This window comes from Pseudomonas sp. 1121_17 (assembly GCF_052850745.1).
The window spans coordinates 1-230,686 of record NZ_VXCX01000004.1; the positions used below are offsets into that span (position 1 = coordinate 1).

Below are 230,686 nucleotides of genomic sequence, written 5' to 3' on the forward strand. Positions count from 1 at the left end.
CCAACTACGCTGGAAGTGGGGCGCATTATAAGGGCTCACAGGAATGCGTCAAGCGTTAATTCACCGCCTTACATCAAAGATCACTCTGCACAGCGTGCTTGCGACAAATCGAGCAACCTGCGCACTATAGTGCGCATCGCGCCCATCACAGGATCCCTGCAGAATCATGAGCACCACGCCCCGCAGCATGGCCACCACGTTGTTCCCGATTGGCCTGCTATTAATAGCCATGGCATCCATCCAGTCAGGCGCATCCCTGGCCAAGGGAATGTTCCCCTTGATCGGCGCCCAGGGCACCACCACCCTGCGGCTGGTTTTTGCCAGCGTGATCATGCTGCTCATCCTGCGCCCATGGCGGGCACGCATGAACAGCAGCACCTGGCGCAATGTGCTGATCTACGGGATGGCATTGGGCGGGATGAACCTGCTCTTCTATATGTCGCTGCGCACAGTGCCACTGGGAATCGCCGTGGCACTGGAATTCACAGGTCCACTAGCGGTGGCCATTTTTGCCTCGCGTCGCGCCATCGACTTTCTCTGGATTGCGCTGGCAATTGCAGGCTTGCTCTTGCTGATACCAGTTGGACAAAGCGCAAGCGCTGTTGATCTGGTTGGCGCCAGCTATGCACTTGGTGCCGGCGTGTGCTGGGCGTTGTACATCCTTTATGGGCAAAAGGCCGGCGCCGAGCACGGCGTGCAGACAGCCGCACTCGGTGTCGTGATCGCCGCCTTGTTCGTTGCGCCGATCGGTGTCATCCATGCAGGCACCGCACTTCTCAATCCGGCACTGCTGCCTATCGCCCTGGGCGTGGCAGTGTTATCAACGGCCCTCCCCTACAGCCTGGAGATGGTTGCATTGACCCGAATGCCAGCGCGCACGTTCGGGACTTTGATGAGCATCGAGCCAGCCTTTGGTGCGCTGTCGGGCTTACTGTTCCTCGGCGAGAAGCTCACCTCTGGGCAGTGGCTGGCTATCGCTGCGATCATCACCGCTTCTGCTGGAGCCACCCTGACAATGCGCAAGGAACGTGCACCGGCGGTCGTCGCTGACTGAATTGAGAAATATTTTCATTTGCCGTGTTTAGCGGTTGTACCGACCCGCAGGCCTGATTAAGCTGTCACAAAATCATAATCTCTACGCTATCTACTGTGCCGAACACGGACGCTGAGGTAAATTCAGGAAGAATCAGGCGAGGACGATGGGAGCAGGCATGCAGTCGCCCCCACATTTAAGGACAGGCATGAAACGTATTTTGCTCATCCTGGCTGTAATAGCCATCGCAGGGTGTGCCGCCACCGCACAGACCGAAGTCAAGCGCGGGAAAAAGGGTTTACACATCAATTGCTCCGGCCTTTCCTCTTCGTGGGAAAAGTGCAATGCCAAGGCGGCCAGTGCGTGCAGCACTCGCGGCTATAGAGTAGTGGCCCGCTCGGGCGATACTGACGAAGAACCGGGTGACTACCTGTTCGGGATCAACCCGGCTGGCTATACCAGCCGCAGTATGATCGTCATCTGCAAGTAATAACGCTGAAGGGTAGCCAAATGGCTGCCCTTTTTACGTTGGAGCGCAGACTCAGACAGCCACCGTACGATCTCGCAACCACTGCAGTGCAGAACCCGCCAGCAGAGGTGCCAGCCGCTCGCGGACAAGGGCGTGATACTGGTTGAGCCAGCGCCTTTCCTCATCATTGAGCCGTTCGACCAGCAGGCAACGTATATCGATCGGACATAGAGTCAAAGTCTCGAACGCAAGGAAGTCGCCGAACTCACTCTTGCCTGCAGCGCGATTGACCACCAGGTTTTCGATCCGTACGCCCCACTTGCCTGGGCGATAGGTGCCAGGCTCGATCGAACTGATCATGCCCTCCTGCATCGCCGTTTGCGGCAACGCCTGGGCCTGGTAGGCAATGACCTGCGGCCCTTCATGCACATTCATGAAGTAGCCGACGCCGTGGCCAGTGCCATGACCGTAATCGACCTGATCAGCCCAGAGCGGCGCCCGCGCAATTGCATCCAGCAACGGAGACAAGATGCCACGCGGGAAACTCGCTCGCGACAACGCGATCATGCCTTTGAGCACGCGAGTGCAATCCTCACGCTGTGCCCGAGTCGGCTGACCTACCGGGACCATCCGGGTAATGTCGGTGGTGCCGCCCAGGTACTGGCCGCCCGAATCGATCAACAGCAGCCCGTCGCCCTCGATTACCGAATGGGACTGCTCGGTAGCACGGTAGTGCGGCATGGCGCCATTGGCATTGAAAGCGGCAATGGTCGAGAAGCTCAGTGAAACATAGCCAGGTCGCTGCGCTCGCGCTGCAGTCAGGCGCTCGTCGATGGTCAACTCGGTAATCTGTTGCTTGCCAAGGCTGGCCTCGAACCAGGCAAAAAATTCGCAGAGCGCCGCCCCGTCCTGCTCCATGACCTGACGAACATGCGCCAGTTCAGCATCGCTCTTGCGCGACTTGCTCAACGACGTCGGGTTGATCTGCTCGAGCAGCTTCACCTGAGCCCCGAGCCGACCAACCAGGCCACAGGTAACCCGAGCCGGATCGATCAACACAGTGCTGCCACCCGTAATTGAGGCGAGCACGCGCCCTGCCTGGTGGTAGTCCTGCAACTCGACACCGTCGGCCGTCAGCGCCTGACGCAGTTGAGCATCGACTTTGTTCAGGTCGACGAACAGCACCGCCTGCTGCTGGCCAATCCATGCAAATGCGACAAACACCGGGTTATAGGAAACATCACTGCCACGCAGATTGAACAACCAGGCGATATCATCCAGAGTGGCAATGAAATGCCAATCGGCACCTTTGCTGCTCAAGGTGCTGCGCAGCGCGGCCAGTTTTTCCGCTCGGGTGGCTGTGGCCTGGGGTGGCAAGTGCTCGTAGATTGGAGCAGCCGGCAGCGCCGGGCGTGTCCCCCAGACTTGACCAAGCAAATCCTTGTCAGTCACCAACCGTATTCCGTTGGCTTGCAAACTCTGCTGAAGTTGCCGAGACGCGGTCAAGGACAGCACAGCGCCGTCAACGGCAACCGTCGCCTGCGGCTGGAGATTGCTGCCGAGCCAATCGAACGGGCCCGCACTACCTGGCATCAGCTTCATTAATTCTATGCCGCTGCCGGCGAGTTCGTTTGCAGCCTGCTCCCAGTAACGGCTGTCTACCCACAACCCAGCGAAGTCCGCCAGCACCACCAATGTACCCACCGAACCATGAAAACCAGACAGCCACTGACGACCCTGCCAGTGGCCCGGCAGGTACTCGGACAGGTGCGGGTCTGCCGATGGCACCAACAGCGCGTCCACGCCTTCGCTGGCCATGACCTCGCGCGCACGGGCGAGACGCGTCGGCACGTTCTGCTGCAACTGGGACTGGCTATTCATGTCATGCACACTCCTGCGATAGCGACTTCATCGGCGATCAAGCCGTTGATAATGGAGCAGCCTCCCGTCACTCGCAATCGGCATAGGTAACAGATGATTAGCGTTGGCTATCAGCGACCGCGCCAACCTCACAATGCAGGCCGCCATCATTACCGCGTACCAGACTGCGCAAAACTTGGTACGCGGCGAAGTTGACACTTCTGGCCTGATGCTGCTGAAGCAGCTCGAGGAATGGCTCATCAGTAAAAAAGCCGCAGGCCGCTTGCCACTGTTCACGGGTCTGCCACTGCAAATGTTGCAGGACCCGACTGCCGTCATCGCTGGCTTGAACGCTTACCCTCAGCAACGCCGGCCAGCGCGTGGCCAGTTGCTCACTGCGCAACACCAGCGCGTTGGCCAGAGCAGCCTGACGGCTAGCCGGCACTTCATATTCGATCATTTGGGTAAAACATAGGGAATGCATCGCAGCGGCCACAGGCTATCTCCTTTATGCAGTAGTTGCAGTCATCATGGCCGGCAGGGTAAAACCTCGAGTTAAGTCAAGGTCAAGGATTAATTAGCATGCCTGCCTCCCCTACTACGGAAGCCGAGCGCCAGCTCAGCGTTGGCCAATTGGCCAGCCGCAGCGGTGTCGCGGTTACCGCCCTGCACTTCTACGAAACCAAGGGGTTGATCCAAAGCAGCCGCAACGCCGGCAATCAACGCCGCTACCCGCGTGCGATGCTGCGCCGGGTGGCGGTGATCAAGATGGCCCAGCGTCTGGGCATCCCGCTAGCCACCATCGCCAAAGCGCTATCCAGCCTGCCGCTGGGCCATACCCCGAATGCAGCTGACTGGCAGCGCCTGTCGGCCGGGTGGCGAGACGATCTCAGCCAGCGCATCGAAGAGTTGACTCTACTGCGCGACCAACTGGACGGCTGCATAGGCTGCGGTTGCATGTCGCTGAAGGAGTGCCCGCTGCGCAACAATCACGATCATCTGGCGCTTGCCGGCCCTGGGCCGCATCCGTCAGAGCCGCTAACAACATTGCTGTAAGTTTCCGTATCGCACATGCCAGGCAATTCGCATCTATAACTAGTGTTCAACCTGACACCCGCCGCAGGAGGCAGCATGAGCAAACAGGCACTGATCGTTATCGATATCCAGAAAGACTACTTTCCTGGGGGCAAGTGGTCCCTCGACGGCGCTGATGCGGCCGCCGACAACGCAGCGTTGCTGCTCAATGCAGCGCGCAAGCGCGGCGACCTGATCGTGCATGTTCGTCATGAATTTGCCAGCGCCGACGCGCCATTCTTTGCGCCGGGCTCAGCCGGAGCCGAAATTCACCCCAAGGCTGCTCCCCTCGGTGATGAGCCGGTGCTGCTCAAACAACAGGTCAATGCCTTCCAGGAGACCGGCCTAAAAGAACTGCTTGATGAGCATGCAGTGCAAGCCGTGACGATTGTCGGCAGCATGAGCCACATGTGCATCGATGCGGCCGTTCGCGCTGCCGCCGATTTTGGCTACAGCGTCACGGTCGCCCATGATGCGTGCGCCACACGAGCGCTGGAATTCAATGGCCAGGAAGTGCCAGCCGCTCAGGTGCATGCAACCTTAATGGCCTCACTGGCATTCGCTTACGCAACGGTGCAAAACACTGAGGAATGCCTGGCGACCTACCAGCAGTGAGCTTCAGATCACCACATTGCGCACGAACCGCACGGGCAGCTCGCCGTCATTGCGATAGGCATAGCGGCAGTTGCTGGCAAAGATGTGGAACTGCCCCGTCGCCAACTGCTGGGCCTGACCTTCGATAATCAGCGTCAAGCAACCCTCGGCGATGTAGATCTGCTCGCTCCAGCCTTCGGCGTCTGCCTCGCTGGCGTAGGATTCGCCAGGGGCCAGCGTCCACTCCCATAACTCCACCTCGCGCCGCGCCGGGCTACTTCCCAGTAACAAGGCTTTGCTGCCGGGATGCTCACCGGCCCATGCCAGCTCTTCAATACGGCTCGGATCGCGCTGCTCCGGAGCCTGAATCAACTGGCTGAACGCGACTCCCAAGGCCTCGGCGATCAAGTCCAGGGTGGTCAGACTGACGTTCTTCTCGCCGCCTTCGATGGCTACCAGCATGCGCCGACTGACTCCGGAGCGCTCGGCCAGGGCACTCTGGCTGAGACCCGCCGCGCCACGCAATTGGCGAATGTTCTGACTGACGTGCTGAAGCACGGAAGCGCGGTGCGTTGAGGTTTTGTGCACTATATTGCTCATCGGTATGCCTTGCGCAGTATACTGCCCACTTTGCGGCGATTGTGCGCCGCCACTGTCGAGCGTGCAACCATGAGCCAAGCCTCCAGTCAGTCCAAGACCACTGTCAGTTTCCGCCTGAGCAAGGCAGAGCTGGTGCTGGTGTTCATTACCATGCTGTGGGGCGGCACTTTTCTCATCGTGCACAACGTCATGAGCGTCAGCGGCCCGATGTTCTTTGTCGGCCTGCGCTTCGCTGCGGCAGCCGTGTTCGTGGGCCTGGTTTCAGCAAGAGCGCTGGCGGGCCTGACCATGCTCGAACTCAAAGCCGGCGTTTTGATCGGCATCACCATCATGCTCGGTTACGGTTTGCAGACTATGGGCCTGCAGACGATCAACAGCAGCCAGTCGGCATTCATCACCGCGCTCTACGTACCGTTCGTACCACTATTGCAGTGGCTGGTGCTGGGCAGACGCCCCGGTTTGATGCCGAGCATCGGCATTTGCCTGGCATTTGTCGGCCTGATGCTGCTCGCCGGCCCCAGCAGCGCGGGCCTGCACTTCAGTGAAGGCGAACTGCTGACCTTGGTCAGCGCCGTGGCAATCGCCGCAGAGATCATTCTGATCAGCCGCTATGCCGGCCAGGTCGATGTACGCAGGGTGACGGTGGTGCAATTGGCCACTGCCTCGCTGCTGTCATTTGCGATGATCCTGCCGACCAGGGAATCATTGCCTGATTTTTCCTGGCTACTGCTGGCCAGCGCCCTCGGCCTGGGCCTGATGAGCGCAATCATTCAGGTGGCCATGAACTGGGCGCAAAAATCGGTATCGCCCACTCGCGCAACCCTGATCTATGCGGGCGAACCGGTGTGGGCAGGCGTAGTCGGGCGCCTCGCCGGCGAGCGTCTGCCCGGGATGGCCTTGCTTGGCGGTTTGCTGATCGTGATCGCCGTGGTCGTCAGTGAACTGAAGATCCGCCGCAGAGACCATTCTCAGCACGCAAATAACGCGCCAGTCGACGGCGAAACCAGCCAGTAATCGAGAAAAGAACAGCTATGCTTTGTAAAAAGCTGTTATAAAAAAACTGCTTGTAACACCCCATTTGTAGGATTCTGGCACAGCTTGCGTGTTGGTGATCAACCGTTCGGCACGTATTATCCTTCCCAAACTCCTCCAGATTAGGTCGCTATGTCATTGATAGTGCTATTGCTTCTGCCCTTCGTTGGCAGTTGCCTGGCGGCCGTCCTGCCGCACAACGCTAGGAACGCCGAGTCGATTCTCGCCGGGCTGGTGGCCCTCATCGGCACGGTTCAGGTAGCGCTGCTCTACCCTCAGATCGCCCACGGCGGAGTAATCCGCGAGGAGTTTCTGTGGCTGCCAAGCCTGGGCTTGAACCTGGTGCTGCGCATGGACGGCTTTGCCTGGCTGTTCTCGCTGCTGGTACTGGGCATAGGCACGCTGGTGTCGCTATATGCGCGCTACTACATGTCGCCGCAAGACCCGGTGCCGCGCTTCTTCGCGTTCTTCCTGGCGTTCATGGGCGCAATGCTCGGGCTGGTAATTTCCGGCAATCTGATCCAGCTGGTGTTCTTCTGGGAACTGACCAGTCTGTTCTCGTTCCTGCTGATCGGTTACTGGCACCACCGCGCTGATGCACGCCGCGGCGCTTATATGGCGCTGATGGTGACCGGCGCCGGGGGTCTGTGCCTGCTAGTGGGTGCCCTGCTGCTCGGCCATGTCGTCGGCAGCTATGATCTGGACAAAGTGCTCGCTGCCGGAGAAACCGTGCGCCAGCATGCGCTGTATCCGGTATTGCTGCCGCTGATCCTGATTGGCGCGCTGAGCAAGAGTGCGCAGTTTCCATTCCAGTTCTGGCTGCCCCACGCCATGGCGGCGCCGACTCCGGTTTCGGCGTATCTGCACTCGGCGACCATGGTCAAGGCAGGCGTGTTCCTCATGGCTCGGCTATGGCCAACTCTGGCTGGCACCGAGGAATGGTTCTGGATTGTCGGCGGCGCGGGTGCCATTACTCTGGTTCTGGGCGCCTTCGCAGCGATGTTTCAAAATGACCTCAAGGGCCTGCTTGCCTACTCGACCATCAGTCACCTGGGCCTGATTACCTTGCTGCTCGGCCTGAACAGCCCGCTGGCGGCGGTCGCAGCAGTGTTCCACATTCTCAACCACGCGACCTTCAAGGCGTCGCTGTTCATGGCGGCGGGCATCATCGACCACGAGAGCGGGACGCGCGATATCCGCCGTCTCAGCGGGTTGATGCGGCTGATCCCTTACACCGCGACCCTGGCCATGGTTGCCAGTGCGTCGATGGCCGGCGTGCCGTTGATGAACGGCTTCTTGTCCAAGGAAATGTTCTTCGCCGAAACGGTGTTCATTTCCTCTACCGCCTGGGTTGAAGCCACGCTGCCAGTCATCGCCACCCTGGCGGGCACCTTCAGCGTTGCCTACGCCCTGCGCTTTACCGTAGACGTATTTTTCGGCCCACCTGCCCAGGACCTGCCGCATACCCCCCACGAACCACCGCGCTGGATGCGGGCACCGGTCGAGCTGCTGGTGCTGACCTGCCTGGTGGTGGGGATCTTCCCGGCCCAATCGGTCGGCCCCCTGCTCGCCGCAGCGGCGCTGCCGGTGGTCGGCGGCACGCTGCCCGAGTACAGCCTGGCCATCTGGCACGGCTGGAATGCGCCACTGATCATGAGCTTGGTGGCCATGTGCGGTGGCGTGGTGCTGTACCTGCTGTTGCGCAAGCAACTGCGCCTGGGCAGGTTCCCGTATCCGCCACTGATCGAACGCTTCAATGGCAAGCGCCTGTTCGAACATGGGCTGGTCCGGTTGATGCTGATCGCGCGTCATGTGGAGGCAGCGCTGACCACCCGACGCTTGCAGAAACAACTGTTCATGCTCGTGCTGGCGGCGTTTATCGCTGGCCTGACGCCGCTGCTGTATAGCGGCCTGAGCTGGGGTGATCGACCCAAGATACCTGGCTCCGGGGTGTTCGTAGCCTTGTGGCTGATTGCTATTGCCTGCGCCATCGGAGCTGCCTGGCAGGCCAAATATCATCGTCTGGCGGCACTGACCATGGTCAGCGTCTGCGGCCTGATGACCTGCATCACCTTCGTCTGGTTCTCCGCCCCCGACCTGGCCCTGACTCAGTTGGCGGTTGAAGTCGTTACCACGGTACTGATCCTGCTCGGTCTGCGCTGGCTGCCACGCCGTATCGAAGGTGTCTCACCTCTGCCCGGCAGTCTGGAACGAGCGCGCTTGCGCCGCCTGCGTGACCTGCTGTTGGCCGTGTTGGTCGGTGGCGGAATGGCTCTGCTGTCCTACTCGATGCTGACCCGGCCTACGCCCAACGATATCTCCTCGTTCTACTTGAGCCGTGCACTACCCCAAGGCGGCGGGACCAATGTGGTCAACGTGATGCTGGTGGACTTCCGCGGCTTCGATACCCTCGGCGAGATCACCGTACTGGTTGCCGTGGCGCTGACCGTATTCGCCCTGCTGCGCCGCTTCCGCCCACCCAAGGAAAGCATGCAACTGCCGGCGCAGCAGCGTCAGCTGGCTCCGGATGTGGTTACCGACCTGATCAATCCGCGGCATGCCACAGACACGGCAATGGGCTTCATGATGGTGCCTGCGGCGTTGGTGCGGCTATTGCTGCCGGTGGCCCTGATGGTGTCGATGTACCTGTTCATGCGCGGTCACAACCAACCGGGGGGTGGCTTCGTCGCCGGCCTGGTAATGTCGGTGGCGTTCATCCTGCAGTACATGGTGGCGGGCACCCAATGGGTGGAGGCGCAGATGAGCCTGCGGCCGCTGCGCTGGATGGGTACCGGCCTGCTCTGCGCAACGCTTACCGGCGCTGGCGCGATGCTGCTGGGTTATCCGTTCCTGACCACCCATACCGCGCACCTGCACCTGCCATTGCTGGGTGACGTGCACGTGGCCAGTGCACTGTTCTTCGACATCGGCGTGTACAGCGTGGTGGTAGGTTCGACCTTGCTGATTCTGACGGCCTTGGCCCACCAATCAGTGCGCGCCTATCGCCCAGGCAGCGCACAGAAATCCAGCCAGACAGGAGCCGCCTGATGGAAGAAGTCATTGCAGTAGCCATCGGTGTCTTGGCCGCGTCCGGGGTCTGGCTGATCCTGCGGCCACGTACCTATCAGGTGATCATGGGGCTGTGCCTGCTGTCCTACGGGGTCAACCTGTTCATCTTCAGCATGGGCAGCCTGTTCATCGGCAAAGAGCCGATCATCAAGGAAGGCGTGACGCAAGACTTGCTGCACTACACAGACCCATTGCCACAAGCATTGGTGTTGACCGCGATCGTCATCAGCTTTGCCATGACCGCGTTGTTCCTGGTTGTGCTGCTGGCCTCGCGCGGGCTGACCGGCACTGACCACGTCGATGGCCGGGAGCGTGAAGAATGAGCTGGATGAATCAATTGATCGTCGCACCAATCCTGTTGCCGCTGGTGACAGCGGCGATAATGTTGCTGCTGGGTGAGAAACATCGCCGGATCAAGGCCCACCTCAACCTGCTGTCGAGCATCATCGGCCTGGCGATTGCGCTGACTCTGCTGAACTGGGTGCGCAGCCAAGGCCAGGCCGAGTCGATCGGTGTCTATTTGCCCGGTAACTGGTCAGCCCCGTTTGGCATCGTGCTGGTGGTCGACCACCTCTCGGCATTGATGCTGAGCCTGACCGGCGTGATCGGCGTCAGCGCCCTGCTGTTCGCCCGGGCGCGCTGGGACGGCGCCGGGGCGAGTTTTCATGCGTTGTTCCAGATCCAGCTGATGGGCCTGTACGGCGCATTCCTCACCGCCGACCTGTTCAACCTGTTCGTGTTCTTCGAGGTGCTGCTGGCAGCGTCGTATGGCCTGCTCCTGCACGGCTCAGGTCGGGCTCGAGTCAAAGCCGGCTTGCACTACATCGCCATCAACCTGTTCGCCTCTTCGCTGTTTCTGGTCGGTGCAGCCATGCTCTATGGCGTCACCGGCACACTGAACATGGCCGACCTGGCCTTGAAGATCCCGCTGGTACCTGAGGCTGATCGTGGCCTGCTGCACGCCGGCGCAGCCATTCTGGCGATGGCGTTCCTGGCCAAGGCAGGGATCTGGCCGCTGAATTTCTGGCTGGTACCGGCCTACTCCTCGGCAAGCGCACCGGTTGCCGCGCTATTCGCAATCATGACCAAAGTCGGCCTGTACGCCGTGCTGCGACTGTGGACGTTACTGTTTTCCGGGCAAGCCGGCGCGTCGGCGCACTTTGGCGGCGAATGGCTGGTGTACGGCGGCCTGGCAACCCTGGCGGTCGCCGCCGTGTCGATTCTGGCCGCACAGCGCCTGGAGCGCATGGCAGCGCTAAGCATTCTGGTTTCAGCCGGCACCTTGATGGCAGCGATAGGTTTCGGCCAGCCAATTCTGACCGGCAGCGCGCTGTTCTACCTGGTCAGCTCGACCCTGGCCCTGTGCGCGTTGTTCCTGCTGGCGGAATTGATCGAGCGCTCGCGCTCGGCCAACGAGACGCCGCTGGATGATGACGAAGGCCTGTCGCCGCCTCTGCTGGAGTCTCTGCATCCACCCAAGGGCATCAACTTGGACGATCAGCAGAAGGCGGTAATCGGTCAGATCATTCCGTGGACCATGGCATTCCTGGGTTTGAGCTTTATTGCCTGCGCGCTGTTGATCATCGGCATGCCGCCGCTGTCGGGCTTTATCGGCAAGCTGAGCCTGATCAGCGCGCTGTTCAACCCGTTGGGCTTGGGCGTTGCGCCGGAGCAGCCACTGTCGGCGGCCGGCTGGTGCCTGGTCGCGTTATTGGTGCTTTCCGGTATGGCGTCACTGATCGCCTTTGGCCGGGTTGGCATCCAGCGCTTTTGGAAGCCTGAAGAGCGCCCTTCGCCGCTGCTGCGCCGCTATGAGTGCCTGCCGATCGCGATTCTGCTCGGCCTGTGCCTGTTCCTAAGCGTCAGGGCCGAACCGCTGCTGCGCTATACCCAGGACACCGCTGCAAGCCTGCAGGCACCGCAAGCCTACATCGAGGCAGTCATGAGCTCGATGCCAATTCCTGGCCCAACCTCCTTCAACACCGAGGTGCAGCCATGAACCGTCTGTTACCCGCTCCGCTACTGTCCATTGCGCTGTTCGCGTTGTGGCTGTTGCTGAATCTCTCGGTAAGCCCAGGCAATCTTCTGCTTGGCGCCTTGCTGGCGATCCTCGCGCCTATCCTGCTGGCCCCACTGCGCCCGCAACATGCGCACGTGAAACGGCCGTGGGTGGTTGCCAAACTGATCGGCCGTATTGGCCTGGATGTCATCACCTCCAACCTGCAAGTTGCCCGCAGCGTACTTTCGGCAAAGCGCCGGCCGCCACGATCGGCGTTCGTCCACATTCCACTGGCACTGCACGATGTACACGGCCTGGCCGCTCTGTCGATGATCACTACGGTGGTGCCCGGCACGGTCTGGTCTGAACTTGCCCTGGACCGCAGCATGCTGCTGCTGCACGTGTTCGATCTGCGTGATGAGGCGCAGTTCATCGAGCATTTCAAGCACACCTATGAACGCCCGCTGATGGAGATATTCGAATGACAGGCCTGCTCGCCAACGCCATTCTCGCCAGCTTGTTCATCTTCACCATCGCCATGGCGCTGGCCTTGGTCAGGTTGTTCCGCGGCCCTTCCGCTCAGGACCGGGTCCTGGCGCTGGATTACCTGTACATCCTGGCCATGTTGATGATGCTCGTACTGGGCATTCGCTATGCCAGCGATACCTATTTCGAAGGCGCACTGCTGATTGCCTTGTTCGGCTTCGTCGGCTCATTCGCCCTGGCCAAATTCCTCCTGCGCGGTGAGGTAATAGAATGACCGAAGCTCTGCAACTGCCGTTCTGGCTCGAACTCACGACCGCAGCATTACTGCTGATAGGCAGCTTATTCGCGCTGATTGGTGCAATCGGCCTGGTGCGGCTGAAAGACTACTTCCAACGCATGCACCCGCCTGCACTGGCTTCAACTATCGGCACCTGGTGCGTGAGCCTGGCATCGATCCTGTATTTTTCATGGTTAAAGCAGGGGCCAATCGTGCATGCCTTGCTGATCCCGATTCTGCTGTCGATAACCGTGCCGGTTACCACCTTGCTACTGGCCCGTGCAGCGCTGTTTCGTAAACGTGCGGCAGGCGAAGACGTACCTGCTGAAATCAGCGGCGGCAATAACCAGGGCAATTGAGATACCCGCCAAGCGAGCCTGGGCTTAGCGATTCAAGCGCTGCAGTTCGCGCCGGACCATTGCAGCCAAGGGCGCGGGCGTAATCTCATACAACTGGCCGGCAACCCAACTCAGCCAGGCGCTGCCCATCACTGCGTGCTGGGCCAGCAGCCGCTCGGCATGCGCCTGCGCTTGTGATTTGAACTGGCGGTGAAACTCCGCCCGTCCCTGGGCAGACAAGCTATCGTCACTCACTCGCTGGCCTTGAATGTGGTCAGCTCGCCTTTGCGCCACTTGGCGACTTTGCCGGTCACAGCCTTGAGCAGCTTGCCCAGGCCTTCCTGCACTTGTTGTTGGGCGGCAAAGACCAACATTACGCCCTGGCCGTTACGAAACACGATGCCCTCACCTTCCGCCACTTTGACGAAGGCATAGTCGCCGCCGTAGATATTCAGCTTGATCTCGCGAAAACGCAGCTCCAGCTTGCCACCTTCGCGACTGGGCAGAACTGCGGCGCGGAAGTGATCGCCTACCTTCAGCTCAAGCCGCTGTTTGTCATCCACCACCAATGAGCTGTCGGTGTCGATTTCGGCCATGTACAAACCGTCGGGGCTTTGCTCGGTGACATAAACGAAACGCCCGTGAAACAACTGGGCCAACTTGCCACGCAAGTCGCCCAATGCAAATAACGCATGGGTATCAAGAGTACTGACTGCCAATCTCAAATCCTCAAACAGGGTTACAAGCGCCACACCCGAATTGATCGGCGGCGCAGCCATTTCAGATCGCTGCTGAAAGACTAATGAAATAGAGCACGAGCGGCCCGTACATAAAGACTACACAGCAGGCAGGATTTTTAACCCCGCCGTGCCAGCCAGATCCGCACATCACATTTCGGCAATTTTCCCACAACTCAGGCGTAAATGCTGACTTCAACACTGCCGGTAGACATGCAATAGATAGCGACAGGTCCCAGGCCTGACGGCCCAAGGCAACCCTCTGCGCGTTACACGGGAGAAATATGCACGAAAATACTGAAATCCGTCGAGGCCCAAGCGACATTTATTGCCTGACCAGCGCTACAGACCGACCCAGATTTCGGGTAGTGGCTGCCGGCATCGCCTTTTTTCACGTAACCGACAGCACTACCGGCCGGGTAAGAGGTTTTCGGCGCCGGCACAGCGATGCGTGTGAACTGGCGCGCTTTCTGGAGAGCTGAAAAGGCTTTCAGGCTGCCTGTGTTCGGCCGAGCTGGGCCTGCCAGGCAGCTTGGCATTCCAGCGCCTCACGGCGACTGGCAAACGCGGTACCACGACGTTCGCCATTCACCAGCACGACCCAGCAGACCCGCAGGCCACGCGCCTGCAATGCTGCCGGCACACCGGAGCCGATCATCACTGCGACATCGATCTGGCTATTCATCATCCCCTCCGGAATTTAATTAGCAACCTAACGATGTAGCCATGATACGCATCAACCGAAACTACAAACAGCGCGGACTGGTACATCTGTATTGCATCAGCGGCAATAAACTCCGCTCAGTTCAGACCAGGCTCGGGCTTGTAGCCCAGACGCAGGCCGCCCCAGTGCCTACCGTTGATTAACAGCGGCACCGACAGGTCATGCATGAGTTCACCGGTATCACGGCTGTAGGTTTGCAACAGCAACCGCTGCTGATGGTTGCCACAGCGGATACCGGTGCGGTCGTCGAACTTGCGCTTGCTGCGGTTGTGCGCGGTGTCATGCAGCGGGTCGCCGGTCAAGGGCAGGTTGAACGCCGCGTTGTGCGTTGGTACGTAGCCCTCGCCAGTGCAGGCAATCGCGTAGACCAGCCCCTCATGCTGGGCCAGCAGCGGCTCCTGCAATTGGGGCAGCACCGTATCGGTGTACTGGTCAAAGCGGGTGGTAAAGCGCGGCGGCTGCATGCTCGGGATGGGTTGGTAGCGCCGATCGAACAGCGCCTCTTCGCTAATCAGACCTTGCTCGATATCCTGCTCAAAGCGGGCAGAGATACTTCGCGCGCCCTGCTCGGCAAGCGCAAAAATGCGCTGGTGATAGTCATCCAGGCCAACTTCGGCCAGCCGTTCGCTAAGCGCCTCCGCTTGTCGTTCCATGTGCACCGCTGCCTGGGCAAGACTGCGCGTTTGCCCATCGCTGAGCTCCAGATCAGTGCGCACCTGCCCAACCGCCTGGAACAGGTTATCCAGTTGTTGCTGGTTGATCTGGGTGCCCTCGGCGATCTCGTCAACCTGCAGCTCCACAGAGGCCGCCAGCTTGGCGATCAAGGTCAATTGCTCGCCTGTTTGCTCGACCTGAACCAGGTCAGCACTCAAATCCCCGGCCAGACTACGAATCTGCTCGACCACCTCAGCGGTGCGGGCCTGAATATCGGCGACCATCGCGCCCACTTCGCCGGTAGCGGCTGCGGTTCGCCCGGCCAGGCCGCGCACTTCATCGGCAACCACTGCAAAGCCACGCCCGTGCTCGCCTGCCCTGGCCGCCTCGATCGCCGCGTTAAGCGCGAGCAGGTTGGTCTGGCTGGCGATGGCCTGGATCACCAAGGTGACCCGAGCGATATCTTCGCTGCGCTGGTGCAGGGCTTCGATCAACTCGCGGCTGGCCGTGGCCCGGGCGCTTAACTGGTGCATGCGCTGGATCGACTCGGCCAGTACCTGCTGCCCTGCCGCGCTGCTGGAATGTGCTGAACGGGCCGCCTGCAACGCCTGCTGGCTGAGCTGAGCGGTCGCCTTCTCGGTACCGATCATGATCTGTGCACTGTCAACGATCTGATCGGCGGCGCCCAGCTGTGACTGCAACCGAGTGGCCAACTGTTGTACCGAAAAAGCCATGGAAGCGGCAGACAAGGCGTTACGGCTGGTGCTGCGCGCCAAGGTTTGGGTCAGCTCATGGTGCGCCGGTGCAGACGGCTCGGCGTTTCCTGGCTGGGCTGCCTTGCGTCGCCAGCCCGGTAACCAGAGCACCAACAATGCCAGCGGCAGGGCCAGATAGAACGCCAACTGAGCAAACGCCATGGCGGCCAGCACGGCAGCCAGCGCTGCCCCCTGCAACACGGCAATTCCTGGCAGTACCGGGCGTTTTGCGGGTTGCGGCATGTCACAGGTGGGCACAGATCCGTCACGCATCATGTTGAGGGTCCATCCGCTAGAGCATTATTGTCCCCCATTAAACGCCACTATAAAGCCACTATCTATACTTCCTTCGGCTTAACGAGCACAGACTTGATGCAGAGCAACCATCAAGGCGTCCCGCAACCAAAGTAGCGCCGAACAAATGCAAAAAGCCCCAGGGATCGCTCCGTGGGGCCATGCATGCTCGATCGATCAGATCTGGCGCTGGTGGCGACCGATCTGTTCGTGGCGCTCTTGCGCTTCGATGCAGTACTTGGTGGTCGGGCTGATCAGCAGACGCTGCAGGCCAATCGCCTCACCGCTGTCTTCGCACCAGCCAAAATCACCGTCGCCAATACGGCCAAGGGCCATCTCCAGCTGCGGCAGCAGGCGCTGATCGCGCTCGATACCGTTGACCAGCCAGTGACGCTCTTCCTCGACCGACGCCACGTCGGCAGGATCCGAAGGGGTATCCAGGCTCTCGATGGTAATGCGGCTCTGTTCGATGCGCTCGTGGGTTTCTACCTTCATCGCTTGCAGCAGCTGGGTGAAGAACTCCAGCTGAGCAGCGTTCATGTAGTCATCGGCCGACATGGCCAGCAACTGTTCCTTGGTCATCGATTTCTCTACGAAAAAATGTGCATTGGGCGATTCGGGTGTCGCTCAGGCCGGTGCCTGCGCAACAGAATTCTTCAAGCGCCAACCGGCACTCTTTTACAGGGGGCGGCAGTCTAAGGCGCCAAGGCGCAACGGGCAACAGGGATTACCGGGCAATTGTCTGAAATGATGTACAAGGACCACTAGCATCCCCTGCTCCAGCCACAGTCACTGTGCCAGCAATTGGCTGAGCACAGCACGCAGCTTGCCTGGCTTGACCGGTTTGTTCAGCAGCGGTGCCTTCAGCCGCTGCATGGCCCGCCGGCTCTGCTCGCTGCGATCAGCCGTAATCATCACTGCCGGAATCGTGCAGGCGAAGTGCGCCCTGAGGTCGCGAACAACATGGCAGCCCGTCAGGCCTTGATCAAGGTGAAAATCCGCCAGCACCAGTTCCGGTGGCCGCCCCTGCAGGACTTGCAGCGATTCATGCAGATCCCCTGCGGTCAACACCTCGCAGCCCCACTGGCCGAGCAGTGCCGCCATGCTCTGACGGATACTCAGCTCGTTGTCCAGCACCAGCAAGCGCCGCCCAGGCAAAGGGTCGCCGACACTGGCCTGCGTAATCGGCAGGCTCGCCGGCGCCGGCTCCTGACTGGAGATGGGCACCTCGATACTGAACACCGAACCGCGGTCCGGCCAGGAACGTACGCCGATCTTGCACTCAAGGATACGTGCGATCCGCTCGACGATTGCCAGCCCCAGCCCGACACCTTTGCGGTCGGCAGCCCGGCCAACATCCAGCTGGTTGAATTCGAGAAAGATTGACTGCAAGCGCTCGGCAGCGATGCCACGGCCGCTGTCCCAGACTTCGATGCTGAGCTTGTCGCCGCGCCGCCGCCAGCCCAGCAGCACCCGCCCCTGCTCGGTGTAACGGCAGGCATTGCTGAGAAAGTTGCGCAGTATCCGCGTCAGCAGGCGCAAATCGGTGCGTATCACCGGCGGACCACCACGCACCCGCAGCGACAGCCCGGCAGCCTCGGCAACCGGCTGAAACTCCGACTCCAGCGGTAACAGCAGATCATCGAGCCGATAACAGTCGAAATCGGGCTGGATGGTCGCGTGATCCAGTCGGGAGATATCCAGCAGGTCGCTGAGCAAGTCTTCAGCGCCTTCCAATGCCTGGTGCGCACGTTCGACCAGCAGGCCTTCAGCTGCGGCCAGGTCGCGTTCGCGCAGGGTCGAAATCAACAACCTGGCGGCATTCAACGGCTGCAGCAAATCGTGGCTGGCCGCAGCAAGGTACTTGTCCTTGCTCAAGTTGGCAGCCTGCGCGGCGTCGCGCGCCTCGATCAGCTCATTGGTGCGCTCGGCAACCCGCTGCTCAAGCTGGTCATTGAGCTGCTGCAGGCGCGCCTGAGCCTGCTTGCGTTCGGTGATATCCGCCACGAAACCTTCGACCACGCCGGGTTCGTCCGGACGCGACAGCAGGTTCATCAGCACATAGACGCTGCTGCCATCACGGCGGCGCAGGCGGGTCTCATAGGCCAGCAAAGCGCGCTCGCGCTGGAGGGTGGCGACGATCTCGGCCAACTCATCGGTGCCCCGATCGAACAGCAAGCTGGCCAGATCGCTGCGCGAGAACAGCAACGCCTGCGCGTGGTCGTAGCCGAGCATGCGCGCCAGCGCCGGATTGGCTGCGCGCATGCCGTCTTCCAGGCTGGCCTGAAAGATGCCGTGCACGGCGTGTTCGAACAGCCAGGTGTAGCGATTGCGCTCCGCCTCGAGCTCTTCCAGGCGCACCGCCAGCTCAGGGTAGTGGCTCTTGCGCACCGTGTGGTTGGACAACCCCAATAATCCGGCCAGGGCATCGGCGCCAGGCTCAGAGGGCCTCGCCATAGACCACCTCGACATCTCGCAGGCTCGAGCTGCGCGGGTTGGTCAGAATGCACGGGTCGCCCATCGCGTGGCGCGACAGGAACGGGATATCGCTACTACCGACGCCATGCAGGCCAAGGGTTTCGTGGAAGCCCACCGCATGCTTCAAGGCGATCAGGTGATCGACCAGACGCTTGCGCACCTGTTCATGATTGAGCCCACGACAATCAATCCCCAGCGTCTGCGCAATCACCTTGAAGCGCTCTGGCGCCGCACTGTAATTGAACGCCACCACATGCTCGACCAGCACCGCATTGCATAACCCATGGGGGAGGTCGAGAAAACCGCCAAGGCTGTGCGACATGGCGTGCACGGCGCCAAGAATGGCATTGGAAAACGCCAGACCCGCCTGCATGCTGCCGAGCATGACCTTTTCGCGCAGGACAATATCGTTGGGGCTGGCGATCATCTGCACCAGATTGCCGTTGATCAGGCGCATCGCCTCCAGCGCATGCGGGTCGGTCAGCGGGCCATGGCCGGTCGACACGAACGCCTCGATGGCATGCACCAGGGCGTCAATGCCGGTGCAGGCAGATAAAAACGGGTCCATGCTCAGGGTTGTTTCCGGATCGATCAACGACACGTCTGGCACCACGGCCTTGCTGACGATGGAAAACTTCATCCGTTGCTGTTGGTTGGAAATAATCACGAACTGCGACACATCCGCTGAGGTGCCTGCTGTTGTAGGGATCAAAATAAGCGGCGGGCTCGGCACGCGAATGGTGTCGACCCCTTCGAATTCGAGGATATGCCGGCCATGGGCGACGACGATGCCGATGCCCTTGGCGCAGTCCATCGGGCTGCCGCCACCGACGGCGACGATCACGTCGCACTGTTCGCTGCGGTAGCGCTCGGCGCCGGCCATGACTTCTTCAACACGAGGATTGGGCGAGACATCGGTATGCAGGCAGTAGTCGATACCCTGCCCCTGAAGACTGGCCTCGACGTCGGCGACCCAGCCGGCAGCCAGCACGCCGGGGTCACTGACCAGCAGTACCTTGCGCGCGCCGAAGGTGCGCGCATAGTTGGCAACGTGATGCCTGCAGCCGGCACCAAAAATGATTTCCGGGGAAACGAACTTGCGCAACTGGCTCGGATTCGCGCTCATGCAACGCCTATTGTTCTTTTGAGGGTGAAGCTCAGCCTAAAGCATCCTGAAGGGTTTGCAATCGGATCGGCGCGCCCTCGCAGCGGCCTGCTATCGCGGAAAGGGCCGCGTAGCGGCCCCAGAAGATTCAGCGGTTGGCGAAATACATCGTGACTTCAAAACCAATACGCAGATCAGTGAACGCGGGCTTTTTCCACATGGGTTCATCCTCTTCTGGCACCACAGGATTGCGGTGCGTCTATTGATACACCGTTTCCGGTGTAATGCCATTGCTACTTTGGAACCATTAGTTACGGGATCTTCGTTACTTGGGGGCGCTTCGCACCCCTTTCCGACCGGTCCGGCGCCCCGGCAAGGCCGCTACAGAACTCGTTATTGCTGCGGATTCAGAAGAACCCGAGCGGGTTGATGTCGTAGCTGACCAGCAGGTTCTTGGTCTGCTGATAATGGTCGAGCATCATCTTGTGCGTTTCGCGGCCCACGCCAGACTTCTTGTAGCCACCGAACGCCGCATGCGCTGGATACAGGTGGTAGCAGTTGGTCCAGACTCGCCCAGCCTTGATCCCGCGGCCCATGCGATAGGCGCGGTTGATATCACGCGTCCAGACCCCGGCGCCCAGGCCGAATTCGGTATCGTTGGCAATTGCCAGCGCCTCGGCCTCATCCTTGAAGGTGGTCACGCTGACTACCGGGCCGAAGATTTCCTCCTGGAACACGCGCATGCCGTTGTGGCCCTTGAGCAGGGTCGGCTGCAGGTAGTACCCGCCAGACAGATCACCTTCAAGCCGCTCGACCTGACCGCCGGTGAGCAGCTCGGCGCCTTCCTGCTCGGCAACTTCGAGGTAGGTAAGAATGCGATCGAACTGTTGCTGCGAAGCCTGCGCGCCGACCATGGTCTCGGTGTCGAGCGGGTTGCCACGCTTGATCTTGCGGATTTTCTCCAGCACTACCTGCATGAACTGCGGATAGATCGATTCCTGCACCAGCGCCCGCGATGGGCAGGTGCACACTTCGCCTTGGTTGAAGAACGCCAGCACCAGCCCTTCAGCGGCTTTGTCGATAAAGGCCGGTTCGGCCTGGAGAATATCTTCGAAGAAGATGTTCGGCGACTTGCCACCCAGCTCCACAGTGGACGGAATGATGTTCTCGGCAGCGCACTTCATGATGTGCGAGCCCACCGGAGTAGAGCCGGTGAAGGCGATCTTGGCGATGCGTTTGCTGGTGGCCAGCGCCTCGCCCGCTTCGCGGCCATAGCCGTGGACGATATTGAGCACACCGGCGGGCAGCAGGTCGCCTACCAGCTCTGCAAGCAAGGTGATCGATTGAGGCGTCTGCTCGGCAGGCTTGAGGATTACGCAGTTACCGGCAGCCAGCGCCGGGGCGAGTTTCCAGGCGGCCATCAGCAACGGGAAGTTCCACGGAATGATCTGCCCGACCACCCCCAACGGCTCATGCAGGTGGTAGGCCACGGTGTTCTGGTTGATCTCGGCCGCGCCGCCTTCCTGAGCGCGGATGCACCCGGCGAAGTAGCGGAAATGGTCGGCGGCCAGCGGCACATCGGCGTTGAGCGTTTCGCGGATTGGCTTGCCGTTGTCCCAGCTCTCGGTGATCGCCAGCTGTTCGAGGTGCGCTTCGATGCGGTCGGCGATCTTCAGCAGAATCAAGGCACGGTCCTGTACCGACGTATGCCCCCAGGACTCGGCCACTGCGTGCGCTGCATCCAGTGCAGCGTCGATGTCCTCGGCGCCTGAGCGCGGGAATTCGGCAATCGGCTGGCCATTGACTGGCGAGGTGTTGGTGAAGTATTCGCCCTTGATCGGCGGCACGAACTGACCATTGATGTAGTTGCCGTAGCGCAGCTTGAACTGCACCAGGGCTCCGGCGGTGCCGGGAGCGGCGTAAATCATGAAAGCCTCGACTGTCCATGGCCCGTCGGCGCGACAGGCAATGAGCCGATACTAGGCAGTGCAAAGGCCTGCTTGAATGATGCGAAGGGCCAAACGCTGTGCTTCCTTGGTCGCAGGTCGGCGGCGGATCATTGGTACTGAGGGGGAGCGGTTGCGGGCATGCGCCCTGCCTGCAACCGCGCGCAGTTTTCAGGCGTCCTTGAACTGCGCCTCGCGCTTGCCGATAAACGCCGCCATGCCTTCTTTCTGGTCGTGAGTCGCAAAGGCTGCATGGAACACCCGACGCTCGAAGCGCACACCTTCGCTGAGGGTGACTTCAAAGGCACGGTTGACGCTCTCCTTGACCATCATGCTGATCGGTATCGACTTGGCGGCGATGCTTGCCGCCACTTTCAAGGCTTCTTCAAGCAACTCGGCCTGAGGGATGACGCGTGCCACCAGCCCTGCACGCTCGGCTTCCTCGGCGCCCATCAAGCGACCGCTCAGGCACAGTTCCATGGCTTTGGCCTTGCCCACGGCGCGGGTCAGGCGTTGGGTGCCGCCCATGCCCGGCAAAACGCCGAGGTTGACTTCTGGCTGACCGAACTTGGCGTTGTCGGCGGCGAGAATGAAGTCGCACATCATCGCCAGCTCACAGCCCCCGCCCAGGGCAAAACCAGACACCGCAGCGATGATCGGCTTGCGCCGGTTGGCGATCCGATCGGACTCGCTGAACAGGTCGTCAAGGTAGATCTGCGGGTAGCTGAGCTCGGCCATTTCCTTGATGTCGGCACCGGCAGCAAAGGCCTTGGCTGAACCGGTGAGGACCACGCAGCCGATCTGTGGGTCTTGCTCCAACTGGTCCAGCGCCTGGTTGATCTCGGCGATGATCTGCGCGTTAAGGGCGTTCAGCGCCTGCGGCCGGTTAAGGGTGATCAGGCCGACCTTGCCATGGATGTCCAGCAGTATGGTTTCGAATGCCATGCAGGTTGCTCCTTCAAAGGTTGCGCGCAATGACCATGCGCTGAATGTCGCTGGTGCCTTCGTAAATCTGGCAGACACGCACGTCGCGGTAGATCCGCTCAAGCGGGAAGTCGCTCAGATAGCCATAACCGCCGAGCGTCTGCAAGGCATCCGAGCAGACCTTTTCGGCCATTTCCGAGGCGAACAGCTTGGCCATCGATGCTTCCTGCAGCGCCGGCCGGCCGGCGTCGCGCAACGCTGCGGCGTGCAAGACCATCTGCCGGGCGACGGCGATACGGGTAGCCATGTCGGCCAGGCGGAAGGCAACGGCCTGATGTTCGATCAGTGGCTTGCCGAAGCTGAGCCGCTCGCGGGCATAGTCTCGCGCCACCTCGAAAGCCGCCCGAGCCATGCCGACCGCTTGCGAGGCAATACCGATGCGGCCGCCTTCGAGGTTGGCCAGGGCAATCTTGTAGCCCTGCCCCTCCTCGCCCAGCCGGTTGGCCAGCGGTATGCGCACATCGTCGAAGACGATCTGGCAAGTGTCGGAGGCATGCTGACCGAGCTTTTCCTCGACCCGAGTGACCTGGTATCCAGGCGCATCGGTAGGCACGATGAACGCACTGATACCGCGCTTGCCGGCAGCCGGGTCGGTGACAGCAAACACGATCACCACCCCGGCATTCTGGCCGGACGTAATGAACTGCTTGCTGCCGTTGAGTACATAGTGGTCGCCATCCAGCCGTGCTCTGCTTTTCAGGCTACTGGCGTCAGAGCCGGCCTGCGGTTCGGTCAGGGCAAAAGCGCCCAGCATGGCGCCGCTGGCCAGCGGTTGCAAAAACTGCTGCTTCTGTTGCTCGCTGCCGAACTTCAGGATTGGCACGCAGCCCACCGAGTTGTGCACGCTCATGATCGTCGAGCAGGCGCCGTCGCCGGCGGCGATTTCTTCCAGCGCCATGGCGTAGGCGACGTAGCCGGTATCGCTGCCGCCCCATTGCTCGGGCACCAGCATGCCGAACAGACCAAGTTCGGCCATCTCGGCAATCGCCTCACGGGGGAAGCGGTGCTCCTTGTCCCACTGTTCGGCAAACGGTTTGAGCCGTTCCTGGGCGAAATCTCGTACCGCATCGGCGATTTGTTGTTGCTCGTCAGTTACCAGCATGGTTCACCTCAGTAAAGACATTCAACGGCCATCGCAGTCGCTTCGCCACCGCCAATGCAGATCGCCGCCACACCACGGCGCAGGTTGTTCTGGCGCAGAGCCGATAGCAGGGTCACCAGAATCCGCGCGCCAGAGGCACCGATCGGATGGCCGAGCGCGCAGGCGCCGCCGTGGACATTGACCTTGTCATGGGGCAGATCGAGGTGCTGCATCGCCGCCAGGGTAACCACGGCAAAGGCCTCGTTGATCTCGAACAGATCGACCTCGGCCAGGCTCCAGCCAGTGCGTTTGAGCAACTTGTCGATGGCGCCGATCGGTGCGGTGGGGAACAGTGCCGGTGAATCGGCGAACGCTGCATGGCCGTGGATTACCGCCAGCGGGGTGAGGCCACGTTGTTCTGCCTGCGAGCGACGCATCAGCACCAGTGCCGCCGCGCCATCGGAGATCGAGCTTGAGTTGGCTGCGGTAACGCTGCCGCCCTCGCGAAATGCCGAGCGCAACTGCGGGATCTTGTCCAGACGCGCCTTGGGCGGCTGTTCGTCGTCGCTGATCAGCCGCGTCTGCTTGCCTTCGGTCACTTCAACGGCAACGATTTCAGCAGCGAAACGGCCCTCTTTGATCGCTGTTTGCGCGCGGGTCAGCGAGGCGATGGCGAAGGCATCCTGGGCCTCGCGGCTAAAGCCACCGGCCTGGGCACAGTCTTCGGCGAAGGTGCCCATCAGGCGGCCTTTGTCGTAGGCATCTTCGAGGCCGTCGAGGAACATGTGGTCGAGCATCCGACCATGGCCCATGCGGTAGCCACTGCGGGCCTTGTCCAGCAGGTACGGCGCATTGCTCATGCTCTCCATGCCGCCAGCCACCACTACCTCGGCGCTGCCGGCCAGCAGCAGGTCATGGGCAATGATCGCAGCCTGCATACCTGAACCACACATCTTGTTCAACGTGGTGCAGGTGGTGCTTTTATCCAGGCCTGCGCCCAGCGCTGCTTGGCGGGCCGGGGCCTGGCCGAGGCCAGCCGGCAGCACACAACCAAACAGCAGTTCATCAACGCTGGCCGGGTCTACCCCGGCGCGCTCGACGGCGGCGCGAATGGCCGCGGCACCCAGTTGCGGTGCGGTCAGGCTCTTCAGATCGCCCTGCAAGCCGCCCATGGGCGTGCGCACGGCACTGATAATGACAATTGGATCGTTGGCGAGGGTCATCTGTGCTTCTCCTTAGCGGGCAGCCATGCGCAGGGCGCCGTCGAGGCGGATCACCTCACCGTTGAGCATGCTGTTTTCAATGATATGCAGGGCCAACGCGGCGTACTCTTGGGGGCGACCGAGGCGCGGCGGGAACGGCACGCCGGCGGCCAGCGAGTCGCGCACTTCCTGGGTCATGCCGGCCATCATCGGCGTCTCGAAGATGCCTGGAGCGATGGTCATTACGCGGATACCAAAACGCGCCAGTTCCCGTGCAGCAGGTAAGGTCATGCTGGCCACTGCGCCCTTGGATGCGGCGTAGGCGGCCTGGCCGATCTGGCCGTCGTAGGCGGCAACCGAAGCGGTATTGATGATCACCCCGCGCTCGCCGTCGGCATCCGCCGCCGTTTCGGCAATCGCCGCAGCGGCCAGGCGCAGCATGTTGAAGCTGCCTATCAGGTTGACGTTGATGACCTTGGCGAAACTGGCCAGGCCATGCGGGCCTTGCTTGCCGAGGATTTTTTCAGCACCGACGATACCGGCGCAGTTGATCAATCCGTGCAGGCTGCCAAAGGCTGCGACAGCTGCAGCCACTGCGGCCTGGGCGGCTTGTTCGTCGCTGATGTCAGCAACCGCGAAATGGGCATTGCCGCCAAGCGCGCTGGCCTTGGCCGCAACGGCCTCGGCATTTAGGTCGACCAGCATGACGCGTGCGCCGGCTCCGATCAGCGCCTGCGCGGTGGCAGCGCCAAGCCCGGAGGCTGCGCCGGTGACGACGAAATGTTTGCCTTGTACTTGCATGAGGAGGTTCCTTGCTGGTGTCGACTGCACGCGGTCCAGGCGGGCTGGGCCGGCAGTACACATCGTCGAACTGCTGAGTTGTTGTTGGGCTGCAGTACGACGATGTTCACGCCGCTGTCCTCAGGCGGCAATGGCCAAAACTGTCAACTCTGCTGACTGATCTGAACCATCAAGCCCGGGTCGGCGCAGTGCTGCTCAGGCGCGCCGCCTCCTGCTCCAACACCTCCCGGGTCAGTTCAAGGCTCAACGCCTGCAGCGCGGCTTCGCGGGCGTCCCTCAGATCCTGCCAGCGCTGCGTGTAGACCTGGCTGGTCAGCTGCTCGCGCTCCTGATCCAGGGCCTCACCTTGGGCTGCATAATCGGCGCTGACAGCATCGAACGCGGTGTCGTGCCGCTCACGCAGATAGGCTTGCCAGAAATCCCGCTGGCTCAAGCTGACCGCTAGCGCTTCCTGCGTTTCGGCTGCCCGAACTACACCCAAGGCGGCAGTGATCTGATCGGCACTGACCGCAGCTGCCGTTGCGTAATGCATGCTAAGCGGCTGCATCGGCAAATCCAGCTCGGCACTCAGTTCAACCCGGTAGTACAGCAGGACCTCTATCTCGTCCACACCGCGCTGCGACCTGACTCGCTCGGCAATGTCGGCCCGGGCAAACTGATCTAGCCGCTCCAGGCGAAACAGTTGTCGGTTCAGATGGATCAGGCGGCCAGCACGCTCATGCAAGGCACCTTCGCGATTGGCTTGAGCAACCCGGACCTGCAACTGCACTGCGCTGAAACGTTCGGCTATACCATCAGCGCAGGTCTGGCTGTCCTGCATGTGGGCGAAGATTTCTTCACGCAGTTGCGAGTCGCCTTCCAGCGCCGCCACAACTGCCCAGACCTGCTCCGCGAGGTACGAATGATGACTGGCGAAGTCGGATGTAGAGCGCAGTTGCCCCAGCAGCTCGAACAGGCTCGAACTGTGCGGCATGGCAATCAGGGTGTCCCATTGCGCCAGGCGCGCCGCGCGGTCTTGTGCGGCCACATTGGATATCCAGACGGCACTGCCGCTGCTCTGCGGCTCATCCAGATCTTGCTCAGCCTCGGCAAGCGAGTGCAGACGCTGATAGTCCTGAACGCTGTAAAGGCGCACAACCTCTTCGCTTGGCAGTGGGTTACGCTCAAGCTGAAAAGCACGCCGGTAAGACAGCGGCATCATCATGATATCGTCGGGCAGCGCCGGCACCTGATTGTCGCGCAGGTCGACGTACTCGAGAAAACCACACAGTTCCAGTCCGAATGGCCAGATTCCAAGCTGGCAATGACGCAGCCGCAGCTCGCGCAGGTGGGACAGATGATTAAAGCGCAGTTGCAGGAACCCCAGCGGATTGTAGCTGAGGTCCAGCTGGGTCAACCGGGGAAGGCGGCTAAGCATGGTCAGGCTGTCGGCAGTCAACCGGACGCGGTTGTGGGCAAGACGCAGCACTTCAAGGTCGACGAGATAAGCCAGCCCGCGCGGTAGGCTCAGCAATAGGTTGCTAGTGAGGGTCAGGCGGCGCAGCCGTGGAAATGCCCGAAGAAATTCCACCGGGACGGTGTCGATCTGCAGTTCATTCATTACAAGCTCGGCAACATGCCTGAATTGCACATCCGACGGAAACGCCGGCAGTGTGCGGGCCGGGAAACCACTGAGGTCCAGCCGCATGCTCGCCTGAGCGCCTTCGCGCAGGTCCACTGACTCACCCTCCAGTCGCCATGCCCGGCGCAAGTTATCGCCAAACTGCCTGCGCAAACGACTTCGTGATGTAGCAAGTTCCGCGCTTTGCCACTGGTTAAGGCAGGAATCGAGCGCTGCATAGGCGCGCTCCTGTTGAAGCAGCAACGCCATCGGCGACCCTGGCGACTGCATCAGCACTTGCAGGTACTCTGTGACCTCAGCGTCATTGAATCCTGGATACAGCGCGCGCACACGTGCGCGCAGGACTTCAGCGGGGGATCGCGGCAGCCCTTGGCCGCGGCCGCTCAGCAGGTAGCCGACACGGCCATCGGCGAGGCGCCGGCCGGGGTTGAACCACGGTGCCTGCGCCTGCCAGCCAAGCAGACTGTGCAGGCCACTATCGGTCACTGGCAGCGCTACAGTGGCAGCGACCCGCAGACGATCGGCAGGTGTGGCTTGTGGATTGGGCAAGCGCTCAAGCTGCGCATCTGTAAGCAAAGCGCTGATGGCCTCGAAGAACCCCGCAGGCTCGGCGACGTCCTCCTCGCGCTGCAGACCTTGGCTGGTGTAAAGCCGCACACGCCCCTGGTGCAGTGCCAGCACGGTGCGCTCCGCCTCTGCTCCCTGGGGGTTGAGGATCGACAATAGCCGTCCACTCTCGCTGCCTTCTCGCAGTTCCAGATTGACCGCAACCGGCCAACCAGGCATACGCCGCAGCAAGGCGATGACCAGCTCGCCCGTATCATTACTGGCCGCGTTAGCCAGGTACAACCCCTCTATGGCGCGGTTGAGCCGAGCCAAGCCGAGTAAAGCGCGGGCACGTTTGGCCAGCGCCAGCGGCAACCGCCCCTCACGCTCGGCCACTTGCCGTTGCACCTGGCTGGCATCGCGCACTGCAGTCTGTGCATAGGCGGGAGGCAGGCCGGGGAAGTCCCGACGCATGATATTGAGCAACGCATCATCGGGGGGCAGCACAACGTTGCTGAGGTGGTCGAACAGGCCCTTGCGCAGGCGCACCTCCTGATCGAGCAAGGCCTCACGCAGGGCATCGGCGTCAAGCCCGGCCATGCCCGGTTGGGCCAGGCACCAGGCCTGGATCTGTGCATCGCTGGCGACGTCGCCGTTGCCAGCCAGGCTGACAAAGAAGCGCTGGGTCCGTGCGTCGGCGTCGAACCGGCGCAAGGTTTCGCGCAGGTTAACCGGCAGCGGCCGATTGGCGACCAACAGGCCACGCAGTTCTTCCTGATCGATCCTGGCGACCTGCATGACCCGCGCGGCTTGTGCGGCATCGATTGGCGGATCCTGAGGCCACAGCCGTTCGAGCATGCGCGCACTGTCATCCCACTCCAGCGGCCGCTCCAGACGCAGGCGCCAGCCGCGCTCACCGTTGAATTCGACTACCGGACCGAAGGCGCCTTCACGCTGCGGGTGACGCAGCCGCCACGGGCCATCAGGTGTGGGACGATGGACCTCGTAATAATGCTCGTCGTGCCTCATCCAGCGCTGCTCGCCACTGCCGTACAGGCCGTCTGCTTGCAGGCCGCTGTCATCCGGACGCACCCGGTACTGGCTCAAGTCTGCCGACCACAGGCGCATTTCGCCGTCACCCACCGTCACCGGCTCGAGCCCCTGGACAAACTCGCTACGGACAAAACCGCGTGCCACCAGCGCTGCGCCGCCGGCAATCGCAGCCGTTACCGCCACCGTCTCGGCCACACCCAGCATGTGCTCGAGCGCTTCGTGCTGATGCCCATGCAGCCAGTCAACGCTGCCTTCGTAGACCTGTGACAGGGTTTGCACCACCAACAGCCCGAGCAGCAATGCGCCGACCCCGGGAATGAACAAGCCGGCCAGGTTGACCAACCCCAGCCCTACCTCCTCCCAGGTCTGCAAGCGCTGCGCACGGGCTTGCCGATCAGCCTCGGCCGTCGGCACCAGCAGCAGCCGCGCATCCTCATGAATGCGTTGCACTTGCTGATTGACCAAGTCGACGAATATCCCATCCTGCGGGGTGACCCCCTCAAGCGCGAGATCCGGTGTCTGGTCACCGAGCCGTTTGGCCAGGGTGGTGAGGAAGGCTGGACGCTCGCTCAGGGCAATCATATGGCTGATACGCTGACGACCGGCCGGGTCGCGTAATTGGCTCAGCAGCTCGGTCGACAACGCATCCCAATCGGCGAAGCGCTGCAGCGCACGCTTGGGATCACTGGGCAGGTAAAGCAGCAGGCCGTGGTCTTCGCCGTCGACGCCGCGCAATTGGATCACCAGGGCATCGCTGGCCGTACAACCAAGAATGCTCAGCAGACCGGCAAAACCGCGCAACCCTTGTTGGTTGGAATCGTGATGCCCGCGTGCAACTTCTTCCAGGGCGATCTGTTCGGCAGCGCTGATTTCGCCTTTCAAGGCCGCAACTTCGACTGCAAGCTTCAACCCGGCTTGCTTGTCGGCTACCAGCATGGCGCAGGTGGCGGTGTTGAAGACCTTGTCCAACTGCTGCTGATACTGCGCACCGACGTCAAGCGCACGGCAGGCTGCCGCCAGCGCCACGGGGTCACCGGAAAGCACTTGGTCGCTGCCGGTGGCGACCAGGCCACTGCCCTGCAGGACGCTGTCATCAGGATGGAAGTTCTGCATCAGGCGCAACAGGCCTGGCTCGCGGACTATGTTCGGGACGTAAAATGGCCACTGCGTCCCCGGCAGCCTACCGAACTCGCGGCGCACCTCCCGCCATTGCAGGTCTTCGATATTACTACCGGCAGGCAGCTTGCCGGCCAACAGCGCTGTGAACTGGGTCCGCACAAACGTCTGCAGAGGGATCAGATCCAGCGTCGCGGCGCGCACACCTTGTTGGCTTTTGCGGTACTGCTTGAAGCGGTCACGCAGGCGATTGATCTGGCTGGGGGAAGCGCGCTTGAGCCAGTCAGGAAGAATGCCACCGATGAATTCATCGGTGGCATTGGCCAGACGTAACGTCGTGCTGTCGGCGGGTGCGAGCGGTTTCGGAGGCATTGTGCAGTCCTTTGTAGAAGAGCCGCCAAGTTGCTCCGAGGCACATGCACAGGGGCAGCGGGAAGCGCTGTCTACCAAGCCTTGCCAGCTGCTCAGTCCCCGCCGATTTCTTCCAATGCCTCTTTGCTCAGGCGCAGCGCCAACGCGTCGATCGCCGCCCTGCGCTCTTTCGCCAAGTCATTGACCTGTTCCAGGTAGCGCCCCTCGCGGCGATGCAGTTGCGGGCTGAGCTGATCCAGCCTCGCCCAGAACGGTGCCTCGACCTCACTGAGAAGCACGGCCCAGACTCTGCGCGCAAGGTCTGCCTGGGTCAGGCGATAATCGCTGGTACCGGTCAACCCGCCGAGCAGCGCGAAGAAGTCGCCGCTGGTTCTGCGGTCGGCCTCCGGCAGCGCCTGAAGCCACAACTCGCAGGTCGGCCACCTCCAGCAGGCCGCACCAATCCAGATCGACCGGCACTGCCTGCAGGTTGGCCCCAAGGTGGAATCAGTGACTGACGTAGCGGGTTTGAATCAGCGTCCGATAATGCCCGGGGTTACAGCCAAACCACTTGCGAAAGGCCTTGTAGAACGAGCTGGCGTCGGCAAAACCGAGCCGCTCGGCGATTTCGTCCATGGCATGGTCGGCATCCGCCAGCCACACCATAGCCAGCTCGCGCCGGGCGCTGTCCTTGAGGCCTTGGTAGGTCTGCCCCTCTTCGGCAAGGCGCCGGCGCAGGGTCGACGCGGAAACGTGCAGCCGCCGCGCCAGGCTTTCGGCGTCAGGCCAATCGGCTGGCGGCGCTTGCAGCAGGTCACTGCGGATACGCCGGGCCAGGCTTTCCGGGTCGCGGTATCTAACCAGAATATTACCCGGCGCCTCGGCCAGGAAACGCTGCAAATCATCCATCGTGCGTTTGACTGGCCACTGCAGGCAGTCGGCTGGAATCATCATCCGCGCGCGTGGCCTCTCGAACTGCAGGCTGGGCGAAAACATCACCCGGTAGTCTTCGCAGTACGGCGGCTCGGCACAAGGCAGGTCTATTGCCAGAATCGGGATGCGTCGACCGGCCAGCCAGCAGCCGACGCCATGCACGATCATCCAGAAAGTGAAATACATGAAGGCCCGACGCGGTTGTGGACGCGGCTCATGCAGGATGATCTCTGCCAGCCCATCCTGCTGTTGCAACACCGGCTGCAGGTCCTGAAGCATCAGTGCCAGGAAGTCCAGCACACTCTGCAGGGCTGCGCCAAGGGTAGGCTGAAGCATGCTCGCGCGGCAGGCAAATGCCAGGCTGCCGCGTGGCAGGCCGCGCGGATCCATGGCGAAGAACTCATCGTTGCAGCGGCGTGCCAACAGGCGCCAAAGGCGTGCATAGGCGTTGGCTGCGACCCGCGCATCAGCCTGCTGCAACTGCCCTGGATCGATCCCGGCGCGTGTCAGTACAGCCAACGCTGCATCACCCTCTGGGCAGGTCTGCAGCAGCGCCTCGCGCACCATTTGCATGGAGATGGTGTCTTTCTCGCTCATGGCTTGCCCGTCAATGACTACTGCCGGCCATCTTAGGCCGGCAGCAGAAAAAAACCAGCCCGCTCAAGTGCGCGCAGCATCGACTTGGCGAACTGCTGGCTTCACTGGCCAGCGCTGCGCGGGTCAGCTCAAGGGCCCGGGCCGTGACGGCCGCGCTCTAAGGCGCTGGTGCAAGCGCCAGGAATGCCTGGATCAGGCGCAGCTCGCGGCGCCGTTCCAGGCAACCAAGCATGTGCTGGTTAAGTAGCCCTTCTGCTGCCATTGGCCGTGTCACTACCCGCGGATCGTGCGCCACCTCCATTGACGACACGATGCCAATACCGAGCTGCGCCGCGACCGCTTCGGTCACGGCTTCGCGGCTGTCCAGTTCCAGTAGAACCCTTGGCTGTACCCCCGCTCGCAGGCACGCCTGGTCAAACGTTCGTCGGGTGATCGAACTGGGTTCGCGCAGCACCATGATCTGCTGGTGCAGAGCGCTCAAAGCCAACGGATCAGGTGCGCTCGCCCAAGGATGCGCAGCCGGCAGTAGTGCACACAACTGCGAATGACCGAGGCTGCGCAGATACAGGCCCTTGCGCGGCTCGACCTCAGTCAGCACTGCGACATCAGCATGTTCGCTAAGTAGCGCTGCCAAGGTTTCCTGGGCGTTGCCCAAGCGAAGGTTAACGGTGATTCCGGGGTAGCGGGCGCGCAGTTGCGCGAGCATCGGCATGACCCGGTGCGGCCCGTCGGCGGCGACTTCAAGACGCCCGGTCAACAACTGGCGATTAGCCTCGAGCATGGCCTGGGCTTCCTCGGCCAGGCCGAACATCGCGCGGGTAATGGCCGCCAGCCGCGTGCCTTCTTCAGTCAGTTCCACCCGTCGGGCGGTACGCCGCAGCAAGGTGATCTGGTAGTGTTCCTCCAGCGCCTTGACGTGCCCGGTCACCGCCGGCTGGCTGATGAACAGACGTGCTGCGGCGCGGGTAAAGCTGCCTTCACGGGCAACAGCATCAAACGCACGTAACTGGAACAGATTCATAGCTATCGGCCTGACTTATGGCTGGCATAACAACAAACAATTTGATTGATAGCACGCCCAATTGCAACCTTGACCTCGCAGTCTCAGCCCACCGCTTGCGAGGATTCACGCAATGAGCAATGCCCCGATTCTGCTGACCCCCGGCCCCCTCACTACCTCTCTGCGTACCCGCCAAGCGATGCTGGTGGACTGGGGTTCCTGGGACCGTGATTTCAACCAGCTGACCGCCAGCGTCTGCGAACAGTTGTTAGCCATTCTCGATGCCAGCGCCAGCCATCACTGCGTACCGTTGCAAGGCAGCGGCACCTTCGCCGTGGAAGCCGCCATCGGCACGCTGGTACCGCGCGACGGCAAGGTGCTGGTACTGATCAACGGCGCCTACGGCCAACGGCTGGCCAAGATCTGCAAGGTGCTCGGCCGCCGTTACAGCACCTTCGAAACCGCCGAGGACCAGCCCACCACTGCCGCCGATGTCGAGCGCCTGCTGACGGCAGATGCCGAACTGACCCACGTGGCGCTGATCCACTGCGAGACCAGTACCGGCATCCTCAATCCACTCAAGGCGATTGCCGATGTGGTGCACAGCCACGGCAAGCGCCTGATCATCGACGCGATGAGCTCGTTTGGCGCACTGCCGATCGACGCTCGTGAAGTGCCATTCGAGGCGCTGATCGCCGCTTCCGGCAAATGCCTCGAGGGCGTCCCCGGGATGGGCTTCGTGTTCGCTGAAAAAACCGCCTTGGCAGCCGCCGAGGGTAACTCTCAATCGCTGGCCATGGACCTGTACGACCAGCATGCCTACATGGCCAAGACCGGCCAGTGGCGTTTTACCCCGCCTACCCACGTGGTCGCCGCCCTGCACGAGGCACTCAAGCAATACAACGAAGAAGGCGGCCTGCAGGCAAGGCACCAGCGTTACGCCGACAACTGCCGGACATTGCTCAACGGTATGGCGGCGATCGGCCTGCGCAGCTTCCTCCCAGCCGCGATTCAAGCACCGATCATCGTCACCTTCCACGCCCCGGATGATCCGCGCTACCGGTTTCAGGACTTCTATGAACGGGTCAAGGCCAAAGGCTTCATCCTCTATCCGGGCAAATTGACCCAGGTCGAAACCTTCCGCGTTGGTTGCATCGGTGCCGTCGGTGCGCAGGGCATGCAGGCCGCAGTCGATGCCGTAGCTCAAGTGCTGCGGGAAATGCAGGTGCACACCGGTACTCAACTCTTGAGCGAGGCTCTGTGACATGAACTACACCAACCCAACCCGCCTGCAAGCCGCCATCCTTGACTGGGCGGGTACCGTGGTCGATTTCGGCTCGTTTGCGCCCACGCAGATCTTTGTCGAGGCATTCGCCGAGTTCGATGTCGAAGTGTCCATTGAAGAGGCCCGCGGCCCGATGGGCATGGGCAAATGGGACCATATCCGCACCTTATGCGATCAGCCGGCAATTGCCGAGCGCTACTCCAAGGTGTTTGGCCGCACACCAAGCGATGATGATGTGACCGCCATCTATGAACGCTTCATGCCCCTGCAGATCGACAAGATCGCCGTGCACTCGGCGCTGATACCCGGGGCTCTGCAAACGCTGACAGGGCTACGTGCAGGTGGCCTGAAGATAGGATCGTGCTCGGGTTACCCCAAGGTAGTCATGGACAAGGTGGTCGAGCTGGCCAAGCGCAACGGCTACGTTGCCGACCATGTGGTAGCGACCGATGAAACGCCCAATGGCCGCCCTTGGCCGGCGCAGGCGCTGGCCAATGTGATTGCCTTGGGTATCGATGACGTCGGTGCTTGTGTCAAGGTTGATGACACCGTGCCAGGTATCCTCGAAGGCCGCCGCGCCGGAATGTGGACAGTGGCGCTGGTCTGCTCAGGGAATGCCTTGGGGCTGACCTGGGAGGAGTACCAGGCGCTGGATGCGGGCACGCTGGCGCGTGAACGGCAGCGGATCCACGCACTGTTTGAGAGCGCGCGACCGCACTACCTGGTCGACACCATCAACGATCTCCCCGAGGTCGTTGCCGATATCAACCAGCGCCTGGCCAAAGGCGAAATGCCCCAGTCCGCGTAGGAGCGGCGTTATACCGCGCGGTTGAGCTTCACCCAAGCTGCAAACTTGTCGATGAATGCCTGCAGGAAGGGCCGAGTCTTGTCATTGAGCTTGCCGGCATCATCGAACAGGGTCGCCGCCCCGCCGATATAGGCCTCGGGCATCTGCATGCACGGCATATCAAGGAACACCAGGCACTGGCGCACCGCATGGTTGGCGCCAAAGCCACCCACTGCACCGGGCGAAACGCTCACCACAGCCGTTGGCTTGCCGCCCCAGGCACTTTGCCCATAAGGCCGCGAGCCAACATCAATGGCGTTCTTCAAGCAACCGGGCAGCGAGCGGTTGTACTCCGGTGTGACGAACAGCACTGCATCACTACGCTTGATCTCGTCACGAAAACGCTGCCAGGGCTGCGGCGCACCGGCACTCTCTACATCTTCGTTGTACAGCGGCAAATCGCCGATCTCGATGATCTTCAAGCTGAGGCTGGAGGACGCCAGCTCACCCAGGGCCTTGGCCACCTTGCGATTGTAGGAATCCTTGCGCAAGCTGCCGACTACAACTGCTACCGAATACACCTGGCTCATGGCGTTTTACAACCTCTGCTGGTTGATGGAGTTAGTAGTTATAGATGACCGTTTTTCGCCGCCGAGGTTTTTTTCCCATTGCAAGAAAACTTCCCGGCGGTTTCACTGGTCTATGACTGCAGACATTTCTCCAATTTTTCAGAGGTTTCCCCCCAAAATGGCAGCAGTACTGGTCGGCCAATTTCACGCCCGTGACGCCGAAGGCCGAATCTACCCCGTGCACGAATTCCAGGAATCGACCTTTCAGGACGACGGCAGTGTCCATGGTGAACCGATTACCAGCTATCGACTGGCTATTGGCGATCGCGTTCGGCACCTGGGTGAAGATCGCTTCGAGCTGACCCAGAGTGGCGTCGAGATCATCCGCATTCCCTGATTCAGCCTTGTGGCAACCAGCAGGCCACGGAGGGCCCGCACGCAGGCCTGATCAGGCCTCGCTCAAGCTCTGCCACAGCGCCGGGCCGCCGGCAGACTTGGCCACCGCCGCCAGACGCTGAGCATGAGCCTCCAGCTCTTCAGCAGAAGCCATCAACACAGGCTGTGGCTGACGCCCGACGATCCGGCGAATCTCACTGCCGTCACTGTCCCTTCCCTCCTCGCCATCAGCACCATGCCCAGCCAGCGACAGGCTCGTCTGGCCACCGGTCATGGCCAGGTAGACATCCGCCAGCAATTCCGAGTCGAGCAACGCGCCGTGCAGCTCACGCCCGGAGTTGTCGATACCGTAGCGTTTGCACAAGGCGTCGAGGCTGTTGCGCTGGCCTGGGTGGCGCGAACGCGCCAGCATCAGGGTATCGAGGATGCCGCAGTGTTTGGAGATGTCGGCGCGATCATGCTGGCCAAGCAGGGCGAATTCGTTGTTTATGAAGCCAACGTCGAACGCCGCGTTGTGGATGACCAGCTGCGCGCCCTGAATGAAGTCGAAGAACTCGTCAGCCACTTCAGCGAAGCGCGGCTTGCCAATCAGGAATGCGTCGGTGATGCCGTGGACACCAATCGCGCCCTCGTCACTTTCGCGGTCAGGCTGCAGATAAACATGGAAATGTCGCCCGGTCAGGCGCCGGCCCAGCACTTCAACGCAACCGATTTCGATGATCCTATGGCCCTCGCCGACCGGCATGCCGGTGGTTTCGGTATCGAGGACGACGTATCGGGTGTTCTGCTGCTCCACGGGCGGTGGCTCCAACTGCTACGACAAAAAAGAGCCGGGAGTATACCCCAGCGTCGGATTACTTGTGACGCGCGCGAACTTCGTCGACGCCGCGGTTGGCCAACTGGTCGGCGCGTTCGTTGCCATGGTGGCCGATATGCCCGCGCACCCATTTCCAGGTGACCTTGTGCCTGTTGACTTGCTCATCGAGTTCGCGCCACAGGTCGGCGTTTTTCACCGGTTCCTTGGCCGCGGTCTTCCAGCCGCGCTTCTTCCAGTTGGCCATCCATTCGTTGATGCCTTTCATGACGTACTGCGAATCGGTGGTCAGCACCACCTCGCATTCACGCTTGAGCGCCTTGAGGCCCTCGATGGCCGCCATTAGCTCCATGCGGTTGTTGGTGGTTTCCAGCTCGCCACCCCAGAGTTCCTTTTCCACGCCCTTGTACACCATCAGCACGCCCCAGCCGCCAGGGCCCGGATTGCCCTTGCAGGCGCCGTCGGTAAACATCTCGATGCTTTCTTCGCTCATGTACTGCCTTAATTCGCTGTAATTTATCGACCCGGATGATGGTCGCGGTTGGCAGGGTCGCGATTGACCTTGGCCAGGGGCAGCGGCAGCAGTTTGCCCATCGGCTCACGCCGGGCCGGTTGCAGTGGCCGCAGACCGACTACCATCTTGCGCGCTATCAGCAGGTAGACGCCGCCACCTGACATCTGCCAGCCACCTGCTACCCGCTCCCACCCGGTGAGGCGCTGCTGCCAGGCCGGTGAAGCAAGCGGCGGACGATAACAGCCGAAGCGGCGTTTCTCCAGCGCAAAGCCGAGCAGGTTGAGCCAGTCACCGACCCGCGACGGCGGGATGCACCGTGCCTTGCGCAAGGCGCCTTTGCTGAACAGGTGGCGCATGCCCCAACTGCTCCACGGGTTGATACCGACGATCAGCAGATGGCCACCCGGACGCACCGCACTGGCGGCCTGGCGCAGCAGGCCGTGAGGCGACAGGCTGAAGTCCAGCCCGTGCTGCAGCACCACGACGTCCGCCGCATGTTCGGCGAGCGGCCAGGCCTGTTCTTCGCAGACGATTTCAACCCCGGGCAACGGCGCACCGAGGCGCACATTGCGATGCACCTGCTTGGCATGCGGCGGCACCTCCGCCCCTGGCCCGTAATGCACCAGATAACCACCAAAAAAACGCGCGAGTTCAGTTTCAAGCAACTTTTCTTCTTCGCGCAGCATCAACTGCCCAACAGGGCCTTGAAACCATTCGCGGGCCAGGCTGATCAGCTCGACCCATTCAGGGTCGGCCTGGGCAAAGGCTTGGTCGGTCATTGCGTCTTCCCTCCAAGGTTCTCCCGCCGCGCCATCGCGGCTAAGATGCCCTTATGTCCCACGGCAGATGATTCGGATCCGCACATGATACAGATCGATGCACTACCCGCTTTCTCTGATAACTACATCTGGTTGTTACAGGATACTGCCAAACGCCACTGTGCGGTGGTCGATCCTGGTGACGCCCAACCGGTGCTGGACTGGCTTGAGGCCAACCCAGGCTGGGAGCTGAAGGATATCCTCATCACCCATCACCACCACGATCATGTCGGCGGCGTAGCCGAACTCAAACGGGCCACCGGGGCGCGGGTCAGCGGCCCGGCCAGCGAGCAGATCCCAGGCCGTGACCTGGCGCTCGAAGACAACTCCCAGGTCACCGCGCTGGGGCTGACCTTCGAGGTGCTGGCGATGCCCGGGCACACCCTTGGCCACATCGCCTTTTATACCGCACAGACGCCGACACCCGTGCTGTTCAGCGGCGACACGCTGTTTGCCGGCGGTTGCGGCCGTTTGTTCGAGGGCACGCCTGCGCAGATGCACAACTCGCTGGAGCGCCTCGCCGCCCTGCCTGACGCCACCGAGGTCTACTGCGCCCATGAATACACCCTGAGCAACCTGCGCTTTGCCAAGGCCGTCGAACCGAGCAATGCGGATGTGCTCGCGCGCTTTGAGGAAGTGGCCAGACTGCGCGCAGATGGGCGCATGACGCTGCCTTCCAGCATTGGCCTGGAACGCCTCACCAACCCTTTTTTGCGTACCGCAGAAACATCCGTTAAACAAAAAGCAGACGAATGGAAGGGACATTCAAACGAAGGCCAAGCTGCTGTTTTTGCTGCCTTGAGGTCTTGGAAAGACGGCTTCTGATAACCTCAAGATATATCGTAATTGAGGGGCAAAGGTTGACCCGGGCAAAAGCGGTTCCTAGAATCGCCCAACTTTTTCACCCGGATACCTGCCCCAGCCGATGTCTTCCAGTAGCCGCAGAACCTCGCAATCCGTCGCTTTGACGCGCCTCGCACAGATCAGTGCGCTGGCCCTGGCCGCCACTTTGGTGGGCTGCCAGAGCACCCGTCAGGTAGATGAATCCGAAAGCGTTCGCGCGCACAACTATCAGGCCCGAATCAAGCACAAGCCGGCCCCGTTGATCATGGCCAAGCCCAAGCAGCAGGCGCCCCAGGATGTCTGGGAACGCATGCGCCAGGGCTTCGCGCTGCAGGACACCATCGACGTCAATCCGCGCATCGAGCAACAGCGCCTGTGGTTCGCCAGCAACCCGCGTTTCGTTGAAACCGCCGGCGAGCGCGGCAGCCTGTACCTGCATTACATCGTCGAGCGCCTCGAAGAACGCGACATGCCGCTGGAGCTAGCCCTGCTGCCAGCGATCGAGAGCGCCTACAATCCGATGGCGTATTCCCGTGCCCACGCAGCCGGCATGTGGCAGTTCATCCCCTCGACCGGGCGCCACTTCAATCTGCGCCAGACCAACTTCTACGATGGCCGCCGCGACGTCACAGCATCGACCAACGCTGCACTGGATTATCTGAGCCGTCTGCACGACATGTTCAACGGCGACTGGCTGCTGGCCCTGGCGGCTTACAACGCCGGTGAAGGCACCGTCAGCCGCGCTATCGAACGCAACGAAAAACTCGGCCTGCCGACCGATTACTGGAACCTGCCGCTGCCGCAGGAAACCCGCGACTACGTGCCCAAGCTGCTGGCCCTGTCGCAGGTGGTATCGACGCCTGAATCGTATGGCGTCAACCTTAACCCGATCGCCAACGAACCGTACTTTGCCGCCGTCGCCATCAATGACCGCCTCGACCTGTCGCGGGTCGCAGCCTTTGCCGATATCGATGAAGACGAGCTGATCCAGCTCAACCCGGCATTCAAGAAGCGCATGACGGTCGACGGCCCGCAACAACTGCTGGTGCCGACTGCCAAGGCGCAGTTGCTCTCGGCCAGCCTGTCCAACCTGAACCCTGAACAGCTGCTCAGCCTGCAACCACGCAAGGCCGTGTTCGAAGCAGCTGTCGCCGAAGCCGGCGCACCGGCCACGCGCAGCTACCGAGTCAAGCGCGGTGACAACCTGGGCAGCATTGCCAAGGCCAACCGGGTTTCGGTCAAGGATATCCAGCGCTGGAACAAGATCTCCGGCAATCGCCTCAAGGCCGGCCAGGTCCTGGCCATGCGCGGTGGCAATGCGCCCTCTGCAGCCGCCAACCGGGTTGCTTCGGCCAAGCAGCGCTCGACTCAGTACAAGGTCCGCAAGGGCGATTCACTGTACCTGGTGGCCAAGCGTTTCAACGTCGAAATGCAGCACCTCAAGCGCTGGAATCCGCGCAGCGGGCATGCCCTCAAACCAGGCCAGACTCTGACCGTCTACCTCGGCCATTGATCCTCCCGGGGCTGTCCCCCAGCCCCGCTTGCAGCCCCCTTTCGCATCACTCTTTTTCCAATCCCGCCAAGCTGTTACTGTAGCCCGACCAAAGCCCAACGCCCTCTGGATCGGATGCCGATTTGATACGTCCCCTCCTGCTGTCCTTCAGCCTGGCCTTGAGCTTCCCCGCCGCCGCCACCGTCAGCGAAAGCCACGGTTACGCGCAGTTCGGCACGCTCAAATACCCAGCCACATTCACCCACTTCGATTGGGTCAACCCGCAAGCGCCCAAGGGCGGAACCTTGCGGGCCATGGCATTTGGCACGTTCGATACGCTCAACCCCTATACCTTCAAAGGGTCGAGCCCGGTCACCACGCCAAACTTCCTGCAATACGGTGTCAGCGAGCTGAACGAGACGCTTATGGTCGGTACGGGGATGTACGATCCGTCCGGCGATGAGCCAACCTCAAGCTACGGCCTGATTGCGCGCTCGGTCGAGTACAGCGAAGACCGCAGCTGGGTGGTGTTCAACCTGCGCCCAGAGGCACGCTTTCACGACGGCAAGCCGATCACCTCGGCGGACGTGGCGTTCTCCTATCGCACCCTGCTCAAGGACGGCCACCCGCTGTACCGCACCAACCTGCAGGAAGTGCAGCGAGTCGACATTCTCGGGCCGTTGCGCATTCGCTTCGTGTTCAAGCGTGCCGGCAACCCGTTGTTGATCCTGCGTCTGGGTGAGATGCCGGTACTGCCCAAGCATTACTGGCAGAAGCGCGACTTCAAGGCCACCACCTTCGAGCCACCGCTGGGCAGCGGGCCCTATCGCATCACCGAAGTGCAGCCGGGGCGGCGCCTGGTATTCAAGCGGGTCAAGGATTACTGGGGCAAGGACCTGGCGGTCAATCGCGGTAAGTACAACTACAACCGCGTCGAATATGAGTTCTACCGCGACGCCACGGTCGCATTCGAAGCGTTCAAGGCCGGCGAGTTCGACATTTACATCGAACATCAGGCGAAGAACTGGGCCAACAGCTATACCTTCCCTGCGGTGCGCCGTGGCGAGGTGATCAAGGCGCAGATCCCGCACCGCATCCCGACCCAGACCCAAGGGCTGTTCATGAACAGCCGCCGCGCCACGTTCAGCGACCCGCAGGTACGCCAGGCGCTGGGCTTGATGCTGGATTTCGAGTGGACCAACCGCGCCCTGTTCAGCAGCGCCTATCGGCGCTCGACCAGTTATTACCCAAACAGCGAGTTTGCTGCCAGCGGCCTGCCGACCGGGAAGGAGTGGCTGCTGCTGGCGCCGTTTCGCGACGAACTGCCGGCCAAGCTGTACACCGAGCCCTACCAGGTCAGCCATACCGACGGCAGCGGCGTCAGCCGCCAGACCTTGCGCAAGGCCCTGACCCTGCTGGACAAAGCCGGCTGGAAGCTGGACGGCCAACGCCTGGTGGATGCCAAGGGCAAGCAGTTCCAGATGGAGTTGTTGCTGGTGAACCCCAATCTAGAACGGATCCTGCAACCTTATGTCGAAAATCTGGCGAGCATTGGCATCGATGCACGCTTGCGCACAGTAGACCGCGCCCAGTACAAACAACGGCTGGACCAGTTTGATTTCGACATGATCCTGATGACCCTGAACCAGACCCTCAGCCCAGGCCTCGAGCAATGGCTGTACTTCCATTCCAGCCAGGCTTCGACCAGAGGCAGCAAGAACTATGCGGGGGTCAAAGACCCGGTGGTCGACCACCTGCTCGACACCCTGCTCGCTGCCCGCACCCGCGATGACCAGGTCGCCGCCGCGCGTGCGCTGGACCGGGTGCTGTCGTGGCATTACTACATGATCCCCAACTGGTATCTGGACAATCATCGCCTGGCCTACCGCAATCGGTTCGCCTTCGTCACCACGCCGCCCTACACCCTGGGCCTGAACAGCTGGTGGCTCAAGACTTCGGAGAAAGCCAAATGATGCCGCACCGCCTGCGCCAACTGGCCGGCAGCCTTCTGCTAGCCTGCCTGAGCCTGCCCGTGCTGGCTGCCCCGCAGCACGCCTTGACCCTGTATGACGAGCCGCCCAAGTATCCGGCCAGCTTCAAACACTTCGACTACGTCAACCCAGATGCGCCCAAAGGCGGCACCTTTCGCCAGTCCGGCTTTGGCGGTTTCGACAGCCTCAACCCGTTCATCAACAAAGGCGTGACCGCAGAAAACGTCGGCAGCATCTACGACACACTGATGCGCCAGAGCCTGGACGAGCCGTTTACCGAGTACGGCCTGGTTGCCGGCAAGATAGAGAAGGCCCCGGACAACAGCTGGGTACGCTTCTACCTGCGCCCGGAGGCACGTTTCCATGACGGCCACCCCATGCGTGCCGATGACGTGGTCTGGACCTTCAATACGTTGGTCAGCCAAGGCGCCCCGCTGTACAAGGTGTACTACGGTGACGTCGCCGAGGTCATTGCCGAAGACCCGCTGAAAGTGCTGTTCAAATTCAAGCACAAGAACAACCGTGAGTTGCCGCTGATCCTTGGCCAACTGCCGGTACTGCCCAAGCACTGGTACGAAAACCGCGAATTCAACCGCGGCAACCTGGAAATTCCCTTGGGCAGCGGTCCCTACCGGGTTGCCGAGGTCAAGGCCGGTCGTTCGGTGCGTTTCGAGCGGGTCAAGGACTATTGGGCCAAGGACCTGCCGATCAACCGCGGCATGTTCAATTTCGACGTCATGACCTTTGACTATTACCGCGACAGCACCGTTGCCCTTGAAGCGCTCAAGGCCGGCCAGTTCGACTACAACCTGGAGGTGGCGGCAAAGAACTGGGCAAACGCCTACAACGTGCCCGCCGTACGCGAAGGCCGCCTGATCAAGGAAGAGCTGCCCAACGGCAACCCGACCGGCATGCAGGGCTTTGTCTTCAACCTGCGCAAGCCAATGTTCCAGGACGTACGCGTGCGCAAGGCGCTGAGCCTGCTGCTCGACTACGAGTGGACAAACAAGCAGCTGTTCAACGGTGCCTACACTCGCACCAGCAGCTACTTCGAGAACTCCGACATGGCGGCCAAGCAGCCAGCCACGCCGGATGAACTGAAGATCCTCGAGCCGCTGCGCGGCAAGATTCCCGAGCAGGCCTTTACCGAGGTGTTCAAGAACCCGGTCAGCGACGGCAGCGGCATGATCCGCGAGCAGCAACGTCAGGCCTACAAGCTGCTGCAGGAAGCGGGCTGGAAAATCGTCGACGACAAGATGGTCGACGCCCAGGGCAAGCCGGTGGTGATCGAGTTTCTGCTCGCACAGACGGAGTTTGAACGCGTGCTGTTGCCGTTCAAACGCAACCTGGCAGACCTCGGCATCGAGCTGACCCTGCGCCGGGTCGAGGTGCCGCAGTACATCAACCGTCTGCGTTCGCGCGACTTCGACATGATCGTCAGCGGCTTCCCCCAGTCCAGCTCACCAGGTAACGAACAGCGTGAGTTCTGGACTTCGGGCGCCGCCGACAACCCCGGTAGCCGCAACTTTATCGGCCTGCGCGACCCGGCCATTGACCAACTGGTCGAGCAACTGATCAACGCCGACTCACGTCAGAGCCTGATCAACCACGCCCGCGCCCTCGACCGCGTGTTGCAGTGGGGCTACTACGTGATACCCAACTGGCACATCAAGACCTGGCGGGTGGCGTACTGGAACCACATCGGCCACCCCAAGGTCTCGCCCAAGTACGACGTAGGCATCGACACCTGGTGGATCAAGCCTGATGTGAAACCGGCCGTGACCACGCAGCCTGCGCCAGAGACCACGCCGAGCGAGGCCAACTGACATGCTCGCCTATATCCTGCGGCGCCTGCTGCTGATCATCCCGACCCTGTTCGGCATCCTGGTGATCAACTTCATAATCGTCCAGGCCGCGCCGGGCGGCCCGGTCGAGCAGATGATCGCCAAACTCGAAGGCTTTGACGGCGCGACCAGCCGCATCGCCGGCGGCGGCGCCGAAGTCTCGGTGGCCGGCTCCAACTACCGCGGCGCACAGGGCCTGGACCCGGCCCTGATCGCTGAAATCGAACACATGTACGGCTTCGACAAGTCCGCCCCGGAGCGCTTGTGGATCATGGTCAAGAACTATGCCCAGCTCGACTTCGGCGACAGCTTCTTCCGTGATGCCAAGGTCATCGACCTGATTGCCGAGAAGATGCCGGTGTCGATCTCGCTCGGGCTGTGGAGCACGCTGATCATGTACCTGGTGTCGATCCCGCTGGGGATCGCCAAAGCGGTGCGCCACGGCAGCCACTTCGATGTCTGGACCAGCTCGGCGATCGTGGTCGGCTATGCCATCCCGGCGTTTCTGTTCGCGATTCTGCTGATCGTGCTGTTCGCCGGCGGCAGTTACTTCGACTGGTTCCCGTTACGCGGGCTGACCTCGAACAACTTCGACGAGCTGTCCACCACCGGCAAGATCCTCGATTACTTCTGGCACCTGGTCCTGCCGATTACTGCACTGGTGATCGGCAACTTCGCCACCATGACCCTGCTGACCAAAAACAGCTTCCTCGATGAGATCAACAAGCAGTATGTGGTCACCGCCAAAGCCAAAGGCCTGAGCCGGCAGCGGGTGCTCTACGGGCACGTGTTCCGTAACGCCATGCTGCTGGTGATCGCCGGCTTCCCTTCGGCATTCATCGGCATCTTCTTCACCGGCTCGTTGCTGATCGAGGTGATCTTCTCCCTCGACGGCCTGGGCCTGATGAGTTTCGAAGCGGCGATTAACCGCGATTACCCGGTGGTCTTCGGCACCCTGTTCATCTTCACCCTGCTCGGGCTGGTGGTGAAACTGATCGGCGACCTGACCTATACCCTGGTCGATCCGCGCATCGACTTCGCCAGCCGGGAGAATTGACCAATGGCCCTGTCCCCGCTCAATCGACGGCGCTTCGAGCGCTTCAAGGCCAACCGCCGAGGCTGGTGGTCGCTGTGGCTGTTCCTGATCCTGTTCGGCCTGAGCCTTGGCGCCGAGCTGATCGCCAACGACAAACCGATTGCCGTGCGCTACGACGGCGAGTGGTACTTCCCGGCGTTCAAGCGCTACCCCGAGACCACCTTTGGCGGTGAATTCCCGCTCGAAGCCAACTACAAGAGCCCCTACATCCGCGACCTTCTGGAGAAGAAAGACAGCTTTGTGCTGTGGGCGCCGATTCCGTTCAGCTACCAGAGCATCAACTACGACTTGAAGGTGCCGGCGCCCGCGCCGCCCTCGGCGGACAACTGGCTGGGCACCGATGACCAGGGCCGCGATGTCATGGCGCGGGTGATCTACGGCTTCCGCGTTTCGGTGTTGTTTGCCCTGACCCTGACCATCCTCAGCTCGATCATTGGCGTCATCGCCGGGGCTCTGCAGGGCTTTTATGGTGGCTGGGTCGACCTTGCCGGCCAGCGCTTCCTGGAGGTCTGGTCAGGCTTGCCGGTGCTGTACCTGCTGATCATTCTGGCCAGCTTCGTCCAGCCCAACTTCTGGTGGCTGCTGGGGATCATGTTGCTGTTCTCGTGGATGAGCCTGGTCGATGTAGTCCGCGCCGAATTCCTGCGTGGGCGTAACCTGGAGTATGTGCGCGCGGCGCGCGCCCTGGGCATGCGCAACGGCGCGATCATGTACCGGCACATTCTGCCCAACGCAATGATCTCGACCATGACCTTCATGCCGTTCATCCTCACCGGCGCCATCGGCACCCTGACCGCGCTGGACTTCCTCGGCTTTGGCCTGCCCGCCGGTTCACCGTCGCTGGGTGAGCTGGTTGCCCAGGGCAAATCCAACCTGCAGGCACCATGGCTGGGCATCAGTGCCTTCGCCGTGCTGGCCGTGATGCTCAGCCTGCTGGTGTTTATCGGCGAATCCGCCCGCGACGCCTTCGACCCGAGGAAATGACATGAGCGAACCCAACCTGATCGAAGTCCGTGATCTTGCGGTCGAGTTCCTCAGCGGTGACCAGATCAACCGCGTGGTCGATGGCATCAGTTTCGACATCCGTAAGGGCGAGACCCTGGCCCTGGTCGGCGAGAGCGGCTCGGGCAAGTCGGTCACTGCCCACTCGATCCTGCGCCTGTTGCCCTACCCGCTTGCGCGCCACCCCAGTGGCAGCATCGAGTATGGTGGCAAGGACATGCTCAAGCTTGGCGAAAAGCCGATGCAGCGCATCCGTGGCAATCGCATCGCAATGATCTTCCAGGAGCCGATGACCTCGCTCAACCCGCTGCACTGCATCGAGAAGCAGATCAACGAGATACTTCTCCTGCACAAGGGTTTGACCGGCAAGCAGGCGACGGCGCGCACCTTGGAACTGCTCGACCTGGTCGGCATCCCTGAACCGCACAAGCGCCTCAAGGCGCTGCCGCATGAGTTGTCCGGCGGCCAGCGCCAGCGGGTGATGATTGCCATGGCCCTGGCCAACGAGCCGGAACTGCTGATCGCCGATGAGCCGACCACTGCGCTCGACGTCACCGTACAGCTGAAGATTCTCGATCTGCTCAAAGAGCTGCAGGCACGACTGGGCATGGCCCTGCTGCTGATCAGCCATGACCTCAACCTGGTAAGGCGCATCGCACACCGTGTTTGCGTGATGCAGCAAGGCAAGATCGTCGAGCAGGCCGAGTGCACGACGCTGTTCACCGCCCCGCAGCATCCCTACACGCAGATGCTGATCAACGCCGAACCCAGCGGCCAGCCTGCGGCCAACCCGCTCGGGGCGCCGCTGCTGGAGGTGGATGATCTGCGCGTCTGGTTCCCGATCAAGAAAGGCCTGCTGCGGCGCACGGTAGACTACGTCAAGGCAGTCGACGGGATCAATTTCAGCCTGCCCCAAGGGCAGACCCTGGGCATCGTTGGCGAAAGCGGCTCGGGCAAATCGACCTTGGGCCTGGCGATCCTGCGGCTGATCTCGAGCCAGGGCGACATCCGTTTTCACGGGCAAAACCTGCAGGGCATGAACCAGCAGGAGGTACGGCCGCTGCGGCGAGAAATGCAGGTGGTGTTTCAGGACCCGTTCGGCAGCCTCAGCCCGCGCATGAGTGTCGCCGATATCGTCGGCGAAGGCCTGCGCATTCATCGCATCGGCACCGCCCCGGAACAAGAGGCGGCGATCATTGCCGCGCTGCAGGAAGTAGGCCTTGATCCGGCCACCCGCCACCGCTACCCCCATGAGTTCTCCGGTGGTCAGCGTCAACGCATCGCCATTGCTCGCGCGCTGGTGCTCAAACCGGCGTTGATTCTGCTCGACGAGCCGACCTCGGCGCTTGACCGCACCGTGCAGCGGCAGGTAGTGGAGCTGTTGCGTTCGTTGCAGCTCAAATACAACCTGACCTACCTGTTCATCAGTCATGACCTGGCGGTGGTCAAGGCGCTGAGTCATCAGCTGATGGTGATCAAACAGGGGCAGGTGGTGGAACAAGGGGACGCGCGGGAGATCTTCCATGCGCCGCAGCATCCCTACACCCGGCAGCTGCTGGAAGCGGCGTTTCTGGAGGTCGAGCCGGCTGCCTGATGGCGTGCCGGCGCTACCGGTCACGCTTTCACGGGTGTTACTGCCCGGCAATCTGCGATGAGAATCGGCCGACCGCTGTTACCACTTCCTGCGCACCCGTCTGAATTTCAGTGATGACATGGCCGGCCTGGCTGGCCAGCGCCAGGCCGATTTCAGCCTGATGCGTGCTTTCACCCATGCTGACCACTGCGGCCTCCACAAGAGCGTTGTTTTTCTGCACCACTTCTACGATTTCCTGAGTGGCGGCACTGGTGCGTCCGGCCAGCTTCCTCACCTCATCGGCCACCACGGCAAAGCCCCGACCTTGCTCGCCTGCGCGCGCGGCTTCGATAGCCGCATTGAGGGCGAGCAGGTTGGTCTGCTGGGCAATGCCGCCGATGGTGGAAACAATCGATGTGATCAACTGCGACTGCTGCCCCAGCGCCTCGACCCCGGCGGAGGCCGTGGAGACCTGCGAGACGATACGGTTCATGGTCTCGACGGTATCCTTTACGGCCACCGCCCCCCTTCTCGCCGAGTCATCGGTTTTGCGAGAAACGTCATAGGCAACCCCGGCGGCCGCGCTGACCTCCTGCTCATGCTTGACCTGCTCGCTGATATCGATCGCGAATTTGACGATCTTGTAGAGCTGGCCACGGGTGTCGCGCACCGGGTTGTAGGATGCTTCCAGCCAGAGCTCGCGCCCTGACTTGTCAAAGCGCAGGAAGCGCTCGGCGACGAACTGCCCCTCGTTGAGGCTGCGCCATAGCTGCTGGTAGGCAGGCGAGTTGACATAGTTGGGGTCACAGAAAATACGGTGATGTTTGCCCACGATCTCTGCCAGCGAATAGTTCACCGTCCTCAAGAAGTTGTCGTTGGCAGCAACGATAGTACCGTCCAGCTCAAACTCGATGACCGCGGTCGAGCGGTACAGCGCCTTGATGAACTCGTCGTTTTCACGCGCCTTATCGATGCTCGCGGTTACCTCGGTGCCGTAGGCCGACATATGGGTAACGGCACCCGCTGCTGACTTGACCGGGCACCAGGCCGCTCTCATCCAGACCATCCTGCCGTCGGCGGTGATATAGCGATACTCGTCGCTGGCCCCGGTGCCAGTGCTCATGGCCTGCTGAAAGTCCTTGAAGCATGGCAACTCTTTGACATAGCTGGGCGCGATGCTAGCCAGCGATTGCCCAAGCAATTGCGACTGTTCACGCCCAACCCATCGAGCAAAGTTGCGATTGACCGCTGTGATGAGCAGGTTCCGATCAACCGTTATTTCCAACATCTCGTCAGTTCTCGCGGCCTGCGCGCGCTGCAGCGCTTCTATTTCGTCCTGCAGTCGCTGTAGCTGGTTTTTTAGCTTTGAGTTGAACATGGTGTTCTCGGTGGTTAGCGACGCGGCCGAAATGGCAGGGGGTTGTCGACGATCTTGCAGGTGCAGCTGTGAGATTAAACATCGTCCTTGTCAGGTCATCGGCACGCAGCAGTCCTTCTGCAGCCAGGTTTCAAGTTCTGCGGGCGGCATCGGCTTCGCGTAAAAATAGCCCTGGCCCTGCTCACAGCCCCAGCCACGCAACAAATGGTGGTGCAGGTCGGTCTCGATACCTTCGGCCACCACCGTCAGGCGCAGGTCGCGCAGCAAGCTGACCAGCCCGCGAATGATGTGCCATTCGTTGTTGCCCGGCTGCAGGTTGGCCAGCAGCGAGCGATCAAGCTTGACGCTGGTGGCCGGGATGATGCGCAGGTACACCCAGTTGCTGTAGCCGCTGCCGAAGTCATCGATGCCAATCGCCACCCCGAGTGTGCGAAAACGCTGAAGCTGTTGCTGCACCTGGTCGAAGTCAGTGACCAGAGCGCTTTCGGTAAACTCAAGCTCGATGCGCCGCGGGTCCACGCCGAACTCGCCGAGCGTACGGCTCAGGTACTCGAACAGGTGCCCATCGGCGAGATCCAGCGCGGAGATGTTCAGCGACACGGTCATCTGCAGTCCCTCCGCCCGCCACCTGCGCATTTGCTGACAGACATGCCAGATCACCCAACGGGTAATGCCGCGAATCGAAGCTGTGGTTTCAGCCAATGGGATGAATTCAGCCGGGCTGATTTCGCCCATGGTCGGATGCTTCCAGCGCAACAGCGCTTCTACTGCCACGCAGCGTTTGCTGTTGAGATCAACCCTTGGCTGATAGACCAGACGAAGTTGGTCGGCAGCTACCAGCGCCGGTTCCAGAGCGTTGAGCAAGGCCGTACTGCGGCGCTGGCTGGTATCGACCAGCGGGTCATAGACCAGCCAGCGTCGTTCGCTGCGGCGCGCCGCATCGGTCATGCTCGCCATCAAACGCAGGGTATCCAGCGATGCATCGGTGCCTCCACCCGGCTCGAGCACGCTCATGCCGACATCGGCGAACACCGGCACATTGCCGCTGTGCAACGGCCCACTCAGCGCAGCAACGATAGCGCCAAGCCTGGCCGGCAATGAGGCCATGTCATTGCATTCGATCAGGGTCAGAAAACCTAGCGTGCTCGGGCGGTACAGGCGCGACCCCGGCGGCAGGGCTGCCAGCAAGGCCTCTTTCACGGCCAGCATGAAGCTTGCGAAAAACTCGATGCCCAGTGCCTTCACCAGGCGGTCCATGCCGGCTGCTGAAATAGGCTCGATGAACACTGCGACCTGGCCAGCGACGCTGGCGCAGTCGGCGAAGTCGGCTTCGAAACGGCGCCGGTTGGGCAAGCCGGTCATACTGTCGTAGAAATGTTGCTCATGGATCGACTGCAACCGCGAGACAACAATCTGCGCCGCGCTGCGCAACAGCGCCTGGTCGCGCTCGGACAACGACGGACGTGCCGCCTGGTCGATGATGCACAGCCGCCCCAGGCTCAGCCCTGGCTTGATCACCAGCGGTGCGCCAGCGTAGTAGCGAATGTAGGGGTCACCCTGCACCAGCGGGTTATCGATAGTGCGCGCATCGGTCAAGGCGTCGCAGATTTCCAGCACAGTGTCCTGCTCAAGTTCAAGGGCACAGAACGACATCTCTCTGGGCGTGCGCTCGGCGACCATGCCTACCCGCGCTTTGAACACCTGATAGTTGCGGTCGATGATGCTGACCAGCGCGGTAGGCACCTCAAAATGGCCACAGAGCATCGCCACGACACTGTTCAGCACCGGGTCCGAGCCACTGACCAGGTCGGACGTCAGTCGATCGACCTCGGCCAGACGCAACCGCTCATCGTGCATAATTGTCGAATTACCCACCGTAACTCCTGTAGCACTATCCAAAAGACTCACCTATGAGGCACATTGCCAGCTTAGTCAGCCCGAGCGCGCCAGGACAATCAAACCTCGCACCGGCCGACCGTAAAAAAAACTATTGGACGACCAGGCGTAACTAGCCTATCAGTCCGGGAAAACGCCTAAAGCAGTCCTTTAGCGCTATACACGCCCTGTTATCTGCATGCCTGGCTACCACTGTTCGGAGTGTTTTTTGACCCGTTTGCCTAGATTGACCGCCGCTGCCCTGCTGCGCCTGGAGCGCAAGCAGCTCTCGCCTGCACTGCGCTACCTGGGCACCGTAGTGGTGGTCCTGGCGTGCGCTTTCGCGCGAGCGCAACTGCCCGCTACAGCCTTGCCCTACCTGTTCTTCATTCCGGGACTGATGTTCATCGGCTTCTGGTTTGGCGCGGGGCCAGCGGTACTGGGATGCATCATGGCAGTGCTGACGGCACAATATTGCTTCATCGGGCCGGTCGGCTTTGGCGCCGACTGGACCGACTGGATCAACAGCCTGAGTTTTGGCCTGGTCACGCTGGGAATGGCAGTGGTGTGCGCGCTGTTTCGGCGCAGCATCAGAGCACTGGACCGGCTCAATCAAAACCTTGAGGACGAAGTCGAGCGGCGTACCGATGAGCGCGATGACATCTGGAAACTGTCCCCCGACCTGATCTGCACCTTGTCGGCACAGGGTGAAGTGCTGGCGATGAACCCGGCCTGGCAGGCCGAGACCGGCTGGACCGAGCAGCAGCTCAAAGATGGCGCGTTCTACAGCTATATTTCGCCTGCGCAATTATCCGACGCCGTGCGCAACCTGCATGATCGACAGATTGCCGAGCTCGACACGCAAAGCGTACGCAGCAACGGCCAGCCTCTGCTGCTCAACTGGCGTATCACCGGCCGCCAGGGTCGGTTTTTTGCCGTGGCCCGTGATGTCACACTGTACCGCGAGCGCCAGCTGGCCTTCGATCAAGTCCGTTCGCAGCTGCAGCAGAGTCAGAAAATGGAGTCGCTGGGGCAACTGACCGGAGGCTTAGCCCATGACTTCAACAACCTGTTGACGATCATCAGCGGCAGCCAGGACATGATCGAACAACGCATCGCCCAAGGCCGCCTGGCAGGGGTCGAGCGCTATGTCACCCTCGCCCGAAACGCCACGCTACGAGCCAGTTCACTGACCCATCGGCTGCTGGCGTATGCCAGAAAACAGCCTTTGGTTGCTGCAAGCGTCGATCCGGCGGTGTTGATAAAGAACATGGAAGAGTTGATTGCGCGCACGCTGACGCCGCTGATCAACATCGAACTGCTCGCCCCTGGCGCACCCGCGCTGTGCCACTGTGATGCCCACCAACTCGAGAACGCCCTGCTCAACCTGTGCATCAACGCGCGTGACGCAATGCCTCAAGGCGGCAGGCTGCGAATCGAGGTCAGTACGCTGGCGCTGACCGACCCGGGCGCTCTGCTTGTGCAAGCGGGTGACTATGTACGGATCTGCGTGGCGGACACCGGCATGGGCATGCCGGCGAGCATCGTCGAGCGCGCGCTGGAGCCGTTTTTCACCACCAAACCGCTGGGCTCCGGGACCGGGCTGGGGCTGTCGATGGTCGAGGACTTCGCACGCCAGGCCGGCGGGGCTGTTCGTATTGAGTCAGAGCTGGGCAAAGGCACCGCGGTGTGCCTGTTCCTGCCGGTTCACGAAGGCAGCGCCCCTGTAGCGAAAGACCTGCAGGCAATTCTGCAGCCAGCGGCAGCCAGCAGCAGTCGCGGTACGGCGATGGTCATCGACGATGAAGTTGCCATTCGTGAGCTGGTAGGTGAAGCCCTGCACGAGGCTGGTTTTGAAGTGGCTGAAATGCCCAGCGCTGATCAGGCCGTGCAGCGTATTGCCGAGTTGCCTGATCTGAAGCTGATCGTTACTGACCTGATCTTGCCCGGTGGCAGCAGCGGACACAAAATCGCCGAAGCCGCCTGGGCAGTACGGCCAACACTCAAGGTGCTGTTCATCTCAGGTTGCGTAGATACTGCGAACGGCATCCCTGAGCGGCAGGAGCAGTCGCGGTTGCTGGCCAAACCGTTCACCATCGAGCAGCTCAGGGCCAGCGTTGAGCATTTGCTCAACTCACCGGCTGGCGCTTAGCCTGTTCGCAGCTGTCGAGCCACTCGCTGCGCGTCAGCTCCCAGATCTCGGTCTGCATCGGCCTGCTCACATAGTCCCCATCGTGCCTGGCTACCAGGCGCATGCCCTCGTGTAGCGAAACCTTGCGAGAGGCGTGGTTGACGACCGCTTTGGGCACCTGGCGTTTGCTCCAGGGCACAGCCGATGCCGGCAGGCATGATTGTCTGCGCAGTGGTCGCCTGTGTCGAGCGCTCGACGCCTGGCTTTGCATGGAGCATGCCTGCACCAATCGCGCTCACCCGTGACAACATAGCGCATCAAGACACTTTTACAGGCCCAGCCAGATGCGGCTTAATGCGCGCCTACTTTTCTGGTAACGCCGATGCGGTCACGCCTGCACCCTTACCTCTTGCTACTCGCCTGTTGCGCAGTGTTGTTCAACCTGCTGGCGATGCCGCTCGACCGTGCCCTGCGTGAGCCCGCCCTGGATGAATCGCTGATCTTCGGCAGCTTCTGCAGCCTGCATGGCGGGCAGAGTTTGCCCAAGTCGGTGCTGGCGCAACTCAAGCTGGAGTTGCCAGACTTCTCCGGGCACGGCGAGATCAAGCCCCAGGCCGGTGATTGCTGCTGTGGCCATACCGGCCAAGCGGCGCTGCCAGGCGCCTACTTCAAACACCTGTTGCCACGCTTCTGGCCAGACACCCTGTTGCTCGGCCAGCGGCCGGAGTTGCCGCTGCCGCGCCAGCAGTGGCCGAACCTCACCCCACGCGCCCCGCCGCTGACCTGAATCGTCGCCAAGCAAATGATCGTGCGCGCGAACTGCGCAGCACGGTCGTCTCCGACTTTTCTGTCAGGAACCTTTATTCATGCCTGCGTACCTTCGTACTGCACGTAGCGTCGTGCCCGTGCTTGCCATTACCTGTGCCGCCACGCTCTGCCCAGTGTCCCAAGCCATTGCTCAGGCTGTGCCTACCGACAATTCCACCCTGACTCTCGGCGCCGTTACCGTCTCCGGCACCAGTAGCGGGCCGCTGGCGACCAGCAGTGTGCTCAGTTCAGTAGATATTCTTGGCGGCGACATTCTCGAGAAAATGCCCGTTGCCTACAGCTGGGAGCTGTTCAACCGTGCACCGGGCGTGATGCTCACCGGCTTCAACCAAGGCACCACCTCGGGCAAGTTGTCGTTTCGCGGCTTCAATGGGGAAGGCGAAGTCAACGCCGTAAAGCTGCTGATCGACGGCATCCCGAGCAATACCAATGACGGCAACATGCCCTTCATCGACTCGGTATTCCCGCTGGACATCGACAGCGTCGAGGTCGTGCGCGGTACCAGCGATCCGCGCTATGGCCTCAACAACATCGCCGGCAACGTCAATATCAACACTCGCAGCGGCGGCAACTACAACAAGGCGCGCCTGCGCTACGGCAGCTTCAATACCCGCGAAGTGCAACTGGCCAAGGGCATCGAAACCAGCAACTGGACGCAGAACTACTTCTTCGCCCGCCAGCAGGTCGACGGCTACCGCGAGCATGCAGATACCGAGCGCTACAGCTTCAGCGGCAAGTGGTTCTATACCCCCGACGACGGCAGCTACCGTCTCGGCCTTAGCGCCCGCCATTACGAAGCCGACGCACAGGAAGCGGGTTACTTGAGCGAAGCCGATGCCCGCCAGCACCCGCGCTTGAGCAACGACTTCAACGCCAGCGACAAAGGCACCCGGCGCATGAACCAGCTCAGCGTGCACTTCGACACCGACCTGGCCGAGACCCTCGCCTGGTCGGCCAAGACCTACCTGAATACTTTCGATGATCGGCGCTGGACCCAGTACTGGCGCACCAGCGCGCAGCAAGAGCGTGATGCCTATGAAACCCAGTACGGCGCCCTCACCTCGCTGACCTGGCGACCAGAAGTGGACTGGCTGCACAGCTTTGCCCTGGAAGGCGGCAGCGACGTGCAGAAGCAGAACAACCGCAGCGAGCGCTATCGCACCGTCCAGCGCGTACGCCAAGCACAGACCCGCGACCAGGACTTCGATTTCAACACGGTCGGCGCTTACGTGCAGGCCGAGATCGAACCGTTCGAGTCGCTGAAGATCGTGCCGGCCTATCGCGTCGACAAGATCAGCGGCGACTTCACCAACCAACTCACCGGGCAAACCTCCGACATCAACGACTACGGGCTGATCAAGCAACCCAAGCTCAGTGTGGTCTATTCGCCCTGGAAGTACGCCAGCGTTTACGCCAACTGGGGCCGCACGTTCCAGGTCGGCAGCGGCGCGGCGGCCTACAAGGTGCCGCCGCGCAATGAAGACCTGCAACCGTCGATCAACGAAGGCTGGGAAACCGGCATAAAGTTCACCCCCGCCAGCTGGGTTGATGGCCGCGTCGCCTACTGGCGCCAGGACGCCACCGGCGAAGTCAGCCGCCGCCTCAACGACCCCAGCGGGGAGTCCGACAACATTGGTGAAACCCGCCGCTGGGGTTACGACCTGCAGGTCAACCTGCACCCGGACGAACGCACCGAAGTGTGGGCTTCGTATTCATGGCAATACTCGAAAATCCTCGAGCCGAGTAGCGCCTTGCCACAGAGTAAAGGCAAGGAAATTGACCATGTTCCGCATCATTTGTGGAATACCGGTATCAGTTACCAGGCGACGCAAGCGTTGCAGTTGACTGCGTGGATGAATGGGCAGACCAACTACTATCTTGAGCGGGAAAACACTCAAGGTACGTATGGCGGTTATGTGTTGATGAATATCGGCGCGACTTACACGTTCACCGAGACGTTGAGCGTTGACCTGCAGCTCAAGAACCTCACCGACCGTTATTACGAATATGCCTGGTATGACCCGGATGGGGCTAAAGACTCACTGCACTCGCCTGGTGATGGGCGAGCGTTGTATGCGGGGTTGACGGTCGACTTCTAGGCTGCACATCTCCATCACAATTGAATCGGAATGCTCGGGACCGCATGCAAATGCGGTTCACGAGTATTCACAACTCTCATTACTCAATCGCGATCAAGCGCCGAAGCGGTGTTGCAAGTACGGGCTTACGACACCAACAACCGATACCCCACCCCAGGCTCAGTCACGATAAACCGTGGCGCAGTAGGGTCATCGCCCAGCTTCTGCCGCACATGCGCAACCACGATCCGCAGGTAGTGCGTATCGTCGACGTGGGTCGGCCCCCAGATATCCTTGAGCAGTTGCTGCTGGGTGATCACTCGCCCGGGGTGCCCGGCCAGTTGCGCCAACAGTGCGTACTCCTTGCGGGTCAGCGCTATTTCGCTGCCATCAAGGGTCACGCGGCGGTAGGCGAAGTCCACCAGCAGCGGCCCGAAGCTGGCACTGGCCTGGGCGGCGCCACCCTGTGGCCCCTGGCGCAACAGGGCGCGAATGCGCGCGAGAAACTCCTGAATGCCGAACGGTTTGGTGACGTAGTCGTTGGCGCCGCCATCCAGGGCATCTACCTTTTGCAGCTCGCTGGCACGCACCGACAGCACCATCACCGGCACCGAGCTCCACTCGCGCAATTCGCGCAGCACCTGCTGGCCGTCCATGTCTGGCAGGCCGAGGTCGAGCACGATCAGGTCGGGTTTGGCCAAGGCCGCCTGGGCCAGGCCTTCCCCGCCGGTGGCGGCTTCGATGACCTTGTAGCCTTGCGAGCTCAGGCTGATGCGCAAGAACTTGCGAATCTGCGGTTCGTCGTCAATGACCAGCAAGGTGGCGGTTTGGCTCATGAGTCCTGGCTTTCGGCGGTGGGCTGTGGGGGCAATGGCAAGCATAAAGTGATGCAGGTGCCGTGGCCATCGATGCCGTCAGCCACCTGGATGCTGCCGCCGTGGGCGCCGATCATGCCCTGGCAGATGGCCAGGCCGAGGCCGGTGCCCTGCCCGCCGCGGTCGCCGCGGGCGGCGGTGTAGAACATGTCGAAGATCTTTTCGCGTTCAGCTTCGGGGATGCCGGGGCCTTGATCGCTGACGGCCAGGCACAGTTGCTCATCACGCACGTCTACCTGCAGTTGCAGGCGGCCATCTGGGGGTGAAAAGCGCGCGGCGTTTTCCAGCACGTTGACCAGCGCCTGTTCGATCAAGGCGGCATGCACGAACAGCAGCGGCAGCTCGCTCGGCACCTCGGTGCTGACCCGCAGCGGCGCCAGCACCACGCGCAGGCGCTGCAGGGCGCTGGCGACGATATCGGCCGGGGCCACCCAGTCACGCGCAAGCTTGAGACTGCCGTGACCGAGGCGGGTCATGTCGAGCAGATTCTGGATGTAGCGGTCGAGGCGCTCGGCTTCATCGCGGGTGCCTTCGAGCAATTCGCGGCGGTCGTCGGGCGGGATAGCATCGCCAAGCGCAAGCAGGCTATCGATGCCGCCGCGCATAGCGGTCAGCGGTGTGCGCAGGTCGTGTGACACCGAGGCCAGCAAGGCGCTGCGCAGCTGTTCGGTTTCGCCGTGCAGCCGCGCAGCTTCGAGTTGTTCGCCGAGGCGCGCACGGGCCAGGGCTTGCGCCAGCGGTTGGGCCAGCGCCATCAGCAGGCGTCGGCGCTGGGCTGTGAGGGCCGTGCTGTCACCTGGACGTACGCCGAGCAGGGCCAGCGGTTGCTCATCGACCAACAGCGGCCACCACCACCAGCGACCATTGGGCAAGGTGTCGCTGCCGTGGCCAGCGGCCTGGCCGTGCTGCCAGGCCCAGTCAGCGGCAGCGCGCTCGGTGTCGCTCAAGCCGGGCATCTGGCCGTTGGCAGCTTGCAGCAGACCTTCGCTACCTCGCTCGAGCAGGCATACGTACAGATCCTGCCAGCCGTCGAGGTGCTGGCTGGCGGCGCTGAATACTGCCTGGCGGTCGGTGGCGACGGTGAGCTTGCGTGACAGGTCGAGCAGTTGACTGGTCTGCGCCTGGGTCTCGCGCAAGGCCTGCAACTGGCGCCGCTGGCGCGCGGCGAGGTTGCCGGTGAGCGCGGCCATCAGCAGGAAGAACACCAGCGTCAGCACATCCTCTTCGCGTTGGATGCTCAGAGAGAAGTTGGGCGGGATGAACAGAAAGTCATAGCTGACAAACGACAGCACCGCGCACGCCAGCGCCGGACCGAGGCTGCTGCGCACCGCCACCAGCAGCACGGCGGCGAGAAATACCAGCGAGATATTCGGCAGCGCCAGCACGCTGGAGACCGCCCAGGCCAGGCCTGCGGCAAGCGCAGTGGCGAGCAGCGCCAGCAGATAGTGCCGCCAGATCCACACCCGCTTCGCCGCCGTGCGCGGTGCGGGTGGCTGCGCCTCGCGGTCGAGCACGTTGATTTCCAGGCCGTGGTTTTCGCGCAGCAGCCGCGCAGCGACACCGGCGCCGAACAGACGCCGGCGCAGACGATCACGCGACTGCCCCACCAGCACCAGGCTGGCACGGCGCTCGGCGGCATGCTGGAGCAAGGTCCTCGCGACTTCGCCGGCGCGCAACAGCACTACCTCGCCGCCCAGCCGCTCAGCCAGTTGCTGCGCGCTTTGCAGACGCTGGCGGGCGCTTTCGTCGCGCAGCTTGCCGTTGTCGACATGCACCAGGCTCCACGGCAAATGCCGGCGCTGGGCCACGCGGCAGGCGTGGCGGACCAGCCGCTCGGCTTGCTGATCGCCGTCGACGCCGACCAGCAAGCGACCACGCAGGGCCGGCGCTTCCTGGCCAAGCTGGCGGTAGCCGTGGGCCAGGTCGGCATCCACCTGCGCCGCAGCGGTGTGCATGGCCAGCTCCCGCAGGGCACTGAGGTTGGTCTGCGAGAAGAACGCATCGATGGCGGCGCGGGCCTGCTCGGGCACGTAGACCTTACCTTCGCGCAGGCGCTGCAGCAGTTCGCGCGGAGGCAGGTCGATCAGCACCAGTTCGAAGGCCTCCTGCAGCACCCAGTCGGGCAGGGTTTCGCGGACCTGCACACCGGTGATGTCGCGAACCTTGTCATTGAGGCTTTCCAGATGCTGCACGTTGACCGTGGTGTAGACATCGATGCCGGCCGCGAGCAGCTCCTGCACATCCTGCCAGCGCTTGGCATGGCGGCTGTTGGGGGCGTTGCTGTGGGCCAGTTCGTCGACCAGAGCCAGCTCGGGACTGGCGCGCAGCAAGCCGTCGAGGTCCATTTCCTCAAGAGTGACGCCCCGGTATTGGCTGCGCAGCAGCGGCTGCTGGAGCAAGCCGCCGAGCAGCGCCTCGGTCTCGGCCCGGCCGTGGGTTTCGACCACCCCGGCCACCACCTGCACCCCTTGGCGCTGCTGGGCGTGGGCGGCCTGGAGCATGGCGTAGGTCTTGCCCACGCCGGGCGCTGCACCGAGAAATACCTTGAGCCGGCCACGCCCGGCGCGCGGCAGGTTGGCCAACAGCGCGTCGGCGCGGGCAGAGTCACTCATGTTTCATCCTTCACAATTGCGGTGATCAGCACAGCGGGTCAATTGTTCCAGCGCCTGATTCAGCGCCAGCACGTTGACCACCGGTGGGCCGATCAATGGCTGCAGGGTGGCCTCTTCGATCAGCCCTTGCAAGCGCTCTACCGGCAGTTTGCGCGCCGCCGCCACTCGGGGGATCTGATACGCCAGCGCTTGCGGCGACAGGTGCGGGTCGAGACCGCTGGCCGAGGTGGTCAGCAGGGCTTGCGGTACCGGCCCCAACTCGGCGCGATACAGCGTGCCTGCGTCTGCCTTGACCCGCTCGGCCAGAGCCGGATTGCTCGGCGCCAGATTGCTCGCGCCACTGGCCACGGTGGCATACGCCGCCGCAGACGGACGTGGGTGGAACCAGCCATCGCCAGTGAACGGTTGGGCGATCAGCGCCGAGCCGCGCACCTGGCCGTGCTCGTCGTGTACCAGGCTGCCGTTGGCCTGCGTGGGGAAGGCCACTTGCGCAACCGCCGTCACCGCCAGCGGATAAAGCGCGCCGGTGATCACTGTCATCAATACAACCAGGCTCAGGGCCGGGCGAAGGTAAGTAGTCATAACGGCCTCCTCAGACCAGGTGCAGGGCATTGAGCAGCATGTCGATCAGCTTGATCCCGGCAAACGGCACGATCAGGCCGCCGACACCGTAGATCAGCAAATTGCGCCGTAGCAGATGTGCGGCACTCGCTGCCTGCACCCTCACCCCACGCAGTGCCAAGGGGATCAGCGCGACAATGATCAGCGCGTTGAACACGATCGCCGAGAGGATCGCGCTCTGCGGGCTGGCCAGCTGCATCAGGTTGAGCACGCCCAGTTGCGGGTAGATCGCGGCAAACAGCGCCGGCAGGATGGCGAAGTACTTGGCCACATCGTTGGCAATCGAGAAGGTGGTCAACGCACCGCGGGTGACCAGCAGCTCCTTGCCGACCTGGACCACATCGAGCAGCTTGGTCGGGTCGCTGTCGAGGTCGACCATGTTGGCCGCCTCACGCGCGGCCTGGGTGCCGTCGTTCATGGCCATGCCGACATCGGCCTGGGCCAGCGCCGGCGCATCGTTGGCGCCGTCACCGCACATGGCGACCAAGCGGCCGTCGTTTTGCTCTTGGCGAATGCGCGCCAGCTTCTTCTCCGGGGTGGCTTCGGCCAGTACATCATCGACGCCGGCTTCGGCGGCGATGGCAGCAGCGGTCAGCGGGTTATCGCCGGTCACCATCACCGTGCGGATGCCAAGCTTGCGCAGTTCGGCGAAGCGCTCGCGGATGCCTGGCTTGACCACGTCCTTGAGGTGGATCACGCCGAGCAGGCGCTGGTCGACACACACCAGCAGCGGCGTGCCGCCACTCTGGGCAATGCGCTCGACTTCCTTGGCCAGCGCCGATGGCATCTGCAAGCGCTCGATACCGATAAAGCCCAGCACCGCATCGACGGCGCCCTTGCGGTAGCGGCGCTGCTCGAAGTCGACGCCCGACAGCCGTGTCTCGGCGCTGAACGCCACCGGGCTGAACTGATCGGTGGCCGGCTCGTTGAAGTCGTGCAACTGGCGCAGGTATTCGACAATCGACTTGCCCTCGGCGGTGTCGTCGGCAAGCGACGCCAGCAAGGCGCCCTCGCCCAGCTCCCTGGCCGTCACCGCCGGCGCTGTGTGCAGCGCGCTGCAGCGACGGTTGCCGAAAGTGATGGTGCCGGTCTTGTCGAGCATCAGCGTATGCACGTCGCCGGCCGCCTCCACTGCTCGCCCGGAGCGGGCAATCACGTTGAGCCGCACCAGTCGGTCCATGCCGGCGATGCCGATAGCCGAAAGCAGGCCACCAATGGTGGTCGGGATCAGCGTCACCAGCAGCGCGGCGAGGAAGATCAACGGCAGGCTGCCGCCGGCAAAGCGGGCGAAGGGCTGCAAAGTCACCACTACGATCAAGAAGATCAGGGTCAGGCCGATCAGCAGGATGTCGAGGGCAATCTCGTTCGGGGTCTTCTGTCGCTTGGCCCCTTCGACCAGGGCGATCATGCGGTCTAGGGTCGATTCGCCCGGGTTGCTGGTGATGCTGATGAGCAGCCAGTCGGAGACCAGCCGGGTGTTGCCGGTGACGGCGGAGCGGTCCCCACCGGACTCGCGGATGACCGGCGCCGATTCGCCAGTGATGGCCGCCTCATTGACCGCCGCGATGCCTTCGAGCACCTCGCCGTCGCCGGGAATCAGCTCACCGGCCACCACCTTGACCACATCGTCTTTGCGTAGCGCGCTGGCGGCAACCGTTTCGAAGCTGCCATCGGCACGCCGGCGCTGCGCATTCAAGCCCTGGCTGCCGGCCTTGAGGCTGTCGGCGCGTGCCTTGCCGCGGCCCTCGGCCAGCGCTTCGGCAAAGTTCGCGAACAGCACAGTGAACCACAGCCACAGCGCGATCTGGATCGCCACCGCAGTGCTGACACCGCTCTCTGGCGCAAAACACAGCAGCGTAGTCAGCAGCGCCGTCAGCGCCACCACCAGCATCACCGGGGAACGCTTGAGCTGACGCGGGTCGAGCTTGACCAGCGCCTGTATCAGGGCGGGCCGCCACAATGCGGCGAAGCGGGTCTGATCAGTGCCAGGGCGTGGCGCCTGGACTTGAGCAATAGGCATGTTCATGTTGATTCCTCAGAAACCCAGGCTCAGTTGTTCAGCAATCGGCCCCAGGGCCAGGCTTGGCAGGAAGGTCAGGCCGCCCATCAGCAGGATGATCACCAGCAGCAAACCGGTGAACAGCGGGCCGTGGGTGGGGAAGCTGTTCTGCCCTTGCGGTGCGCGGTTCTTCGCCGCCAGGCTGCCGGCCAGGGCCAGCACCGGCAGGATGTAGCCCAAGCGGCCAATGAGCATGGCCAGGGCGATCATGACGTTGTGGTATACCGTGTTGGCGCCAAAGCCGGCGAAGGCCGAGCCGTTGTTGGCGGTGCCAGAGGTGTAGGCGTAGAGCAGTTGGCTGAAGCCGTGCGCGCCGGGGTTGCTGACCGCACCGGCAGGGCCTGGCAGGCTGGCCGCGAGGGCGCTGAGCACCAGCACGCCAAGCGGCATCACCAGCAAGGTCGCCACCAGCAGTTGGACTTCCCGCGCTTGCAGCTTCTTGCCCAGGTATTCAGGCGTGCGACCGATCATCAGCCCCGCCAGAAACACTGCAATCAAGACGAACAGGAGCATGCCGTAGAGGCCCGCACCAACGCCGCCGAAGATCACCTCGCCGACCATCATGTTGAGCATCGCGACCATCCCGGTCAGCGGGTTGAGGCTGTCGTGCATGGCGTTTACCGAGCCGTTGGAAGCGGCGGTAGTAGTGATTGTCCAGAGCACCGAGCCGGTGGTGCCGAAGCGGCTTTCCTTGCCCTCCATCGGTGCCGATTGCTGCACCTGCTCACTGATCAGCGCTGGATTGGGCTGGTACTCGGCACACAGCGCAGTAGCCCCGCCGATCAGAAACAACGCCAGCATGCAGGCGAGAATCGCCCGGCTCTGGCGCAGGTCCTTGACGTAGTGGCCGAAGGTGAACACCAGCGCCACCGGGATCAGGATGATCGACGCCAGCTCGAACAGGTTGCTCCAGGCCGTGGGGTTTTCGAATGGATGGGCCGAGTTGACACCAAAGAAGCCGCCGCCATTGGTGCCCAGTTGCTTGATTGCGATCTGGCTTGCGGCCGGCCCGAGCGGGATAGTCTGGTCAGCGCCTTGCAGGGTCACGGCATGGGCGTAATCGGCAAAGGTCTGTGGCACGCCCTGCCACACCAGCAACAGCGCCAGCAGCAGGCACAGCGGCAACAGGCCGTAGAGGGTGGCGCGGGTCATGTCGACCCAGAAGTTGCCGACCGTTGTGGCCGAACGCCGGGCAATCCCGCGGCACAGCGCGACCAGCACGGCCAGGCCGGTCGCGGCGCTGACGAAGTTCTGCACGGTCAGGCCGAGCATCTGGCTCAGGTAACTCAGCGACGCTTCGCCACTGTAGGCCTGCCAGTTGGTGTTGGTGACAAAGCTCACCGCCGTGTTCAATGCCAACGACCAGTCCTGGCCCGGCAACCGTTGCGGATTGAGTGGTAGGTAACCCTGTAGCATCAACACGGCGAACAGCAGGACAAACCCGGCCAGGTTGAACGTCAGCAGGGCCAGCGCGTACTGCTTCCAGTTGTGCTCCTGCTCGGCCTGGACGCCCGCCAGCCGGTAGCAGCCGCGCTCCAGCGGGCCGAGCGCTGGCGACAGCCAGGTGCGCTGGCCTTCCATAACCTTGTAGTAGAAGCGCCCGAGCCAGGGCGCGGGTAGCAGCACGATGGCGAAAAACGCCAGCAGCAAGGCGAAGTCATAACTGTGCATGGCCGCTCCCTAGCTGTGGTCGGCGCGCAACAGCGCGACCAGCAGGTAAACCGCCAACGCCACTGCCAAGAGCAGTGACACGCCTTCAAGCATGTACATGAGCCAATCTCCCCGGAATGCGGCGTGGGCCGCTTTGCGAGGATTGTCCGGGGGATGGCCGTAAAGGAACGAGAGCGAGCGCCGGTTCAGCGCATAAAGAAAGCGTAAAGCCTGCTAGGGCTGCACGCTCGGCTGAGTGCTGCGACTCCAGTCCAGCAACAGGCTGTAGGCCACGGCGAGCAGGGTAGGGCCGATAAACAGGCCGATGAAGCCAAACGCGATCAGGCCGCCGAATACCCCGAGCAGCACGATCACCAGCGGCAGATTGCCGCCACGGCTAATCAGGTACGGTTTGAGCACGTTGTCCACGCCGCTGATGACGAAGGTGCCCCAGATACCGAGAAACACTGCCATGCCGTAGTGCCCCTGCCACACCAGCCACGCGGTGGCGGGCAGCCAGGCCAACGGCGGCCCCATCGGAATCAGGCTGAGCATGAAGGTCACCAGACCGAGCACAATCGCCCCCGGCACGCCAGCGATGAGAAAACCGATCATCGCCAGCAGGCCTTGCGCCGCCGCCGTGCCGATCACGCCGTTGACTACGCGCTGCACGGTGCCGGCGACCAGTTCCAGGTAGTACTCGGCGCGCTCGCCGATCAGCCGTTGCAGCAGGCGCAGGACAAATGCCGCCAGCCGCGGGCCGTCGCGGTAGAAGAAGAATACAAAGACCAGGCTCAGCGACAGCTCGAGCACACCGCCGCCAATTTGCGCGCTGCGCGCCAGCAGCCAGTTGCCGACCTGGCCGAAGTATGGTTTGGCCGATGCCAGCAGCGCCGCGCCCTGCTGGTCAAGGGAGTTCCACCAGGTCAGCAGGCGCTCACCGACCAGCGGAATGCTGCCCAGCCAGGCCGGTGCCTCGGGCAGACCGTCGACCTGCACATCGCGGATAACCGCCGTGGCATCGCGAATATGATCAGCCAGGTTGAAGCCGAGCCACACCAGTGGCAGCGCCACGATCAGAATCCACAGGGTGGTCAGCACCGCCGCAGCCAGGGTTTCACGTCCGCCCAGCCAACGGGTGAGCAGGCGCATCAGCGGCCAGCTGGCAAACGCCAGGATTGCCCCCCACAGCAGCGCCGAGATGAACGGCGCCATTACCCACAAGCCGGCGCCCAGCAGCGCCAACAGCAGAATCTGTACTAGCAGGCGATCATTGTTGGCCACAGGTGCACTCACTTAACGAATCAATTCCAGATGCAACCCCTCGGTCTCGGCAGTGCCGACCTCCAGCCGTGCAGCGCGTACGCCCATCTTGATCAACTGCTCGCGCCAATCTTCAGCCTGCTTGCCACTCAGGCTGACCCGCAAAGTGCTGTCCAGATTCAGGCTGCGACCGAGCAGGGTCACCCAGGCCGGCAACGGTGCCGTCAGGTCAGGATAGTCAAGCTTGCCGGTGTCGCGCAGCTCACGCATGACCGTGGCCGAGGTCGGCAGCAGCTCGCCCAGCGGCGACTCGGCAACAAATTCCTCGACATGCAGGTAAACCCGCTTGTTACCCGCAGTGACGCTGTACAAGGCAACCAACGTATCGGCTTCTTCGGCCGCGCGGCGCAGCAGGATAAACGCCTGCTGCTCATCGCCGCCGTTGAGCCTGGCGTTCTTGAACACCTCATTGGCCCACAGGCTGGCTTCGCCGCAGTCGCGTTTTTCACACCAGAACAGCGGATAACCGCCCTCCTCCTGCAGTGCTTCGCGGGCGCTGGTAAAGGCTTCGCGTGCGGTGCGCTCGGCGGGCAACTGGTAGGTCACCGAGCTGACCTGGCCGCGGCTCTCGACCTTGTCGTCAACCCGCAGACGGCCGCTGATCTTGCGCAACGGGCCAAGTGGATAAACCCGCTCCTGCTCCAGCGCCGGGCGCTGATCGACTATCTTGGCGTCCAGCGGTACCGGCAGGCTGCCGGCCCACAACAGCGGGCTGGCAAGGCCCAGACAGCCGGCAACGAGAATTCGAATACTCATCGGCCTCCCTTGCCGCTGGCGGCGTGGGTGGCGAGGGGGTAAATGTCAGGCATGTCCATGGTTGTCTCCCTGTTCAACCTGCCAAGCCTCGGCACTTGTCCGGAGCAAGTCAAGAAAACCCGCAGAAGCGATTGATACAGTCTGCGACAAGGGTCGCGCCCTGCTCGTCGTTCAGGTGCAAGTGATGACCGCCAGGCAGGCGCACCTGCTCGAAGGGTAGCTGCTCCAGCAGTGCCGTGTGCCGCGCGAGCATGCCATCCGCCGCAACCACCAGGCAGGTCGGGCATTCGATGTGCTGAACAAAGGCCATGGCCTGCGCCTCACTCAGGCGCGCTGGCGACGGCAGGGTTAGACGACTGTCGCTGCGCCAGCTGTAGCCGCCCGGCACCGGCATCAGGCCGCGTTGGGCGAGCAGCTCGGCGGCTTCGCGGCTGACCGCGACCATACCCTTCATACGCGCCTCGATGCCTTGTTCGAGGCTCGGATAGATCGACTTGCGTTTGCTGTCCAGACGTAACTGCGCCTGCAGGGCCATGCCCAGCCGCTGCGCAGCATCCTGCTCGGCGCCGGTAGGCGGCAGCACGCCGTCGATCAGCAGCAAGCGACTGATCCGCTGTGGCAGCGCTCCGGCCAGCTGCACCGAAATGATTGCGCCCAGCGAATGGCCAAGCAGGCCAAAGCGCTGCCAGCCGAGCTGCTCGGCAACCCGCACGACATCGTGGGCATAATCGGCCAGCGCATAGCTGGCACCCGCCGGGCGATGGTCCGAATAACCATGGCCAGCCAGATCCAGCGCAACGATACGCAACCCGCGCAGCAGCGGCGCCAGCCGGGCGAAGCTGTTGGCATTGTCCAGCCAGCCGTGCAGCGCGATCACCGGCTCGCCATCCTGCGGGCCAAACAGATGTGCCGCCAATTCGATGTGGCCCAGATTGAGCCGGATTTCCTCGACCTGCGCGCTCATGGCTGCCCCCAACGATCAAACAGTCCTTTGATCAAGCTGGCGGTATCAGCGGGGCGCTCCAGCGGGAACATATGCCCGCCCGGCACGCTGTGGTATTCGCCCAGCGGCATGCTGCGCACGGCAAAGGCGTGATGGCGGCGGATCACCCGGCTGCGATCGCCGCGAACCATGGCCAGCGGCACCTGCAGTTGGCGCGCCGGTGCCGGGCTCAAGTGCGGGATACTGCGATAGATGCTGATCTCGGTGGCAGGATCGAAGCGCAGGCGCAGTCCCCCGTCAGCGGCTTCCAGACCGTGCTCCAGATAGGCCTCGAGGCAGTCTGGGTCAAAATGACGGAACAGCGTCTTGTCAGTGAAGTAGCCCCGCGCACTGTCCCGATCAGCAAACACAGCGCGGCGGTTCAGGGTACGCCCGGCCGGGGTAATGCGGTCGATGAAGCCAAAGCGTTTGGCCGTGCGCAGCAGCCACTGATCGGCGCGGGTCAACACTGGCGAATCGAGCATGACCACGCCGCGGTAATACTGCGGGCAACGCAGCGCCGCGTGCAGGTGCAATAGCCCGCCCAAAGAATGGCCAACACCCCACACCGGCCCTGGCTGCTGGGCCAGATGGTGGAGCAGTTCATCGACCAGGTTGAGCCAGTTGTCATCGACCGGGAAGCGCGGGTCGTGGCCGTGCTGGAGCAGATGCTGAACCTGATAGTCCGGCGCGAGCGCAGCAAACAGCTTGCCGTAGGTGGCCGAAGGGAAGCCATTGGCATGGGCGAAGAAGATTTGCTGCGACATGGCCGCCTGCTCTCACGAAAAGATTGCCCATTGTCGGCAAGCGCAGCGGCGGCGGCAACGTCCGGATAGGTCATCGCCAAGGGCGTTCAGGTCATCGCCGGTTCAATCGAAGCTGGCCATCGACCGGCGCAGGCACGCCTGCATGTAGGCCAATTGATACTCGAGTGCCTCGCGAGCCTGGGCCTTGTCTGCTTCTTCGAGCTTGGAGCGGCGCAGCGCAAGGCAGCAGGTCTGCAGCAGATGCGCCATACGAATGCTCGCCTGGCGCAGTTGCTCAAGCTCATATTGGCCTTCGCACTTGCCCAGCAGGCGATTGAAGCTGGCATCCGCGCAATCCTGCAGCAAACGGTGCTCGGCAAAGTCCGGTACGCCATGCTCGTTCAGTTTGTCCAGCACCCGCTGTGGGCTCACCGAGCTCACCAATTCAAGACGTCGACTACTCATCCACTACTCCCTGTTACACGGTTCGACTCTCAGGCGATCAACGCTAGCAATCAGCCGAACGCCCAGGCAACTGGCAAAAATGCCAGTTGCCGCAGGCTAGCCGGGATGACTCAAGGCTTTCAGTGACATCAATCCAGGCAACGGCCAGTCCCCTTCCAGCTCGGCCAGGCTGGCGGTGCTCATGGCTGCCGGCTGTTGCAGATGGCCGTGTTCAAGCATGCCGACCAATGCGCCTACCAGCGGCTGGTGGCTGACCAGCAAGACGTGCTCAAAGCCCAATTGTTCAAGCTCGGCGATGGCTTCCCGCACGCTGCTTTCTGGGGTTAGCCAGACCACCGTACGCAGCGGCTGAGCAAAATCGAGGGTTTCCTGCACCAATGCAGCGGTTTGCTGAGCACGCACGTAAGGGCTCACCAGAATCGCTTGCAGTGGTTGCCCCAGCAGCCGCGCTGCGCTGTACAGGACCTGCTCGCGGCCGTGGCTGGTCAGGCGCCGTTCGGCATCGCTACTGGCGCGTGGCTCGGCTTGGCCGTGACGCAGGATCCACAGTTTCACAGTTTGGGCTCCTCATCACGCACCGGATGGGGCGCGGGCGCGTGTGGCGCCTCCCCCTCGGGTGCGCGTGGGGTTGGCCAATCGGAAAACGGCCACGGCTTGCGATCGCTGTGAAAGGTGCCAAAGCGGCCGATCTGCGCCAGAAACTGGCTCAGGCTGTCGCCAAAGTTCATCAGGCTGGCACTCGGCGCGCCGTATACCAGACGGTAGATCAGCTGCACCAGCACCAGGCCGGCCAGCAGCAATTCGGCCAACTGCCAGACCACCAGGAACACGAGCATCCACAGCACCCGCAGGATGATCGATTCGCGCTCCACGCGCTCGGGGGTATCGCTCATGTATTGCTCCTTGCTGTGCTCAGCGTTTAGTTGAAACCGCTGGTAGAAATGAAGTCGACGTCGGTTTTCGGTTCGGCGCGCATCAGGTGTTCGATGACCTGATTCAAGGTGCGCCCTTCGAACAGGATCGCATGCAGCCCGGCTACCAGTGGCATGTACACCTGGGCGTCATCGGCCTTGGCCTTGAGCACCTTGATGGTGTTCACGCCCTCGGCCACTTCGCCCAGCCGGCTCACCGCTTCTTCCAGCGACAAACCCTGGCCCAGCGCATAGCCGACCTGGTAGTTGCGGCTTTTCGGCGACGAGCAGGTGACGATCAGGTCACCGACTCCGGCAAGGCCGAGGAAGGTCATCGGATTGGCCCCCAGGCTGACGGCGAACCGAGTCATTTCGGCCAGCGCGCGGGTGATCAGCATGCTCTTGGTGTTTTCACCCATGCCCAGCGCCACGGCCATACCGGCAATGATCGCATAGACGTTTTTCAGTGCGCCGCCCAGTTCGACACCGAATCGGTCGGCACTGGCATAGACGCGGAAGGTGCGCCCGTGCAGTACCTCTTGCACGCTCAGGCACAGCGCTTCGTCTTCGCTGGCGACCACCGTGGCGGTCAGTGCGTGTTCGGCGATTTCGCGCGCAAGGTTGGGCCCGGAGAGCACCCCAATACGCGCCTCGGGGGCGATTTCTTCGAGAATCTGGCTCATCAGCTTGAAGCTCTGCGCCTCGATGCCCTTGGTCAGGCTCACCAGGCACTTGCCGCGCAGCAGCGCGGCATGCGGCGCCAGGACGCTGCGCAAGGCGCTGGATGGCAGCGCAACAAAAATCAATTGTGCAGCTTGCAGGGTGGCCACCAGGTCATTGACCGGCTCGACGCCGTCCTGCAAGCGGATACCTTTGAGGTAGCGCGGGTTTTCGCGGTTGACGCGCATCGCTTGCGCCTGGTCCGGATCGCGCATCCACTGGCGCACAGGGTTGCCGTTTTCGGCCAGCAGGTTGGCCACGGCGGTGCCGAAGCTGCCGCCTCCAAGAACTGCAACAGGTTGCTGTTCAGTCATATCCAGTCCGTTAAAGCCAAAGTTGAGTGGCGACAGGCGCATTATACGGGCCAGATGCGGCATAACCAGAGGCACGCAGTGTCAGCCTGTTACCCGCTCGACGGCGTAGCCAGCATGGATGGGCTGCTGGAAAAACCTCTGCGGTCGGTTAACATGCGCGTTTCCTGCTGAAACAAGGCTGTAACGTGTTGTCTGGCACGCCGCCCTTCCCTCGCCTGCTACTACTGACTGCCCTGCTTGGCGGGCCAGCTGTGGCCGACGACCTGTTTATTGACAACCAGGACCTGCCGCAAGTTCTCACTGCCACTCGACTTAAACAATCTGCAGCCGGCGTACCGGGCAGCATGACTGTGCTCGACAGCCAGTTGATCCGCGCCAGCGGCGCCCGCGACATCCCCGAGCTCTTGCGGCTGGTGCCGGGCATGATGATCGGCTACAGCGCCAGCAACCAGCCGACGGTCAACTACCATGGCAGCAACGTCAGCGAGGCGCGGCGCATGCAGGTGCTGATCGACGGCCGCTCGGTGTACCGCGCAGGCCTGGCCACCGTCGACTGGAGCGATATCCCGGTAGCACTTGAGGATATTGAGCGGATCGAGGTGTTTCGCGGGCCAAACACGGTCAGTTATGGCGCCAATGCCCTGATGGCGGTGGTCAACATCCTCACCCGAAGCCCTGCCGACAGCCAGGGCACGCGCCTCAAGCTGAGCCGCGGGGCGGATGGCGTCAACGACTTTTACGCCAGCCAGGGCTTGGGCTGGGAGGGCGGCGACCTGCGTCTGTCAATGTCCGGCCAGGAGGATGACGGCTTCGATCACGACCAGTCGGGCGCTGACTACCGCGACAGCCGCCGGCTCAACCGGATCAACCTGAGCGTGCTGCAGCAATTGGCGAGCAACCAAACGCTGGAGTGGCAACTGGCGGCCAAGGAAGGCAGCAATCAGCGCCCCTACACCTATCAGCCGGTGTTTCCCTACGTCACCGCCCGTGGCAACAACGCAGACGTCAAGGCCAAGGACTACGCTGGCTCGCTGCGCTGGAACATTGATTTCAATGACCAGCACAGTCTCTATGTACAGGGCTCGGCGCAGCACTTCGACCGCCAGCAAGTGTGGCGTGCCTGCGATGCGGCATTGTCGTTCAGCCCAGCCCTGACTCGACTGTGGCAGCTCGACTCGAACTACGCCGAACAGGTCGCCCGCAACATCGTCAACCCACCGGCCAACAACAATCCTGCGCTGCAGGCACTGCGCGATCAGGTCAAGACCCAATGGGACAGCCAGGGCGGCAGCCAGGTCGTGTGCGGTGATGTCGACCAAAGCACCCGGGAAACCCGCTACGACCTGGAAATCCAGGACACCCTGAGCCTGACCGACAACCTGCGCCTGCTCAGCGGCGCCAACTTTCGCTATGACCAGGCTGACTCGCAGACCTATTTCAATGGCACCCTGAGCGACCAGACCTGGCGCCTGTTCGGCCAGCTGGAATGGCGCGCCGACAAGCACTGGATCATCCAGGGCGGAACCATGTTCGAGGACAGCCGCCTGTCCGGCAGCTCGCTGACGCCGCGCCTGGCGGTCAACTACCTGATCACCCCGCGTCATGGCCTGCGCGCGGTGTATTCCGAAGCAGTGCGCTCACCCGACATGTTCGAGAACAACGTCAACTGGAGCTATACGGTCAATAACCTCAGCCCCTATCAGCCTGGTCTGGGCAGGGGCGAGTACTTCGTCAAGACCCGCGGCCCGGGCGATCTCGATCAGGAGCGGATGCGCTCGCGTGAACTGGGCTACAACGGCAGCTTCAGCGAAATCGGTCTGAACCTTGACCTGAAGGTCTTCTACGACGAAATCAGCGGCATGATCAGCGAGCCGCTGCGCAACAACCAGTACATCGCCAGTAACAGCAACAAGGCCCGCTTCAGCGGCAGTGAGCTGCAACTCGACTGGCGCCTTGGCCAGCGTGACCGGCTGCGCCTGACCTACGCTTATGTCGACGCCTGGGCCAGCAACCGCAACGACAGCGAAGCCAGTGCGCGCAATAGCGGCTCTGCCGGCTGGTTGCGCGACTGGGGCGATGGCTGGTCGAGTGCGCTGTTCTACTACGGCGATGACGCGCTTAACCAGTATCGCTATGAGCGGGTTGACCTGCGCCTGGCCAAGCGCTTGCGCATTCGGCGCAGCAACCTTGAGCTGGCCGCACTGTGGCAGCAGCGTCTGGACGATGAACCGATCACCCTCGCGCAGAACCGCTACGACAGTCGTCAGCGCCTGAGCGTCAGCGCGGAGCTGGAGTTCTGATGGCGCGCCTGCTCGGCCTGCTGCTGATCTGCCTGTGGCCACTGGCGACACTGTCGGCCAATGAGGTGCTGGTAGTCGGCGCCAGCGACCAGGCTGGAATGCGCAGCTTCGCCCAGGCACTGCAAGTTCGCCGTGGCAATGATCAGGTGCGTTTCCAACCCGTCTCAAGCTTGCCACCACCCAGCCAACTGCCGCGTGACCTGCGCCTGATCCTGCTCGACCGCGCCGCGCTGCAATGGCGCATGAGCGAATCCGCCGGGCCGCGCGCGTTGCTCATGCGGGTCAGCCGCGTCGAGGCCGAACAACTGCTGGGGGCTGATCGCCCGAGCTACCTGAGCCTGCTCTGGAACGATCCGCCGCTGGCCCGGCAGTTGCGCCTGACCCGCTTGCTGATGCCGCAGGCACGGCGAATCGGCGTGCTCTATGGCCAGCACAGCCACTTTTTGCTCAGTGAGTTGCGCCAGGCCGCACGGCCACTGGGGCTTGAGATCGTTGCCCAGCACTGGCCAGACCTGCGCGACAGCCGCCCGCTACAGCAAGTGCTGGCTGACAGCGACGTACTGCTCGGCCTGGATGACCCTGATCTGTATAACGCCAAGACCGCGAAAAACGTCTTGCTCAGTAGCTACGGCCGGCAAATGGCGCTGATCGGCCCCAACGCCGGCTTTGTCCGTGCCGGCGCCTTGGCCAGCACCTACAGCGACCAGGACGACTGGCTGGCAGTGCTCGATCAATTGCTCGATCAGCCGCCAGCTCGCTGGCCACGCAGCTTGTATCCCGCCCATTACGGCGTCAGCGGCAACCAACAGGTGGCGCGCGCGCTGGGCCTCGAACCGATCGACCCGCAGGCCGCTGCACTGGCCCTGGCCGCAGGAGAGTCCACCCCATGAGCAAACGCCTGAGCTGGGATATCCATACCCGCACCCAGATCATCAGCCTGGGGCCGGCCCTGCTGCTGACGCTGCTGCTGATCAGCTTCTTCACCTTCGTGCGCATTCAGGATTTGCGTCAGGAGCTCAATCACACCGGGCAACTGATCGCCAATCAGCTGGCCCCGGCTTCCGAATACGGGGTTATCTCAGGCAACAATGAAGTGCTCGACAGCCTGATGCGCGCCACTTTGAGTATCCCCCATGTGCGCTTCCTCGAGGTTCAGGACGGTCGCAACAATATTCTGGTGTACGTCGAGCAGGCCGATGAGAGCGCCAACCGCGCACAGCGGGTCGAGGTGTTCCAGGCGCCGATCCGTCTGCAGCAGATTCGCCTGGACAGTGACTTCCTGCCACCCACCAAGACCACCTTGCCGGGCATCACCGATGATTACCTGGGCCGGGTCATCGTCGGCATGTCGGACGATGCCTTCAACCAGCGCCAGCAGGAGATTGTGATCAAGGCCGGCATCCTCGCCCTGTTTGCCCTGCTCTTCACGTTCCTGGTGGCGCGGCGCCTGGCACGCAGCCTGGCCGAGCCGATCAGCGATATGGGGCTTGCCGTCAAGGCGATTCAGCAAGGCACCTTCAATACCCCGGTGCCGGTGGTCGATGACAATGAACTGGGCAACCTGGCACGGCACATCAACAACCTCGCCAGCGCCCTTGAGCAGGCCAGCCAGGAGCAGCGTCAGGCAATCGCGCAACTGACCCAGGCGCGCGAGGAAGCCGAACAGGCCAACCGCGCCAAGTCGGACTTTCTAGCGATGATGAGCCACGAGTTGCGCACACCGATGAACGGCGTGCTTGGCATGCTGCAGTTACTGGAAACCACCCAGATGACCGTCGAGCAGGCCGAGTACACCTCTGTCGCCAGTGAATCGACTGGGCATCTGCTCAAAGTCATCAATGACATCCTCGATTTCTCGCGTATCGAGCGCACCGAGCTTGAGCTGGAACACATCGAATTCAGCCTTGGCGAACTGATCAGCAGCAGTGTGCAAGCCTTCCAGCACAGCGCCCAGCAGCGTGGCCTGGGCTTGCACCTGCAGTTGCCCGCTGGCGCCGAGCACATGCGCGTCTATGGCGACCCGACGCGGATTCGCCAAATCCTGCTCAACCTGATTGGCAATGCATTGAAATTTACCGAGCAAGGCAGGGTCGAAATCGAGCCGCGCTGGCAATTGGCCGATACGGGTGGGCTATGGTTCACCTGCGCGGTTCGCGACACCGGCATCGGCATCGACGACCAGCATATGGAAAGCATGTTCGTTGCCTTCCAGCAGGCCGACAGTTCGATCTCGCGCCGCTACGGCGGCACCGGGTTGGGGTTGGCCATCGCGCGAAGCCTGGCAGAGCGCATGGGCGGCCGCCTGCACGCACAGAGCCGCGCGGGGCGGGGCTCGACGTTCACCCTGGAAATACCGCTGACGCTTGCGGCCGCCAGCCACCCGGCCAGACAGCCGTGACTGGCGATAAATGTTAAAGTGCGGCAGTCTTAATGCTGGACAGGCGCGCCGCTGGGCCTGAAAATACCGGTTTCAGTGAACACCTGTACTCATTTACCAGGATCACTGTGACTTTCACCACAACGCAATAGTCTATCTGTAGGCTGCCGCCTTGAGCCCGTTGGTGCTCAGGGATGGCCGGGAAGATTCATCCCCTGCCGCATGGGGATTATTGAGGAGCTCGCATGACCAAACAAAACGCCTTTACTCGGGAAGACCTGCTGCGCTGCAGTCGCGGTGAGCTGTTCGGCCCAGGTAACGCGCAACTGCCCGCCCCCAACATGTTGATGGTTGATCGCATCACGCATATCAGCGAGGAAGGCGGCAAGTTCGGCAAAGGTGAATTGGTCGCTGAGCTGGATATCACTCCAGACCTGTGGTTCTTTGCCTGTCACTTCGAAGGTGATCCGGTCATGCCGGGCTGCCTGGGCCTCGATGCCATGTGGCAGCTGGTCGGCTTCTTCCTCGGCTGGCAGGGCTTGCCGGGGCGCGGTCGCGCGCTGGGCTCTGGCGAAGTGAAATTCTTCGGCCAGGTGTTGCCTACTGCGAAGAAAGTCACCTACAACATTCATATCAAGCGCGTCCTGAAAGGCAAGCTGAACATGGCCATCGCCGATGGCTCGGTCAGTGTCGACGGCCGCGAGATCTACACGGCCGAAGCCCTCCGGGTCGGCGTGTTCACCTCCACTGACAATTTCTAAGGGTTATTCGCATGCGCCGCGTCGTTATCACTGGTCTGGGCATCGTATCGTGCCTGGGCAATGACAAAGAGACCGTCACCGAAAACCTGCGCAAGAGCCGTCCGGGCATTCGTTTCAACCCGGAATACAAGGAAATGGGGCTGCGCAGCCAGGTTTCCGGTTCCATCGACCTGAACCTCGAAGAACTGATCGACCGCAAGGTGTTCCGCTTCGTCGGCCACGCCGCTGCCTACGCCTACCTGGCGATGCAGGACGCGATCAAGGATTCGGGGCTGAGCGAAGAGCAGGTTTCCAACCCACGCACCGGCCTGGTAGCAGGCTCCGGCGGCGCATCGACCCTGAACCAGATGGAAGCGCTGGACACCCTGCGCGAGAAAGGCGTCAAGCGCGTCGGTCCGTACCGGGTTACCCGCACCATGGGCAGCACCGTTTCCGCGTGCCTGGCCACGCCGTTCAAGATCAAGGGTATCAACTACTCGATCTCGTCGGCCTGCGCTACCAGCGCACACTGCATCGGTACCGCTCTGGAGCAGATCCAGTGGGGCAAGCAGGACATTGTCTTTGCCGGTGGCGGTGAAGAAGAGCACTGGAGCCAGTCGTTCCTGTTCGATGCCATGGGCGCCCTGTCGACCAAGCGCAACGAAACGCCTGAGCTGGCTTCGCGCGCCTACGACGCCGACCGTGACGGTTTCGTCATCGCTGGCGGCGGCGGCATGGTCGTGGTCGAAGAGCTGGAACACGCCCTCGCCCGCGGTGCCAAGATCTACGCTGAAATCGTCGGCTACGGTGCAACTTCCGACGGTTACGACATGGTCGCTCCAAGCGGCGAAGGCGCGATCCGCTGCATGCAGCAGGCGCTGTCGACCGTTGATACACCAATCGACTACCTCAACACTCACGGCACCTCGACTCCGGTCGGCGACGTTGCCGAGATGAAAGGTGTGCGTGAAGTGTTCAAGGACAAGGCACCGAAGATCAGCTCGACCAAGAGCCTGTCCGGCCACTCGCTGGGCGCCGCTGGCGTGCACGAGGCGATCTACTGCCTGCTGATGATGGAAAACAACTTCATCGCCGGCTCCGCCAACATCGATGAGCTGGACCCGGAAGTTGCTGACCTGCCGATCCAGCGTGAAACCATCGAAAACGCGAAGATCGACACCGTCATGAGCAACAGCTTCGGCTTCGGCGGCACCAACGCCACCCTGGTGCTCAAGCGCTGGGAAGGCAAGTAAGACCTGACTGCTGCACTGAAAACGCCCCGACTGGTTCGGGGCGTTTTTGTTTTCGGCGTTTGCGTTGCCTGGCGCGGCTCAGTGCCCCTTGGGCAGCACCGCCAGGAAGTTGTCCCGCGCCACCTTGTGCGCCACCTCTTCGCTCAAAGCATCCAGGAATGGATCGAAGCCATGCAGCTCCTTGCCCAGGCTGTCGAACCGACCAACCACATCCGAACCCAACATGAACCGGTCAGGGTACTGCTCGACCAACTCGACCCAGGCCTTACGCGGCTTGCCTGCCTCGTCGAGCAGATACGGCTCGAGCACACTCCAGGACAAGTCGATGTACAGGTTAGGATAGTCCTTCAACAATCGCGTTACTACCGGCAAGAGGAAGTCCATCTGCGTCTGATGGCGATGAATCTCCATGCTGGTACCGGCATGCGCCCAGATGAATCGTGTGTGCGGATGGTTGCGCAGGGGCTCTTCCAGCTCGGCCAGGTACAGTGGGTTGCGCTCGCGCTTGGAGGTGATGTTGGAGTGGATCAGCACGGGCAGGTCACGTTCTGCAGCCAGGTGATAAATCCGTGTCATGGCCTCGTTGTTGGCCCTCGGCGTATCGCCGCTGGTCAGCGCAGTAAGGTCGTCATGGCGGGTGAACACCTCGCCGATGCCCTGCCACATTCCCGGATACAGCTCGAGCATACGCTCGATGTGGCTGGCTGCATTCTTGTCGACCGGATTGAAGCCGGTCAGGAATGGATGGAAGCGCTTGCGCTGTTCGGCCGGCAGCTTTTCCAATGCGGCCGCCACATAGACGTCAGTGGCGCTGTACCAGTAGGCATCGGCATCATCACCGGCGTAGTAGCGCGGGCGCTTGGGTTCGTCCTCGTGCCACTTCTTCGCCACTGACACCCCGGAAATCATCGACTGATCGATACCGGCCTTGTCCATCGCCGCAAGCAGGGCCGGCATGCCCTCGGATTCCTGGAAAAAGTCGACGTAATGCAGATGGGCATCGCTGTAGCGGTAGTCGCGCGCCTGCGCCGCGTGGCACAGCAGGCCCGAGACCAGCACCGCAGCCAGTGCTCTGGCGATCATGGCAGTTTCCTTGAGCTGATTCGAACAGAGTAGACCCGCGCCTGACGGCCACGGTTCAGCAATGGCTGGCAAATCGCTATGCTTGCAGCCTCAGCCCTGTGCCTGGAGCCTTGCATGAGCCGCCCATTGATCATCCGCCCACGCGCCGAAACCATCGCGGGCCAGCCCATTCTGCGGCTGCTACCCTCAGCGCAGTGCCGCAGCGTCGGCCCGTTCGTGTTCTTCGACCACATGCTCGCAACCGACTACGCTGCGGGCAGTGGCATGGATATCCACCAACATCCACACATCGGTCTGGCCACCCTGACCTACCTCTTCGAAGGCGAACTGCTGCACAAGGACAGCATTGGCTCTGATCAACGTGTGCGGCCTGGCGAGGTCAGCTGGATGAGCGCCGGTCGTGGCGTGGCCCACGTCGAGCGCACGCCGGCCGAGCTGGTCGCAAGCGGCTCACGCCTGCATGGGCTGCAGGTGTGGCTGGCGGCGCCGCGGGAACACGAGCAGGCACTGCCCAACTACAGCCATCACTGCGCAACGAGCTTGCCGGTCAGCGACACCCTGGGAGTGCGTATCTGTATGATTGCCGGTCGAGGCTTTTGCCTTGAGTCGCCGGTACCGGTGCTCTCCCCTACCCTGTACGCGCACATCGGCATGCAACCGGCAACTAGCCTGCTGATCCCCACTGAACATACCCAGCGTGCGCTGTATCTAATGGAGGGCGAGGTGTTGCTCGATGAAGAGCCGGTCGAGCCGCACAGCTTGCTGGTGCTGCCAGAAGGCGAGGAACTGACGCTGTACGCGCAAGGTGAATGCCAACTGGCACTGATCGGCGGCGCGCCGCTGGATGGGCCGCGGCGGATGAACTGGAACTTTGTTGCCAGCGACCCGGCACTGATCGAACAGGCACGGGCCAACTGGGCAGCCGGGCAATGGCCAGTGGTAGCCGGAGAAACCCAGCGGATCGAGTTACCCCGCTAGCTGAGCAGGATCCGGTTTGAACACTTCTTCGAGCAGATTGTGCATGGCCTTGAACGCGCGGTGTGAGGTGCGCCAGTCAAATTGCATCTTGCCCGGTACGTTTGCCGCCGGGTCGGTGAACGAATGCACCGCACCGCCGTAGCTGACCAGTTGCCAATCGACCTTGGCCGCGTTCATTTCCTGCTCGAAGGCAGGTAGCTGCTCGCGGGGTACCAGTGGATCGCTGGCGCCGTGCAGCACCAGTACCGAACCTTTGATGTTGCCGGCATCGGCGCTATCAGGTGTGTCGAGGGTGCCGTGGAAGGAGACAGTGGCTTTCAGATCAGCGCCACTGCGGGCCAGCTCCAGTGCACAGCAACCACCAAAACAGAAGCCGAACGCCGCCACCTTGCCCGGCGCCAGCTGCGCCTTGGACTGCCCCAGCAACTGAGCTAGGGCGGCATGCATGCGCTTGCGCAACTCAGCACGATCGTTTTTCAGCGGCATCATGGCGGCGCCCGCTTCATCTGCATTGGTCGGCCGCACCAACTGCCCATAGAGGTCGGCGATCAGCACCACATAGCCCTTCTCGGCGACTTCCCTGGCAATGCGCTCGGCACCTTCGCCGATGCCCATCCAGTTCGGCGCCATCAGCAGAGCAGGTTTTGCTTCTGCGCCTGGGGCGTATACCAAGCGGCTCTCGTAAGCCTTGCCGGCGTGGTGATAGACCAACGATTCGACGATTGCTTTGCTCATCAAGCTTCTCCTTGTCCTGGTACAAAAGACCGTAATAAAAAAGCCCGCCGAAGCGGGCTTATTCAGCGCTTATCTCAAGCAGACAGCTCGACCAGCAGCTTGTTCAGGCGACGCACATACGCCGCAGGGTCCTTGAGGCTGTCGCCAGCGGCCAAGGCAGCCTGATCGAAGAGGATGTGCGAAAGCTCGCCGAAACGATCCTCGCTCTGCTCGTGATCGAGTTTCTCGATCAGCGGATGAGCCGGGTTGAATTCGAAGATAGGCTTCGAGTCCGGCACTTTCTGCCCGCTGGCCTCGAGGATCTGACGCATCTGCAGGCCCAGGTCCTGCTCACCGATGGCCAGAATGGCTGGCGAGTCGGTCAGGCGATGGGAGACACGCACTTCAGCAACACTGTCACCCAGCGCAGCTTTCAGACGCTCGACCAGACCTTCTTTTTCCTTGGCGACTTCTTCCTGGGCTTTCTTGTCTTCTTCCGAATCCAGCTTGCCCAGGTCAAGGTCACCGCGGGCAACATCGACGAAGCTCTTGCCGTCGAAGTCGCTCAGGTAGCTCATCAGCCACTCGTCGATACGATCGGTCAGCAGCAGCACTTCGATGCCTTTCTTGCGGAAGACCTCAAGGTGCGGGCTGTTCTTGACCTGCGCGTAGGTTTCGCCGGTGAGGTAGTAGATCTTGTCCTGGCCTTCTTTGGCACGGGCCAGGTAGTCAGCCAGCGACACACTTTGCTCGCCGCTGTCGTCGTGGGTTGAAGCAAAGCGCAGCAGGCCGGCGATCTTCTCTTTGTTGGCGAAATCTTCTGCCGGGCCTTCCTTGAGGACCTGGCCGAAGTTCTTCCAGAAGCCCTTGTATTGCTCGGGTTCGTTCTTCGCCAGCTTCTCGAGCATGTCGAGCACACGCTTGGTCAGCGCGGTTTTCATCGAGTCGATGATCGGGTCTTTCTGCAGGATCTCGCGCGAAACGTTCAGCGACAGGTCATTGGAGTCAACCACGCCCTTGATGAAACGCAGGTACAACGGCAGGAACGACTCGGCCTGGTCCATGATGAACACACGCTGCACGTACAGCTTCAGGCCACGCGGCGCTTCGCGCTGGTACAGGTCGAACGGCGCGCGGGCCGGGACGTACAGCAGCGAGTTGTATTCGAGCTTGCCTTCGACCTTGTTGTGGCTCCAGGCCAGCGGGTTTTCGAAGTCATGGCCGATGTGCTTGTAGAACTCCTGGTATTCCTCGTCCTTGACCTCGGTACGCGAACGGGTCCACAGGGCGCTGGCGCGGTTGACGGTTTCCCATTCCTGCGCAGGTGCGGCTTCGCCTTCAGCGGCTTCGGCCTGTTCTTTAGGCAGCTGGATTGGCAGGGCAATGTGGTCGGAGTACTTCTTCACGACGTTGCGCAGGCGCCAGCCGTCAGCAAACTCCTGTTCTTCCTTCTTCAGGTGCAGAACGATGCGCGTGCCGCGTTGTGGCTTGTCGATGGTGGCAACTTCGAATTCGCCCTCGCCTTTCGACGACCAGTGCACGCCTTCAGCGGCTGGCTGGCCCGCACGACGGCTGTAGACGTCGACCTGGTCGGCGACAATGAACGCCGAATAGAAGCCCACGCCGAACTGACCGATCAGGTGCGAATCCTTTTTCTGGTCGCCGCTGAGGTTTTTCATGAAATCGGCAGTGCCGGACTTGGCAATGGTGCCCAGGTGCGCAATGACATCTTCACGGCTCATGCCGATGCCGTTGTCTTCCAGGGTCACGGTGCCGGCCTCGGCATCGAAGCTGACGCGGATTTTCAGGTCGGCGTCGCCTTCGAGCAGCTCCGGCTTGGCCAGGGCTTCGAAACGCAGCTTGTCAGCGGCGTCGGAGGCGTTGGAAATCAGCTCGCGAAGGAAAATTTCCTTGTTCGAGTACAGCGAGTGGATCATGAGGTGCAGCAGTTGCTTTACCTCGGTCTGGAAGCCCAGGGTTTCTTTTTGTGTCTCCACACTCATGGTCTTCAAAACTCCGATCTGATGGCAATGGTCGCCTGGCAGGCCGCGGTGGCCGGCGTTTACGGCGGGATGTCCAACAGATGGGGGCATGGCGGACTATTTCAAGGGCTTTTCCGGTTCGATCTTGAAATGAGCACGGGCCATGGCGATCGGCAGGTTGCGATCGTCCTGCCAGGCACTGATCGCGACATTGGTCACCCGCCGCCCTTGGCGCCAGAGCTGGCAGCTGGCGTAGGTGTCGCGCACATAGCCGGCACGCAGGTAGTCGATGGAGAAATCGATGATTTTCGGAATACTCGTGCTTTCGCTGTAGACCAGCAGATAGAGCGCCGCCGAGAGCTCCATGAAACCTGCGATGACACCACCATGAATGGCCGGCAACAGCGGATTGCCGACATTGTCGGCACTGGCTGGCAAGCGGAACAACAGCTGCTCGCCCTGGCGCTCGCACTCGATACCGATGAGCCCTGCATAAGGAATCAATGACAGCAGTGGTGCGTAATCACCCACAGCGTGGGCCTGATTGAGGCGCTGGCGAACGTCTGCCGGAATCATCAGCCCTGCCCTCCATCAAGCTTGCCAGCAAAGCGGATACCACCCCTGGCCTGCTGACCCAGGCGCATGAAAGTCCCCACCACCTGGCAGATAGGCTGCTCGGGGTCATCCTGATACGCCATGCCACGGGTGAAAATCACATCGCGGGTTACGCGATAACAGTATGCGTGGCCGTAGATATCCTTGCCGGCCTCGGCGGGGTGCATATAGTCGATGCGCAGGTCCAGGGTCGGGCACACTTCGAACTGCGCCAACGAACACAAAGTGGCCATGCCGCAGGTGGTATCCATCAACGTGGTCAGCGCGCCGCCATGGACTGCACCGGTCTGTGGATTGCCAACCAGCAGCGGCGACCAAGGCAGCACCAGGGTCATGCCGCCGGCATCAGCTTGATGCACGCGCATGTTCAATAACTGGCAATGCCGGAGTGCCGACAGAAAGCGTTCAGCCATAGCCATCAGAGACGAATCGATCACCGTTAAGCCCTCGTTGGCGTGACAGCACAAGCGCGTTGAAAATTCCAGAGTGGACGCGCACTTATATATCTGTAATCTCTGTGGAACTAATTTCGTGCACTTGAACTCGAAGGTTCAAGCAAGTTATTCCACCCAAGGAGAGACACCCCATGCGTAAACCTTTTGCTTTTGCTCTGATGCTGGCTGCTGCCATGGGCCTGGCTGCTTGCGACAAGGCAAGCGAAAACAAGGCTCAAGATGCACAGGAACACGCCGAGCAAGCCCAGGATAAAGCGGGCGAAGCTCAGGATAAGATGAATGAAGCTGCCAAGGAAAACGCCGAAGCTGCCAAAGACCAGGCTGAAGCGCAGCAAAAAGCAGCTGAAGAAGCTGCTGACAAAGGCGAGCCGGCCCCGACTGCACCAGTCAAGCCGTAATCGCAGCACACAAAAAAACCCGACATTGTCGGGTTTTTTTATGCCTGAAGTTTAACGATTAACCGTTTCAGTCAACACCGCGGTCGGCTCTTTCGGCGCGTCACTAGGGACACTTTCAGTCGGCGTGAACACCATCACTTCCAATACATCGGAGTGGAACTCGCGGCGATAAAGAATCAGCACTACGCCCAAGCTGACGACCATGAACAGCCACGGGTTGATGAACCAGGTCAACATGGCCATGCCGAAGTAATAGGCGCGCAAGCCCAAGTTGAACTGGTTGGCCGCAAGTGACAGCACCCGTGCTGCCCGCGCGGCAAATGCCTTGCGCTCAAGCTCGTTGACCAGGCGCTCGCCGATCATCGGCGCCGAGCCCACCAGCACCGCTGCAAAGTTGTACTGGCGCATGCACCAGCTGAAGGTGAAGAAGGCGTAGACGAACACCGCCGCCAGGCCCAACAGCTTCACTTCCGACATGCCCTGCGAAGCCACCTGCACATACGGCAGGTCGGCCAGCAGCGATACGGCGCGGTCCGACGCCCCCAGCACCGTGAGGATACCGGCAAGGATGATCAACGTGCTGGAAGCGAAGAACGATGCATTGCGCTCAAGGTTGCCGATCACACTGGCATCGGCAATGCGGTTGTCGCGCAGCAGCATGCGCCGCATCCAGTCTTCCCGATAGAGGTGCAGAACGCTGGCCAGGCAGGCCGTATCGCGGCCCTTCCAGATTGCGTAGCGGGTGTAACCACCCCAGCACAGGGCAAACCAGCAGACTGCCAACAGGTTGATCAGGTTGCTTTGAATAAAGCTCATGCAGGTTCTCGACCGTTCAGGTGCACAAAAGGATATCGGTTTCGACGCCCGAATGTGGCAAAAGACACGCACCGCGTCACAAAACCTGGAGCCTGCCATAAAAAACCCCGGATCCTCACGGACCCGGGGTTTTTTATGACCAGCCTGGGCGAGCGCAGCAGCGGCTTGTGGCCAGCGCTTGCAGCGGGCTGTCAGTACCTCACGCCAGCGCCTCGCGCGGCTTGCCCAGCATCCAGTCGCAAAGCACCGCCACGCCGAGGGTCAGCGCCGAAGGTACCAACCACGCCAGGCCTTGATCGCTCAGCGGCAGATGCGCCAGGACATCCGGCAGGATATGGGCAAGCGGCGTGCCTTTGATCGCATCGACAATGCCGAACAGCAACGACACGGCCATCACTGGGCCCATGATACGCACCGGCGAGTTCCAGATGCCTTTGCAGAAGCTCAGCGCCACCAGCACGATGCACGGTGGATAAATGGCCGTCAGCAACGGGATCGAGAACATGATCAGCTTGGTCAGGCCAAGGTTGGAAACCACCAGCGAGAAACCGGCAAGGATCACCACCAGCGTGCGATACGACAGCGGCAGAATCTGGCTGAAGTACTCGGCGCAGGCGCAGGTCAGGCCAACCGCAGTCACCAGGCAGGCCAACGCGATCAACACCGCCAAGAAGCCGCTGCCGAGTGAGCCAAAGGTATATTGCACGTAGGCATGCAGCACGGCCGCGCCGTTGGTAGCATCAGCGGCGATGTCATGGCTGCCGGCACCGAGGCGGAACAGGCTGATGTACACCAGTGCCAGCCCTAACCCGGCGATCAGACCGGCGATGACTGCATAGCGGGTGATCAGCTTTGGCGACTCGACGCCACGCGAGCGGATCGCGTTGACGATGACGATACCGAAGACCAGCGCCCCGAGGGTGTCCATGGTCAGGTAGCCATTGATGAAACCCTGCGAGAACGGCGCGGCAACGTAAGCCGGCTGTGCTTCGCCGATGGTCCCGGCAGGCAGCGCAAACGCAGCGATACCCAGGGCCGCCAGGGCGAGGATCTTCAGCGGTGCAAGGAAGCGGCCCACTGTATCGAGCAGCTTGCCGGGGTACATGGACACTGCCAGCACTATGATGAAGTACACCAGGCTGTAGATGAACAATGCCAGCGGGCTTTCACCGGTCAACGGGGCTACGCCCACTTCGAACGACACCGTCGCCGTGCGCGGGGTGGCGAACAGCGGGCCAACCGACAGGTAGCAGACCGCCGCCAGCAGGCCACCGAAGAACTTGCCGATCGGGCTGCTCAACGCGTCCATGCCGCCGCCGACCTTGGCCAGGGCAACCACGGTGATGACCGGCAGGCCTACTGCAGTGACGAGGAAGCCCAAGGCTGCCATCCACACGTGCGGGCCTGACTGCAAGCCAACGATCGGCGGGAAGATGATGTTGCCGGCGCCGACGAACAGCGCAAACGTCATAAAGCCAAGCGCCAGAATATCCTGGCCTTTGAGAACTTTCATTTAAGGAAATACCACACTACTGAAATCGGGATTTAGAGAGGGATTTCCCCTTGGATGAGGGAAATATGGGACCGTCCGGGTGGGACAGACCTTTTTGACATACCCGCACCCTTTTGGGGCGCCGACACGAAAGTGGGCGACAGTGTAACCAAGTTGCACCCCGACTGCACGGCTGGCTGACGAGGTGTCTCGCCAATGCAATTGGCTGTCGCGGTTATGAACGACAGCCCCGGTGGGCTGACTTGCAGTGCTGCTGAAACGACAAAGGCCACCCGAAGGTGGCCTCTGTGCGCGTGGGGGGTCTAGCGTATTACTTCTTGGCTTCCCAGCCAGTCAGCTCGGCCAGGGCCTTGCCGATGTCGGCCAGCGAACGCACGGTTTTAACACCTGCGTCCTGCAGCGCTGCAAACTTCTCGTCAGCAGTGCCTTTGCCGCCAGAGATGATTGCACCAGCGTGACCCATACGCTTGCCCGCAGGAGCGGTAACACCAGCGATGTAGGAAACGACCGGCTTGGTCACGTTGGCTTTGATATAGGCAGCGGCTTCTTCTTCAGCCGAACCGCCGATCTCGCCGATCATGACGATCGCTTCGGTCTGCGGGTCTTCCTGGAACAGCTTCAGGATGTCGATGAAGTTCGAGCCTGGGATCGGGTCACCGCCGATGCCGACGCAGGTCGACTGGCCGAAGCCGGCGTCGGTGGTCTGCTTGACAGCTTCGTAGGTCAGGGTGCCGGAACGCGACACGATACCGACCTTGCCTGGCAAGTGAATGTGACCTGGCATGATGCCGATCTTGCACTCGCCCGGAGTGATCACGCCTGGGCAGTTAGGGCCGATCAGGGTAACACCCAGTTCGTCGCACTTGACCTTGGCATCCAGCATGTCCAGGGTAGGAATGCCTTCGGTGATGCAGACGATCAGCTTGATGCCGCCCAGGGCTGCTTCAAGGATCGAGTCCTTGCAGAAAGGAGCTGGAACGTAGATGACCGAAGCGTCAGCGCCGGTAGCTTCTACAGCTTCTTTCACAGTGTTGAACACTGGCAGGCCCAGGTGAGTGGTGCCGCCCTTGCCCGGGGTCACGCCGCCAACCATCTTGGTGCCGTAGGCGATGGCTTGTTCGGAGTGGAAAGTACCCTGCGAGCCGGTGAAGCCCTGGCAGATAACTTTGGTGTCTTTATTGATCAGGACGCTCATTACTTGCCCTCCGCAGCTTTGACAACTTGTTGAGCAGCGTCGGTCAGGCTGGTTGCAGCAATGATGTTCAAACCGCTTTCTGCCAGTACTTTAGCGCCGAGCTCGGCATTGTTGCCTTCCAGACGGACGACAACCGGTACCTTGACGCCGACTTCTTTCACAGCGCCGATGATGCCTTCGGCAATCATGTCGCAGCGAACGATGCCGCCGAAGATGTTGACCAGTACGGCCGCGACATTGCTGTCGGACAGAATGATCTTGAAAGCTTCGGTCACGCGCTCTTTGGTAGCACCACCACCTACGTCGAGGAAGTTGGCTGGCTTGCCGCCGTGCAGGTTGACGATGTCCATGGTACCCATGGCCAGGCCAGCACCGTTGACCATGCAACCGATGTTGCCTTCCAGCGCTACGTAGTTCAGCTCGAAGCTGGCAGCGTGGGCTTCACGAGGATCGTCCTGGGACGGGTCGTGGAAGGTCTTCAGCTTAGGCTGACGGTACATTGCGTTGGCATCGATGTTGATTTTGGCATCGAGGCAATGCAGGTCGCCGTCGGCCTTGATGACCAGCGGGTTGACTTCCAGCAGGGCCAGGTCGTGTTCTTTGAACAGCTTGGCCAGGCCTACGAAAATCTTGGCGAACTGTGCAACTTGCTTGCCTTCCAGACCCAGCTGGAACGCCAGTTCACGACCCTGGAATGGCTGAGCGCCAACCAGTGGATCGATAGTAGCCTTGATGATCTTCTCAGGAGTTTCGTGAGCGACTTTCTCGATGTCCACGCCACCTTCGGTGGAAGCCATGAACACGATACGACGGCTCGAACGATCGACTACAGCGCCCAGATACAGCTCTTTGGCGATGTCAGTGCAGGACTCGACCAGGATCTTGGTCACTGGCTGACCGTTGGCGTCAGTCTGGTAAGTCACCAGACGCTTGCCCAACCACTGTGCAGCGAACGCCTTGGCGTCTTCTTTGCTGCGAACCAGCTTGACGCCGCCCGCTTTACCGCGACCACCTGCGTGAACCTGGGCTTTTACAACCCACTCGGAACCGCCGATCTTGTCGCAGGCTTCTGCTGCTGCTTCAGGGGTGTCGACTGCGAAACCCTTGGAAACTGGCAGGCCGTATTCAGCGAACAGCTGCTTACCCTGATACTCGTGAAGATTCATGCTTTATACCGTCTTCGTTAGGTACTGCGCTTCGGCGCTGCGCCAACAATGGCGCCGCACCACCTGTGACCGTTAAACCTTCGGGTGGTCCCGAAGGTCCGGTCCGGCGGACGTTCCGCGGTGAGTCATGCACGCAGGACTCACGACGGGCGACCCGCCGTGGTTTCTTATAATTAACGCTTCTTGCGGTTGGCGACGTGAATGGCACCGCCATTCACAGCCAGAGCGGCTTCATGCAGCGCTTCGGACAGGGTCGGATGACTGAACACCATCATGCCGATGTCTTCGGCGCTGGTGCCGAATTCCATTGCGATTGCGCCCTGCTGAACCAGTTCGGCAGCCGATGGGCCAATCACGTGTACACCCAGAACGCGGTCGGTCTTGGCATCGGCGATGACCTTGACGAAACCACCGGTGTCGTTGGCAGCCATCGCACGGCCGCTGGCCGCGAACGGGAAGGTGCCCACGTTAACCTCTACGCCTTCAGCCTTCAAGGCTTGTTCGGTCTTGCCGACCCAAGCGATTTCCGGATGGGTGTAGATAACCGATGGGATCAGGTCGTAGTTCATCTGAGCCTTGTGGCCCTTGATGCGCTCGACAACCATGATGCCCTCTTCCGAGGCCTTGTGCGCCAGCATCATGCCACGCACCACGTCACCGATGGCGTACACGCCCGGCACGCTGGTTGCGCAGTAGTCATCGACGAAGATGTAGCCGCGCTCGTCGATGTCGACGCCGCTGTCAGCAGACAGCAGTTCGGTGGTCACTGGGCGACGGCCGACCGCAACGATCAGTTTGTCGAAGGTGATCTTCTGCTCGCCGTTGGCATCGGTGTAAGTCACTTCGACTTCGTTGCCGTTGACTTGCGAGCCGGTCACGCGAGCGCCCAGCTTGATGTCCAGGCCTTGCTTGGTCAGGGTCTTCTGGGCTTCCTTGGCAACTGCAGTATCGGCAGCCATGAGGAAGGTATCCAGAGCTTCCAGGACAGTTACCTGAGCACCCAGACGCGACCATACCGAACCCAGTTCCAGGCCGATCACGCCAGCGCCGATCACGCCCAGACGCTGCGGAACGGTCTGGAATTCCAGGGCACCGGTGGAGTCGACGATGACGTTCTGGTCGACCGGAGCCGGCGGAATGTCGATCGGACGCGAGCCAGAGGCCAGGATCACGTTTTCGGCTTCGATGATTTCGGTAGTGCCGTCAGCCTTGGTGACTTCGACTTTCTTGCCAGCCAGCAGTTTGCCGTGGCCCTGGATCGAAGTAACACCGTTGGCCTTGAACAGGGTGGCAACACCGCTGGTCAGGTTCTTCACGATGCCAGCCTTGCGGCCAACCATGGCAGCAACGTCCATCTTCACTTCGCCAGTGGAGATACCGTGAACGTTGAAGCTCTCTTTGGCTTCCTTGTATTTCCAGGAGCTGTCCAGCAGCGCCTTGGAAGGAATGCAACCGACGTTCAGGCAGGTACCGCCCAAGGCCAGTTTGCCTTCGGCGTCGGTGTACTTCTCGATGCAGGCGGTGCTCAAGCCAAGCTGAGCGGCCTTGATCGCGGCAACATAGCCACCAGGGCCTGCACCAATCACTACCACGTCGAATTTCTGGGTCATAAAAGATTCCTTTTCAGCTACAAGCTGCAAGCCTCAAGCGGCAAGCGACGGGCTCGCACGGGAGCCGGCCGGTTGCCGCTTGCAGCTGCGTGTTAGATGTCCAGCAGCAGACGAGCCGGGTCTTCCAGCAGGTTCTTGATGGTGACCAGGAAGGTTACTGCTTCCTTGCCATCGATCAGACGGTGATCGTAGGACAGCGCCAGGTACATCATCGGGCGAATGGCAACCTGGCCATTGACCGCCATCGGACGCTGGATGATGTTGTGCATGCCCAGAATAGCCGCCTGCGGCGGGTTGACGATCGGGGTCGACATCATCGAGCCGAATGTACCACCGTTGGTGATGGTGAAGGTACCGCCGGTCATGTCTTCGATGCCCAGCTTGCCGTCACGGGCCTTCTTGCCGAAGGTGGCGATGCCGTTCTCGATTTCCGCCAGGCTCATCTGCTCGGCGTTGCGCAGTACTGGAACCACCAGGCCACGGTCGCTGGACACGGCAACGCCGACGTCAGCAAAGCCGTGGTAGACGATGTCGGTGCCGTCGATCGAGGCGTTGACTGCCGGGTAGCGCTTGAGCGCCTCGGTAGCGGCCTTGACGAAGAACGACATGAAGCCCAGACGTACGCCGTTGTGGGACTTCTCGAACAAGTCCTTGTACTTCGAACGCAGGGCCATGACTTCGGTCATGTCGACTTCGTTGAAGGTGGTCAGCATCGCCATGTTCGACTGGGCTTCGACCAGACGCTCGGCGATCTTGGCGCGCAGACGGGTCATCGGCACACGCTTCTCGGTACGGTCGCCAGTGGCGGTCAGTACTGGAGCGGCAGCAGCAGCGGCTGGCTTGGCAGCAGGAGCCGCGGCAGGCGCGGACTTCTTGTTGGCAACGGCAGCAACCACGTCTTCCTTGGTGATACGACCGCCTTTGCCAGTACCGGCAACGGTAGCCAGATCGATACCGCCTTCTTCAGCCAGCTTGCGCGCGGCCGGTGCAGCGATCGGGTCGTCTTCGCCAGCGTCGGCAGCAGCGGCCGGGGCAGCGCCGCCAGCAGCAGGCGCGGCAGCAGCAGGTGCAGCGGCAGCAGCGCCGCCTTCAACGATCGAACCCAGCAGTTCGTCGGAGAGAACGGTGTCGCCCTCGCCCTTGACGATCGGGCCGAGTACGCCGTCGGCAGTGGCGAGCACTTCCAGGACGACTTTGTCGGTTTCGATGTCAACGATCAGCTCGTCACGCTTGACGGCGTCGCCCGGCTGTTTGTGCCAGGTGGCAACGGTGCCGTCGGCAACCGATTCCGGGAAGGTTGGGGCTTTGATCTCGATAGCCATTAGCAGTGTTTCCTTAAATTCGGTTTCAGGTGCGCGAAAGCATTAAACAGTGAAGGCGTCTTGCAGCAGTTTTTCCTGCTGTTCGGCGTGCTTCGATGCGTAACCACAGGCTGGCGCGGCAGAAGCGTCGCGGCCGGCGTATTCCAGGACCAGTGCCTTGTTGTGGCGGCCCAGGATACGGCGCATGTGGTGCTGGCTGCTGTACCAGGCGCCTTGGTTCATTGGCTCTTCCTGGCACCAGACGGCGGCCTTGAGGTTGCTGTACGGCGCCAGGATTTCGACCAGGTCGTCTTCCGGGAACGGATACAGCTGCTCGATACGCACGATGGCGATATCTTCGCGGCCTTCGGCACGGCGTTTTTCCAGCAGGTCGTAGTAGACCTTGCCACTGCACAGGATCAGGCGCTCGACCTTGGCCGGATCGAGGGTATCGATTTCCGGGATCACGGTCTGGAACGAGCCTTCTGCCAGGTCTTCCAAGGTCGACACGGCCAGCTTGTGGCGCAGCAGCGACTTCGGCGTCAGGACCACCAGCGGCTTGCGCAGCGGGCGGATCACCTGGCGACGCAGCAGGTGGTAGATCTGTGCCGGGGTGGTCGGTACGCACACCTGGATGTTGTGCTCGGCGCACAGCTGCAGGTAACGCTCCAGACGAGCCGAGGAGTGCTCAGGACCCTGGCCTTCGTAGCCGTGCGGCAGCAGCATGGTCAGACCGCACAGACGGCCCCACTTGTGCTCGCCACTGGTGATGAACTGGTCAATCACCACTTGCGCACCGTTGGCGAAGTCGCCGAACTGGGCTTCCCAGATCACCAGCGCGTTTGGCTGAGTGGTCGAGTAACCGTATTCGAACGCCAGAACTGCTTCCTCGGACAGGAACGAATCGTACAGGTCGAAACGTGGCTGGCCCGGGTACAGGTTCTGCAGCGGGATATAGGTGCTGGCGTCCTTCTGGTTGTGCAACACCGCGTGGCGGTGCGAGAAGGTGCCGCGGCCGATATCCTGACCGGTCATGCGGATCGGGTGACCTTCGAAGGCCAACGTGGCGTACGCCATGGTTTCGGCATAGCCCCAGTTGATCGGCAAGCCACCGGCCTGCATCTTCTGGCGATCTTCGTAGATCTTCGACACCTGACGCTGCACGACGAAGCCTTCCGGCATCTCCAGCAGTTTGGCCGACAGGTCCTGCAAGGTCTTGAGGTCGAAACGGGTGTCGTGACGCGCGGTCCAGGCATGGCCCAGGTATGGACGCCAATCAACGAATAGCTCGCGGTTCGGCTCCTTGACCAGGCTCTTGACCACATGCAGACCGTTGTCCAGCGCGTTGCGGTATTCGTCGATCTTGGCCTGAGCACGCTCGGCATCGACACGACCGGCCTGGATCAGCGACTCGGCGTACAGCTCACGGGTGGTGCGCTGTTTGCTGATCTGCTGATACATCAGTGGCTGGGTGCCGTTAGGCTCGTCCGCTTCGTTGTGGCCGCGGCGACGGTAGCAGACCAGGTCAACCACCACGTCACGCTTGAACTGCATGCGGTAATCGATGGCCAGCTGGGTCACGAACAGCACAGCTTCCGGGTCATCACCGTTGACGTGCAGGATCGGCGCCTGAATCATCTTGGCGACGTCGGTGCAGTACTCGGTGGAACGCGAGTCGAGCGGGTTGCTGATGGTGAAACCAACCTGGTTGTTGATCACGATGTGCACGGTACCGCCGGTCTTGAAACCGCGGGTCTGCGACATCTGGAAGGTTTCCAGTACGACACCCTGGCCAGCGAACGCAGCATCACCGTGAATCGAGATCGGCAGTACCTTGTCGCCAACGCTGTCGTTGCGACGGTCCTGACGGGCGCGCACCGAACCCTCCACCACTGGCGAGACGATTTCCAGGTGGGACGGGTTGAACGCCATGGCCAGGTGAACTTCACCACCCGGGGTCATCACGTTCGACGAGAAGCCCTGGTGATATTTAACATCACCCGAGCCCAGCTCGTTCATCTTCTTGCCTTCGAACTCGTCGAACAGCTCGCGCGGGTTCTTGCCGAAGGTATTGACCAGCACGTTCAGACGGCCACGGTGGGCCATGCCGATCACGACTTCCTTGGTGCCGTAGGAGCCCGAGCGCTGGATCATTTCGTCCAGCATCGGGATCAGGCTCTCGCCGCCTTCCAGACCGAAGCGCTTGGTACCTGGGTACTTGGTGCCCAGATACTTCTCGAGGCCTTCACCTGCGGTGACACGCTCAAGCAGATGCGCCTGCACATCAGCGGAAAACTCCGGACGCCCACGCACGCTTTCGAGACGCTGCTGGAACCAGCTACGCTGCTCGGAATCGACGATATGGGTGAACTCGGCGCCGATGGTGCGACAATATGTCTTCTCCAGCGCATCGTGAATTTCGCGTAGGCTCGCTTCCTCTTTGCCGATGAACAGGTCGCCGGCACGGAAGGTCGTATCAAGATCGGCATTGGTCAAGCCGTAGTGATTGATCGACAGGTCTACAGGCGCAGGGCGCTGCCACAACCCCAACGGGTCGAGCTTGGCAGCCTGATGGCCGCGCATACGATAGGCCTGGATCAGTCGCAGAACTTCAACCTGCTTCTTCTCGTGTTCACTGCTCACGCTTCCGGCGGAAACCGGTTGAGCGCGGCGCTGGTTCTTTGCCAGCAGTACGAAATGGTCGCGGATTGTCGAGTGCGATACATCGGTAGCGGTGCTGCCGTCGGCGGGCAACTTCTGGAAGTAGGTGCGCCACTCTTCTGGCACAGCGTTAGGGTCGTGCAGGTAGAGCTCGTAGAGCTCTTCCACATATGCAGCGTTACCACCTGAAAGGTGGGCGCTTTCCCACATGCGCTGCATCACGCTTTCTTGCATGCTTGGTCACCCTCGTTCGGGGACGAATCGGCAAGTACCTCAATACGCATGAGAAAGCCCGAGAACAGCGACCAATCACGCCACCGAGGATCCTGCAGATTTTCCGGTACCAGCCCGGAAGCCCCTGCTGGTCTCAAATCTTCATAGGTAATGGGCGTGGGCCTTATCGACCCCTGCCCGGGTTTCACCTCCGCGCGGGCTCACCACCCGCGCTTCAGTGTCTTGCACTTGCAACAGCCGTGTATCAGGTGCCGCTTTGCAGCAGCATGTTACGTACGTGACCGATTGCCTTGGTCGGATTCAGACCTTTAGGGCAAACGTTTACGCAGTTCATGATCCCGCGGCAGCGGAATACGCTGAACGGGTCATCCAGGGACGCCAGGCGCTCCTGAGTTTTCGTGTCGCGGCTATCGGCCAGGAAGCGATAGGCCTGCAGCAGTGCAGCTGGACCGAGGAACTTGTCCGGGTTCCACCAGAACGACGGGCAGGAAGTCGAGCAGCAAGCGCACAGGATGCACTCGTACAGACCGTCCAGCTTCGCACGCTCTTCTGGCGATTGCAGGCGTTCGATAGCCGGAGCTGGCGAATCGTTCTGCAGGAATGGCTTCACCTTCTCATACTGCTTGTAGAAGATGCTCATATCGACGACCAGGTCACGGATAACTGGCAGGCCCGGCAGCGGACGCACGACCAACTTGTTACCTTTTACTACGGCAGACAGCGGCGTGATGCACGCCAGACCGTTCTTGCCGTTGATGTTCATGCCGTCGGAACCACAGACGCCTTCACGGCAGGAGCGACGATAGGAGAAACCTTCGTCCTGCTCCTTGATCAGTGCCAGCACGTCCAGCACCATCAGGTCCTTGCCACCAGTGTCGACTTCGAAAATCTGAGTTTTCGGCGCCGAGTCGGTGTCCGGGTTATAGCGATATACTTCGACTTTCAACATAGCGGCCACCCCTTAGTAAGTCCGGATTTTTGGCTCAAACGCCGGTACGGTCTTCGGTGCGAAGTTGACTGCGCGCTTGGCAACCCGCTTCTCACCTGGGAAGAACAGGGTGTGGCACAGCCAGTTTTCGTCGTCACGATCTTCGAAGTCTTCACGGGCGTGAGCGCCGCGCGACTCTTTACGCACTTCTGCGGCGATCGCAGTAGCTTCGGCAACTTCCAGCAGGTTCTGCAGCTCCAGCGCTTCGATCCGCGCGGTGTTGAAGGCCTGGGACTTGTCGTTGATCTTGACGTTGGCAATACGCTCGCGCAGCTGAGCCAGCTGCTCGATGCCCTTCTGCATGTATTCGCCGGTGCGGAACACGCCGAAGTAGTTCTGCATGCAGCTTTGCAGCTCGCGACGCAGGGTAGCCACGTCTTCGCCATCGGTGCGCTGATTGAGCTTGTTCAAGCGGCTCAGGGCGACTTCGATGTCGGTGTCGCTGGCGTCGGTGTAGGTGATGCCGTCGGACAGTGCTTTTTCCAGGTGCAGACCAGCAGCACGGCCGAACACCACCAGGTCGAGCAGCGAGTTGCCGCCCAGGCGGTTGGCGCCGTGAACCGATACGCAAGCCACTTCACCCACGGCGAACAAGCCTGGGATGATCTGGTCGACGCCGTCGGCGTCCTGGGTCATGGCCTGACCATGAATGTTGGTGGCAACGCCGCCCATCATGTAGTGGCAGGTTGGTACGACCGGCACCGGCGCGACCACCGGGTCGACGTGGGCGAAGGTCTTGGACAGCTCGCAGATACCTGGCAGACGGCTGTGCAACACTTCTTCGCCGAGGTGGTCGAGCTTGAGCATCACGTGGTCGCCATTCGGACCACAGCCGTTTCCGGCGATGATTTCCTTGACCATCGAGCGGGCCACAACGTCACGACCGGCAAGGTCCTTGGCGTTAGGCGCATAGCGCTCCATGAAACGCTCGCCGTGCTTGTTGATCAGGTAACCGCCTTCACCGCGGCAACCTTCGGTGACCAGCACACCAGCGCCGGCGATGCCGGTCGGGTGGAACTGCCACATTTCGATGTCTTGTACCGGAACGCCTGCACGCAGGGCCATGCCGATACCGTCACCGGTGTTGATCAGGGCGTTGGTGGTCGATGCGTAGATACGGCCCGCACCGCCAGTCGCCAGTACAGTGGCCTTGGCCTTGATGTACAGGGTTTCGCCGGTTTCGATGCAGATCGCGATCACACCAACGAATGCGCCGTCCTGGTTTTTCACCAGATCGACTGCGTAGTACTCGTTGAGGAAGGTGGTGCCGGCTTTCAGGTTGCCCTGGTACAGAGTGTGCAGCAGCGCGTGACCGGTACGGTCGGAAGCTGCGCAGGTGCGCGCCGCCTGACCGCCCTTGCCGAAGTCCTTGGACTGGCCACCGAACGGACGCTGGTAGATACGGCCAGTTTCGGTACGCGAGAACGGCAGACCCATGTGGTCCAGCTCGAACACCGCAGCCGGGCCTTCCTGACACATGTATTCGATAGCGTCCTGGTCACCAATGTAGTCCGACCCCTTGACGGTGTCGTACATGTGCCAGCGCCAATCATCGTTCGGGTCAGCCGAGGCGATTGCGCAGGTGATGCCGCCCTGGGCGGATACAGTGTGCGAACGGGTCGGGAAGACCTTGGTGATTACGGCAGTCTTGTGACCGCCCTGGGCCAGCTGCAGCGCAGCGCGCATGCCGGCACCACCACCACCAACAATGATGGCGTCGAATGAAATCGTTGGAATCATAGCCATGAATCAGATACCCCAGAGAATCTGCACACCCCAGACGAAGTAAGCGAACATCGCAACGCCGCATACCGCCTGGAACAGGAAACGAATCGCAGTCGCCGACTTGCCCAGCGCCATTGGCGTCAGGTAGTCAGTGGCGATGGTCCACATGCCGACCCAGGCGTGAGCGCCAAGGGCCACCAGGGCCAACAGACTGAAAATTCGCATCGCATTGTTGGAGAACAGAGCGTGCCACTGGGCAAACTCGATGCCCGGGTGGACGACGAGGTAGCCGATCAGGAAGATGAAGTAAGCCGCGAGAACGACCGCAGATACGCGCTGCGCCATCCAGTCATAGAGGCCCGAACGCGAGAGGTTCGTGACGTTAGTTACCATATCCAAACTCCTGCCAGCACGATCACCACTACGGAAACAGCGATGATGATTTTCGAGCCCAGTCTTCCGCCTTCCAGTGTCTCACCGACGCCCATGTCCATGATCAAATGGCGCACACCGGCAACCAGGTGATACAGCAAGGCAGAGAGGAGACCCCACGCCACGAACTTGGCCAGCGGACTGGTCAAGCACGCCTTCACCTCGCCGAAACCTTCCTCCGAACCCAGGGATTTGCTCAATGCGTAAAGCATGATCGCCAAGCCCAGGAAGAGAATGATGCCGGAGACACGGTGCAGGAATGACGTAATACCGGTAATGGGGAGTTTGATGGTCCTTAGGTCTAGGTTTACAGGTCGTTGGCTTTTCACGGCTTTTTTCACACTGAAGAGCCCCAAGCTAACAGGGCAAAGTTGTTGGTAAGTGTACTGGTCAGGTACCCACCACCCAGGGAACGGCGACCCCCAGCAATCGGGCTTGCAAGCCCTTGGCGGTCGGCTGCCGAGTATAGACAGTTAGGCTGCTTATGACAACGTGATGGGCTAGCCCAAATAGCGCATTGCCTTTAACGTACAAAAGGCGTAAACGGGCGCCAATTTCTTGAAAAATCAGGCCTTAGGGGGTGATTCAACCCACCTTTAGGCAAATTGACATCTGAATTTATCCCTCTATAGTGGTGCGGGCCCTGCGTGGGGGGTCTGTCTGATGATTTCAAGCATTAATAGGAGGCCACATGGCTGACAAAAAAGCGCAGTTGGTCATCGAGGGCGCAGCCCCCGTCGAGCTGCCCATTTTAACCGGCACCGTTGGTCCCGATGTAATCGACGTCCGCGGGTTGGGGGCTTCTGGTCACTTCACCTTCGACCCAGGTTTCATGGCGACTGCCTCGTGCGAGTCGAAGATCACCTACATTGACGGCGACAAGGGTATCCTGCTGCACCGCGGCTACCCAATCGAGCAGCTCGCCGAGCAATCGGACTACCTCGAAACCTGCTACCTGCTGCTCAACGGCGAACTGCCGAATGCCGAGCAGAAGGCGCAGTTCGTCAGCACCGTCAAGAACCACACCATGGTTCACGAGCAGCTGAAGTCGTTCTTCAACGGTTTCCGCCGCGACGCTCACCCAATGGCGGTGATGTGCGGTGTGGTCGGCGCCCTCTCGGCGTTCTACCACGACTCCCTGGATATCAATAACCCGCAACACCGCGAAATTTCCGCGGTGCGCCTGGTCGCGAAAATGCCGACCCTGGCAGCGATGGTTTACAAGTACTCCATGGGCCAGCCGATGATGTACCCGCGCAACGACCTGTCGTACGCGGAAAACTTCCTGCACATGATGTTCAACACCCCGTGCGAGATCAAACCGATCAGCCCGGTGCTGGCCAAGGCGATGGACCGGATCTTCATCCTCCATGCCGACCACGAGCAGAACGCTTCGACCTCCACCGTACGTCTGGCCGGCTCGTCGGGTGCCAACCCGTTCGCCTGTATCGCAGCCGGCATCGCCGCACTGTGGGGCCCGGCACACGGCGGCGCCAACGAAGCCGTACTGACCATGCTCGATGAAATCGGCGATGTTTCCAACATCGACACTTTCATCGCCAAGGCCAAGGACAAGAACGATCCGTTCAAGTTGATGGGCTTCGGTCACCGCGTCTACAAGAACCGTGACCCGCGCGCCACCGTGATGAAGCAGACCTGCGACGAAGTCCTGCGCGAGCTGGGCATCAAGGACGACCCGCAACTGCAACTGGCCATGCGCCTTGAAGAGATCGCTCTGACCGATCCGTACTTCATCGAGCGCTCGCTGTATCCGAACGTCGACTTCTACTCGGGGATCATCCTCAAGGCGATCGGCATTCCGACCAGCATGTTCACCGTGATCTTTGCCCTGGCACGTACTGTCGGCTGGATCTCGCACTGGAAAGAAATGCTCTCCAGCCCGTACAAGATTGGCCGCCCACGCCAGCTGTACACCGGTGAGCCGCAGCGCGATATCGTCAACCTGACGGATCGCAAGTAAGCATCGCTGGTTAAATGCTGAATGCGTAAAAAAGGCTGCCCTCGGGCAGCCTTTTTGCATTTGCCGATCAGGGCTTCTCGGCCCGCTCGCGCAGCGCCTGCAGGGTATTGAATGGTGCATCCACGACGAATTTGTTGGCGAGCCAGGACGGCACGCTGCCACCTGGCTCGGTGTGCACCTGATAGGTCACTTCAGTGCTGTCACCCTTGGGCACCAGCTTCCAGAAGCCTTCGACCTTGGCCACCCGCACAAAACCCTTTTCTGCCGGCAGATAATCGGCCTTTTCTTCAAGCGTGCGCAGCAGGCTGCCGTCCGCTTGCTGAGTGGTGGTAACCAGCATCACCGAGTCACGCGGGGTTACCAGCGGCGGCGTATTGAAGCGGCTGTAGGTCCAGGTTTGATCACCCTCATGCTTGAGCAGCTTCTGCGACTCGCACTCATGGATCCAGGCACAGGCCCCGGCGACGTCTTCCTGCAGCGCCTTGACCTTGGCCAGCGGTGCCTTGATCACCGTCACGCCGCGGTAGGCCTTGTACTGCGACCCTGCCACCTCGCTGAGCGACACGGTGATGCCGTCCTTGTCCTTGGCCACCTGCCAGTTTTCTGCCCAGGCGGCCGGAGCCAGCAACACACCCATGCCGCACAGCAGTGCAATACGCTTGAACGATCTCATCATGCTTATCCTTGTTGTCGAAGATACCGTGTCACGCCGCCGTCATCTGCTCCAGCCAGCCAAGAAGCCTGATTGCCTCGTCACTGTCACTGCCACACACCTCGACATCGGCCTTGAAGCCACCACACACTGCGGGGCGCTCCGGCCTGCCGAAAAGCTCACAGAGATTGCTCGGCGTCAGGTGCAGACAGCGCTCACCGGCCGGCTTGCCATGTGGCATGCGCGGCATGGGCGAGCTGATCGAAGGGGCGATGCAGCACGCACCGCAACCCTCTCGGCATTTCATCAATTCTAGACTCCTGGAACAAAACGGGACGAACGTCCCTGATAGTAACGACTCAAACATTCGTTTGAAATTGCTGGCAAGATGAAATCTGCCGTGACCCGGCAGTCAGTTGCAGTTACTGGCGGAATTGAAAATCGATGGCAGCGCCTTCGACTTCACGCCGGCTGTCATTGCGTAACTGCAGCTGCATCTCGTTGTTGATCAAGCGCCCGTTGAGCTGAAATGGGCTGTCATCCGCCGGCGGGTTCTCCGGGAACATCGACGGCAGCAGAGGCTTGCGCCGTTGCGACGACAAGGTATTCACCTCCGGCTCAAGCTTGTCGACCAGGTGCGTAGGCAAGCTGAGGTCGAGCTTGGCCTTGGGTACCGGTTTGGCCACAGCCTTGCTGACTGCCTTGCGTTTGCTTCTCGCCACAGGCTTGGCCTTGGCCTTCTTGCGCACCGCAGCCTTTGCCGGGGGCGTGCTCGCCTTGCCAGTGGTGGCCTTGCTGGCCGCCTTGGCCGGGGCAGCGACGGGCGCTGTGGACGCAGCCTGCAGTGCACCGCTGGAGAAACACAGCGGAGCCAGGCAGAACAACAGGGCAAAACAGCGAAGCGCTTTCATGAACTCCATAAACACCGCTGAATGACAGGACTATGCTGGCGGTTCCGCCTGAGTCTGGCAAGACTAGAACATTGAACTGGCCGAGTCTTTGCACAATTGATGGGCCAGCAGGCCAAGGGTGATCACGGCGCGCTCGGCTTCCTTGTTCCAGGGGATACCGCAGTTGAGCCGAATACAGTGGTTGAACTGCTCGGTATTACTGAAGATCAATCCTGGCGCGATACTGATGCCCTGCTCCAGCGCGCGCACATGCAGATCCTGGGTGTTGACCCGCCCAGGCAGACTCACCCAAAGGATGAAACCGCCGGTTGGCCGGGTCATTTGCGTGCCCTCAGGGAAGTGCTGCTGCACCGCTAACTGATACGCACTGAGGTTCTTGCGGTATTCCTGGCGGATAAAGCGCAGGTGGCGGTCATAGCCGCCGTTTTCCAGGTACGCCGACACCGCCATCTGAGTCACACTGCAAGCCGAGTGCGTGGTGAAGGTCTGCAAGCGCTGGATCTCGGCCTGATAACGGCCGGCAATCATCCAGCCCACCCGTACGCCGGGAGATAAGGTCTTGGAAAAGCTCGAACAGTAGATCACCCGATCCAGCCGGTCGTAGGCCTTGAGTGCCTTGGTGCGGCCCTGTTCGAACATCAGCTCGCCGTAGATATCATCCTCGACGATCTGGATGTCAAAGTCCGATGCCAGCCGCAGCAGCTGCTTCTGGCGCTCTTCCGGGATGGTGCCGCCAAGCGGGTTGCTCAATCGCGCAGTCAGTACCAGCGCCTTGATCGACCACTGATTGGCCGCCAGCTGCAATGCCTCAAGGCTGATGCCGTTGGCTGGGTCGCTGGGAATCTCGATGACTTTCAGCCCAAGCAGATCAGCCAGTTGCAGCAGGCCGTAATAGGTCGGCGACTCGGCTGCGATCAGGTCCCCCGGCCGGGTCAGCACGCGCAGCGACATCTGCAGCGCATCGACACAGCCATGGGTCACGATGATCTCACGCGGGTCGACCAACACACCGGCATCGCGCATGCGAATGGCTATCTGTCGACGCAGTGGCTCGAAGCCCGGGCTGAACATGTAACTGAACGCGCGCGGGCTATGAAAACGGGTGACCTTGGCCAATTGCTGGTGTAGCGCTCGTACCGGCAGATAGTCGACATGTGGCACGGCAGCGCCGAACGGGAACACGCCATCCCGACGCGCCTCGGTCAGTACCTGCTGGATGATGGTCGCGCGGGTAACCAGGCCAGGCCGCTCGACGCGGGCGATGTCTGGCGTCTGCGCAGTCAGCGCTGGCGTCTGGTGCACATAGTAACCGGACTGCGGCCGTGCGCGGATCAGCCCCTGGTCTTCCAGGTTGGCATAGGCCTGAAGCACGGTTGCGTGGCTGACATTGAGCTGCGCGCTCATCTTGCGCACCGACGGTACTCGCTCACCGGGCTGGTAGACACCGCGACGGATGTCCTCAGCCAGTTGCTGGGCGATGCGCTGGTACAGCAGCAGGTTGGTCATGACGGATTCTCGAAGCGCGGACGGGTCGTTGTTTTTATGCGACTCACTGACAGGCAGAATACCGGAACAGTTACAAAGTGTACGGGGACAGATTGCAGAATAGTCGACATTACAGTTACGTGACCAGCACCCTTTCAGGGTTTATCCACGCCAGCTCACGGGGCCATGCAAAGGCCCCGCGAGCAGCGCCCGTCAGCGTGGCGCGGCGAGTTTGCCCTTGTCGTCCGAGAAGACGATCTCGACTCGGCGGTTCTGCGCCCTGCCCCGCTCCGAAGCATTGACGTCGATCGGGTACTGGTCGCCGTAACCCTCGACCTGAATACGCTTCTCGTCGATACCCAGATCGACCAGCATATCGGCCACGGCCTGTGCACGATCACGCGACAGTTTGAGGTTGTCTTCCGGCGTACCAGTACTGTCGGTGTAACCCTCGATGCGGATCACACGGCGCGGATTGAGCTGGAGAAACTGCACCAGCTTGAGCACGGTGCGACTTGCCGAATTCTTCAGATCAGCCCGACCGGTGTCGAACAGCACATCGCCAAGGGTCATCACCAGGCCGCGCTCGCTCTGCTCGGAGGCCAGCGCGCTGATCTGCGCTTCGACCCACTTGCCTTGCTGCTGCACACTGGCCAGCTTGGCCTCACGTAGCGCCAACTGCAGGCGCTGACGCTCCAGATCAAGCTTGGCGATGCGCTCCTGATTCAACGACAGCTTGGCGTGCTCGGCAGCGATCTCGCTGTAGCGCTGGCTCAGATAAGCGTAGTGGCGCACATCGGCACCGGTGCCGATGTAGCTGGACAAGCGCTCGGCCTTGGCCAGCGACTCGCCGGCGCGGATCACGTCGCGTGGCGCACTGCGCAGCACGTTGGAGTCATCCTTGACCTTCTGGAACGCCGCGCTGGCGTCTTCCAGGGCCGACTCGCTGCGCTGGCTGGCACAGCCCTGCAGACCGACCAGCGCCAGCAATGCCAGCGCCGCGATTGGCGTAGTGCGATTCATGGCTGCGCCTCCAATTGCTTGCGCAAGCGCTTGACGCGCGATTGCAGCACGGTCAACTGCTCTTCGCTCTTGAGCGTCAATACCTGTGCCTCGGCAAGGCGCGCATCCAGTTCGGCCTGCTCGGCGCGCATGCGTGCGTCGCGATTGTCCTGGCTGAGCAGATTGGCTTTCGCGCGAGTGAGTTTTTCGTCTGCCAGCTTCAGCGCTTCGACCTGATCGGTGGCACCGACGGCCTTGGCCTGCTCCAGCGCCTGCTCGGACAGCCGCAGTTGTTCAGTGGGCGCCGGATCATTGGCACAGCCAGCCAGGCTGGTGATGGCCAGGGCCAGCATCAAGGGTTGGATTCTCAACACGGTCTTCCTACTGTTTGGGGGCATCCTGGGGCACCAACATCTGCGCCTTCCAGCGTTCGACGTTACGTTGCAGCACCGTTTCGGATGCACCGGAGATCGGCAATTCTGTCAGTTTTTTTGCCAGTTGTCCGCGCAACCAGGCGTCATTGCAGGCCGAGTTGTGCGACACCGCCAGGTACAGCCCGGGGCGGTCCACCGGCAGGCCACGGGCGATCAGGTCATTGGCCATGCCCAGGCCTTGGACCATGGCCATGCCCGAGTAGCGCCCGGCCAGCACATAATCAACCTGACCGAGCACCAGCTTCTGGAACGCCTGCGTCAGGTTCTGCGCCGGCACCAGCTTTAGCTGCGCCTTGGCAAAGGCCTCGAAGGCCGGGGTCAGCCGCGCCCGCTCGGACAAAGTGCCCTGGTAGCGAGCCAGGTCAGCCGGCCCGTCGAACACCACGGCGCCGTCATGCCGGGTCCAGACCAGGTATTCATTAAGCTGCAGCGCAGGGTGGATGTAATCCAGGGCATCCAGTTGGGTTACCTGCATGGGCGTATCGAGCAACAGGTCCATACGCCCGCTGCGCACCTCTTCCAGCGCTTGATCGCGGCGGCCGGCGTGCAGCACTTCAAGCTTCAGGCCAAGCTCGGTCGCCACCTGGCGCAGCAGGTCTACGTTGGCCCCGATCAGGTGCCGCGGGTCTTGCGGGTCCTGCCATGAATAAGGCGGCGCATCCGGGCTGCCGGTGGCGACCAGGCGCTCGCACTTGCCGGCCGCCATGACCGCAGGCGACATCAGCGCGGCAAGGCAGACCAGCGCCCTGCCCGTTCTGCGAAAATTCATCCACCACTCCTTATGAAAAAAGCCCGGCCCTCATGTCGAGGGCCGGGCTTCTTTATAAGTGAAGCAGGCGGATCAGACCAGCTTTTCCAGCTCCGGAACTGCTTCGAACAGGTCCGCGACCAGGCCGTAATCAGCTACCTGGAAGATCGGCGCTTCTTCATCCTTGTTGATCGCAACGATCACTTTGGAGTCTTTCATACCGGCCAGGTGCTGGATCGCGCCGGAAATACCGACGGCGATGTACAACTGCGGCGCGACGATCTTGCCGGTCTGACCGACCTGCATATCGTTCGGCACAAAGCCTGCGTCGACCGCAGCGCGGGAAGCACCAACGGCGGCGCCGAGCTTGTCGGCCAGGGTGTACAGGTGCTTGAAGTTGTCACCGTTACCCATGCCGCGGCCGCCGGAAACGACGATCTTGGCAGCAGTCAGCTCGGGACGGTCCGACTTGGCCAGCTCTTCGCCAACGAACGCCGACTTGCCGGCATCGTGGGCAGCGCTGACGGCTTCGACAGTGGCCGAACCACCTTCGGCAGCAACCGGATCAAAGCCGGTGGTACGCACGGTGATGACCTTGACTGCCGCGCTCGATTGCACGGTGGCAATGGCGTTACCGGCATAGATCGGGCGTTTGAAGGTGTCGGCAGACTCGACCGCGATGATCTCGGAGATTTGGTCGACGTCCAGCAGTGCAGCAACCCGCGGCAGGATGTTCTTGCCATTGGTGGTGGCCGGAGCCAGCACGTGGCTGTAACCCTTGCCCAGCTCGGCCAGCAACGGCGCGACGTTTTCCGGCAGCAGGTGGGCATAGGCGGCGTTGTCGGCTACCAGCACCTTGGCCACGCCAGCGATCTTGGCAGCGGCTTCGGCGACAGCACCAACGTTGGCGCCGGCGACCAGTACGTGGATTTCACCACCAATCTTGGCGGCAGCAGCAACGGTATTGAGGGTGGCCGGGGCAACAGCACCGTTCTCGTGTTCAGCGATAACCAGGATAGTCATTTAGATTACCTTCGCCTCGTTCTTCAATTTCTCGACCAGTTCAGCCACCGACTTGACCTTGATACCCGCGCTGCGTGCAGCCGGCGCTTCGACTTTTACGGTCTTCACAGTGGAGGCGGTAGAAACGCCCAGCGCGTCAGGAGTAACAGTCTCCAGCGGCTTCTTCTTGGCCTTCATGATGTTCGGCAGCGACGCATAGCGCGGCTCGTTCAGGCGCAGGTCGGTAGTGACGATCGCCGGCAGGTTCAGCGATACAGTCTGCAGGCCGCCATCGATTTCACGGGTGACGTTGAGCTTGTCACCGGCCACCTCGACCTTGGAGGCGAAGGTGCCCTGGGCGTAGCCAGTCAGCGCCGCGAGCATCTGCCCGGTCTGATTGTTGTCGCTGTCGATCGCCTGTTTGCCGAGGATCACCAGTTGCGGCTGCTCCTTGTCGACCAGCGCCTTGAGCGCCTTGGCCACGGCCAGCGAGTTCAGTTCATCACTGGTCTCGACCAGGATGGCACGGTCAGCGCCGAGGGCCAGCGCGGTGCGCAGTTGCTCCTGGGCAGCGGTCGGGCCGACTGCAACGGCGATGATCTCGGTCGCAATGCCCTTTTCTTTCAGGCGTACGGCTTCTTCCACCGCGATTTCGCAGAAGGGGTTCATGGACATCTTGACGTTTGCAAGGTCGACGCCGGAGTTGTCCGCTTTGACGCGAACCTTGACGTTGTAGTCGACCACTCGTTTGACAGCTACAAGAACCTTCATGGATTCCTCGTTACTCTCCGGTGAAAAGAAACTCGCCTGGGGGCAAAGGCCCGGCGATTGCGCGTGGGTACAAGGGCACCTCTAAAAACGTATCGGCCAGAGGATTATTCACTGTGACTGATAAGTCCTGTAGCGACTGCCGAGGCAGAACCTGCGGGTCATTTTCTGTGGTGGCGTGTAAACTCCACTACATGACGGCTTTCAGCCCGAAAACCCTGCTCTACACCTGGTCTTTAGGGGTGCTCCTGCGCCCATCGATCAGCCTACGGCGAGCGTAAAACCGCTCGTATCTTGACCGTAACACCCAGTCTGGTCAATACGGCAAATCGGCCAGCCTCCAGCCGCCTCCCTGTGATTTTACTGGCCTGCGGCAAATTCAAACAAACGTTTGTATTGGACCGTTGGAGTGGTGTAGATATAATGCGCGGCATGACCCAGCGGTGTAGTCCGTGTTCGGTAAAGCTACAGCCTAGATAGCTACCGGTGACTGCCCGTCCCCCCGACAAGAAACAGCGATGAGCCTTGAGTAGGAGAGAACCAGTGGAACGCGAATACATGGAATTCGACGTGGTCATTGTCGGCGCCGGGCCGGCAGGCCTGTCCGCCGCCTGCCGTCTGAAGCAGAAGGCCGCCGAAGCCGGTAGCGAGATCAGCGTCTGCGTGGTCGAGAAAGGCTCCGAAGTCGGCGCTCACATCCTCTCTGGCGCGGTGTTCGAACCGCGCGCGCTGGACGAGCTGTTCCCTGACTGGAAAGCGCTCGGCGCCCCGCTCAACACCGCGGTCAAACGCGACGACATCTATGTCCTCAAAGATGCTGGCAGCTCGACCAAGGTGCCTGACCTGTTCGTGCCCAAGACCATGCACAACCAGGGCAATTACATCATCTCGCTGGGCAACCTGTGCCGCTGGCTGGCCCAGCAGGCGGAAAACCTCGGCGTCGAGGTTTATCCAGGCTTTGCCGCTCAGGAAGCGCTGATCGATGACAACGGCGTAGTCCGCGGCATCCTCACCGGCGACCTCGGCGTCGACCGCGAAGGCAAGCCGAAAGATGGCCTTTACACCCCAGGCATGGAACTGCGTGCCAAGTACACCCTGTTCGCCGAAGGCTGCCGCGGGCACATCGGCAAGCAGCTGATCAAACGCTTCAATCTCGACAGCGAGTCGGATGTGCAGCACTACGGCATCGGCATCAAAGAAATCTGGGAGATCGACCCAAGCAAGCACGAGCAAGGCCTGGTGGTGCATACCGCGGGCTGGCCGCTGGATGTGGTCAGCAACGAGAACACCGGTGGCTCGTTCCTCTATCACCTGGAGAACAATCAAGTGGTGGTTGGCCTTATCGTCGACCTGTCCTACTCCAACCCGTACCTGTCGCCGTTCGATGAGTTCCAGCGTCTCAAGCATCACCCGGTTATCAGCCAGTACCTTGAAGGCGGCAAGCGCATCAGCTACGGCGCCCGCGCCCTGGCCAAAGGCGGTATCAACTCACTGCCAAAAATGGTCTTCAATGGCGGCGCACTGATTGGCTGCGACCTGGGCACCATGAACGTGGCCAAGATCAAGGGCAGCCATACGGCCATGAAGTCAGGCATGCTCGCCGCGGATGCGGTGGCTGCTGCGTTGCTGGCCGGGAGTGAAGGCGGTGATGTGCTCAATAGCTACGTCGATGGCTTCAAGGCCAGCTGGCTGCATGATGAGTTGTTTGCCAGCCGTAACTTTGGCCCGGCGATGCACAAGTTCGGGCCGCTGTTTGGTGCTGCCTTCAACTATGTCGACCAGAACTGGTTTGCCGGCAAGCTGCCGTTCACCCTGCGTGATACCAAGCCTGATTATGCGTGCCTGAAACTGGCGGCAGACTCGAAGAAGATCGATTATCCGAAGCCGGATGGCAAGTTGAGCTTTGACAAGCTGAGTTCGGTGTTTCTCTCCAGTACCAACCATGAAGAGGAGCAGCCTTGCCACTTGAAGCTGGCTGATCCGAGTGTACCGATTACCAGTAACCTGCCGTTGTATGACGAGCCGGCGCAGCGATATTGCCCGGCTGGGGTGTATGAGGTGGTTACGCAGGAAGATGGCGCCAAGCGGTTCCAGATCAATGCGCAGAACTGTGTGCATTGCAAGACGTGTGATATCAAGGATCCGGCGCAGAATATTACCTGGGTTACGCCTGAGGGCGCGGGTGGGCCTAACTATCCTAATATGTGATTGTTTGAGGTTGGTTTGAGGCTGGGGGCTGGGACTTGCCCATGTAATGCATGGGTAGGTCCGGGCCAGAACTGGGCCAGAGAGTGTCAGATTTTTTGTGTGCGGGCCGGTAATGGCCTGCCGCTGGGCAGGCCGGGCTTTTACCAGGTCGGCCTGATAAATCGGTCGCCGTACAGAATCGCAAATTGATTCATCGCATTTTTCCAATCATGCGCCGCCGAGCCCCAGTTTGCCGTAATGTTGCGCAGCCCAAGCCAAATCAGCTTGGTCGCTGCGTCATCAGTCGGGAAGTGGCCCCGGGTCTTGATGATCTTGCGTAGCTGAGCGTTGATGCTTTCGATAGCGTTGGTCGTATAGATCACTTTTCGAATGGCAGGTGGGAAGACAAAAAACGGGATCACTCGATCCCAGGCTCGTCTCCAAGCCGCCACCACCGCTGGGTACTGCTTTCCCCAGGGACCATTTTCAAAGGCACCCAGTGCTTCCTCAGCCGCTTCTGCGGTGATGGCCTGATAGACCGGTTTAAGCGCCTTGGCCAGCTCACGCCGCTTGTCCCACGCCGCGTAATCGAGGCTGTTGCGGATCAAGTGGACGATGCATGTTTGCAGCGTTGTCGCCGGAAACACTGCGCTTAGCGCCTCTGGCATGCCTTTGAGACCGTCGGTCACGGCGATCAGCACGTCCTCTACGCCGCGGGTCTTGAGGTCGTTAAAGACCTTCATCCAGAACTTCGCACCCTCAGTGTTTTCGATCCAGATACCAAGAATATCGCGCGTTCCATCGGGTAAAACACCCAGCGCCAAGTAAATCGCCTTGTTGCGGACAAGGCCTTCTTCTCGGATCTTGACCCGCAGCGCATCGAAGAAAATGACTGGGTACATCGGCTCAAGCGGTCGCTGTTGCCACGCACCAATTTCCTCCATCACCTCGTCAGTGACTGAGCTGATGAAATCATGGGAAACGTCCGTCCCGTATTGCTCAGAGAGGAAAGCGCGGATTTCTCGAACGGTCATGCCTCGGGCATACATGGCGATGATCTTGTCATCAAAACCGGTGTAACGCCGCTCATGCTTGGGAATCAGAATGGGGGCAAAACTGCCATCCCGATCACGGGGAATCTCCAGCCGCAGCGGGCCATCCCCCGTCAAAACCGTCTTGCCAGTCTTGCCATTGCGCTGGTTGGTTTCATCCTCTGGGCGCTGCGCGCCCGGCGGATACCCCAGATGGTGACCGAGCTCGGCACTTAATGCTCGCTCGATCAAAGCCTTCTTGAAGGCCGCAGAAGCGTCCTCTATAGCCTCCGCAGTCATCAGCCCCTCACCGAACTGCTCGAGTAGCTCCTTGGGGATTTTTGGTAGGTCACGCAAGGGTTTCTTCTTGGTTGGCATACATGCACCTCTTACTCATGTTATGCCCGAACACAAAATTTCTGACACCCCCCTGGGCCAGAACTGTCTATAAATCAAATAGATAAGCTCAAAAGACCCGCGAACAACCCGAAGACAGCCAGGCCAAACTAAGCAGCCCCCTCGCGACACAAAGCCGCGCCCGAAGCAGAACTATCACCTGCAAACACCAACGACTCCCGCCCCTGAAAATACAGCGCAATCACCACCCCAACCACCCCCATCACCAAACAGAAACCTACACAAACCCAAGGACTCCAAGGCATCAAGGCAATCAAAGCCAAAGGCGTAGTACTTGCCCACAATGCATATGCCACGTTATAGGTAAAGGAAATCCCGGAAACCCGAATCTGCGCCGGAAACAACCCGACCATCACCGAAGGCACCACCCCCACCACCCCACAGCAAAGCCCCGCCAGAGCATAGGCCGGCCAGATCACCGCCCACTGCCCCACCAGACTCGCATACAGCGCCGCAATCCCCACCGGCAGCGCCAGGCTATAGATCAGCAACGCCCGCCACGCCCCGATCCGGTCAACCAACAAGCCTGCCAGCACACAGCCAATATTCAAAAACACGATACCGACACTACTCAGGGCAAAGGTATGCCCAGCACTGATACCAAACCGCTGCTGCATCACCGTCGGCGTGATCACCACCAACACCACCACCGCCGAAGTCAGCACACAGGTCAGCAGCGCCGCCGGCACCAACGCCCGCCGATGCTCGCGCAACACCTGGCGCAACGGAAACGCCACCGGCTGCTCACGCCGCTCACGCAGCGCCAGAAACACCGGCGTCTCACTCAACCAACGGCGCAGCCAAACCCCAATCACGCCGAACGCCCCGCCAAGCAAGAACGGGTAACGCCAGGCGTAATCAAGGATCTCCTGCGGGGTAAACAGCTGCGCCAGCAAAGTAGCCGTAAGCGCGCCGAGCAAATAACCAAAGGTCAGTCCAGCCTGCAAAAAGCCCAATGCGTAGCCACGTCGGCCATCCGGCGCATGCTCGGCAACGAAGGTCCAGGCGCTGGGCACTTCACCGCCCACTGCCGCGCCCTGCAGAATCCGCAGCGCCAATAGGATCAATGGCGCGGCGTAGCCGATGTCGGCGTAGGTCGGCATCACCCCGATCAGCAGGCACGGCAGCGCCATCATCAGGATGCTCAGGCTGAACACCCGCTTGCGGCCCAGATGGTCGGCAAAATGCGCCATCAAAATACCGCCCAACGGCCGCGCCAGGTAACCAGTCACAAAAATCCCGAAGCTCTGCAACAAACGCAGCCACTCAGGCATTTCCGGCGGGAAAAACAGCTGGCTGAGGGTCAGGGCAAAGAACACGAAGATGATGAAATCGTAGATTTCCAACGCGCCGCCCAGCGCCGCCAGACCCAGGGTCCGGTGGTCAGCGCGGGTAAACCGCGGCGCAGGCGCGCTATCGATGGCAGTCATGGCAGAGTCCGCAGATCGGCAAAGGGCGAGAGGATAACAAACCCTGCGGCCATCAGGCGCATCCAGGCTTAGCGGTTGAACACGGTCTGGGCGAAGTTGCGCCGCAGTCTTGGATAGCCCGAGCCTGGGGAAAGCCCGGGCGGCAGCGGCAACTGACCGACCACCATCGGCAGGTCGATGATTGCCATAAATGACTCCAACGCCTCGCTGTCAGGCACTTTCGGCAGGCTGATGCTCACCGCCTTGCGCTCGGTCTGCGGCACCGCCGGCACTTTCAGGCGCTGCGAGTGGTACAGCAGGGCATGCTGAATCTGCGAACTGACCCGACAGAAACGCGCCAGATCAACACCGGCGTGGCTAGCCAGCTCGATGTTGCCAATCAACAGATTGAACGGCTGCAGCGCGCTCTGCACCAGGCGCTGCAAGTCTTCGAAGTTTTCCACCGGGGCGATCCGGTAATACCCCATGGCATTGAGCATCTTCTCCAGCTGCAAACGCTGGGACGGGTGCTCGTCGGCGATGAGGATGCGCAAGGATTTATGAGGCATCGATCGAACCTGGGCAGAGGTAAGGGCACACGCTCCATGACCATACTGCGCCAGTTCAGGCATGCCCGGTGACTACCAGGCGGGGTCTTTACTGATACTCGTCGCTAAAACGCGAGAAATCAAGGTGCCAGCACGGGGATTTTCACTGGCCGCCGTTCACGATTCCCACTGGCGCATGCGCACGCGGCAGTGCTTCATGGCATTGACGATGTGCTTTTCCACAAGACTGCGGGAAATACCCAGACGCTCGGCAATCTGCGGATGCGACAGACCGTCGATCTTGCGCAGTAGAAAACACTCGCGACACGGCGCGCTGAGTTCATCCAGTGCGCGCTGCATCAGCGCCAGGCGCTGGCCAAGCTGCATGCTCTGCGACGGCGCCGGGCTGTGCCAGCGCTCATCGCTGTCGAGCACATCGAGCGATTCGGTCTGGCGGATCAGGTGGCGGCGGTGGCGGTCAATCACCAGGTTGAGCGCAGTGCGATAAAGGAACGCGCGGGGATGCTCGATCTGCTGCGTATCGGTACGCTCCAGCACCCGCAGATAAGCATCGTGAGCCACGTCTTCGGCGGCCTGGCGATTGCCCAGACGCGCGCTAAGAAAGCTCACCAACTCGCGATAATAATGTTCCACAACGGCACCTGGCGTCTCCCTGCTTGGCAATATGCACTGCATTGACGCGGGACTGAGTGATATCAGAGTGCGATCTTACAAATTATAATTATTCTCAGCAACAAGCACTCGATCACCTTTTCCGGCTAAATCCGGATACAGCGCTTTCGTCTATCTGGCACCTCCGTGCGCGCCCTGATTGGCAGCGTGTGGCCAACCTCTCTGGCTGGAAGTCCGCATGAGTCGCTCAACCACCACCCGCCACCGTGTTTTGCTCGGTGGCCTCGGCCTGCTGGCGCTGGGCAGCGTACTGGCCTGGGCCAGCTTGCCCTTGGCTGGCGCGCCAGTCAGCACCGTCGCGGTTACCCGCGCCGACATCGAAAGCAGCGTCACCGCGCTGGGTACCTTGCAGCCACGCCGCTACGTCGACGTGGGGGCGCAGGCGTCGGGGCAGATCCGCAAGCTGCACGTCGAAGTCGGCGACCCGATCCGCCAGGGTCAGCTGCTGGTCGAAATCGACCCCTCGACGCAACAGGCCAGGCTCGATGCCGGGCGTTATTCGATCGACAACCTCAAGGCGCAACTGGCTGAGCAACGCGCGCAATTCCAGCTAGCCCAGCAACAACAGCAGCGCCAACGTGCACTGGCTGCCGCCGGCGCCACCCGTGCCGAAGACCTGCAAAGCGCTGACGCCCAGCTCAAAGTCACCCAGGCGCGCATCGACATGTACCAGGCGCAGATCCGCCAGGCCCAGGCCAGCTTGCGCAGTGATGAAGCCGAGCTTGGCTACACGCGCATCTTTGCCCCCATGGACGGTACGGTGGTGGCGCTGGACGCGCGCGAGGGCCAGACCCTCAACGCCCAACAGCAGACCCCGCTGATCCTGCGCATCGCCAAGCTGTCGCCGATGACCGTCTGGGCGCAGGTCTCGGAAGCCGACATCGGCAAGGTCAAGCCGGGCATGAGCGCTTACTTCACCACCCTCGCCGGCGGCAAGCGCCGCTGGACCAGCCAGGTAAGGCAGATCCTGCCGATCCCGCCCAAGCCGTTGGATCAGACCAGCCAGGGTGGCGGCAGCCCGGCCAGCGCCAGCGCCGGTACCACCGGCAGCCAGGTGGTGCAGTACACGGTACTGCTGGATGTCGACAATCCCGACGGCGCGCTGATGGCCGAGATGACCACCCAGGTGTTCTTCGTCGCCGGCCAGGCCAGCCAGGTCCTGACCGCGCCATTGGCCGCCTTCGACGAAGGCAAGGCCGAGGGCCTGCGCCTGGCGCAGGTGGTCAAGCGCGACGGCAAGATCGAGCAGCGCGAGGTCCGCACTGGCCTCAGTGATCGACTGCGCGTGCAGATCCTCGACGGCCTCGCCGAAGGCGAGCAACTGGTCATCGGCGCACCCAGCGCCAGCGGAGGTTGAATGTCTGTGCCTCTTATCGAACTGAACGGCATCTGCAAAGTCTACGGCGGCATCGACAGCCCTGAAGTGCAGGTTTTACGCGGGGTCAGCCTGAGCATTCATCCGGGTGAATTCGTCGCCATCGTCGGCACCTCCGGTTCCGGCAAATCAACCTTGATGAACATCCTCGGCTGCCTCGACCGGCCCTCCTCCGGCAGCTACCACTTCGCTGGCAAGAACGTTGCCGAACTGGACAGCGATGAGCTGGCCTGGCTGCGCCGCGAAGCGTTCGGTTTCGTCTTCCAGGGCTACCACCTGATCCCGTCTGGCTCAGCCCAGGAAAACGTCGAGATGCCGGCCATCTACGCCGGGACCGCGGCCGCCGAGCGCCATGCCCGCGCCGCCGCCCTACTCGACCGCCTGGGCCTGGCCAGCCGCACCGGCAACCGTCCGCATCAGTTGTCGGGCGGCCAGCAGCAGCGAGTATCGATTGCCCGTGCCCTGATGAACGGCGGCCATATCATCCTGGCCGACGAGCCGACCGGTGCGCTGGACAGCCACAGCGGCGCCGAGGTGATGAACCTGCTCGACGAACTGGCCAGCCAGGGCCATGTGATCATCCTGATCACCCACGACCGCGAAGTCGCGGCCAGGGCGGCGCGGGTGATCGAGATTCGTGACGGGCAGATCGTCAGCGACTCGGCGGCTGGCCAGCCGCCTGAGGTCATACAAGGGCTGCAGGCCGATGACCTGCGCCAGCGTCTGAATCAGGGCGCCGTCGAGCGCGGCGCCTGGAAAGGCGAGCTGGTCGAAGCCTTGCAAGCCGCCTGGCGGGTGATGTGGATCAACCGCTTTCGCACCGCACTGACCTTACTTGGCATCGTCATCGGCGTCGCCTCGGTGGTGGTCATGCTCGCTGTAGGCGAAGGCAGCAAGCGCCAGGTCATGGCGCAGATGGCCGCGTTTGGCTCGAACATCCTCTACCTTAGCGGGCGCCACGCCACCCTGCGCGAACCGGGCGGCATCGTCAGCCTCGATGACGTTGCCGCGGTCGCGCAACTGCCGCAGGTCGAGCGGATCATGCCGGTCATTGGCGGCGAGCTGATGGTCCGTCATGGCAACAACAATCAGCAGTTCTATGTCGGCGGCAACAATATCCAGTTCCCGCACATTCTCAACTGGCCGGTGGTGGCCGGCAGCTTCTTCACCGAGGCCGACGAGCGCTCCGGCGCCGCTGTGGCGGTGATCGGGCAGAAGGTCCGCGACAAGCTGCTCGCCCCGGGCAGCGATCCGATCGGCCAGTACCTGCTGATCGGCAATGTGCCGTTTCAGGTAATCGGCATGCTCGCGGCCAAAGGTGCCAGTTCCGGCGATCAGGACAGCGACGAGCGCATCGTGGTGCCCTACACCGCAGCGGCGATCCGCCTGTTCGGCAGCCACGATCCTGAGTACGTGATCATCGCCGCCGCCGATTCGGCCAGGGTCAGCGCCACCGAAGCGGCCATCGAGCGTTTGATGCGCCAGCGCCACCAGGGCAAGGCGGATTTCGAACTGACCAACGACGCGGCGCTGATTCAGGCCGAAGCACGCACGCAGAACAGCCTGTCGCTGATGCTCGGCGCCATCGCCGCGATCTCGCTGCTGGTCGGCGGCATCGGCGTGATGAACATCATGCTCATGACCGTGCGCGAGCGCACCCGCGAGATCGGCATTCGCATGGCCACCGGCGCCCGTCAGCGCGACATCCTCCGCCAGTTCCTCAGCGAGGCGGTGATGCTGTCGATGGTCGGCGGCGTGACCGGCATTGTCCTCGCCCTGGCGATTGGCGGCGGCCTGCTGCTGGCCGACATCGCCGTAGCCTTCGCCCTGCCGGCCATTCTTGGCGCCTTTGCCTGCGCCGTGGTGACGGGCGTGGTGTTCGGCTTCATGCCGGCGCGCAAAGCCGCCCGCCTCGATCCGGTCAAAGCCCTTACCAGCGAATAATCCATGACCTTGCCCAGCTGCATCAGCCTGTTATCCCTGAGCCTTGCCCTCGCCGCCTGCAGCACCGCGCCCGCCCCCGAGGCCAACCTTCCGGCACCGTCGGCCTGGCAGGGCGGCAGTGAGGTCAATAACCACCCGCTGCCAAATGCCCGCTGGTGGCAGGCGTTTGCCAGCAGCGAGCTGGACGGTCTGGTCGAGCGCGCCCGGCTCAACAGCCACGACCTTGCCGGCGCTGCCGCACGGGTACGCCAGGCGCAGGCGCGAGCGGTGATTGCCGGCGCGCCGTTACTGCCGGACCTGCAATACGGCCTCGACGCCAGCCGCCAGCGGCTGCTGCGTGGCGAGGGTAACGACCAGCTCGACGCCAGCAGCAGCGAGCGCACCAGCACCGCCTTCGATGCACGCTTGAGCGCCAGCTACGAGGTGGACTTCTGGGGCGGTGTGCGCGCCGCTCGCGACAGCGCCCTGCGCGAGGTCGACGCCAGCCGCTTTGATCGGCACACCGTCGAGCTGACCCTGACCAGCGCCGTTGCCGACAGCTACCTGCGCGGCCTGACCCTGCAAGAGCAACTGCGCATCGCCCGCCTCAACCTGGCCAACGCGCGCGATGTGCTCGGCGTGGTCGAGGCGCGTCAGGGTGCGGGGTCTGCCACCCGCCTGGAGCTTGCCCAGCAGCGCAGTCTGGTCGCCGCACAGGAACGGCAAGTGCCGTTGCTCGAACAACAGTGGCAAGACAACCGGGTGACGCTGGCCACACTGCTCGGCGAACCGGTGCAGAACCTGCCGCAGACCAGCGCCAGCATCAGCGCCGTGCGCTGGCCACAGATCGGCAGTGGTGTGCCCAGCGACCTGCTCGGCCGCCGTCCGGACATCGCCGCCGCCGAAGCACGTCTGGCCGCCGCCAGTGCCAATATTCAAGTCGCCCGCGCTGCACTGTTGCCGCGGCTAACCCTGGGCGCCGAACTGGGCAGTGGCGCGCGCACCTTCGCCGACATCCTCGACAGCCCCTACTACACCCTGACAGCCGGGCTGATCGGGCCAATCTTCAATAACGGCCGCCTCAGTGCGGCCCGCGACCTGGCCACGGCCGAGCAGGAAGAACTGCTGGAGAACTACCGCAGCAGCATCGTTGCCGGCTTTGCCGATGTGGAAAAGGCGCTCAACGCGATCAGCGGGATAGACCGTCAGCGCCAATGGCAGGATGAGGAACTCACCCAGGCCAGGCTGGCTTTCGATATCGCCCAACGCCGCTACAGCGCCGGCGCCGAAACCCTGCTCAGCGTGCTCGAAACCCAGCGCACGCTGTACCTGGCCCAGGATCAGCAGGCGCAACTGCGTCTGGCCCGCCTGCAAGGAAGCGTAGCGCTGTACAAAGCCCTGGGGGGTGGCTGGCAGGTCGAGCAGTAGGCGAGCGCCCGGGGCCGCGGCCCCAGGCCGGCTTCAGACGATATTCTTCAGCGACAAGTGCCGCGCATACCAAGGCCGCTGCGGCACCTTGCGCACCAACCCGGCGAGCGTGTCGTCTTCACCAAAAGTGATGCGCAGAGCCAGCTTCATGGTCTCTACGTCCATTTCCACCGACTTGCCCAGGCGCAGGCCGGGCGTGCTGCTGCAACCGTGGGTGTCCGGCCCCAGCCACGGATCGCCGACCTCGACGAAGCGTCCAGGCGCAAACCACTTCACCCCGCTCACCTCAAGCCGGCGCACCTGGCCCGGGTGCAGCCGCTCATGGGCCTGATACCAGTCCTCGATGCGCTCGTCGATCCAGCCATGAAAGCCCCAGAACACCGGGTTGACGTGGGATGAAAATGGATCGCCAAGAAAGTCGTTGTCGGCACCGAACCAGCGCGCAGCAAAGTCGCTCGGATCGCGGGCAAACGGCACCGGAGCGCCGTTGCTTGGGTCGCGCGGGACCGAGGCCCAGCACATGTGCAGCCAGTCGTGCAGGGTCATTTCCATTTCCGAACCAAGCTCGCCCAGGCTGAGCCTGGCCAGGTACTGCGGGTCCTGATACTGCGACTCCCACACCTGGAAGTTGCTGCAGAACGTTTCGCTGGCCTTGATCGCTGCCACCCACTGGCCATACGGCTCGTCACCCGGCGCCTGCCAGCTGGGCGGCACACAGCAGCCGTCGTGGTTTTCGTGGTAGCGGGCGAAGCCCTGACGGTCGAACTCGACGTTGGGCTGCGGCAGCGGAAACTGCTGCCAGGCGGGCATGTCCTGCAACCGCCGCGCTGCCGCGAGCATGTGCCGGTGCATGAACAGAAAGTCGATACCCGAGCCATTGCGGTGCTTGCGCGGGCCGCGGGCATCGCGCTCCTGCTCACGTGGGCCGGGTTGCCAACCGAGCCCACGCAGGGCGTTGCGCTTGTCTTCAGGGAGCTTGTGCCACTGGTCGCGGGTGGCGTGCCAGAGCTGATGGAACAAGCGATGTTCGGGGCTGATCACCCAGGCCTGCATCGCCGCGTTGTACTTCAGGCGCTCACGCGCTTCGGGGAAACTGCGTTTGATCGCAACGAAGCGGCTGTCCGGCACCGGCAGGGTCAGCGAGCGGTCGACCCGTTGCAAGCGGCCACTGAGGCTGGCGTTGCCGGCATTGCCGAACTCGCCCCAGACCTCATCCAGGCTGGCGATGCACTCGTAGCTGGGGCCGCCGCGCAGGCTGATCAAACGCCAGCGCACCTGCCGCGAATTGGCCCCGACCAGGTCCCCGAGAATGCGGTAGGCAGCCACGCCGTCAGCGCGCAACTGCTCGCCAGTATCGACAAAACCACGCAGGCCACGGCCCTTGGTGGCGACGTCGATAAACGCCTGCACGCCCGTGAGTGGCAAGCCCTCGAGGCCGCCATCAACGCCCTCGAAGCGCAGGTCCCAAACACCGCGCATCTGCTCGGCGAGCACCTGGCCGGTGAAATCGGCAGGCTCCACCGTCGCTTCGCCGGGGGTAACGATGTCGTCGGCCGGGTCGTGGGTCAGCTCCCTGTGCGCGTAGTAAGCCGCCGTGCCAGTGGCCCCCGCCAGCGCCAGGCCAGCGATGAAGCCGCGTCGAGAAATGGTCATTGCGCCTCTGATCAAATGCTATGGTGCTGCAGGTGGTGTCCAAGCTAGAACGGATAACCACAGATTGAATTTAACGCTCGGCCAGGCGCCGGCGAGCGGGCGACAGGCGCCCGCCCGCCGCAGCTGTCAGAAGCCTTCCAGCTCGGCCATCAGGTCGCTCAAGCGGTCGACTTTGTCGTCATCCAGCACACTGCCCTGCAGCCCTTCGACATACAGCGCCAGCTCCTCGACCGTGCTGCACTCGAACATTGCCCGCAGCGGCACGTTCAGCTGCAGCTGCTTCTGCACCCGCGAAGCGATCTGAGTGGCCAGCAGCGAGTGGCCGCCAAGCTCGAAGAAGTTGTCGCGCACGCCTACCCGCTCGCTGCCGAGCACATCGGCCCAGATCGCGGCCAGTGTCACTTCCAGCTCGCTGCGCGGCGCCAGGTAGTCCTGGCTGTGCTGAGCACCTATATCGATGGCTGGCAGCGCTTTGCGATCGAGCTTGCCGTTGGCGTTGTGCGGCAGGCTGTCGAACCAGCCCCAGTGCAACGGCACCATGTACTCCGGCAGGTCGCTGCGCAGGCGCTGTTTGACCTGTTCAAGCAAGGCTGCATCGGCAGTCACGCCGTGATGCGCCACCAGATAGCCGACCAGATGCTTGCCGTTGACGCCTTCCTGCACACCGACAGCGGCGTCGCGGATCTCGCCTTGCTCATGCAGGCGCGCTTCGATCTCGCCCAGCTCGATCCGATAACCGCGGACCTTCACCTGATGATCGATGCGGCCGACGTATTCGAGCACGCCGTCTACCCGGCGCCGGGCCAGATCACCCGTGCGGTACAAGCGTTCTCCCGGCGCGCCGTATGGATGCGGGATGAACGCCAGTGCCGTGCGCACCGGGTCGCCGACATAGCCGCGGCCCACCCCGGTGCCGGCCACGCACAACTCGCCCACTGCACCCAGCGGCACCAGAGTCTGTTCTTCACCCAGCAGGTACAGCCGGTTGTTGTCGGTCGGCGTACCGATCGGCAGGTAGCTGCCTTCGGTCGACGCTGCATCGACGCGGAAGAACGCCACGTCATCCGAGCACTCGGCCGGCCCATAAGCGTTGACCAGGCCAATCGCCGGGTAGCGTTGCAGCCATTGCGCGGCCAGCTCGGGCGGCATCGCCTCGCCGGTTGGCAGCATCCAGCGCAGCCGGTCCAGGCGCTGCTCGGGGTTGGCGAGCATGCCCTGAATCAGCGACGGCACGCTTTCCAGCACGCTGATCCCGCTCGCCTGCACATGGCTGAGCAAGCCTTGCGGGTCATGCGCGATGGCGTTCGGCACGATCTCCACGCGGGCACCAAACAACGGCGCGGCGAGGAACTGCCAGACCGAAATATCAAAACTTTGCGACGCGGTCTGGGCGATCACGTCGTGCTCGTCCAGCCCCAGGTACGGCACCTTGCTCAACTGGTTGTTGAGCATGCCACGCTGCTCGACCATCACCCCCTTGGGCAAACCGGTGGAGCCGGCGGTGTAGATCACATAGGCGAGGTTGTCCGGGCCGCTGTAGACGCCTGGGTTATGGCTAGCCACGGCGCTGGCCTGAATTTCTTCCCACACCAGCAAGGTTGGCCGTACGGCACCGGCCAGCTCATCCAGCAGTTGCCGCGCCTGTTCGGCGTGGGCGGCGGTGCACACCAGCAGCGGCGTGCGGCTCAGCTCGACGATGCGTTGCAGGCGCGCCGCTGGCAGCCCGGGGTCGAGCGGCAGATAGCCCCCGCCGGCCTTGAAGCTGCCGACGATCATGCCCAGCAGCGGCAAGCCACGCTCGGCCAGCAGGGCTACGGGTTGATCGATGGCGACGCCCGCTGCGAGCAGCGCGTGGCCCATGCGGTTGGCGGCCAGGTTGAGCCCGGCGTAGTCAAAACTGGCCTCCAGGCAGCGCGCCACGAGCCGCTGCGGATGCGCGGCGACGCGTGCTTCAAACAGCTCGACATAGCTCTGCTCAAGGCTATAGGCGTGCTCGCTGCGGTTGCAGTCTTCGAGCAGGAAGCGATGTTCTTCAGCGCCGAGCAACGCCAGCGCGCTGACCTCGCCGTCAAAGCCCTCGACCAGCGCCAGCAGCAAGCGCTTGAACTCGGCCAGCAAACGCTCGACCGTGGCGTGATCGAAATAGCGCTGGTCAAACGACAGGTGCAGGCCCAGGTCATCACCGGGGTAGCACACTGCGGTCAGCGGGAAGTTGGTGTGGGTCCGGCCCGAGTCAGAGCTGGCATTGAGGTGCTGGGCGTGGTCGAGCACGGCGGTTTCCACTGGCGCATTCTCGAACACGAACAGGCTGTCGAACAGCGCCTGGCCCTTGGGCAGCTCGCTGCGCTCCTGAATCGCTACCAACGGCAGGTACTCGTATTCACGCAGCTCCATGTTGCGCTCGAGCAGGCCCTGCAGCCACTTCCGCACACTTTGCTGCTGCCCCGGCGCCGGCAATTGCACACGCAGGGCCACGCTGTTGATGAACAGGCCAACCGTGCGCTGCATCTGCGGCATACTCACCGGCCGCCCAGCCACGGTAACGCCGAAGACCACGTCGCGCTCGCCGCTGTAGCGCGCCAGCACCAGTGCCCAGGCCGCCTGGGCGAAGGTATTGATGGTCAACTGGTGGGCCTGGGCCAACTCGCGCAGGCGGGCGCCCTGCTCGACCTGAAGGCGGGTATAGCAGTCGCCGACGATCATGCCGTCGCCGGCGTGGTCGTGGCGCAGCGGTCGGTCGCTGGGCAGCGCCGTGGCACGCTCGAATCCGGCCAGGTTGGCTTGCCACCACTGGCGCGCTTCATCGAGATTCTGACGTTGCAGCCAGCCGATGTAATCGCGATAGCGCGGCGGCACTGGCAGTTGCGCCTGGCGGCCCTCACCGAGCGCCTGATAGATCTCGAAGAAGTCGTTCATCAGCAACGAGCGGCACCAGGCATCGATCAGGATGTGGTGATTGCTCATCATGAACCAGTAACGCTCGTCGGCCACGCGCACCAGGCGCAGGTGGAACGGCGCCTGGCTGAGCAATTCGAAGCCCGCTTCGCGTTCCTGCTTATGCAGCGCTTGCAGACGTTGCTCCTGGGCCTCGTCATCCAGCTCGCGCCAGTCCTGATAGTCGACCGCGGTGTTGCCCGGCTTATGGATGATCTGCAGCATCGCTTCGCCGGCGCTCCAGCTGAACGAGGCACGCAGGGCTTCGTGGCGGGCGACTACCGCCTGCCAGGCCTGGGCAAAGCGCTGCGGCTCGAGCGCGCTGTTGATGCGGTAGCGGTCCTGCATGTAGTAGATGCCGGTGCCTGGCTCGAGCAGGGTATGCAGGAGCATGCCCTCCTGCATCGGCGTCATCGGGTAGACGTCGTCGATTTGCGCAGCGGGTACGGGCAGGCTGTCGATCTGCTCCTGGCTCAGGTGCGCGAGGGGGAAGTCCGACGGGGTGAAGCTGCCGTTGCCATCGGCCAGGCAATGGGCAACCAGCGCCAGCAGTTCGCGGCGATAGTCTTCGGCCAGCGCGGCGATGGTGGCGTGCTCGTAGCGCTCGCTGCTGAAGGTCCAGCGCAGTTGCAGGGCACCGCCGTAAACCTGGCCATCGACGCTGAGCCAGTTGGGCAGCGCTGCGTCGAGGTCGTGGGCCAGGCCCGCCGGCGCATCCAGCGGCTGGAACAGCGCATGCGCATCGAACTGCTGGTCGAACTGGCCGAGGTAGTTGAAGGTGATCCGCGCCTGCGGCAGCGCTGCCATGCTTTCGCGGCTGGCGGCGTCAGCTAGGTAACGCAGTACGCCGTAACCGATGCCCTTGTGCGGCACCTGGCGCAGTTGTTCCTTGATGCGTTTGATCGAGCTTGCCTGGGCCTGATCGTGGTCGCCTGGCTCGATGGCCAAGGCCAGTGGATAGGCATTGGTAAACCAGCCGACGCTGCGGGTCAGGTCGAGGTCTTCGAACAAGCCTTCGCGGCCGTGGCCTTCCAGTTGCACCAGCACTTCGCGGTCACCGCTCCAGCGGCACAGGGTGCGCGCCAGGGCGGTCAGCAGCAGGTCGTTGACCTGGGTGTGATAGGCCGCCGGCGCCTGCTGCAGCAGCTGGCGGGTTTGTTCGACCTCAAGGTTGATGCTCAGGGTCTGTGCATGTCGGTTGAGGTTGCCGCCCTGAGGATGATCGCAGGGCAGCTCACGGCGCACGCCAGCCAGTTGCGTCTGCCACCAGCCAAGCTCATCGCGCAGCGAGTCGCTGCCGGCATAGGTGACCAGGCGCGCTGCCCAGTCGCCCATGGCGTGGGTCTTGGCCGTGAGGTTGGCGCCGCGGTACAGCGCCTGCAAGTCCTCGAGCAGCACCCGCCAGGACACGCCATCGACGACCAGGTGATGGATAACGACCAGCAAACGCTGCTGGCCTTGCCCATCACTGACCAGCAAGGCGCGCAGCAGCGGCCCTTGCTGCAGGTCGAGGCTGCGTTGCACATCGGTATACAGCGCCTGGCAGTCGTCCAGATCGGCGACCGTCGCCGTCCACAGCAGTTGCTCGCTGGTCGGTTGTTGATACTCGCCGTGCCAGCGACCGTTCACCTGACTGAAGCGCAGCCGCAAGCTGTCGTGCTGGACCAGCAACGCGGCCAGCGCCTGTTCCAGGCTCGCCGCCAGCAATGGCTCACGGACCTGCAACAGCACGGCCTGGTTCCAATGCTGTGGCTCGACCACTTCACTGTCGAAGAACCACTGCTGGATCGGCGTCAACGCGCTGCTGCCGACCCGCGCGCCCTGCTCGATCACGCTCGGCGCATCGCTGTGCCTGACCACCGCGGCGAGTGCCTGGATGGTCTGGTGTTGGAACAGGTCGCGCGGGGTGAACTGCAGACCCAGCTGGCGGGCCCGGCTGACCACCTGGATCGACAGAATCGAATCGCCGCCCAGCTCGAAGAAGTTGTCCTGCACGCCAACTCGGGTGACGTTGAGCACCTCCCGCCAGACCTGCGCCAGTTGCTCCTCGAGCGCATTCGCCGGGGCTTGATAATGCAGCTGCACCAGCTCCAGATCCGGCACTGGCAAGGCGCGGCGGTCGAGCTTGCCGTTGCCCATCAGCGGCAGCTGGGCGAGCAGCACCAGGTGTGCGGGGACCATATAGTCCGGCAGGTGCCGGCGGGCATGAGCCTTCAGCGCTTCGCGCAGATCGGCCTGGGTGACCGCGTCGGCGTTGGCCTGAGCGCAGACCAGATAACCGACCAGTTGCTTGCCGCCGGGCAGATCCAGCGCCAGCACCACGGCTTCGTCAATGTCGGCATGAGCTTGCAGGCGGCTTTCGATTTCACCCAGTTCAATCCGGAAGCCACGGATCTTCACTTGCTGGTCGGCACGGCCAACGTATTCGACCAAGCCATCAGCGCGCAGGCGCACGCGGTCGCCGGTGCGGTACAGGCGGCCGCCGTCGCGGCTGAACGGGTCGGCGACAAAACGCTCGGCGGTCAAACCGGGGCGGTCGTGATAACCCTGAGCCAGGCCGGCGCCGCCGATGTACAGTTCGCCGATGCCGCCCTGGGGCAACAGCGCCAGATCGTCATTCAGCACGTACGCGCTGCGAGCGCCGATCACTTGGCCGATCGGCACGCTGCCAGCGTCGGCCGGCAGCGTCGTCGGCGCCAGACACGCGAGCGGCATGACCACGGTTTCGGTCGGCCCATAGGCGTTGAACAGCTGCTGCGGAACAAACGCCTGGCGGATCCGCTGCAGGTGCTCGCCGGTCAGCGCTTCACCGCCGGTGATTACCAGACGCACTGGCAATTGCTCGGCGCTGCTGGCCAGGTATTGAGCCAGCTGGCTGCCGTAGCTTGGGGTAAAGCCAAGAATGTTCACCTGCTGCTCGCGCACCAGCTGGCAGATTTCCTCGGCGCCCCACTGCCCTTGCCCGCGCAAGACCACCCGCGCACCGCACAACAGCGGCGCCACCAGGCGCTCACTGGCAGCATCGAAGTTGATCGAATAGAAGTGCAGCTCGCAGTCGTCGCTGCGCATGCCGAACGCGCTGATCACGGCCTGGCAATGCATGGCGATTTCGCCGTGGCTGACCACCACGCCCTTGGGCTGGCCGGTCGAGCCGGAGGTGTAGATCAGGTAGGCCTGATGTTGCGCCAGGCTGAGGTTGGTCAGCGCAGCATCACTGTAATCAGCCAAGGCTGCGGCATCATCCTCAAGGCACCAACGGCCGACAGTGGCCGGCAGCTCGCCGAGCCGCTCGAACAAATCGCGCTGGCCGAGCAGCAGGCCGATGCGGCTGTCTTCGATCATGTACTGCAGGCGTTGCAGCGGGTATTCCGGGTCGAGCGGCACATAGGCACCGCCGGCCTTGAGGATTGCCAACAGGCCAACGACCATTTCCAGCGAGCGCTCAAGTGCCAGGCCAACCCGCACTTGCGGGCCGACGCCACGCTCGCGCAGCACCCGCGCCAGGCGATTGGCCTGCTGGTCGAGGGCGGCATAGCTGAGGTGTTCACCGGCAAAGGTCAGCGCCAGCGCATCCGGGCTGCGCTGGGCTTGCACGCTGAACAGACCGTGCAGGGTGTCTTGCAGCTCGCCAGCAGGCTCGCCCTGCAATTGGTCAAGCAGCGCCTGTTGCTCGCCCGCGGCCAGCATCGGCAGCTCGCACAGGCGTTGCTGCGGGTCGGCGATCAGCCCAGCCAGCAGCTGTTGCCAGTGCTCGGCCATACGGGCGATGCGCGGTTCATCGAACAGGTCGCGGCTGTAGGTCAGGCAGCAGCCGAGGCGGCCGTCCAGGTCGGTAACTTCCAGGTACAGGTCGAACTTGGTCGCACTGGCGTCGTTGAGCAAGTAGTCGACCTGCATCCCGACCAGCTCGCGGCTTTGCTGGAAGGCCCAGCGCTGCACGTTGCACATCACCTGGAACAGCGGGTTGTATGCACTGCTGCGCGCCGGTTGCAAGGCTTCGACCAGTTGCTCGAAAGGCAGGTCCTGGTGCGACTGGCCGGCCACGATGGTGTCACGCAGTTGCTCGAGCAGGTCGCCTGCACGCATCTGCCCGTCCAGCTCGCAGCGCAGCACTTGGGTGTTGAGGAAGGCGCCAATAAGGCCTTCGCTCTCCGGGCGAATCCGGTTGGCCACCGGCGCACCGATGCGCAGGTCGCGCTGGCCGCTGTAGCGGTGCAGCAAGGCCGCCAGAGTGGCGGTCATGGTCATGAACAGGGTCAGGCCGCGCTCGCCATTGAACGCATGCACCCGCGCCGCCAGGGCCGGGTCGAGATCGAAGCGGTACAGCCCGCCCTGATGGCTCTGCACCGGCGGCCGTGGGCGGTCGCTGGGCAGTTCCAGCAGCGGCTGTTCATCGCCCAGCCGGGCCTGCCAGTAGGCCAGCTGGCGCTGGCCTTCGCCGCCTTCCAGCCATTGCCGCTGCCACACGCTGTAGTCCAGGTACTGCACTGGTAAAGGCGCCAGCGGCGACTCGCGATCATCGACAAAGGCTTCGTACAGCTCACCCAGTTCGCGGGCAAAGATGTCCATCGCCCAGCCTTCGGTGACGATATGGTGCAAGGTCAGGACAAAGTAGTGCTCGCGCTCGCCGGCCTTGACCAGGCAGGCGCGCAGCAGCGCACCGCGCTCCAGATCGAACGGCTGGTGCGCCTGTTGATCGGCCAGCGCTTGCAGGCGCTGTTGGCGCTGCTCGGCAGCCACCGCGCTGAAGTCATGCCACTGCACCTGCAATGGGCTGTGCTCGGCGACGCACTGGTACGGCACGCCGTCGATGCTCGGGAAGGTGGTGCGCAGGGTTTCGTGACGGGCAATCAACGCATGCAGGGCGCGCTCGAAGGCGTCCACGTGCAAGGTGCCGCGCAGGCGCGCCATGCCGCCGACGTTGTAGGCAGGGCTGTCCGGCTCCATCTGCCAGAGGAACCACATGCGCTGCTGCGAATACGACAGCGGCACCGCCTGGCGCCGGTCGACCCGCGCAATAGCGCCTTGCTGGTTATGCTCGCCGCGCTCGCGCAGCCCGGCAATCTCGACACAGAATGCGCCCAGCTCGCTGGCATCGAACAAGGTCTTCAACGGCAGTTCGACGTCCAACGCCTGGCGTGTGCGCGAGACGATCTGGGTGGCCAGCAGCGAGTGGCCACCGAGGGCGAAGAAGTCATCCTGCAAGCCCACCTGCGGCACGCCGAGCACTTCGCGCCAGATTGCCGCGACCTGCTGTTGCAGCGCAGTGTGCGGCTCGACGTGCTGGCGTTGCTGCCAGACCGGTGCCGGCAGCGCCTTGCGCTCGACCTTGCCGCTCGGGCCGATGGGCATCTGAGCAAGGTGGATCAATTGCGCCGGGACCATATAGGCCGGCAGGCGCTCGCTCAGTGCGGCCAGCAGCGCGTAGCTCTGCTCCTTACCGGTGTAATAGCCGAGCAACTGCGCACCAACCGCGTCCTGATGAATCAGCACCACCGCCTGAGAGACGCCCCGCTGAGCCAGCAGGCAGGCCTGCACTTCTTCGGGTTCAACCCGAAAGCCACGGACCTTGACCTGCTGATCGAGCCGGCCCAGATATTCCAGCGCCGCATGCTCGGGCAACCAACGGACGCGGTCGCCGCTGCGGTACAGGCGCGCGCCGTTGCCATCGGCCTGCGGCACGAAGCGCTCAGCGGTCAGCCCTGGTCGGCCCAGGTAACCCCGAGCCAGGCCGACGCCACCCAGGCACAGCTCGCCCGGCACACCTGGCGGGCTCAGCTCGAGCTCGTCATCGAGCACCTGGCAGAGCACGTTGGCCAGCGGCCTGCCAATCGGTGAACGCTCGCCATCGCTGGGCTGGCAATGCCAATGGGTTACGTTGATTGCGGTTTCGGTCGGGCCATAGCGGTTGTGTAGGTGCACCTGCGGCAGTACCTGCAGAACCCGATCACGCAGGCTGGCCGACAACGCCTCGCCACCGGAGAACAGCCGGCGCAGGCTCGTGCAGCTCCCAGCCTGCGGCTCCTCGACAAACACCTGCAGCAACGGCGGGACGAAGTGCAGCGTGGTCACGCCAAATTGCTGCACCAGTTCGGCAATGCGCTGCGGATCACGGTGCTCGCCGGGGCCGGCGAGGACCAACGGGCAACCGGTGAGCAGTGGCCAGAAGCACTCCCAGACCGACACGTCAAAACTGATCGGTGCCTTCTGCAGCAGCACATCGCTGGCCTCCAGCGAATAGCTGGCCTGCATCCACTGCAGGCGCTCGGCCAATGCCCCATGGGTATTGCCGACGCCTTTGGGCTGGCCGGTGGAGCCTGAGGTGTAGATTACGTAGGCGAGGTTGTCGCCTTCCAGATGCAGCCCCGGCGCATGGCTTGGCCAGCTGTCCAGGTGCAACTGGTCAAGGGCGATCACGCTGACCTCGGCACGCTGCGGCAGCTGTGCCAGACAGTCGCTGTGGCTGAGCAACAGGCTCGCGCCGCAGTCGGCGAGCATGAATGCCAGCCGCTCGGCAGGGTAATCGACGTCCAGCGGCACATAGGCGCCACCGGCCTTGAGGATCGCCAGCAAGCCGACCAACAACTGCGGCGAGCGCTGCAGGGCAATCGCCACACAGGTATCGGGGCCGACACCTTTGTCGCGCAGGTAGTGCGCCAGGCGGTTGGCTTGCTGGTGCAGGCTGGCGTAATCGAGGCTGCCGCCGTCCCAGAGCAGAGCCGGCTGTTGCGGGGTCAGGCGCGCCTGTTCGTTGAGCTGCTCGACCAGCAAGCGCTGCGGCGCCGGCGCTGCGGCCTGGCCCCATTGCAGCAGTTGCGTGCGCGAGGCGGCATCAAGCAACTGCACATCGCCCAGCGCCAGCTGCGGCTGCGCGCTGACCTGTTCGAGCAAGGCCAGCAGGTGCTGCGACATACGCCGCACGGTGGCCGCGTCGAACAGCTCGGCGGCATAGTCGAAGGCCAGGCTGAGGCGGCCCTGCTGGTCTTCTTCGCTGTGCAGTTGCAGGTCGAACTTGGCTTCACGGCTGTGCCATGGCAACTCTTCGGCGAGCAAACCAGGCAGGCGGCGCAGCGCTGACAGGTCGCGTTGCTGATGGTTGAACATGACCTGGAACAGGCCCTGCTCACGAGCCTGCGGCAGTGCTTCAAGCAGCTGCTCGAACGGCAGGTCCTGATGCGCCTGCGCCTCGATCGTGGCCTGACACACCTGGGCCAGCAACTGGCTGAACGGCTGGCGGCCATCGAGCTGCGCACGCAGCACCTGGGTATTGATGAAGAAGCCAACCATGCCCTGAGTTTCCAGGCGTGGGCGGTTGGCATTGGGCACGCCAACGCGGATGTCGGTCTGCCCGCTGTAGCGGTGCAGCAGGCCCTGCCAGGCGGCCAGCAGGACCATGAACAGGCTGGCCTGTTGCTGCTCGGCAAGCTGCTTGAGCGCGGTGGTGAGCTGGGCCGGGACTTTTACGCTGAGGCGCTCGGCGCGCAGTGTGCGCTGGCTCGAACGCGGCTGATCGGTGGCCAGATCGAGCACCGGCAGATCATCACTCAATTGCGCTTGCCAGTATTCAAGTTGTGGCGCGGCCTCGCCCTCGGCCAGCCACTGGCGCTGCCAGATGCCGTAATCGGCGTAGCCCAACGGCAGCGCTGGCAGGCTGACGTACTGGCCCTGGCAGCGGGCCGCGTACAGGCGAGCGAACTCATCCAGCAGAATGTTCAGCGACCAGCCGTCAGCGACGATGTGGTGCAGCGTCAGCCACAGCTGGTGCTGCTCATCATCCAGCCGCGCCAGAGTTGCGCGCAGCAGCGGCCCATTGCCCAGATCGAACGGCTGCTGCGCCTCGGCTTCGCGGCGGGCCGCAACCTGCGCGGGGTCCAGCCCATGCAGGTCAAGCTGAGCGAGTTCCAGTTGCAGCTCAGGCAGCACCCGTTGCAGGGCCTGGCCGTCGACTTCGCTGAACACCGTACGCAGCGATTCATGCCGGCTGACCAGCGCTTGCAGGCTGTGCTGCAGCGCGGCAACGTCAAGTTCGCCACGCAGGTGCAGCCCGGCCGGGATGTTGTAGGCTGCCGACAGCGGTTGCAGCTGCCACAGTAGCCACAGGCGGTTTTGCGCCAGCGACTGCACCAGTGGCTGAGCGCGGCCGCGCACGTCGATCTGAGTGCGCTGCTGACCGCCGTCAGCCAGCAGTGCAGCTACCGCTGCGCTGTAGTCAGCCAGCAGCGGGGCGTCGAACAGGGTGCGCAGGCTCAGCTCGATGCCAAGCTCGTCTGCCAATTGCGCGGTCGCCTGCGTGGCGGCAATCGAGTTGCCACCCAGCAGCAGGAAGTGGTCATCGGCCGCCACCGCTTCGACCTTGAGCAGGTCACACCAGATGGCAGCGATGCGCGCTTGCAGAGGCTCTGTCACAGGAGCCGCCGACGCCACGCTGCTGATCGCAGGGAAGCGCGCGTAGCAATCAAGGCTGCCGTCATCCATGCGCTGGCGACAGGCCGCGCGTTGCAGCTTGCCGCTGGAAGTCTTCGGTAGCGCGCCGGGGTTGAGCAGCAGCACTGCTGCCGGTGCCTGCCGACAGGCATCGGCGATCACCTGGCGCAGGGTCTTGATCAGCGCCTCGGGAGCGGTCGACTTCTGCACATTGCGGCTCACTTCGACAGCGACACCGATGCCCTCCTCGCCGTTGTCGTCGACGGCGAATACCGCCACCCGCCCCTTGCGCAGCCCTTCGACTTCGCGCTCGAGGGTCTGCTCAAGGTCCTGCGGGTAGAGGTTTTGCCCACGTACGATGAGCATGTCTTTCAGGCGCCCAGTGACGAATACCTCGCCGTCGCGGATAAAGCCCAGGTCGCCAGTGCGCAGCCAGGTCTGGCCGTTCATCTCGACGAAGGTGCGTGCCGTCGCTTGCGGGTTGCGCCAATAGCCACGGGCGATGCTCGGGCCGGCGGCCCAGATTTCCCCGACCTGGTTATCCGCCAGCAGCTGTTGCTGCTGTGGCTCGACGATGCACACGGCGTGCTCGGGTTGCGGATAGCCGCAGCTCATCAACACACTACCCTCGCCGCTTTCGATACGGTGCTGGGCCAGCGCCTGGGCATCGACCTGCAGAGCAGCAATGCCTTGCGCGCGACGGCTGCCGCTGACGAACAAGGTGGCTTCGGCCAGGCCGTAACTGGCGAAGTAGCTGCTGCGCTCGAAGCCGCATGGCTGAAACTTGCTGGCAAAGGTTTCCAGGCTGTCCTGACGGATCGGCTCGGAACCCGAATACGCCACCCGCCAGCGGCTCAGGTCGAGCCCGGCCAAGGCCGCTTCGCTAACCCGTTCACTGCACAGGCGGTAGGCAAAATCCGGCCCGCCGCTGATGGTGCCGCCGTACTCGCTGATCGCCTGCAGCCAGCGCAGCGGCCGGGCCAGGAAGTACCCCGGCGACATCAGCACACACGGCACACCACTGAAGATCGGCTGTAGCAAGCCGCCGATCAAGCCCATGTCGTGGTACAGCGGCAGCCAGCTGACGATGACGTCGTCGGGGTTCAGGTCGATGCCAAAGCCCTGGCGAATCAGTTGCTCGTTGGCGATCAGGTTGGCATGGCTGACCTGCACGCCCTTGGGCAATGCGGTAGAGCCTGAGGTGTACTGCAAGAAGGCGATGTCATCGCCCGCCAACTGCGGCTCGCGCCACTGCGCCGCCAGCGCCGGGTCGAGCTGGTCGACCGCCAGCAACTGCGGCGCGCCGTCAGCAGCGAGCGCGTCAAGTTCCTGCAGGCTGTCGCGCAGTGCTTCCACGGTCAGCAGCAAGCGCGGCTGGGCATCGTCGATGATCGACAACAGGCGCTGTTGATGATGGCGCTTGGCAGACTCTGGCGGATAGGCCGGCACGGCAATCAGACCCGCATACAGGCAGCCGAAGAACGCCGCGACGTAATCGGCACCGCTGGGGAACAACAGCACCGCCCGATCACCGAACTCGGCCCGCGCCTGCAGTGCTGCGGCGATGGTCCGCGCCCGCGCATCCAGCGCCTGATAGGTCAGTACTGCCTGCTCGCGCGGGTCATCAGCCAGAAAGCGCAAGGCGATCCGCTCGGGGGTCTGCTTGGCGCGTTGCGCCAGGGCCTGGACCAGCGAGTGCGGGAGTTCGAAGGCGTCCGTCATGGGTGTTCCTGCCAGTGTCTGGGTAAGTCGGGCCTGGGCGTTGCCTCGCTGAATGCGGGCGGCGTAGGCGGCCTTGGGTACACAGGGGAACGGATGGGCAGGACAAATAATTAACAGTGCGGGCAGCGAGGGGGATGACTTTGCGAGGGCAGGCTTAGATCAAACACGAATAGATACTCATTAACTTTCGTATTTGACAACCATTATCATTCCGCCTAATTTGTCGCTCGTCGCAGGAAGCGTCCTACCCAAAAGCGCTCCTATTCCTACAAGAGCTAAGGTGATTTCCATGGCGGAACAACTATCCACAAGTAAGTGCGATTCACCCTTACTCCAGGCGTTCGTCGACAATCGCAGCATTCTCCTCAAAATCGCCGCGCGCATCACTGGCTGCCGCTCGCGTGCCGAGGATGTTGTTCAGGACGCTTTCTTCCGGCTCAACGCCGCACCGCAGATCACCTCCTCGATCAAAGCTCAACTCAGCTATCTGTTCCAGATCGTGCGCAACCTGGCCATCGATCACTATCGCAAGCAGGCGATGGAGCTGAGGTATTCAGGCACCGAAGAGGAAGGCATGAACGTGGTGATCGGCAATGCATCGCCCGAGCACACCCACATCAACCTGGCTGCGCTTGAACATATCGCCGATGCACTGAATGAACTGCCCCAGCGCACCCGTTATGCCTTCGAGATGTACCGGCTGCACGGCGTCCCGCAGAAAGACATCGCCAAGGAACTTGGCGTCTCGCCGACGCTGGTCAACTTCATGATTCGCGACGCCCTGATCCATTGCCGCAAAAGCGCCCAGCCCCACACTTGAGGGCTACTGCGGGCTGATCGTCTGGATCTGATAGGGCTGGAAAATCCGCGTCAATTCACCGTTGCTGCGCAGCTGTTGCAACAGCGCGGCAAATGCCTGCGGGCTGATAGGTGCATTCGGGCGCAGCAGTGCGTAATGATGATAAAGCTGATCGACCCGTTCCGAGCCCAGCAACTGCTCGCGGCTGGCAGGGTTGCGCGCAAGAAAATCATTGAAATACGAGCGCGTTACCAGAGCAATGTCGGCGCGGCCACGCTGGACCATGAACAGGTTGCTGTCATGCGAGTAGGTCAAGGTCGCATGGTAGTTCGCACTGAGCTGCTGCGGGTCGGCGTTGAAGTCGGCGAAGGCGTAATGATAGCCGTGGTATACAGCCAGACGCTTGCCATGCAGCTCATCGAAGTAGTTCTGGTCCCTTCCCGGCTGGCGCCGCGCGACAAAAATTTCGGCATCTTCCAGGCCCATGTCGACGGCCTGGTGGGCGACCTGTTGCCAGCCCCACTGAGGGTTCTCGAAAATCGCCATGTCGGTGCGCGCTTGCTCCAGGTCGGCAAAGCGCCGCGGAATCGAGGTGGGCACCAGAACGAAGTGGTAGTCCTTTTGCAGCGTGTTGAGCGCCTGTGTCAGTTGCGGCAGCAGGCCACTGTCGGCGCCCCGCTCCGGACGGACGGTGTAAGGCGGAAAATGCGCCGCACCGACGCGCACCTCGATGCCTGCCTCGGGTTCGGCCCAGGCAGGCGCAACGTGCCCCAGCAGAGCAACCAGCAACAGCGACGAGAAGGCCTTGAGCCTGGGCAGTTGAATCAACACAGACACTTGCAGACACACCAAACCTTGATGCGCCTAAGCTAGGCGTTTTCTGCAAGCGGCACAACCAGCACATATGCCAAAGTGCCATAGGGTGCCTGTTTGGCCGAGTTTGGCTACTCTCTAGCGAGTCTTGCAAGGGAGCCTGCCATGGCCCATTGGTTAGTGATCGACCTGGAGGCCACCACCGACGACGGTGGCTGGCCGCTCACAGAGATGGAAATCATTGAAATCGGCGCCAGCCTGGTGACGCGGCAAGGCCATGAGGTCGACCAGTTCCAGTGCTTCGTCAAACCAAAAAAACGCCCGCAGTTGACTCCGTTCTGCCGCCAGCTGACCCACATCAGCCAGGCGGACGTCGACGCCGCCGCATGTTTTCGTGAGGCCTGGGCTGGGTTCGAGGGCTGGCTGAGTACGCATGCCGACGAACTGCAAGCCTGGGTCAGCTGGGGCGACTATGACCGCCGCCAGCTGCTACAGGAGTGGCACGACTATAAAGTGCGCAGCGTGCTCCAGGACACCGCCCACATCAACCTCAAGCAGCGCTTCGCCAAGGCCCGCCACCTGCAACGCCCGGCCGGGCTCAACAGCGCGCTGCAACTGGCCGGCCTGCAGTTCAGCGGCCAGCAGCACCGCGCCCTCGAAGATGCGCGCAACACCGCGCGTTTGCTGCCGCTGAGCCTGCCGGCCGAGAGCCCCTGAAAGCAGATGACGACACGCTGGGGCTTGGGCATACTGGCCAGCCCCTTTTTCATCCCCCCTTTACAGGAGTCGCCCCCATGTTCAAGGTCAACGAGTACTTTGATGGCACCGTCAAGTCGATCGCTTTCGAAGGCACTGAAGGCCCGGCCACCGTCGGCGTCATGGCCCCGGGCGAATACGAGTTCGGCACCGCCAAGCGCGAAATCATGCACGTGGTTTCTGGCGCCCTGACCGTCAAGCTGCCGGGCAGCGACAACTGGCAGGAATTCACCGCTGGCAGCCAGTTCAATGTGCCTGCCGACAGCAAGTTCCAGCTCAAGGTCGCGGTTGCAACCGCTTACCTGTGCGAATACCGCGACTGATCCAACGGTCGCATTGGCTCAGCAGGCGCGGCGCCTGCTGAGTTGCTGCTCAGCGCTGGATGAAGCGGGCAACCCGTTCTGCGGTGGTTTGCAGGTGCTGTTCATGGGTGAATCCCGACGCTTTCAGCGGCTTGAGGTCATGATCCGCCGCCGCCAGCCAGCACAGTTCGATGGCTGACGACAGCTGGTATCCCGCGACCGTTTCCCGGTTGCCCAGGGCATCGCGCTCGCCCTGCACAATCAAGGTCGGTGTCTGCAGTTCAGCCAAGTGCGCGACCCGCGGCTTTTCCGGCTTGCCCGCTGCGTAGAACGGATATCCCAGGCACACCAGTGCATCTACCTGCAGTTCATCGGCCAGCAAACTGGCCATGCGCCCGCCCATTGACTTGCCGCCAATCGCCAGCGGCCCTGTGACCAATGGTCGCACCTGTTGATACACCTCGCGCCAGCATTCAAGCAAAACCTTCTGCGGGTTAGGTGGCCGCCTGCCGCCTGTTGCGCGCCGTTCGGCCATGTACGGGAACTCGAAGCGCAGCAGCGCCAGCCCTTGCCCTGTCAGCCTTTGCGCCATGTCGTTCATGAACCCGCTGTCCATCGGTGCGCCAGCACCGTGGGCCAGGATCAAACACCCCACATAGCCCTGCTCGCCACCGGCTTGCGGCAGATCGCAGCGCAAGCCTGAAACATTTGTCACTTGCGCCCATTGATCCCCGTCAATACCGGCATTTTGCCCATCTCTCATTCTTGCCTCGCTGTTTAGTCTGCCTATAACCGTGGATGGGAACCCATACATGAACACAACACCCAGAACCGCCTACAACTACAAGGTGGTCCGCCAATTCGCCATTATGACGGTGGTGTGGGGAATCGTCGGGATGGGGCTCGGCGTTTTCATCGCTGCCCAACTCGCCTGGCCTGCCCTCAACTTCGACCTGCCGTGGACCAGCTTCGGCCGCCTGCGGCCGCTGCACACCAACGCAGTGATCTTCGCCTTCGGCGGCTGCGCGCTGTTTGCCACCTCGTATTACTCGGTGCAGCGCACCTGCCAGACCACCCTGTTCGCGCCGCGCCTGGCGGCATTCTCGTTCTGGGGCTGGCAACTGGTGATCGTGCTCGCCGCGATCAGCCTGCCGCTGGGCTACACCAGCTCCAAGGAATACGCCGAGCTGGAATGGCCGATCGACATCCTGATCACCATTGTCTGGGTGGCCTACGCGATCGTGTTCTTCGGTACGCTGATCAAGCGCACCACCAAGCACATCTATGTGGGTAACTGGTTCTTCGGTGCGTTTATCCTCACCGTGGCGCTGCTGCACATCGTCAACAACCTGGAAATCCCGGTCAGCCTGACCAAGTCCTACTCGGTGTATGCCGGCGCAACCGACGCCATGGTGCAGTGGTGGTACGGCCACAACGCGGTGGGCTTCTTCCTGACCGCAGGCTTCCTCGGCATGATGTACTACTACGTACCCAAGCAGGCCGAACGCCCGGTGTATTCCTACCGGCTGTCGATCGTGCACTTCTGGGCACTGATCACCCTGTACATCTGGGCCGGCCCGCACCACCTGCACTACACCGCTCTGCCTGACTGGGCGCAGTCGCTGGGCATGGTCATGTCGCTGATTCTGCTCGCGCCAAGCTGGGGCGGCATGATCAACGGCATGATGACCCTGTCGGGCGCCTGGCACAAACTGCGCAGCGACCCGATTCTGCGCTTCCTGGTGGTGTCGCTGGCGTTCTACGGCATGTCGACCTTCGAAGGGCCGATGATGGCGATCAAGACCGTCAACGCCTTGTCGCACTACACCGACTGGACTATCGGCCACGTCCATGCCGGCGCGCTTGGTTGGGTTGCGATGATTTCCATCGGTGCGCTGTACCACACCATCCCGAAAATCTGGGGCAAAGAGCGCATGTACAGCATTGGTTTGATCAATGCGCACTTCTGGCTGGCGACCATCGGCACCGTGTTGTACATCGCCTCGATGTGGGTCAACGGCATCGCCCAGGGCCTGATGTGGCGCGCGGTCAACGCCGACGGCACCCTCACCTACTCTTTCGTCGAAACACTGGTGGCCAGCCACCCAGGCTTCATCGTGCGCTTCGTCGGTGGTGCGATCTTCCTCAGCGGTATGTTCCTGATGGCCTGGAACACCTGGCGCACGGTGCGCGCACCGGATGCAGCCGCCGCCCCTGCGAACGCCCAGTTGGCCTGAGGAGAGTTGCCTGATGAAACATGAAGTCATCGAGAAAAACGTCGGCCTGCTGGCAGTGTTGATGGTGTTGGCCGTCAGTATCGGCGGCCTGACCCAGATCGTCCCGCTGTTCTTCCAGGACGTCACCAACAAGCCGGTCGAGGGTATGAAGCCGTACACCGCACTGCAACTGGAAGGCCGCGACATCTACATTCGAGAAGGCTGCGTCGGTTGTCACTCGCAGATGATCCGGCCGTTCCGCGCCGAGACCGAGCGCTACGGGCACTACTCGGTCGCCGGCGAGAGCGTCTGGGACCACCCGTTCCTGTGGGGCTCCAAGCGCACCGGGCCGGACCTGGCCCGGGTCGGCGGACGCTACTCGGACGACTGGCACCGCGCGCATCTGTACAACCCGCGCAACGTTGTCCCCGAGTCGAAGATGCCGTCGTACCCATGGCTGGTCGCCGACCAGGTCGACAACAGCCACACCGAGACCAAGATGCGCGCCCTGCGCACCCTCGGCGTGCCTTACACCGACGCGGATATCGCCGGTGCCCGTGACGCCGTCAAGGGCCATACCGAGATGGACGCGCTGGTCGCCTACCTGCAGGTGCTCGGCACTGCGATCAAGAACAAGAGGTAAGCAATGGAACTGTCAATTGACATCGGCATGATCCGCGGCCTCGGCACCCTGGTGGTGATGATCGCCTTCATCGGCCTGAGCCTGTGGGTGTTCAACCGTCGCCGTGACCGTGATTTCGCTGAAGCGCGCCTGCTGCCCTTCGACGATGACCGCCTGCCCCCTGCCGGGCAGGAGCCTGCAATGAGGAGTAACGGGCAATGACCACCTTCTGGAGTACGTACATCAGCGTACTGACCATCGGCAGCCTGATCGGCCTGACGTGGCTGCTGCTCAGCACCCGCAAGGGCCAGAGCAAGGACACCACCGACCAGACCATGGGCCACAGCTTTGATGGCATCGAGGAGTACGACAACCCGCTACCCAAGTGGTGGTTCTGGCTGTTCGTCGGCACCCTCGCCTTCGGCGTCGGCTACCTGATCCTGTACCCAGGCCTGGGCAACTGGAAGGGCATCCTGCCGGGCTATGAGAATGGCTGGACCCAGGTCGATGAATGGCAGCGCGAGATGGACAAGGCCGACGCCCGCTTCGGGCCGATCTTCGCCAAGTTTGCCGCCATGCCGGTGGAAGAAGTGGCCAAGGACCCGCAAGCATTGAAAATGGGCGGCCGCCTGTTTGCCTCGAACTGCTCGGTGTGCCACGGCTCGGACGCCAAAGGTGCCTACGGCTTCCCCAACCTGACCGACAGCGACTGGCGCTGGGGCGGCGACCCGGAAACCATCAAGGCCTCGATCATGAACGGCCGCCACGGCGTCATGCCGGGCTGGGCGGAGGTGATCGGTGAGCAGGGCGTGGCGGATGTGGCGGCGTTCGTGCTGACCAACATGGACGGCCGCAAGCTGCCTGAAGGGGTCAAGGCTGATCCAGCCAAAGGCCAGCAGATCTTCGCCAGCAACTGCGTTGCCTGCCACGGACCGGAAGGCAAAGGCACGCCAGTGATGGGCGCACCTGACCTGTCCCATCCACAGGCGTTCATCTATGGTTCCAGCTTCGCCCAGTTGCAGCAGACCATTCGCTACGGCCGCCAGGGCCAGATGCCAGCCCAGGCTGACATTCAGGGCCACGACAAGGTCCACCTGCTGGCTGCCTACGTGTACAGCCTGTCGCAACCGCAACCGGCCCAGACCGTGACCGCCAAGTAACACCCTCGGGGCCGTTTCACGGCCCCGGCTTTCCCCGCTTCTCCACTCCGCCCACCTCGCTTGCACCCCCTCCGAACACAACTAAGCTAGATGCCAAGGCGGCAACGCCCTACTCGCACGTCCCATAGCGCCTGACGCCGGGCCGACTTTGGGCGGTTCAAGCTACGGCTTTGGGAGGGTATCCGACCTACCCAGACAGGCCCGAAAAAGCCTGACCGATCGATCAGAAAAAGTCGAGAAACGGTACACATAACAAATATTTATTTGTGTACAATCATCCAGACCCAAGCGCTGCGGGACGGCAGCATGCAGGGTGTGGACACGGGTCGGCGCGAGGAGCCTTGCGTTGCCATACCCCCAGGGGTTACCGATACTGGCGCCGATTTTCAACCAACAAGAATATTCAAACCGTGGAACCTTAGAATGAGCACAGCAATCAGTCCGACTGCTTATAACTATAAGGTCGTCCGCCAGTTCGCCATCATGACGGTGGTCTGGGGGATCCTTGGCATGGGGCTCGGGGTGTTCATCGCCTCGCAACTGGTCTGGCCGCAACTGAACCTCGACCTGCCCTGGACCAGCTTCGGCCGCCTGCGCCCGCTGCACACCAACCTGGTGATCTTCGCCTTCGGTGGCTGTGCGCTGTTTGGCACCTCGTATTACGTGGTGCAGCGCACCTGCCAGACGCGGTTGATTTCCGACAGCCTGGCGGCGTTCACCTTCTGGGGCTGGCAGGCGGTCATCGTCAGCGCTTTGATCACCCTGCCATTGGGTTACACCACCACCAAGGAATACGCAGAGCTTGAATGGCCGATCGCGATTCTGCTGGCGATCGTCTGGGTCACCTACGGCGTGGTGTTCTTCGGCACCATCGTCAAGCGCAAGACCAAGCACATCTATGTCGGCAACTGGTTCTACGGCGCCTTCATCGTCGTCACCGCGATGTTGCACATTGTCAACCACATCTCGCTGCCGGTGAGCCTGTTCAAGTCGTACTCGGCCTACGCCGGTGCGACCGACGCGATGATCCAGTGGTGGTACGGGCACAACGCGGTGGGCTTCTTCCTGACCACGGGCTTTCTCGGCATGATGTATTACTTCGTGCCCAAGCAGGCCGAGCGGCCGATCTACTCGTACCGCTTGTCGATCGTGCACTTCTGGGCGCTGATCACCCTCTACATCTGGGCCGGCCCGCACCACTTGCACTACACCGCCCTGCCCGACTGGGCGCAGTCGCTGGGCATGGTCATGTCGATCATCCTCCTGGCGCCGAGCTGGGGCGGCATGATCAACGGCATGATGACGCTGTCCGGGGCCTGGCACAAACTGCGCACCGACCCGATCCTGCGCTTCCTCGTGGTGTCGCTGGCGTTCTACGGCATGTCGACCTTCGAAGGGCCGATGATGGCGATCAAGACGGTCAACTCGCTGTCGCACTACACCGACTGGACCATCGGCCACGTACACGCCGGTGCGCTCGGCTGGGTGGCGATGATCTCGATCGGCGCCATCTACCACATGATTCCCAAGCTCTACGGCCGGGCGCAGATGCACAGCGTCGGCCTGATCAACGCGCACTTCTGGCTGGCCACTATCGGCACCGTGCTGTACATCGCCTCGATGTGGGTCAACGGCATTACCCAGGGCCTGATGTGGCGTGCGATCAACGATGACGGCACCCTCACCTATTCGTTCGTCGAGGCGCTGCAGGCCAGCCACCCGGGCTATATCGTCCGCGCAGTGGGCGGTGCGTTCTTCGCCTCGGGGATGTTGCTGATGGCTTACAACGTGCTGCGCACAGTACGTGCAGCGGATGCCACAGAAGCTGAAGCCGCCGCCAAGATCGTCGTTGTGGGAGCGCACTGATGAAGCATGAAGCAGTCGAGAAGAACATCGGCCTGTTGGCTTTCTTCATGGTCATTGCCGTCAGCATCGGTGGCCTGACCCAGATCGTCCCGCTGTTTTTCCAGGACGTTACCAACAAGCCGGTCGAAGGCATGAAGCCGCGCACCGCGCTGGAGCTGGAAGGCCGCGATATCTATATCCGCGAAGGCTGCGTAGGCTGCCACTCGCAGATGATCCGGCCATTCCGCGCCGAAACCGAGCGCTACGGGCACTACTCGGTCGCCGGCGAAAGCGTCTGGGACCACCCGTTCCTGTGGGGCTCCAAGCGCACCGGGCCGGACCTGGCCAGGGTCGGCGGGCGTTACTCGGATGACTGGCACCGCGCGCACCTGTACAACCCGCGCAACGTCGTACCCGAGTCGAAGATGCCGTCCTACCCGTGGCTGGTCGAGCACAAGCTCGATGGCAAGGACACCGCGAAAAAGCTCGAAGTGCTGCGCACCCTGGGCGTGCCGTACACCGATGCCGACATCGCCGGCGCTGCCGACGCGGTCAGGGGCAAGACCGAGATGGACGCGCTGGTGGCGTACCTGCAAGGCCTTGGCACCATCATCAAAAGCAAACGGTGACGCTGATGGATATCGGAATGATCCGTGGCCTGGGCACCGTGGTGGTACTGGTAGCGTTCGTCGGCCTCGCCCTGTGGGTGTTCAGCCCACGCCGCAAGCGCGACTTCGACGAGGCCACGCAACTGCCTTTTGCCGATGACCCCGAAGCCAGCCAGCACGTCGAGCAAGCGCAAGCAAAAGCGTCTAGGAGCAAACAACAATGACTACCTTCTGGAGCCTGTACGTCAGCGTGCTGACGTTGGGCACGATCTTCGCCCTCACCTGGCTGCTGCTGTCGACCCGCAAGGGCCAGCGCGAGGACATCACCGACGAGACCGTCGGCCACGCCTTCGACGGCATCGAGGAATACGACAACCCGCTGCCCAAATGGTGGTTCTGGCTGTTTGTCGGCACCATCATCTTTGCCCTTGGTTACCTGGTGCTGTACCCAGGCCTGGGCAACTGGAAAGGCATCCTGCCAGGCTACAGCTACCTCGATAACGACAAGCAGACCGAGTTCAGCAACGGTGAGGCGGGCTGGACCGGCGTGCACGAGTGGGAAAAGGAAATGGCCAAGGCCAATGCCCGCTTTGGGCCGATCTTTGCCAAGTTTGCCGCGATGCCGATCGAAGAAGTCGCCAAGGACCCGCAGGCGCTGAAAATGGGTGGCCGGTTGTTCGCCTCCAACTGTTCGGTGTGCCACGGTTCCGACGCCAAGGGCGCCTATGGCTTCCCTAACCTGACCGACAGCGAATGGCGCTGGGGTGGCGAGCCGGAGACGATCAAGGCCTCGATCATGAACGGCCGCCACGGCGTGATGCCGGCCTGGGCCGAGGTGCTCGGCGAGCAAGGTGTGGCTGATGTGGCCGCCTTTGTCCTGACCAAGCTGGACGGGCGCAAGCTGCCCGAGGGCATCAAGGCAGACCCTGCCAACGGCCAGAAACTGTTCGCCACCAACTGTGTCGCCTGCCACGGGTCCGAGGCCAAGGGTACGCCGGCCATGGGCGCACCTGATCTGACCCATCCGCAGGGGTTCATCTACGGCTCAAGCTTCGCCCAGTTGCAGCAGACCATCCGCTACGGCCGTCAGGGCCAGATGCCGGCCCAGGCCGAGTTGCAAGGCAATGACAAGGTGCACCTGCTGGCCGCCTATGTGTACAGCCTGTCGCAGCAGGAAGCCGCCGAGCCTGCCAAGCCGTAATCCAGCCAGGTCAGCCGAGGCGTTTGCACCTCGGCTGACCTGGATCAATTGACAATCGCACCTACACCATTTCACAAGCAAACCCAACGCGACATAACGTCGCAGTACGGTCCGACCTCGCCAGCACAGGCGTATCATAGGCCGCAGAGCGTCAGCACCAGGCGCACGACCGCGACTGGCATGCACTGGCCGCGGCACTTCTCCACTGCCGTGGGACTCGATGATGAGCAAGCACATTCCGGTACATGACGTGACCCCGCCTGCCAATAAGGGAAAGGATTCCGTCGACCTCTATGCCTCCCGTGCCAAGATCTACACCCGCGCCTTCACCGGCGTGTTCCGCAGGCTGCGCATGGTCGGCGGCGCGCTGCTGTTCCTGCTCTACTTTGGCACCGTGTGGCTGAACTGGGGCGGCCACCAGGCTGTCTGGTGGAACCTGCCCGAGCGTAAGTTCTACATCTTCGGCACCACCATCTGGCCGCAGGATTTCATTCTGCTGTCGGGCATCCTGATCGTCGCCGCTTTTGGCCTGTTTTTCATCACCGTATTCGCCGGGCGCATCTGGTGCGGCTACACCTGCCCGCAGAGCGTGTGGACCTGGGTGTTCATGTGGTGCGAGAAAATCACCGAGGGTGACCGCAACCAGCGCATGAAGCTCGACAAGGCGCCAATGAGCGCCAACAAGCTCGCTCGCAAGACCGCCAAGCACAGCCTGTGGCTGCTGATTGGTTTCGTCACCGGGGTGACTTTTGTCGGTTACTTCTCGCCGATCCGCGAACTGCTCGTGGAATTCTTCACCGGCGAAGCCGATGGCTGGGCCTACTTCTGGGTCGGCTTCTTCACCCTGGCCACCTACGGCAATGCCGGTTGGTTGCGTGAACAGGTGTGCATCTACATGTGCCCGTATGCGCGCTTCCAGAGCGTGATGTTCGACAAGGACACCCTGATCGTCTCGTATGACCCGCGCCGCGGCGAACTACGCGGCCCGCGCAAGAAAGACGCCGACTACAAGGCGCAAGGCCTGGGCGACTGCATCGACTGCACCATGTGCGTGCAGGTGTGTCCGACCGGCATCGACATCCGTGACGGCCTGCAGGTCGAGTGCATCGGCTGCGCTGCCTGCATCGACGCCTGCGACACCATCATGGACAAGATGAACTACCCACGCGGCCTGGTCAGCTACACCACCGAACACAACCTGTCCGGGCAGAAGACGCACATGGCGCGGCCGCGCCTGATCGGTTATGCAGTAGTCCTGCTGGTGATGATCGGCGCCCTGGCCACGGCCTTTGCCACCCGCTCGCTGGTGGGGTTCGATGTCAGCAAGGACCGCGTGCTGTACCGCGAAAACGCCCAGGGGCAGATCGAGAACGTGTACAGCCTCAAAGTCATGAACAAGGACCAGCGCGATCACGTCTACGTGCTCGAGGCCAGCGGCCTGCCAGACCTGCAACTGCAAGGCCGGCGCGAGATCCGCGTCGAGGCCGGTGATATCGTCAGCCTGCCGGTGCAGCTGTCGGTGGCCCCCGAGCAGTTGCCGTCGACCACCAACGAAGTCATCTTCACCCTCAAGGACGCCGACGACAATGGCACCCAGGTTGAAGCCAAGAGCCGTTTCATCGGCCCGCAAATTCGCTAAGGAACCCGCTCCATGCCTGCTACTGCCGCCAGCCCCTGGTACAAGCACCTCTGGCCCTGGATCCTCATCGGCATCCTCACCACCTCGGTGTGCCTGAGCCTGACCATGGTCAGCATTGCCGTGCGCAACCCGGACAATCTGGTCAACGACAACTACTACGAGGCCGGCAAAGGCATCAACCGCTCGCTCGACCGCGAACTGCTGGCGCAGACTCTCAACCTCAAGGCCAGCGTGTTCCTCGATGAGCTGACCGGCGAGGTCGAGCTGCGTCTGAGCGGCAACAGCGACCCGCAGACGTTGGAACTCAACCTGATCTCGCCGACCCAGCCGGACAAGGACCGCAAGGTCCAGTTGGCGCGCAGCGAAGCAGGCCGCTATGTTGGCCAACTGGACGACAAGGTCGAGGGCCGGCGCTTTGTCGAGCTGCTGGGCAGCCAAGATGGCCACATCTGGCGCTTGTTCGAGGAAGAGAAAGTCGAGCACGGCGTAACCCTCCAGCTCGGCGATGAAGCCATCCAGGGCGCCGAGCACCTGTAGGAGCGGCCTTGTGTCGCGAAAGGCCAGCGAAGCTGGCCCGGCAATTGTGGCCGCGGCATGAATCCTGGGGCCGCTTCGCGACCCTTTCGCGACACAAGGCCGCTCCTACGGGGATGCGTGCAACTTTGCGGTTTTAGTAAGGCCATGATGTGATGACTCAGCCCAACCCGTGCTACCACTGCGCCCTGCCGGTCCCTGCCGGCAGCCGCTTCAACGCCAAGGTGTTGGGCGAGCTGCGCGCATTCTGCTGCCCCGGTTGCCAGGCCGTTGCCGAATCCATCGTTGCTGGCGGCCTTGAGCACTACTACCAGCACCGCAGCGAAACCAGCGCCAATCCAGAGGCCCTGCCCCAGCAGTTGCAGGACGAACTGGCGCTGTACGACCGCAACGATGTTCAGCAAGGCTTCGTCCGCCATGACCATGGCCAGGCCGAAGCGGTGCTGATGATCGAAGGCATCAGTTGCGCCGCTTGCGGCTGGCTGATCGAGAAACACCTGCGCAATGTGCCAGGCGTGGCCGACGCCCGCCTGAACCTGTCCAACCACCGCCTGCTGCTGAGCTGGGACGACCTGCAACTGCCGCTGTCGAAGTTGATGGCCGAGCTGCGCCAGATCGGCTACGCCGCCCACCCCTATCAGCCCGACCAGGCCGCCGAGCAGCTTGCGCGGGAGAACCGCAGCGCCCTGCGCCGCCTCGGTGTGGCTGGGCTGTTGTGGTTCCAGGCGATGATGGCGACCATGGCCACCTGGCCTGAATTCAACATCGACCTCAGCCCCGAGTTGCACACCATTCTGCGTTGGGTTGCGCTGTTTCTGACCACGCCGATCGTGTTCTACAGCTGTGCGCCGTTTTTCAAAGGCGCCGCGCGCGACCTGCGCACCCGCCACCTGACCATGGATGTGTCGGTGTCGCTGGCCATCGCCCTGGCCTACTGCGCCGGAATCTGGACGGCGATCACCGGCAGCGGCGAGCTGTACTTCGACACGGTCGGCATGTTTGCCCTGTTTCTGCTGACTGGTCGTTACCTTGAACGCCGCGCCCGCGAGCGCACGGCGGCGGCCACTGCGCAACTGGTCAACCTGCTGCCGGCCTCGTGCTTGCGCCTGGACAGCGAGGGGCGCAGCGAGCGCATTCTGCTGGCCGAACTCAACTGCGGCGACCGGGTGCAGGTGCTGCCCGGCGCGGTGATCCCGGCGGACGGACGGATTGTCGAGGGCCGTTCGAGCATCGACGAGTCATTGCTCACCGGCGAGTACCTGCCGCTGGCGCGCAGCCCGGGCGATCACGTCACCGGCGGCACCTTGAACATCGAAAGCACGCTGACCGTCGAGGTCCAAGCGCTGGGCCAGGCCACGCGCTTGTCCGCCATCGTCAGGCTGCTGGAACGCGCCCAGTCCGAAAAGCCGCGCCTGGCGCAGATCGCCGACCGCGCCTCGCAGTGGTTCTTGTTATTCACGCTGTTGGCCGCAGTCGCCATCGGCCTGCTCTGGTGGCAACTAGACCCGAGCCGGGCATTCTGGATCGTGCTGGCGATGCTCGTCGCCACCTGCCCCTGCGCCCTGTCGCTGGCCACCCCGACCGCGCTGACCACCGCCACCGGCACCCTGCACAAGCTTGGCCTGCTGGTGACACGCGGGCATGTGCTGGAAGGCCTCAACCAGATCGACACGGTGATCTTCGACAAGACCGGCACGCTCACCGAAGGCCGCCTGACCCTGCGCAGCATCCGCCCCTTGGGCACGCTGGGCAGCGACCAGTGCCTGACCCTCGCCGCCGCGCTGGAAAACCGCTCGGAGCACCCGATCGCGCGCGCCTTCGGCCGCAGCACGCGGCCCGCCGAAGAAGTGCAGAACGTGCCCGGGCTGGGCCTGGAAGGCCAACTCGACGGCCAGCACATGCGCATCGGCCAGGCCAGTTTCGTCTGTGCCCTGAGCGGCAGCGAGCCACCGCCGCTGCCCGAGCCGCGTGGCCAGTGGCTGCTGCTCGGCGATACCCACGGGCCGTTGGCCTGGTTTGGCCTGGACGACCGCCTGCGCGATGACGCCCAGGCTTTGCTCGACGCCTGCAAGGCGCGCGGCTGGCAGACCTTGCTGCTGTCTGGCGACAGCTCGCCAATGGTCGCCGAGGTGGCCGCACAACTGGGCATCGATCAGGCGGTTGGCGGCCTGCGCCCCGACGACAAGCTGGCCCGCCTGCGCGCCTTGCAGGCCGCAGGGTGCAAGGTGTTGATGCTCGGTGATGGGGTCAATGACGTGCCCGTGCTGGCTGCAGCGGACATCAGCATTGCCATGGGCTCGGCCACTGACCTGGCAAAAACCAGCGCCGATGCGGTGCTGTTGTCCAACCGCCTGCAAGCGCTGGCCCAGGCGCTGCTGCTGGCACGCCGCACGCGGCGGATAATCGTCGAGAACCTGGCCTGGGCAACCTTGTACAATGGCCTGATGTTGCCGTTCGCGGCGCTGGGCTGGATCACCCCCGTGTGGGCCGCCATCGGCATGTCGGTCAGCTCGCTGGTGGTGGTGCTCAACGCCCTGCGCCTGACCCGCCTGCCCGACCTCGCGCCCGCCAGCACGGCCCGCGTCGAGGCGGTTGCCGGCGCGACCATCCTTCACTGAGCGAGACCGCCATGCCTGCGCTGTACATCATGATTCCCGCAGCCCTGCTGATCGTTGGCGTGGCCATCTACATCTTCTTCTGGGCCGTCGACAGCGGCCAGTACGACGACCTCGACAGCCCGGCGCACAGCATCCTCTTCGATGACCAGGACCCAGGCCATCAAGCGGCGGTCAAGCACGACACCAAGCCCGCAGATGAGGACACCCCGCCCCGTGTTTGAACTGCTGCCCCTGCTAGGCTCGGCCCTGGTGCTCGGCCTGCTTGGCGGCGGCCACTGCCTGGGCATGTGCGGCGGCCTGATGGGCGCGCTGACTCTGGCCATTCCGGCAGAACAACGCGGCCGCCGGCTGCGCTTGTTGCTGGCCTACAACCTCGGCCGCGTACTCAGCTATGCCAGCGCCGGCCTGCTGCTGGGCATGGCCGGCTGGGCCGTGGCCAGCAGCCCGGCAGCGCAGGTGTTGCGGGCGATCGCGGCGTTGCTGTTGATCGCCATGGGCCTGTACCTGGCCGGTTGGTGGAGCGGGCTGACCCGCATCGAAGCACTGGGCCGTGGCCTGTGGCGGCATATTCAACCGCTGGCAACACGCTTGTTGCCGGTGTCGAGTTTGCCGCGGGCGCTGCTGCTCGGTGCACTGTGGGGCTGGCTGCCGTGCGGGCTGGTCTACAGCACCCTGTTGTGGGCGGCGAGCCAGGGCAATGCCGGCTACAGCGCGGCGCTGATGCTGGCATTCGGCCTCGGCACCTGGCCGGTATTGCTCGCCACCGGGCTGGCCGCCGAGCGGGTCAATCGGCTGCTGCGCAAACGCAGTGTGCGCGTGGCCGGTGGCCTGCTGGTGATCGTGTTTGGCCTGTGGACCCTGCCCGGCCCGCACCAGCACTGGCTGATGGGCCACTGAGCGCGCCTCGCGAGGCGCGTTGATACAAATCAAAACAGATTCCTACAGACGCCCATAGACTTCGGACACTGCTGCTCCTATCCGGGGACTATTCCACATGCTCGACGAACTTCGTTGGGACGCCGACCTTATCCGCCGTTACGACCTGGCCGGCCCTCGCTATACCTCCTACCCAACCGCTCTGCAACTGCACAGCGAAGTGGGTTCGTTCGACCTGCTACATGCCCTGCGCGAGAGCCGCCGCGCGGTACGGCCGCTGTCGCTGTATGTGCACGTGCCGTTCTGCGCCAACATCTGCTACTACTGCGCATGCAACAAGGTCATCACCAAGGACCGCGCCCGCGCCCTGCCCTACCTGCAGCGCCTGCAACAGGAAATTCAGCTGATCGCCTGTCATCTGGAACCTAACCAACGTGTGGAACAGCTGCACTTTGGTGGCGGCACGCCGACCTTCCTCAGCCATGTCGAATTGCGTCAGCTGATGGCGAGCCTGCGCGAGCACTTCAACCTGCTCGACGACGACTCCGGCGACTACGGCATCGAGCTTGACCCGCGTGAAGCCGATTGGTCGACCATGGGCCTGCTGCGCGAACTGGGCTTCAACCGGGTCAGCCTCGGTGTGCAAGACCTCGACCCAGTGGTGCAACGTGCGGTCAACCGCCTGCAGAGCCTGGAGCAGACCCGCGCCCTGATCGAGGCGGCGCGTACCTTGCAGTTCCGCTCGGTCAACCTGGACTTGATCTACGGCCTGCCCAAGCAGACCCCGGAGGGCTTCGCCCGCACCGTCGACGAAGTGATCCGGCTGCAGCCTGACCGCCTTTCGGTGTTCAACTACGCGCACCTGCCAGAGCGCTTCATGCCCCAGCGGCGCATCGACAGCAACGACCTGCCGGCCCCGGCAGCCAAGCTGGAAATGCTCCACGCCACCATCGAGCAACTGACCGCAGCGGGTTACCGCTACATCGGCATGGACCACTTTGCCCTGCCCGACGACGAGCTGGCCATCGCCCAGGAAGAAGGCACCCTGCAGCGCAACTTCCAGGGCTACACCACCCACGGTCATTGCGACCTGATCGGCCTCGGGGTGTCGGCCATCAGCCAGATCGGCGATCTGTACTGCCAGAACAGCAGCGACCTGAACACTTACAAGGAGCTCCTCTCCAACGCACAACTGGCAACCCAGCGCGGGCTGCTATGCAACCAGGATGATCGCCTGCGCCGGGCGGTGATCCAGCAATTGATCTGCCATTTCGAACTGGACTTCGAACAGATAGAACGCACCTTCACGATCGATTTTCGTGGTTACTTCAATGAGCTATGGCCGCAACTGCAGGCGATGCACAGCGACGGTCTGATCCGTCTCGACAGCAAGGGCATCAAGGTCCTGCCGGCCGGGCGCCTGTTGGTCCGCTCGGTATGCATGGTGTTCGATGCCTACCTGGCGCAACACAATCGCCAGCGTTTCTCGCGGGTGATCTGACGCGACCAAGCAGCGCATGGACTTCCCTGTGGGGCAGGCACATCATTGGCTGAGGACGGGCTGCGCGACACCACGCTGCAGCCCCGCCAGCCTGCACAAAAAAGTGCAGGCTGGCCCTCAAGCCATGCCGTCGGTTATCCTTACGGCTTATGTGTGATTTCCCACAAGGATCGATTGAAATGTCCGAGCCAGTAAAACTGCGCACACACAACCAGGCCCACTGCAAGGATTGCAGCCTGGCCCCGTTGTGCCTGCCATTGTCCCTTAACCTTGAGGACATGGATGCGCTGGATGAAATCGTCAAACGCGGCCGCCCGCTGAAAAAGGGAGAATTCCTGTTCCGCCAGGGCGACGATTTTGGCTCGGTCTATGCGGTTCGCTCCGGTGCCCTGAAGACCTTCAGCCTGAGCGACAGCGGCGAGGAGCAGATCACCGGCTTCCACCTGCCCAGCGAGCTGGTCGGCCTGTCGGGCATGGACACCGAGGCCTACCCGGTATCGGCCCAGGCCCAGGAAACCACCTCGGTATGCGAGATCCCCTTCGAGCGCCTCGACGAACTGTCGGTGCAACTGCCGCAGTTGCGCCGTCAGCTGATGCGGGTGATGAGTCGGGAGATTCGCGACGACCAGCAAATGATGCTGCTGCTGTCGAAAAAAACCGCTGACGAGCGCATCGCCACCTTCCTGGTCAACCTGTCGGCGCGCTTCCGCGCACGCGGTTATTCGGCCAACCAGTTCCGTCTGAGCATGTCGCGCAACGAGATCGGCAACTACCTGGGCCTGGCTGTGGAAACCGTGTCGCGGGTGTTCACGCGCTTCCAGCAAAACGGCCTGATCACGGCCGAGGGCAAGGAAGTGCATATCCTCGACCCGATCCAGCTGTGCGCACTGGCCGGCGGCGCAATCGACGCCTGAGCCAGTTGACGGGGTATACTTGCGGCCAGATTTCTCAGGATACCCCTCATGTACAGCGACACTTTCGACCTCAAAGCCCTGATCCGCCCGGTAGTGGACTTTCCCAAGCCGGGTGTGATCTTCCGTGACATCACCCCGTTGTTCCAGTCGCCGCGCGGCCTGCGCTATGTGGCCGACCGGTTCATCGAGCGCTATGTCGAGGCCGAATTCAGCCATATCGGTGCCATGGATGCGCGCGGTTTTCTGATCGGGTCGATCATTGCCCACCAGTTGAACAAGCCGCTGATCCTGTTCCGCAAACAGGGCAAGCTACCGGCGCATGTGCTGTCCGAGGGCTATCAGACCGAGTACGGCGAGGCGTTTCTTGAAGTGCACGCCGACAGCCTGTGTGAAGGCGACTCGGTGCTGATCTTCGATGACCTGATTGCCACCGGCGGCACCTTGCTGGCAGCAGCCAACCTGGTCCGTCGCACCGGCGCGCAAGTATTCGAAGCGGCGGCGATCATCGACCTGCCGGAGCTGGAAGGCTCGCAACGGCTGCAGGACGCAGGCGTGCCGACCTTCTGCCTGACCGAGTTTTCCCTGAGCGAATACTAGGGGCCTGCCTGATCTGCGCTGGCCGCTGGCGGCCAGCGCATCTCCCCGTGTAGGTCAGCCTGTGTAAATCAACGCCCGCCTGGCGAGACGATGATCTTCACATTCTGCTCCTTGTTGTTGACCAACTCCTCAAAGCCCAGCTCGACGATCTGCTCCAGGCCGATGCGCCCGGTCACCAGTGGCTGAATGTTCAGGCGGCCATCGTTGATGAAGGCGATCACATCGGCAAACTCGCCGTTGTAGGCCAAGGCACCCAGCACCTGTTTCTCGGTCGAGACCAGATCGAAGAAGTTGAACAGGCTCGGCTCCTCGAAAATCCCCACCAGTACGCACTTGCCCGCTTTGCGAATCGCATCGATGGCCAGCTTGGCGGTGTTCTTGTTGCCGATGCATTCGAAGCTGACATCAGCACCCAGCCCGCCGGTGAGCGCGCGGATTTCAGCCAGCGCGTCGCACTGGCTCGGGTCGAGCACTGCACTGGCGCCGACCTCAAGGGCCTTGGCCTTGCGCGCCGAGGACATCTCCAGGGCGATCACCTGAGCCGCACCTGCGGCCTTGGCGCACATGATGGTGCACAGGCCGATGGTGCCAGCCCCGACTACCACCACGTTCTGCCCAAGCAGGCTGCCGGCCTTTTTCACCGCATGCATGCCCACCGCCAGCGGCTCGATCAGCGCGCCGGCTTCGCGCGGGAAGCCTTCGGGCAGGCGGTAGAGCAGATTGGCCGGGACGTTGACTCGCTCGGCGAACGCACCGTTGTTCATCAGCCCGGTAAAGGCCAGTTTTTCACAGATATTGTACAAGCCATGGGTGCAGTAATAGCAGGTGCCGCAGTGCTGGCAGGCATCGGCCGCAACCGAATCGCCAACGGCGTAGCCGCTGACGCCCTCGCCGAGCTTGGCGATCTCGCCGCAGAATTCGTGGCCTAGAATGCACTGGCCCTGAATTCCGGTCAGCGGGTGCGGTGCTTCGACCGGGATAAATACCGGCCCGGCCACGTACTCGTGCAGGTCCGAGCCGCAGATGCCGCACCAGTCGACCTTGATCTGCACCCAGCCCGGCGGTGGGTCTGCCGGCAGCGGTACCTGTTCGACGCGAATGTCATTGCGCCCATGCCAGACGGCGGCGCGCATATGGGAGTGGCTGAGGTCGTTCATTGTTGTTTTCTCCAGGCTCACGGGATCAGTGCTTGCGGACAAAGTCCTGCAGCAGCTGGTTGATCTGCTCGGCAGCTTCCATCTGCACCATATGGCCAACCCCTGGCAGCACCACCGCTTCGGCCTCTACGCCTTGGGCATGGCTGGCCGGGATGATCGCGTCTTCGCTGCCCCACAGCACCAGAGTCGGCTGTTGGGCGATCACGCCGCGCAGGTCATGGCGTTGCTGGTCGCCATCGGCAATCGCTGCGGCCAACAAACGCAGGGCAGCGTCGACGCCTTCGAGGCGCTTGAACTTGAGCATGTCCTCGAGCATCTGCCGGGTGACCATGCCTTGGTCGGCAAACAGTTGGCTCATGGCTGGTTTCAAGCCATTGCGATTGGCCGCTTCGACAAAACCGCGCAGGTAGTCGCCATTGATCTCCCGGCCCAGACCAACGCTGGCGATCAAGCTCAGGCTGGCCACCCGCTGCGGCGCCAGGCGGGCCAGGTTCAAGCACACCGCACCGCCCATGGAATGCCCGGCCAGGTGCGCGCGGGTGATATCGAGGTGGTCGAGCAAGGCCAACACGGCGCCGCTGAGTTCGTCCAAGTCACCATGCTCAAGGGTCTTTGCCGACTCGCCGTGACCGGGCAGGTCCAGCGCGATCACCCGCCGTTCGGCGGCCAGGGCCGGGTGGTTGAACAGCCAGTTGTTGAGGTCGCCGCCAAAGCCGTGCACCAGTACCAGTGGTGTACCGCCCTCGCCCAGTTCGAACCAGCGCAGCAGGCGCCCGCCGACCTCGGCTTTCTGCGGTGCCGGGCCTTGCGCCTGCTCACTGGCAGCGCTGGCGACAAACTCGGCCTGGAAGCGCTCGACCACAGCGTCGATCTCGGCCTCATCCGCCTCGCCATCGACCAGCACGGCGAGCAATGCGCCGACTGCCAGGGTTTCGTCCGGCTGGGCGACCTGGCGGCGCAATACGCCGCTGAACGGCGCCTCGACGCTGCTGCTGATCTTGTCGGTCTCGACATCCAGCACTTCGTCGCCCTTGTTGATCTGCTCGCCTTCCTGCTTGAGCCAGGCGTCGACTCGGCCTTCGGTCATCGACAGGCCCCACTTGGGCATGGTCAGGGTATGGATCTGGCTCATGCAGCACTCCTTGAGGCGTCCATGACTTTGCGCACGGCGGCTTCGATCTTCGCCGCATCGGGGATGTACAGGTCTTCGAGGGCATCGGAGAACGGCACCGGCGTATGCGGCGCGGTAACCATCTCGATCGGGCCCTTGAGCGCGGCAAAGGCCTTTTGCGCGACCAAGGCACTGATGTCGGTGGCCAGCGAGCAACGCGGGTTGGCTTCGTCGATCACCACCAGCCGGCCGGTTTTCTCCACGCTCTCAAGGATGCTGTCCTCGTCCAGCGGGCTGGTGGTACGCAGGTCGAGCACCTCGCAATCGATGCCCTGGCGGGCCAGGTTGTTGGCAGCTTCCATGGCCAGATGGACCATGCGCCCGTAGGTCACCAGGGTGATGTCGTCGCCGTCGCGCAGGTAATTGGCCTCGCCGAAAGGCACGGTGTAGAGCTCTTCGGGTACTTCGCCCTGCATGCTGTAGAGCAGCTTGTGCTCGCAGAAGATCACCGGATCGTTGTCACGGATGGCCTGGATCAGCAGGCCCTTGGCGTCATACGGAGACGACGGGCAGACCACCTTCAGGCCCGGGATATGCGTCCACAGCGAGGTGAGCATCTGCGAATGCTGGGCCGCTGCGCGCAAACCGGCGCCGACCATGGTGCGCATCACCAGCGGTGTCACCGCCTTGCCGCCGAACATATAGCGAAACTTCGCCGCCTGGTTGAGGATCTGGTCCAGGCAGCAGCCGGCGAAGTCGACGAACATCAGTTCGCAGACTGGCCGCAGGCCTTGGGTGGCAGCGCCGACAGCAGCACCGACGTAACCGATTTCGGACAGCGGCGCATCCAGCACCCGCCCCGGAAACTGATGATAAAGGCCCTTGGTCACGCCGAGCACGCCACCCCAGGCGTCCTGCTCGCCGGGCGCACCGGCGCCGCCGGCGACGTCTTCGCCAATGATGAACACAGTGCTGTCGCGGCGCATTTCCTGGGCCAGGGCCTCGTTGATGGCCTGCTGGTAACTGATCTTTCTTGCCATGGTGATTGTCCTGTCGTTGTTATTGTCGGGGGCTCACGGGTAGCTGACGTAAACGTCGCTGAGCAGATCGGCGGGCTGTGGTTTGGGGTCGGCCTTGGCGCGGCGTACGGCGTCCTCGATCAGGTCATCGACGCGGCCATCGATGGCGTCCAGTTGCGCAGCGCTGAGCAGGCCGGCACGGGTGGTCTTGTTGCGAAACTGCAGTAGGCAGTCGCGGGTTTCGCGCAGGTTCTTGACCTCGTCGGGCGCGCGGTAGGTTTGTGCGTCGCCCTCGAAGTGGCCGTAGTAGCGGGTCAGCTTGACCTCGATCAGCGACGGCCCCTGGCCACTGCGCGCACGCTCGACGGCGGCGCCTGCGGCTTCGTGCACGGCAAAGAAGTCGTAGCCGTCGATCGTCACCCCGGGCATGCCGAAGCCGGCGGCGCGGTCGGCAATATGGTCGCAGGCAACCGACCATTTCGACGCGGTGGCTTCGGCGTAGCCGTTGTTCTCGGCGACGAAGATGCACGCCAGGTTCATCACCGAGGCCATGTTCATGGCTTCGAACACCGCGCCTTCGTTGGAGGCGCCGTCGCCGAAGAACACCACCGAGACGTCATCGCGGCCCTTGAGCTTGGCTGCCAGCGCCGAGCCGGCCACCAGCGGCGCGCCGGCACCGACGATGCCGTTGGCGCCGAGCATGCCCTTGGACAGGTCGGCGATGTGCATGGAGCCGCCCTTGCCGCCGCAGACGCCGGTCTTCTTGCCGTAGATCTCGGCCATCATCCCGTACACATCGACGCCCTTGGCGATGCAGTGGCCATGGCCGCGGTGGTTGGAGGCGATGCAATCGGAATCACGCAGGTGCGCCATGACCCCGGCCGCCGAGGCTTCTTCGCCGGCGTACAGGTGGACGAAACCGGGGATCTCGCCGGTGGCAAACTCGACATGCAGGCGCTCTTCGAAGGCGCGAATGGTGCGCATGACTTCATAGGCATGCAGCAACTGCTCGGAGCTGAGTTGGGTGGACATCTTGTTGTTCTCCAGGGTTGTCTCAACGCAGGGTTGCAGGGGTGTGCCGCTGGTCGCGGGGGACGACCAGCAGATGGTGGCGGGCGGCATGCGCCAGCACCGCCTCGACATCGACCGAAAGTGGGCCGTGCAGGTCGAGGGTGATGGTTGGGGTGTCTTGCTCGGCAAACTCGATTTCACGCTCGCCATCCAGCGCCAGGGTGCCGCTGCGCAGGCTCAGTGGATACGCCACGCCCGGCTGCAGCGGGCCACTGGCGGTCACCCCGCAGCCTTGCAACAAGCCGGGCGCGAGCGGCGCCAGCAAGACCTGTGTGGCGCTGGCATCGAGGCGCACCCAGGCGCCCTGCTCGGCCTGACGTGAAACCGGGCACCACAGCCCGCAGATGGCCGACAGGCCGATGGCGTGTGGCTCGGCAAAGCAGGCGAACACTTCTGCCAGGTCTTCGCTGCGGCTCAAGGCGCGGGCGCCGACAAAGCGTTGAGGTGAAACCGCGACCTCGACCAACGCCCATTCGCACAGCTGCTGTTGCGGCACCCGCACCAGCAGCCGCTTGTTGCGGCGCAGGCCGATGGCTGCGGGGATCCGGCCGCTGGCCAGCAGGCCACCGGCGAGACCCGCGCTGGTCGCTTCGCGCAGTTCAGGGAAGGCGTTGTTGGTGCCGGTCGACAAGGTCAGCAACGGCGTATCGCCGGCTTCGGCGGCGACCGCCTTGTGCGTGCCGTCGCCGCCCAGCACAGCGATCATCGCCACGCCCTGCTCGACCATCTGGCGAGCCGCGAGGCGGGTGTCGGCGACGGTTTGCGTCAAGGACAGATCGAGCATCTGCAACGCCGGCCAGCGCTGCTCACGGGCCATCGGGCCAGTGCTGGCCTTGAGCACCGCGGCGGCGATGCCGGTCATATCGGTTGGCAGCAGCACTTTGGCAATGCCGGTGGCGCCAAATGCGGCGAGCAGGCGCTGGATCGCCGAGGCTTTGTCGGTGCTGGAATACAAACCGGCATTGGCCGTCAGGCGGCGCAGGTCGCGACCGGAGGCAGGGTTGGCAATGATCCCGATGATCGGGCCGGGCTGGCGCATGGCGCACCTCGTTTTATTGTTTGAGGAGAGCCAGAGCAAGGCCGGTGCCAGCTTTTGATCTGAACGCTGCAAGCCCTGTGGCAGAGCGGTTTCAGCTAGTGCCCAGTGCACGTTGGCGGCTTGCCGGCGAGACGCCGGGTGCCGCGCCAGCAGCGCTGACCGCGAGACGCTGAGACGCCGCGTCTCAGCCGCGCCGCCAATCAAGCAGCGCTTGTCGCAGTGGTCGCGCGCGTGCTTAATGGCTCGATAAAGACAAGAACGAGATACCCGGAGGCCCGAATGCTCGCCGCGAACTCCAGAGCCCATGTCGACTGCGTCAGCCGCGTGCTGAAAAACGCCGAACGCCAGCCACAGGTGCCGGTACCCGCACTGATCCTCGACTCGTGGCGGCGCTCGATGGAGCTGCATCACCTCGACCCTGGCTCGCAGCAGGGTCCACGCATCCTTTCGCAAAACCTGCTAAACGAATGCCGCGAGCGCGCCGAGCTGTTTCTGCGCATCGCCAGCGACGCCGTGGCACGCCTGCACGCCCAGGTGCGCGGCGCCGACTACTGCGTGCTGCTGACCGACGGCCAGGGCCGCACCATCGACTACCGGGTCGACAGCAGCATCCGCACTGACTGCCGCAAGGCCGGCCTGTATCTGGGCACCTGCTGGTCGGAAGTGGAAGAAGGCACCTGCGGCGTGGCGGCGGTGTTGACCAGCAAGGCACCGGTGACCGTGCACAAGCGCGATCACTATCGCGCCGCATTCATCGGCCTGACCTGTACCGCAGCGCCGGTGTTCGACCCGCTGGGTGAACTGCTGGGGGTGGTCGACGTGTCCGCGCTGAAGTCGCCGGATGATCGGCGCAGCCAACATCTGATTCGCCAGCTGGTCGAGCAGACCGCTCGCGAGATCGAAAACGCCTTCTTCATGCACAGCAGCCAGGGCCACTGGGTGATGCGCGCCCACGGCACCCCCGGTTATGTCGAAAGCCAGCCCGATTACCTGCTCGCCTGGGATGCCGAAGGCCGCCTGCAAGCGCTCAACAGCCTCGCCCGCGAGCATCTGCTGGCGCGCAATGGGCGCCTGCCGCAGCACATCGGCGAACTGTTCGACCTTGAGCAACTGCGCCGCGCCAGCGAGGCCAGCGCCCAGCGCCTGCCGGGCTTTGCCTTGTACGGGCGAGTCAGCGCGCCACAACGGCGCAGCACGCCATCAGTGCCCACGCCGCAAGCGCAAGACGCGCGGATCAGCCAGCACCTGCGCCTGGCCACGCGGGTCAAGGACTGCAATCTGGCGGTGCTGGTGCAAGGTGAAACCGGGGTCGGCAAGGAAGTCTTCGCGCGCCAGCTGCACCAGCTCAGCCAGCGCGCAGCAGGGCCGTTTGTCACGCTCAATTGCGCGGCGATCCCGGAGTCGCTGATCGAGAGCGAGTTGTTTGGCTACGTCGCCGGGGCGTTTACCGGCGCATCGAGCAAAGGTATGCAGGGCCTGCTCCAGCAGGCCGATGGTGGCACGCTGTTTCTCGACGAGATCGGCGACATGCCGCTAAGCCTGCAAACCCGGCTGCTGCGGGTGCTGGCCGAGGGCGAGGTGGCGCCGCTGGGTGCCGCCCGGCGCGAGCGCGTCGATATTCAGGTGATTTGCGCCACTCACCGTGACCTGGCAATGATGGTCAGCGACGGGCGCTTTCGCGAGGACCTGTACTTCCGCCTGGCGAACGCCCGCTTCGAACTGCCGCCGCTACGCGAGCGCGACGACCGCCTGAGCCTGATCCACCGCCTGCTGGCCGAGGAGGCGCAGGCCTGCGGGGTTGAGGTGCTGCTCACCGATGCGGCGCTGGAAGCGCTGTTGAGCTACCGCTGGCCGGGCAACCTCAGGCAGCTGCGCCAGGTGCTGCGCTATGCCTGCGCGGTGTGTGATGGGGGCCAGTTGCGCCTGGATGATCTACCGCAAGAGCTGCGCGGCGCCGCTCAGGACGCGCCGGCGCTGACCAGCGTCTCCAGCCCGGCCCGGCAGATGATTCTCGATGCGCTGATTCGTCATCGCTGGAAACCGGCGGATGCGGCTCAGGCGCTGGGCATTTCTCGGGCAACCTTGTACCGGCGCGTGCACGAGCACCGGATTGAAATGCCGCGGATGAAGTAACCGCTGGGAGCAGTCAGTTACAGCGCAATCGGCCGGCGCCCGGCAAAGGCATGGGCCAGGGTGCCGCCATCGACCAGCTCCAGCTCGCCACCGAGCGGCACGCCATGGGCGATACGCGAGGCAACCAGGCCCTTCTCGTGCAGCAACTGGGCGATGTAGTGCGCGGTCGCTTCACCTTCCACGGTCGGGTTGGTGGCGAGGATCACTTCGGTGAAGCTGTCCTGTTCGGCGATGCGCGCCATCAGCTGCGGGATGCCGATAGCCTCAGGCCCGAGGCCATCGAGCGGCGACAGGTGCCCCTTGAGTACGAAGTAGCGACCGCGGAAACCGGTCTGCTCCACGGCATACACATCCATCGGCCCCTCGACCACACACAGCTGGGTGTCGTCGCGGCGCACATCGGCGCACTGCGGGCACAGCTCCTGTTCGGTCAAGGTTCGGCACTGGCGGCAGTGGCCGACCCCTTCCATCGCCTGGGTCAGGCTCTGCGCCAGGCGCAGGCCGCCGCTGCGGTCACGTTCGAGCAACTGCAGGGCCATGCGCTGGGCGGTTTTCTGGCCGACACCGGGCAGGATGCGCAGCGAGTCGATCAGTTGGCGGATCAGTGGGCTGAAGCTCATCGGAGAGGCCTGACAATACAAATTAAGAGGCGGTTTATACCGGCCACGGCAGGCAGCGTCAAATCAGCTACAGCCGATACCGACAAGGCCTACCTGTGTTGTGGTTGACCCCCGACCGCGCCTGCGGGTTCGGTCGGCTGCGGTTACTGGCCAGGGTTTAACCAGCGCAAAAAAAAACGCCCGATCAACGGGCGTTTTGTCCTACAGGAAAGCCAATGCCTTAGAACGGCATCTTGAAGCCCGGCGGCAGTTGCATGCCAGCGGTCATGCCGCCCATCTTGTCCTGGCTGTTCTGCTCGACCTTGCGCACGGCGTCGTTGACGGCGGCAGCGATCAGGTCTTCGAGGACTTCCTTGTCTTCCTGCATCAGGCTGTCGTCGAGGCTGATGCGCTTGACGTCATGACGGCCGGTCATGACCACACTGACCAGGCCGGCGCCGGACTGACCAGTGACTTCGGCGCTGGCCAGCTCTTCCTGCATCTTGGCCATTTTTTCCTGCATTTGCTGAGCCTGCTTCATCAGGCCTGCCATGCCACCTTTCATCATGGGGGTATACCTCGATTGGTTCATATGATGCGGCCTGGCGCAGTGCCGGCCGCATGGATATCGGTTTATTGCCCCTGGTTGACCAGAGGCTCTACGGGCTCAATAGTATCCTGCCGCACGGTCGCGCCAAACTGGCGGATCATCTGCTGGATGAGCGGATCCTGCTCGATCGACACTTCGGCATCGTGCTGACGCTCGGAACGCTTGCGCGCTGCGGCCTGGGCCGGGGTTTCCTGCTCCGGGCGGATCAGCTCGATGCTCAGTTGCAGGGTGCGCCCGAGGTGCTGGTTGAGCGCGTCGTTCAAGCGCCGCTGCTGGGTCGAGTTGAACAGCGCGCCCTGCGCCGGGTCAAGGTGCAGCAGCCAGTTGTCGCCGTCGACGGCAATCAACGTACAGTTTGCGGCGATGTTGCCTGTCATCCCCGATACAGGCAACTGTGGGCATAATTCCAACCATTGCAGGGCCAGCCCGGTCGCCGGCTTGGAGGCTGGCAGCGGCTCGGGCGGCGGCGCCTGCTGGTCTTCCTGGACGTGCTCGGCGAGTTCGTCCAGGTAGCTGAAACCAACCGGGTCGGCTTCGCCTGCGTAATAGTCCTCGTCCAGCGGCGGCTCGTCGTCGCGGTCCATACCGACGCCATCGTAGGCAGCCGGGTCGAACGGCGGCGCATCGTCATGTGACGGCGCGTGCTGTGCTTCGGGTTGCGGCTCGGGCTTGGCTGGCAACGGCTCAGGCGCAGGTGGCTTCGGCGGAGCGACAGGCGCTGCCTGCTCTTCCCATGGCAGGTCGATGGCTTGCTCTGCAACTGGCGCTGGCGCTGCAGGTTCTGGTTCTGGCTCCGCAACAGGCTCCGCGACTACTGGTTCGGCAACCGCTGGGGCCACCGGCGCAGCCGGGGCCGGGACCTCTGCAACCGCGCTGACGGGCGCTGCCGCTGCCACCGCTTTTGCTGAATCAGCTGTGGCCTGGCTGATCCCCACTGGCTTTAGCTGCGGTCTCGGCGCGTCATCGTTGTCCGCCGGGCGGAACGCCAACATGCGCAGCAGGACCATTTCGAAACCGCCGCGCGGGTCTGGTGCCAGCGGCAAGTCGCGCCGGCCAATCAACCCCATCTGATAGTAGAACTGCACGTCCTCGGCAGGCAGCGCCGACGCCAGCGCCAGGACTCGATCACGGTCGCCCTGACCATTGTCGACCGCCTCGGGCAGCGCCTGGGCGATGGCCACGCGGTGCAGCACGTTGAGCATCTCGGCGAGCACGCCGGACCAGTCCGGGCCTTGCTCGGCCAAATCGCGCACTGCCTCCAGCAGCGCTCGCGCATCGCCTTCGAGCAACGCCTGCAATACGCCATACACCTGGCCGTGGTCAAGGGTGCCGAGCATCGCCCGCACATCGGCGGCCAGTACCTTGCCTTCGCCAAAAGCGATGGCCTGATCGGTCAGGCTCATGGCGTCGCGCATCGAGCCATCGGCAGCGCGGCCGAGCAGCCACAGCGCGTCATCCTCGAACGGCACGTTCTCGGCAGTCAGCACGTGGTTAAGGTGCTCTACCACCCGCTCCGGGCTCATGTTCTTCAACGAGAACTGCAAGCAGCGCGAGAGGATGGTGGCCGGCAGCTTTTGCGGGTCGGTGGTGGCGAGGATGAACTTGACGTAGGGCGGCGGCTCTTCCAGCGTCTTCAGCAAGGCGTTGAACGAGTGCGTCGAGAGCATGTGCACTTCGTCGATCAGGTAGACCTTGAAGCGGCCACGGCTCGGTGCGTACTGCACGTTGTCGAGCAGCTCGCGGGTGTCTTCGACCTTGGTTCGGCTGGCGGCGTCGATCTCGATCAGGTCGACGAAGCGCCCCTCGTCGATCTCCCGGCACACCGAGCAGGTGCCACAGGGCGTCGAGGTGATGCCGGTTTCGCAGTTCAGGCACTTGGCGATGATCCGCGCGATGGTGGTCTTGCCGACCCCGCGGGTACCGGTAAACAGGTAGGCGTGATGCAGCCGCTGGTTGTCCAGCGCATTGATCAATGCCTTGAGCACATGGGTCTGGCCGACCATTTCGCGGAACGAGCGCGGACGCCACTTACGTGCAAGAACCTGATAACTCATCAAAAACCATCGCAAACTGAACCAGCGGAAGATCGCTAATGCTAGCGGAGCGGGGCCGAAATTGCACCCGGCCAATCTCGTCTACGCTAAGCCATGCACGGTTCGACGCAGATCAAGGAGGAATACACGTGCGCCGACTACTGGCCAGCCTGCTGTTATGCGCCACGTCCAGCTGGGCCGAGCAACCGGTGCTGCGCTTCGCCATTGCCGAGAGCTGGAGCATGCCGCTGATCCGCATCGAGCAGGGTCAGCCGGTCGAAGGCATTCTTTATGACTTGATGCAGTCTGCCGCGCGCGAAGCCGGCGTGCGGCCTGAGTACCACGTGTTGGCCCGCCTGCGCATGCAGCAAGCCATGGAGGACGGCGATATCGACGTGCGCTGCCACCTCGCAACCAACTGGTTGATCGAGCGCCCGGGCGAGTACATCTGGAGCGTGCCGCTGATGGTCCAGCGCGATCTGCTGGTGAGCCGCGCCGGCCTGCTCGACCCCGTGGATGCCTCGCGCCTGCCGGCTCAAGCCATTGGTACGGTCCTCGGCTATAGCTACCCAACCCTGCAACCCCTGTTCAGCCGAGGACAATTGCACCGCGAAGACAGCCGTAGCCAACAACTGGCCCTGCAGAAATTACAGGCCGGGCGCTACCAGTACGCAGTGAGCAATGAGTTATCGCTGCAGTGGTTCAACCGCCAACTGCCAGCCGAAGCGCAATTGCAGAGCCGCGCGCTGCTGGAAGAGCAAAACCTCGGTTGCGTGGTCCGCAGCGACCCGTCGCGCCCGACCCAGGCGCTGCTCAGGACGCTGGTGCGGATCAAGCAGTCTGGTGAGATGGAACGCATTGTCCAGCACTACGCCGCGCCCACTTCGCCAGCGCCGATGGTGAGCGGCTCACACCAGTGAAAGCAGCAACGCCGTGGCGTACAAGCCGCTGCCGAACACCAGGTGCGTGGCCACACTGCGCAGGCTGTTGCGCAGCGGCGCTGGCGTCTTGCTGGCAAACCAGCCCGCCCCCATTGCCGGCTGTAGAATGCACAGCGGCGCCACAACGGTACACAGCCCAAAGGTCAGCGCTGGCAGCAGCGTCGGCGCGTGCAGCCAATCGGCCCCTTGCAGTGCCAGCAACGCGGCGGCGAAGAACAGGCCAATCGTGTAATGCAACGCCCAGCCCAACACCCGCTCGTGCCTGATCGGCTCCGCCTTGGCGATAGCTGCATGGTGCACCCTGCCTCGCAGCAGGTGCCCCGCCCAGCGCCCAAGCATGGCGTAGTTCAGCGTTGCCACCCCCAGGCGGCGCAGCACCATCGCCCACACATCCATCACCAACGTGGCGCCGATGCCGACCACCAGCGTGGAAATCAATAAAACCGTAACGCCCATGAATACACCCTCGCAGATTGACGAAAACCCCCAATGCCGCGCAGCATAGAAGTTGAAGTCAACTTCAAGTCAAGGGAGCAATCATGGACATCGCCGATGTCGCCAAGCGCACCGGAGTACCCGCCTCGACCCTGCGCTACTACGCCAAGACCGGCTTGCTCGAGTCACTTAGCAGCCCCGGCCAACGTCGCCAGTTTTCCGCAGACGCAGCCGATCGCCTGGCCTTGATCGCGCTTGGGCAGGCAGCAGGGTTTTCATTGAGTGAAGTGCGGGCGATGCTGATGGATCTACAGGTCGATCGCGAGATGCTCAGGGCCAAGGCGAACGAAATCGATGCACAGGTCAAACGCTTGCAGGCCATGAGCAAAGGGCTGCGGCATGCGGCGGCTTGCCCGGAGGAAGATCATCTGGCGTGCTCGACGTTTCAGCGCTTGATGAAGGCTGCGGCGGCAGGGGTGCGTGTACGCGAGCGTGGCTTGAATAACTGAGGGTGTAGGATTTGGCAGCGAAAGGAGATGCTGAAGCAGGCGCGTCGAAAGATTTTCCGACCCCTGAAATGGAGGCAGCCCCACCAGCCACACCCCGGCACTCAATGTCCCCGCCTTGGCTGCTTCCTTCCGGATCTGACCAGGTCAACGGGTAATCAATGCGGAGGGACCGGTAGGGCCACCATAACGCGACTTGCCATGTGACAAGCCGCGCCATTGTACCGCTCTGGGACGAAGTTACAACCTCTGCATCAAGAAAAAATCATCATTTCTCAATGACTTGTCCCGCGAGGCGGTCAGATGTCGATGCCGTGGCCGGCCAAAAAGCCGACAAAGGCGTCTTCATCGAGCACCTTGACCCCAAGTTCGCTGGCTTTGGCCAGCTTCGAGCCGGCGCCGGGGCCGGCGACGACGCAGTGAGTCTTGCCAGAGACCGAACCGGCGACCTTGGCGCCGAGCTGTTCGAGCTTGTCCTTGGCGATGTCGCGGCTCATGCGCTCGAGGCTGCCGGTAAGCACCCAGGTCTGCCCGGCCAGGGGCAGGCCTTCGACCACGCGCTTCTCGCTGGCCCAGTGCATGCCGAACTTCAGCAGCTGCGCTTCGATAGCGCGTGCCAGCTGTTGGTTGGCCTCGACCTTGAAGAACTCGCGCACGGCTTCGGCTTGCTTGGCCGCCAGGGCCTGACGCAGGTCGATGCCGTCGGCCTGGATGATCTGCTCGAGGCTGCCGAGCTTGGCCACCAGCTTCTCGGCGCCAGTCGGGCCGACCGAAGCGATGTCGAGCTTGGCGATCAGCCCGGCGAGGGTAGTGCTGGCGGCGAATTCGGGGGCCAGCTCGCCCTCCTCTTGCAACTGCATGCCGCTGTCGAGCAACTGCTGGATGACGTCGCGGTTGTGCTGGTCTTCAAAGAAGTTATGGATCTCGTGGGCGACTTCCAGGCCGATATCGGGCAGGTAGGTGAGCACCTGCGGCAGCGCCTCCTGCACCCGCGCCAGGCTGCCCAGCGAGCGCGCCAGGACCTTGGCGGTCTCTTCGCCGACATCGGGGATGCCGAGGGCGTAGATGAAGCGCGCCAGGTTTGGTCGCTTGCTGTTGTTGATGGCCTCGAGCAGTTTGTTGCTGGAAACCTCGGCAAAGCCTTCGAGGTCGACGATCTGCTCGAAAGTCAGCTTGTACAGGTCAGCCGGCGAGCGGATCAGCCCCTCATCGACCAACTGCTCGACGCTTTTTTCGCCTAGACCATCGATGTCCATGGCGCGGCGCGAGACGTAGTGGATGATCGCCTGCTTCAGCTGCGCGGCGCAGGCCAGGCGGCCAACGCAGCGGTAGACCGCACCTTCGCTGGTGGTCTCTTTGCCTTTGCTGCGCTTGATCAACTGGGTACGCTCGACCTGCGAGCCGCACACCGGGCATTCACTCGGCACCGGCACCGGACGGGCGTTAGCTGGGCGGCGCTCGAGCACCACCTGCATGACTTGCGGGATGACGTCGCCAGCGCGACGGATGATTACCGTGTCGCCGATATGCACGCCGAGCCGGGCGACTTCGTCCATGTTGTGCAGGGTGGCATTGGATACGGTGACGCCGGCGACCTTGACCGGCTTCAGGCGCGCGACAGGCGTGACTGCGCCGGTACGACCGACCTGAAACTCGACGTCGAGCACGTCGGTCAGCTCTTCCATGGCCGGGAATTTATGGGCGATCGCCCAGCGCGGCTCGCGTGCGCGAAAGCCCAGCTCGCGCTGCGCGGCCAGGCTGTTGACCTTGAACACCACGCCATCGATCTCGTAGGCCAGCTCGTTGCGGCGAGCGCCGATGTCCTGGTAGTAGGCCAGACATTCTTCAATACCAGCGGCGTGCTTGAGCTCGCGGCTGATCGGCATGCCCCAGGTCTTGAGCTTCTCGAGGGTGTCGATGTGGCTGTCGGCGATGCTTTCGGAGGTTTGCCCAACGCCATAGCAGCAGAATTCCAGCGGGCGGCTGGCGGTGATCTTCGAGTCCAGCTGGCGCAGACTGCCGGCGGCGGCGTTGCGCGGGTTGGCGAAGGTCTTGCCGCCAATGGCAGCCTGGCTGGCGTTGAGGCGGTCGAAGCCGGCCTTGCTCATGAACACTTCACCGCGCACTTCGAGCACCGCCGGCCAGCCACTGCCCTGCAGCTTGAGTGGGATGTTGCGTACGGTGCGCACGTTGCTGCTGATGTCTTCGCCGGTGGTCCCGTCGCCACGGGTGGCACCTTGCACCAACTGGCCATCGCGGTACAGCAGGCTGACCGCAAGGCCGTCGAGCTTGGGCTCGCAGCTGTAGTCAACGGCGTCAGGCTGATCGAGGCCGTCGACCACGCGGCGATCGAATTCACGCAGGTCAGCTTCTTCGAAGGCGTTGCCCAGACTGAGCATGGGCACTTCATGGCGGATCTGGCTGAAAGCCGCCAGGGCACTGCCGCCGACGCGCTGGGTTGGCGAGTCAGGGGTAACCAGGTGCGGGTGTTCGGCTTCGAGGGCTTTGAGTTCGTTGAACAGGCGGTCGTATTCGGCGTCGGGGATGCTCGGCTCGTCGAGTACGTAATAGCGGTAGTTGTGCTGGTCGAGTTCGGCGCGCAGCTGATGGATGCGGGTTTCGGCGGTCATGAGGGTGTTCTCTTGCTGGGCACAAGAGCGGCTTCGGGTGAGTTTGGCGGATAGGGGGCCGCTATGCGGCCCTTTCGCGACACAAGGCCGCTCCTACAGGGACCGCACATGCCTGAAGAGCGGTGGGGACCGGCCTTGCGCGGTCCCTGTAGGAGCGGCCTTGTGTCGCGAAAGGGCTGCGCCGCAGCCCCAATCCAGGCACCGCCGCGCCCACCTGCCCCACTCAGCACCAGAGCTGCTCTAGCGCATAAATCACTGCGGGCAGAATCACTATCGACCCTGCCCGCACGGTTAAATCAACGCTTCTGAGTCAGCGCGCGACGCTCGAACTCAACGATTCGCTGGCGATAATGCTCGATGGTCTGCGCCGTCAACACGCTACGCTGGTCATCCTTGAGTTCGCCATCGAGCTCATGGGCCAGCTTGCGCGCAGCAGCAACCATTACGTCGAACGCCTGCTTGGGATGGCGCGGGCCTGGCAAGCCGAGGAAGAAGCTCACCGCACGGGTGCTGAAATGGTCGATGTCATCTAGGTCAAACACCCCTGGCTTGACCGCGTTGGCCATCGAGAACAGCACTTCGCCGTGACCGGCCATGCTCTCGTGACGGTGAAAGATGTCCATTTCGCCAAAGCGCAGACCGCTCTCGAGAATGTTCTGCAACAGTGCCGGGCCGCGGAAGCCGGTTTCGTCTCGGGAGATCACGCTGATCACCAGCACTTCTTCAGCCGGTGGCAGCTCCTTGACGCTGCTGCTGGACGAACTCGAGGAGAAACCGCTGGTGCGGCTGTTGTCGGTCTCGTAGACGTTGTCCGGCTCGGCGAACAGGTCGGGCTCACGCGGCTCGGCCGCCAGGCTCAGATCGCCTTGCTGCGGCTCGCTGTTGCGCTTGCCGCGCTTGGCGGCCTTGACCGGTTTGGCTTCGCGCTCGCGCTCACGCCCTGCGCTCATCGACGGCAGGTCGGTTTCGTCCAGCTCGGGCTCTTTGTGCTGGCCTTCCAGCACGCGTGCCGGGCCGAGCACTTCCGCGCCGCCTTCTTCGTCCGCAACATTGGAGTAGCTGCGGTCGAGACGGAATTTCAACTTGCCTTTGCCACCACGCATGCGACGCCAGCCGTCGAAAAGAATACCGGCGATGACAATGATGCCGATGACGATCAGCCACTCGCGCAGACCGATTTCCATTTAATCCCGTGCCTCTATAAAAAATATGCTTGAAAACAAAGGGTTCAAAGCCCTTTAACACGTGGCGCCAACTCTATGTTCTGACAGGCGTTTTACCCACGCAGAATACACGTGACGGTAAAGCTAGCACGACCAAAGGCAACTTTACACCGTCTGTCACACATGACAGGCGTTTTAGCTGCTGAAAACGCCTCAACGTCGCTTATCAGGCGTCTACCATGGCCATTGCCGCCTCTACATCAACTGCAACAAGACGTGAACAGCCTGGCTCGTGCATCGTCACCCCCATCAGCTGATCGGCCATCTCCATGGCGATCTTGTTGTGGGTGATGTAGATGAACTGCACGGTCTCGCTCATTTCCTTGACCAACCGGGCGTACCGCCCGACGTTGGCATCGTCCAGCGGCGCATCGACTTCGTCGAGCATGCAGAACGGTGCCGGGTTGAGTTTGAAGATAGCGAACACCAGCGCCAGCGCAGTCAGGGCTTTCTCGCCACCCGACAACAAATGGATGGTGCTGTTTTTCTTGCCCGGCGGGCGCGCCATGATTGTCACCCCAGTATCGAGTAAATCTTCGCCCGTCAGTTCCAAGTAAGCGCTGCCACCGCCGAAAACTTTTGGAAAAAGTGCCTGCAAACCGGCATTTATCTGATCAAAGGTATCCTTGAAGCGGGTGCGGGTTTCCTTGTCGATCTTGCGGATGACGTTTTCCAGGGTCTCGAGCGCTTCGACCAGATCGGCGTCCTGCGCATCCAGATAGCGTTTGCGCTCGGACTGTTGCTCGTACTCTTCGATGGCTGCCAGGTTGATCGCACCCAGGCGCTGAATGCGCCCTTCGATTTGTTCGAGCTGCTGTTCGGTGGTCGCTTCGCTGGCCTCGGGGTCGAGCGTGGCAAGCACGCCTTGCAGGTCAAAACCGTCGGCCAGCAGTTGTTCCTGCAAAGTGCTGCGACGCAGGTTGAGGCCTTGCGATTCAAGCCGTGACTGCTCCAGCTGACCACGCAGCAAAAGCGACTGCTGCTCAGCCTGGGTGCGGCGTTTTTCGGCGTCGCGCAGTTCGCGGTCGGCGTCGTCCATGTGCAGCCGGGCCAGGCGCATTTCTTCATCGACGCTCATGCGCCGTTCGAGCAGCTCTTCTAGTTTTAGGCGCAGCTCTTCCTGCGGCGCTTCGCCCTCTTCCAGATTCAGGCTCAACTGCTCCTGGCGCTCGCTCAGGCGCTCGGCTTGCTGCTCCAGCCGCTCCAGCGCCTGCCGGGTGGAACCGTGCTGGGCACGCAGCGAGCCCAGGCGCACGGCCAACTGGTGAGCGTGGTCCTTGTGCTGGCGGGCTTCCTGGCGGATGCGGTCGAGGCCTTCGCGCAAGGTGTCGCGGCGGGCCAGCAATTGTTCGCGCTGCTCGGTGTCCTCGGCCATCAGGTCAAGGGCCTCTTGCAGGATCAGCCGCGCCTCGCCGAGCTGTTCGTGCTCGATGGCGCGCTGCTCACCCAGCTCGCTTAATTCTTCTTCAAGGCGGCGGCGACGCAGCTCAAGCTGCTCGGCGCGGGCGCGACCGGCAGACAAACGCGCCTTGAGCTCACCGTGCTGACGGTTTTCGTCCTGGCTACGGCGGCGCAGTTGTTCGCGCTGCTCTTCAAGGCCACGCTGTTGCTCGCGCTGGCTATGCAGGCGCTCCTCGAACTGGTCCAACTGCTCCTGTTGCTGCAGTTGCTGCTCGGCCAGCTGCTCGATCTCCTGCGCGCGGGCAAGCACGCCGCCTTGCGCTTCGCTGCCGCGGCTGATGCGCAGGAAATGCCGGCCCACCCAGTAGCCATCGCGACTGACCAGGCTTTCGCCAGCCAGCAGACTTGCGCGCTGGTTCAGCGCCTGCTCAAGGGTCTCGACCGGACGCACCTGGCCTAGCCAAGGGCTGAGGTCGGTGCGCCCTTCGACCTTGTCGAGCAAGCTGCCGGGCACCCGAGCGCCCTCGCCGGCCGCCAGCAACAGGCGCAAATCACCTTGTTCCAGTGCGGCGAAGTCCAGCTGGTTGAAGTCGTCGACCAGCACTGCCTGCAAGTCGGCACCCAGCACCGTCTCGACGGCCAGCTCCCAACCTGCCTCGACGCGCAAACCCTCGGCCAGGCGCGGACGCTGTTGCAAACCTTGCTCGCGCAGCCACTCGCCAGCACCGGCAGACGGCTCCAGGGCGGCTTGCTGCAACGCCTCCAGCGACGCCAGCCGGCCGCCCAGACGCTGTTGCTCGCCCTGCAACTGCTGATGGCTCTGGTTGAGCTGCTGCAGTTGCTCACGCACAGCTTCGAGGCGCTCGAGCACGTCCTGCTCGCTGAGCTGCAGTTCTTCCAGCAGCAGCTCACTGCTGGCGACCTGCTCGGTCAACTCGAGCATGGCTGCATCCTGCGGGTCGGCGCTGAGCTGATCGCGTTCGTCAGCCAGCTTGCGCTGGCGTTCAGCCAAGCGCTCGAGGCTGGTTTCCAGCTGCTGCAAGCGCGATTGCTGGACTTCGGCCTGGCGCCGCGGCTCGGCTGAGCGGGTATTGAAACTGTCCCACTGCTCCTGCCAGCCGTGCATGCCCAGCTCGGCTTCTTCGAGCACGGCAGCCGCTTCTTCAGCTGCCGCGAGGGTCATCTCCTGCTCAGGCCCAAGCTGCTCCAGTTCTTCGCCGAGGGTCGCCAGCAGGGTGCGGTCATGGCCCAGGTGCGACTCGGTTTCCAGCCGTGTGCGCTCGGCTTCCTTGAGATCATCCTGCAACTGGCGCAGGCGCTGCTGGCCGTGCTGAATGCTCTGCTCGACCCGGGCAATGTCACCGGCCACCGAATAGAACCGGCCCTGGACCTGGTTGAAGCGTTCGGACAACTCATGGTGGCCGTCGCGCAGGCGCTCGATGCTGGCATCGGCATTGCGTTGCTCGGCCACCAGCGCCTCGAAGGCTACTTCCTGATCGCCGATGACGGCGCCGCGTTGCTGCACCTTCTGGTCCAGCTCACGCCAGCGCAGGGCCGACAAGCGCGCCTTGAGCAGACGCTCTTCAGCTTTGTACTCGCGATACTTTTCTGCGGCCTGGGCCTGGCGGTGCAAACGCTCGAGCTGGCGCCCGAGCTCATCGCGCAGGTCGGTCAGGCGGGCGAGGTTTTCCTGGGTGCGGCGAATTCGGGTTTCGGTCTCGCGGCGGCGTTCCTTGTACTTGGAGATGCCGGCGGCTTCTTCGATGAAGTTGCGTAGCTCCTCTGGCTTGGCCTCGATCAGCTTGGAGATCATGCCCTGCTCGATGATCGAGTAGCTGCGCGGGCCCAGCCCGGTTCCGAGGAAGATATCGGTAATGTCTCGGCGACGGCATTTGGTGCCGTTGAGGTAGTAGGTATTCTGGGCGTCGCGGGTCACTTTGCGCCGGATCGAGATCTCGGCGTAGGCGGCGTACTCGCCGACCAGGGTATTGTCGCTGTTGTCGAACACCAGCTCGATACTGGCCTGGCTGACCGGCTTGCGACTGGTCGAGCCATTGAAGATGACGTCGGTCATCGACTCGCCGCGCAGGTTTTTAGCCGAACTTTCGCCCATCACCCAGCGCACCGCGTCGATGATGTTGGACTTGCCACAGCCATTGGGCCCGACCACGGCGGCCATGTTGCTGGGGAAGTTGACCGTGGTCGGGTCGACGAACGACTTGAACCCGGCCAGGCGAATGCACTTCAAGCGCATCGATCAGGCCCGCGCCAACGCAGCCAGCACCAGCTCGCAGCTGCGCTGGCAGTATGCAACCAGCACTTCGCGAATACGTGCAATGTCGCGCGCGACCACCGCCTGCAGCAGGCGATCGAACAGGTCGAGGTAGTCGAGCATATTGGCCTGGCGCTGATCCAGCGCGAGGTAATAGGCGCGGCTCATGGCGGGCTGCAGGTTCTCGACGGTTTCCTGCAGGTACGGGTTGTCGGCGAACGGATACGCAGCGCGCATCACCGCGAAGCTTTCGGCGACGAAGGTCTTGATGTCGGTGGCGGCGTAGGCCTGTTGCAAGCGCTGCTGAATGCCCAGAAACGGCATCAGGTCCGCATCAGTGCGCCATTTCTGGGCAACGGCGTTGCCGAGCAGTATGTAGAACTCGCCCATCAATGCGCACAGGCTGCGCACACTGCGTTCGTCAAGACGCGTCACGTGGGCGCCCCGCCGCGGCAGGATCGCCACCAGATGGCGACGTTCAAGGATCAACAGCGCCTCGCGTACCGAGCCGCGGCTGACGTTCAGGGCCTGAGTGACCTTTTGCTCCTGGATCCGCTCACCCGGGGCAAGCTCGCCGCGGATGATCCGCTCGGCCAGATGGTGGGCAATCTGCTCGGAGAGACTGTCCGGCGCCTTGAACGTCATGGTTTTCCTTCAAAATCATTGAACTGGGCACAAGCGGCGGATTGTAGCGCACTTGCCTGGCAGTCGCGCAGAGGGGCGCTGCGCTTTATTCGTTGGCAAGCCGGGCCGGCGATCAGGCGCGATCTATGCTTTGTAAAAGGCACACTGTTCGGTGCGGACTCACTATGCGCGATTTCTTGACCTTTGAGTCAGAAAATCATTGACCCGGCGATCAAGCCTGCTTAGAGTCCGCCGGAACAACAATAAAACCATTGCGAGGCCTCCCCCGTGATCCAGTTTCTCGTAAACCAGGAGCTGCGTAATGAGCACGCCCTGGACCCGAACATGACCGTGCTGCAGTACCTGCGCGAACACCTTGGCAAATCCGGCACCAAGGAAGGCTGCGCCAGTGGCGACTGCGGCGCCTGTACAGTGGTGGTCGGCGAGCTCGAAGAAGACGGCCAGAGCCTGCGCTACCGCAGCCTCAACTCGTGCCTGACCTTCGTTTCGTCGTTGCACGGCAAACAATTGATCAGCGTCGAAGGCCTCAAGCATCAGGGCGAACTGCACAGTGTGCAAAAAGCCATGGCCGACTGCCACGGCTCGCAATGCGGCTTCTGCACTCCCGGCTTTGTCATGTCGCTGTTTGCCTTGCAGAAGAACAGCAACGGCGCCGACACCCAGCAGGCCCAGGAAGCCCTCGCCGGCAACCTATGCCGTTGCACCGGCTACCGGCCGATCCTCGCCGCTGCCGAACAGAGCTGCGCCACACCGTGCCGCGATCAGTTCGATGCGCAGCAGGCGCAGACCATCGCCCGCCTCAAGGCCATCGCCCCGTCCGAAACCGGCGAACTGAACAGCGGCGACAAGCGCTGCCTGGTGCCGCTGACCGTAGCCGACCTGGCCGACCTGTACAGCTCGCACCCAGAAGCGCGCCTGCTTGCCGGCGGCACCGACCTGGCGCTGGAAGTGACCCAGTTCCACAAGACCTTGCCGGTAATGATCTATGTCGGCAACGTCGCCGAACTCAAGCACATCGACAAGACCGCCACTCATCTGGAGATCGGCGCAGCTACGCCGTTGACCGACTGCTACGGCGCGCTCAGCGACGAGTACCCCGATTTCGGCGCCCTGCTGCACCGCTTTGCCTCGTTGCAAATCCGCAACCAAGGCACCCTCGGCGGCAACATCGGCAATGCCTCGCCCATCGGTGACTCGCCGCCGCTGCTGATTGCCCTGGATGCCCAGGTGGTACTGCGCCAGGGCCAGCGCCAGCGCGTGCTGCCACTGGAAGACTACTTCATCGACTACCGCATCACGGCCCGCCAGGACAGCGAGTTCATCGAGAAGATCATCGTGCCGCGGGCCAGCAACGACTGGACGTTCCGCGCCTACAAGGTCTCCAAGCGCCTGGACGACGACATCTCGGCAGTTTGTGCAGCGTTCAACCTGAGCATCGAAAACGGTGTGGTCAGCGGCGTGCGCATTGCCTTTGGCGGCATGGCCGCGATTCCCAAACGCGCCCGCGCCTGTGAAGCCGCGCTGCGCGGCAAGCCGTGGAACCAGGCCACCCTTGAACGTGCCTGCCAGGCGCTGGGCGAAGACTTCAGCCCGCTCTCGGACTTCCGCGCGAGCAAGGAATACCGCCTGCTGACCGCACAGAACCTGCTGCGCAAGTACTTCATCGAACTGCAATCGCCGCACATCGAAACCCGGGTGACCGACTATGTCTAATCATCATGCCGTCAAGAGCCAGGCCGAGATGGCCGAACTGTTCCGCCAGGACCTGACCACCGGTGTCGGCCGCAGCGTCAAGCACGACAGCGCCGACAAACACGTCAGCGGCGAAGCGGTGTATATCGATGACCGCCTCGAATTCCCCAATCAGCTGCATGTGTATGCGCGCACAGCTGACCGCGCCCACGCGCGCATCTTGAGTATCGATACCACGCCATGCTACGCCTTTGAAGGCGTGCGCATCGCCATCACCCATGAAGACATCCCCGGCCTCAAGGACATCGGCCCGGTGGTAGCCGGTGACCCGTTGCTGGCGATCGACAAGGTCGAGTTCTTCGGCCAACCGGTGCTGGCGGTAGCTGCCCGCGACCTGGAAACCGCTCGCCGTGCGGCGATGGCGGCGATCATTGAATACGAAGACCTCGAGCCGGTGCTGGATGTTGTGCAAGCGCTGCGCGACAAGCACTTTGTACTGGACAGCCATACCCATCAGCGCGGTGATTCGGTTGCCGCCCTGGCCAGCGCCCCGCACCGCTTGCAAGGCACCTTGCATATTGGTGGCCAGGAGCACTTCTACCTGGAAACGCAAATCTCCTCGGTGATGCCGACCGAAGACGGCGGCATGATCGTGTACTGCTCGACGCAGAACCCGACCGAAGTGCAAAAATTGGTCGCCGAAGTGCTCGATGTGCCGATGAACAAGATCGTCCTCGACATGCGCCGCATGGGTGGCGGTTTCGGCGGCAAGGAAACCCAGGCCGCCAGCCCGGCCTGCCTGTGCGCGGTGATCGCGCGGCTGACCGGCCAGCCGACCAAGATGCGCCTGCCACGGGTCGAAGACATGACCATGACCGGCAAGCGCCACCCGTTTTACGTCGAGTACGACGTCGGCTTCGATGACGACGGCCGCCTGCACGGCATCCAGTTCGACCTCGCCGGCAACTGCGGCTACTCGCCTGACCTGTCCGGCTCGATTGTCGACCGCGCCATGTTCCACTCGGACAACGCCTATTACCTTGGCGACGCCACCGTCAACGGCCACCGCTGCAAGACCAACACCGCCTCCAACACCGCTTACCGAGGTTTCGGCGGGCCGCAGGGCATGGTCGCCATCGAGCAGGTGATGGACCACATTGCCCGTCAGCTCGGCCGTGACCCGCTGGATGTGCGCAAGGCTAACTACTACGGCAAGACCGAACGCAACGTCACCCATTACTACCAGACCGTCGAACACAACCTGATCGAGGAAATGACCGCCGAACTGGAGGCCAGCAGCGACTACGCCGAGCGGCGCAAGTCGATCCGCCACTTCAACGAGCACAGCCCGGTATTGAAAAAAGGTCTGGCGCTGACCCCGGTCAAGTTCGGCATCTCGTTCACTGCCACCTTCCTCAACCAGGCCGGTGCGCTGATCCACATCTACACCGACGGTAGCATCCACCTCAACCATGGCGGCACCGAGATGGGCCAGGGGTTGAACACCAAGGTTGCGCAGGTGGTTGCGCAGGTATTCCAAGTCGAGATCGACCGCATTCAGATCACGGCGACCAATACCGACAAGGTCCCCAACACCTCACCGACCGCTGCATCCAGTGGCGCCGACCTGAACGGCAAGGCGGCGCAGAACGCGGCGGAAATCCTCAAGAAGCGCCTGGTCGAGTTCGCCGCCCGGCACTGGAATGTCACTGAGGAAGACGTTGAATTCCGCAACGGCCATGTGCGCGTGCGTGAGGAACTGATCAGCTTCGAGACGCTGGTGCAGCAGGCCTATTTTGCCCAGGTGTCGCTTTCGACTACCGGCTTCTACCGCACGCCGAAGATCTTCTACGACCGCTCGCAGGCGCGCGGCCGGCCGTTCTACTACTTCGCCTTTGGCGCAGCCTGCGTCGAGGTCATCGTCGACACCCTGACCGGCGAGTACAAGATGCTGCGTGCCGATATCCTGCACGACGTCGGCGACTCGCTGAACCCGGCCATCGACATCGGTCAGGTCGAAGGCGGCTTCATTCAGGGCATGGGCTGGCTGACCACCGAAGAGCTGGTGTGGAACGCCAAGGGCAAGCTGGTTACCAACGGCCCGGCCAGCTACAAGATCCCGGCAGTGGCCGACATGCCGCTGGACCTGCGGGTCAAGCTGGTCGAGAACCGCAAGAACCCGGAAGACACCGTGTTCCATTCCAAGGCCGTCGGCGAGCCGCCGTTCATGCTCGGCATCGCTGCCTGGTGCGCGATCAAGGACGCCGTCGCCAGCATCGCTGACTACCGCGCGCAGCCCAACATCGACGCGCCGGCCACGCCTGAGCGGGTCCTGTGGGGCTGCGAGCAGATGCGCCAGACCCTGGCCGTGCAGCAGCCTGCTGAACAGCACGTGGAACCTGTCACATCGTGACCGCAGGCAGCCGTGCGCAGCGCTGTACTGCGCGCGGCTGAGTTGAAGCCAACTGAGGTTTTGTATCATGCACCAATGGATCAACGCCCTCGCCGACCTGCAAGCTCGCGGTGAACCCTGCGTGCTGGTGACCATCATCGAAGAGCGCGGCTCGACCCCGCGCAATGCCGGCTCGAAGATGGTCGTCAGCGCCCGCCAGCTGTTCGACACCATCGGCGGTGGCCACCTTGAGTACAAGGCTCTGCACATCGCCCGGCAGATGCTCGACGAGCAGCGCAGCACCCCGCATCTGGAGCGCTTCAGCCTCGGCGCGAGCCTTGGCCAATGCTGCGGCGGCGTTACCGTGCTGCTGTTCGAGCCAATGGCGGCGGTGCAGGCCGAGATCGCCGTGTTCGGTGCGGGCCACGTCGGCCGGGCTCTGGTACCCTTGCTGGCTGCCCTGCCCTGCCGGGTGCGCTGGATCGACTCGCGCGAGCAAGAATTCCCGGAGCTGATCCCCAGCGGCGTGAGCCGCATCATCAGCGAGGAGCCGGTCGACGAAGTGGCTGCGCTGCCACCAGGCAGTTACTGCATCGTCATGACCCACAACCACCAGCTCGATCTGGAGCTGACCGCGGCGATCCTCAAGCGCAACGACTTCACCTGGTTCGGCCTCATCGGCTCGAAGACCAAACGGGCCAAGTTCGAGCATCGCCTGCGTGATCGCGGCTATGACGATGCGGTGGTAGCACGCATGCGCTGCCCGATGGGCCTGGCCGAGGTCAAAGGCAAATTGCCGATCGAGATCGCCGTGTCGATTGCCGGCGAAATCATCGCCACCTACAACGCCTGTTTTGGCCAGCACGATGCTGCGGTCAATGCCGGCCCCATTGCTCAGTTGCTGCCGCCGTCGCGCCGCAGCCACGCCAATTGACGAGAGTGTTATGAGCGCAACCCGCAAAGCTTACCGATCCGCCATTCTGCACAGCGTTGGCGACCCCGCCGAAGTCGGCCTGGAGGCATCCTGCGAGTACTACCCGGACGGCCTGCTGGTGGTCGACGAAGGCCGCATCAGCGCCCTCGGTCACGCCAGCGATCTGCTGCCGACGCTGGATGCCAACATCGACGTGGTGCATTACCAGGATGCCCTGATCACTCCGGGCTTTATCGACACCCATATCCATTTCCCGCAGACCGGCATGATCGGCTCCTATGGCGAGCAGTTGCTGGACTGGCTGAACACCTACACCTTCCCCTGCGAAAAGCAGTTTGCCGACAAGGCGCATGCCGACAAGGTCGCGAAGATCTTCCTGCAGGAGCTGCTGCGCAACGGCACCACCACCGCGCTGGTGTTCGGCAGTGTGCATCCGGAGTCGGTCAACGCGCTGTTCGAAGAGGCCGAGCGGCTGGACCTGCGCCTGATCGCCGGCAAGGTGATGATGGACCGCAACGCGCCGGATTATCTGACCGACACTGCGGAGTCGTCCTACACCGAGAGCAAGGCGCTGATTCAGCGCTGGCATGGCAAGGGCCGGCTGCACTATGCGGTGACGCCGCGCTTTGCCCCGACCAGCACGCCCGAGCAATTGGCGATGGCCGGCCAGTTACTGAAGGAGCATCCGGGGGTGTACATGCATACGCACCTGTCCGAGAACCTGCAGGAGATCGACTGGGTCAAGGGCTTGTTCCCGGAGCAGAAGGGTTATCTGGACGTCTACGATCACTTCGAATTGCTGGGTGAGCGGTCGGTGTTTGCCCATGGCGTGCATCTGTGTGATGAAGAGTGTCAGCGGCTTTCGGAGACGGGCTCGGCGGTGGCGTTCTGCCCGACCTCGAACCTGTTCCTGGGCAGTGGCTTGTTTAACTTGCCGCAAGCTGAGAAGTTCAAGGTCAATGTCGGGCTGGGCACGGATGTTGGCGCGGGGACCAGTTTTTCGTTACTGCATACGTTGAACGAGGCTTACAAGGTGATGCAGTTGCAGGGCGCGCGGTTGCATCCGTTCAAGTCGTTGTACCTGGCAACGCTGGGTGGGGCTCGGGCTTTGCGGCTGGAGGATCGGGTGGGAAGTTTGCGTCCGGGTAATGATGCGGACTTTGTGGTGTTGGACTTCAAGGCTACGCCGTTGCTTGAGTATCGCCTGGAGCAGTCGGGGGGGATTGAGGAGACGCTGTTTGTGCTGACGACGCTTGGGGATGATCGGACGGTGCTGGAGACTTATGCAGCTGGGCGGTGTGTGCATCAGCGGTAGCGGCTTGTGCACGAGATGGGTTGTGGGCTTATCCATTTCTTGTGGTGGTGGGGGATCGGGCCCCTTTCGCCCTTACGGCGAGTCACTTTTTTGGCAAACGCCCCAAAAAAGTAACCAAAAAAGGGCTCGCTCCCACATACGGCCCCTGCGCTGCGCTCCGGGGTTCCCTCACTCCGGCATTGCTCCCGGGAGGACCGCGCTGAACGGGCCATCCTGGCCCGCAGCGCTTGCCGGCCATCCATGGCCGGCACCTCCCTTCGCAATGCCTGCGTTCGGCCTTCTGAGGTCGCTGGTAGATCAAGAGCACGCCTCGCTGCGCTGGCGCAGGGCGGATGGGTGTGGCTGCATGATTTTCGTCTGGATTGAGATTGCTGGGGCTGCTGCGCAGCGAGGCGTGCTCTTGATCTTGATCTTGATCTTGATCCACCGGCGACTCAGGAGGCCGAGCGCAGGTCTTGCGAACGGAGGTGACGGCCATGGATGGCCGGCAAGCGCTGCGGCCCAGGATGGGCCGTACAGCGCGGTCCTCCCGGGAGCAAGGCCGGAGCGAGGGAACCCCGCAGCGCAGCGAAGGGGCCGTATGTGGAGCCAAGCATTTTTTTGGTTACTTTTTTGGGGCGTTTGCCAAAAAAGTGACTCGCCGTAAGGGCGAAAGGCGCCCGATCACCCACCACAAGAAATGGATAAACCCCCAACCCAGCCTACACAGCAATCAACCCTTAGCCGAAGAAACCCGAGCAGGCTTCTTCTGCAACAAATGCGAAAACACCGCATGCAGATCGTCCGAAGCACTCTCCTCATCGAGGTTCAGCTTGCTGTCGATATGATCCATATGATGCATCATCAAGCTAACCGCCTGCCCCGCATCCCGCGCCTCGATCGCATCGATCAGCTGCATATGCTCATCATACGAACAGTGCGACCGGTTCCCGCTCTCATACTGCGCAATGATCAAAGACGTCTGCGACACCAAGCTACGCTGGAAACTCACCAAAGGCGCATTGCCAGCAGCCTCAGCCAGCTTCAGGTGAAACTCCCCGGAAAGCCGAATCCCAGCCCCCCGATCACCCCGCGAGAAGCTGTCACGCTCCTCGCGCACCATCTGCCGCAACTCGTTCAACTGCTCAGCCGTAGCATGCTGCACCGCCAGCTCAGTGATCGCCCGCTCAACCATCCGTCGCGAAAAGAAAACCTGCCGCGCCTCTTCAACTGTCGGACTGGCAACCACGGCACCGCGATTAGGCCGCAGCAACACCACGCTCTCGTGGGCCAGACGCGACAAGGCGCGACGAATGATGGTGCGGCTGACGCCAAAGATCTCGCCCAGCGCTTCCTCGCTCAACTTGGTGCCCGGCGCCAGCCGCTGCTCGAGGATCGCCTCGAAAATATGCGCGTAGACGATGTCGTCCTGGGTACCACTGCGCCCGGCCTTGCCGGCGCGTACAGGTTTCTTGAGAGGCTGCAGCTGTTCGTTCATGGGCACTCGAGCATGGGAATCCGCCAATCGGACCTTGACTGTACTGCCTGTCAGAGGGTGGCTGGCAAGCCCTGGTTGGAAATAAGAAGAAAGGTACTGGCCCATTGTACACAGGCTGACGCGTTTCTGCAGGTGGCCATTTCGGCATATAGCCACTATTTACAAGATTGTACCCAGGAAAGATAAAACATTATTTGCATTATTTGTACACAAACGCATAATCCAGCGAGCAACTTCTTGACCCATGAGTCAACAAACAGGTCAGACGTCTGCCTCACCCTCGCGGAATCACCAAGTGCGTAGCGCAGGACACTGGTTCCGAACAACAAGAAAGACTTGAGGAGTACTCGCAGTGGACACCCGCAAATCCGACGCCCCTACGCTGGAACTCACTCCACCGCTCGAAACGAGCTGGCTGGAACGGATTTTCAAACTCAAGCGACATGGCACCACCGTCAAGACCGAAATGATCGCTGGGGTGACCACCTTCATCACCATGGCCTACATCATCTTCGTCAACCCCAACATCATGGCCGACGCCGGCATCGATCATGGCGCCGCGTTCGTCGCGACCTGCATCGCCGCCGCACTGGGCTGCCTGTTGATGGGCCTGTACGCCAACTGGCCAGTAGGCCTGGCCCCGGGCATGGGCCTCAACGCCTTCTTTACCTACACCGTGGTCGGCACCATGGGTTACACCTGGGAGGCGGCGCTGGGTGCCGTGTTCGTCTCTGGGGTGCTATTCATGTTCCTGACCTTGTCGCGGGTACGCGAGTGGCTGCTCAACAGCATCCCGGTCAGCCTGCGCCATGCCATGGGCGCCGGCGTCGGGCTATTTCTCGGACTGATCGGCTTGAAGACTGCAGGTATTGTGGTCGACAGCCCCGCCACTTTGATCAAGCTCGGTTCGCTGCATGAACCAGGGCCGCTGCTGGCCGCCGTGTGCTTTCTGATGATCGCCGTGCTCAGCTACCACCGCGTTTTCGGCGCGATCCTCATCGCCATCATCAGCGTCACCCTTGCTGGCTGGGGTCTGGGCCTGGTGCAGTACGGCGGCGTGTTCTCGCTGCCGCCGAGCCTGGCGCCAACCTGGCTGGCCATGGACGTTGCCGGGGTGTTCAACGTCAGCATGATCAGTGTGGTGCTGGCCTTCCTGTTTGTGCACATGTTCGACACCGCTGGCACTCTGATGGGCGTCGCCCAACGCGCCGGGTTAGTGTCGGCTGACGGCAAGATCGAGAACCTTTCGCGTGCATTGAAGGCCGACAGCGCCTCGAGCGTATTCGGCGCCGCCGTCGGCGTACCGCCGGTGACCAGCTACGTCGAAAGTGCCGCCGGGGTGGCTGCAGGCGGCCGTACCGGTCTGACGGCGGTGGTGGTTGGCCTGCTGTTTGTGGCGGCGATGTTCTTCGCACCGCTGGCCGGGATGATTCCAGCCTATGCCACCGCGGGCGCGCTGATCTATGTCGCGATGCTGATGATGGGCAGCATGGCCCACATCAACTGGGATGAAGCCACCGACAGCATCCCCGCGATCGTCACTGTCATCATGATGCCGCTGACCTTCTCGGTCGCCGACGGCATCGCCCTGGGCTTCATCAGCTACGTGGTGCTCAAGGCGGGTACCGGCAAATACAAGGAAATCTCTGCCAGCTTGTGGGTGCTGTGCGTGATCTTCATCGCCAAGTTCGTCTTCCTGTAAAGCTCCCCACCCCGCCGGCGTCTGGCATTTGCCGCGCCGGTAGTGACGGCGTTTGCTCGCACAGGCTCTCACTGGGGCCTGTCGGGACGGTCACATCCCGTCAAGTCGCAAGCCCGCTGCAAATCCCACGCCTCAGCGAGAACTTTCCTACAGCCCTGTAGGCTTCGTCTGCTATCCAACCGCTTCTGCAGAATTTCATGATTCCGAGCCATTTCTCGGATCTGCAGGAAGCGCGTCCCATGCCACATCTAACTGTTCTGCCTCTCCGTCTTCCGTTCGCGGCAACGCCAGCACAAAGTAGCGTGCGCTCATGAGCGAGCCTCCAGTCAGTTGCGCAACCTCAGGTCCCACCTGCAGCGGCCGCGTGCCCATCCTGCCGGTGCGTTACGCCATCGTCCCGCGGCCCGCCGACGCCCCGGCTTATCGCTACGCGGAGTCCAGTCTCAACCTCGAACAAGGCTTTGCCCCGCTGCAGCACTCCGCCTACACCCTACGTGCTCTGCGCCCGGGCTATGTATATGTGTTCATGAAGGGGACGAAACGCGAAAAGCTGGTCATCCACGAATACGACGGCGACGGCCACTATCAGGAACTGCGCTATTGCGGCCTGGATTGCTACAACCGCCGTAAACGCTATATGGGCAGCCGTACCCTCGGCTGGGTCTGGGCAGACACCAGCGCCGAGGCCGGCAAAGAAGTCTGGATCGCTTACAGCCCGCACCTGTGGACCAAAGCCATGACCGCCCGAATTTGCCAGTCTGAGGCTCTGCGCAGGCGGCATATGCGTTTGCTGGATACTGCTGAGCTGGTCGCCGGCAGCAAGCAGCCCTCGACCCAGCAGCATGTATTGCCGGTCAGCGCGCTGAAGGACTGGGTTGAAGACTTCAAGCCCGAAGACCGACGCATGTCTTTGACCTGGAGCAGCCACCCGATAAAGGAAACTTTGCCGATGGGCTCGCTGGCCGCGATGCTCCGCCAGTACCCGTATACCCAGCCGAAGATTCCGGCGGTGGTTGCGCTCAACGACGCAGAAGGCATGGCGCTGGACCTGAGCCTGTCGGTTTCGGCCTATCAGCACCAGATGCGCGATCTGATCCCGTCCGAGCAACTGTACCCCCATGAGCCTGAGCCGAACTCCGAGCAGGCCTGCGTGCCCAAGTGCTTTCGTCTGGACGCGGAGCGGCTGAGCCCACAAAGCCGAGACTTCCATCACCGCAACCTAGTGGCGATGCTGCTCGACAAGACACTGGTCAGCATGTATCCGGCCCGACCTCGACGTTCGGTAGATGAAGCAGCGCGGCAGCTGAGCATTTCAAAAGGCCGCCCATGGCCGCCTGCCGCCGAGGCACGTTACCGAGCACTAACTCACCAGAACTACTCGGAACACGGCGCACGGCTCGGCTTGCGGATTGATACGGACAAATACCTTAGATTCCTGGCCGAACGCGATGAGCTGGAACAGCGTATTGACGTGCTGCGCAAACAAGCCCTGCAAGCCAGTAACGACCATGACATCTGGCTCGGCACAGCCGAAAACCAGCACATCGAAGACCCCACCAGCCTCGCCGCAGCGCTGGCCACTTACGATCGCGATGACTGCACCTCCGCCCGTGGACTGGAGGTATCTCTCGCCCTGCTAATCCACCCCATGGGCCAGCCCGCGCACGGCACGGAAGACCAGGATCGTCGCTTCATCCGATTGGAACAGTGGCTCGACCAACATGACAGCCCGCTGTATGTGGCACTGGCGCCGTTTAATCCTTTCAAGGACAAAGCTGACGCTGTCGGGAGCTTGTTAGGCGGCAGTGACAATGTAATCCAAGGACTGGCAGGGCGTTTCCCTGCGATGGCCAGCATTACTGACCTGACCGCACAGTCGGTCATGACCACAGTCCTCAAGCGCATGGACGGCAAGACGCGCTGGGACGCCAGTAACAACCTTCGCAAACAGGTGCTCCTGGCGGCGTCCGAAGCAAATGCAGAGAAAGCATTGGGACTGCTAGCAGCCCGGTACAGAGTCACCGACCAGCTTCTTAAGGAAAGTCCATTCAGCCAAGAGGTAGATCGATACCTCAAGAGCGGTATGGCACATGTTGAGGAAATCAGGAAAGTAGACATAAGCGGCAAGCGCACTGTGACTGTGGAGATGACCACTGAGCTTCGGGTGAAACCAAGCTTTCTTGGACTACTTACTGTAACTGGAAGTGCACCGCTAAATGCAGCAATGCTTTGGTTCAATGTGATCAGCCTGAGAGCCGCTTACAATAACCTACAGAAAAGTGATGCGCCGGAGTATGTAACCGGGTTTAGCGCATCAATCTTCGGGGTGATGGGTGCTGTAGCTGCTACGCTTGTTGCTACTCGGGGCGCACAGAAAGCGGCGATGCTAAAGTTCACCACCAGAGCTCCTGGGACGAGCTTCGGCAACAGCTTTATGAGATTCCTAAGTAGCAACTTATTTGCGCGACTTTCGGGATATCCAGCGATATTTTTTGGCGCATATTCCGACGTGGAAAAAGTCATAAGACAAATTAGCCATGGGGGCACCGCAGCTTCAAGTTACACACTTGCTGGCGGGTTAACCAGTACCCTCGGATCAGTGTTGGTACTGGAAGGAGGCCTTGCTATCACAGGCGCAACTTTCGCAATACCTTTCGCTGGATGGGCTGCCGCAGCTATCGCTATGCTCGGAGCTACATTGATCGCGGCAGGATCCTACCTGCATGCTAAAGCCAACGAAAAAATTCACTACCCAATAGAACTGTGGGCAGCCAGAAGCGTTTTTGGAAACCACTTAAATGATGGAGAAATTCGCGAACACATTACCCTTGACATCAATAAGAAACTGCCGGCATTTCAAGATGTCAGAGAAGAAATGAGCGAATGGCACAAAGCGTCTTACTCACCCATATGTCTATCTTCAGAGCAAACGAAGAAACTCGGCATAGCACATATTGACAGCAGATGGATTCAAATCGATTCAACCTCTTTTTATAATATAGCCTCCGCAAACTACATCAACTTGCACCCCCAGAAATCCATCGCCGAATTCACCATCCTGCTGCATGGTTTCGTATTTGGCCAGAGTAAATGGTCAGCCCGTTTAAGCTCCATTAGCCCAAAAGGCTCAAATTTAAATCTAGCAATCACTCCACAATGCTACCTAACCAGAGCCGGGTTAATTATTCACATAAAACAGGAAATCGAAAACAAGCACTACGCAACACTGGCCGTAACCTACACCATGGATACAGGTCTATTAGATGACGCACAGCTGACCACGCACTTCACTCTAGGGAATTAAACATGTCAGTCGCTTGGCTCTTTACAAGTAAAACCTCCACTAAAGAAAAACCTAAAATCGCAGACCAAATTATAAGCATATCACCTGAGATACTGAGCCTACGAAACCCCTGGGTAACCGACTCCGTATTCATGGGAAAATTATACACTGCCATGATTGTGGCGATGGCGATTCTTGTTTACCCAAAAATCTTGGGCCTAGATTTCTCATTCGAAGGAGAATATGACCTATTAGCCATGCTCCTACTTTCACCCTTTATTTTTGCGCCCTTTCTAGCCTATCGAATTTGGTACATAAAAGGACTATCAGCCTTCTATCTAAACCGCACTACCAAAAAAATCTATTACCAACGCTTAAGAAAACTGGTAATTTTTGATTGGGAAAATGTCCACGGCGGATTGTTCAAGCGCATCGAATATGGCGGTGCTTCTTTTAGCAATTGCTACGCACTGGCATTTGCTCCACGGCGTGAAGACGGTAGCCTCCATCAAAAAGATTGTCTATGGATCGATAGTAACGAACCAACGGAAGCGGACATCAAGCATGTCGCGCAGGCTTGGGAATATTTGCGCTGCTTCATGGATCACGGCCCGAACAAGCTACCGCCACCCGGCGAACCTAATTGGCTCTATATCCCTCTGCATGAGATTTGCCTCACACCATTACAAGCATGGCGGCATTACGCGCCTTGGCGCAGTGGCGAAAGGGGTGAAATGCAGGGGAAGAAAACCTGGATGCTTCCGTTCTGGGCGATTCTCTTCCCCTACAACCTCTCTGTAGCAATTTGCTGGTACGTGGTCTGCCGCTTATTCAATGTTAAGGGGGCGCCACCGCCTGCCGAGGCACTAGAAGTGCCTGCTGATGACTTATCTGAAAGGAAGCGTAAATGAAACAATCTTACCCCTTGGCCATCGTCACATAAGAAAACATCATTGTAGACGACCCATAGCCCTGACCACGCCGCGTAACCAACTAAATCACCCGCCCAGAACCAAAACCCCCAGACGAAAAAAAGCCCGCCAGTGTGAGAGCGGGCCAAAGACCTACGAAGATTCTTCTAACGACCAACTAGCTTCCGCGATAGGTCGAGTAGCTGTAGGGCGAGATCAACAGGGGCACGTGATAATGCTCTTGTTGCTCATCAACCCCGAAGCGCAGCACTACAACATCCAGGAACGCCGCGTCTGGCAACGCCACGCCCCGAGCTCGGTAATAATCTCCAGCACTGAACTGCAACTGATAGACGCCGGTACGGTAGTCATCGCCCTGCAGCAGCGGCGCATCGACGCGGCCGTCGCTGTTGGTCAGTGCGCTGTTCACCAGTTCCAGCTGCTGGCCTTCGACACGGTACAACTCGACCTTGATCGAGCTGCCCGGGCAGCCATGCGCGGCATCCAGTACGTGAGTGGTCAAACGTCCCATGTGCTTGTCGCCTCTTGTTCAAATCGTGGGCAGAAAATACTCGACGGCACCAGATCAGTGCCCGCCGTGAGTGGGAATGAAGCCATTAAGACACTTTGACTTCAGATTGTACACAATTTTTTAAGCTCTCCCCTGACGGCCCCCGCGCCGCCGAAAAAAAACCGCGACACAGCAGCGGATAAAGGCCTAACCTGCGTACAAGGACCGTTAGCTGACCAGATGGGCAGGTTTCTTGCAACCGGTTCTCAAGCGACAAAAGGGCAGAAATGCGGAAAAACAGGCTTACAAAAGAATTCAGAAGTTGTATACAATCAGCCCATCCGGTGAGTGCGACAACCCGACGCGGGCCCACCCATCACCTGCACAACGTACAAGAAGGAAGACTGCAGTGAGCGCTGACTATCCTCGCGACCTGATCGGCTACGGCAACAACCCACCTCACCCGCAATGGCCGGGCAACGCCCGCATTGCGCTGTCTTTCGTGCTCAACTACGAAGAAGGCGGCGAGCGCAACATTCTGCACGGGGACAAGGAGTCCGAAGCCTTCCTGTCCGAGATGGTTGCCGCCCAGCCGCTGCAGGGCCAGCGCAATATGAGCATGGAGTCGTTGTACGAGTATGGTAGCCGTGCCGGGGTATGGCGCCTGCTCAAGCTGTTCAAGGACACCGGCGTACCGCTGACAATCTTCGCCGTGGCCATGGCCGCGCAGCGCCACCCAGATGTGATCCGCGCCATGGCCGAAGCAGGCCATGAGATCTGCAGCCACGGCTACCGCTGGATCGACTATCAGAACATGGACGAGGCGCAGGAGCGCGAGCACATGCTCGAAGCCATCCGCATCCTCACCGAGCTGACCGGCGAGCGCCCACTGGGCTGGTACACCGGTCGTACCGGCGCCAACACGCGTCGGCTGGTGATGGAAGAAGGCGGTTTCCTCTACGACAGCGACACCTACGACGACGACCTGCCCTACTGGGAGCCGAACAACCCGACCGGCAAGCCGCATCTGGTGATCCCGTACACCCTCGACACCAACGACATGCGCTTCACCCAGGTGCAGGGCTTCAACTGTGGCGAGCAGTTCTTCCAGTACCTCAAGGACGCCTTTGATGTGCTCTACGAAGAAGGCGCCGAAGCGCCGAAGATGCTCTCGATCGGCCTGCACTGCCGGTTGGTCGGTCGCCCGGCGCGGCTGGCAGCGCTGAAGCGCTTCGTCGAATACGCCAAGAGCCATGACCAGGTCTGGTTTGCCCGTCGCGTGGACATCGCCCGCCACTGGCACACCACCCACCCGTACCAGAACGAGAACGCCTGATGACCGCCTTCAAGACCCTGACCCCTTCGACCCTGAGCCGTGACGCGTTCGTCAGCGCCTTTGCCGACATCTACGAGCACTCGCCGTGGGTGGCCGAGAAGGCCTATGACCTCGGTCAACTGGCCGAGCTGGACCAGATCGAAGCCCTGCATCAGCGCATGAGCGACATCCTGCTCAGCGCCAGCCACGCCGACCAGTTGGCCTTGATCAACGCTCACCCGGACCTCGCCGGCAAAGCCGCCGTCCAGGGCGAGCTGACCGAATCGAGTACCAATGAACAGGCCGGCGCCGGTATCCACCAGTGCACCGCCGAAGAGTTCGCCCGCTTCACCGAACTCAACGATGCCTACAAGGCCAAGTTCCAGTTCCCGTTCATCATGGCGGTCAAGGGCAGTAACCGACACCAGATTCTGGCGGCGTTCGAAACCCGGATTCACAACGATGCAGATACCGAATTCAAAGAGGCGCTGGCGCAGATCAACCTGATCGCGCTGTTCCGCCTGCTGCAGCTGTAAGGCTTGCCACAACGTCTGGCCCGAGTCCGCCACGCGAGCGTACCCAGGGCCTTACCGGCAAGCGCAAGACCACATTAGCCAGTCATAGAAGAAGAGATAACAAGCATGCGCACACTAGTGATCGAGCCCCTGAGCAAAGAAGCCTTCGCCCCCTTTGGTGACGTGATCGAAACCGACGGCAGCGACCACTTCATGATCAACAACGGCTCGACCATGCGCTTCCACAAGCTCGCCACGGTTGAAACCGCCGAGCCTGAGGACAACGCCATCATCAGCATCTTCCGCGCCGACGCGCTGGAAATGCCGTTGACCGTGCGTATGCTCGAACGCCATCCGCTGGGCAGCCAGGCTTTCATTCCGCTGCTCGGCAATCCGTTTCTGATCGTGGTCGCGCCAGTTGGCGATGCACCTGTATCAGGTTTGGTCCGTGCCTTCCGCAGCAACGGCAGGCAGGGCGTCAATTACCATCGCGGCGTTTGGCACCACCCGGTGCTGACGATCGAAAAGCGGGATGATTTCCTGGTGGTTGATCGCAGTGGTTCAGGCAACAACTGCGATGAGCATTACTTCACCGAGGAACAGATGTTGATCCTCAATCCCCACCAATAAGAAAAGGTCGGTCATCCACGGCCTGCATGAAATACTCGGTGTCGCGATAAACCTGCTGCCCTCGCAGCCTGCTTATCGCGCGCAAGGTCGCGTGCAGCGTTCAAGCTGGTGATCGGCAAGAGGTACATACTGTGGAAGCACACCTTCACGAATGGCTGAACCTGAGCATTCGCTGGGTTCACATGATCACAGGCGTCGCCTGGATCGGTGCATCGTTCTACTTCGTCTGGCTGGAGAACCACCTTAACCGCAGCAACCCGCGCGATGGGTTGTCGGGTGATCTCTGGGCCATCCACGGTGGTGGTATCTACCACCTGGAGAAGTACAAGCTGGCGCCGCCGAAAATGCCCGAGAACCTGCACTGGTTCAAATGGGAAGCCTACTTCACCTGGATGTCCGGGATCGCCCTGCTGTGCGTGGTGTTCTACTGGAACCCGACCCTGTACCTGCTCGCCCCAGGCAGTTCGCTGAGCGGCGCCGAAGGCGTGGCAATCGGTATCGGTTCGTTGGTAGCCGGCTGGTTCATCTACGACATTCTCTGTGACTCACCATTGGGCAAGCGCCCTGCCCTGCTCGGCGGCGTGCTGTTCGTGCTGATCATCGCCGCATGCTGGGGCTTCAGCCTGGTGTTCAGCGGCCGTGGTGCATACCTGCACACCGGTGCGATCATCGGCACCATCATGGTCGGTAACGTGTTCCGCATCATCATGCCGGCCCAGCGCCAGCTGGTCGCGGCGATCGAAGCCAACCAGACGCCCGACCCGCTGCTGCCGGCCAAAGGCCTGCTGCGCTCGCGGCACAACAACTACTTCACCCTGCCGGTGCTGTTCATCATGATCAGCAACCACTTCCCGAGCACCTACGGCAGCCAGTACAACTGGTTGATCCTGGCCGGGATCGCAGTGGCTGCGGTATTGATCCGTCACTACTTCAACACCCGCCACGACAGCAACAAGTACGCCTGGACCCTGCCCGTCGGCGCTCTGGCGATGATCTGCCTGGCCTATGTCACAGGCCCTAAACCTTTGCCAACTACTCCTGAGCAGGCTGCGGCGAAGATCGAGTATCAACCGCTGCCAGCCACGGCCGTAGGCGGCAAGACCGCTGCCGAACAGCGTGCTGCCGATGCGGCCAAGGCGGCTGAAGCACCGGCCGCTGCTGCACAGGCTCCGGCCCAGGCCGCAGCCCAGTCTGGTGAAACCTTCGACACGATTCACAACGTGATCCAGGAACGCTGCACCGTGTGCCATTCGTCCAAGCCGACCAGCCCACTGTTCAGCACGGCGCCAGGCGGCGTGGTGTTCGATACCCCGCAGCAGATCCAGGCCCAGGCCGCGCGCATTCAGGCGCAAGCGGTTGCCAGCCAGATCATGCCGTTGGGCAACATCACCCAGATGACCGTTGAAGAACGCAAACTGGTCGGTGACTGGATCGCCAAGGGTGCTCCCGTCAACTGACCCCACGCATCGCCAGGCTTGCTGCTGCACCGGGATCACTCCCTGTGCAGGGCACGCCTGCGCCATGCGCACTACGCAACAAGCAAGCATCGAGCGCAAACCCGTAGCGTGAACCCATGGCTTTACCCAAAGCCTGGCGCTGCAGGTTGACCGCTTGGATCCGAGAATAAAAACAAAACTCGAGGTGCTGCATGTCAGAGTCATCCAAGGCGTACATCCCTGTTGCGCCGCCACGACAGCCCCTGCCCCTGTTTCAGCTGATCCTGGTGGGTCTGCAACACGTGCTGCTGATGTACGGCGGTGCGATCGCCGTGCCGCTGATCATCGGCCAGGCCGCTGGCCTGTCGCGTGAAGAAGTCGCCTTCCTGATCAACGCTGACCTGCTGGTCGCAGGCGTTGCCACAATTATCCAATCGTTCGGTATCGGCCCGGTCGGCATTCGCATGCCGGTGATGATGGGCGCAAGCTTTGCCGCAGTCGGCAGCATGGTGGCCATGGCCGGCATGCCCGGCGTGGGCCTGCAGGGCATCTTTGGTGCGACCATCGCCGCCGGTTTCTTCGGCATGCTGATCGCACCGTTCATGTCCAAGGTGGTGCGCTTCTTCCCGCCGCTGGTCACCGGCACGGTGATTACTTCGATCGGCTTGTCGTTGTTCCCGGTGGCGGTCAACTGGGCCGGTGGTGGCCAGCAGGCGGAGACCTTCGGCGCGCCGATCTACCTGATGGTGGCCGGCCTGGTGCTGGCCGTGATCCTGCTGATCAACCGCTTCATGCGTGGCTTCTGGGTCAACGTGTCGGTGCTGGTTGGGATGGGCCTGGGCTACATCGTCGCCGGCTCGATCGGCATGGTCGACCTGTCCGGGCTGGGCGCTGCGCCATGGCTGCAAGTGGTCACGCCGCTGCACTTCGGCATGCCGACCTTCAGCCTTGCGCCGATCCTGTCGATGTGCCTGGTGGTAGTGATCATCTTCGTCGAGTCCACCGGCATGTTCCTCGCCCTGGGCAAGGTGACTGATCGCGAAGTAACCCCGGGCATGTTGCGCCGGGGTCTGTTGTGCGATGCCGGTGCGTCGTTCATCGCCGGTTTCTTCAATACTTTCACCCACTCCTCGTTCGCCCAGAACATCGGCCTGGTGCAGATGACCGGCGTGCGTTGCCGCTACGTCACGGTAATGGCCGGGGCCATGCTGATCGGCCTCAGCCTGCTACCCAAGGCGGCGTACCTGATCGCCTCGATTCCACCGGCCGTGCTTGGCGGTGCCTCGATTGCCATGTTCGGCATGGTCACCGCCACCGGGATCAAGATCCTCCAGGAAGCAGACATCTCCGATCGGCGCAACCAGTTGCTGGTTGCGGTGAGTGTCGGCTTTGGCCTGATCCCGGTGGTCAAGCCGGAGTTCTTCGCGCAGATGCCGCAGTGGATGGAACCGATCACCCATAGCGGGATTGCCATGGCCACGGTCTGTGCCCTGGTGCTCAACGTGCTGTTCAACATCCTCGGTGGTGCTGACCGGGCGGCGCACAACGACGCCTGTCACCAACATTGAGTCGACGGGGTGGCCAGGCTGGCTACCCCGTTGATTTCAACGCTCTCACGCTCATGCAGTACCGCTACACCGTCGGCCCGCCGGAATGGGCCGCTCGGGGCGCCCTTGCGCCGAAAAAACCCCAAAAAAAAACAATAAGTCCGGGAATCACGACATGAAGCGCATCACCTCGTCCCTCTTGCTCGGCAGCAGCCTGCTGGCGACTGTCCCCGTCCACGCCGGCGAATGGCTGCAGTGGCACGGCGAAAGCCTGACCTACCTGTACGGCAAGGATTTCAAGGTCAACCCGAATATCCAGCAGACGGTGACCTTCGAGCACGCCAACAAATGGAAGTACGGCGACACCTTCCTGTTCGTCGACAAGATCTTCTACAACGGCAAGGCCGATGCCAGCAAAGGCGCCAACACCTACTACGGCGAGTTCAGCCCACGCCTGTCGCTGGGCAAGATCACCGGCCAGAGCTTTGCCTTCGGCCCGGTCAAGGACGTGTTGCTGGCCATGACCTACGAGCGTGGCGAGGGCGACAACGAAGCCTATCTGATCGGCCCTGGCTTTGACCTGGCGGTCCCCGGCTTCAACTACTTCACCCTCAACTTCTACCTGCGCAACACCGAGGGCAGCCGCCCCGGTGACAATGTCTGGCAGATCACCCCGGCCTGGTCCTACACCATCCCGGTCGGCCGCTCGGACGTACTCATCGATGGCTACATCGACTGGGTGGTCGACAACGACCAGACCCGCCGCGGCACCTACCACGCCAACCTGCACGTCAACCCACAGGTTAAATACGACCTCGGCAAAGCCCTCAACTACGGTGCCAAGCAGCTGTATGTCGGCTTTGAGTACAGCTACTGGAAGGACAAGTACGGCATCGACAGCCGCGGCAATCTCGACAGCAACCAGAGCGTGGCCAGTGCGCTGGTCAAGGTGCATTTCTGAGAAGCTGACCGAACGCCCAACTTTGGTTCCACGTGCTCCAGGAAGGAGCACTTGAGGCGCAGCGCGCAAGTGAGTAATCTGCGCGCCCCCTCGCTCAGGGCAGAATGATTTCTGCCCGCGTTTACTGACCGCTCAGTCAATGAATTCGGGTGGTTGGTCTGCGTGTTGCCAGCCGTACAGGACCGTTTTCAGCCGTTCAGCAAGACGTCGAGCAGGAAGATTGCGACCAACGATAAAAGTTGGCGCAGCTCTTGCCAAACAGCTGTGGTCAATCGAAAAAAGCTGACTCAAAAGACAAAAACAGCGCCACCACCGAGCGCTGACAACAGATCCGAATCAAGGGAGCGACACACGCGATGCGTACCATCAACAGCCTGATCCTCGCCGGCAGCCTGCTGGCCTCCGGGGCCACCTTCGCCGGTGACCTGCTGCAGTGGCAAAGCAACAGCCTGACCTACCTGTGGGGCAAGAACTTCAAGGTCAACCCGGAAATCCAGCAGACCTTCACTTTCGAGCACGCTGACGGCTGGAAGTACGGCGACAACTTCGTGTTTGTCGACAAGATCTTCTACCAGGGTAAAAAGGACGCCGGCAACGGCCCCAACACTTACTACGGTGAGATCAGCCCGCGCCTGTCGTTGGGCAAGATACTCGACCAGAAGATCGCCTTCGGCCCGGTCAAGGACGTGCTGCTGGCGATGACCTACGAGTTTGGTGAAGGCGACAGCGAGTCGTACCTGATCGGCCCTGGCTTCGATCTGGATATCCCAGGCTTCGATTACTTCCAGCTGAACTTCTACCAGCGCACCACCGACGGCAGCCGCGCCGGCGACAACGTCTGGCAGATCACCCCGGTGTGGGCGTACACCATACCGGTCGGCTCTTCGGACGTGTTGATCGACGGCTTCATGGACTGGGTAGTCGACAACGACCAGAACCGTCGTGGCACCTACCACGCCAACCTGCACTTCAACCCACAGATCAAATACGACCTGGGCAAGGCAATGCATCTGGGCGAGAAGCAGTTGTACGTGGGTATCGAGTACGACTACTGGAAGAACAAATACGGGATCAAGGATTCTGACGGTTTCACCACCGACCAGAACACCGCCAGCCTGCTGGTCAAGGTGCACTTCTGATCTGATCAGGCGCGCCGTATGAGTCCGCTCCAGTCAGGATGAACCCTGCTGGAGCGGTACCAGTTCGATCAGTTGCTCGCCAGTTTGCGTACCCGCGATACCCCGCCGACGACCACCGCAGCGACAAAGCCGGTGATCGCGCCAACCACACCGTACAGGCCCAATTTCGCCACCGCGCCCCAGCCCGCGCTCGCGCTAACCAGGGCCTCGATCAGGTGTTCAAGCGGCTGGATACCCTCGGCAACGAAGGTGCCGCCGACCAGAAACATCGCCAGCGTGCCGATCCACGACAAGGCCTTCATCAGGAACGGCGCCGCAGCCACCAGGCCGCGCCCGAATTTTTTGACGAATGTGCCCCACGCGCCCTGAGCTTTCGACTTCGCCAGCGCAAAGCCTGCGTCATCCATGCGTACGATGCCGGCGACCAGGCCATATACGCCGACCGTCATCGCCAGCGCGATCACCACCAAAGTGATGATCTGCTGATACAGAGGCGCATCGGCAACCACGTTGAGGGTGATGACGATGATTTCGGCACTGAGGATGAAGTCGGTCTTGATCGCGCCCTTGATCTTGCGCTGCTCGTACTCGGCCAGCGCTTGCGAGGTTTTCGGCACAGGCTTGTGTTCAGCGTCCGCTGCTTCATCGCCGCCACGCGAAAGCTTGTCCTTGATTGCCTCATAGCCCTCATAGCACAGGTAGATCCCGCCCAGCATCAACAGCCACTTGATCGCGGCCGGCAACAACGCGCTGAGGATCAATGCGCACGGCACCAGGATCGCCTTGTTCTTCAACGAGCCCTTGAATACCGCCCATACCACCGGCAGTTCACGATCGGCCTTCATGCCGGTGACCTGCTCGGCGTTCACCGCCAGGTCATCGCTGAGCACGCTCGCCGACTTCTTCGCCGCGACCTTGCTCATCAGCGCAATGTCATCGAGCAAGGCCGCGATATCATCCAACAAAGCAAAAAAACTGCTGCCAGCCATTCCATTGATTCCTAAAGGTGTCCGCAGCCACCCAGGCCTGAGCCCGCGCGACTGCGATAAAGACGTGATTGCCGACAAGTTGGCATAGAGACCCTAGCCACGCTGAACAGTTCTGGCTGAGCGACCCAGCGCTACAGCAGCGGTGTCGTAGCCAACACCACCAGCGGCATCGCCAGCGCCGCCAACAGCGTCTGCCCGGCGATGATCGCCGCCATCAATGGCGCATCACCGCCCAACTGCCTGGCCATGATGTAGGCGGACGACGCGGTGGGTAAGGTCTGGAACAGCACCGCCGCCAGCGCAGCCTCGCCTTCAAGGCCGAACAAGCGGCAGATCAACACCGTCACCAAGGGCATTGCTACGAACTTGATCACTGACGAAGTGCCGATCGGCTTGAGCCAGCCGCGCACACTGCGCAGGTGCAGCGCCGCCCCGATGCACAGCAGCCCCAACGGCAGCGACGCCTGCCCCAGCGCCTGCAGTGCCGGAGCCAGGCCCGGCGGGATAGCAAGCCCACTAACCCGCACCAGCATGCCCAGCGCACAGGCCAGCAGCAGCGGGTTGAGCGCCAGCTGCTTGAGCACGCTGGCCAAGGTCGGGCGGCTGCCCGCGCCATATCGGGCAAACACCAGCACGCAGAGGATATTCACCGTGGGCACGATCGCAGCATTGGCGATGGCAGCCAAGGCGATGCCATGGGCGCCGAAAATCCCCGCCGCAGCGGTCACCCCGACATAATTGTTGAAGCGCACTCCGCCCTGGAACAGCGAGGTAAATGCCGGGTCATCGACCGGGAACAACTGCCGCGCCAAGACCATCACCGCAGCTACGGCCACGGTCGACACCACCAGCACGCTGACCATCGCCTGCACCGGCAGGTCGCCCAGCTGTGCGGTGGCCAGACTATGGAAGAACAGTGCAGGCAGCAGCACGTAATAACCCAGCTTTTCGGCATACGGCCAGAACGCTTCGCCGACGAAGTTCGCGTGGCGCAACCACAACCCAAGCATGATCAGCAAGGCAATCGGCAGCAAGGCGAGAATGAGCGCGCTGGTCATTGGCCAGCCGCCGGCAAAATTGACAACGTTCGCCGCAACACAGAAACCTCCTCCATAACAACAGCCCGGGACTATAAACTGAATAAGCAACAACGCGCGGCGATTTATTATTCCGAGGATACAAAACAGTAGATGCCCTTGCCTCCATTACTCGGGCCACGGCAGAACTGATCAACTGGTCAAGTTAATAAAGATGGCGCGCAGCACGCGATTCATCAATCCCTGGCAAACGTTTGCTACCATGCGAGCGACCCCGCACTTGAGCGGCGTGCTTGTCATCTGCACCGGCCATGATGCGCAGTAACCGCGAGTGGCGTGGTCTATGATTATTAGTGCGCGCAGTAATGCAACTCCATCAGTGGACCTGGCCAACGTGAAGAACACATCAATTCAAGCGAGCAGGCGTTGGATGGCTCGCAAGTTCCCTGACACGTCGCAGTGGCCACGCATCCAATTGCTCCTTCGCTTCAGCGGCGTCGCCTGCATTTTGCACGGCACGTTATGGGGCGTTTATTACGCGACCCATACCATGTTGGTGCTGGCAGTGTTGCTGTTCACGGTGGTGCTGTCTGGCCTGGCCTGCCTGTACCTGGCCACTCAGCCGACACAGCGCGCGCTGCCGGCCTTGGCCCATTGCCTGCTGATCGCTACCGTGATTGCCAGCCTGGCCGACTCGGCGACGGCCGATACATCACGCACGGCCAACCTGTTTCTGATCCCTATCGGCGTGGCCGCCTTTCTGCTGTTTCGCAACAGTGGCATCTACCTGCGCTGGGTGTTTCCGTGCCTATGTTTCGCAGGCCTGGTGTTCTTCGCCAACAGCCCCTTGACCTTTACCCGGCTGGAATTGCTGCCATCAGACATCAGCCAGTTCGGGCATGCTCTGAACAGCATCACCGCCATGGCCCTGACCCTGGGCGTGCTGGCGATATTCCGCGACGAGCAGAAATTCAAGGTCGAACTGCACAGTGCGCTGGCACGGGCACTGGCCCGCCGCGAGCTGTGCACTTACCTGCAGCCACAAGTCTGCGCGCAAGGGCGGGTGATCGGCGCTGAGGCCCTGCTGCGCTGGGATCGCCCCGGACACGGCATTCAGTCGCCCGCCGAATTCATTCCCGTTGCAGAGCAAAGCGGCCTGATCCACGACATCGGCCTGATGGTGCTGGAACAAGCCTGTCGCCAGCTCAGGGAGTGGTCCGAGCACAGCGATGCACAGCACTGGAAGTTGTCGGTAAACGTCAGTCCGCTACAACTGACCTCGTCAACCTTTGTTGAAGAAGTTCGAGAGATAGTTCACAAATTTAATATTCCTGCCAATCGACTTCGTCTGGAAATAACCGAGTCGGTATTTGCCAGTGATCTGGTGGCAACCGTGATGAAAATGGAAGATCTGCGCAGCGACGGCATATCGTGGTCACTGGATGACTTCGGCACGGGGTTTTCTTCATTGGCCCTGCTGCGCGAACTGCCGCTGGATGAGTTGAAAATCGATCGCTCATTTATCGCCGGCATCGAGAGTGACAAGGGCAAATATGAACTGATCAGAAAGATCATTGAAATTGCCGAGATACTGAACATATCGACGGTTGCCGAAGGCGTTGAGACCGAGGCCCAGTTCGATTGCCTGCAAGCGATGGGCTGCGCTGCCTTCCAGGGTTTTTACTTCGGCCGGCCGATGATCGCGGCGCAGTTCATCGGCAAATACGCGGCCAGCTAAGCGCAAACCGCGGCATGCCTTACTGGCCCGATCCACCTCGGGCAGGCGCAGTGCCCAGTGAAAGCAGCCGGCTGATGCGGCTGGTTGCAAGCTTCATGTGATCAACCAATGCCGCTACATCGCAATCCTGCTTGCGGTACTGCGGAATAGTGGCCGAGAGCGACCCTGCCACCTGGCCGTCGACAAAGAACGGCACGCCGATACCAAAGGCGCCGAGGACTCGCTCGCCGTCCCCCTGCGACCAGCCGCGTTCGCGAATGGCGAGCAAATCCGCCTGCAGCGCAGAATGCGAGACGATGGTGGCCTCGGTGAATCTGTTCAGGGTCAGGCCGTCAGCGAACTCGGGGGCCAGGTGCGCCAATACAGCCTTGCCCGCAGCACCGGCATACAGCGGTACTTCGACACCGGTTTCGAGTTTGTACTGGATGGGCTTCCAACCCTGAGCCACTTCGATGAATTGCGCCGTGCTGGAGCACGCATCGAAGCTGAGAAAGGCCACGGTTTCGCCGGTCTGCTTGACCAACGCCTCAACGATCGCTCGGCACAGTTTTGCCACAGGGAAGCGGTTGTCGCCGAGCACCGCCGCCCACTGGTACAGGCGCGCCGCAGGGTATAGCGCCTGGCCGCTGGCAAACACCAGGCTGGCCTGTGCAGCAGACTCGACGATCTTGCGCGCCGTGGCGCTGTTGCACTGCAGCTCGGCGGCAATCCCCGCCTTGCAGGGGTAGCCGTCGGGTACCGCACAGAGGATTTGCAGCAATACCTCCAGCCGAGCCGCAGTGGCGCTGTCCTCGTCGCAACCCCTCACCTGCGGACAGGCTCGCGCGGTGACGGGCAATCCCTCGAGGTGGTTCAAGACCTGTTCGACTTTGCGCAACGCCGCACTGGCGCTGCTGCCACCGCCAGCGCCCAGGTCGTGCAGCGATACCGTCACCAGCAACCCTTGCGGCAAGCACCGGGTCGCCAGGGCCACCGCTGCGGGGAACTCGGATTCGGCCATCGCCTGCCCGTTGTTGACTGGCACCGGTAGCTGTTGCTGGTCAGGCTGCGCGCCGCTGTTCAGATGGTCAGCGAACGCTCGGCCGATATCGCCAAAACCCAGCGGATAGATCGCGCCAAGCTGCGGCCTGAAGGCCAAGGTAGCCGCTGCCTCGCCGCAACACAGCACGAAGTAGCCGTCACAGTACGGGGCATACACCGAGAGCAAGGCTGACTGCTTGGCATCGCCGGCCAGCTCATCGAGCAGCTTCCCGGCCGCATTCCACACGGCGCTGTGCGTGCTCACCGCCTGCATCAGCACCCGCAAGCGTGGCCCGACTCGATACTTGCCCGCGCCATCTTCCGCTGCAAGGTCACGCTCGACCAGTGCCGCCAGAATCCGATTGATGGTGCTGCGGCTCTCGTCGAGCTCGCTGGCCAGTTCCCTGACACCCCACGGCTCACCCTCCGCTCGTCTGACCAGTGCGTCCAGTACCTCGATCAGACGACCGTGGCTGGAGGTGGCGGTAACCGCGTGGCTGGTCGCGGGTTCAGGGCTTGGGTTAGGCATCTCAGAGGCTTGGCATGCTGCTACGGGAGCTCATTCTGTGCTCAAGGCCACCACCAAAGCAATTAGCCCGCCTGTTGACAACCAGGCTGAGCACGAGGATGCTAGGAAAAACAAAACAGGACACTGTCCCATTTTTTAAAATGGTCGTGACCAAAACGCTGGAGTGACCTATGAATAACAACAATACGTTGACCGAGCCCGTCGCCATGTCCGAGCCTGTCGCCGAGCGCAAGACCAAGGCGAAGAAAGCCACCGCCGCCGCCGTGTTCGGCACCTTCGTCGAGTACTACGACTTCAGCATCTACGGCTATCTGGCGGCCACGCTGGCGCTGGTGTTCTTTCCGTCCGATGACCCCACCACCGGCCTGCTCAACACCTTTCTGGTGTTCGGCTCGGCGTTCCTCGTACGCCCGCTCGGCGCCGTCGCGTTCGGCTGGCTGGGTGACAAGGTGGGCCGCCGCACCAGCCTGATTGCCAGCATCACCTTGATGGGCATCGCCGCGACCTTGATCGGCCTGCTGCCCGGTTATGCGCAGATTGGCGTGTGGGCGCCGATTCTGCTGGTGGCACTGCGCATGCTTCAGGGCTTTTCCGCCGGCGGCGAAATCGGTGGCGCAGCGAGCTACATTCGCGAGTGGGCACCGGCCAATCGGCGTTCGCTGTACATCTCCTTCCTGCCCTCGATCGCCCAGTTCGGCAAGGGCCTGGCAGCAGCCATCGCTGGCCTGGCAGCAGCCTGGCTGACCGACCCGCAGATGGCCGACTGGGGCTGGCGCGTACCGTTCCTGCTGGCTTTGCCGCTGGGCATCATCGGCCTGTGGATGCGCCTGGGCATTGAAGACAGCCCTGAGTTCGAGTCGAACAAGACCGTTGACGCCGAGCCGAAAAGCGCGCCCTTCGCCGAGCTGGTGCGCGATTACATGCGCCCGCTGACCAAGGTCATGATGATCTCGCTGGTGCAGAACATCGGCACTTACATCGGCACGGTATTCATCGCCGCCTACTTCAGCTCGATCCTCGGCTACTCAAAAGGTCAGGCCTCGACGATCGTCCTGGTGGCGGTGAGTTTTGCCGCGCTGATGATTCCCCTGGCCGGTCACCTCGGTTCGATCATCGGCAGCAAGGCCGTTCTGCGCCTGGCCTACCTCGGCTACGCCACCCTGTCGATCCCCTCCTTCATGCTCATGCAGCAAGGCCAGGTGAGCCTGGCCATGGCCGGCTTGGCCCTGGGCATGGTGCCGTACGCGCTGTGCCTGGCCGGCACCTACTCGGTGATGCCGGAGTTCTTCCCGACCCACGTTCGCCACACCGGTGTCGCCTTCGGCCACAGCGTCGGCGCGGTGATAGGCGGCGGCATCGGGCCGTTCATGGCGACCTGGCTGATCGGCGCCAGCGGCAATCAGTCGGCACCCGCTTTCATCCTCTGCGGCGCTGGCGTGCTGGGCCTGATCGTGCTCAGCACCGTGCGCAACAACGCTGCGGTCGACGCCAATCGCCATCAATTTTCCTGAGTACAGACCATGCCTCTGATCTACGTCACCAGCCCCATTCACCCGCGCGTGCTCGCCGGCCTTGCTGACCTTGGCGAGGTGCGTCTGGGCTATGGCGCCAACGCCGTCAGCTATGACGAAATCCACAACCAGGTCGACGCGGTGTTTCTGCGTGGTGGCCATGTCAGCGCCGAGATGATCGCTGCCTCGCCGAAACTGCGCATCGTCGCCCGCCATGGCGCGGGCTACGACAACGTTGAATACCAGGCGGCCGCGCAACATGGCGTGTGGGTCACCAACACTCCCGGGGCCAACCAGCGCAGTGTTATCGAACATGTCTTTGCTTTGCTGCTGTCGCTGTGCCGCAAACTGCCCATGGCCAGCGAGCAGACGCGTAATCGCAACTGGGCGCAGGACCGCCTGGCACTGACCGGCATCGAGCTCGAAGGGCGCACCCTGGGCCTGGTCGGCTTTGGCAACATCGGCGCAAGCGTTGCGCCCGTGGCCGAGGCCTTTGGCCTGAAGGTGATCTTCACCGACCCGGCAATCGCACCAGGCACCGATCCGCGCTGGGTCGACCTCGACACCCTGCTGGCCACTGCCGATGTGATCAGCCTGCATGTACCGCTGCTACCCAACACCCGCAACCTGATCGGTGCCAAGCAGTTCGCCCGGATGAAAGACGGCGCGATGCTGATCAACACCAGCCGGGGCGGCGTGGTCGATGAGCAGGCCATGGTCGCAGCGCTGAACAGCGGCAAGCTGGCCGGCGCGGGGGTGGATGTGCTCGACGCGGAGAACCTCGACATGATCAACCCTTTCAACCACCCCACTCCGGCCATCGCCGAAACGCCGAATCTGATCGTCACCGCGCATGTGGCCGGGCAGACCGACGAATCGTTGATGCGAGTTGGCATGAGCGCCCTGCAGGCGATTGCCGCCGTGCTCCAGGGGCAAGCCCCGGCACACCCGGTCAACCAACCTGTGGCGAAGTCGTTCGACTGAGCGCCGGCAAATCTGGGGGTTTCATATGTTCATCAACGTGTCCGACGAGTCGATCAGCGTCAACAGCCACTGGCAACGCGCAGACTTGGCGCTGATTGGCGAGATTGCCCGTTACCCGGTCGCCTTGATCGGTGACGTTCTGCAGCGCATGGGCATGATGGCTTCGGCCATCCACCATACCGCTGGCAAGCCGAGTTTTTTCGGCACCATCCTGCCGCTCAATACCCGCGAGGGTGACAACCTGGCGATCCACCGAGCCCTCGACGAAGCGCAGCCCGGCGATGTGCTAGTCATAAATGGCAACAGCGAGGTCAACCGCTCGGTGTTCGGCGATCTGCTTGGCGAGATCTGCCTGGCCCGGCAAGTGGCGGCGGTGGTCATCGACGGCGCCGTGCGCGATGTGGCAGAACTCGACAGCATGGGTTTGCCGGTCTATGCCCGCGCGGTCAACCCCGCGGGGCCGTCGAAATGGGGCCCGGGCCAGGTCGGCATCGCCGTGGCGTGCGGCAATGTCGTGTGCCATCCGGGCGATGCGATAATTGGCGACCGCGACGGCATCATCGTCATCCCGCGCAGCCGTCTCGCCTCGCTGGCCGAGCAGGTGAAGCTGCAGGACGGTTACGAGAACAGCTTCCGTGACAAGGTGCGGGCAAGCGTGCGCTGAGCGCCGGTCGGGTGGCAGCCTAGACACTGCTGCCCGACATTTCTCCTCTGCAATGCGTATCACCCCGGTCGGCCCAGACCCGCTCCCTTGCCCCTTGCGCAAACAGCCTGCCTTGAGCCTCGCTCCGGGCCGGTGCTACCATGCCCGATCCCTCCTAGAGGCGCCCTTTCCGAGGAAGATCCCTGCAATGAGCACCATTCGCGAGCGCAACAAGGAACTGATCCTGCGCGCGGCCAGCGAGGAATTCGCCGACAAGGGCTTCGCCGCCACCAAAACCAGTGACATTGCGGCCAAGGCGGGTTTGCCCAAGCCGAACGTCTACTACTACTTCAAATCCAAGGACAACCTCTACCGCGAGGTGCTCGAGAGCATCATCGCGCCGATCATGCAGGCATCGACGCCGTTCAATGCCGACGGTGATCCGAAAGAAGTGCTGAGTGCCTACATCCGCTCGAAGATCCGCATCTCGCGTGATCTACCCCATGCCTCGAAGGTGTTCGCCAGCGAGATCATGCACGGCGCGCCGCACCTTTCGCCGAGTCAGGTCGAGCAGCTGAACGAGCAGGCCCGGCACAATATCGAGTGCATCCAGTGCTGGATCGAGCGCAAACAGATCGCCCCGGTCGATGCCCATCACCTGATGTTCAGCATCTGGGCGGCGACCCAGACCTACGCCGACTTCGATTGGCAGATCGCCGCCGTCACCGGCAAGGCCAAGCTCGCCGACAGTGATTACGAGGCCGCTGCGCAAACGATCATTCGGCTGGTGCTCAAGGGCTGTGAGCCAGAGCTGGCCTGAGCTGAACAGAAAGGGCCGCAGCGCGGCCCTGTGTGCAGTGATCAGGCCGCGACACCGGCATCTGCAGTCAGGCCCGCCGCTTCGATGGCGCTGATTGCGCACTGCTCATCGATATCCGAAGTATCGCCGCTGATCCCCACCGCACCCAGCACCCTGCCCTGCTGATCACGAATCAGCACACCCCCTGGAGCCGGCACCACCGGCTGCTCGCCCAAACCATTCAATGCGGCAAAAAACGCCGGCCGCTGCTGCGCATCCAGCGCCAGCAGACGCGAGCCCTTGCCCAGGGCAATTGCACCCCAGGCCTTGCCGGTCGCTACCTGCGGGCGCAGCAGGCTAGCGCCGTCTTCACGCTGCAAGGTGAGCAGATGCCCGCCGGCATCCAGCACCGCCACGGTCAGCGGCGCAGCGTTGATCTTGCGGCCTGCGGCCAGCGCGGCGTTCACCAGGCTGACAGCGACTTTGAGGGTCAAAGTGGTCATGGAAAGGTCCTCTTCTTGTTGTGAGAAGCCCTGAGGGCAGTTGAAATCCAATGGCACAAATAGAACACAACTAGGATTATCTTTGTATACAATATTTTAAGACGATCGTGCACGATCAGACGAAACGCCGTTTTCACGGGCATTCCGACCGAAGCGTTTGCTGCCGACGAAAATGGATTGACCTAGGCCACCGAGCGTGAATACACTCTGGCCAAGAGCAAGTTGTATACAATTACAAAATCGATGAGGCACAACCCATGAGCAAAATGAGAGCAATCGATGCAGCCGTTCTGGTCATGCGCCGGGAAGGTGTAGATACCGCATTCGGCATCCCAGGGGCCGCTATCAACCCGCTGTACTCGGCCCTGAAGAAAGTCGGTGGCATCGATCACGTCCTCGCTCGCCACGTCGAAGGTGCCTCGCACATGGCCGAGGGTTACACCCGCGCCAACCCGGGCAACATCGGCGTGTGCATCGGCACTTCCGGCCCAGCCGGTACCGACATGGTCACTGGTCTGTACAGCGCCGCCGCCGACTCCATCCCGATCCTGTGCATTACCGGCCAGGCCCCGCGTGCCCGTCTGCACAAAGAAGACTTCCAGGCCGTCGACATCACCAGCATCGTCAAGCCGGTGACCAAGTGGGCAACCACCGTGCTCGAGCCAGGCCAGGTCCCTTACGCATTCCAGAAGGCTTTCTTTGAAATGCGCAGCGGCCGTCCAGGCCCGGTACTGATCGACCTGCCGTTCGACGTGCAGATGGCCGAGATCGAATTCGACATCGACGCCTACGAGCCACTGCAGATCAACAAGCCAGGCGCCACCCGCGTGCAAGCGGAAAAAGCCCTGGCCATGCTCAATGACGCCGAGCGCCCATTGCTGGTGGCCGGTGGCGGCATCATCAATGCCGACGCCAGCGACAAGCTGGTCGAGTTCGCCGAACTGACCGGCGTGCCGGTCATCCCGACCCTGATGGGCTGGGGCACCATCCCGGACGATCACCCGCTGATGGTGGGCATGGTCGGCCTGCAGACCTCGCACCGCTACGGCAACGCAACCCTGCTCAAATCGGACATGGTGTTCGGTATCGGTAACCGCTGGGCCAACCGCCACACCGGGTCTGTCGATGTCTATACCGAAGGCCGCAGCTTCGTTCACGTCGACATCGAGCCGACCCAGATCGGCCGCGTGTTCACCCCGGACCTGGGTATCGTTTCCGATGCTGGCAAGGCGCTGGATATGTTCCTGGAAGTGGCCCGCGAGTGGAAAGCCGCCGGCAAGCTCAAGGACCGCAGTGCCTGGTTGGAAGATTGCCAGCAGCGCAAGGCCAGCCTGCAGCGCAAGACCCACTTCGACAACGTGCCGGTCAAGCCGCAGCGCGTCTATGAAGAGATGAACAAGGTATTTGGCAAGGACACCTGCTACATCAGCACCATCGGTCTGTCGCAGATCGCTGGCGCGCAGCTCCTGCACGTGTACAAGCCACGTCACTGGATCAACTGCGGCCAGGCCGGCCCGCTCGGCTGGACCATCCCGGCGGCCCTCGGTGTGGTCAAGGCCGACCCGCAACGCAAGGTCGTCGCGCTTTCTGGTGACTACGACTTCCAGTTCATGATCGAAGAGCTGGCCGTTGGCGCGCAGTTCAATCTGCCCTACGTCCACGTGCTGGTGAACAACGCCTACCTCGGCCTGATCCGTCAGTCTCAGCGTGGCTTCGAGATGGACTACTGTGTACAACTGGCGTTCGAGAACATCAACTCGACCGAAGCCGGCAGCTACGGTGTCGATCACGTTGCAGTCGTCGAAGGTTTGGGTTGCAAGGCCCTGCGCGTATTCGAGCCAGGCGAAATCGCCCCTGCCCTGCTCAAGGCGCAGAAGATGGCCGAAGAGTTCCGCGTACCGGTCGTGGTTGAAATCATTCTCGAGCGCGTCACCAACATTTCCATGGGCACCGAAATCAACGCGGTCAACGAGTTCGAAGACCTCGCGCTGGTGGGCAACGACGCGCCTACCGCTATTTCGCTGCTCGACTGATTGCCTGACGCCCCCGCGCCGGTTGTGCCGGGGGCTTTCATTTGCAAGGAGATCACCATGCCTCGCTTCGCTGCCAACCTGTCCATGCTGTTTACCGAGCAGGACTTTCTGGCCCGCTTCAAGGCCGCCGCAGACGCTGGCTTCAGCGGTGTCGAATACCTCTTCCCGTACGATTTCAGCGCCGCTGAAATCAAGGCGCAATTGGACGCCAATGGCCTGACCCAGGTGTTGTTCAACCTTCCTGCGGGCGATTGGTCGACAGGTGAGCGCGGGATTGCCTGCCACCCCGACCGCGTCGAAGAATTCCGCGCCGGTGTCGACAAGGCCATCGCCTACGCCAAGGTGCTGGGTAATACCCAGATCAACTGCCTGGCGGGCATTCGCCCACAGGGTCTGGAATGCGCCACCGTGCGCAAGACCTTTGTCGACAACCTCAAGTTCGCAGCTGACAAGCTGCAGGCTGCCGGGATCCGCCTGGTCATGGAAATGATCAACACCCGCGACATCCCTGGTTTCTACCTGAACACCACGCAGCAGGCGCTGGACATTCAGACCGAGGTCGCCAGCGCCAACCTGTTCCTGCAGTACGACATCTACCACATGCAGATCATGGAAGGTGACCTGGCCCGCACCATCGAAGCCAACCTGCCGCGGATCAACCACATCCAGCTGGCCGACAACCCTGGCCGCAACGAACCCGGCACCGGTGAGATCAACTACCGCTTCCTGTTCGAGCACCTGGACCGCATCGGCTACAAGGGCTGGGTCGGCGCCGAGTACAAGCCGCTGACCACCACTGAAGCGGGCCTGGGCTGGCTGAAGACGCACAACGCGATCTGATCCGGCTGCGCCTGGTTCATCGAGATTCGACAATTACAAAAGAGGGTATCTCTCATGGCTAAAATCGGTTTTATCGGCACTGGCATCATGGGCAAGCCCATGGCCCAAAACCTGCAAAAAGCAGGTCACAGCCTGTTCGTTTCGACCCATCACGACGCAGCACCGGCTGACCTGATCGCCGCTGGCGCCGTGGCCCTGGCCAATCCAAAGGAAGTGGCTCAGGAAGCTGAATTCATCATCGTCATGGTCCCGGATACCCCGCAGGTCGAAGCTGTCCTGTTCGGTGAAAACGGCGTTGCCGAAGGTGTTGGCCCGAACAAGATCGTCATCGACATGAGCTCGATCTCGCCAACCGCGACCAAAGCCTTTGCCGAGAAAATCAAGGCCACTGGCGCGGCCTACCTGGACGCCCCGGTGTCCGGCGGCGAAGTGGGCGCCAAGGCGGCCACGCTGAGCATCATGGTCGGTGGCTGCCCGAAAGCCTTCGAGCGCACCCTGCCGCTGTTCGAATTGATGGGCAAGAACATCACCCGCGTCGGCGGTAACGGTGACGGCCAGACCGCCAAGGTCGCCAACCAGATCATCGTCGCGCTGAACATCCAGGCAGTTGGCGAGGCGCTGCTGTTCGCTGCCAAGAACGGCGCGGACCCAGCCAAGGTGCGTGAAGCACTCATGGGCGGTTTCGCTTCGTCGAAGATTCTTGAAGTGCATGCCGAGCGCATGATCAAAGGAACCTTCGATCCAGGCTTCCGCATCAACCTGCACCAGAAGGACCTGAACCTGGCCCTGCAAGGCGCCAAGGAGCTGGGCATCAACCTGCCGAACACTTCCAACGCGCAGCAAGTGTTCAGCACTTGCGTAGCACTGGGTGGCGGCAACTGGGACCACTCGGCATTGATCAAGGGCCTGGAGCACATGGCCAATTTCTCTATTCGCGACGAGAAGTGATCTGAATTGATTTGAATCCGGGGGTTTGCGACGCAGCCCCCAGGGGTCTCTGACCCGCAACCGAGCAACACCCGCCCCTGGTTCAGCCTGCACGGAGGTCGTTCCGGGGGCGTTTTTTATTACGCATAACAACAAGAATTTTGGGAGCCTGCCATGTCGGTCGATCCGCAACAATTTCTGCGCGAGCTGTTCGAGACAGCCATCGCCGCCGCCCACCCAAGCCAGGTCCTCGAAGCCTACCTACCCGCCGACCGTAGCGGCCGGGTCATCGTCATCGGCGCCGGCAAGGCCGCCGCAGCCATGGCCGAAGTGGTCGAAAAAGCCTGGCAAGGTGAAGTCTCCGGGCTGGTTGTGACCCGCTATGGGCACGGCGCCAGCTGCCAGAAAATCGAAGTGGTCGAAGCTGCCCATCCTGTTCCCGATGCCGCCGGCCTGGCCGTGGCCAAGCGCGTGCTGGAGCTGGTCAGCAACCTCACTGAAAGCGACCGGGTGATCTGCCTGCTGTCTGGCGGCGGCTCTGCCCTGCTCGCCCTGCCAGCTGCAGGCCTGTCCCTGGCCGACAAGCAACAGATCAACAAGGCCCTGCTCAAGTCAGGCGCGACCATCGGCGAGATGAACTGCGTGCGCAAGCACCTCTCGGCGATCAAGGGCGGCCGCCTGGCCAAGGCCTGCTGGCCGGCCACGCTGTACACCTATGCCATTTCCGATGTGCCCGGCGACCTCGCCACAGTGATCGCCTCCGGCCCGACGGTGGCCGATCCGAGCACGTCGGCGCAAGCGCTGGCGATCCTCAAACGCTACAACATCGAAGCGCCGCAAGCGGTCATCGACTGGCTCAACAACCCGGCTTCGGAAACCGTCAAAGCCGACGACCCGGCCCTGGCCCGCAGCCACTTCCAATTGATCGCCAGCCCCCAGCAGTCGCTGGAGGCGGCAGCCGTGAAAGCCCGCCAGGCCGGCTTCAGCCCGCTGATCCTCGGTGACCTTGAAGGCGAGTCGCGCGAGGTGGCCAAGGTGCATGCCGGCATCGCTCGACAAATCGTCCAGCACGGCCAGCCGCTGAAGGCGCCCTGCGTGATTCTCTCCGGCGGTGAAACCACCGTGACCGTGCGCGGCAATGGCCGTGGCGGGCGCAATGCGGAATTTTTGCTCAGCCTCACCGAAAACCTCAAAGGTCTGCCGGGCGTGTATGCCCTGGCCGGCGACACCGACGGCATCGATGGCTCGGAAGACAATGCCGGCGCGAGCATGGCCCCGGCCAGCTATGCCCGCGCCGCTGCCCTGGGGCTTTCGGCCAGCGATGAGCTGGACAACAACAATGGCTACGGCTACTTCGCCGCGCTCGACGCCCTGATCGTAACCGAGCCGACCCGTACCAACGTCAACGACTTCCGCGCCATTCTGATTCTCGAGACTGCCCAATCATGACGCCTGATAAAAAAGTCAAAATCCTCGCCACCCTCGGCCCTGCCATCAACGGCATCGACGATGTACGCCAGCTGGTCGAAGCCGGGGTGAATATCTTTCGCCTCAACTTCAGCCACGGCGAGCACGCCGACCACGCCCTGCGCTATCAGTGGATCCGCGAAGTCGAGCAACAGCTGAACTACCCGCTGGGCATCCTTATGGACCTGCAAGGACCCAAGCTGCGCGTCGGTCGCTTTGCCGAAGGCAAGATCCAGCTGCAGCGTGGCCAGGCCCTGCGCCTGGACCTGGACAGCACCCCGGGCGACAGCCACCGGGTCAACCTGCCGCACCCGGAAATCATCGCTGCATTGCAGCCAGGCATGGACTTGCTGCTCGACGACGGCAAACTGCGCCTGCGCGTGACTGCCAAGCATGACGACGCCATCGATACCCAAGTGCTGGCCGGCGGCGAGCTGTCCGACCGCAAGGGTGTCAACGTGCCGCAGGCGGTGCTCGAGTTGAGCCCGCTGACCGAGAAAGACCGCCGCGACCTAGCCTTCGGTCTGGAGCTTGGGGTGGACTGGGTGGCGCTGTCGTTCGTGCAGCGCCCTGAGGACATCATCGAAGCGCGCGAGCTGATCGGCGACCGCGCTTACCTCATGGCCAAGATCGAGAAGCCGTCGGCGGTCGACCAGCTGCAGGCCATCGCCGAACTGTCCGACGCAATCATGGTTGCGCGTGGCGATCTGGGCGTGGAAGTCCCCGCCGAGAGCGTGCCGCAGATCCAGAAGCACATCATCAACACCTGTCGCCAGCTCGGCCGCCCGGTGGTGGTGGCAACGCAGATGCTCGAGTCGATGCGCTTCTCGCCTGCGCCAACCCGCGCCGAAGTCACCGACGTCGCCAACGCGGTCGCCGAAGGCGCCGATGCGGTGATGCTGTCGGCCGAAACCGCCTCCGGCGACTACCCACTGGAAGCCGTGCAGATGATGAGCAAGATCATCCGCCAGGTCGAAAACGGTCCGGATTACCAGGCACAGCTCGACGTAGGCCGGCCAAAAGCCGAGGCCACCACCTCGGATGCGATCAGCTGCGCAATCCGCCGTATCAGCGGCATTCTGCCGGTGGCGGTGCTGGTCAACTACAGCGAGTCCGGGGCCTCGACCCTGCGCGCCGCGCGCGAACGGCCACGGGCACCGATCCTCAACCTGACGCCGAATCTGGTGACGGCGCGCCGCCTGAGCGTGACCTGGGGCGTGCACTCGGTGGTCAACGACCGCCTGCGCCAGGTCGACGAAATCTGCTCGACCGCGCTGGAAATTGCCCAGGCGCAAGGCATGGCCAGCATCGGCGATACGCTGCTGATCACCGCCGGTGTGCCGTTTGGCAAGCCGGGCACGACCAACACGCTGCGCATCGAGACTTTGATCTAGGACCGTATTGGGCTGCTTTGCAGCCTTCGTGGCGGTCCGGCGTCCCGGCAAGCCCGCTCCCACACAAAACCCTGTGGGAGCGGGTTCACCCGCGAAGGCCGCAGAGCGGCCCAAAAGACCAACCGCGGAACCGAGGCCCAAAGAGGCCCACCGCCAACTTCAACCTACTGACTGCCCATGTACACACAAAATTTCGTCACCCCGTGCCCCGATTGGGCCACGGCGCTTCTCAACGGCTTCAGCCAGGTGCTGCTGCAGCGTAGCCCGCTGTGCGGCCTGTGTTGTTTGCTCGCCATCCTCCTGACCGCCCCGCAGTTGGTCGGTGGTGCCCTGCTGGGCGCGCTGGCAGGGTTGCTCACGGCGCAGCGGCGCGGCTACGACCGGGCTGATCGCCAGGCCGGCCTGTACAGCTACAACGGCGTGCTGATCGGCATCCTGTTCAGCGCAGTGTTGCCATGGTCAGTGATTCTGCCGCCGCTGATCATCGCCGCCAGTGGCCTGTCGAGCATCCTCGTCCATCAATGGCGCAAACGCGGCGCCTGCCTGCTGCCGGCCTATACCGCACCGTTCGTGCTGCTCGGCTGGGCCGCGCTATTGGCAGCGCAACCGTCTGCCGCCGGCACAGCGGTCAGTGCCGAGCCTCTGCAGGCACTGGCGCGTGGCCTGGGCCAGGTGTTTCTGCTGGAGCAGCCGCTGGCGGGGCTGCTGATTGCCATCGGTTTGTTCCTTTCCAATCGCAGCGCTGCACTCTGGGCCTTGTTCGGCTCAGGCCTGGGCGCCTGCGTTGCGCTGCTCATGGGCGATGTCCACAGCGCCGGGATGGGCTTGCTCGGTTTCAATGCCGCGCTGGCGGCACTGGCCTTTTGCGGCCAGCGCGAACGGCCGTGGCTGCCGCTGCTGGCGATCATCCTGGCCATCGCCTTGCAACCGCTGTTCAACCTGCTGCCGGTGGCCGCCTTGACCGCGCCGTTTGTGGCCGCCTGCTGGTTGCTGCACCTGGGCAGCCGCCTGCCGCGCGGGCTGGCGGGCGGTAAACCGCGCCGCTTGCACAGCTGAGGGGCAAGCCCTAGGCTCTGCCCATTGCATAATGGAACGCGCCCCATGAACTCCCCGGCGAGCCTGCGCGAGCGGCTCTACATTCTGGTTTTTCAATCCGACACCACCGCTGGCAGACGCTTCGACAAGGCCCTGCTGCTGATCATTCTGGCCAGCCTGGTGGTGGTGATCCTCGACAGTATCGATGAGGTTCACCAGAACTATTCAGGCCTGCTCGCCGCCATCGAGTGGGGCTTTACGGCGATCTTTCTCGCTGAATACCTGACCCGCCTGTACTGCTCGCCCAAGCCGCTGCGCTATGCCTTCAGCTTCTACGGCCTGGTCGATCTGCTGGCCATCGTGCCGGGCATCATCGCCTTGTATTACAGCGACGCTCAGTACCTGCTGATCATCCGCGTGATCCGCATGCTGCGGATTTTCCGCGTGCTCAAGTTGAGTCCGTACCTCAAGCAGGCCAACTACCTGATGAGCGCGCTGCGCGGCAGCAAGCAGAAGATCATCGTGTTTCTGGTCAGCGTATCGACTCTGGTGACCGTGTTCGGCACCTTGATGTACGTGGTCGAAGGGCCCGAGCATGGCTTCACCAGCATCCCCAAAGGCATCTACTGGGCGATCGTCACCCTGACCACCGTGGGCTTTGGCGATATCGTGCCGAAGACGCCGCTAGGCCAGGTGCTGTCGTCACTGGTGATGATCACCGGTTACTCGATCATCGCCGTGCCAACCGGCATCTTCACCGCTGAACTGGCCAACGCCATGCGCGGGGAACAACTCCAGCACGACTGCCCGACCTGCCGTAAAAACAGCCATGAGCACGGCGCTGCGTTCTGCTCGCGCTGCGGCAATGCGCTGTTCCCCAAGAAGGAATAACCAAAGCGTATTTCGTTCTTTAAACGCTTGGGAAACACCCGCTATAGTCGCAGGCACTCTGCCATTAACTGTTTCAAGAACAAGGATCGCGTCGTGAAAAAACTGTTTACCGCCTCGCTGCTCGCCGCAGGCTTGACCCTGGGCAATCTGGCCCAGGCCGCGCCGACGCTGCTCAACGTTTCCTATGACGTGATGCGCGATTTCTACAAGGACTACAACGCCGCCTTCCAGAAGCACTGGGAAGCCGAGCACAAAGAGAAGATCAACCTGCAGATGTCCTTCGGCGGTTCGAGCAAGCAAGCGCGCTCGGTGATCGATGGCCTGCCGGCTGACGTCATCACCATGAACATGGCGACCGACATCAATGCCCTGGTCGACAACGGCAAGCTGGTCCCGGACAACTGGGTCACGCGCCTGCCGAACAACAGCGCGCCGTTCACCTCGGCCACCGTGTTCATCGTGCGCAAGGGCAACCCGAAAGCGCTGAAAGACTGGCCTGACCTGCTCAAGGACGGCGTCCAGGTGATCGTGCCCAACCCCAAGACCTCCGGTAACGGCCGTTACACCTACCTCTCGGCCTGGGGCTACGTGCTGAAAAACGGCGGCGACGAAAACAAGGCCAAGGACTTTGTCGGCAAGCTGTTCAAGCAGGCGCCAGTGCTCGACACCGGTGGCCGGGCGGCTACCACCACGTTCATGACCAACCAGATGGGCGACGTGCTGGTCACCTTTGAAAACGAAGCTGAGATGATCGCTCGCGAATTCGGTCGCGATCAGTTCGAAGTGGTCTACCCAAGCGTATCGGCCGAAGCCGAGCCGCCGGTCACCGTGGTTGACAAGGTGGTCGACAAGAAGGGCACCCGCGCCGCCGCCGAAGAATACCTGAAGTACCTGTGGTCGCCACAAGGCCAGGAAATCGCTGCCAACAACTACCTGCGCCCGCGTGATCCAGCGATACTGGCCAAGTACACCGACCGCTTCCCGAAAGTCGACTTCCTCTCGGTAGAGAAGACCTTTGGTGACTGGCGCACCGTGCAGAAGACCCACTTCAACGACGGTGGCGTTTTCGACCAGATCTACACCGGCCAGTGATCGACTGACCCTTGCCAGAGCAGTCCGGGCCAGGCCATGGCCCGGATTGCTTCGAACTTCCCTCGCCTTCGGCAATCAGTTCCTTGAGTAACCCCCACGCCCGCCACGGCCCAAGGAGTACTCCAGTGCTGCGCTTGCTAACCCCGCTACTTCTCAGCCTGTTGCTGAGCACCCCACTCTACGCAGCTGACCCCGCGCCTGCCGAAGCTCCCGCCGAAGAACCTGCTCCGGTGTTGCAGGGTGGCTTGCTGGGTGCCCTGGCCGATGGCCTCGACAGTGCAGCCAAAGACCTCGACCTCGATGCCCATGTGCTGGACACCTGGCGCCTGCGCACCGACCGCGCCAGCAAAGAGGTGGAGCGCCTGGTCGACCGCCACTCGGGTCGCGACGGCCTGCAACTGATCGGCAATTTTGTCTTGCTGACGGTAGCCTGGGCCGCCAGCTTCTCGCTGCTCAGCCTGCTCGGCCGCTGGCTCGCCGCCCGCTGCGCGCGCACCGCGCTGCTGCAACGGCGCAAGCGCCTGCGTGGCTTGCTGGGGTACTTGCTGCCCTATACCTTGCCGGCCCTCGTGAGCTTGCCGCTGACGCTGTACGCCAGCCGCTTTCTCGACCCGTCGATTGCCCGCGCACTCGGCCTGAGCCTGGCCTACGCGACCAGCAGCGGCCTGTTCTCGACTTCGATCATCCTGTGCCTGATCACCCTGTTCGATGCAGGCCACAAACGCCCTGCCGTCGCCGTCATCAGGCAGATGGCACCGCGTGCGTTATTCATGATCGGCTTTCTCGCCGCCTGGAGTGACGCGCTGACCAGCCCGCAGATCGCTCGCCAGGTTGGCGGCAATATCACCGCCAGCATCGCCGTGATCACCGGCCTGTTCGCCACCTTCATCTTCGCCAGCCTGGTCCTGCGGTTGCGCCGGCCGGTGGGTCACCTGATCCGCAACCGCGACCTGCACGACCGCCTGCATCACCGTGCGGTGCAGGAGACTCTGCGGATCTTCTCCAAGCTGTGGTATCTGCCGATCCTGATGATGATTCTGGTCTCGGCGATCAACCTGATCGGTGCCGGTGAAGAGAGCCAGAAAGCCCTGCAGAATGCCCTGCTGACCACCGTGCTGCTGGTGGCCACGCTGTTCCTCAGCACCCTGCTGCAACACCTGCTGGCGTCACGCAAGGTTGATACGCAGCAGAAGATCCGCCCCTACAAGGAGCTGCTACGCAGCCTCGCCCATGCGCTGTTGCGCATCGCCATGGCGATTACCTTTATCGAGCTGCTCGGGCGCATCTGGGGTTTCTCGGTGATCGACTTCGCCCTGAGCAACCGCCTCGGCCAGGCCATCAGTAACTCGCTTTCAAGTATCGGCCTGATCCTGCTGGTGACCTGGCTGCTGTGGGTGGTGCTCGACACCGCCATTCAAGAGGCGCTGAAGCCACCCGTCGGCAAGCGCAGCTCGCGCCAGCCCAGCACTCGCGTGCGCACCATCCTGCCGATGCTGCGTAATGCGGTGAAAGTGATCCTGGTAGTGATCTGCACCATCACCACCATGGCCAATCTGGGCATCAACGTTGCGCCGCTGCTGGCCGGTGCCGGGGTAATTGGCCTGGCCATCGGCTTTGGTTCGCAGCAGTTGGTGCAGGATGTGATCACCGGGCTGTTCATCCTGATCGAAGACACCATCTCGATCGGTGACTGGGTGGTGCTCGACTCCGGCCACGCCGGCACGGTCGAGAGCCTGACCATCCGCACCCTGCGCCTGCGCGACGGCAAGGGCTTCGTCCACTCGGTGCCGTTTGGCCAGATCAAGGCGGTTACCAACCAGTCGCGGCAGTTTGCCTATGCGTTCTTCTCGGTGCAGTTCACCTACGACAGTGACGTCGATCAGTCGCTGGCGTTGATTCACGAAGTGGGCAAGTCGATCAGCGAAGACCCACTGCTGCGGATCAACCTGCAAGGGCCGCTGCAGGTGTTCGGCGTCGACCGCATGGACCTTAACGGGTTTGTTCTGACCGCGCAGTTCCGGACCATTTCCGGTGGCCAGTATGCGGTCAGCCGGGCCTTCAACGAACGCCTGAAAAAGCGCGTCGATCAAACCGACAACGTCGCTTTCGCTCAAGTCTACCCGATGCCCGCCCAGGCCCGCGCATTGCCTGCCTGAACCCTGCCAAGCACTGTCGCCCTCGCTGTCGAGGGCGGCAGCTCATACTTGGCGGAACACCAGCGCCTTCAAGCCACCCTCAGGATCAGCATCGGGAAACTCCGGTGGATTCTGCAGACGCTCGATGAACTGCAAGCCCGGCGCCTGTTCAGCCATGCCCTGGATCAGGAAGTCCGCGCCGATCGCCGGGTCGTTGACACACGCCAGCACCGTGCCGCCTGCGCTCAGTAGCTCGGGCAAGCGGCGCAGGATTTTCGCGTAGTCCTGGGTCAGCACAAAGCTGCCACGCTGGAACGTCGGCGGGTCGATGATGATCAGGTCATACGGCCCGTACTTGCGCACCTTGCCCCATGACTTGAACAGCTCATGGCCCAGAAACGCCACCTGGCCCACATCATGGCCATTGAGCCGATGGTTCTCGCGCCCGCGCGACAGCGCCGACTTGGCCATGTCCAGATTGACCACCTGAGCAGCGCCGTTGGCGATTGCCGCCACCGAGAAACCGCAGGTATAGGCGAACAGATTGAGTACCCGCCTGCCAGCGGCGTGCTCACGCACCCAGCGCCGGCCATAGCGCATGTCCAGAAACAGACCGTTGTTCTGGCGCACGCCCAGATCGAGCAGGTAGGTCAGGCCGTCTTCGACCACCTCACGCTGCTGCACCGGCTCGCCGAGCAACCACTGGCCGGGGCTGTCGGGCAGGTAACGGTGCTGAATCAGAATCGCCTCGCCAGTCCACAACGGGCGCTCGGCCAGTGCCCGCAGCATCGCCTCGAGCTCAGCCAGCTGGCCCTCGGGTGGCTCGCGGAACAACGCCACCAGCAACACACCCTGCAGCCAATCGACCGTGATCTGCTCAAGCCCTGCCCAGCAGCGGCCACGGCCATGGAACAGGCGCCGGGTTTCCAACGGAGCAGGGTCGAGAGCGGTGAGCAGGTGCTGCTCGAGGGTATCAATCACGGAGGTCATGGGCGCGTCGCTGAGGATCAAAAGAGGGCATTCTACCCGCTTCAACTGCGCTCAGTCGCATGGGCTTGGCGCCGCTTTGACCGGGGCGCGAAACCACCAGCCTTGTTGCATGCCGGCAGCGGCCAGCAGAATCAACGCCACCCCCAGCCACTGCAACGGCGCCAGCCGATGGCCGAAGGCGAACCAGTCGACCAGGATCGCCGCAATCGGGTAGATGAACGACAGCGCGCCGGTCAATGCAGTCGGCAGACGCTGGATCGCGCTGTACAGCAGCACATACATCAGCCCGGTATGGACGATGCCCAAGGTCAGCAAACTGGCCAGCGCCGGCAGTTCAGCGGGCAACCCACCAAGCTTGATCCACGGCGCCAACAGGACGATGCCGGTGCTGACCTGGATCAGCGCGATCAAGTGCGGCGGCGTACCGCTCAGGCGCTTGATGATCAACGCCGCAACCGCATACAGCAACGCCGCCCCAAGGGCCAGGGCAATCCCCAGCAGATAGTCGCTGCCACTGCTCTGGCCGTTGCCATGGGCACTGACGATGGCCAGCATGCCGACGAACGCCACCCCCAGCCAGCTCAGTTTGGCCAGGGTGATCTTCTCGCCGAGAAACACCGCCGCCAGGCCGACCAACAGAAACGGCTGCACGTTGTATACCGCAGTACCGATGGCAATCGACGCCCGCGAATACGAGGCGAACAGCAGCACCCAGTTACCGACGATGGCCACCCCGCTGACAATCGCCAGCAACACGGCGCCGCGGCTGATCACGCCGGACTTGAGCAGGCCCAGGCTCGCGCAGATCACCAGTAACGTCCCCGCGCCGAACACACAGCGCCAGAACACCACCTCCAGCACCGGTTGCCCGGACACCAGCACGAACCAGCCAATCGTCCCGGAAATAAGCATGGCAACGATCATTTCCAGCGAACCACGGCGTATTGAACTGTCCATCGGCCACCTCCGTTGATGATGGCAACAGTATGACGAGGGCTGGCTGCCGCCTTCCAGCGGATAACCAAGGCAAAACTCGCCATTCACCTTTACGATCAAGGCAAATCAGACGCTTTGCCTAACGAGGTACTTATGACCGATGCCATCGACCAACTGCTGATCACCGCCCTGATGGAGGATTCGCGCCGCTCACTCAAGGCGCTGGCACAGTTCAGCGGGCTTTCGGCGCCCAGCGTCAGCGAGCGGCTGCGCCGGCTGGAAGAGCGCGGCGTGTTGCGCGGTTACACCGTCGAGATCGACCCGCGCTGTTTCGGCTATCAGTTGCAGGCGATTGTGCGCATCCGCCCGCTGCCCGGCCAACTGCAGGAAGTCGAGCGCCAGATCATCGCGATTGCCGAGTTCACCGAGTGCGACAAGGTGACCGGCGAGGACTGCTTTATCGCCCGCCTGCATGTGCGCTCGATGGAGCAACTGGACAGCTTGCTAGACCGCATCAATGTCCTGGCCGAAACCAACACCGCGATCATCAAGAAGAGCCCGGTGAAACGCCGCCTGCCGCCGATGGCCGAGTGAGCGGCTTTCCTACAGACCGGCACGGCCAGATTGTGCTGCTTATTTTTTGTACACAGGATTGTCACCTAAGGTGCCATTTTTGTGTGCACTTCTGGGAAGCACAGCACCAAGACGTTACACGCGCGGCACTAGATAATTTGACCGTTTGATCAGCAAAGTAAGTTGGTAAAAAATTTAACTTGTTCAATCAGTCAATTTATAAGCAAATTAATTCAGTAAGTTAGAGAGTTAGATAAAGAGTTCACGGAACAGTCAATTGTGAACTTGCACACCCGATGGCATGGAACTGGCTTTGCTGTGCTTGTGTTTTGTATACAACTTGAACAAAACCTAAATACACAACAACGCGCAGCGCCTGCCCCAAGCAGGCCGCAGCCTCCAGAACCCAGTGATGCCAAGGTTCAGCCGTGACAAGACGAGACCGTGCACCCTCGCCCTTCACTGCAACCTGCGCATCAGGAGCCGCCGGAATGAGTAGCAGCCTCGACCTTGCCCCTGAACTATCCGTCGCCAGCACAGCCCAGCCATCAACCTTGACCGGCGCATCGCCGGCCCTCGAACTCAGCCCGCGCCTGCACAACCGCGACCTCGCGCCGACCCGTCTCGAGGGGCGACGCTGGGGCGGTTACAGCATCTTCGCGCTGTGGACCAACGATGTGCACAACATCGCCAACTACTCCTTCGCCATGGGCCTGTTCGCGCTCGGCCTGGGTGGCTGGCAGATTCTCCTGTCGCTGGCGATCGGCGCAGTGCTGGTGTACTTCTTCATGAACCTGTCGGGCTACATGGGGCAGAAGACGGGTGTGCCCTTTCCGGTCATCAGCCGCATCGCCTTCGGCATCCACGGCGCACAGTTGCCGGCATTGATTCGCGCCGTGATCGCCATCGCCTGGTTCGGTATCCAGACCTATCTCGCCTCGGTGGTACTGCGGGTATTGCTCACCGCCATCTGGCCGCAGGTGGCCGCTTACGATCAAGACAGCATCCTTGGCCTGTCGAGCCTGGGCTGGGTGTGCTTCGTCGCGATCTGGCTGGTGCAGCTGGTGATCCTTGCCTACGGCATGGAAATGGTGCGCCGCTATGAAGGCTTCGCCGGCCCAGTGATTCTGCTGACAGTCGCGAGCCTGGCCGGTTGGATGTACTTCCAGGCCGACACGCGCATCGCCTGGTCGGTGGCCGAGCCGCTGACCGGATACGAAATGTGGCGCAATATCTTTGCCGGTGGCGCCTTGTGGCTGGCGATCTACGGCACCTTGGTGCTGAACTTCTGCGACTTCGCCCGCTCCTCGCCGTGCCGCAAGACCATCCGCGTCGGCAACTTCTGGGGCCTGCCGGTGAACATTCTGGTGTTCGCGGTGATCACCGTGGTGCTCAGCGGTGCGCAGTTCAAGATCAACGGCCACATCATCGACAGCCCCACCCAGATCGTTGCGACCATCCCTAATACGCTGTTCCTGGTACTCGGTTGCCTGGCGTTCCTGATTGTCACCGTGGCGGTGAATATCATGGCCAACTTCGTCGCCCCGGCATTTGTCCTGAGCAACCTCGCCCCGCGCCACCTGAACTTCCGCCGCGCCGGCCTGATCAGCGCCACGCTGGCGGTACTGATCCTGCCGTGGAACCTCTACAACAGCCCACTGGTGATCGTCTACTTCCTGTCCGGCCTGGGCGCGCTGCTCGGCCCGCTGTACGGGGTGATCATGGCCGACTACTGGTTGCTGCGCAAAGGCCAGATCAACGTGCCTGAGCTGTACAGCGAGAACCCGGCTGGCGCCTATCACTACACCCGCGGTATCAACTGGCGGGCGATGGCGGCCTTCGCACCGGCGGCGCTGCTGGCCATCATCCTTGCGCTGGTACCCAACTTCCACGGCGTGGCGCCGTTCTCCTGGCTGATCGGTGCCGGTATCGCGGCTGCGCTGTACCTGCTGATTGCTCCGCGCAATCGCCAATACCACGACGTCAGCGGCGAGTGCATCGCCGTCGACCACAGCAGCCATTGATCAAGGAAGAATCTGCATGCGCATTCTTATCGTCAACGTCAACACTACCGCAGCCATCACCGAGGCTATTGCCGAGCAGGCCCGCAGCGTCGCCGCGCCAGGCACCGAGATCGTCGGCCTGACGCCGTACTTTGGCGCCGAGTCGGTGGAGGGCAATTTCGAAAGTTATCTGGCGGCCATCGCCGTGATGGACCGCGTGCTGGCTTACGACCAGCCCTATGATGCGGTGATCCAGGCAGGCTACGGCGAGCATGGCCGCGAGGGGCTGCAGGAGTTGCTCGATGTGCCGGTAGTAGACATTACCGACGCCGCCGCCAGCACCGCCATGTACCTCGGCCACGCCTACTCGGTGGTAACCACCCTGGACCGCACCGTACCGCTGATCGAAGATCGCCTGAAACTCTCCGGGCTGTATGACCGCTGCGCCTCGGTGCGCGCCAGCGGCCTGGCGGTGCTGGAGCTTGAAGAGAACCCGCAACGGGCGGTGGACGCCATCGTCGAACAGGCCGAGCGCGCTGTGCGCGAAGACAAAGCCGAGGTGATCTGCCTCGGTTGCGGCGGCATGGCCGGCCTCGACGAGCAGATTCGCCAGCGCACCGGGGTGCCGGTGGTGGATGGTGTCAGCGCCGCGGTAACCATTGCCGAGTCGCTGGTGCGGCTTGGCCTGAGTACCTCCAAGGTACGCACCTACGCTACGCCGCGGGTGAAAAAGGTCGTCGGCTGGCCAATGCGCCTGGGCCGCTGATCATCCCTGCCCGGCTCAGGTCGGGCAGGCCTTGTTGCCACCATCCAGACCCTGACGCACGTTACGGCTGAGCATGCTCGCCTTGCCGTCGTGCCAGGTCAGGGTAATCACATACAGACTGTCGAAATCCTCGTTGTTCCAGTCCTCGGTGATGACTCGCTCGTCACCGAGGGCCTTGCCGGCCACGGCATTGATCAGATCAGGCAGGTAGCCGTGCGACCAGGCGGTGTATACGGTGGCGTTGCGGTACTTGTCGGTCAGCAACTCGTCGGCCAACTCGTCGTAGTCATTGGCGCCGAAGTCGATATTGACCGGCAGACCCAGACGAATGGCACTGGGGCTGATGGTCATCAGCGGGCGAATGTAGCTGTAGCGCTGGTCCTGGCTACCCTCTTCGACGTGCCGCGAGGGGTTGGCAGCGAAGACATAATCGGCATCGCCGAAACGCTCCGGCAGCACACTGGCCAACTCGATGGCCCGATTCAGACCCTGGCAATTCAGCTGGCCAAGACCTTCGCCAGGCTTCTCTGCGTGGCGCAGAAATACCAGAGTCTGGGTGCCATCGACTGGCTCTTCATGGTTGTGCACCACGGCATAGGTCAGGGGCACCAGGACTGCCGCAAACGCAGTGGCGAGGTAGAGATGGCGGCGTCGCAAGGACTGCAGCAACTTCATGGCGATGGACTCATCCGGCAAAAGAAGGAAGGCGTCCGTGCCTGCATTTCGTGATCATCTACACAGGCTGGCGAGCCAGCCGTGCATACGGGATCATCTTGACCTAGAAATGTGAACGAAATTCATTCGCCGGGGCAAACTTGCCGGGTGAAGTTGTTACAGTTTCAGTCGTCGCGGGTCAGCACTTCGAGCAATTCGATCTCGAAAGTCAGGTCGGAATTGACCGGAATCGCGCCGACGCTGCGCTCGCCGTAGGCCAGGTGCGCCGGCACCTGCAGCTTGCGCTTGCCGCCGACACGCATGCCCATCAAACCCTGATCCCAACCCTTGATCACACGGCCGCTGCCGATCACGCACTGGAACGGCTTACCGCGCGACCAGGACGAATCAAACTCGCTGCCATCGGCCAGCCAGCCGGTGTACTGGGTGGTGATCAATGCGCCCTTGACCACAGCCTTGCCGTCGCCTTCGAGCAGGTCGGTGATCTGTAATTCGTTGTTCATGAAGCTCCTTGGGATAGCTGCCGCTGCACTCAGATGAACACGCTGCCCTTGAGGTACAGCGCGCCGTGGCCGCTGATGATAACCCGGCCGTTGCCCAGCACCTCACAGTGCAACTGGCCTTTGCGCGCACCGCCCTGCTCGCAGCGCAGGCTGCTTTGGTCCAGACGCTGCGCCCAGTACGGTGCCAGCGAAGTGTGCGCCGACCCGGTCACCGGATCTTCGTTGACGCCCACCCGAGGGCCGAACCAGCGGGTAACGAAGTCAAAACCGCGGCCCGGCGCAGTCACCGCAATACCGCGCACATCGAAGGCTGCCAACGCGGCGAAGTCCGGGCGCAGGGTCTCGATCAACGACACGTCGTCAATCGCCACCAGGTAGTCATCGCTGCGGTACACCTCACGCGCGCTGTCCAGACCGAGCGCCTCCAGCAAGCCTGGCGGGGTCGTTACCGGCTGCGGCTGCTTGGCCGGAAAGTCCATTTCCAGCATGCCGTCAGTGCCACGGCTGACCCGCAGCTCGCCGCTGCGGGTACTGAAGCGCAGCACCTCAGTCTGCTCGCCAAGTTGCTCGAACAACACCCAGGCCGAGGCCAGGGTGGCGTGCCCGCACAGGTCGACTTCCACCGCCGGGGTAAACCACCGCAGCTGGTAGCCGGCGCCTTGCTTGACGAAGTAGGCAGTCTCGGAAAGGTTGTTCTCTTCGGCGATGCGCTGCAGTGTGGCATCGTCCAGCCACTGCTCCAGCGGGATCACGGCTGCCGCGTTACCGCCGAAAGGTTTGCTGGAAAAAGCGTCTACCTGAAAGATCTCGAGTTGCATGCAATAAGCTCCACTGTCCATGACTGGCTTGGTAAAAAATTCAGCCGCGAACGGGGGTCAGCACCGGTTCGCCAGCAAAAAACGCCTGCAAATTGCGCAGCACCAGGGTCACCGTATCGCGTGCGGCCTCGGGCGACTGCCCGGCCACATGCGGGGTCAGCACGGTGTTGCCGAGTGCCTTGAGGGCGTCGGGTACGTTGGGTTCGTCGTCGAATACATCGAGTGCCGCGCCAGCGATACAGCCCTGCTCCAGCGCCTCGAGCAAGGCGGCGCTGTCGACCACACTAGCGCGGGCGATATTGATCAGGTAGCCCTCTGCACCGAGTGCTTTGAGCACATCGGCGTCGACCAGATGCTGGGTCGCAGCGCCGCCGGGTGTAGCAATCACCAGGACGTCGACCGCATCGGCCAGACGCAGCGGGCTGTCGTACCAGGTGTAGGCAAGTTCTTTACGCGGTGTACGGCTGTGGTAGCTGACGGGCATGTCGAAGCCCAGCGACGCGCGCTTGGCAATCGCCTGGCCAACAGCACCGAGGCCGATGATGCCCAGGCGCTTGCCCGACACCGACGGGCTGATCACCCGGTTCCATTCACCGCGGCGAGTGCTTGCGTCAGCGTTGGGGATGTTGCGCAACAAGGCCAGCAGCAGGGCCAGGCAGTGATCGGCGACTGCTGCAGCGTTGGCGCCGGCGCCGTTGGTGACGATAATGCCACGAGCTGCAGCGGCGGTCAGATCGACCTGTTCATAGCCGGCACCGATCACACAGATGATCTGCAAGTTCGGCAGCGCCTGAATCTCGCTGGCAGTCAGACCAAGTGGGCCGCGGGTGAGCACCGCGTCGATTTCATCGGCATGCTGAGCGATGGCCGCAGCGCGCAGCTGCGCATTCGGCGCACGAATCAGTCGATAGCCCGCCTGCTCCAGCAGCGGCAGGTAATCGTCGACGGTTTCAACCAGTACCAGGACTGTTTTGCTCATGCACCCTCCGGCTCTATGCGAGGAGGGATTATGCGGGGTCAGGGGCAAGTACAGTCAATCGAAGAATTGCCCTTCAACTGTACTGTACCGGCCCTGGTAGAGAGGTGCTGCAGATGCTTATTGCGCGAAGGCGCGACCCAGGCCACCCGGCACACCGCTGCTGTCGGTTTCCTGCCATGGACCTTCTGGGCTCAGCGACCAGCTCCAGCCGCCGTCATAGCGGTAATAGGTGCGCTGACGGTAGAAGGTGTTGGGTTTTTTCTCCAGCACATACACGCCCATTTTCGGGTCCCAATGGCTGGCACCACCTGGCGGTGGGGCGAAGCTGGCCGAAGTGCGCGGCATGGCCTTCGGCGCTGCGGTTGGCTTGCTCGGTTGCGTACCCGGCTTGCTACTCGGCAATGGCGTGACCGCCGGCCCTTGGCGCGGCGGCACGCCTTCGACCGGTGGCAGCGGCTGCTGGACCGGCTCGCGCACCGTACACGCAGACAGACCCAGGGCCAGGGTGATCAGGGTCAAGCGGACGGCATGCTTCATGGTGGGCTCTCTTATTGGTCAGGGCTGTCGATTGTCAGGTGCTGAGTGCCCGGCGTGCGATTGCTCATCGGCGTGCTCTGGCCGATCCATTCGCCTTTAGTCGGCTGGCCTGCGCGGGACACCCGTGCAACCAGTTGGACTTCGGCAAAATCGGACAGTTTCATCTGCGCCACCATGGCATCAGCGTCTGACAGTTCAACTTCGATCGGCAGCTGGCCCACCGTCACCCGCTTGGCCGCCAACGGCATCGGCGGGCCGCTTTTGGCGCGGGCGAAGATGAACACCGTGTCGCTCGGCTGAACCTTGCCCTGCAGCGCTGTGGCCAGCTCGACCCGTACCTGCAAGCGCGCGGGCGATACAGCTGGTGCGGCCGCTTTGCCTGGCGCGCCGCTGAGATTGTCGGCGGCGCGATCGATACCGCCCTGCAACGCGGCGCGCGAGGCATCACCCTCAGGCAATTGCGCCAGCAGGCGCTGCCAGTAGTCGATGGCCTCCTGATAGCGTTCGCCTTCGAACGCGGCGATGCCGCGCAGGCCGAGGCTGGTGACTTCCTTGGGGTCAGCCTTGAGCGCTTCGTCGGTAAGCTCCTGCAGCTGTGCGCTCCATTGTTTGTCGGCAGCAAAGTACAGCGCCTGGGCCCACTGCCCGAGCAGCTCTGGCTGGCGACCAGCGAGGGCAACGGCACGCTCGAAGATCTTCGCTGCGTCAGCCGGGCGCTGGTCGGCCATGTATGCGCGACCGAGGAAGTACAAACCTTCAGCTGAATCCGGCTGGGCCTGCACGGCGCGCTCGAGGCGGCTGGTCATCTCGTCCATGGTCTTTGGCGCCTGAGCAAACTCACGGGTCAGCTCGACCTTGTCCGCAGCACCAAAATGCAGATACAGCCCCACCGCCATCACCGGCACCAGCAACGCTGCCAACAGCGGTACCGCCCGCCCCAGATGAGCTTGGCGCGGTTCGCCGGCGCCTTCGGTATCGGCCAGCAGTTCCCGCGCGGCTTCATCACGGCCGCTGGCCAGTTGCTCGGCATCGAGTACGCCGGCAGCCTGCTGCGCGCTCAATTCGGCGACACGTTCCTGATACAGCGCCACATTCAGGGCGGTACGGTCTTGTTCCTGCTGGCGGCCACGGCCACGCAGGATCGGGATCAGCAGAAAGCCGAGGGCGGCGAGCAACAACAGGCCCGCGCCAAGCCAGAATTCAGTCATGGGTAGCTTCTTTATCCAACAGTTTGGCGAGACGTTCGCGTTCTTCCACCGACAGCTGCGCGCTGCCGCTTGCCAGCGGCTGCCGGCGCCGGCGGACAATCACCGCCAGCATGACAAAGCCCCCCGCCAGCAGAATTGCCGGGCCGAACCAGAGCAGCCAGGTGCGCCCGCTCAAGGCCGGTTTGTAACGGACGAAGTCGCCATAGCGATCAACCATGAAGGCAACGATCTGCTGATTGCTCTGGCCTTCGCCGAGCATGCGGAAGATCTCCCGACGCAGGTCGGCGGCAATCGGCGCATTGGAGTCAGCGATGTCCTGGTTCTGACACTTGGGGCAGCGCAGCTCCTTGGTCAGTTGCTGATAGCGCTCGCGCTCGGCGTCGTCACGAAACTGATAGGTGTCGATCGCGGCCTTTGCCACGCTCACCAGGCTCAGGCCGAGCACGGCTGCTGCCAACCAGCGCTTCATGGCTTGGCCTCATCGACCAGGCCCTGGTACAGCGGCGCCAGCTGCTCGCGCCAGACCGTGGCATCGACAATACCGACGTGCTTGTAGCGGATGATGCCCTTGGCATCGATCAGAAAGGTCTCCGGCGCACCATACACACCAAGGTCCAGACCCAGAGTGCCCTGCTCGTCGCGGATATCCAGCTGATACGGATTGTGGAACTCGGCGAGCCACTTCAACGCCGCAGCGTTATCGTCCTTGTAGTTGACGCCATGGATGACCACGCCCTGCTCGGCCAGCTTGTTCAGGTAAGGATGCTCAACCTTGCACGACGGGCACCAGGTGGCCCACACGTTGACCAGCGCCGGCCGGCCGAGCAGATCGGCCTGGGTCAGGCTGCGGTCGGCTTGGGTGGAGGCCAGCGAGAAAGCCGGGAATGGCTTGCCTATCATCGCCGACGGCAGCTCATCGGGCTTAAGGAACAAGCCCTTGTAGAGAAACACTGCCATCAGCAGAAACACCGCCAACGGCAGGACCATCATCCAACGCTTCATGCAGTTGCTCCAGTCGCGCCGAGGGCTTCACGCACGCGGCTCTTGACCTTGACCCGGTAACGCCGGTCGAAGGCTGCCAGTAGCCCGCCCAGGCCGGTCAGCAGACCGCCCAGCCAGATCCAGCGAACATACGGTTTGATGTGCACGCGCACGGCCCAGGCGCCGTTTTCCAGCGGCTCGCCGAGGGCCACGTAGAGGTCACGGGTGAAACCGGCATCGATCCCGGCCTCGGTCATCATCGACTGCTGCACGGTGTACAGACGCTTCTCGGGGTGCAGCACGCTGACCTCGCGACCGTCCTTGGAAACCCGCACGGTGCCACGGTCGGAGATGAAGTTTGGCCCTTCGAAGTGCTTGGCGCCTTCGAACAGGAAGTGATAGCCGCCAAGCTCGACCGTCTCGCCCGGTGCCATGCGCAGGTCGCGCTCGGCGCTGTTGTTGCTCGACAGCACCACGCCCAGGGCGCACACAGCCAGGCCCAGATGCGCGACCTGCATGCCCCAATAGCTGCGGGACAGGCCGCGCACGCCCTTGCCCAGGCCTTTGTGGCGGGTCTTGTCGAAGATGTCGCGCAGGCCGGCGAGCACTACCCACGCCGCCAGGGCAAAGGTCGCCAGCGCCGGCCAGTCGAAGTCATCGGCAATCAGCCCGGCAATCGGCGCCAGAATTGCGCTGCCAATCAATACCGGTGTGAGCATGCCAGCCAGCCATTTGCCCGGCGTGTCCTTCCAGCGCACCAGCACGCCGATCCCGAGCACCACCATCAGCAATGCCATCAACGGCAGGAACAGCGCATCGAAATACGGCGGGCCGACCGACAGTTTGGCCCCGGTCAGGGAATCGAGCACCAGCGGGTACAGCGTACCCAGCAGAATCATCGATGCAGCCACCACCAGCACCAGGTTGTTGGCCAGCAGCAAGGTCTCCCGCGACCACAGGGCAAAGCCGACCTGGCTTTTCACCACCGGCGCGCGCAGGGCGAACAGGGTCAGCGAGCCCCCCACCACGAACAGCAGGAAGATCAGGATGAATACACCGCGCTCCGGATCGGCGGCAAAGGCATGCACCGAGGTCAGCACGCCGGAGCGCACCAGGAAGGTGCCGAGCAGGCTCAACGAGAATGCGGCGATCGCCAGCAATACCGTCCAGCTCTTGAATACGCCGCGTTTTTCCGTGACGGCCAGCGAGTGGATCAGGGCGGTGCCCACCAGCCAGGGCATGAACGAGGCGTTTTCGACCGGGTCCCAGAACCACCAGCCACCCCAGCCAAGTTCGTAGTACGCCCACCACGAGCCCAGGGTGATACCGACCCCGAGGAACGCCCAGGCGACGATGGTCCATGGCCGCGACCAGCGCGCCCAGGCGGCATCCAGGCGGCCACCGAGCAAGGCAGCGATAGCGAAGGCGAAAGCAACCGAGAAGCCGACGTAGCCCATGTACAGCATCGGCGGATGGACTATCAGGCCAAAGTCCTGCAGCAGCGGGTTGAGGTCACGGCCGTTGCCCGGCACCTGCGGCAACAGGCGCTGGAACGGGTTGGAGGTGACGATCAGGAAGGACAAGAAGCCCACGCTGATCATGCCCATCACCGCCAGTACGCGGGCGAGCATGACTTGTGGCAACTGGCGCGAGAACACCGACACGGCGAAGGTCCAGCCGCCCAGAATCAATGCCCACAGCAGCAACGAGCCTTCATGGGCGCCCCACACTGCGCTGAATTTGTAGTACCACGGCAAAGCGGTATTGGAGTTGCTGGCAACGTACGCTACCGAGAAATTGTCGGTCATGAACGCATGGGTGAGGCAGCCGAACGCAAAAACCAGAAAAGCGAACTGGCCCCAGGCGGCAGGCCGCGCCAGGCTCATCCACAGGCTGTCGCCGCGCCAGGCGCCGAGCAGCGGCACGCTCGCCTGAACCACGGCGAAACAGATCGCCAGGATCATCGCCAACTGACCCAGTTCGGGCACTATCAGAGCAGCATTCATGGCTTCTGCTCCGCGCCGCTGGCCGCCTGGCCGCTTTCCTTGAGTGCTTTGGTCACCTCAGGCGGCATGTACTTTTCATCGTGCTTGGCCAGCACTTCATCCGCCACGACCACGCCATCGGCATTGAGCTTGCCCAAGGCAACGATGCCCTGCCCTTCGCGGAACAGGTCCGGCAGGATGCCGCGATAGGTGATCGGCACCGACTTGTTGAAATCGGTGACCACGAACCGTACGTCGAGCGAGTCAGCCGAGCGCTGCACAGACCCCTTCTCGACCATGCCACCGGCGCGAATGCGCGTGTCCAGCGGCGCTTCGCCGGTGGCGATCTGGGTCGGGGTGTAGAACAGGTTGATGTTCTGCTGCAGGGCACTCAGGGCAAAGCCTACGGCGACGCCGACCCCGACCAGCAAGGCACCGATGAGCAACAGGCGTTTCTTGCGCTGCGGATTCACTGATTGTTCTCCCGGCGCAGACGACGCGCCTCTTCTTGCAGATAACGACGGCGGGCCAACAGCGGTGCGGCGACATTGAGCGCCAGCACTGCCAGGCAGATGCCGTAGGCCGACCATACGTACAAGCCGTGGTGGCCCATGGCGAGAAACTCGCTGAACGAGGCAAAACTCACGATGCTGCCCTCCGCCCCAGGCTGTTCAGCACTTCTTCACGAACCCAGCTGGCGCGGGCTTCGCGCTTGAGCACTTCAAGACGCATGCGCAACAGCAGCACAGCGCCGAAGAAGCAGTAGAAGCCAAGCCCGGTGAGCAGCAGCGGCAGCCACATCTCTGCGGGCATCGCCGGCTTTTCGGTGAGGGTGAAAGTCGCGCCCTGGTGCAGGGTGTTCCACCACTCCACCGAGTACTTGATGATCGGGATGTTGATCACGCCCACGATCGCAAGCACCGCACAGGCTTTGGCCGAGCTGTCACGATTACTGATCGCCTGGCCCAGCGCAATGATGCCGAAGTACAGAAAAAGCAGGATCAGCATCGACGTTAGGCGCGCATCCCAGACCCACCAGCTACCCCAGGTCGGCTTGCCCCAGATGGCCCCGGTGACCAGCGCTACGGCGGTCATCCAGGCGCCAATGGGAGCCGCGCACTGCAGAGCGACATCGGCGATCTTCATTTTCCACACCAGCCCGACCACACCGGCCACCGCCAGCAGCACATAGCAGGACTGCGCCAGCATGGCCGCCGGCACATGGATATAGATGATGCGGAAGCTGTTGCCCTGCTGGTAGTCCTGCGGCGCAAAGGCCAGGCCCCAGACCATGCCGACTGTCAGCAACAGCACGGCGGCCACCGCCAGCCAGGGCAGCATGCGCCCGCTGATGGCGTAGAACCATTTGGGCGAGCCGAGCTTGTGGAACCACGTCCAGCTTATTTTCATCAGGTACATCCGGTCTTGGCTGGGCCTTGAGCATTCTGCCGTAGGCCCAGATCTCGTTATTCGCCGACGCTGATCTTCAGGCCGGCCGCTATCGCAAAGGGTGCCAGGGTCACAGCCAGGGCAGTCAGGCTGGCCAGCCACAACAGGTGGCCAGTGGCGGGCATATTCTGCAACGCCGCTTGCAAGGCGCCACTGCCCAGGATCAATACTGGGATATACAACGGCAAAATCAGTAGCGCCAGTAACAAACCACCGCGCTTGAGGCCCACGGTCAGCGCCGCGCCCACTGCACCGAGCAGGCTCAGCACCGGCGTGCCCAGCAGCAGCGAGGCCAGCAGCACCGGCAGGCAACTCGCCGGCAGGCCTAGCATCAGCGCCAGCAGCGGCGCCAACAATACCAGCGCCAGCCCGGAAAAGATCCAATGCGCCAGCACCTTGGCCAGCACCAGCAGCGCCAGCGGATGCGGCGACAGCACCCATTGCTCGAGCGAGCCGTCTTCAAAATCGCTGCGAAACAAGCCGTCCAACGACAGTAGTACCGCAAGCAGCGCGGCTACCCAGACCAGGCCAGGCGACAAGGTTTGCAACAATTGCGTCTCGGGGCCGACGGCAAGGGGGAACAATGCCACTACAATGGCGAAAAACACCAAGGGGTTGGCCAGCTCGGCCGGGCGGCGGAACAGCAGGCGCGCTTCGCGGCGCAACAACAGGACGAATACACTCATGGGGCCCACTGCCCCACATTCAGTTCACGGTAGCCGGCAGGCTTGAGCGTGAGGCTGTGGTGCGTGGTCAGCACCACTGTGCCGCCCGCCTCGCAGTGCGCCGCCAGGTGCGCTTCAAGCTGCGCCACGCCCTGTTTGTCGAGGGCGGTGAACGGCTCATCGAGAATCCACAGTGGCGGCCCGGCCAGGTACAGCCGCGCCAGCGCCACCCGCCGCTGCTGGCCGGCAGACAGGGTGTGGCAGGGCACATCTTCAAAACCTCGCAGGCCGACTGCGGCCAGGGCCTGCCAGATCGCCTCGACACTGGCCGGCTGATGCAGCGCGCAGAGCCAGGCGAGGTTCTCTTCGGCCGTGAGCAAATCCTTGATACCCGCCGCATGACCGATCCACAGCAGGATGCTGGCCAGTGCCTGCGGCTGCTCCGCCAATGGCTGGCCATTGAGCTGGATCTGCCCGGCGGTGGGCTGCATCAGCCCGGCCAACAGCCGCAGCAGGCTGGTCTTGCCGCTGCCGTTGGGGCCGCTGATCTGCAGCATGTCGCCTGGGCCCAGCTGAAAATCCAGGTGTTCAAACAGCAGGCGCCAGTCGCGCTCGCACGCCAGGCCGGTGGCTCGAAGGTCAAGGGTCACGGTACCGCCTTATTCTGTGTGGAGCCTGAGTCTCAAGTCGCCCCCTGGCCTGCCGTTATACTGACAGTGGTGGGCGACGTGGCCGGCATTATTACACGCGCCGCCGCGCTGCCAAGAGGGCTGCTTTGACAGGTTGTATACAATCATGACTGAAATCAATAGTCTCGGCGCACAAAGCGCAATCGCCCCGCAGGTAGCCAAGGCTGCCATGACCGGCGAACTGCTGCGCCTGCTGCAACCGCAGCCCGGGCTGATCGCGCCCGGCGAGACTGCCAAGGCCGAGGTCATGTCGCTGCGCCAGCTTGGCGTCGACTTTCAGTTGCTGCTGCGCCTGACTGCCGCCAACGGTACTCAGACCCAGGTCCAGACCACCGCCAGCCAACCATTGGCTCCGG

The 230,686-nt window shown here is 62.3% G+C and carries 197 protein-coding genes, 1 other RNA gene and 3 pseudogenes (1 of these 201 cut by a window edge); 90 read left to right on the forward strand and 111 right to left on the reverse strand.

Annotated elements, in window-relative coordinates:
• Positions 1 to 166: 166 nt before the first annotated feature.
• A complete protein-coding gene (rhtA, locus tag FW789_RS10190; RefSeq protein ID WP_103436812.1) occupies positions 167 to 1,054 on the forward strand; it encodes a threonine/homoserine exporter RhtA in 888 nt (295 codons plus the stop codon).
• 187 nt (positions 1,055 to 1,241) lie between these two features.
• A complete protein-coding gene (locus FW789_RS10195; RefSeq protein ID WP_103436811.1) occupies positions 1,242 to 1,523 on the forward strand; it encodes a hypothetical protein in 282 nt (93 codons plus the stop codon).
• Positions 1,524 to 1,574: 51 nt separating this feature from the next.
• Here FW789_RS10195 and FW789_RS10200 read toward each other — a convergent pair whose 3' ends face one another.
• Both FW789_RS10200 and FW789_RS10205 read right to left on the reverse strand, forming a co-directional pair.
• Positions 1,575 to 3,383, reverse strand: coding sequence for an aminopeptidase P family protein (locus tag FW789_RS10200; protein ID WP_446431406.1), 1,809 nt, complete (start codon positions 3,381 to 3,383; stop codon positions 1,575 to 1,577).
• Between the two features lie 97 nt (positions 3,384 to 3,480).
• Entirely contained in the window at positions 3,481 to 3,822 is a 342-nt protein-coding gene (locus FW789_RS10205; protein WP_225912955.1) for an antibiotic biosynthesis monooxygenase, read from the reverse strand.
• Positions 3,823 to 3,944: 122 nt separating this feature from the next.
• Between FW789_RS10205 and soxR the strand changes: the two genes are divergently transcribed.
• Positions 3,945 to 4,418 carry a redox-sensitive transcriptional activator SoxR gene (soxR, locus tag FW789_RS10210; protein ID WP_186698848.1) on the forward strand — a complete coding sequence of 158 codons (474 nt, stop codon included), beginning with the start codon at positions 3,945 to 3,947 and terminating at the stop codon, positions 4,416 to 4,418.
• A 75-nt stretch (positions 4,419 to 4,493) separates the two neighbouring features.
• A complete protein-coding gene (locus tag FW789_RS10215; RefSeq protein WP_446431407.1) occupies positions 4,494 to 5,051 on the forward strand; it encodes a cysteine hydrolase family protein in 558 nt (185 codons plus the stop codon).
• Between the two features lie 3 nt (positions 5,052 to 5,054).
• Here FW789_RS10215 and FW789_RS10220 read toward each other — a convergent pair whose 3' ends face one another.
• Positions 5,055 to 5,618 (reverse strand): helix-turn-helix domain-containing protein, encoded by a 564-nt coding sequence (locus tag FW789_RS10220; protein ID WP_103438735.1) that lies wholly within the window; start codon positions 5,616 to 5,618, stop codon positions 5,055 to 5,057.
• Positions 5,619 to 5,699: 81 nt separating this feature from the next.
• Between FW789_RS10220 and FW789_RS10225 the strand changes: the two genes are divergently transcribed.
• The 7 genes from FW789_RS10225 (at position 5,700) to FW789_RS10255 (ending at position 12,852) form a co-directional block, all read left to right on the forward strand.
• Positions 5,700 to 6,644 carry a DMT family transporter gene (locus FW789_RS10225; protein ID WP_446431408.1) on the forward strand — a complete coding sequence of 315 codons (945 nt, stop codon included), beginning with the start codon at positions 5,700 to 5,702 and terminating at the stop codon, positions 6,642 to 6,644.
• A gap of 150 nt (positions 6,645 to 6,794) precedes the next feature.
• Positions 6,795 to 9,710, forward strand: coding sequence for a monovalent cation/H+ antiporter subunit A (locus FW789_RS10230; RefSeq protein ID WP_340613056.1), 2,916 nt, complete (start codon positions 6,795 to 6,797; stop codon positions 9,708 to 9,710).
• Positions 9,710 to 10,054: a Na+/H+ antiporter subunit C gene (locus FW789_RS10235; protein WP_043213881.1), complete on the forward strand. Its 345-nt coding sequence runs from the start codon at positions 9,710 to 9,712 to the stop codon at positions 10,052 to 10,054. The genes FW789_RS10230 and FW789_RS10235 overlap by 1 nt, the downstream gene beginning before the upstream one ends.
• Complete coding sequence (locus tag FW789_RS10240) at positions 10,051 to 11,730, forward strand: monovalent cation/H+ antiporter subunit D (RefSeq protein WP_103436804.1); 1,680 nt, start codon at positions 10,051 to 10,053, stop codon at positions 11,728 to 11,730. The genes FW789_RS10235 and FW789_RS10240 overlap by 4 nt, the downstream gene beginning before the upstream one ends.
• Positions 11,727 to 12,215, forward strand: coding sequence for a Na+/H+ antiporter subunit E (locus FW789_RS10245; protein ID WP_186698839.1), 489 nt, complete (start codon positions 11,727 to 11,729; stop codon positions 12,213 to 12,215). Before FW789_RS10240 ends, FW789_RS10245 begins: the two co-directional genes overlap by 4 nt.
• Positions 12,212 to 12,490 carry a K+/H+ antiporter subunit F gene (locus FW789_RS10250; protein WP_101318314.1) on the forward strand — a complete coding sequence of 93 codons (279 nt, stop codon included), beginning with the start codon at positions 12,212 to 12,214 and terminating at the stop codon, positions 12,488 to 12,490. The genes FW789_RS10245 and FW789_RS10250 overlap by 4 nt, the downstream gene beginning before the upstream one ends.
• Positions 12,487 to 12,852 (forward strand): Na+/H+ antiporter subunit G, encoded by a 366-nt coding sequence (locus FW789_RS10255; RefSeq protein ID WP_207072729.1) that lies wholly within the window; start codon positions 12,487 to 12,489, stop codon positions 12,850 to 12,852. The genes FW789_RS10250 and FW789_RS10255 overlap by 4 nt, the downstream gene beginning before the upstream one ends.
• 24 nt (positions 12,853 to 12,876) lie before the next feature.
• Here the strand turns inward: FW789_RS10255 and FW789_RS10260 are convergent, their stop codons facing one another.
• The 17 genes from FW789_RS10260 to FW789_RS10340 all read right to left on the reverse strand — a co-directional run bounded on the left by FW789_RS10260 (position 12,877) and on the right by FW789_RS10340 (position 32,830).
• Positions 12,877 to 13,086, reverse strand: a complete 210-nt coding sequence (locus FW789_RS10260) for a hypothetical protein (protein WP_103436801.1) — start codon at positions 13,084 to 13,086, stop codon at positions 12,877 to 12,879.
• On the reverse strand, positions 13,083 to 13,550 hold the full coding sequence (locus tag FW789_RS10265) for a hypothetical protein (protein ID WP_150569657.1): 468 nt from the start codon (positions 13,548 to 13,550) through the stop codon (positions 13,083 to 13,085). Before FW789_RS10265 ends, FW789_RS10260 begins: the two co-directional genes overlap by 4 nt.
• Before the next feature lie 508 nt (positions 13,551 to 14,058).
• Positions 14,059 to 14,253, reverse strand: a complete 195-nt coding sequence (locus tag FW789_RS10270) for a hypothetical protein (protein ID WP_103436799.1) — start codon at positions 14,251 to 14,253, stop codon at positions 14,059 to 14,061.
• Positions 14,254 to 14,369: 116 nt separating this feature from the next.
• Positions 14,370 to 15,977: a methyl-accepting chemotaxis protein gene (locus tag FW789_RS10275; RefSeq protein WP_103436798.1), complete on the reverse strand. Its 1,608-nt coding sequence runs from the start codon at positions 15,975 to 15,977 to the stop codon at positions 14,370 to 14,372.
• 195 nt (positions 15,978 to 16,172) lie between these two features.
• A complete protein-coding gene (locus tag FW789_RS10280) occupies positions 16,173 to 16,577 on the reverse strand; it encodes a TraR/DksA family transcriptional regulator (RefSeq protein WP_101318304.1) in 405 nt (134 codons plus the stop codon).
• 207 nt (positions 16,578 to 16,784) lie between these two features.
• The gene (locus tag FW789_RS10285; RefSeq protein ID WP_446431409.1) at positions 16,785 to 18,452 is read right to left on the reverse strand and encodes a PAS domain-containing hybrid sensor histidine kinase/response regulator; all 1,668 of its coding nucleotides are present in this window, start codon (positions 18,450 to 18,452) and stop codon (positions 16,785 to 16,787) included.
• Positions 18,436 to 19,599: an alcohol dehydrogenase-like regulatory protein ErcA gene (ercA, locus tag FW789_RS10290; protein WP_186698836.1), complete on the reverse strand. Its 1,164-nt coding sequence runs from the start codon at positions 19,597 to 19,599 to the stop codon at positions 18,436 to 18,438. The genes FW789_RS10285 and ercA overlap by 17 nt, the downstream gene beginning before the upstream one ends.
• A 127-nt stretch (positions 19,600 to 19,726) precedes the next feature.
• A complete protein-coding gene (gene pqqA / locus FW789_RS10295) occupies positions 19,727 to 19,798 on the reverse strand; it encodes a pyrroloquinoline quinone precursor peptide PqqA (protein ID WP_009394664.1) in 72 nt (23 codons plus the stop codon).
• Positions 19,799 to 19,985: 187 nt separating this feature from the next.
• A complete protein-coding gene (gene exaC, locus FW789_RS10300) occupies positions 19,986 to 21,506 on the reverse strand; it encodes an acetaldehyde dehydrogenase ExaC (RefSeq protein WP_446431410.1) in 1,521 nt (506 codons plus the stop codon).
• Positions 21,507 to 21,695: 189 nt separating this feature from the next.
• Positions 21,696 to 22,469 (reverse strand): enoyl-CoA hydratase, encoded by a 774-nt coding sequence (locus FW789_RS10305; RefSeq protein ID WP_101318296.1) that lies wholly within the window; start codon positions 22,467 to 22,469, stop codon positions 21,696 to 21,698.
• Between the two features lie 13 nt (positions 22,470 to 22,482).
• The gene (locus tag FW789_RS10310) at positions 22,483 to 23,610 is read right to left on the reverse strand and encodes an acyl-CoA dehydrogenase (protein ID WP_103436794.1); all 1,128 of its coding nucleotides are present in this window, start codon (positions 23,608 to 23,610) and stop codon (positions 22,483 to 22,485) included.
• 8 nt (positions 23,611 to 23,618) lie between these two features.
• Positions 23,619 to 24,812: an acetyl-CoA C-acyltransferase gene (locus FW789_RS10315; RefSeq protein WP_103436793.1), complete on the reverse strand. Its 1,194-nt coding sequence runs from the start codon at positions 24,810 to 24,812 to the stop codon at positions 23,619 to 23,621.
• Between the two features lie 12 nt (positions 24,813 to 24,824).
• A complete protein-coding gene (locus FW789_RS10320) occupies positions 24,825 to 25,592 on the reverse strand; it encodes an SDR family NAD(P)-dependent oxidoreductase (protein ID WP_411561921.1) in 768 nt (255 codons plus the stop codon).
• Between the two features lie 169 nt (positions 25,593 to 25,761).
• Positions 25,762 to 30,300 (reverse strand): NEL-type E3 ubiquitin ligase domain-containing protein, encoded by a 4,539-nt coding sequence (locus tag FW789_RS10325; protein WP_446431411.1) that lies wholly within the window; start codon positions 30,298 to 30,300, stop codon positions 25,762 to 25,764.
• A gap of 92 nt (positions 30,301 to 30,392) precedes the next feature.
• Positions 30,393 to 30,707: a hypothetical protein gene (locus FW789_RS10330; protein ID WP_207072725.1), complete on the reverse strand. Its 315-nt coding sequence runs from the start codon at positions 30,705 to 30,707 to the stop codon at positions 30,393 to 30,395.
• Positions 30,708 to 30,786: 79 nt separating this feature from the next.
• A complete protein-coding gene (locus FW789_RS10335; RefSeq protein ID WP_446431412.1) occupies positions 30,787 to 31,809 on the reverse strand; it encodes an AraC family transcriptional regulator in 1,023 nt (340 codons plus the stop codon).
• A gap of 157 nt (positions 31,810 to 31,966) precedes the next feature.
• Positions 31,967 to 32,830: a LysR substrate-binding domain-containing protein gene (locus FW789_RS10340; RefSeq protein WP_103436789.1), complete on the reverse strand. Its 864-nt coding sequence runs from the start codon at positions 32,828 to 32,830 to the stop codon at positions 31,967 to 31,969.
• A gap of 112 nt (positions 32,831 to 32,942) precedes the next feature.
• On the opposite strand from FW789_RS10340, the gene FW789_RS10345 reads away from it, so the two are divergent.
• Positions 32,943 to 34,073: a 2-aminoethylphosphonate--pyruvate transaminase gene (locus FW789_RS10345; RefSeq protein WP_446431413.1), complete on the forward strand. Its 1,131-nt coding sequence runs from the start codon at positions 32,943 to 32,945 to the stop codon at positions 34,071 to 34,073.
• A 1-nt stretch (position 34,074) separates the two neighbouring features.
• Positions 34,075 to 34,902: a phosphonoacetaldehyde hydrolase gene (gene phnX / locus FW789_RS10350; RefSeq protein ID WP_103436787.1), complete on the forward strand. Its 828-nt coding sequence runs from the start codon at positions 34,075 to 34,077 to the stop codon at positions 34,900 to 34,902.
• Between the two features lie 8 nt (positions 34,903 to 34,910).
• Here phnX and FW789_RS10355 read toward each other — a convergent pair whose 3' ends face one another.
• Positions 34,911 to 35,471, reverse strand: a complete 561-nt coding sequence (locus FW789_RS10355) for an NADPH-dependent FMN reductase (RefSeq protein WP_101318278.1) — start codon at positions 35,469 to 35,471, stop codon at positions 34,911 to 34,913.
• 157 nt (positions 35,472 to 35,628) lie between these two features.
• Here FW789_RS10355 and FW789_RS10360 point away from each other — a divergent pair, with 157 nt between their 5' ends.
• Positions 35,629 to 35,847 carry a hypothetical protein gene (locus FW789_RS10360; protein ID WP_103436786.1) on the forward strand — a complete coding sequence of 73 codons (219 nt, stop codon included), beginning with the start codon at positions 35,629 to 35,631 and terminating at the stop codon, positions 35,845 to 35,847.
• Positions 35,848 to 35,898: 51 nt separating this feature from the next.
• On the opposite strand, the gene dnaQ is transcribed toward FW789_RS10360, so the two are convergent.
• The 3 genes from dnaQ to FW789_RS10375 are packed head-to-tail and all read right to left on the reverse strand — an operon-like array spanning position 35,899 to position 37,953.
• The gene (dnaQ, locus tag FW789_RS10365; protein WP_224785558.1) at positions 35,899 to 36,642 is read right to left on the reverse strand and encodes a DNA polymerase III subunit epsilon; all 744 of its coding nucleotides are present in this window, start codon (positions 36,640 to 36,642) and stop codon (positions 35,899 to 35,901) included.
• A gap of 58 nt (positions 36,643 to 36,700) precedes the next feature.
• Positions 36,701 to 37,153, reverse strand: a complete 453-nt coding sequence (rnhA, locus tag FW789_RS10370) for a ribonuclease HI (RefSeq protein ID WP_101318230.1) — start codon at positions 37,151 to 37,153, stop codon at positions 36,701 to 36,703.
• Between the two features lie 23 nt (positions 37,154 to 37,176).
• Complete coding sequence (locus FW789_RS10375; RefSeq protein ID WP_103436784.1) at positions 37,177 to 37,953, reverse strand: class I SAM-dependent methyltransferase; 777 nt, start codon at positions 37,951 to 37,953, stop codon at positions 37,177 to 37,179.
• Between the two features lie 84 nt (positions 37,954 to 38,037).
• On the opposite strand from FW789_RS10375, the gene gloB reads away from it, so the two are divergent.
• The 7 genes from gloB (at position 38,038) to FW789_RS10410 (ending at position 47,854) form a co-directional block, all read left to right on the forward strand.
• Positions 38,038 to 38,817 (forward strand): hydroxyacylglutathione hydrolase, encoded by a 780-nt coding sequence (gene gloB / locus FW789_RS10380; protein WP_207072723.1) that lies wholly within the window; start codon positions 38,038 to 38,040, stop codon positions 38,815 to 38,817.
• Positions 38,818 to 38,917: 100 nt separating this feature from the next.
• The gene (locus FW789_RS10385; RefSeq protein ID WP_446431414.1) at positions 38,918 to 40,348 is read left to right on the forward strand and encodes a transglycosylase SLT domain-containing protein; all 1,431 of its coding nucleotides are present in this window, start codon (positions 38,918 to 38,920) and stop codon (positions 40,346 to 40,348) included.
• Positions 40,349 to 40,470: 122 nt separating this feature from the next.
• Positions 40,471 to 42,300 carry an extracellular solute-binding protein gene (locus tag FW789_RS10390; RefSeq protein ID WP_103436781.1) on the forward strand — a complete coding sequence of 610 codons (1,830 nt, stop codon included), beginning with the start codon at positions 40,471 to 40,473 and terminating at the stop codon, positions 42,298 to 42,300.
• The gene (locus FW789_RS10395; RefSeq protein WP_411563503.1) at positions 42,297 to 44,144 is read left to right on the forward strand and encodes an extracellular solute-binding protein; all 1,848 of its coding nucleotides are present in this window, start codon (positions 42,297 to 42,299) and stop codon (positions 44,142 to 44,144) included. Before FW789_RS10390 ends, FW789_RS10395 begins: the two co-directional genes overlap by 4 nt.
• 1 nt (position 44,145) lies before the next feature.
• Positions 44,146 to 45,219 (forward strand): microcin C ABC transporter permease YejB, encoded by a 1,074-nt coding sequence (locus tag FW789_RS10400; RefSeq protein ID WP_101318219.1) that lies wholly within the window; start codon positions 44,146 to 44,148, stop codon positions 45,217 to 45,219.
• 3 nt (positions 45,220 to 45,222) lie between these two features.
• Complete coding sequence (locus FW789_RS10405) at positions 45,223 to 46,242, forward strand: ABC transporter permease (RefSeq protein WP_103436779.1); 1,020 nt, start codon at positions 45,223 to 45,225, stop codon at positions 46,240 to 46,242.
• A 1-nt stretch (position 46,243) separates the two neighbouring features.
• Entirely contained in the window at positions 46,244 to 47,854 is a 1,611-nt protein-coding gene (locus FW789_RS10410; protein ID WP_103436778.1) for an ABC transporter ATP-binding protein, read from the forward strand.
• Between the two features lie 37 nt (positions 47,855 to 47,891).
• Here the strand turns inward: FW789_RS10410 and FW789_RS10415 are convergent, their stop codons facing one another.
• The 3 genes and pseudogenes from FW789_RS10415 to FW789_RS10425 form a co-directional block, all read right to left on the reverse strand.
• A complete protein-coding gene (locus tag FW789_RS10415; RefSeq protein WP_446431485.1) occupies positions 47,892 to 48,353 on the reverse strand; it encodes a methyl-accepting chemotaxis protein in 462 nt (153 codons plus the stop codon).
• A gap of 81 nt (positions 48,354 to 48,434) precedes the next feature.
• Positions 48,435 to 49,211, reverse strand: a pseudogene (locus FW789_RS10420) (PAS domain-containing protein); the annotation flags it as partial.
• A 90-nt stretch (positions 49,212 to 49,301) separates the two neighbouring features.
• Positions 49,302 to 51,086, reverse strand: coding sequence for a putative bifunctional diguanylate cyclase/phosphodiesterase (locus tag FW789_RS10425; protein WP_446431415.1), 1,785 nt, complete (start codon positions 51,084 to 51,086; stop codon positions 49,302 to 49,304).
• A 229-nt stretch (positions 51,087 to 51,315) separates the two neighbouring features.
• On the opposite strand from FW789_RS10425, the gene FW789_RS10430 reads away from it, so the two are divergent.
• A complete protein-coding gene (locus tag FW789_RS10430; RefSeq protein ID WP_446431416.1) occupies positions 51,316 to 53,238 on the forward strand; it encodes an ATP-binding protein in 1,923 nt (640 codons plus the stop codon).
• Here the strand turns inward: FW789_RS10430 and FW789_RS10435 are convergent.
• Positions 53,216 to 53,398, reverse strand: a pseudogene (locus FW789_RS10435) (hypothetical protein); the annotation flags it as partial. The gene FW789_RS10430 and the pseudogene FW789_RS10435 overlap by 23 nt on opposite strands.
• Before the next feature lie 201 nt (positions 53,399 to 53,599).
• On the opposite strand from FW789_RS10435, the gene FW789_RS10440 reads away from it, so the two are divergent.
• Together FW789_RS10440 and FW789_RS10445 are read left to right on the forward strand one after the other, a co-directional pair.
• A complete protein-coding gene (locus FW789_RS10440; RefSeq protein WP_411561932.1) occupies positions 53,600 to 54,004 on the forward strand; it encodes a DUF2946 family protein in 405 nt (134 codons plus the stop codon).
• 79 nt (positions 54,005 to 54,083) lie between these two features.
• Positions 54,084 to 56,144 carry a TonB-dependent receptor gene (locus tag FW789_RS10445; protein ID WP_446431417.1) on the forward strand — a complete coding sequence of 687 codons (2,061 nt, stop codon included), beginning with the start codon at positions 54,084 to 54,086 and terminating at the stop codon, positions 56,142 to 56,144.
• Positions 56,145 to 56,269: 125 nt separating this feature from the next.
• Here the strand turns inward: FW789_RS10445 and FW789_RS10450 are convergent, their stop codons facing one another.
• From FW789_RS10450 to FW789_RS10515, 14 genes are all read right to left on the reverse strand, one after another.
• On the reverse strand, positions 56,270 to 56,959 hold the full coding sequence (locus FW789_RS10450; protein WP_446431418.1) for a response regulator: 690 nt from the start codon (positions 56,957 to 56,959) through the stop codon (positions 56,270 to 56,272).
• Positions 56,956 to 59,610 carry a DUF4118 domain-containing protein gene (locus FW789_RS10455; RefSeq protein ID WP_446431419.1) on the reverse strand — a complete coding sequence of 885 codons (2,655 nt, stop codon included), beginning with the start codon at positions 59,608 to 59,610 and terminating at the stop codon, positions 56,956 to 56,958. Before FW789_RS10455 ends, FW789_RS10450 begins: the two co-directional genes overlap by 4 nt.
• Before the next feature lie 3 nt (positions 59,611 to 59,613).
• Entirely contained in the window at positions 59,614 to 60,192 is a 579-nt protein-coding gene (kdpC, locus tag FW789_RS10460) for a potassium-transporting ATPase subunit KdpC (RefSeq protein WP_186698793.1), read from the reverse strand.
• A 10-nt stretch (positions 60,193 to 60,202) separates the two neighbouring features.
• A complete protein-coding gene (gene kdpB, locus FW789_RS10465; RefSeq protein ID WP_446431420.1) occupies positions 60,203 to 62,257 on the reverse strand; it encodes a potassium-transporting ATPase subunit KdpB in 2,055 nt (684 codons plus the stop codon).
• 9 nt (positions 62,258 to 62,266) lie between these two features.
• Positions 62,267 to 63,961 (reverse strand): potassium-transporting ATPase subunit KdpA, encoded by a 1,695-nt coding sequence (gene kdpA, locus FW789_RS10470; protein WP_446431421.1) that lies wholly within the window; start codon positions 63,959 to 63,961, stop codon positions 62,267 to 62,269.
• 9 nt (positions 63,962 to 63,970) lie between these two features.
• Entirely contained in the window at positions 63,971 to 64,060 is a 90-nt protein-coding gene (gene kdpF, locus FW789_RS10475) for a K(+)-transporting ATPase subunit F (protein WP_101318193.1), read from the reverse strand.
• A 114-nt stretch (positions 64,061 to 64,174) separates the two neighbouring features.
• On the reverse strand, positions 64,175 to 65,224 hold the full coding sequence (locus tag FW789_RS10480; RefSeq protein WP_103438732.1) for an AI-2E family transporter: 1,050 nt from the start codon (positions 65,222 to 65,224) through the stop codon (positions 64,175 to 64,177).
• A 12-nt stretch (positions 65,225 to 65,236) separates the two neighbouring features.
• Complete coding sequence (locus tag FW789_RS10485) at positions 65,237 to 66,019, reverse strand: DUF4892 domain-containing protein (RefSeq protein ID WP_207072713.1); 783 nt, start codon at positions 66,017 to 66,019, stop codon at positions 65,237 to 65,239.
• 109 nt (positions 66,020 to 66,128) lie between these two features.
• A complete protein-coding gene (locus tag FW789_RS10490; RefSeq protein ID WP_446431422.1) occupies positions 66,129 to 66,983 on the reverse strand; it encodes an alpha/beta hydrolase in 855 nt (284 codons plus the stop codon).
• Entirely contained in the window at positions 66,980 to 67,768 is a 789-nt protein-coding gene (locus FW789_RS10495; protein ID WP_446431423.1) for an alpha/beta fold hydrolase, read from the reverse strand. Before FW789_RS10495 ends, FW789_RS10490 begins: the two co-directional genes overlap by 4 nt.
• Positions 67,769 to 67,870: 102 nt before the next feature.
• On the reverse strand, positions 67,871 to 68,212 hold the full coding sequence (locus FW789_RS10500; RefSeq protein WP_103436764.1) for a hypothetical protein: 342 nt from the start codon (positions 68,210 to 68,212) through the stop codon (positions 67,871 to 67,873).
• A 96-nt stretch (positions 68,213 to 68,308) separates the two neighbouring features.
• A complete protein-coding gene (sixA, locus tag FW789_RS10505; protein ID WP_446431424.1) occupies positions 68,309 to 68,767 on the reverse strand; it encodes a phosphohistidine phosphatase SixA in 459 nt (152 codons plus the stop codon).
• Positions 68,764 to 69,105: a DUF4389 domain-containing protein gene (locus FW789_RS10510; RefSeq protein WP_103436762.1), complete on the reverse strand. Its 342-nt coding sequence runs from the start codon at positions 69,103 to 69,105 to the stop codon at positions 68,764 to 68,766. Before FW789_RS10510 ends, sixA begins: the two co-directional genes overlap by 4 nt.
• A 26-nt stretch (positions 69,106 to 69,131) precedes the next feature.
• Positions 69,132 to 70,157: an NAD(P)H-dependent glycerol-3-phosphate dehydrogenase gene (locus tag FW789_RS10515; RefSeq protein WP_446431425.1), complete on the reverse strand. Its 1,026-nt coding sequence runs from the start codon at positions 70,155 to 70,157 to the stop codon at positions 69,132 to 69,134.
• A 185-nt stretch (positions 70,158 to 70,342) separates the two neighbouring features.
• Here FW789_RS10515 and FW789_RS10520 point away from each other — a divergent pair, with 185 nt between their 5' ends.
• From FW789_RS10520 to fabB, 5 genes and pseudogenes are all read left to right on the forward strand, one after another.
• A complete protein-coding gene (locus tag FW789_RS10520; protein WP_446431426.1) occupies positions 70,343 to 72,457 on the forward strand; it encodes a TonB-dependent receptor plug domain-containing protein in 2,115 nt (704 codons plus the stop codon).
• The gene (locus FW789_RS10525; protein ID WP_446431427.1) at positions 72,457 to 73,347 is read left to right on the forward strand and encodes an ABC transporter substrate-binding protein; all 891 of its coding nucleotides are present in this window, start codon (positions 72,457 to 72,459) and stop codon (positions 73,345 to 73,347) included. The genes FW789_RS10520 and FW789_RS10525 overlap by 1 nt, the downstream gene beginning before the upstream one ends.
• A pseudogene (locus FW789_RS10530) lies at positions 73,344 to 74,852 on the forward strand (ATP-binding protein); the annotation flags it as partial. The gene FW789_RS10525 and the pseudogene FW789_RS10530, both read left to right, overlap by 4 nt.
• A 227-nt stretch (positions 74,853 to 75,079) precedes the next feature.
• Positions 75,080 to 75,595 carry a 3-hydroxyacyl-[acyl-carrier-protein] dehydratase FabA gene (fabA, locus tag FW789_RS10535; protein ID WP_101318173.1) on the forward strand — a complete coding sequence of 172 codons (516 nt, stop codon included), beginning with the start codon at positions 75,080 to 75,082 and terminating at the stop codon, positions 75,593 to 75,595.
• An 11-nt stretch (positions 75,596 to 75,606) separates the two neighbouring features.
• Positions 75,607 to 76,827, forward strand: a complete 1,221-nt coding sequence (gene fabB, locus FW789_RS10540; protein WP_101318171.1) for a beta-ketoacyl-ACP synthase I — start codon at positions 75,607 to 75,609, stop codon at positions 76,825 to 76,827.
• Between the two features lie 78 nt (positions 76,828 to 76,905).
• Here the strand turns inward: fabB and FW789_RS10545 are convergent, their stop codons facing one another.
• Positions 76,906 to 77,910: an amidohydrolase family protein gene (locus FW789_RS10545; RefSeq protein WP_103436758.1), complete on the reverse strand. Its 1,005-nt coding sequence runs from the start codon at positions 77,908 to 77,910 to the stop codon at positions 76,906 to 76,908.
• Between the two features lie 114 nt (positions 77,911 to 78,024).
• On the opposite strand from FW789_RS10545, the gene FW789_RS10550 reads away from it, so the two are divergent.
• Positions 78,025 to 78,888, forward strand: coding sequence for a pirin family protein (locus FW789_RS10550; protein WP_446431428.1), 864 nt, complete (start codon positions 78,025 to 78,027; stop codon positions 78,886 to 78,888).
• Here FW789_RS10550 and FW789_RS10555 read toward each other — a convergent pair.
• The 4 genes from FW789_RS10555 to FW789_RS10570 all read right to left on the reverse strand — a co-directional run bounded on the left by FW789_RS10555 (position 78,877) and on the right by FW789_RS10570 (position 82,636).
• Positions 78,877 to 79,623: a dienelactone hydrolase family protein gene (locus tag FW789_RS10555; protein ID WP_207072707.1), complete on the reverse strand. Its 747-nt coding sequence runs from the start codon at positions 79,621 to 79,623 to the stop codon at positions 78,877 to 78,879. The two genes, FW789_RS10550 and FW789_RS10555, sit on opposite strands and share 12 nt — an antisense overlap.
• Positions 79,624 to 79,697: 74 nt before the next feature.
• Positions 79,698 to 81,605 (reverse strand): molecular chaperone HtpG, encoded by a 1,908-nt coding sequence (gene htpG / locus FW789_RS10560; protein WP_103436756.1) that lies wholly within the window; start codon positions 81,603 to 81,605, stop codon positions 79,698 to 79,700.
• 96 nt (positions 81,606 to 81,701) lie between these two features.
• Positions 81,702 to 82,160, reverse strand: coding sequence for a PaaI family thioesterase (locus FW789_RS10565; RefSeq protein WP_340612573.1), 459 nt, complete (start codon positions 82,158 to 82,160; stop codon positions 81,702 to 81,704).
• Complete coding sequence (locus FW789_RS10570; RefSeq protein WP_340612572.1) at positions 82,160 to 82,636, reverse strand: PaaI family thioesterase; 477 nt, start codon at positions 82,634 to 82,636, stop codon at positions 82,160 to 82,162. Before FW789_RS10570 ends, FW789_RS10565 begins: the two co-directional genes overlap by 1 nt.
• Positions 82,637 to 82,785: 149 nt before the next feature.
• Here FW789_RS10570 and FW789_RS10575 point away from each other — a divergent pair, with 149 nt between their 5' ends.
• Positions 82,786 to 83,052 (forward strand): hypothetical protein, encoded by a 267-nt coding sequence (locus FW789_RS10575; protein WP_103436753.1) that lies wholly within the window; start codon positions 82,786 to 82,788, stop codon positions 83,050 to 83,052.
• 51 nt (positions 83,053 to 83,103) lie between these two features.
• Here FW789_RS10575 and FW789_RS10580 read toward each other — a convergent pair whose 3' ends face one another.
• The 11 genes from FW789_RS10580 to sdhC all read right to left on the reverse strand — a co-directional run bounded on the left by FW789_RS10580 (position 83,104) and on the right by sdhC (position 97,034).
• Positions 83,104 to 83,868 carry a DUF599 family protein gene (locus FW789_RS10580; protein WP_207072706.1) on the reverse strand — a complete coding sequence of 255 codons (765 nt, stop codon included), beginning with the start codon at positions 83,866 to 83,868 and terminating at the stop codon, positions 83,104 to 83,106.
• Positions 83,869 to 84,067: 199 nt separating this feature from the next.
• The gene (gene brnQ / locus FW789_RS10585) at positions 84,068 to 85,381 is read right to left on the reverse strand and encodes a branched-chain amino acid transport system II carrier protein (protein ID WP_103436751.1); all 1,314 of its coding nucleotides are present in this window, start codon (positions 85,379 to 85,381) and stop codon (positions 84,068 to 84,070) included.
• Between the two features lie 310 nt (positions 85,382 to 85,691).
• Entirely contained in the window at positions 85,692 to 86,576 is an 885-nt protein-coding gene (gene sucD / locus FW789_RS10590; RefSeq protein ID WP_101318141.1) for a succinate--CoA ligase subunit alpha, read from the reverse strand.
• Entirely contained in the window at positions 86,576 to 87,742 is a 1,167-nt protein-coding gene (gene sucC, locus FW789_RS10595) for an ADP-forming succinate--CoA ligase subunit beta (protein WP_008091914.1), read from the reverse strand. The genes sucD and sucC overlap by 1 nt, the downstream gene beginning before the upstream one ends.
• A gap of 173 nt (positions 87,743 to 87,915) precedes the next feature.
• A complete protein-coding gene (gene lpdA, locus FW789_RS10600; RefSeq protein WP_101318139.1) occupies positions 87,916 to 89,352 on the reverse strand; it encodes a dihydrolipoyl dehydrogenase in 1,437 nt (478 codons plus the stop codon).
• Between the two features lie 92 nt (positions 89,353 to 89,444).
• Entirely contained in the window at positions 89,445 to 90,674 is a 1,230-nt protein-coding gene (gene odhB / locus FW789_RS10605; RefSeq protein ID WP_103436750.1) for a 2-oxoglutarate dehydrogenase complex dihydrolipoyllysine-residue succinyltransferase, read from the reverse strand.
• 42 nt (positions 90,675 to 90,716) lie between these two features.
• Positions 90,717 to 93,548, reverse strand: a complete 2,832-nt coding sequence (locus FW789_RS10610) for a 2-oxoglutarate dehydrogenase E1 component (protein ID WP_101318135.1) — start codon at positions 93,546 to 93,548, stop codon at positions 90,717 to 90,719.
• 244 nt (positions 93,549 to 93,792) lie between these two features.
• Positions 93,793 to 94,497: a succinate dehydrogenase iron-sulfur subunit gene (locus FW789_RS10615; RefSeq protein WP_103436749.1), complete on the reverse strand. Its 705-nt coding sequence runs from the start codon at positions 94,495 to 94,497 to the stop codon at positions 93,793 to 93,795.
• Between the two features lie 12 nt (positions 94,498 to 94,509).
• Positions 94,510 to 96,282, reverse strand: coding sequence for a succinate dehydrogenase flavoprotein subunit (gene sdhA, locus FW789_RS10620; RefSeq protein ID WP_103436748.1), 1,773 nt, complete (start codon positions 96,280 to 96,282; stop codon positions 94,510 to 94,512).
• A 3-nt stretch (positions 96,283 to 96,285) separates the two neighbouring features.
• Positions 96,286 to 96,654 carry a succinate dehydrogenase, hydrophobic membrane anchor protein gene (gene sdhD / locus FW789_RS10625; protein WP_446431429.1) on the reverse strand — a complete coding sequence of 123 codons (369 nt, stop codon included), beginning with the start codon at positions 96,652 to 96,654 and terminating at the stop codon, positions 96,286 to 96,288.
• Positions 96,648 to 97,034, reverse strand: a complete 387-nt coding sequence (sdhC, locus tag FW789_RS10630; RefSeq protein WP_178080755.1) for a succinate dehydrogenase, cytochrome b556 subunit — start codon at positions 97,032 to 97,034, stop codon at positions 96,648 to 96,650. The genes sdhD and sdhC overlap by 7 nt, the downstream gene beginning before the upstream one ends.
• A gap of 350 nt (positions 97,035 to 97,384) precedes the next feature.
• Between sdhC and gltA the strand changes: the two genes are divergently transcribed.
• A complete protein-coding gene (gene gltA, locus FW789_RS10635) occupies positions 97,385 to 98,674 on the forward strand; it encodes a citrate synthase (protein WP_101318124.1) in 1,290 nt (429 codons plus the stop codon).
• Positions 98,675 to 98,741: 67 nt separating this feature from the next.
• Here gltA and FW789_RS10640 read toward each other — a convergent pair whose 3' ends face one another.
• The 9 genes from FW789_RS10640 to FW789_RS10680 all read right to left on the reverse strand — a co-directional run bounded on the left by FW789_RS10640 (position 98,742) and on the right by FW789_RS10680 (position 105,679).
• Positions 98,742 to 99,347, reverse strand: coding sequence for an START domain-containing protein (locus tag FW789_RS10640; RefSeq protein ID WP_446431486.1), 606 nt, complete (start codon positions 99,345 to 99,347; stop codon positions 98,742 to 98,744).
• A gap of 31 nt (positions 99,348 to 99,378) precedes the next feature.
• A complete protein-coding gene (locus tag FW789_RS10645; protein ID WP_101318120.1) occupies positions 99,379 to 99,633 on the reverse strand; it encodes a YkgJ family cysteine cluster protein in 255 nt (84 codons plus the stop codon).
• A 115-nt stretch (positions 99,634 to 99,748) separates the two neighbouring features.
• Positions 99,749 to 100,237, reverse strand: coding sequence for a hypothetical protein (locus FW789_RS10650; protein ID WP_446431430.1), 489 nt, complete (start codon positions 100,235 to 100,237; stop codon positions 99,749 to 99,751).
• 63 nt (positions 100,238 to 100,300) lie between these two features.
• On the reverse strand, positions 100,301 to 101,743 hold the full coding sequence (locus tag FW789_RS10655; protein WP_103436747.1) for an aminotransferase-like domain-containing protein: 1,443 nt from the start codon (positions 101,741 to 101,743) through the stop codon (positions 100,301 to 100,303).
• A gap of 192 nt (positions 101,744 to 101,935) precedes the next feature.
• A complete protein-coding gene (locus FW789_RS10660; protein ID WP_101318115.1) occupies positions 101,936 to 102,745 on the reverse strand; it encodes an OmpA family protein in 810 nt (269 codons plus the stop codon).
• Entirely contained in the window at positions 102,742 to 103,095 is a 354-nt protein-coding gene (locus FW789_RS10665) for a DUF4398 domain-containing protein (RefSeq protein WP_101318113.1), read from the reverse strand. Before FW789_RS10665 ends, FW789_RS10660 begins: the two co-directional genes overlap by 4 nt.
• 10 nt (positions 103,096 to 103,105) lie before the next feature.
• On the reverse strand, positions 103,106 to 103,927 hold the full coding sequence (locus FW789_RS10670; RefSeq protein WP_101318110.1) for a substrate-binding periplasmic protein: 822 nt from the start codon (positions 103,925 to 103,927) through the stop codon (positions 103,106 to 103,108).
• A gap of 72 nt (positions 103,928 to 103,999) precedes the next feature.
• Positions 104,000 to 104,929: an electron transfer flavoprotein subunit alpha/FixB family protein gene (locus FW789_RS10675; protein ID WP_103436745.1), complete on the reverse strand. Its 930-nt coding sequence runs from the start codon at positions 104,927 to 104,929 to the stop codon at positions 104,000 to 104,002.
• Positions 104,930 to 105,679, reverse strand: a complete 750-nt coding sequence (locus FW789_RS10680) for an electron transfer flavoprotein subunit beta/FixA family protein (RefSeq protein WP_103436744.1) — start codon at positions 105,677 to 105,679, stop codon at positions 104,930 to 104,932.
• A gap of 540 nt (positions 105,680 to 106,219) precedes the next feature.
• On the opposite strand from FW789_RS10680, the gene FW789_RS10685 reads away from it, so the two are divergent.
• Positions 106,220 to 107,884: a 4Fe-4S dicluster domain-containing protein gene (locus tag FW789_RS10685; protein WP_186698754.1), complete on the forward strand. Its 1,665-nt coding sequence runs from the start codon at positions 106,220 to 106,222 to the stop codon at positions 107,882 to 107,884.
• A gap of 140 nt (positions 107,885 to 108,024) precedes the next feature.
• Here the strand turns inward: FW789_RS10685 and FW789_RS10690 are convergent, their stop codons facing one another.
• The 4 genes from FW789_RS10690 to FW789_RS10705 all read right to left on the reverse strand — a co-directional run bounded on the left by FW789_RS10690 (position 108,025) and on the right by FW789_RS10705 (position 111,922).
• The gene (locus FW789_RS10690) at positions 108,025 to 109,272 is read right to left on the reverse strand and encodes an IS256 family transposase (RefSeq protein ID WP_105642849.1); all 1,248 of its coding nucleotides are present in this window, start codon (positions 109,270 to 109,272) and stop codon (positions 108,025 to 108,027) included.
• A 128-nt stretch (positions 109,273 to 109,400) separates the two neighbouring features.
• Complete coding sequence (locus FW789_RS10695; protein WP_186698752.1) at positions 109,401 to 110,741, reverse strand: MFS transporter; 1,341 nt, start codon at positions 110,739 to 110,741, stop codon at positions 109,401 to 109,403.
• A gap of 68 nt (positions 110,742 to 110,809) precedes the next feature.
• A complete protein-coding gene (locus FW789_RS10700) occupies positions 110,810 to 111,289 on the reverse strand; it encodes a response regulator (protein ID WP_101318100.1) in 480 nt (159 codons plus the stop codon).
• A 156-nt stretch (positions 111,290 to 111,445) separates the two neighbouring features.
• Positions 111,446 to 111,922, reverse strand: a complete 477-nt coding sequence (locus FW789_RS10705; RefSeq protein WP_103436742.1) for a sigma-70 family RNA polymerase sigma factor — start codon at positions 111,920 to 111,922, stop codon at positions 111,446 to 111,448.
• A 217-nt stretch (positions 111,923 to 112,139) separates the two neighbouring features.
• On the opposite strand from FW789_RS10705, the gene FW789_RS10710 reads away from it, so the two are divergent.
• Genes FW789_RS10710 through FW789_RS10720 form a run of 3 tightly spaced genes read left to right on the forward strand, consistent with a single transcriptional unit; the run spans position 112,140 to position 116,687 of the window.
• Positions 112,140 to 113,318, forward strand: a complete 1,179-nt coding sequence (locus tag FW789_RS10710; protein ID WP_101318096.1) for an efflux RND transporter periplasmic adaptor subunit — start codon at positions 112,140 to 112,142, stop codon at positions 113,316 to 113,318.
• Positions 113,319 to 115,280: a MacB family efflux pump subunit gene (locus tag FW789_RS10715; protein WP_446431431.1), complete on the forward strand. Its 1,962-nt coding sequence runs from the start codon at positions 113,319 to 113,321 to the stop codon at positions 115,278 to 115,280.
• A gap of 3 nt (positions 115,281 to 115,283) precedes the next feature.
• The gene (locus FW789_RS10720) at positions 115,284 to 116,687 is read left to right on the forward strand and encodes an efflux transporter outer membrane subunit (protein WP_186698747.1); all 1,404 of its coding nucleotides are present in this window, start codon (positions 115,284 to 115,286) and stop codon (positions 116,685 to 116,687) included.
• 33 nt (positions 116,688 to 116,720) lie between these two features.
• Here FW789_RS10720 and pvdP read toward each other — a convergent pair whose 3' ends face one another.
• Together pvdP and FW789_RS10730 are read right to left on the reverse strand one after the other, a co-directional pair.
• The gene (pvdP, locus tag FW789_RS10725) at positions 116,721 to 118,340 is read right to left on the reverse strand and encodes a pyoverdine maturation tyrosinase PvdP (protein ID WP_446431432.1); all 1,620 of its coding nucleotides are present in this window, start codon (positions 118,338 to 118,340) and stop codon (positions 116,721 to 116,723) included.
• Between the two features lie 126 nt (positions 118,341 to 118,466).
• A complete protein-coding gene (locus FW789_RS10730; RefSeq protein WP_446431433.1) occupies positions 118,467 to 131,420 on the reverse strand; it encodes a non-ribosomal peptide synthetase in 12,954 nt (4,317 codons plus the stop codon).
• Positions 131,421 to 131,709: 289 nt separating this feature from the next.
• On the opposite strand from FW789_RS10730, the gene FW789_RS10735 reads away from it, so the two are divergent.
• Positions 131,710 to 132,240 carry an RNA polymerase factor sigma-70 gene (locus FW789_RS10735; RefSeq protein WP_446431434.1) on the forward strand — a complete coding sequence of 177 codons (531 nt, stop codon included), beginning with the start codon at positions 131,710 to 131,712 and terminating at the stop codon, positions 132,238 to 132,240.
• 3 nt (positions 132,241 to 132,243) lie between these two features.
• Here FW789_RS10735 and FW789_RS10740 read toward each other — a convergent pair whose 3' ends face one another.
• Complete coding sequence (locus tag FW789_RS10740) at positions 132,244 to 133,047, reverse strand: substrate-binding periplasmic protein (protein WP_446431487.1); 804 nt, start codon at positions 133,045 to 133,047, stop codon at positions 132,244 to 132,246.
• A gap of 150 nt (positions 133,048 to 133,197) precedes the next feature.
• Between FW789_RS10740 and FW789_RS10745 the strand changes: the two genes are divergently transcribed.
• Together FW789_RS10745 and ppnP are read left to right on the forward strand one after the other, a co-directional pair.
• Complete coding sequence (locus FW789_RS10745) at positions 133,198 to 133,749, forward strand: exonuclease domain-containing protein (RefSeq protein ID WP_207072698.1); 552 nt, start codon at positions 133,198 to 133,200, stop codon at positions 133,747 to 133,749.
• A 77-nt stretch (positions 133,750 to 133,826) separates the two neighbouring features.
• The gene (gene ppnP / locus FW789_RS10750; protein ID WP_103436736.1) at positions 133,827 to 134,111 is read left to right on the forward strand and encodes a pyrimidine/purine nucleoside phosphorylase; all 285 of its coding nucleotides are present in this window, start codon (positions 133,827 to 133,829) and stop codon (positions 134,109 to 134,111) included.
• A 49-nt stretch (positions 134,112 to 134,160) separates the two neighbouring features.
• Here ppnP and FW789_RS10755 read toward each other — a convergent pair whose 3' ends face one another.
• Positions 134,161 to 134,853 (reverse strand): alpha/beta family hydrolase, encoded by a 693-nt coding sequence (locus tag FW789_RS10755; protein ID WP_150569711.1) that lies wholly within the window; start codon positions 134,851 to 134,853, stop codon positions 134,161 to 134,163.
• Positions 134,854 to 134,902: 49 nt separating this feature from the next.
• On the opposite strand from FW789_RS10755, the gene ccoN (FW789_RS10760) reads away from it, so the two are divergent.
• The 16 genes from ccoN (FW789_RS10760) (at position 134,903) to FW789_RS10835 (ending at position 150,421) form a co-directional block, all read left to right on the forward strand.
• Entirely contained in the window at positions 134,903 to 136,327 is a 1,425-nt protein-coding gene (gene ccoN, locus FW789_RS10760) for a cytochrome-c oxidase, cbb3-type subunit I (RefSeq protein ID WP_101318077.1), read from the forward strand.
• Between the two features lie 13 nt (positions 136,328 to 136,340).
• Positions 136,341 to 136,949 carry a cytochrome-c oxidase, cbb3-type subunit II gene (gene ccoO, locus FW789_RS10765; protein ID WP_101318075.1) on the forward strand — a complete coding sequence of 203 codons (609 nt, stop codon included), beginning with the start codon at positions 136,341 to 136,343 and terminating at the stop codon, positions 136,947 to 136,949.
• 9 nt (positions 136,950 to 136,958) lie between these two features.
• Positions 136,959 to 137,150, forward strand: a complete 192-nt coding sequence (locus tag FW789_RS10770; RefSeq protein ID WP_101322973.1) for a cbb3-type cytochrome oxidase subunit 3 — start codon at positions 136,959 to 136,961, stop codon at positions 137,148 to 137,150.
• Positions 137,147 to 138,088, forward strand: a complete 942-nt coding sequence (ccoP, locus tag FW789_RS10775; protein WP_103436734.1) for a cytochrome-c oxidase, cbb3-type subunit III — start codon at positions 137,147 to 137,149, stop codon at positions 138,086 to 138,088. Before FW789_RS10770 ends, ccoP (FW789_RS10775) begins: the two co-directional genes overlap by 4 nt.
• A gap of 423 nt (positions 138,089 to 138,511) precedes the next feature.
• Positions 138,512 to 139,954 carry a cytochrome-c oxidase, cbb3-type subunit I gene (gene ccoN / locus FW789_RS10780; RefSeq protein ID WP_103436733.1) on the forward strand — a complete coding sequence of 481 codons (1,443 nt, stop codon included), beginning with the start codon at positions 138,512 to 138,514 and terminating at the stop codon, positions 139,952 to 139,954.
• Positions 139,954 to 140,562 (forward strand): cytochrome-c oxidase, cbb3-type subunit II, encoded by a 609-nt coding sequence (gene ccoO / locus FW789_RS10785; RefSeq protein WP_101318069.1) that lies wholly within the window; start codon positions 139,954 to 139,956, stop codon positions 140,560 to 140,562. Before ccoN (FW789_RS10780) ends, ccoO (FW789_RS10785) begins: the two co-directional genes overlap by 1 nt.
• Before the next feature lie 5 nt (positions 140,563 to 140,567).
• Positions 140,568 to 140,765, forward strand: coding sequence for a cbb3-type cytochrome oxidase subunit 3 (locus FW789_RS10790; RefSeq protein ID WP_101318067.1), 198 nt, complete (start codon positions 140,568 to 140,570; stop codon positions 140,763 to 140,765).
• Positions 140,762 to 141,742, forward strand: a complete 981-nt coding sequence (ccoP, locus tag FW789_RS10795) for a cytochrome-c oxidase, cbb3-type subunit III (protein WP_446431435.1) — start codon at positions 140,762 to 140,764, stop codon at positions 141,740 to 141,742. Before FW789_RS10790 ends, ccoP (FW789_RS10795) begins: the two co-directional genes overlap by 4 nt.
• Before the next feature lie 223 nt (positions 141,743 to 141,965).
• Positions 141,966 to 143,381 (forward strand): cytochrome c oxidase accessory protein CcoG, encoded by a 1,416-nt coding sequence (gene ccoG, locus FW789_RS10800; RefSeq protein WP_186698736.1) that lies wholly within the window; start codon positions 141,966 to 141,968, stop codon positions 143,379 to 143,381.
• A 12-nt stretch (positions 143,382 to 143,393) separates the two neighbouring features.
• On the forward strand, positions 143,394 to 143,918 hold the full coding sequence (locus FW789_RS10805) for a FixH family protein (protein ID WP_103436730.1): 525 nt from the start codon (positions 143,394 to 143,396) through the stop codon (positions 143,916 to 143,918).
• Between the two features lie 152 nt (positions 143,919 to 144,070).
• On the forward strand, positions 144,071 to 146,533 hold the full coding sequence (locus tag FW789_RS10810; RefSeq protein ID WP_411561955.1) for a heavy metal translocating P-type ATPase: 2,463 nt from the start codon (positions 144,071 to 144,073) through the stop codon (positions 146,531 to 146,533).
• An 11-nt stretch (positions 146,534 to 146,544) separates the two neighbouring features.
• Positions 146,545 to 146,754, forward strand: coding sequence for a cbb3-type cytochrome oxidase assembly protein CcoS (gene ccoS, locus FW789_RS10815; RefSeq protein WP_103436728.1), 210 nt, complete (start codon positions 146,545 to 146,547; stop codon positions 146,752 to 146,754).
• A complete protein-coding gene (locus FW789_RS10820; RefSeq protein ID WP_103436727.1) occupies positions 146,747 to 147,430 on the forward strand; it encodes a sulfite exporter TauE/SafE family protein in 684 nt (227 codons plus the stop codon). The genes ccoS and FW789_RS10820 overlap by 8 nt, the downstream gene beginning before the upstream one ends.
• A gap of 97 nt (positions 147,431 to 147,527) precedes the next feature.
• A complete protein-coding gene (gene hemN, locus FW789_RS10825; RefSeq protein WP_103436726.1) occupies positions 147,528 to 148,910 on the forward strand; it encodes an oxygen-independent coproporphyrinogen III oxidase in 1,383 nt (460 codons plus the stop codon).
• Between the two features lie 179 nt (positions 148,911 to 149,089).
• Complete coding sequence (gene fnrA / locus FW789_RS10830; protein WP_101318051.1) at positions 149,090 to 149,824, forward strand: Crp/Fnr family transcriptional regulator FnrA; 735 nt, start codon at positions 149,090 to 149,092, stop codon at positions 149,822 to 149,824.
• A gap of 48 nt (positions 149,825 to 149,872) precedes the next feature.
• Positions 149,873 to 150,421, forward strand: a complete 549-nt coding sequence (locus tag FW789_RS10835; RefSeq protein WP_101318049.1) for an adenine phosphoribosyltransferase — start codon at positions 149,873 to 149,875, stop codon at positions 150,419 to 150,421.
• A gap of 68 nt (positions 150,422 to 150,489) precedes the next feature.
• On the opposite strand, the gene FW789_RS10840 is transcribed toward FW789_RS10835, so the two are convergent.
• From FW789_RS10840 to FW789_RS10860, 5 genes are read right to left on the reverse strand one after another with little or no spacing between them, the layout of a single operon-like run.
• Positions 150,490 to 151,554 (reverse strand): 2,3-butanediol dehydrogenase, encoded by a 1,065-nt coding sequence (locus FW789_RS10840; RefSeq protein WP_225913003.1) that lies wholly within the window; start codon positions 151,552 to 151,554, stop codon positions 150,490 to 150,492.
• Positions 151,555 to 151,603: 49 nt separating this feature from the next.
• On the reverse strand, positions 151,604 to 152,710 hold the full coding sequence (locus FW789_RS10845) for an acetoin dehydrogenase dihydrolipoyllysine-residue acetyltransferase subunit (protein WP_103436724.1): 1,107 nt from the start codon (positions 152,708 to 152,710) through the stop codon (positions 151,604 to 151,606).
• On the reverse strand, positions 152,707 to 153,729 hold the full coding sequence (locus FW789_RS10850) for an alpha-ketoacid dehydrogenase subunit beta (protein ID WP_103436723.1): 1,023 nt from the start codon (positions 153,727 to 153,729) through the stop codon (positions 152,707 to 152,709). Before FW789_RS10850 ends, FW789_RS10845 begins: the two co-directional genes overlap by 4 nt.
• A 33-nt stretch (positions 153,730 to 153,762) precedes the next feature.
• The gene (locus FW789_RS10855) at positions 153,763 to 154,740 is read right to left on the reverse strand and encodes a thiamine pyrophosphate-dependent dehydrogenase E1 component subunit alpha (RefSeq protein WP_101318041.1); all 978 of its coding nucleotides are present in this window, start codon (positions 154,738 to 154,740) and stop codon (positions 153,763 to 153,765) included.
• A gap of 22 nt (positions 154,741 to 154,762) precedes the next feature.
• Positions 154,763 to 155,818, reverse strand: a complete 1,056-nt coding sequence (locus FW789_RS10860; protein WP_411561957.1) for an ATP-NAD kinase family protein — start codon at positions 155,816 to 155,818, stop codon at positions 154,763 to 154,765.
• Between the two features lie 279 nt (positions 155,819 to 156,097).
• Between FW789_RS10860 and FW789_RS10865 the strand changes: the two genes are divergently transcribed.
• Positions 156,098 to 157,951 (forward strand): sigma-54-dependent Fis family transcriptional regulator, encoded by a 1,854-nt coding sequence (locus tag FW789_RS10865; RefSeq protein ID WP_340612558.1) that lies wholly within the window; start codon positions 156,098 to 156,100, stop codon positions 157,949 to 157,951.
• Positions 157,952 to 157,968: 17 nt separating this feature from the next.
• Here the strand turns inward: FW789_RS10865 and recR are convergent, their stop codons facing one another.
• The 3 genes from recR to dnaX form a co-directional block, all read right to left on the reverse strand.
• A complete protein-coding gene (gene recR / locus FW789_RS10870) occupies positions 157,969 to 158,571 on the reverse strand; it encodes a recombination mediator RecR (protein WP_103436720.1) in 603 nt (200 codons plus the stop codon).
• A gap of 220 nt (positions 158,572 to 158,791) precedes the next feature.
• Entirely contained in the window at positions 158,792 to 159,118 is a 327-nt protein-coding gene (locus FW789_RS10875) for a YbaB/EbfC family nucleoid-associated protein (RefSeq protein ID WP_101318032.1), read from the reverse strand.
• A 65-nt stretch (positions 159,119 to 159,183) separates the two neighbouring features.
• The gene (gene dnaX, locus FW789_RS10880) at positions 159,184 to 161,214 is read right to left on the reverse strand and encodes a DNA polymerase III subunit gamma/tau (protein ID WP_446431436.1); all 2,031 of its coding nucleotides are present in this window, start codon (positions 161,212 to 161,214) and stop codon (positions 159,184 to 159,186) included.
• A gap of 128 nt (positions 161,215 to 161,342) precedes the next feature.
• Between dnaX and FW789_RS10885 the strand changes: the two genes are divergently transcribed.
• Positions 161,343 to 162,113 carry a substrate-binding periplasmic protein gene (locus tag FW789_RS10885; RefSeq protein WP_411561959.1) on the forward strand — a complete coding sequence of 257 codons (771 nt, stop codon included), beginning with the start codon at positions 161,343 to 161,345 and terminating at the stop codon, positions 162,111 to 162,113.
• Here FW789_RS10885 and FW789_RS10890 read toward each other — a convergent pair.
• Positions 162,102 to 162,590 carry a DUF2938 family protein gene (locus tag FW789_RS10890; protein ID WP_207072685.1) on the reverse strand — a complete coding sequence of 163 codons (489 nt, stop codon included), beginning with the start codon at positions 162,588 to 162,590 and terminating at the stop codon, positions 162,102 to 162,104. The genes FW789_RS10885 and FW789_RS10890 overlap by 12 nt on opposite strands.
• An 83-nt stretch (positions 162,591 to 162,673) precedes the next feature.
• Here FW789_RS10890 and FW789_RS10895 point away from each other — a divergent pair, with 83 nt between their 5' ends.
• Complete coding sequence (locus FW789_RS10895; RefSeq protein ID WP_446431437.1) at positions 162,674 to 163,078, forward strand: helix-turn-helix domain-containing protein; 405 nt, start codon at positions 162,674 to 162,676, stop codon at positions 163,076 to 163,078.
• A gap of 78 nt (positions 163,079 to 163,156) precedes the next feature.
• Here FW789_RS10895 and ffs read toward each other — a convergent pair.
• The 5 genes from ffs to FW789_RS10920 all read right to left on the reverse strand — a co-directional run bounded on the left by ffs (position 163,157) and on the right by FW789_RS10920 (position 171,246).
• Positions 163,157 to 163,253, reverse strand: an RNA gene (ffs, locus tag FW789_RS10900) — signal recognition particle sRNA small type.
• A 121-nt stretch (positions 163,254 to 163,374) separates the two neighbouring features.
• Positions 163,375 to 165,705, reverse strand: a complete 2,331-nt coding sequence (ligA, locus tag FW789_RS10905) for an NAD-dependent DNA ligase LigA (RefSeq protein WP_446431438.1) — start codon at positions 165,703 to 165,705, stop codon at positions 163,375 to 163,377.
• Positions 165,706 to 166,001: 296 nt separating this feature from the next.
• On the reverse strand, positions 166,002 to 166,889 hold the full coding sequence (zipA, locus tag FW789_RS10910; protein WP_207072683.1) for a cell division protein ZipA: 888 nt from the start codon (positions 166,887 to 166,889) through the stop codon (positions 166,002 to 166,004).
• 205 nt (positions 166,890 to 167,094) lie between these two features.
• Entirely contained in the window at positions 167,095 to 170,583 is a 3,489-nt protein-coding gene (smc, locus tag FW789_RS10915) for a chromosome segregation protein SMC (protein ID WP_411563535.1), read from the reverse strand.
• 3 nt (positions 170,584 to 170,586) lie between these two features.
• On the reverse strand, positions 170,587 to 171,246 hold the full coding sequence (locus FW789_RS10920; protein WP_103436712.1) for a GntR family transcriptional regulator: 660 nt from the start codon (positions 171,244 to 171,246) through the stop codon (positions 170,587 to 170,589).
• 267 nt (positions 171,247 to 171,513) lie between these two features.
• Between FW789_RS10920 and xdhA the strand changes: the two genes are divergently transcribed.
• The 4 genes from xdhA (at position 171,514) to guaD (ending at position 177,579) form a co-directional block, all read left to right on the forward strand.
• Positions 171,514 to 172,959: a xanthine dehydrogenase small subunit gene (xdhA, locus tag FW789_RS10925; protein WP_411563536.1), complete on the forward strand. Its 1,446-nt coding sequence runs from the start codon at positions 171,514 to 171,516 to the stop codon at positions 172,957 to 172,959.
• Positions 172,952 to 175,351: a xanthine dehydrogenase molybdopterin binding subunit gene (xdhB, locus tag FW789_RS10930; RefSeq protein ID WP_446431439.1), complete on the forward strand. Its 2,400-nt coding sequence runs from the start codon at positions 172,952 to 172,954 to the stop codon at positions 175,349 to 175,351. Before xdhA ends, xdhB begins: the two co-directional genes overlap by 8 nt.
• A 67-nt stretch (positions 175,352 to 175,418) precedes the next feature.
• Positions 175,419 to 176,264 carry a xanthine dehydrogenase accessory protein XdhC gene (xdhC, locus tag FW789_RS10935; RefSeq protein WP_186698716.1) on the forward strand — a complete coding sequence of 282 codons (846 nt, stop codon included), beginning with the start codon at positions 175,419 to 175,421 and terminating at the stop codon, positions 176,262 to 176,264.
• A gap of 10 nt (positions 176,265 to 176,274) precedes the next feature.
• A complete protein-coding gene (gene guaD, locus FW789_RS10940; RefSeq protein WP_446431440.1) occupies positions 176,275 to 177,579 on the forward strand; it encodes a guanine deaminase in 1,305 nt (434 codons plus the stop codon).
• 712 nt (positions 177,580 to 178,291) lie between these two features.
• Here guaD and FW789_RS10945 read toward each other — a convergent pair.
• Entirely contained in the window at positions 178,292 to 179,056 is a 765-nt protein-coding gene (locus FW789_RS10945) for a GntR family transcriptional regulator (protein WP_446431441.1), read from the reverse strand.
• Positions 179,057 to 179,408: 352 nt separating this feature from the next.
• Between FW789_RS10945 and FW789_RS10950 the strand changes: the two genes are divergently transcribed.
• The 3 genes from FW789_RS10950 to FW789_RS10960 all read left to right on the forward strand — a co-directional run bounded on the left by FW789_RS10950 (position 179,409) and on the right by FW789_RS10960 (position 184,952).
• On the forward strand, positions 179,409 to 180,758 hold the full coding sequence (locus FW789_RS10950) for an NCS2 family permease (protein ID WP_103436705.1): 1,350 nt from the start codon (positions 179,409 to 179,411) through the stop codon (positions 180,756 to 180,758).
• Between the two features lie 310 nt (positions 180,759 to 181,068).
• Positions 181,069 to 184,062 (forward strand): T6SS effector BTH_I2691 family protein, encoded by a 2,994-nt coding sequence (locus FW789_RS10955; protein WP_446431442.1) that lies wholly within the window; start codon positions 181,069 to 181,071, stop codon positions 184,060 to 184,062.
• A 2-nt stretch (positions 184,063 to 184,064) separates the two neighbouring features.
• A complete protein-coding gene (locus FW789_RS10960) occupies positions 184,065 to 184,952 on the forward strand; it encodes a DUF6708 domain-containing protein (protein ID WP_446431443.1) in 888 nt (295 codons plus the stop codon).
• A 178-nt stretch (positions 184,953 to 185,130) separates the two neighbouring features.
• Here FW789_RS10960 and uraH read toward each other — a convergent pair whose 3' ends face one another.
• Complete coding sequence (gene uraH, locus FW789_RS10965) at positions 185,131 to 185,484, reverse strand: hydroxyisourate hydrolase (protein ID WP_103436700.1); 354 nt, start codon at positions 185,482 to 185,484, stop codon at positions 185,131 to 185,133.
• Between the two features lie 388 nt (positions 185,485 to 185,872).
• On the opposite strand from uraH, the gene puuE reads away from it, so the two are divergent.
• From puuE to FW789_RS11000, 7 genes are all read left to right on the forward strand, one after another.
• A complete protein-coding gene (gene puuE / locus FW789_RS10970; RefSeq protein ID WP_186698704.1) occupies positions 185,873 to 186,799 on the forward strand; it encodes an allantoinase PuuE in 927 nt (308 codons plus the stop codon).
• Positions 186,799 to 187,314, forward strand: coding sequence for a 2-oxo-4-hydroxy-4-carboxy-5-ureidoimidazoline decarboxylase (uraD, locus tag FW789_RS10975; RefSeq protein WP_207072677.1), 516 nt, complete (start codon positions 186,799 to 186,801; stop codon positions 187,312 to 187,314). The genes puuE and uraD overlap by 1 nt, the downstream gene beginning before the upstream one ends.
• A gap of 105 nt (positions 187,315 to 187,419) precedes the next feature.
• A complete protein-coding gene (locus FW789_RS10980; protein ID WP_103436697.1) occupies positions 187,420 to 187,923 on the forward strand; it encodes an ureidoglycolate lyase in 504 nt (167 codons plus the stop codon).
• A 131-nt stretch (positions 187,924 to 188,054) separates the two neighbouring features.
• Positions 188,055 to 189,380, forward strand: a complete 1,326-nt coding sequence (locus FW789_RS10985; protein WP_103436696.1) for a urate hydroxylase PuuD — start codon at positions 188,055 to 188,057, stop codon at positions 189,378 to 189,380.
• A gap of 191 nt (positions 189,381 to 189,571) precedes the next feature.
• Positions 189,572 to 190,927 carry a nucleobase:cation symporter-2 family protein gene (locus tag FW789_RS10990; RefSeq protein WP_101317993.1) on the forward strand — a complete coding sequence of 452 codons (1,356 nt, stop codon included), beginning with the start codon at positions 189,572 to 189,574 and terminating at the stop codon, positions 190,925 to 190,927.
• A gap of 154 nt (positions 190,928 to 191,081) precedes the next feature.
• Positions 191,082 to 191,867 carry an outer membrane protein OmpK gene (locus FW789_RS10995; RefSeq protein WP_103436695.1) on the forward strand — a complete coding sequence of 262 codons (786 nt, stop codon included), beginning with the start codon at positions 191,082 to 191,084 and terminating at the stop codon, positions 191,865 to 191,867.
• 356 nt (positions 191,868 to 192,223) lie between these two features.
• Positions 192,224 to 193,006, forward strand: a complete 783-nt coding sequence (locus FW789_RS11000; RefSeq protein WP_103436694.1) for an outer membrane protein OmpK — start codon at positions 192,224 to 192,226, stop codon at positions 193,004 to 193,006.
• Positions 193,007 to 193,074: 68 nt separating this feature from the next.
• Here FW789_RS11000 and FW789_RS11005 read toward each other — a convergent pair whose 3' ends face one another.
• Both FW789_RS11005 and FW789_RS11010 read right to left on the reverse strand, forming a co-directional pair.
• Positions 193,075 to 193,995, reverse strand: a complete 921-nt coding sequence (locus FW789_RS11005) for a DUF808 domain-containing protein (protein ID WP_446431444.1) — start codon at positions 193,993 to 193,995, stop codon at positions 193,075 to 193,077.
• A gap of 131 nt (positions 193,996 to 194,126) precedes the next feature.
• Positions 194,127 to 195,053, reverse strand: a complete 927-nt coding sequence (locus FW789_RS11010; protein ID WP_446431445.1) for an AEC family transporter — start codon at positions 195,051 to 195,053, stop codon at positions 194,127 to 194,129.
• Positions 195,054 to 195,462: 409 nt separating this feature from the next.
• Between FW789_RS11010 and FW789_RS11015 the strand changes: the two genes are divergently transcribed.
• Positions 195,463 to 196,770, forward strand: coding sequence for a putative bifunctional diguanylate cyclase/phosphodiesterase (locus tag FW789_RS11015; RefSeq protein ID WP_411561973.1), 1,308 nt, complete (start codon positions 195,463 to 195,465; stop codon positions 196,768 to 196,770).
• A 19-nt stretch (positions 196,771 to 196,789) separates the two neighbouring features.
• On the opposite strand, the gene FW789_RS11020 is transcribed toward FW789_RS11015, so the two are convergent.
• Positions 196,790 to 198,319: an IclR family transcriptional regulator domain-containing protein gene (locus FW789_RS11020; protein ID WP_446431446.1), complete on the reverse strand. Its 1,530-nt coding sequence runs from the start codon at positions 198,317 to 198,319 to the stop codon at positions 196,790 to 196,792.
• A gap of 170 nt (positions 198,320 to 198,489) precedes the next feature.
• On the opposite strand from FW789_RS11020, the gene FW789_RS11025 reads away from it, so the two are divergent.
• The 4 genes from FW789_RS11025 to FW789_RS11040 all read left to right on the forward strand — a co-directional run bounded on the left by FW789_RS11025 (position 198,490) and on the right by FW789_RS11040 (position 202,277).
• On the forward strand, positions 198,490 to 199,830 hold the full coding sequence (locus FW789_RS11025) for an MFS transporter (protein WP_207072673.1): 1,341 nt from the start codon (positions 198,490 to 198,492) through the stop codon (positions 199,828 to 199,830).
• A gap of 9 nt (positions 199,831 to 199,839) precedes the next feature.
• Positions 199,840 to 200,814 carry a hydroxyacid dehydrogenase gene (locus FW789_RS11030; RefSeq protein WP_446431447.1) on the forward strand — a complete coding sequence of 325 codons (975 nt, stop codon included), beginning with the start codon at positions 199,840 to 199,842 and terminating at the stop codon, positions 200,812 to 200,814.
• Positions 200,815 to 200,839: 25 nt separating this feature from the next.
• Positions 200,840 to 201,478, forward strand: coding sequence for an RraA family protein (locus FW789_RS11035; protein WP_207072671.1), 639 nt, complete (start codon positions 200,840 to 200,842; stop codon positions 201,476 to 201,478).
• Positions 201,479 to 201,665: 187 nt separating this feature from the next.
• The gene (locus tag FW789_RS11040) at positions 201,666 to 202,277 is read left to right on the forward strand and encodes a TetR/AcrR family transcriptional regulator (protein ID WP_103436689.1); all 612 of its coding nucleotides are present in this window, start codon (positions 201,666 to 201,668) and stop codon (positions 202,275 to 202,277) included.
• 41 nt (positions 202,278 to 202,318) lie between these two features.
• Here FW789_RS11040 and FW789_RS11045 read toward each other — a convergent pair whose 3' ends face one another.
• Entirely contained in the window at positions 202,319 to 202,759 is a 441-nt protein-coding gene (locus FW789_RS11045; RefSeq protein ID WP_446431448.1) for a GlcG/HbpS family heme-binding protein, read from the reverse strand.
• A 257-nt stretch (positions 202,760 to 203,016) separates the two neighbouring features.
• On the opposite strand from FW789_RS11045, the gene gcl reads away from it, so the two are divergent.
• The 9 genes from gcl to FW789_RS11090 all read left to right on the forward strand — a co-directional run bounded on the left by gcl (position 203,017) and on the right by FW789_RS11090 (position 214,594).
• The gene (gene gcl, locus FW789_RS11050) at positions 203,017 to 204,792 is read left to right on the forward strand and encodes a glyoxylate carboligase (protein WP_101317968.1); all 1,776 of its coding nucleotides are present in this window, start codon (positions 203,017 to 203,019) and stop codon (positions 204,790 to 204,792) included.
• Positions 204,793 to 204,849: 57 nt separating this feature from the next.
• Positions 204,850 to 205,632, forward strand: coding sequence for a hydroxypyruvate isomerase (gene hyi / locus FW789_RS11055; RefSeq protein WP_103436688.1), 783 nt, complete (start codon positions 204,850 to 204,852; stop codon positions 205,630 to 205,632).
• 54 nt (positions 205,633 to 205,686) lie between these two features.
• Positions 205,687 to 206,580 (forward strand): 2-hydroxy-3-oxopropionate reductase, encoded by an 894-nt coding sequence (locus tag FW789_RS11060; RefSeq protein ID WP_101317964.1) that lies wholly within the window; start codon positions 205,687 to 205,689, stop codon positions 206,578 to 206,580.
• A 153-nt stretch (positions 206,581 to 206,733) separates the two neighbouring features.
• Complete coding sequence (locus FW789_RS11065) at positions 206,734 to 208,008, forward strand: glycerate kinase type-2 family protein (RefSeq protein WP_446431449.1); 1,275 nt, start codon at positions 206,734 to 206,736, stop codon at positions 208,006 to 208,008.
• On the forward strand, positions 208,005 to 209,420 hold the full coding sequence (pyk, locus tag FW789_RS11070) for a pyruvate kinase (RefSeq protein ID WP_186698686.1): 1,416 nt from the start codon (positions 208,005 to 208,007) through the stop codon (positions 209,418 to 209,420). The genes FW789_RS11065 and pyk overlap by 4 nt, the downstream gene beginning before the upstream one ends.
• A gap of 177 nt (positions 209,421 to 209,597) precedes the next feature.
• Positions 209,598 to 210,476 (forward strand): urea transporter, encoded by an 879-nt coding sequence (locus FW789_RS11075; RefSeq protein WP_103436685.1) that lies wholly within the window; start codon positions 209,598 to 209,600, stop codon positions 210,474 to 210,476.
• Between the two features lie 45 nt (positions 210,477 to 210,521).
• A complete protein-coding gene (locus tag FW789_RS11080; protein WP_411563549.1) occupies positions 210,522 to 211,346 on the forward strand; it encodes an ion transporter in 825 nt (274 codons plus the stop codon).
• Between the two features lie 93 nt (positions 211,347 to 211,439).
• Positions 211,440 to 212,438 carry a sulfate ABC transporter substrate-binding protein gene (locus FW789_RS11085; RefSeq protein WP_446431450.1) on the forward strand — a complete coding sequence of 333 codons (999 nt, stop codon included), beginning with the start codon at positions 211,440 to 211,442 and terminating at the stop codon, positions 212,436 to 212,438.
• 125 nt (positions 212,439 to 212,563) lie between these two features.
• A complete protein-coding gene (locus FW789_RS11090) occupies positions 212,564 to 214,594 on the forward strand; it encodes a mechanosensitive ion channel domain-containing protein (protein ID WP_207072664.1) in 2,031 nt (676 codons plus the stop codon).
• 42 nt (positions 214,595 to 214,636) lie between these two features.
• Here FW789_RS11090 and FW789_RS11095 read toward each other — a convergent pair whose 3' ends face one another.
• Together FW789_RS11095 and FW789_RS11100 are read right to left on the reverse strand one after the other, a co-directional pair.
• On the reverse strand, positions 214,637 to 215,563 hold the full coding sequence (locus FW789_RS11095) for a class I SAM-dependent methyltransferase (protein ID WP_446431451.1): 927 nt from the start codon (positions 215,561 to 215,563) through the stop codon (positions 214,637 to 214,639).
• Positions 215,564 to 215,614: 51 nt separating this feature from the next.
• Positions 215,615 to 216,520 (reverse strand): DMT family transporter, encoded by a 906-nt coding sequence (locus FW789_RS11100; protein WP_446431452.1) that lies wholly within the window; start codon positions 216,518 to 216,520, stop codon positions 215,615 to 215,617.
• A gap of 132 nt (positions 216,521 to 216,652) precedes the next feature.
• On the opposite strand from FW789_RS11100, the gene FW789_RS11105 reads away from it, so the two are divergent.
• The 3 genes from FW789_RS11105 to FW789_RS11115 all read left to right on the forward strand — a co-directional run bounded on the left by FW789_RS11105 (position 216,653) and on the right by FW789_RS11115 (position 219,841).
• Positions 216,653 to 217,093 (forward strand): Lrp/AsnC family transcriptional regulator, encoded by a 441-nt coding sequence (locus FW789_RS11105; protein WP_411561981.1) that lies wholly within the window; start codon positions 216,653 to 216,655, stop codon positions 217,091 to 217,093.
• Positions 217,094 to 217,563: 470 nt separating this feature from the next.
• Complete coding sequence (locus FW789_RS11110) at positions 217,564 to 219,096, forward strand: NCS1 family nucleobase:cation symporter-1 (RefSeq protein WP_101317944.1); 1,533 nt, start codon at positions 217,564 to 217,566, stop codon at positions 219,094 to 219,096.
• Between the two features lie 16 nt (positions 219,097 to 219,112).
• Positions 219,113 to 219,841: an aspartate/glutamate racemase family protein gene (locus tag FW789_RS11115; protein WP_101317942.1), complete on the forward strand. Its 729-nt coding sequence runs from the start codon at positions 219,113 to 219,115 to the stop codon at positions 219,839 to 219,841.
• A gap of 15 nt (positions 219,842 to 219,856) precedes the next feature.
• On the opposite strand, the gene FW789_RS11120 is transcribed toward FW789_RS11115, so the two are convergent.
• From FW789_RS11120 to ccmA, 14 genes are all read right to left on the reverse strand, one after another.
• Complete coding sequence (locus tag FW789_RS11120; RefSeq protein WP_207072659.1) at positions 219,857 to 220,516, reverse strand: histidine phosphatase family protein; 660 nt, start codon at positions 220,514 to 220,516, stop codon at positions 219,857 to 219,859.
• 164 nt (positions 220,517 to 220,680) lie between these two features.
• Complete coding sequence (locus tag FW789_RS11125; protein ID WP_101317938.1) at positions 220,681 to 221,019, reverse strand: FKBP-type peptidyl-prolyl cis-trans isomerase; 339 nt, start codon at positions 221,017 to 221,019, stop codon at positions 220,681 to 220,683.
• Between the two features lie 29 nt (positions 221,020 to 221,048).
• On the reverse strand, positions 221,049 to 221,837 hold the full coding sequence (locus FW789_RS11130; protein WP_103436677.1) for a PhzF family phenazine biosynthesis protein: 789 nt from the start codon (positions 221,835 to 221,837) through the stop codon (positions 221,049 to 221,051).
• Positions 221,838 to 221,877: 40 nt separating this feature from the next.
• On the reverse strand, positions 221,878 to 222,816 hold the full coding sequence (locus FW789_RS11135) for a 2-hydroxyacid dehydrogenase (protein ID WP_446431453.1): 939 nt from the start codon (positions 222,814 to 222,816) through the stop codon (positions 221,878 to 221,880).
• Between the two features lie 117 nt (positions 222,817 to 222,933).
• Positions 222,934 to 223,353 (reverse strand): hypothetical protein, encoded by a 420-nt coding sequence (locus tag FW789_RS11140; protein ID WP_103436675.1) that lies wholly within the window; start codon positions 223,351 to 223,353, stop codon positions 222,934 to 222,936.
• An 11-nt stretch (positions 223,354 to 223,364) separates the two neighbouring features.
• Entirely contained in the window at positions 223,365 to 224,561 is a 1,197-nt protein-coding gene (ccmI, locus tag FW789_RS11145) for a c-type cytochrome biogenesis protein CcmI (RefSeq protein ID WP_446431454.1), read from the reverse strand.
• Complete coding sequence (locus FW789_RS11150) at positions 224,554 to 225,030, reverse strand: cytochrome c-type biogenesis protein (RefSeq protein ID WP_103436673.1); 477 nt, start codon at positions 225,028 to 225,030, stop codon at positions 224,554 to 224,556. The genes ccmI and FW789_RS11150 overlap by 8 nt, the downstream gene beginning before the upstream one ends.
• Positions 225,027 to 225,563, reverse strand: a complete 537-nt coding sequence (locus tag FW789_RS11155) for a DsbE family thiol:disulfide interchange protein (RefSeq protein WP_340611541.1) — start codon at positions 225,561 to 225,563, stop codon at positions 225,027 to 225,029. Before FW789_RS11155 ends, FW789_RS11150 begins: the two co-directional genes overlap by 4 nt.
• Complete coding sequence (locus FW789_RS11160; protein WP_178080824.1) at positions 225,560 to 227,533, reverse strand: heme lyase CcmF/NrfE family subunit; 1,974 nt, start codon at positions 227,531 to 227,533, stop codon at positions 225,560 to 225,562. The genes FW789_RS11155 and FW789_RS11160 overlap by 4 nt, the downstream gene beginning before the upstream one ends.
• A gap of 11 nt (positions 227,534 to 227,544) precedes the next feature.
• On the reverse strand, positions 227,545 to 228,000 hold the full coding sequence (gene ccmE, locus FW789_RS11165) for a cytochrome c maturation protein CcmE (RefSeq protein ID WP_103436670.1): 456 nt from the start codon (positions 227,998 to 228,000) through the stop codon (positions 227,545 to 227,547).
• A complete protein-coding gene (gene ccmD / locus FW789_RS11170; protein WP_101317919.1) occupies positions 227,997 to 228,173 on the reverse strand; it encodes a heme exporter protein CcmD in 177 nt (58 codons plus the stop codon). The genes ccmE and ccmD overlap by 4 nt, the downstream gene beginning before the upstream one ends.
• A complete protein-coding gene (locus FW789_RS11175; RefSeq protein WP_103436669.1) occupies positions 228,170 to 228,937 on the reverse strand; it encodes a heme ABC transporter permease in 768 nt (255 codons plus the stop codon). Before FW789_RS11175 ends, ccmD begins: the two co-directional genes overlap by 4 nt.
• A 56-nt stretch (positions 228,938 to 228,993) precedes the next feature.
• Entirely contained in the window at positions 228,994 to 229,662 is a 669-nt protein-coding gene (gene ccmB, locus FW789_RS11180; RefSeq protein WP_101322971.1) for a heme exporter protein CcmB, read from the reverse strand.
• A complete protein-coding gene (ccmA, locus tag FW789_RS11185) occupies positions 229,659 to 230,291 on the reverse strand; it encodes a cytochrome c biogenesis heme-transporting ATPase CcmA (protein WP_446431455.1) in 633 nt (210 codons plus the stop codon). The genes ccmB and ccmA overlap by 4 nt, the downstream gene beginning before the upstream one ends.
• 145 nt (positions 230,292 to 230,436) lie before the next feature.
• Between ccmA and fliK the strand changes: the two genes are divergently transcribed.
• Positions 230,437 to 230,686, forward strand: partial view of a flagellar hook-length control protein FliK gene (gene fliK, locus FW789_RS11190; protein ID WP_446431456.1) — the beginning only. Its footprint extends 1,316 nt past the window's final position; only the first 250 of its 1,566 coding nucleotides appear in the window; its start codon is at positions 230,437 to 230,439; its stop codon lies beyond the right edge, outside the window.

Excerpts from the sequence above, each read along its gene's own strand:
- exaC (WP_446431410.1), bottom strand. The coding sequence starts at position 21,506 with ATGATTTACGCCGCTCCCGGCACCGCCGGAGCCCTGGTGCAGTTCAAG.
- FW789_RS11120 (WP_207072659.1), bottom strand. The coding sequence starts at position 220,516 with ATGAAGTTGCTGCAGTCCTTGCGACGCCGCCATCTCTACCTCGCCACT.
- FW789_RS10315 (WP_103436793.1), bottom strand. The coding sequence starts at position 24,812 with ATGACCCTCGCCAACGATCCAATTGTCATTATCAGTGCCGTGCGCACG.
- FW789_RS10490 (WP_446431422.1), bottom strand. The coding sequence starts at position 66,983 with ATGAGCGCGCAGGTCGAGGAAATCCGGCTCAATCTGGGCCACATCGAA.
- FW789_RS11065 (WP_446431449.1), top strand. The coding sequence starts at position 206,734 with ATGTCGGTCGATCCGCAACAATTTCTGCGCGAGCTGTTCGAGACAGCC.
- kdpF (WP_101318193.1), bottom strand. The coding sequence starts at position 64,060 with ATGTACATGCTTGAAGGCGTGTCACTGCTCTTGGCAGTGGCGTTGGCG.
- FW789_RS10810 (WP_411561955.1), top strand. The coding sequence starts at position 144,071 with ATGACTCAGCCCAACCCGTGCTACCACTGCGCCCTGCCGGTCCCTGCC.
- ccoS (WP_103436728.1), top strand. The coding sequence starts at position 146,545 with ATGCCTGCGCTGTACATCATGATTCCCGCAGCCCTGCTGATCGTTGGC.
- FW789_RS10855 (WP_101318041.1), bottom strand. The coding sequence starts at position 154,740 with ATGTCCACCCAACTCAGCTCCGAGCAGTTGCTGCATGCCTATGAAGTC.
- FW789_RS11130 (WP_103436677.1), bottom strand. The coding sequence starts at position 221,837 with ATGCAACTCGAGATCTTTCAGGTAGACGCTTTTTCCAGCAAACCTTTC.
- FW789_RS10735 (WP_446431434.1), top strand. The coding sequence starts at position 131,710 with ATGGCGGAACAACTATCCACAAGTAAGTGCGATTCACCCTTACTCCAG.
- ccmI (WP_446431454.1), bottom strand. The coding sequence starts at position 224,561 with ATGACTGAATTCTGGCTTGGCGCGGGCCTGTTGTTGCTCGCCGCCCTC.
- FW789_RS10675 (WP_103436745.1), bottom strand. The coding sequence starts at position 104,929 with ATGACTATCCTGGTTATCGCTGAACACGAGAACGGTGCTGTTGCCCCG.
- FW789_RS10860 (WP_411561957.1), bottom strand. The coding sequence starts at position 155,818 with ATGCGCCAGCCCGGCCCGATCATCGGGATCATTGCCAACCCTGCCTCC.
- FW789_RS10610 (WP_101318135.1), bottom strand. The coding sequence starts at position 93,548 with ATGCAAGAAAGCGTGATGCAGCGCATGTGGGAAAGCGCCCACCTTTCA.
- FW789_RS11040 (WP_103436689.1), top strand. The coding sequence starts at position 201,666 with ATGAGCACCATTCGCGAGCGCAACAAGGAACTGATCCTGCGCGCGGCC.
- ercA (WP_186698836.1), bottom strand. The coding sequence starts at position 19,599 with ATGAGCGCGAATCCGAGCCAGTTGCGCAAGTTCGTTTCCCCGGAAATC.
- FW789_RS10515 (WP_446431425.1), bottom strand. The coding sequence starts at position 70,157 with ATGACTGAACAGCAACCTGTTGCAGTTCTTGGAGGCGGCAGCTTCGGC.
- FW789_RS10275 (WP_103436798.1), bottom strand. The coding sequence starts at position 15,977 with ATGATGCGTGACGGATCTGTGCCCACCTGTGACATGCCGCAACCCGCA.
- fnrA (WP_101318051.1), top strand. The coding sequence starts at position 149,090 with ATGTCCGAGCCAGTAAAACTGCGCACACACAACCAGGCCCACTGCAAG.
- FW789_RS10355 (WP_101318278.1), bottom strand. The coding sequence starts at position 35,471 with ATGAGCCAGGTGTATTCGGTAGCAGTTGTAGTCGGCAGCTTGCGCAAG.
- FW789_RS10270 (WP_103436799.1), bottom strand. The coding sequence starts at position 14,253 with ATGAATAGCCAGATCGATGTCGCAGTGATGATCGGCTCCGGTGTGCCG.
- ccmB (WP_101322971.1), bottom strand. The coding sequence starts at position 229,662 with ATGAGTGTATTCGTCCTGTTGTTGCGCCGCGAAGCGCGCCTGCTGTTC.
- kdpB (WP_446431420.1), bottom strand. The coding sequence starts at position 62,257 with ATGAACATGCCTATTGCTCAAGTCCAGGCGCCACGCCCTGGCACTGAT.
- lpdA (WP_101318139.1), bottom strand. The coding sequence starts at position 89,352 with ATGACCCAGAAATTCGACGTGGTAGTGATTGGTGCAGGCCCTGGTGGC.
- FW789_RS10710 (WP_101318096.1), top strand. The coding sequence starts at position 112,140 with ATGAGTCGCTCAACCACCACCCGCCACCGTGTTTTGCTCGGTGGCCTC.
- FW789_RS10345 (WP_446431413.1), top strand. The coding sequence starts at position 32,943 with ATGAGCAATGCCCCGATTCTGCTGACCCCCGGCCCCCTCACTACCTCT.
- ccoG (WP_186698736.1), top strand. The coding sequence starts at position 141,966 with ATGAGCAAGCACATTCCGGTACATGACGTGACCCCGCCTGCCAATAAG.
- smc (WP_411563535.1), bottom strand. The coding sequence starts at position 170,583 with ATGCGCTTGAAGTGCATTCGCCTGGCCGGGTTCAAGTCGTTCGTCGAC.
- gltA (WP_101318124.1), top strand. The coding sequence starts at position 97,385 with ATGGCTGACAAAAAAGCGCAGTTGGTCATCGAGGGCGCAGCCCCCGTC.
- FW789_RS10680 (WP_103436744.1), bottom strand. The coding sequence starts at position 105,679 with ATGAAGGTTCTTGTAGCTGTCAAACGAGTGGTCGACTACAACGTCAAG.
- FW789_RS10670 (WP_101318110.1), bottom strand. The coding sequence starts at position 103,927 with ATGAATTTTCGCAGAACGGGCAGGGCGCTGGTCTGCCTTGCCGCGCTG.
- FW789_RS10575 (WP_103436753.1), top strand. The coding sequence starts at position 82,786 with ATGCGTAAACCTTTTGCTTTTGCTCTGATGCTGGCTGCTGCCATGGGC.
- hyi (WP_103436688.1), top strand. The coding sequence starts at position 204,850 with ATGCCTCGCTTCGCTGCCAACCTGTCCATGCTGTTTACCGAGCAGGAC.
- FW789_RS10955 (WP_446431442.1), top strand. The coding sequence starts at position 181,069 with ATGAGCGAGCCTCCAGTCAGTTGCGCAACCTCAGGTCCCACCTGCAGC.
- FW789_RS10240 (WP_103436804.1), top strand. The coding sequence starts at position 10,051 with ATGAGCTGGATGAATCAATTGATCGTCGCACCAATCCTGTTGCCGCTG.
- FW789_RS10990 (WP_101317993.1), top strand. The coding sequence starts at position 189,572 with ATGTCAGAGTCATCCAAGGCGTACATCCCTGTTGCGCCGCCACGACAG.
- zipA (WP_207072683.1), bottom strand. The coding sequence starts at position 166,889 with ATGGAAATCGGTCTGCGCGAGTGGCTGATCGTCATCGGCATCATTGTC.
- gcl (WP_101317968.1), top strand. The coding sequence starts at position 203,017 with ATGAGCAAAATGAGAGCAATCGATGCAGCCGTTCTGGTCATGCGCCGG.
- guaD (WP_446431440.1), top strand. The coding sequence starts at position 176,275 with ATGAGCGCAACCCGCAAAGCTTACCGATCCGCCATTCTGCACAGCGTT.
- ligA (WP_446431438.1), bottom strand. The coding sequence starts at position 165,705 with ATGACCGCCGAAACCCGCATCCATCAGCTGCGCGCCGAACTCGACCAG.
- FW789_RS11025 (WP_207072673.1), top strand. The coding sequence starts at position 198,490 with ATGAATAACAACAATACGTTGACCGAGCCCGTCGCCATGTCCGAGCCT.
- soxR (WP_186698848.1), top strand. The coding sequence starts at position 3,945 with ATGCCTGCCTCCCCTACTACGGAAGCCGAGCGCCAGCTCAGCGTTGGC.
- FW789_RS10840 (WP_225913003.1), bottom strand. The coding sequence starts at position 151,554 with ATGCGCGCCGCCGTCTGGCATGGGCGCAATGACATTCGCGTCGAACAG.
- FW789_RS10440 (WP_411561932.1), top strand. The coding sequence starts at position 53,600 with ATGCGGTCACGCCTGCACCCTTACCTCTTGCTACTCGCCTGTTGCGCA.
- hemN (WP_103436726.1), top strand. The coding sequence starts at position 147,528 with ATGCTCGACGAACTTCGTTGGGACGCCGACCTTATCCGCCGTTACGAC.
- dnaX (WP_446431436.1), bottom strand. The coding sequence starts at position 161,214 with ATGAGTTATCAGGTTCTTGCACGTAAGTGGCGTCCGCGCTCGTTCCGC.
- FW789_RS10850 (WP_103436723.1), bottom strand. The coding sequence starts at position 153,729 with ATGGCAAGAAAGATCAGTTACCAGCAGGCCATCAACGAGGCCCTGGCC.
- ccoP (WP_446431435.1), top strand. The coding sequence starts at position 140,762 with ATGACTACCTTCTGGAGCCTGTACGTCAGCGTGCTGACGTTGGGCACG.
- FW789_RS10545 (WP_103436758.1), bottom strand. The coding sequence starts at position 77,910 with ATGATCGCCAGAGCACTGGCTGCGGTGCTGGTCTCGGGCCTGCTGTGC.
- FW789_RS10255 (WP_207072729.1), top strand. The coding sequence starts at position 12,487 with ATGACCGAAGCTCTGCAACTGCCGTTCTGGCTCGAACTCACGACCGCA.
- FW789_RS11095 (WP_446431451.1), bottom strand. The coding sequence starts at position 215,563 with ATGACCTCCGTGATTGATACCCTCGAGCAGCACCTGCTCACCGCTCTC.
- FW789_RS10650 (WP_446431430.1), bottom strand. The coding sequence starts at position 100,237 with ATGAAAGCGCTTCGCTGTTTTGCCCTGTTGTTCTGCCTGGCTCCGCTG.
- FW789_RS10835 (WP_101318049.1), top strand. The coding sequence starts at position 149,873 with ATGTACAGCGACACTTTCGACCTCAAAGCCCTGATCCGCCCGGTAGTG.
- FW789_RS10310 (WP_103436794.1), bottom strand. The coding sequence starts at position 23,610 with ATGCTGGTAACTGACGAGCAACAACAAATCGCCGATGCGGTACGAGAT.
- FW789_RS11000 (WP_103436694.1), top strand. The coding sequence starts at position 192,224 with ATGCGTACCATCAACAGCCTGATCCTCGCCGGCAGCCTGCTGGCCTCC.
- uraH (WP_103436700.1), bottom strand. The coding sequence starts at position 185,484 with ATGGGACGTTTGACCACTCACGTACTGGATGCCGCGCATGGCTGCCCG.
- FW789_RS10580 (WP_207072706.1), bottom strand. The coding sequence starts at position 83,868 with ATGAGCTTTATTCAAAGCAACCTGATCAACCTGTTGGCAGTCTGCTGG.
- FW789_RS10250 (WP_101318314.1), top strand. The coding sequence starts at position 12,212 with ATGACAGGCCTGCTCGCCAACGCCATTCTCGCCAGCTTGTTCATCTTC.
- FW789_RS10695 (WP_186698752.1), bottom strand. The coding sequence starts at position 110,741 with ATGACTGCCATCGATAGCGCGCCTGCGCCGCGGTTTACCCGCGCTGAC.
- FW789_RS10400 (WP_101318219.1), top strand. The coding sequence starts at position 44,146 with ATGCTCGCCTATATCCTGCGGCGCCTGCTGCTGATCATCCCGACCCTG.
- FW789_RS10690 (WP_105642849.1), bottom strand. The coding sequence starts at position 109,272 with ATGCCAACCAAGAAGAAACCCTTGCGTGACCTACCAAAAATCCCCAAG.
- FW789_RS10755 (WP_150569711.1), bottom strand. The coding sequence starts at position 134,853 with ATGAGAGATGGGCAAAATGCCGGTATTGACGGGGATCAATGGGCGCAA.
- FW789_RS11035 (WP_207072671.1), top strand. The coding sequence starts at position 200,840 with ATGTTCATCAACGTGTCCGACGAGTCGATCAGCGTCAACAGCCACTGG.
- phnX (WP_103436787.1), top strand. The coding sequence starts at position 34,075 with ATGAACTACACCAACCCAACCCGCCTGCAAGCCGCCATCCTTGACTGG.
- FW789_RS10280 (WP_101318304.1), bottom strand. The coding sequence starts at position 16,577 with ATGACCAAGGAACAGTTGCTGGCCATGTCGGCCGATGACTACATGAAC.
- FW789_RS11105 (WP_411561981.1), top strand. The coding sequence starts at position 216,653 with ATGACCGATGCCATCGACCAACTGCTGATCACCGCCCTGATGGAGGAT.
- FW789_RS10805 (WP_103436730.1), top strand. The coding sequence starts at position 143,394 with ATGCCTGCTACTGCCGCCAGCCCCTGGTACAAGCACCTCTGGCCCTGG.
- FW789_RS10890 (WP_207072685.1), bottom strand. The coding sequence starts at position 162,590 with ATGGGCGTTACGGTTTTATTGATTTCCACGCTGGTGGTCGGCATCGGC.
- FW789_RS10445 (WP_446431417.1), top strand. The coding sequence starts at position 54,084 with ATGCCTGCGTACCTTCGTACTGCACGTAGCGTCGTGCCCGTGCTTGCC.
- ccoN (WP_103436733.1), top strand. The coding sequence starts at position 138,512 with ATGAGCACAGCAATCAGTCCGACTGCTTATAACTATAAGGTCGTCCGC.
- FW789_RS10215 (WP_446431407.1), top strand. The coding sequence starts at position 4,494 with ATGAGCAAACAGGCACTGATCGTTATCGATATCCAGAAAGACTACTTT.
- kdpC (WP_186698793.1), bottom strand. The coding sequence starts at position 60,192 with ATGACTACTTACCTTCGCCCGGCCCTGAGCCTGGTTGTATTGATGACA.
- FW789_RS10395 (WP_411563503.1), top strand. The coding sequence starts at position 42,297 with ATGATGCCGCACCGCCTGCGCCAACTGGCCGGCAGCCTTCTGCTAGCC.
- ccoP (WP_103436734.1), top strand. The coding sequence starts at position 137,147 with ATGACCACCTTCTGGAGTACGTACATCAGCGTACTGACCATCGGCAGC.
- FW789_RS10500 (WP_103436764.1), bottom strand. The coding sequence starts at position 68,212 with ATGAGTAGTCGACGTCTTGAATTGGTGAGCTCGGTGAGCCCACAGCGG.
- gloB (WP_207072723.1), top strand. The coding sequence starts at position 38,038 with ATGATACAGATCGATGCACTACCCGCTTTCTCTGATAACTACATCTGG.
- FW789_RS10555 (WP_207072707.1), bottom strand. The coding sequence starts at position 79,623 with ATGAGCAAAGCAATCGTCGAATCGTTGGTCTATCACCACGCCGGCAAG.
- FW789_RS11060 (WP_101317964.1), top strand. The coding sequence starts at position 205,687 with ATGGCTAAAATCGGTTTTATCGGCACTGGCATCATGGGCAAGCCCATG.
- FW789_RS10960 (WP_446431443.1), top strand. The coding sequence starts at position 184,065 with ATGTCAGTCGCTTGGCTCTTTACAAGTAAAACCTCCACTAAAGAAAAA.
- FW789_RS10495 (WP_446431423.1), bottom strand. The coding sequence starts at position 67,768 with ATGTCGCAGCAAATCTTCTTCGCCCATGCCAATGGCTTCCCTTCGGCC.
- FW789_RS11020 (WP_446431446.1), bottom strand. The coding sequence starts at position 198,319 with ATGCCTAACCCAAGCCCTGAACCCGCGACCAGCCACGCGGTTACCGCC.
- pvdP (WP_446431432.1), bottom strand. The coding sequence starts at position 118,340 with ATGACCATTTCTCGACGCGGCTTCATCGCTGGCCTGGCGCTGGCGGGG.
- FW789_RS11015 (WP_411561973.1), top strand. The coding sequence starts at position 195,463 with ATGGCTCGCAAGTTCCCTGACACGTCGCAGTGGCCACGCATCCAATTG.
- FW789_RS10225 (WP_446431408.1), top strand. The coding sequence starts at position 5,700 with ATGAGCCAAGCCTCCAGTCAGTCCAAGACCACTGTCAGTTTCCGCCTG.
- htpG (WP_103436756.1), bottom strand. The coding sequence starts at position 81,605 with ATGAGTGTGGAGACACAAAAAGAAACCCTGGGCTTCCAGACCGAGGTA.
- recR (WP_103436720.1), bottom strand. The coding sequence starts at position 158,571 with ATGAGCTTCAGCCCACTGATCCGCCAACTGATCGACTCGCTGCGCATC.
- xdhC (WP_186698716.1), top strand. The coding sequence starts at position 175,419 with ATGCACCAATGGATCAACGCCCTCGCCGACCTGCAAGCTCGCGGTGAA.
- FW789_RS10720 (WP_186698747.1), top strand. The coding sequence starts at position 115,284 with ATGACCTTGCCCAGCTGCATCAGCCTGTTATCCCTGAGCCTTGCCCTC.
- sucC (WP_008091914.1), bottom strand. The coding sequence starts at position 87,742 with ATGAATCTTCACGAGTATCAGGGTAAGCAGCTGTTCGCTGAATACGGC.
- sdhA (WP_103436748.1), bottom strand. The coding sequence starts at position 96,282 with ATGGCTATGATTCCAACGATTTCATTCGACGCCATCATTGTTGGTGGT.
- FW789_RS10945 (WP_446431441.1), bottom strand. The coding sequence starts at position 179,056 with ATGAACGAACAGCTGCAGCCTCTCAAGAAACCTGTACGCGCCGGCAAG.
- FW789_RS11080 (WP_411563549.1), top strand. The coding sequence starts at position 210,522 with ATGAACTCCCCGGCGAGCCTGCGCGAGCGGCTCTACATTCTGGTTTTT.
- uraD (WP_207072677.1), top strand. The coding sequence starts at position 186,799 with ATGACCGCCTTCAAGACCCTGACCCCTTCGACCCTGAGCCGTGACGCG.
- FW789_RS10845 (WP_103436724.1), bottom strand. The coding sequence starts at position 152,710 with ATGAGCCAGATCCATACCCTGACCATGCCCAAGTGGGGCCTGTCGATG.
- FW789_RS10285 (WP_446431409.1), bottom strand. The coding sequence starts at position 18,452 with ATGGCGAGGCCCTCTGAGCCTGGCGCCGATGCCCTGGCCGGATTATTG.
- ccoO (WP_101318069.1), top strand. The coding sequence starts at position 139,954 with ATGAAGCATGAAGCAGTCGAGAAGAACATCGGCCTGTTGGCTTTCTTC.
- rhtA (WP_103436812.1), top strand. The coding sequence starts at position 167 with ATGAGCACCACGCCCCGCAGCATGGCCACCACGTTGTTCCCGATTGGC.
- FW789_RS10230 (WP_340613056.1), top strand. The coding sequence starts at position 6,795 with ATGTCATTGATAGTGCTATTGCTTCTGCCCTTCGTTGGCAGTTGCCTG.
- FW789_RS10405 (WP_103436779.1), top strand. The coding sequence starts at position 45,223 with ATGGCCCTGTCCCCGCTCAATCGACGGCGCTTCGAGCGCTTCAAGGCC.
- FW789_RS10875 (WP_101318032.1), bottom strand. The coding sequence starts at position 159,118 with ATGATGAAAGGTGGCATGGCAGGCCTGATGAAGCAGGCTCAGCAAATG.
- FW789_RS10565 (WP_340612573.1), bottom strand. The coding sequence starts at position 82,160 with ATGATTCCGGCAGACGTTCGCCAGCGCCTCAATCAGGCCCACGCTGTG.
- sdhD (WP_446431429.1), bottom strand. The coding sequence starts at position 96,654 with ATGGTAACTAACGTCACGAACCTCTCGCGTTCGGGCCTCTATGACTGG.
- FW789_RS10485 (WP_207072713.1), bottom strand. The coding sequence starts at position 66,019 with ATGAGTATTCGAATTCTCGTTGCCGGCTGTCTGGGCCTTGCCAGCCCG.
- rnhA (WP_101318230.1), bottom strand. The coding sequence starts at position 37,153 with ATGAGCGAAGAAAGCATCGAGATGTTTACCGACGGCGCCTGCAAGGGC.
- FW789_RS10205 (WP_225912955.1), bottom strand. The coding sequence starts at position 3,822 with ATGATCGAATATGAAGTGCCGGCTAGCCGTCAGGCTGCTCTGGCCAAC.
- FW789_RS10305 (WP_101318296.1), bottom strand. The coding sequence starts at position 22,469 with ATGGCATTCGAAACCATACTGCTGGACATCCATGGCAAGGTCGGCCTG.
- FW789_RS10995 (WP_103436695.1), top strand. The coding sequence starts at position 191,082 with ATGAAGCGCATCACCTCGTCCCTCTTGCTCGGCAGCAGCCTGCTGGCG.
- FW789_RS10655 (WP_103436747.1), bottom strand. The coding sequence starts at position 101,743 with ATGACCAACCTGCTGCTGTACCAGCGCATCGCCCAGCAACTGGCTGAG.
- FW789_RS10745 (WP_207072698.1), top strand. The coding sequence starts at position 133,198 with ATGGCCCATTGGTTAGTGATCGACCTGGAGGCCACCACCGACGACGGT.
- FW789_RS10730 (WP_446431433.1), bottom strand. The coding sequence starts at position 131,420 with ATGACGGACGCCTTCGAACTCCCGCACTCGCTGGTCCAGGCCCTGGCG.
- FW789_RS10385 (WP_446431414.1), top strand. The coding sequence starts at position 38,918 with ATGTCTTCCAGTAGCCGCAGAACCTCGCAATCCGTCGCTTTGACGCGC.
- FW789_RS11115 (WP_101317942.1), top strand. The coding sequence starts at position 219,113 with ATGCGCATTCTTATCGTCAACGTCAACACTACCGCAGCCATCACCGAG.
- FW789_RS10640 (WP_446431486.1), bottom strand. The coding sequence starts at position 99,347 with ATGAGATCGTTCAAGCGTATTGCACTGCTGTGCGGCATGGGTGTGTTG.
- FW789_RS11110 (WP_101317944.1), top strand. The coding sequence starts at position 217,564 with ATGAGTAGCAGCCTCGACCTTGCCCCTGAACTATCCGTCGCCAGCACA.
- FW789_RS11150 (WP_103436673.1), bottom strand. The coding sequence starts at position 225,030 with ATGAAGCGCTGGTTGGCAGCAGCCGTGCTCGGCCTGAGCCTGGTGAGC.
- FW789_RS10200 (WP_446431406.1), bottom strand. The coding sequence starts at position 3,383 with ATGAATAGCCAGTCCCAGTTGCAGCAGAACGTGCCGACGCGTCTCGCC.
- FW789_RS10195 (WP_103436811.1), top strand. The coding sequence starts at position 1,242 with ATGAAACGTATTTTGCTCATCCTGGCTGTAATAGCCATCGCAGGGTGT.
- FW789_RS10920 (WP_103436712.1), bottom strand. The coding sequence starts at position 171,246 with ATGACGTTCAAGGCGCCGGACAGTCTCTCCGAGCAGATTGCCCACCAT.
- FW789_RS11100 (WP_446431452.1), bottom strand. The coding sequence starts at position 216,520 with ATGGACAGTTCAATACGCCGTGGTTCGCTGGAAATGATCGTTGCCATG.
- fabA (WP_101318173.1), top strand. The coding sequence starts at position 75,080 with ATGACCAAACAAAACGCCTTTACTCGGGAAGACCTGCTGCGCTGCAGT.
- FW789_RS10510 (WP_103436762.1), bottom strand. The coding sequence starts at position 69,105 with ATGAGCGATACCCCCGAGCGCGTGGAGCGCGAATCGATCATCCTGCGG.
- FW789_RS10375 (WP_103436784.1), bottom strand. The coding sequence starts at position 37,953 with ATGACCGACCAAGCCTTTGCCCAGGCCGACCCTGAATGGGTCGAGCTG.
- FW789_RS10410 (WP_103436778.1), top strand. The coding sequence starts at position 46,244 with ATGAGCGAACCCAACCTGATCGAAGTCCGTGATCTTGCGGTCGAGTTC.
- FW789_RS11045 (WP_446431448.1), bottom strand. The coding sequence starts at position 202,759 with ATGACCACTTTGACCCTCAAAGTCGCTGTCAGCCTGGTGAACGCCGCG.
- FW789_RS11030 (WP_446431447.1), top strand. The coding sequence starts at position 199,840 with ATGCCTCTGATCTACGTCACCAGCCCCATTCACCCGCGCGTGCTCGCC.
- FW789_RS10335 (WP_446431412.1), bottom strand. The coding sequence starts at position 31,809 with ATGAGCGAGAAAGACACCATCTCCATGCAAATGGTGCGCGAGGCGCTG.
- FW789_RS11155 (WP_340611541.1), bottom strand. The coding sequence starts at position 225,563 with ATGAAGCGTTGGATGATGGTCCTGCCGTTGGCGGTGTTTCTGCTGATG.
- FW789_RS10645 (WP_101318120.1), bottom strand. The coding sequence starts at position 99,633 with ATGAAATGCCGAGAGGGTTGCGGTGCGTGCTGCATCGCCCCTTCGATC.
- FW789_RS10235 (WP_043213881.1), top strand. The coding sequence starts at position 9,710 with ATGGAAGAAGTCATTGCAGTAGCCATCGGTGTCTTGGCCGCGTCCGGG.
- fabB (WP_101318171.1), top strand. The coding sequence starts at position 75,607 with ATGCGCCGCGTCGTTATCACTGGTCTGGGCATCGTATCGTGCCTGGGC.
- FW789_RS10700 (WP_101318100.1), bottom strand. The coding sequence starts at position 111,289 with ATGCCTCATAAATCCTTGCGCATCCTCATCGCCGACGAGCACCCGTCC.
- FW789_RS10980 (WP_103436697.1), top strand. The coding sequence starts at position 187,420 with ATGCGCACACTAGTGATCGAGCCCCTGAGCAAAGAAGCCTTCGCCCCC.
- FW789_RS10895 (WP_446431437.1), top strand. The coding sequence starts at position 162,674 with ATGGACATCGCCGATGTCGCCAAGCGCACCGGAGTACCCGCCTCGACC.
- FW789_RS10340 (WP_103436789.1), bottom strand. The coding sequence starts at position 32,830 with ATGAATCTGTTCCAGTTACGTGCGTTTGATGCTGTTGCCCGTGAAGGC.
- FW789_RS11135 (WP_446431453.1), bottom strand. The coding sequence starts at position 222,816 with ATGAGCAAAACAGTCCTGGTACTGGTTGAAACCGTCGACGATTACCTG.
- FW789_RS10865 (WP_340612558.1), top strand. The coding sequence starts at position 156,098 with ATGCTCGCCGCGAACTCCAGAGCCCATGTCGACTGCGTCAGCCGCGTG.
- ccoN (WP_101318077.1), top strand. The coding sequence starts at position 134,903 with ATGAACACAACACCCAGAACCGCCTACAACTACAAGGTGGTCCGCCAA.
- FW789_RS10360 (WP_103436786.1), top strand. The coding sequence starts at position 35,629 with ATGGCAGCAGTACTGGTCGGCCAATTTCACGCCCGTGACGCCGAAGGC.
- FW789_RS10450 (WP_446431418.1), bottom strand. The coding sequence starts at position 56,959 with ATGAGCCAAACCGCCACCTTGCTGGTCATTGACGACGAACCGCAGATT.
- FW789_RS11175 (WP_103436669.1), bottom strand. The coding sequence starts at position 228,937 with ATGAAAATAAGCTGGACGTGGTTCCACAAGCTCGGCTCGCCCAAATGG.
- brnQ (WP_103436751.1), bottom strand. The coding sequence starts at position 85,381 with ATGAAAGTTCTCAAAGGCCAGGATATTCTGGCGCTTGGCTTTATGACG.
- ccoO (WP_101318075.1), top strand. The coding sequence starts at position 136,341 with ATGAAACATGAAGTCATCGAGAAAAACGTCGGCCTGCTGGCAGTGTTG.
- xdhB (WP_446431439.1), top strand. The coding sequence starts at position 172,952 with ATGTCTAATCATCATGCCGTCAAGAGCCAGGCCGAGATGGCCGAACTG.
- FW789_RS10550 (WP_446431428.1), top strand. The coding sequence starts at position 78,025 with ATGAGCCGCCCATTGATCATCCGCCCACGCGCCGAAACCATCGCGGGC.
- FW789_RS10320 (WP_411561921.1), bottom strand. The coding sequence starts at position 25,592 with ATGCAAGTACAAGGCAAACATTTCGTCGTCACCGGCGCAGCCTCCGGG.
- FW789_RS11005 (WP_446431444.1), bottom strand. The coding sequence starts at position 193,995 with ATGGCTGGCAGCAGTTTTTTTGCTTTGTTGGATGATATCGCGGCCTTG.
- FW789_RS11140 (WP_103436675.1), bottom strand. The coding sequence starts at position 223,353 with ATGAAGCATGCCGTCCGCTTGACCCTGATCACCCTGGCCCTGGGTCTG.
- FW789_RS10615 (WP_103436749.1), bottom strand. The coding sequence starts at position 94,497 with ATGTTGAAAGTCGAAGTATATCGCTATAACCCGGACACCGACTCGGCG.
- FW789_RS10525 (WP_446431427.1), top strand. The coding sequence starts at position 72,457 with ATGGCGCGCCTGCTCGGCCTGCTGCTGATCTGCCTGTGGCCACTGGCG.
- FW789_RS10660 (WP_101318115.1), bottom strand. The coding sequence starts at position 102,745 with ATGAATCGCACTACGCCAATCGCGGCGCTGGCATTGCTGGCGCTGGTC.
- FW789_RS10325 (WP_446431411.1), bottom strand. The coding sequence starts at position 30,300 with ATGCCTCCGAAACCGCTCGCACCCGCCGACAGCACGACGTTACGTCTG.
- FW789_RS11125 (WP_101317938.1), bottom strand. The coding sequence starts at position 221,019 with ATGAACAACGAATTACAGATCACCGACCTGCTCGAAGGCGACGGCAAG.
- kdpA (WP_446431421.1), bottom strand. The coding sequence starts at position 63,961 with ATGCACAGTTATGACTTCGCCTTGCTGCTGGCGTTTTTCGCCATCGTG.
- pyk (WP_186698686.1), top strand. The coding sequence starts at position 208,005 with ATGACGCCTGATAAAAAAGTCAAAATCCTCGCCACCCTCGGCCCTGCC.
- odhB (WP_103436750.1), bottom strand. The coding sequence starts at position 90,674 with ATGGCTATCGAGATCAAAGCCCCAACCTTCCCGGAATCGGTTGCCGAC.
- FW789_RS10245 (WP_186698839.1), top strand. The coding sequence starts at position 11,727 with ATGAACCGTCTGTTACCCGCTCCGCTACTGTCCATTGCGCTGTTCGCG.
- FW789_RS10715 (WP_446431431.1), top strand. The coding sequence starts at position 113,319 with ATGTCTGTGCCTCTTATCGAACTGAACGGCATCTGCAAAGTCTACGGC.
- FW789_RS10455 (WP_446431419.1), bottom strand. The coding sequence starts at position 59,610 with ATGAGTGACTCTGCCCGCGCCGACGCGCTGTTGGCCAACCTGCCGCGC.
- FW789_RS11075 (WP_103436685.1), top strand. The coding sequence starts at position 209,598 with ATGTACACACAAAATTTCGTCACCCCGTGCCCCGATTGGGCCACGGCG.
- FW789_RS11010 (WP_446431445.1), bottom strand. The coding sequence starts at position 195,053 with ATGACCAGCGCGCTCATTCTCGCCTTGCTGCCGATTGCCTTGCTGATC.
- FW789_RS10790 (WP_101318067.1), top strand. The coding sequence starts at position 140,568 with ATGGATATCGGAATGATCCGTGGCCTGGGCACCGTGGTGGTACTGGTA.
- ppnP (WP_103436736.1), top strand. The coding sequence starts at position 133,827 with ATGTTCAAGGTCAACGAGTACTTTGATGGCACCGTCAAGTCGATCGCT.
- sucD (WP_101318141.1), bottom strand. The coding sequence starts at position 86,576 with ATGAGCGTCCTGATCAATAAAGACACCAAAGTTATCTGCCAGGGCTTC.